Source organism: Pedobacter hartonius, from assembly GCF_900107535.1.
GTDB lineage: Bacteria > Bacteroidota > Bacteroidia > Sphingobacteriales > Sphingobacteriaceae > Pedobacter > Pedobacter hartonius.
The window spans coordinates 1-230,686 of record NZ_FNRA01000007.1; the positions used below are offsets into that span (position 1 = coordinate 1).

The 230,686-nt window shown below is 42.3% G+C and carries 198 protein-coding genes and 2 tRNA genes (1 of these 200 cut by a window edge); 108 read left to right on the top strand and 92 right to left on the bottom strand.

Translation table 11 applies throughout. The features are described from left to right. Positions 1-323 precede the first annotated feature (323 nt). Positions 324-860 (bottom strand): helix-turn-helix domain-containing protein, encoded by a 537-nt coding sequence (locus BLW16_RS13115; protein ID WP_175470574.1) that lies wholly within the window; start codon positions 858-860, stop codon positions 324-326. A gap of 333 nt (positions 861-1,193) precedes the next feature. Here BLW16_RS13115 and BLW16_RS13120 point away from each other — a divergent pair, with 333 nt between their 5' ends. The 5 genes from BLW16_RS13120 to BLW16_RS13140 all read left to right on the top strand — a co-directional run bounded on the left by BLW16_RS13120 (position 1,194) and on the right by BLW16_RS13140 (position 5,390). Continuing rightward, complete coding sequence (locus BLW16_RS13120) at positions 1,194-2,114, top strand: HEPN domain-containing protein (RefSeq protein ID WP_090557310.1); 921 nt, start codon at positions 1,194-1,196, stop codon at positions 2,112-2,114. Next, positions 2,101-2,850 (top strand): hypothetical protein, encoded by a 750-nt coding sequence (locus tag BLW16_RS13125; RefSeq protein WP_090557312.1) that lies wholly within the window; start codon positions 2,101-2,103, stop codon positions 2,848-2,850. Before BLW16_RS13120 ends, BLW16_RS13125 begins: the two co-directional genes overlap by 14 nt. Before the next feature lie 10 nt (positions 2,851-2,860). After that, positions 2,861-3,238 carry a hypothetical protein gene (locus BLW16_RS13130; protein WP_090557314.1) on the top strand — a complete coding sequence of 126 codons (378 nt, stop codon included), beginning with the start codon at positions 2,861-2,863 and terminating at the stop codon, positions 3,236-3,238. 368 nt (positions 3,239-3,606) lie between these two features. Further along, complete coding sequence (locus BLW16_RS13135) at positions 3,607-3,789, top strand: hypothetical protein (RefSeq protein ID WP_090557316.1); 183 nt, start codon at positions 3,607-3,609, stop codon at positions 3,787-3,789. Then, complete coding sequence (locus BLW16_RS13140) at positions 3,786-5,390, top strand: recombinase family protein (protein WP_090557318.1); 1,605 nt, start codon at positions 3,786-3,788, stop codon at positions 5,388-5,390. The genes BLW16_RS13135 and BLW16_RS13140 overlap by 4 nt, the downstream gene beginning before the upstream one ends. A 160-nt stretch (positions 5,391-5,550) precedes the next feature. Here BLW16_RS13140 and BLW16_RS13145 read toward each other — a convergent pair whose 3' ends face one another. Next, positions 5,551-6,702 carry a site-specific integrase gene (locus tag BLW16_RS13145; RefSeq protein WP_090557320.1) on the bottom strand — a complete coding sequence of 384 codons (1,152 nt, stop codon included), beginning with the start codon at positions 6,700-6,702 and terminating at the stop codon, positions 5,551-5,553. 109 nt (positions 6,703-6,811) lie between these two features. Between BLW16_RS13145 and BLW16_RS13150 the strand changes: the two genes are divergently transcribed. Continuing rightward, complete coding sequence (locus BLW16_RS13150; protein ID WP_090557322.1) at positions 6,812-7,864, top strand: type IIL restriction-modification enzyme MmeI; 1,053 nt, start codon at positions 6,812-6,814, stop codon at positions 7,862-7,864. Here BLW16_RS13150 and BLW16_RS13155 read toward each other — a convergent pair. The 4 genes from BLW16_RS13155 to BLW16_RS13170 all read right to left on the bottom strand — a co-directional run bounded on the left by BLW16_RS13155 (position 7,861) and on the right by BLW16_RS13170 (position 22,952). Further along, positions 7,861-11,676 carry an Eco57I restriction-modification methylase domain-containing protein gene (locus tag BLW16_RS13155; protein WP_217631569.1) on the bottom strand — a complete coding sequence of 1,272 codons (3,816 nt, stop codon included), beginning with the start codon at positions 11,674-11,676 and terminating at the stop codon, positions 7,861-7,863. The genes BLW16_RS13150 and BLW16_RS13155 overlap by 4 nt on opposite strands. Before the next feature lie 4 nt (positions 11,677-11,680). After that, entirely contained in the window at positions 11,681-14,503 is a 2,823-nt protein-coding gene (locus tag BLW16_RS13160; protein WP_090557324.1) for a helicase-related protein, read from the bottom strand. Position 14,504: 1 nt separating this feature from the next. Then, positions 14,505-19,679, bottom strand: a complete 5,175-nt coding sequence (locus tag BLW16_RS13165; RefSeq protein ID WP_090557326.1) for a DEAD/DEAH box helicase — start codon at positions 19,677-19,679, stop codon at positions 14,505-14,507. Positions 19,680-19,901: 222 nt separating this feature from the next. Further along, complete coding sequence (locus BLW16_RS13170) at positions 19,902-22,952, bottom strand: DEAD/DEAH box helicase (RefSeq protein WP_090557328.1); 3,051 nt, start codon at positions 22,950-22,952, stop codon at positions 19,902-19,904. 145 nt (positions 22,953-23,097) lie between these two features. Between BLW16_RS13170 and BLW16_RS13175 the strand changes: the two genes are divergently transcribed. The 7 genes from BLW16_RS13175 to BLW16_RS13205 all read left to right on the top strand — a co-directional run bounded on the left by BLW16_RS13175 (position 23,098) and on the right by BLW16_RS13205 (position 30,828). After that, positions 23,098-24,720: a recombinase family protein gene (locus BLW16_RS13175; RefSeq protein ID WP_090557330.1), complete on the top strand. Its 1,623-nt coding sequence runs from the start codon at positions 23,098-23,100 to the stop codon at positions 24,718-24,720. 514 nt (positions 24,721-25,234) lie between these two features. Continuing rightward, on the top strand, positions 25,235-26,497 hold the full coding sequence (locus BLW16_RS13180; protein WP_090557332.1) for a site-specific integrase: 1,263 nt from the start codon (positions 25,235-25,237) through the stop codon (positions 26,495-26,497). A gap of 236 nt (positions 26,498-26,733) precedes the next feature. Continuing rightward, positions 26,734-27,051: a helix-turn-helix transcriptional regulator gene (locus tag BLW16_RS13185; RefSeq protein ID WP_090557334.1), complete on the top strand. Its 318-nt coding sequence runs from the start codon at positions 26,734-26,736 to the stop codon at positions 27,049-27,051. After that, positions 27,048-27,977, top strand: a complete 930-nt coding sequence (locus BLW16_RS13190; protein ID WP_090557336.1) for a hypothetical protein — start codon at positions 27,048-27,050, stop codon at positions 27,975-27,977. Before BLW16_RS13185 ends, BLW16_RS13190 begins: the two co-directional genes overlap by 4 nt. A 37-nt stretch (positions 27,978-28,014) precedes the next feature. Next, the gene (locus tag BLW16_RS13195; protein ID WP_090557338.1) at positions 28,015-28,335 is read left to right on the top strand and encodes a hypothetical protein; all 321 of its coding nucleotides are present in this window, start codon (positions 28,015-28,017) and stop codon (positions 28,333-28,335) included. A gap of 259 nt (positions 28,336-28,594) precedes the next feature. Beyond that, the gene (locus BLW16_RS13200) at positions 28,595-29,605 is read left to right on the top strand and encodes a nucleoid-associated protein (RefSeq protein ID WP_090557340.1); all 1,011 of its coding nucleotides are present in this window, start codon (positions 28,595-28,597) and stop codon (positions 29,603-29,605) included. Beyond that, a complete protein-coding gene (locus BLW16_RS13205) occupies positions 29,605-30,828 on the top strand; it encodes a hypothetical protein (RefSeq protein ID WP_090557342.1) in 1,224 nt (407 codons plus the stop codon). Before BLW16_RS13200 ends, BLW16_RS13205 begins: the two co-directional genes overlap by 1 nt. Here the strand turns inward: BLW16_RS13205 and BLW16_RS13210 are convergent. Further along, positions 30,823-31,047 carry a helix-turn-helix domain-containing protein gene (locus BLW16_RS13210; RefSeq protein WP_217631570.1) on the bottom strand — a complete coding sequence of 75 codons (225 nt, stop codon included), beginning with the start codon at positions 31,045-31,047 and terminating at the stop codon, positions 30,823-30,825. The two genes, BLW16_RS13205 and BLW16_RS13210, sit on opposite strands and share 6 nt — an antisense overlap. A 78-nt stretch (positions 31,048-31,125) precedes the next feature. Here BLW16_RS13210 and BLW16_RS13215 point away from each other — a divergent pair, with 78 nt between their 5' ends. Both BLW16_RS13215 and BLW16_RS13220 read left to right on the top strand, forming a co-directional pair. Further along, complete coding sequence (locus BLW16_RS13215; RefSeq protein ID WP_090557344.1) at positions 31,126-31,821, top strand: SH3 domain-containing protein; 696 nt, start codon at positions 31,126-31,128, stop codon at positions 31,819-31,821. Between the two features lie 77 nt (positions 31,822-31,898). Continuing rightward, the gene (locus tag BLW16_RS13220; RefSeq protein WP_090557346.1) at positions 31,899-32,891 is read left to right on the top strand and encodes an agmatine deiminase family protein; all 993 of its coding nucleotides are present in this window, start codon (positions 31,899-31,901) and stop codon (positions 32,889-32,891) included. A 162-nt stretch (positions 32,892-33,053) separates the two neighbouring features. Here the strand turns inward: BLW16_RS13220 and BLW16_RS13225 are convergent. Together BLW16_RS13225 and metG are read right to left on the bottom strand one after the other, a co-directional pair. Then, positions 33,054-33,125 (bottom strand) — tRNA-Arg (locus BLW16_RS13225). A gap of 6 nt (positions 33,126-33,131) precedes the next feature. Further along, entirely contained in the window at positions 33,132-35,240 is a 2,109-nt protein-coding gene (gene metG, locus BLW16_RS13230) for a methionine--tRNA ligase (protein WP_090557348.1), read from the bottom strand. A 40-nt stretch (positions 35,241-35,280) separates the two neighbouring features. Here metG and BLW16_RS13235 point away from each other — a divergent pair, with 40 nt between their 5' ends. Continuing rightward, positions 35,281-36,183, top strand: coding sequence for a S66 peptidase family protein (locus BLW16_RS13235; protein WP_090557350.1), 903 nt, complete (start codon positions 35,281-35,283; stop codon positions 36,181-36,183). 73 nt (positions 36,184-36,256) lie between these two features. On the opposite strand, the gene BLW16_RS13240 is transcribed toward BLW16_RS13235, so the two are convergent. From BLW16_RS13240 to BLW16_RS13290, 10 genes are all read right to left on the bottom strand, one after another. Then, positions 36,257-37,891, bottom strand: a complete 1,635-nt coding sequence (locus tag BLW16_RS13240) for a RagB/SusD family nutrient uptake outer membrane protein (protein ID WP_217631571.1) — start codon at positions 37,889-37,891, stop codon at positions 36,257-36,259. Positions 37,892-37,902: 11 nt separating this feature from the next. Continuing rightward, positions 37,903-41,043 (bottom strand): SusC/RagA family TonB-linked outer membrane protein, encoded by a 3,141-nt coding sequence (locus BLW16_RS13245; protein WP_090557353.1) that lies wholly within the window; start codon positions 41,041-41,043, stop codon positions 37,903-37,905. Between the two features lie 219 nt (positions 41,044-41,262). Continuing rightward, positions 41,263-42,618, bottom strand: coding sequence for a SusD/RagB family nutrient-binding outer membrane lipoprotein (locus BLW16_RS13250; protein WP_090557355.1), 1,356 nt, complete (start codon positions 42,616-42,618; stop codon positions 41,263-41,265). A 17-nt stretch (positions 42,619-42,635) separates the two neighbouring features. Next, on the bottom strand, positions 42,636-45,836 hold the full coding sequence (locus BLW16_RS13255) for a SusC/RagA family TonB-linked outer membrane protein (protein ID WP_090557357.1): 3,201 nt from the start codon (positions 45,834-45,836) through the stop codon (positions 42,636-42,638). A gap of 255 nt (positions 45,837-46,091) precedes the next feature. Further along, positions 46,092-46,586, bottom strand: coding sequence for a lipid-binding protein (locus tag BLW16_RS13260; protein ID WP_175470575.1), 495 nt, complete (start codon positions 46,584-46,586; stop codon positions 46,092-46,094). Between the two features lie 24 nt (positions 46,587-46,610). Continuing rightward, entirely contained in the window at positions 46,611-48,107 is a 1,497-nt protein-coding gene (locus BLW16_RS13265; protein WP_090557361.1) for a SusD/RagB family nutrient-binding outer membrane lipoprotein, read from the bottom strand. A gap of 10 nt (positions 48,108-48,117) precedes the next feature. Next, positions 48,118-51,330, bottom strand: a complete 3,213-nt coding sequence (locus BLW16_RS13270) for a SusC/RagA family TonB-linked outer membrane protein (protein WP_090557364.1) — start codon at positions 51,328-51,330, stop codon at positions 48,118-48,120. Between the two features lie 728 nt (positions 51,331-52,058). Next, positions 52,059-53,483, bottom strand: coding sequence for a SusD/RagB family nutrient-binding outer membrane lipoprotein (locus BLW16_RS13280; RefSeq protein WP_090557707.1), 1,425 nt, complete (start codon positions 53,481-53,483; stop codon positions 52,059-52,061). A gap of 11 nt (positions 53,484-53,494) precedes the next feature. Continuing rightward, a complete protein-coding gene (locus tag BLW16_RS13285) occupies positions 53,495-56,797 on the bottom strand; it encodes a SusC/RagA family TonB-linked outer membrane protein (protein WP_090557368.1) in 3,303 nt (1,100 codons plus the stop codon). A 157-nt stretch (positions 56,798-56,954) separates the two neighbouring features. After that, entirely contained in the window at positions 56,955-59,429 is a 2,475-nt protein-coding gene (locus BLW16_RS13290) for a M14 metallopeptidase family protein (protein WP_090557370.1), read from the bottom strand. 132 nt (positions 59,430-59,561) lie between these two features. Here BLW16_RS13290 and BLW16_RS13295 point away from each other — a divergent pair, with 132 nt between their 5' ends. Next, entirely contained in the window at positions 59,562-60,863 is a 1,302-nt protein-coding gene (locus tag BLW16_RS13295; protein WP_090557372.1) for a UDP-N-acetylmuramoyl-tripeptide--D-alanyl-D-alanine ligase, read from the top strand. Positions 60,864-60,902: 39 nt separating this feature from the next. On the opposite strand, the gene BLW16_RS13300 is transcribed toward BLW16_RS13295, so the two are convergent. Genes BLW16_RS13300 through BLW16_RS13310 form a run of 3 tightly spaced genes read right to left on the bottom strand, consistent with a single transcriptional unit; the run spans position 60,903 to position 63,998 of the window. Beyond that, a complete protein-coding gene (locus BLW16_RS13300; protein ID WP_090557374.1) occupies positions 60,903-61,391 on the bottom strand; it encodes a gliding motility lipoprotein GldH in 489 nt (162 codons plus the stop codon). Further along, positions 61,378-62,847, bottom strand: a complete 1,470-nt coding sequence (ricT, locus tag BLW16_RS13305; protein ID WP_090557377.1) for a regulatory iron-sulfur-containing complex subunit RicT — start codon at positions 62,845-62,847, stop codon at positions 61,378-61,380. Before ricT ends, BLW16_RS13300 begins: the two co-directional genes overlap by 14 nt. A 2-nt stretch (positions 62,848-62,849) precedes the next feature. After that, a complete protein-coding gene (locus BLW16_RS13310) occupies positions 62,850-63,998 on the bottom strand; it encodes a DNA polymerase III subunit (RefSeq protein ID WP_090557380.1) in 1,149 nt (382 codons plus the stop codon). 39 nt (positions 63,999-64,037) lie between these two features. Between BLW16_RS13310 and ruvX the strand changes: the two genes are divergently transcribed. The 9 genes from ruvX to BLW16_RS13355 all read left to right on the top strand — a co-directional run bounded on the left by ruvX (position 64,038) and on the right by BLW16_RS13355 (position 71,992). Then, a complete protein-coding gene (gene ruvX / locus BLW16_RS13315) occupies positions 64,038-64,454 on the top strand; it encodes a Holliday junction resolvase RuvX (RefSeq protein ID WP_090557381.1) in 417 nt (138 codons plus the stop codon). 9 nt (positions 64,455-64,463) lie between these two features. After that, positions 64,464-65,099 carry an O-methyltransferase gene (locus tag BLW16_RS13320; RefSeq protein ID WP_090557383.1) on the top strand — a complete coding sequence of 212 codons (636 nt, stop codon included), beginning with the start codon at positions 64,464-64,466 and terminating at the stop codon, positions 65,097-65,099. Between the two features lie 3 nt (positions 65,100-65,102). Continuing rightward, on the top strand, positions 65,103-65,816 hold the full coding sequence (locus BLW16_RS13325; RefSeq protein ID WP_090557385.1) for a glucosaminidase domain-containing protein: 714 nt from the start codon (positions 65,103-65,105) through the stop codon (positions 65,814-65,816). Beyond that, positions 65,816-66,652, top strand: coding sequence for a glucosaminidase domain-containing protein (locus BLW16_RS13330; RefSeq protein ID WP_090557386.1), 837 nt, complete (start codon positions 65,816-65,818; stop codon positions 66,650-66,652). Before BLW16_RS13325 ends, BLW16_RS13330 begins: the two co-directional genes overlap by 1 nt. Positions 66,653-66,700: 48 nt before the next feature. Further along, positions 66,701-67,453, top strand: a complete 753-nt coding sequence (locus BLW16_RS13335; protein WP_090557388.1) for a hypothetical protein — start codon at positions 66,701-66,703, stop codon at positions 67,451-67,453. Further along, positions 67,450-67,773 carry a hypothetical protein gene (locus BLW16_RS13340; RefSeq protein WP_090557390.1) on the top strand — a complete coding sequence of 108 codons (324 nt, stop codon included), beginning with the start codon at positions 67,450-67,452 and terminating at the stop codon, positions 67,771-67,773. The genes BLW16_RS13335 and BLW16_RS13340 overlap by 4 nt, the downstream gene beginning before the upstream one ends. 91 nt (positions 67,774-67,864) lie before the next feature. After that, on the top strand, positions 67,865-68,887 hold the full coding sequence (locus tag BLW16_RS13345; RefSeq protein WP_090557392.1) for a DUF3078 domain-containing protein: 1,023 nt from the start codon (positions 67,865-67,867) through the stop codon (positions 68,885-68,887). 106 nt (positions 68,888-68,993) lie between these two features. Next, positions 68,994-70,334, top strand: coding sequence for a signal recognition particle protein (gene ffh / locus BLW16_RS13350; RefSeq protein WP_090557394.1), 1,341 nt, complete (start codon positions 68,994-68,996; stop codon positions 70,332-70,334). A 119-nt stretch (positions 70,335-70,453) separates the two neighbouring features. After that, positions 70,454-71,992 carry a YifB family Mg chelatase-like AAA ATPase gene (locus BLW16_RS13355; protein ID WP_090557396.1) on the top strand — a complete coding sequence of 513 codons (1,539 nt, stop codon included), beginning with the start codon at positions 70,454-70,456 and terminating at the stop codon, positions 71,990-71,992. A gap of 36 nt (positions 71,993-72,028) precedes the next feature. On the opposite strand, the gene BLW16_RS13360 is transcribed toward BLW16_RS13355, so the two are convergent. Then, positions 72,029-72,340, bottom strand: a complete 312-nt coding sequence (locus tag BLW16_RS13360; RefSeq protein ID WP_245735275.1) for a hypothetical protein — start codon at positions 72,338-72,340, stop codon at positions 72,029-72,031. 8 nt (positions 72,341-72,348) lie between these two features. Then, positions 72,349-72,936 carry a TlpA family protein disulfide reductase gene (locus tag BLW16_RS13365; RefSeq protein ID WP_090557398.1) on the bottom strand — a complete coding sequence of 196 codons (588 nt, stop codon included), beginning with the start codon at positions 72,934-72,936 and terminating at the stop codon, positions 72,349-72,351. Between the two features lie 131 nt (positions 72,937-73,067). Here BLW16_RS13365 and BLW16_RS13370 point away from each other — a divergent pair, with 131 nt between their 5' ends. Next, complete coding sequence (locus BLW16_RS13370) at positions 73,068-75,215, top strand: S9 family peptidase (RefSeq protein ID WP_090557400.1); 2,148 nt, start codon at positions 73,068-73,070, stop codon at positions 75,213-75,215. A 76-nt stretch (positions 75,216-75,291) separates the two neighbouring features. On the opposite strand, the gene htpG is transcribed toward BLW16_RS13370, so the two are convergent. Further along, positions 75,292-77,181: a molecular chaperone HtpG gene (gene htpG, locus BLW16_RS13375; protein WP_217631572.1), complete on the bottom strand. Its 1,890-nt coding sequence runs from the start codon at positions 77,179-77,181 to the stop codon at positions 75,292-75,294. A 153-nt stretch (positions 77,182-77,334) separates the two neighbouring features. Between htpG and BLW16_RS13380 the strand changes: the two genes are divergently transcribed. Together BLW16_RS13380 and def are read left to right on the top strand one after the other, a co-directional pair. After that, a complete protein-coding gene (locus BLW16_RS13380; protein WP_090557402.1) occupies positions 77,335-78,564 on the top strand; it encodes a M16 family metallopeptidase in 1,230 nt (409 codons plus the stop codon). A gap of 97 nt (positions 78,565-78,661) precedes the next feature. After that, positions 78,662-79,222 carry a peptide deformylase gene (gene def / locus BLW16_RS13385; RefSeq protein WP_090557404.1) on the top strand — a complete coding sequence of 187 codons (561 nt, stop codon included), beginning with the start codon at positions 78,662-78,664 and terminating at the stop codon, positions 79,220-79,222. Here the strand turns inward: def and BLW16_RS13390 are convergent. From BLW16_RS13390 to BLW16_RS13400, 3 genes are read right to left on the bottom strand one after another with little or no spacing between them, the layout of a single operon-like run. Beyond that, positions 79,219-79,860: a hypothetical protein gene (locus BLW16_RS13390; protein WP_090557406.1), complete on the bottom strand. Its 642-nt coding sequence runs from the start codon at positions 79,858-79,860 to the stop codon at positions 79,219-79,221. The two genes, def and BLW16_RS13390, sit on opposite strands and share 4 nt — an antisense overlap. 55 nt (positions 79,861-79,915) lie before the next feature. Continuing rightward, a complete protein-coding gene (locus BLW16_RS13395; RefSeq protein ID WP_090557408.1) occupies positions 79,916-80,161 on the bottom strand; it encodes a NifU family protein in 246 nt (81 codons plus the stop codon). 32 nt (positions 80,162-80,193) lie between these two features. Further along, on the bottom strand, positions 80,194-81,270 hold the full coding sequence (locus tag BLW16_RS13400; protein ID WP_090557410.1) for an Mrp/NBP35 family ATP-binding protein: 1,077 nt from the start codon (positions 81,268-81,270) through the stop codon (positions 80,194-80,196). Positions 81,271-81,520: 250 nt separating this feature from the next. On the opposite strand from BLW16_RS13400, the gene BLW16_RS13405 reads away from it, so the two are divergent. From BLW16_RS13405 to BLW16_RS13415, 3 genes are read left to right on the top strand one after another with little or no spacing between them, the layout of a single operon-like run. Beyond that, the gene (locus BLW16_RS13405; RefSeq protein ID WP_245735277.1) at positions 81,521-83,557 is read left to right on the top strand and encodes a transglycosylase domain-containing protein; all 2,037 of its coding nucleotides are present in this window, start codon (positions 81,521-81,523) and stop codon (positions 83,555-83,557) included. 12 nt (positions 83,558-83,569) lie between these two features. Then, positions 83,570-84,130, top strand: coding sequence for a hypoxanthine phosphoribosyltransferase (gene hpt / locus BLW16_RS13410; protein ID WP_090557414.1), 561 nt, complete (start codon positions 83,570-83,572; stop codon positions 84,128-84,130). A gap of 47 nt (positions 84,131-84,177) precedes the next feature. Further along, positions 84,178-84,837, top strand: coding sequence for a phosphatidylserine decarboxylase family protein (locus tag BLW16_RS13415; RefSeq protein WP_090557416.1), 660 nt, complete (start codon positions 84,178-84,180; stop codon positions 84,835-84,837). A 568-nt stretch (positions 84,838-85,405) separates the two neighbouring features. On the opposite strand, the gene rplS is transcribed toward BLW16_RS13415, so the two are convergent. The 5 genes from rplS to BLW16_RS13445 all read right to left on the bottom strand — a co-directional run bounded on the left by rplS (position 85,406) and on the right by BLW16_RS13445 (position 88,243). Then, entirely contained in the window at positions 85,406-85,753 is a 348-nt protein-coding gene (gene rplS / locus BLW16_RS13425) for a 50S ribosomal protein L19 (protein WP_008241658.1), read from the bottom strand. A 164-nt stretch (positions 85,754-85,917) separates the two neighbouring features. Then, the gene (locus tag BLW16_RS13430; RefSeq protein ID WP_245735278.1) at positions 85,918-86,190 is read right to left on the bottom strand and encodes a hypothetical protein; all 273 of its coding nucleotides are present in this window, start codon (positions 86,188-86,190) and stop codon (positions 85,918-85,920) included. A 191-nt stretch (positions 86,191-86,381) separates the two neighbouring features. Continuing rightward, positions 86,382-87,059, bottom strand: coding sequence for a tRNA (guanosine(37)-N1)-methyltransferase TrmD (gene trmD, locus BLW16_RS13435; protein ID WP_090557420.1), 678 nt, complete (start codon positions 87,057-87,059; stop codon positions 86,382-86,384). A gap of 10 nt (positions 87,060-87,069) precedes the next feature. Next, a complete protein-coding gene (gene rimM, locus BLW16_RS13440) occupies positions 87,070-87,597 on the bottom strand; it encodes a ribosome maturation factor RimM (RefSeq protein ID WP_090557422.1) in 528 nt (175 codons plus the stop codon). Between the two features lie 88 nt (positions 87,598-87,685). Continuing rightward, positions 87,686-88,243 (bottom strand): 30S ribosomal protein S16, encoded by a 558-nt coding sequence (locus BLW16_RS13445; RefSeq protein WP_090557424.1) that lies wholly within the window; start codon positions 88,241-88,243, stop codon positions 87,686-87,688. 170 nt (positions 88,244-88,413) lie between these two features. Between BLW16_RS13445 and BLW16_RS13450 the strand changes: the two genes are divergently transcribed. Beyond that, complete coding sequence (locus BLW16_RS13450) at positions 88,414-88,932, top strand: 5' nucleotidase, NT5C type (protein ID WP_245735281.1); 519 nt, start codon at positions 88,414-88,416, stop codon at positions 88,930-88,932. Between the two features lie 101 nt (positions 88,933-89,033). Here BLW16_RS13450 and pfkA read toward each other — a convergent pair whose 3' ends face one another. The 4 genes from pfkA to BLW16_RS13470 all read right to left on the bottom strand — a co-directional run bounded on the left by pfkA (position 89,034) and on the right by BLW16_RS13470 (position 93,209). Further along, the gene (pfkA, locus tag BLW16_RS13455; protein WP_090557426.1) at positions 89,034-90,017 is read right to left on the bottom strand and encodes a 6-phosphofructokinase; all 984 of its coding nucleotides are present in this window, start codon (positions 90,015-90,017) and stop codon (positions 89,034-89,036) included. Positions 90,018-90,023: 6 nt separating this feature from the next. Then, positions 90,024-91,727, bottom strand: coding sequence for a cytochrome c biogenesis protein CcdA (locus tag BLW16_RS13460; RefSeq protein WP_090557428.1), 1,704 nt, complete (start codon positions 91,725-91,727; stop codon positions 90,024-90,026). Between the two features lie 216 nt (positions 91,728-91,943). Then, entirely contained in the window at positions 91,944-92,393 is a 450-nt protein-coding gene (locus BLW16_RS13465) for a protein-disulfide reductase DsbD domain-containing protein (protein WP_090557431.1), read from the bottom strand. 48 nt (positions 92,394-92,441) lie between these two features. After that, entirely contained in the window at positions 92,442-93,209 is a 768-nt protein-coding gene (locus tag BLW16_RS13470; protein WP_090557433.1) for a biotin--[acetyl-CoA-carboxylase] ligase, read from the bottom strand. 44 nt (positions 93,210-93,253) lie between these two features. Between BLW16_RS13470 and rsfS the strand changes: the two genes are divergently transcribed. From rsfS to BLW16_RS13495, 5 genes are all read left to right on the top strand, one after another. Then, a complete protein-coding gene (rsfS, locus tag BLW16_RS13475) occupies positions 93,254-93,628 on the top strand; it encodes a ribosome silencing factor (protein ID WP_090557434.1) in 375 nt (124 codons plus the stop codon). A 34-nt stretch (positions 93,629-93,662) separates the two neighbouring features. Beyond that, positions 93,663-95,753, top strand: a complete 2,091-nt coding sequence (gene ftsH / locus BLW16_RS13480; RefSeq protein ID WP_090557435.1) for an ATP-dependent zinc metalloprotease FtsH — start codon at positions 93,663-93,665, stop codon at positions 95,751-95,753. Positions 95,754-95,808: 55 nt separating this feature from the next. Next, a complete protein-coding gene (locus BLW16_RS13485; protein ID WP_090557437.1) occupies positions 95,809-96,453 on the top strand; it encodes a LutC/YkgG family protein in 645 nt (214 codons plus the stop codon). 68 nt (positions 96,454-96,521) lie between these two features. Next, the gene (locus tag BLW16_RS13490) at positions 96,522-97,601 is read left to right on the top strand and encodes a 3-oxoacyl-ACP synthase III family protein (protein ID WP_090557441.1); all 1,080 of its coding nucleotides are present in this window, start codon (positions 96,522-96,524) and stop codon (positions 97,599-97,601) included. 118 nt (positions 97,602-97,719) lie between these two features. Further along, complete coding sequence (locus tag BLW16_RS13495; RefSeq protein WP_090557443.1) at positions 97,720-98,481, top strand: hypothetical protein; 762 nt, start codon at positions 97,720-97,722, stop codon at positions 98,479-98,481. Here the strand turns inward: BLW16_RS13495 and BLW16_RS13500 are convergent, their stop codons facing one another. The 5 genes from BLW16_RS13500 to BLW16_RS13520 all read right to left on the bottom strand — a co-directional run bounded on the left by BLW16_RS13500 (position 98,482) and on the right by BLW16_RS13520 (position 102,701). Next, positions 98,482-99,987 carry a tetratricopeptide repeat protein gene (locus BLW16_RS13500; RefSeq protein WP_090557444.1) on the bottom strand — a complete coding sequence of 502 codons (1,506 nt, stop codon included), beginning with the start codon at positions 99,985-99,987 and terminating at the stop codon, positions 98,482-98,484. Positions 99,988-100,126: 139 nt separating this feature from the next. Further along, positions 100,127-100,870 carry a zinc ribbon domain-containing protein gene (locus tag BLW16_RS13505; protein WP_090557446.1) on the bottom strand — a complete coding sequence of 248 codons (744 nt, stop codon included), beginning with the start codon at positions 100,868-100,870 and terminating at the stop codon, positions 100,127-100,129. Next, the gene (locus BLW16_RS13510) at positions 100,870-101,967 is read right to left on the bottom strand and encodes a Nif3-like dinuclear metal center hexameric protein (protein WP_090557448.1); all 1,098 of its coding nucleotides are present in this window, start codon (positions 101,965-101,967) and stop codon (positions 100,870-100,872) included. Before BLW16_RS13510 ends, BLW16_RS13505 begins: the two co-directional genes overlap by 1 nt. 27 nt (positions 101,968-101,994) lie before the next feature. Then, positions 101,995-102,396, bottom strand: a complete 402-nt coding sequence (locus tag BLW16_RS13515) for a TM2 domain-containing protein (protein WP_245735283.1) — start codon at positions 102,394-102,396, stop codon at positions 101,995-101,997. Further along, complete coding sequence (locus BLW16_RS13520) at positions 102,375-102,701, bottom strand: DUF2752 domain-containing protein (protein ID WP_090557450.1); 327 nt, start codon at positions 102,699-102,701, stop codon at positions 102,375-102,377. Before BLW16_RS13520 ends, BLW16_RS13515 begins: the two co-directional genes overlap by 22 nt. Before the next feature lie 51 nt (positions 102,702-102,752). Here BLW16_RS13520 and mfd point away from each other — a divergent pair, with 51 nt between their 5' ends. Together mfd and BLW16_RS13530 are read left to right on the top strand one after the other, a co-directional pair. Further along, positions 102,753-106,094: a transcription-repair coupling factor gene (mfd, locus tag BLW16_RS13525; protein ID WP_090557452.1), complete on the top strand. Its 3,342-nt coding sequence runs from the start codon at positions 102,753-102,755 to the stop codon at positions 106,092-106,094. A gap of 7 nt (positions 106,095-106,101) precedes the next feature. Next, positions 106,102-106,317, top strand: a complete 216-nt coding sequence (locus tag BLW16_RS13530) for a DUF3820 family protein (protein WP_090557454.1) — start codon at positions 106,102-106,104, stop codon at positions 106,315-106,317. Here BLW16_RS13530 and BLW16_RS13535 read toward each other — a convergent pair. Genes BLW16_RS13535 through BLW16_RS13545 form a run of 3 tightly spaced genes read right to left on the bottom strand, consistent with a single transcriptional unit; the run spans position 106,314 to position 108,242 of the window. Continuing rightward, positions 106,314-107,123 carry a phosphatidate cytidylyltransferase gene (locus BLW16_RS13535; protein WP_090557455.1) on the bottom strand — a complete coding sequence of 270 codons (810 nt, stop codon included), beginning with the start codon at positions 107,121-107,123 and terminating at the stop codon, positions 106,314-106,316. The two genes, BLW16_RS13530 and BLW16_RS13535, sit on opposite strands and share 4 nt — an antisense overlap. Beyond that, positions 107,120-107,329 (bottom strand): putative signal transducing protein, encoded by a 210-nt coding sequence (locus tag BLW16_RS13540; protein ID WP_090557457.1) that lies wholly within the window; start codon positions 107,327-107,329, stop codon positions 107,120-107,122. Before BLW16_RS13540 ends, BLW16_RS13535 begins: the two co-directional genes overlap by 4 nt. Next, positions 107,310-108,242 (bottom strand): CPBP family intramembrane glutamic endopeptidase, encoded by a 933-nt coding sequence (locus tag BLW16_RS13545; protein WP_090557459.1) that lies wholly within the window; start codon positions 108,240-108,242, stop codon positions 107,310-107,312. The genes BLW16_RS13540 and BLW16_RS13545 overlap by 20 nt, the downstream gene beginning before the upstream one ends. Before the next feature lie 52 nt (positions 108,243-108,294). Between BLW16_RS13545 and dusB the strand changes: the two genes are divergently transcribed. Together dusB and apaG are read left to right on the top strand one after the other, a co-directional pair. Next, the gene (gene dusB, locus BLW16_RS13550; RefSeq protein WP_090557460.1) at positions 108,295-109,302 is read left to right on the top strand and encodes a tRNA dihydrouridine synthase DusB; all 1,008 of its coding nucleotides are present in this window, start codon (positions 108,295-108,297) and stop codon (positions 109,300-109,302) included. A gap of 31 nt (positions 109,303-109,333) precedes the next feature. Continuing rightward, positions 109,334-109,720 (top strand): Co2+/Mg2+ efflux protein ApaG, encoded by a 387-nt coding sequence (apaG, locus tag BLW16_RS13555; RefSeq protein ID WP_090557462.1) that lies wholly within the window; start codon positions 109,334-109,336, stop codon positions 109,718-109,720. On the opposite strand, the gene BLW16_RS13560 is transcribed toward apaG, so the two are convergent. Next, positions 109,717-110,412 (bottom strand): zinc metallopeptidase, encoded by a 696-nt coding sequence (locus tag BLW16_RS13560; RefSeq protein ID WP_090557464.1) that lies wholly within the window; start codon positions 110,410-110,412, stop codon positions 109,717-109,719. The genes apaG and BLW16_RS13560 overlap by 4 nt on opposite strands. A gap of 248 nt (positions 110,413-110,660) precedes the next feature. On the opposite strand from BLW16_RS13560, the gene rmuC reads away from it, so the two are divergent. Next, a complete protein-coding gene (gene rmuC, locus BLW16_RS13565; protein WP_090557466.1) occupies positions 110,661-111,983 on the top strand; it encodes a DNA recombination protein RmuC in 1,323 nt (440 codons plus the stop codon). Here the strand turns inward: rmuC and thiL are convergent. Next, a complete protein-coding gene (thiL, locus tag BLW16_RS13570) occupies positions 111,978-113,018 on the bottom strand; it encodes a thiamine-phosphate kinase (RefSeq protein ID WP_090557468.1) in 1,041 nt (346 codons plus the stop codon). The genes rmuC and thiL overlap by 6 nt on opposite strands. Before the next feature lie 40 nt (positions 113,019-113,058). Next, positions 113,059-114,051: a quinolinate synthase NadA gene (nadA, locus tag BLW16_RS13575; RefSeq protein WP_090557470.1), complete on the bottom strand. Its 993-nt coding sequence runs from the start codon at positions 114,049-114,051 to the stop codon at positions 113,059-113,061. 398 nt (positions 114,052-114,449) lie between these two features. Between nadA and nadB the strand changes: the two genes are divergently transcribed. Both nadB and BLW16_RS13585 read left to right on the top strand, forming a co-directional pair. Then, positions 114,450-116,036: an L-aspartate oxidase gene (gene nadB / locus BLW16_RS13580; protein WP_090557472.1), complete on the top strand. Its 1,587-nt coding sequence runs from the start codon at positions 114,450-114,452 to the stop codon at positions 116,034-116,036. 10 nt (positions 116,037-116,046) lie between these two features. Then, complete coding sequence (locus BLW16_RS13585; RefSeq protein ID WP_090557474.1) at positions 116,047-116,556, top strand: gamma carbonic anhydrase family protein; 510 nt, start codon at positions 116,047-116,049, stop codon at positions 116,554-116,556. Here the strand turns inward: BLW16_RS13585 and BLW16_RS13590 are convergent, their stop codons facing one another. The 8 genes from BLW16_RS13590 to BLW16_RS13625 all read right to left on the bottom strand — a co-directional run bounded on the left by BLW16_RS13590 (position 116,557) and on the right by BLW16_RS13625 (position 130,468). Further along, the gene (locus tag BLW16_RS13590; protein WP_090557478.1) at positions 116,557-118,191 is read right to left on the bottom strand and encodes an Ig-like domain-containing protein; all 1,635 of its coding nucleotides are present in this window, start codon (positions 118,189-118,191) and stop codon (positions 116,557-116,559) included. Between the two features lie 143 nt (positions 118,192-118,334). Continuing rightward, a complete protein-coding gene (gene mnmG, locus BLW16_RS13595) occupies positions 118,335-120,197 on the bottom strand; it encodes a tRNA uridine-5-carboxymethylaminomethyl(34) synthesis enzyme MnmG (protein WP_090557480.1) in 1,863 nt (620 codons plus the stop codon). 139 nt (positions 120,198-120,336) lie between these two features. Then, positions 120,337-122,205 (bottom strand): ABC-F family ATP-binding cassette domain-containing protein, encoded by a 1,869-nt coding sequence (locus tag BLW16_RS13600; protein ID WP_090557482.1) that lies wholly within the window; start codon positions 122,203-122,205, stop codon positions 120,337-120,339. Between the two features lie 218 nt (positions 122,206-122,423). Further along, positions 122,424-122,867 (bottom strand): rRNA maturation RNase YbeY, encoded by a 444-nt coding sequence (ybeY, locus tag BLW16_RS13605; protein WP_090557484.1) that lies wholly within the window; start codon positions 122,865-122,867, stop codon positions 122,424-122,426. Positions 122,868-122,877: 10 nt separating this feature from the next. Then, positions 122,878-126,192 carry a DUF4175 family protein gene (locus BLW16_RS13610; RefSeq protein ID WP_090557486.1) on the bottom strand — a complete coding sequence of 1,105 codons (3,315 nt, stop codon included), beginning with the start codon at positions 126,190-126,192 and terminating at the stop codon, positions 122,878-122,880. A gap of 147 nt (positions 126,193-126,339) precedes the next feature. Then, positions 126,340-126,531, bottom strand: a complete 192-nt coding sequence (locus BLW16_RS13615; protein ID WP_037441187.1) for a cold-shock protein — start codon at positions 126,529-126,531, stop codon at positions 126,340-126,342. Positions 126,532-126,626: 95 nt separating this feature from the next. Further along, complete coding sequence (locus BLW16_RS13620; RefSeq protein WP_090557488.1) at positions 126,627-127,568, bottom strand: hypothetical protein; 942 nt, start codon at positions 127,566-127,568, stop codon at positions 126,627-126,629. A 389-nt stretch (positions 127,569-127,957) separates the two neighbouring features. Next, the gene (locus BLW16_RS13625; protein WP_090557491.1) at positions 127,958-130,468 is read right to left on the bottom strand and encodes a zinc-dependent metalloprotease; all 2,511 of its coding nucleotides are present in this window, start codon (positions 130,466-130,468) and stop codon (positions 127,958-127,960) included. 179 nt (positions 130,469-130,647) lie between these two features. Here BLW16_RS13625 and BLW16_RS13630 point away from each other — a divergent pair, with 179 nt between their 5' ends. Together BLW16_RS13630 and BLW16_RS13635 are read left to right on the top strand one after the other, a co-directional pair. After that, a complete protein-coding gene (locus BLW16_RS13630; RefSeq protein WP_090557492.1) occupies positions 130,648-131,982 on the top strand; it encodes a D-alanyl-D-alanine carboxypeptidase/D-alanyl-D-alanine-endopeptidase in 1,335 nt (444 codons plus the stop codon). Between the two features lie 58 nt (positions 131,983-132,040). Next, complete coding sequence (locus tag BLW16_RS13635; RefSeq protein WP_090557494.1) at positions 132,041-133,216, top strand: MFS transporter; 1,176 nt, start codon at positions 132,041-132,043, stop codon at positions 133,214-133,216. On the opposite strand, the gene BLW16_RS13640 is transcribed toward BLW16_RS13635, so the two are convergent. Genes BLW16_RS13640 through porX form a run of 3 tightly spaced genes read right to left on the bottom strand, consistent with a single transcriptional unit; the run spans position 133,217 to position 136,484 of the window. Further along, positions 133,217-134,443 carry an alanine dehydrogenase gene (locus BLW16_RS13640; protein ID WP_090557496.1) on the bottom strand — a complete coding sequence of 409 codons (1,227 nt, stop codon included), beginning with the start codon at positions 134,441-134,443 and terminating at the stop codon, positions 133,217-133,219. It lies immediately after the preceding gene. 53 nt (positions 134,444-134,496) lie between these two features. Continuing rightward, positions 134,497-134,919, bottom strand: a complete 423-nt coding sequence (gene tsaE, locus BLW16_RS13645; RefSeq protein WP_090557498.1) for a tRNA (adenosine(37)-N6)-threonylcarbamoyltransferase complex ATPase subunit type 1 TsaE — start codon at positions 134,917-134,919, stop codon at positions 134,497-134,499. A gap of 11 nt (positions 134,920-134,930) precedes the next feature. After that, positions 134,931-136,484: a T9SS response regulator signal transducer PorX gene (porX, locus tag BLW16_RS13650; protein WP_090557501.1), complete on the bottom strand. Its 1,554-nt coding sequence runs from the start codon at positions 136,482-136,484 to the stop codon at positions 134,931-134,933. A 104-nt stretch (positions 136,485-136,588) separates the two neighbouring features. Between porX and BLW16_RS13655 the strand changes: the two genes are divergently transcribed. From BLW16_RS13655 to BLW16_RS13685, 7 genes are all read left to right on the top strand, one after another. Further along, positions 136,589-137,818, top strand: coding sequence for an HD domain-containing protein (locus BLW16_RS13655; RefSeq protein ID WP_090557503.1), 1,230 nt, complete (start codon positions 136,589-136,591; stop codon positions 137,816-137,818). Positions 137,819-137,937: 119 nt separating this feature from the next. Beyond that, on the top strand, positions 137,938-139,020 hold the full coding sequence (gene lpxD, locus BLW16_RS13660) for a UDP-3-O-(3-hydroxymyristoyl)glucosamine N-acyltransferase (RefSeq protein WP_090557506.1): 1,083 nt from the start codon (positions 137,938-137,940) through the stop codon (positions 139,018-139,020). Next, positions 139,010-140,422 (top strand): bifunctional UDP-3-O-[3-hydroxymyristoyl] N-acetylglucosamine deacetylase/3-hydroxyacyl-ACP dehydratase, encoded by a 1,413-nt coding sequence (locus BLW16_RS13665; RefSeq protein WP_090557508.1) that lies wholly within the window; start codon positions 139,010-139,012, stop codon positions 140,420-140,422. Before lpxD ends, BLW16_RS13665 begins: the two co-directional genes overlap by 11 nt. Next, positions 140,419-141,204 carry an acyl-ACP--UDP-N-acetylglucosamine O-acyltransferase gene (gene lpxA / locus BLW16_RS13670; RefSeq protein ID WP_090557510.1) on the top strand — a complete coding sequence of 262 codons (786 nt, stop codon included), beginning with the start codon at positions 140,419-140,421 and terminating at the stop codon, positions 141,202-141,204. The genes BLW16_RS13665 and lpxA overlap by 4 nt, the downstream gene beginning before the upstream one ends. Positions 141,205-141,216: 12 nt before the next feature. Beyond that, complete coding sequence (locus BLW16_RS13675) at positions 141,217-141,834, top strand: ABC transporter ATP-binding protein (RefSeq protein ID WP_090557512.1); 618 nt, start codon at positions 141,217-141,219, stop codon at positions 141,832-141,834. 150 nt (positions 141,835-141,984) lie between these two features. After that, positions 141,985-142,545, top strand: a complete 561-nt coding sequence (gene efp, locus BLW16_RS13680; protein WP_090557514.1) for an elongation factor P — start codon at positions 141,985-141,987, stop codon at positions 142,543-142,545. A gap of 136 nt (positions 142,546-142,681) precedes the next feature. Next, entirely contained in the window at positions 142,682-143,248 is a 567-nt protein-coding gene (locus tag BLW16_RS13685) for a 5-formyltetrahydrofolate cyclo-ligase (RefSeq protein WP_090557516.1), read from the top strand. On the opposite strand, the gene BLW16_RS13690 is transcribed toward BLW16_RS13685, so the two are convergent. Both BLW16_RS13690 and BLW16_RS13695 read right to left on the bottom strand, forming a co-directional pair. Further along, positions 143,245-144,015 carry an exodeoxyribonuclease III gene (locus BLW16_RS13690; RefSeq protein ID WP_090557518.1) on the bottom strand — a complete coding sequence of 257 codons (771 nt, stop codon included), beginning with the start codon at positions 144,013-144,015 and terminating at the stop codon, positions 143,245-143,247. The two genes, BLW16_RS13685 and BLW16_RS13690, sit on opposite strands and share 4 nt — an antisense overlap. A gap of 54 nt (positions 144,016-144,069) precedes the next feature. After that, positions 144,070-144,780, bottom strand: a complete 711-nt coding sequence (locus tag BLW16_RS13695; protein ID WP_090557520.1) for a peptidylprolyl isomerase — start codon at positions 144,778-144,780, stop codon at positions 144,070-144,072. Between the two features lie 116 nt (positions 144,781-144,896). Between BLW16_RS13695 and BLW16_RS13700 the strand changes: the two genes are divergently transcribed. The 5 genes from BLW16_RS13700 to BLW16_RS13720 all read left to right on the top strand — a co-directional run bounded on the left by BLW16_RS13700 (position 144,897) and on the right by BLW16_RS13720 (position 148,191). Further along, the gene (locus BLW16_RS13700; protein ID WP_139298319.1) at positions 144,897-145,295 is read left to right on the top strand and encodes an HYC_CC_PP family protein; all 399 of its coding nucleotides are present in this window, start codon (positions 144,897-144,899) and stop codon (positions 145,293-145,295) included. 76 nt (positions 145,296-145,371) lie between these two features. Beyond that, positions 145,372-145,908 carry a heavy-metal-associated domain-containing protein gene (locus BLW16_RS13705; RefSeq protein ID WP_175470576.1) on the top strand — a complete coding sequence of 179 codons (537 nt, stop codon included), beginning with the start codon at positions 145,372-145,374 and terminating at the stop codon, positions 145,906-145,908. A gap of 6 nt (positions 145,909-145,914) precedes the next feature. After that, positions 145,915-146,727, top strand: a complete 813-nt coding sequence (locus BLW16_RS13710; protein ID WP_090557526.1) for a hypothetical protein — start codon at positions 145,915-145,917, stop codon at positions 146,725-146,727. 187 nt (positions 146,728-146,914) lie between these two features. Further along, the gene (locus BLW16_RS13715) at positions 146,915-147,460 is read left to right on the top strand and encodes a peroxiredoxin (protein WP_090557719.1); all 546 of its coding nucleotides are present in this window, start codon (positions 146,915-146,917) and stop codon (positions 147,458-147,460) included. Positions 147,461-147,606: 146 nt separating this feature from the next. Next, positions 147,607-148,191: a carboxymuconolactone decarboxylase family protein gene (locus tag BLW16_RS13720; protein WP_090557528.1), complete on the top strand. Its 585-nt coding sequence runs from the start codon at positions 147,607-147,609 to the stop codon at positions 148,189-148,191. Between the two features lie 69 nt (positions 148,192-148,260). On the opposite strand, the gene BLW16_RS13725 is transcribed toward BLW16_RS13720, so the two are convergent. From BLW16_RS13725 to BLW16_RS13745, 5 genes are all read right to left on the bottom strand, one after another. Then, the gene (locus BLW16_RS13725) at positions 148,261-150,846 is read right to left on the bottom strand and encodes a phosphoenolpyruvate carboxylase (RefSeq protein WP_175470577.1); all 2,586 of its coding nucleotides are present in this window, start codon (positions 150,844-150,846) and stop codon (positions 148,261-148,263) included. Between the two features lie 253 nt (positions 150,847-151,099). Beyond that, a complete protein-coding gene (locus tag BLW16_RS13730; protein ID WP_090557532.1) occupies positions 151,100-152,647 on the bottom strand; it encodes a DHA2 family efflux MFS transporter permease subunit in 1,548 nt (515 codons plus the stop codon). Between the two features lie 5 nt (positions 152,648-152,652). Continuing rightward, positions 152,653-153,717, bottom strand: coding sequence for an HlyD family secretion protein (locus BLW16_RS13735; RefSeq protein ID WP_090557534.1), 1,065 nt, complete (start codon positions 153,715-153,717; stop codon positions 152,653-152,655). 19 nt (positions 153,718-153,736) lie between these two features. Further along, positions 153,737-155,053, bottom strand: a complete 1,317-nt coding sequence (locus BLW16_RS13740; RefSeq protein ID WP_090557536.1) for a TolC family protein — start codon at positions 155,051-155,053, stop codon at positions 153,737-153,739. Then, complete coding sequence (locus BLW16_RS13745; RefSeq protein ID WP_090557538.1) at positions 155,050-155,670, bottom strand: TetR/AcrR family transcriptional regulator; 621 nt, start codon at positions 155,668-155,670, stop codon at positions 155,050-155,052. The genes BLW16_RS13740 and BLW16_RS13745 overlap by 4 nt, the downstream gene beginning before the upstream one ends. A 176-nt stretch (positions 155,671-155,846) precedes the next feature. Between BLW16_RS13745 and BLW16_RS13750 the strand changes: the two genes are divergently transcribed. Then, positions 155,847-156,029 (top strand): hypothetical protein, encoded by a 183-nt coding sequence (locus BLW16_RS13750; protein ID WP_090557541.1) that lies wholly within the window; start codon positions 155,847-155,849, stop codon positions 156,027-156,029. Positions 156,030-156,460: 431 nt separating this feature from the next. On the opposite strand, the gene BLW16_RS13755 is transcribed toward BLW16_RS13750, so the two are convergent. Together BLW16_RS13755 and BLW16_RS13760 are read right to left on the bottom strand one after the other, a co-directional pair. Further along, positions 156,461-156,646 carry an RNA polymerase sigma factor gene (locus BLW16_RS13755; RefSeq protein WP_245735286.1) on the bottom strand — a complete coding sequence of 62 codons (186 nt, stop codon included), beginning with the start codon at positions 156,644-156,646 and terminating at the stop codon, positions 156,461-156,463. Positions 156,647-156,697: 51 nt separating this feature from the next. Then, positions 156,698-157,024: a DMT family transporter gene (locus BLW16_RS13760; protein WP_090557721.1), complete on the bottom strand. Its 327-nt coding sequence runs from the start codon at positions 157,022-157,024 to the stop codon at positions 156,698-156,700. Positions 157,025-157,373: 349 nt separating this feature from the next. On the opposite strand from BLW16_RS13760, the gene BLW16_RS23870 reads away from it, so the two are divergent. Continuing rightward, the gene (locus BLW16_RS23870; RefSeq protein WP_262497159.1) at positions 157,374-157,508 is read left to right on the top strand and encodes a hypothetical protein; all 135 of its coding nucleotides are present in this window, start codon (positions 157,374-157,376) and stop codon (positions 157,506-157,508) included. Positions 157,509-157,514: 6 nt separating this feature from the next. Here BLW16_RS23870 and BLW16_RS13770 read toward each other — a convergent pair whose 3' ends face one another. Together BLW16_RS13770 and BLW16_RS13775 are read right to left on the bottom strand one after the other, a co-directional pair. Further along, positions 157,515-158,006 (bottom strand): DinB family protein, encoded by a 492-nt coding sequence (locus BLW16_RS13770; protein WP_090557543.1) that lies wholly within the window; start codon positions 158,004-158,006, stop codon positions 157,515-157,517. Then, positions 157,987-159,201 (bottom strand): sensor histidine kinase, encoded by a 1,215-nt coding sequence (locus tag BLW16_RS13775; RefSeq protein WP_090557546.1) that lies wholly within the window; start codon positions 159,199-159,201, stop codon positions 157,987-157,989. Before BLW16_RS13775 ends, BLW16_RS13770 begins: the two co-directional genes overlap by 20 nt. Before the next feature lie 89 nt (positions 159,202-159,290). On the opposite strand from BLW16_RS13775, the gene gltX reads away from it, so the two are divergent. The 8 genes from gltX (at position 159,291) to BLW16_RS13815 (ending at position 168,733) form a co-directional block, all read left to right on the top strand. Continuing rightward, a complete protein-coding gene (gltX, locus tag BLW16_RS13780) occupies positions 159,291-160,799 on the top strand; it encodes a glutamate--tRNA ligase (RefSeq protein WP_090557723.1) in 1,509 nt (502 codons plus the stop codon). Positions 160,800-160,870: 71 nt separating this feature from the next. Beyond that, positions 160,871-161,707: a KPN_02809 family neutral zinc metallopeptidase gene (gene ypfJ / locus BLW16_RS13785; RefSeq protein WP_090557548.1), complete on the top strand. Its 837-nt coding sequence runs from the start codon at positions 160,871-160,873 to the stop codon at positions 161,705-161,707. Between the two features lie 140 nt (positions 161,708-161,847). Then, on the top strand, positions 161,848-162,972 hold the full coding sequence (locus tag BLW16_RS13790; protein WP_090557550.1) for a hybrid sensor histidine kinase/response regulator: 1,125 nt from the start codon (positions 161,848-161,850) through the stop codon (positions 162,970-162,972). A 14-nt stretch (positions 162,973-162,986) separates the two neighbouring features. Then, on the top strand, positions 162,987-166,568 hold the full coding sequence (locus BLW16_RS13795) for a response regulator (protein WP_090557551.1): 3,582 nt from the start codon (positions 162,987-162,989) through the stop codon (positions 166,566-166,568). Between the two features lie 21 nt (positions 166,569-166,589). Further along, the gene (locus BLW16_RS13800) at positions 166,590-166,961 is read left to right on the top strand and encodes a response regulator (RefSeq protein WP_090557553.1); all 372 of its coding nucleotides are present in this window, start codon (positions 166,590-166,592) and stop codon (positions 166,959-166,961) included. Next, positions 166,962-167,789, top strand: coding sequence for a CheR family methyltransferase (locus tag BLW16_RS13805; protein WP_090557555.1), 828 nt, complete (start codon positions 166,962-166,964; stop codon positions 167,787-167,789). It begins immediately after the preceding gene. Beyond that, positions 167,789-168,355: a chemotaxis protein CheB gene (locus tag BLW16_RS13810; protein ID WP_217631573.1), complete on the top strand. Its 567-nt coding sequence runs from the start codon at positions 167,789-167,791 to the stop codon at positions 168,353-168,355. The genes BLW16_RS13805 and BLW16_RS13810 overlap by 1 nt, the downstream gene beginning before the upstream one ends. 12 nt (positions 168,356-168,367) lie before the next feature. Continuing rightward, the gene (locus tag BLW16_RS13815; RefSeq protein WP_090557557.1) at positions 168,368-168,733 is read left to right on the top strand and encodes a response regulator; all 366 of its coding nucleotides are present in this window, start codon (positions 168,368-168,370) and stop codon (positions 168,731-168,733) included. Positions 168,734-168,813: 80 nt separating this feature from the next. Here the strand turns inward: BLW16_RS13815 and BLW16_RS13820 are convergent, their stop codons facing one another. Beyond that, positions 168,814-170,499, bottom strand: a complete 1,686-nt coding sequence (locus BLW16_RS13820) for a dipeptidyl-peptidase 3 family protein (protein WP_090557559.1) — start codon at positions 170,497-170,499, stop codon at positions 168,814-168,816. A 115-nt stretch (positions 170,500-170,614) separates the two neighbouring features. On the opposite strand from BLW16_RS13820, the gene BLW16_RS13825 reads away from it, so the two are divergent. Further along, positions 170,615-171,448 carry an N-acetylmuramoyl-L-alanine amidase gene (locus BLW16_RS13825; RefSeq protein WP_090557561.1) on the top strand — a complete coding sequence of 278 codons (834 nt, stop codon included), beginning with the start codon at positions 170,615-170,617 and terminating at the stop codon, positions 171,446-171,448. 169 nt (positions 171,449-171,617) lie between these two features. On the opposite strand, the gene BLW16_RS13830 is transcribed toward BLW16_RS13825, so the two are convergent. Continuing rightward, a complete protein-coding gene (locus BLW16_RS13830; RefSeq protein WP_090557563.1) occupies positions 171,618-173,279 on the bottom strand; it encodes a glutamine--tRNA ligase/YqeY domain fusion protein in 1,662 nt (553 codons plus the stop codon). Positions 173,280-173,358: 79 nt separating this feature from the next. Between BLW16_RS13830 and BLW16_RS13835 the strand changes: the two genes are divergently transcribed. From BLW16_RS13835 to BLW16_RS13865, 7 genes are all read left to right on the top strand, one after another. Then, complete coding sequence (locus BLW16_RS13835; protein WP_090557564.1) at positions 173,359-173,778, top strand: cobalamin B12-binding domain-containing protein; 420 nt, start codon at positions 173,359-173,361, stop codon at positions 173,776-173,778. A gap of 3 nt (positions 173,779-173,781) precedes the next feature. Continuing rightward, positions 173,782-174,564 (top strand): enoyl-CoA hydratase/isomerase family protein, encoded by a 783-nt coding sequence (locus tag BLW16_RS13840; RefSeq protein WP_090557566.1) that lies wholly within the window; start codon positions 173,782-173,784, stop codon positions 174,562-174,564. 167 nt (positions 174,565-174,731) lie between these two features. Then, entirely contained in the window at positions 174,732-176,135 is a 1,404-nt protein-coding gene (locus BLW16_RS13845; RefSeq protein WP_090557568.1) for a sigma-54-dependent transcriptional regulator, read from the top strand. 12 nt (positions 176,136-176,147) lie between these two features. Next, entirely contained in the window at positions 176,148-177,200 is a 1,053-nt protein-coding gene (locus BLW16_RS13850) for an AI-2E family transporter (protein WP_090557570.1), read from the top strand. An 85-nt stretch (positions 177,201-177,285) separates the two neighbouring features. Further along, on the top strand, positions 177,286-177,552 hold the full coding sequence (locus BLW16_RS13855) for a YtxH domain-containing protein (protein ID WP_090557572.1): 267 nt from the start codon (positions 177,286-177,288) through the stop codon (positions 177,550-177,552). Between the two features lie 56 nt (positions 177,553-177,608). Further along, positions 177,609-177,989: a phage holin family protein gene (locus tag BLW16_RS13860; protein WP_090557575.1), complete on the top strand. Its 381-nt coding sequence runs from the start codon at positions 177,609-177,611 to the stop codon at positions 177,987-177,989. Further along, positions 177,973-178,410, top strand: a complete 438-nt coding sequence (locus BLW16_RS13865) for a hypothetical protein (RefSeq protein WP_090557577.1) — start codon at positions 177,973-177,975, stop codon at positions 178,408-178,410. Before BLW16_RS13860 ends, BLW16_RS13865 begins: the two co-directional genes overlap by 17 nt. A 36-nt stretch (positions 178,411-178,446) precedes the next feature. Here BLW16_RS13865 and aspS read toward each other — a convergent pair whose 3' ends face one another. Further along, a complete protein-coding gene (gene aspS, locus BLW16_RS13870) occupies positions 178,447-180,192 on the bottom strand; it encodes an aspartate--tRNA ligase (RefSeq protein WP_090557579.1) in 1,746 nt (581 codons plus the stop codon). 147 nt (positions 180,193-180,339) lie between these two features. Between aspS and BLW16_RS13875 the strand changes: the two genes are divergently transcribed. From BLW16_RS13875 to BLW16_RS13895, 5 genes are all read left to right on the top strand, one after another. After that, positions 180,340-180,903: an RNA polymerase sigma factor gene (locus BLW16_RS13875; protein ID WP_090557581.1), complete on the top strand. Its 564-nt coding sequence runs from the start codon at positions 180,340-180,342 to the stop codon at positions 180,901-180,903. After that, positions 180,887-181,414 carry a hypothetical protein gene (locus BLW16_RS13880; protein WP_090557582.1) on the top strand — a complete coding sequence of 176 codons (528 nt, stop codon included), beginning with the start codon at positions 180,887-180,889 and terminating at the stop codon, positions 181,412-181,414. The genes BLW16_RS13875 and BLW16_RS13880 overlap by 17 nt, the downstream gene beginning before the upstream one ends. Then, positions 181,411-182,691, top strand: a complete 1,281-nt coding sequence (locus BLW16_RS13885; RefSeq protein WP_090557584.1) for a hypothetical protein — start codon at positions 181,411-181,413, stop codon at positions 182,689-182,691. The genes BLW16_RS13880 and BLW16_RS13885 overlap by 4 nt, the downstream gene beginning before the upstream one ends. 82 nt (positions 182,692-182,773) lie before the next feature. After that, positions 182,774-183,559 carry a TerC family protein gene (locus BLW16_RS13890; RefSeq protein WP_090557586.1) on the top strand — a complete coding sequence of 262 codons (786 nt, stop codon included), beginning with the start codon at positions 182,774-182,776 and terminating at the stop codon, positions 183,557-183,559. Between the two features lie 86 nt (positions 183,560-183,645). After that, positions 183,646-184,701: a nucleoid-associated protein gene (locus BLW16_RS13895; RefSeq protein ID WP_090557587.1), complete on the top strand. Its 1,056-nt coding sequence runs from the start codon at positions 183,646-183,648 to the stop codon at positions 184,699-184,701. A 3-nt stretch (positions 184,702-184,704) separates the two neighbouring features. Here the strand turns inward: BLW16_RS13895 and BLW16_RS13900 are convergent, their stop codons facing one another. Both BLW16_RS13900 and BLW16_RS13905 read right to left on the bottom strand, forming a co-directional pair. Beyond that, positions 184,705-185,616 (bottom strand): bestrophin family protein, encoded by a 912-nt coding sequence (locus BLW16_RS13900; RefSeq protein WP_090557589.1) that lies wholly within the window; start codon positions 185,614-185,616, stop codon positions 184,705-184,707. A gap of 93 nt (positions 185,617-185,709) precedes the next feature. After that, the gene (locus BLW16_RS13905) at positions 185,710-186,897 is read right to left on the bottom strand and encodes a class I SAM-dependent rRNA methyltransferase (protein ID WP_090557591.1); all 1,188 of its coding nucleotides are present in this window, start codon (positions 186,895-186,897) and stop codon (positions 185,710-185,712) included. 96 nt (positions 186,898-186,993) lie between these two features. On the opposite strand from BLW16_RS13905, the gene BLW16_RS13910 reads away from it, so the two are divergent. The 3 genes from BLW16_RS13910 to BLW16_RS13920 all read left to right on the top strand — a co-directional run bounded on the left by BLW16_RS13910 (position 186,994) and on the right by BLW16_RS13920 (position 188,497). Then, complete coding sequence (locus BLW16_RS13910; protein WP_090557593.1) at positions 186,994-187,329, top strand: tRNA-binding protein; 336 nt, start codon at positions 186,994-186,996, stop codon at positions 187,327-187,329. Continuing rightward, positions 187,330-187,803 (top strand): nucleoside deaminase, encoded by a 474-nt coding sequence (locus BLW16_RS13915; protein WP_090557594.1) that lies wholly within the window; start codon positions 187,330-187,332, stop codon positions 187,801-187,803. Between the two features lie 82 nt (positions 187,804-187,885). After that, positions 187,886-188,497: a superoxide dismutase gene (locus tag BLW16_RS13920; RefSeq protein WP_090557596.1), complete on the top strand. Its 612-nt coding sequence runs from the start codon at positions 187,886-187,888 to the stop codon at positions 188,495-188,497. A 160-nt stretch (positions 188,498-188,657) separates the two neighbouring features. On the opposite strand, the gene BLW16_RS13925 is transcribed toward BLW16_RS13920, so the two are convergent. Both BLW16_RS13925 and fcl read right to left on the bottom strand, forming a co-directional pair. Further along, positions 188,658-189,590 (bottom strand): hydrogen peroxide-inducible genes activator, encoded by a 933-nt coding sequence (locus BLW16_RS13925; RefSeq protein WP_090557598.1) that lies wholly within the window; start codon positions 189,588-189,590, stop codon positions 188,658-188,660. A 60-nt stretch (positions 189,591-189,650) separates the two neighbouring features. Continuing rightward, the gene (gene fcl / locus BLW16_RS13930) at positions 189,651-190,580 is read right to left on the bottom strand and encodes a GDP-L-fucose synthase (RefSeq protein ID WP_090557600.1); all 930 of its coding nucleotides are present in this window, start codon (positions 190,578-190,580) and stop codon (positions 189,651-189,653) included. Between the two features lie 146 nt (positions 190,581-190,726). Here fcl and trmB point away from each other — a divergent pair, with 146 nt between their 5' ends. The 6 genes from trmB to polA all read left to right on the top strand — a co-directional run bounded on the left by trmB (position 190,727) and on the right by polA (position 196,215). Continuing rightward, positions 190,727-191,377 carry a tRNA (guanosine(46)-N7)-methyltransferase TrmB gene (trmB, locus tag BLW16_RS13935; RefSeq protein ID WP_090557602.1) on the top strand — a complete coding sequence of 217 codons (651 nt, stop codon included), beginning with the start codon at positions 190,727-190,729 and terminating at the stop codon, positions 191,375-191,377. After that, positions 191,377-191,703: an MGMT family protein gene (locus tag BLW16_RS13940; RefSeq protein WP_090557604.1), complete on the top strand. Its 327-nt coding sequence runs from the start codon at positions 191,377-191,379 to the stop codon at positions 191,701-191,703. The genes trmB and BLW16_RS13940 overlap by 1 nt, the downstream gene beginning before the upstream one ends. A gap of 21 nt (positions 191,704-191,724) precedes the next feature. Beyond that, complete coding sequence (locus BLW16_RS13945; RefSeq protein ID WP_090557606.1) at positions 191,725-192,066, top strand: carboxymuconolactone decarboxylase family protein; 342 nt, start codon at positions 191,725-191,727, stop codon at positions 192,064-192,066. A 5-nt stretch (positions 192,067-192,071) separates the two neighbouring features. After that, positions 192,072-192,638: a DNA-3-methyladenine glycosylase I gene (locus BLW16_RS13950; protein ID WP_090557729.1), complete on the top strand. Its 567-nt coding sequence runs from the start codon at positions 192,072-192,074 to the stop codon at positions 192,636-192,638. A 17-nt stretch (positions 192,639-192,655) separates the two neighbouring features. Next, positions 192,656-193,333 carry a CPBP family glutamic-type intramembrane protease gene (locus BLW16_RS13955; protein WP_175470578.1) on the top strand — a complete coding sequence of 226 codons (678 nt, stop codon included), beginning with the start codon at positions 192,656-192,658 and terminating at the stop codon, positions 193,331-193,333. A 68-nt stretch (positions 193,334-193,401) separates the two neighbouring features. Beyond that, positions 193,402-196,215, top strand: coding sequence for a DNA polymerase I (gene polA / locus BLW16_RS13960; protein WP_090557610.1), 2,814 nt, complete (start codon positions 193,402-193,404; stop codon positions 196,213-196,215). Between the two features lie 116 nt (positions 196,216-196,331). Here polA and BLW16_RS13965 read toward each other — a convergent pair whose 3' ends face one another. The 3 genes from BLW16_RS13965 to namA are packed head-to-tail and all read right to left on the bottom strand — an operon-like array spanning position 196,332 to position 198,457. Next, a complete protein-coding gene (locus tag BLW16_RS13965) occupies positions 196,332-197,009 on the bottom strand; it encodes a metal-dependent hydrolase (RefSeq protein WP_090557612.1) in 678 nt (225 codons plus the stop codon). 13 nt (positions 197,010-197,022) lie between these two features. Beyond that, on the bottom strand, positions 197,023-197,328 hold the full coding sequence (locus BLW16_RS13970) for a YbaB/EbfC family nucleoid-associated protein (RefSeq protein ID WP_090557614.1): 306 nt from the start codon (positions 197,326-197,328) through the stop codon (positions 197,023-197,025). 52 nt (positions 197,329-197,380) lie between these two features. Next, complete coding sequence (gene namA / locus BLW16_RS13975; protein ID WP_090557616.1) at positions 197,381-198,457, bottom strand: NADPH dehydrogenase NamA; 1,077 nt, start codon at positions 198,455-198,457, stop codon at positions 197,381-197,383. A gap of 539 nt (positions 198,458-198,996) precedes the next feature. On the opposite strand from namA, the gene BLW16_RS13980 reads away from it, so the two are divergent. The 11 genes from BLW16_RS13980 (at position 198,997) to BLW16_RS14030 (ending at position 210,496) form a co-directional block, all read left to right on the top strand. Next, positions 198,997-199,701 carry an N-acetyltransferase gene (locus tag BLW16_RS13980; RefSeq protein WP_090557618.1) on the top strand — a complete coding sequence of 235 codons (705 nt, stop codon included), beginning with the start codon at positions 198,997-198,999 and terminating at the stop codon, positions 199,699-199,701. Positions 199,702-199,753: 52 nt separating this feature from the next. Next, the gene (locus tag BLW16_RS13985; protein ID WP_090557620.1) at positions 199,754-200,947 is read left to right on the top strand and encodes an argininosuccinate synthase; all 1,194 of its coding nucleotides are present in this window, start codon (positions 199,754-199,756) and stop codon (positions 200,945-200,947) included. Beyond that, on the top strand, positions 200,937-201,908 hold the full coding sequence (gene argC / locus BLW16_RS13990; RefSeq protein ID WP_090557624.1) for an N-acetyl-gamma-glutamyl-phosphate reductase: 972 nt from the start codon (positions 200,937-200,939) through the stop codon (positions 201,906-201,908). The genes BLW16_RS13985 and argC overlap by 11 nt, the downstream gene beginning before the upstream one ends. A 76-nt stretch (positions 201,909-201,984) precedes the next feature. Continuing rightward, positions 201,985-203,118 carry an aspartate aminotransferase family protein gene (locus BLW16_RS13995; protein ID WP_090557626.1) on the top strand — a complete coding sequence of 378 codons (1,134 nt, stop codon included), beginning with the start codon at positions 201,985-201,987 and terminating at the stop codon, positions 203,116-203,118. Beyond that, a complete protein-coding gene (locus BLW16_RS14000; protein ID WP_090557628.1) occupies positions 203,115-204,080 on the top strand; it encodes a Rossmann-fold NAD(P)-binding domain-containing protein in 966 nt (321 codons plus the stop codon). The genes BLW16_RS13995 and BLW16_RS14000 overlap by 4 nt, the downstream gene beginning before the upstream one ends. A 45-nt stretch (positions 204,081-204,125) precedes the next feature. Next, positions 204,126-205,085, top strand: coding sequence for an alpha/beta fold hydrolase (locus tag BLW16_RS14005; RefSeq protein ID WP_090557630.1), 960 nt, complete (start codon positions 204,126-204,128; stop codon positions 205,083-205,085). 3 nt (positions 205,086-205,088) lie between these two features. After that, positions 205,089-205,877 carry an acetylglutamate kinase gene (gene argB, locus BLW16_RS14010; protein ID WP_394332022.1) on the top strand — a complete coding sequence of 263 codons (789 nt, stop codon included), beginning with the start codon at positions 205,089-205,091 and terminating at the stop codon, positions 205,875-205,877. Between the two features lie 3 nt (positions 205,878-205,880). Further along, entirely contained in the window at positions 205,881-206,699 is an 819-nt protein-coding gene (gene proC, locus BLW16_RS14015) for a pyrroline-5-carboxylate reductase (RefSeq protein ID WP_090557634.1), read from the top strand. 4 nt (positions 206,700-206,703) lie between these two features. Next, complete coding sequence (locus BLW16_RS14020; protein ID WP_090557637.1) at positions 206,704-207,771, top strand: M20 family metallo-hydrolase; 1,068 nt, start codon at positions 206,704-206,706, stop codon at positions 207,769-207,771. 115 nt (positions 207,772-207,886) lie between these two features. Then, positions 207,887-209,218, top strand: a complete 1,332-nt coding sequence (gene argH, locus BLW16_RS14025) for an argininosuccinate lyase (RefSeq protein WP_090557640.1) — start codon at positions 207,887-207,889, stop codon at positions 209,216-209,218. A gap of 24 nt (positions 209,219-209,242) precedes the next feature. Further along, positions 209,243-210,496, top strand: coding sequence for a pyridoxal phosphate-dependent aminotransferase (locus BLW16_RS14030; RefSeq protein ID WP_090557643.1), 1,254 nt, complete (start codon positions 209,243-209,245; stop codon positions 210,494-210,496). 169 nt (positions 210,497-210,665) lie between these two features. On the opposite strand, the gene BLW16_RS14035 is transcribed toward BLW16_RS14030, so the two are convergent. Further along, a complete protein-coding gene (locus tag BLW16_RS14035; RefSeq protein ID WP_090557645.1) occupies positions 210,666-212,246 on the bottom strand; it encodes a peptide chain release factor 3 in 1,581 nt (526 codons plus the stop codon). Positions 212,247-212,336: 90 nt separating this feature from the next. Further along, a complete protein-coding gene (locus tag BLW16_RS14040) occupies positions 212,337-213,803 on the bottom strand; it encodes a DUF6600 domain-containing protein (protein ID WP_090557647.1) in 1,467 nt (488 codons plus the stop codon). 504 nt (positions 213,804-214,307) lie between these two features. Between BLW16_RS14040 and BLW16_RS14045 the strand changes: the two genes are divergently transcribed. After that, entirely contained in the window at positions 214,308-215,015 is a 708-nt protein-coding gene (locus tag BLW16_RS14045) for an SAM-dependent methyltransferase (protein ID WP_090557649.1), read from the top strand. 2 nt (positions 215,016-215,017) lie between these two features. Here the strand turns inward: BLW16_RS14045 and nadD are convergent, their stop codons facing one another. From nadD to BLW16_RS14060, 3 genes are read right to left on the bottom strand one after another with little or no spacing between them, the layout of a single operon-like run. Continuing rightward, a complete protein-coding gene (nadD, locus tag BLW16_RS14050; protein ID WP_090557651.1) occupies positions 215,018-215,593 on the bottom strand; it encodes a nicotinate (nicotinamide) nucleotide adenylyltransferase in 576 nt (191 codons plus the stop codon). 16 nt (positions 215,594-215,609) lie between these two features. Next, positions 215,610-216,179, bottom strand: coding sequence for a guanylate kinase (gmk, locus tag BLW16_RS14055; RefSeq protein WP_090557653.1), 570 nt, complete (start codon positions 216,177-216,179; stop codon positions 215,610-215,612). Positions 216,180-216,192: 13 nt separating this feature from the next. Further along, entirely contained in the window at positions 216,193-217,056 is an 864-nt protein-coding gene (locus tag BLW16_RS14060; protein ID WP_090557655.1) for a YicC/YloC family endoribonuclease, read from the bottom strand. Positions 217,057-217,213: 157 nt separating this feature from the next. Here BLW16_RS14060 and BLW16_RS14065 point away from each other — a divergent pair, with 157 nt between their 5' ends. Continuing rightward, a complete protein-coding gene (locus BLW16_RS14065) occupies positions 217,214-217,927 on the top strand; it encodes a hypothetical protein (protein ID WP_090557657.1) in 714 nt (237 codons plus the stop codon). Between the two features lie 14 nt (positions 217,928-217,941). Here the strand turns inward: BLW16_RS14065 and rnc are convergent, their stop codons facing one another. Genes rnc through BLW16_RS14080 form a run of 3 tightly spaced genes read right to left on the bottom strand, consistent with a single transcriptional unit; the run spans position 217,942 to position 220,218 of the window. Further along, complete coding sequence (rnc, locus tag BLW16_RS14070) at positions 217,942-218,670, bottom strand: ribonuclease III (protein WP_175470579.1); 729 nt, start codon at positions 218,668-218,670, stop codon at positions 217,942-217,944. A gap of 28 nt (positions 218,671-218,698) precedes the next feature. Next, the gene (fabF, locus tag BLW16_RS14075) at positions 218,699-219,952 is read right to left on the bottom strand and encodes a beta-ketoacyl-ACP synthase II (RefSeq protein WP_090557659.1); all 1,254 of its coding nucleotides are present in this window, start codon (positions 219,950-219,952) and stop codon (positions 218,699-218,701) included. A gap of 29 nt (positions 219,953-219,981) precedes the next feature. Further along, complete coding sequence (locus BLW16_RS14080) at positions 219,982-220,218, bottom strand: acyl carrier protein (protein ID WP_008508386.1); 237 nt, start codon at positions 220,216-220,218, stop codon at positions 219,982-219,984. Between the two features lie 161 nt (positions 220,219-220,379). Here BLW16_RS14080 and BLW16_RS14085 point away from each other — a divergent pair, with 161 nt between their 5' ends. The 4 genes from BLW16_RS14085 to BLW16_RS14100 all read left to right on the top strand — a co-directional run bounded on the left by BLW16_RS14085 (position 220,380) and on the right by BLW16_RS14100 (position 225,350). Beyond that, positions 220,380-220,799, top strand: a complete 420-nt coding sequence (locus BLW16_RS14085) for an IPExxxVDY family protein (protein ID WP_090557661.1) — start codon at positions 220,380-220,382, stop codon at positions 220,797-220,799. A gap of 140 nt (positions 220,800-220,939) precedes the next feature. Continuing rightward, positions 220,940-222,370, top strand: a complete 1,431-nt coding sequence (gene pyk, locus BLW16_RS14090; RefSeq protein ID WP_090557663.1) for a pyruvate kinase — start codon at positions 220,940-220,942, stop codon at positions 222,368-222,370. 45 nt (positions 222,371-222,415) lie between these two features. After that, a tRNA-Ser gene (locus tag BLW16_RS14095) sits at positions 222,416-222,503 on the top strand. 627 nt (positions 222,504-223,130) lie between these two features. Further along, complete coding sequence (locus BLW16_RS14100) at positions 223,131-225,350, top strand: glycoside hydrolase family 31 protein (protein WP_175470580.1); 2,220 nt, start codon at positions 223,131-223,133, stop codon at positions 225,348-225,350. Between the two features lie 139 nt (positions 225,351-225,489). On the opposite strand, the gene eutC is transcribed toward BLW16_RS14100, so the two are convergent. The 4 genes from eutC to BLW16_RS14120 form a co-directional block, all read right to left on the bottom strand. Next, positions 225,490-226,245, bottom strand: a complete 756-nt coding sequence (gene eutC, locus BLW16_RS14105; RefSeq protein ID WP_090557667.1) for an ethanolamine ammonia-lyase subunit EutC — start codon at positions 226,243-226,245, stop codon at positions 225,490-225,492. Positions 226,246-226,261: 16 nt separating this feature from the next. Beyond that, positions 226,262-227,638 carry an ethanolamine ammonia-lyase subunit EutB gene (locus tag BLW16_RS14110; protein ID WP_090557669.1) on the bottom strand — a complete coding sequence of 459 codons (1,377 nt, stop codon included), beginning with the start codon at positions 227,636-227,638 and terminating at the stop codon, positions 226,262-226,264. 2 nt (positions 227,639-227,640) lie between these two features. After that, complete coding sequence (gene eat, locus BLW16_RS14115; protein WP_090557671.1) at positions 227,641-228,993, bottom strand: ethanolamine permease; 1,353 nt, start codon at positions 228,991-228,993, stop codon at positions 227,641-227,643. Positions 228,994-229,153: 160 nt separating this feature from the next. Then, a protein-coding gene (locus BLW16_RS14120) for a SusD/RagB family nutrient-binding outer membrane lipoprotein (RefSeq protein ID WP_090557673.1) crosses the window boundary here: on the bottom strand, positions 229,154-230,686 show its 3' portion. It continues 96 nt past the right edge of the window; the window shows 1,533 of its 1,629 coding nt (coding positions 97-1,629); its start codon lies beyond the right edge, outside the window; its stop codon occupies positions 229,154-229,156.

A 230,686-nucleotide genomic window follows, 5' to 3' on the forward strand; every position in this document is an offset into this window, starting at 1 on the left:
TCCGTAATGGCGGCCAATCTTTTGGCCCAACGATTTCCGTTTTGACTGGCCCAGTATCACCGTTATGCTTGGCCCAATGACTACCGTATTAGACAACAAGAACGCATTTATAAATATAGCACCACTTGGCACTAAACCGATGGCATTAGGAGCTTGCATGTTTGCATTACACAATCCTGAGGTTCGAATAATTTATCCTTTGCCTGATTCATATGAAAGTAAGTATACAGATATGTCATGGAACACATGGCAATATGATTTACCCCTGAATTAAGTAAATTCTCTACCATAAATTTTTCTGACGTTTCTAGATTATTCGTTTATTATTGTGACTCCGTTGGAATAATTTTTCCGGTCTTTGAATAAATGTTGGTATTCCTCTTTAATTCGTGTCTAGTAACAATTATTTTGTCTTGTTCTCTCTTCAATGCATTCGATATGGATGTGCCTAAATACTTCCAACCGTATTGTGCAAAAAACGATTTGATTTCATTTACCTCTTTTGGCGTATCTAAAAAATCGCTTTTAAGCAGCTTATATTTAATGGCATAAGTAATATTAGGCTGCTTATTCAGTAAAATTAATAAGGGTTCGTTGTTCTTGTGATAAGAAAGTAAATTCTCTCTAAAATTAAGAGTCAAGTTGATTTCCTTTTTCAAGATGTCAGCAATTTTCACATTAAAAAAAGTCGAAATCCTGTCCAATAGGTCTAAATTATTCCCTCCATTCCCTGCCTCGATATTAGCGATGCTTCTTCTTGAGATTTCCACCAGATGAGAAAAATCCTGCTGGGATAGTCCAGATGCCTCTCTTAACGCCTTAATGTTTTCACCAATTATCTTCCTATCAAATTGTGCCATAACAACAAATTGACAGATGTAAATCATTTACTTTTGTGCAATTGTTTGCTTTTATTAAATTGATTTTATAGCTTTGAATTAACGATAATTAATTAAATATAAGAGTCTTGTAGTTGCATTCTGACGCCGCTAACGCAAGACAGCAGATATTTCCCATGTCTATTTAAAGATGCACTATATTTGTGCATTAGAATAGATGTGGGGGCTGCTGTAATTCCATGTTAGTGTAAGGCGTCAGAAACTTTAAGCAACCATGGTTTGCAGTCCCCACATCTATTATCTACCGCACTCCACAGACTCATAAAGGTGTAACGAACTAAATGAGATCAACATATGGAAATGCAAATCATACCGCCTGCGAATCACCAGGCAAAACACTTCAAAAAGTTCCTCCAATCCCTAATTCAGAAATTCCAACCACAGCAGCTATTCTGCTTCAGTGAAAACATCAACACAGTAGAAAACAAAGGATGCTTCAAAACCGCTGAAACAAGCCAAAACTGCGATTACTGCCTGCTAATGGTAACAGAAACCGTTACCCGCATTGATCATGACGTACAGGATTTTGCAAACAATCATTACAAGATGGGCAAGATCACAATCTTATGCCACGGTCAACAAACAATTCTGGAGGCAATCAGGAAGAACAGTCGTTTCTTCATCACGATTTATAAGTCAGCAAAACTGCTATACAGTCACGATGGTCTACTACCTTATAACTCAAACATCCGTTTCATTCCTACACAAGCAGTAGCAAAAGCGACAAAACATTTCACCCATCGTATTGACTTAGCAAACGGTTTTCTTCAGGGAGCCGGAGAATGCTTAAATAAGCAACAGTATACAGTCTCCACATTTATGCTGCATCAGGTCGCAGAACAATGCTGCATCGTCCTGATCAGAGTGCATATCGCTTACCGTTCCGAGATTCATAACTTATCCCGGATGCTGGGGCTATGCAAAAGTTTCTCAGAAGAACCTTCTAAACTCTTCCTATCAGGAAACCCTGAAGATCAGAGACTGTTCGACCTTCTTGTAAAAAGCTATTGCGGTGCCCGCTATACCAGCAGCTTTTCTGTAGATCAAGATGAAGCCACTAAGCTCTACCATCGGGTTTCGTCATTTCTGGAACTAACAATATCGTTATGTACCGCTCACCTTGTAAAACTCAACGATGAGGCACTAGCCTATAAAGAACTGCAAGATGCTTTAACCTTGGATTTACCTAAAGACCTGTACTATGAAACGAATTAACCACAACGTACTTACAATTCCAATGGAATTTAAAGTAGCATGTACGATATACAAGGTCAGTGAACAAGAAGTCCTCCAAATCTTTATCGATCATTCCAGCCTATTTGATTCCCTGTGTGAAGAATATAGCGAAGGATTTTCAGAAGCCACCAGAACCATTGCTCAATATGTCCAGTCAAGACCCGGCGGACTGAAAAGATCTAAATCATTGTTGAAATGCAAAGACACTGCAATCACTTCTATTGCCGGAATTTTCAGACTGGCGAAAAAGAAAAGAAGCAAACTCACAGTCAGAAGAAGACAAAGCCAGCCCTTGATGAATGCCATATTTGAAACGATGCAAAGGCTTCACACCCCTACAGATTTCCTTTATTTAGATGAGAATACGCAAGTAAACCTGAATAAAGACATCTGTGTCTTATGCGAACTGCATAGCTGTTATCCTAAAGAATACCTCGAATATTTCATGAGCAGGATATCTGTAGCTGAAGCCCACGCGCGCAGCGCCATGAAGAAACCAAATAAGAATTTTACTTTTGATTTATTCATGCTCATAGTCAATGGGCTGAGAAGAGATTCAAGTCAGCTATTACACCTTGACGAGCATGAAGTTGATTTCTATGAGAGAATGGCAGAGCTGCGTCTTGAACTATATAATATCCGTGACCTCGAAGAAAGAACAGCAATCCTGAGAGAGTTCTATCTCTCACATCACCAAAGTATGAACCTAAACTAAATCACCGATTATGGAAGCTAATACAAAAATCCATTTACCAGAGGATTTTAACATCCTTTGCAGCATTTATCAGATTAAACCGGAAAACATCATCCAGTCTTTTGTTAATGAAATTTCCTTCCCCTCTTTCTACAGCAGGCCAAATGATACCGACCGCTGGGCAACCTATTTCTTCCTCCATTTTTTAGATGTAGAAGAATCTAAATATGAAGTGAATGAGGACATGGAAGACCACTACCTGAAAAGATTTACTGATGTATTAAAAAACAACTTCGAAAATCACCGCGATGATGTACTAAAAGCGGAAAACGACGGCAGAGAAATAATGAGGCAGTGGCACAAGGCTGCACTGGCAGAGAGGGCAAGATATCTAACTGATAATTTATAGGATCACTCCGTATATAATCGAGGCTGCGAGCCTCGATTATATACGGAGTACCAAAGGTTTACGAATTATATGTCTCCTCGATGCTGACAAAAATTGTAGGGAACCCTCTATAGGGCTCCTTTTTCTGGCCTGAAGCAACTCAAAAAGTACCCAAAGGCTCCCGGAGAGCCTTTAAAGCCTGCAAAGCGATAGCTTAAAGGCAGAAAAGTGAGGCTTTGCCCAACTTCGGCTAGCTCCTTTTTTTGGAAGGAAAAAAGGACAGCTAACAACAACCTAAAATACTACAAAAACATCTTTCAGCAGTACCGGACTTTATTGAATACGCTGAAATTTAGTTCCCGATCATTGATGTTCAATCAGGAGCAGAAATGAAAACAGACATTCAATACATCAGACCGGAGACAAGAAGAGTGACATCGCAGCAGGCAGTTAAACTGCTGCAAGAGCATGGCACAAAAGTAACTATTGAAGAAGCAAAACTGATCTTAGACTTCCTTTATGATTTCGGAGCCTTAGCGATAGATCAGTACATAAAAACCCAATCCACATGAAAAAAGCGATTTTATATGTACGTGTAAGTACAGACGAACAAGCCGACAAAGGCTATTCTCAAAGAGATCAGGACGAACGTTTAAGAAGATACTGTGAGATCAATAATATCGAGATCATCAGGACTGTCTTCGAAGATCATTCAGCAAAGACCTTCAACCGCCCGGAATGGAAGAAATTACTGACCGACCTGAAAAGGCACAGAGGGAAAAACACCGATGTAATTCTATTTACCAAATGGGATAGGTTCAGCAGAAATGCCGGGGACGCATATCAAATGATTGCTATCCTGAAGAACTTAGATATAGAAGCGCAGGCAATGGAACAGCCTCTGGATTTAGAAATACCAGAGAACAAAATCATGCTGGCCTTTTACCTGGCTGCGCCCGAAGTAGAGAACGACAGACGGGCGCTGAATGTAAAAAGCGGAATGCGCAGGGCGAAGAAAGAAGGCCGCTGCATGGGTACGGCTCCATTCGGGTACGACAACAAAACCCGCGAAGACGGCAGCAAATACATCGCGATCAACCCAACTGAAGGGCCAACGATGCAATATATTTTCAAATCAATCCACGAAGGAATATTCGCCCCCGACCAGATCAGGAAGAAGCTAAACGATGAAGGAATCAAGATCAGTAGGGCGAACTTCTACCGCCAAGTGAGGAACCCGCTATACTGTGGCAAGATCAAAATCAAAGCGTATAAGGGAGAAGATGAATATTTAGTTGACGGGCAGCATGAGCCACTGATCTCTGAAGAGATGTTTTACAAAGTGCAAGATATATTAACCGGACGGGAAAGACCTATTCAAGTGGCGGTAAAAGGTAACAAGGCACTGCCTCTGCAAGGTTTCCTGCAATGCAGAATGTGCAACCGCGGTCTTACCGGTAGCTCCTCAAAAAGCTGCACAGGCAACTATTACTATTATTATCACGCGCAGACACAGTTTGGCTGTGGTTGCAGGTACAGGGCAGATATGGTTCATGACGGTATTGAGAAACTCCTTAAAAAGTTTGTGCCCCTGCCGGGAATGGAAGAGTTATACAAACAGGTAATCGCAGATATCTATAAAATGCAAAGAGGTAACAGCTCTGATGAAAGACAAGGAATCAGCGCACAGATTGTAAAAGTACAGCAGAAGCTTACAAACGCAAGAAATTTGCTGGTTGAAGACCAGATTGAAGCAGCAGATTTTAAGATAATCAAGCGAGAATGTGAAGATCAATTGAAACGTTTCGAACTAGCTTTAACGAACCTGACGATTCCAAAATCCAACTCAATGAGTATTGACAGAATGCTATTAACGGCCATTAAAGCACTGTCAAGGCTGAAAAGAATGTACCTAGATGGAGATGTACAGACTAAACGCGCATTATTAGGTTGTATCTTCCGGGAAAAACTCCTTTTTGACGGAAAAAAGTATCGAACTACCCGGCTCAACGAAGCAGCAGCCCTTATCTTCCACATTACCAAGAATTTGCGTGAAAATGAAAACGGGAAAGACGCGCCTCCTGCGCAGCTTTCCCGTGAAGTGGTCTATCCCGATCAAATGTCGAACTCTTTTATTGAAGATTTGAAGAAACTAGCCAGCTTATTTAAATGATTAACAGTTAATTACACAAATAAAAACCCTTTCATAATTTAGTTCCAACAAATAAATTATTTAAAAATGTTTAGACTCCTATCAATATATAAACCAACGGCTCATATATTAAATAACCAGTTAAATTTCCTACCTATTGTTCATGGAAGACAACCACTGGTTATAATGTATCCCACTTCGCCATCTCCCGCTCCTTTACACTATCTACAATTTTAGCATAAACCTGAGTGGTTTTCAGATTCGTGTGCCCCAATAATTTGCTGACCACTTCAATGGGGATTCCCAGTGTTATGGATACAGTAGCAAAAGTATGCCTTGCTACGTGACAAGTCAACTTTTTAGGAATATTGTATCGCCGTCCAAGTTCTTTTAAAATGCGATTGGTGACTTTATTACAATATACACGGAATACTGTTTGAGACTGAGATTGCTCAGGAAGTAGCTGCAGGGCTTTATTTGTTAATGGGATACCTACCATATACCCAGTTTTATGCATTTTTATCTGTAAACTGTTTCCTTCAATTGACGATGTTTTAAGTACCTTCAGATCTGAATACCGCAACCCTGTATAACAGGAAAACAGAAAATATTGCAATATCTCTTTTTCTTTGACGTCTACAATTTCACCTGTAAAGTAGGCTTGCGACAGCTTATTCAATTCTTCAGCGGTAAGAAAGTCTCTTTTTCCATCTACTTTCTTGATCGTGATGTATTTAAAAGGATTGCTTTTAATATACCCATACCGCATGGAGATATTAACGAAGGTTCGAAGGGATCGAAGACTTTTACTTACTGTGTTTTCATTATTACGCAACACATGGAGCATATAGTGCTGGTAGTCATTAATAAATTTCTCGTTGATGTCTGCAAAAGCAACTTCCTTTTTGAACTTCAACATTTTTGTTATCTGCGATTTATAACTCCACCAGGATTCTAGCTTTAGTCGGGCTTTGTTTTCATTCAGGTAATGAAGAATGTAATTGGTAAAGCTTTCTTCCGATTGCCCTGCAGAGTGCATGTAATCTTTAAATTGGCCTAAAGTCAAAGCGGTATCTTCATGGACAAAATTATTTAGGATAACTTTCAGCGCTTTTTTCTCAAAAGCTTCCAAAATGGCATTATATTTTTCATGGGCAAGATTCCTCCTCTTTACCCGCTGTTTCTTTTCAGACCAGTCTTCTTTTGATAATGCTACAGAGGTAGCTATTTCTATTTTTTTTCCGTGTTGGAATGCTCTTATGTATATAGGATTAAGACCTCTTTTATTTGCCTCAGGTTTGAGTACAAAGCTGTAAGTTATGCGTGTTGCCATATTTTCCTTATGAAGTATTTCTGAAGTCTAAATAACCAATATAATTTCAATGAGGAGACATTTTCACAGGTTTTGTAAGCTTTTAGCAGACTTTGAATAGTTTTCCCTGGTGATAGGAAATCCATTTCCTCTGAAGCAGAATGTAAAGAAAAGTTTTATTGGAAGTTATGTATTAGGAATGGGCTTTGTACTCACCATTGGGGAAGCACAAGCACTAATAGCAAAAGACCCTAGGAATAAAGATGTCTTGTTCCCATATCTGAATGGCGAAGATTTAAATGGTGATCCAGAACAGAGGCCTTCCCGCTGGGTGATTAACTTTTTTGACTGGAGTGAGGAAAAGGCACGGGCTTACCCTGATTGTTTTGAGATTGTAGAGCGACTGGTGAAGCCGGAAAGAATGACAAAAAATGATCAAAGGGGGCGTGAGAAATGGTGGCAATTCTTGCGTACACGAGGTGAGCTGTACGAGACCATATCTCAGTTAGACCAGGTCATGGTTTTACCGAGAGTATCAAAATATTTTATGGTTTCTATTGTCCCCAAAAATATTGTTTACTCTGAAGCAACAGTAGTTCTTGCGTTGAAATCTTTTTTTGACTATGCCGTTTTGTCATCTTCAATTCACGAGATATGGGCGTGGAAAAATAGCTCAACCATGAAAGGAGACGCATTGAGATATTCAGCAAGTCGAGCATTTGAAACCTTTCCCTTTCCAATGACAGATTCAAATAGTTTTGAAGAAATGGGATTCCTCTTATGTGAATTTCGTAAGACCATAATAGCTAAGGCCAATATAGGACTAACGGAAACTTACAACTTATTTCATAATTCTAAGCTGGAAGCGTCTCATGAATTGTACACGGATATTCTAAAACTGCGTAAGCTTCATTCTGATATAGACAAGATTATTCTAGCAGCATATGGGTGGAATGATATCCAATTAATGCACAATTTCTATGAAATAGAACATTTACCTGAAAATGATCGTATTCGTTTTTCGATAGATACTAACGCCCGGCGAGAAATACTTAAACGGCTTTTTGTATTAAATAATGAAAGGCATAGTATTGAAGTTTCTGCAGAAATAACAACGGCGGGTAAAACGATATACAAATTGTCGGAATCAATTAATTTATTTTCGGACCCACTCGACAGCTAAAAGAGGGTAAAAGGACTATTACCCTCCTGCAAATCTGTTTTAGCAAGGATTGGTTTTGATGATTCTATTGTTAATGCATGCAATTGATGATTTAATGCGAGTAAACGTTTTAATATTTCTTTACGAGTCAGCGGATGTATGGTATAACGAACTTTGTCACCCTCTGGTAGGTAATCCAATTCGTAAAAATCATGTTTCAACTCAATATCATCCCAACCATAAGCACTTAAGACTACAGCATCCATTCTAATGTGTAATGACCGTAATAACTTTATTTGCTCAATTGTTTCATTATAGGTAATGCCTTCAATAAGGTGCAAGTGTCTTTTAAGTGATATAGCTTCTTTGCCAAATTCTTTTAAGAAAGCGTTATCCGTTAAGCTATTTTTTTCTTCGTCTGTTTTTTTAATTTTTTCTCCATGAAACAAGTTGTAAACCTTGGTAAGTCCAATTTGGGATTCTTTCATTAATACTTGTCTGGTTTCGTAATATTTATTTCCTATAAGTATCATTTGTTCTATCTGCTCATCAGAGACATTTAGAGGAAATGGAAATGTTTCGAAACAAACCGACGGCGTATACCTTAGGTCGCTCTTCATAGATGAACCATATAGCCAAGCCCATATATTGTGAATTGTAGATTGTAAAATACAGAAGGCTGCGAAATCATTATAAGCGAAAAGGCCTAAAGAATGAGAAAAGACTTGATTAGATGGTAATAAGGTAATTGCAACGGTTTTACTCGTTAGTGCTACCGCCATGACCTGGTCTAACTGAGATATGGTCTCGTATAAATCAACTCCTCTTCTGTAGAATTGCCACCATTTTTCTCTACCCATTTTGTTATTGGGTCTTTGTCTCTCAGGTTTCACCAAACGTTCAATTATTTCGAAGCACGCAGGATAGCTTTGCGCCTTTCCCTCACTCCAGTCAAAAAAGTTGATCACCCAGCGACTGGCGTTCTGATCTGGACTGTTATTCAAATCATCACCATTTAGGTAGGGGAACAGAACTTCTTTATTTCGCGGGTCCTTCTTAATAAGTGTTTCAGCCTCTTCGGGTGTGATTACAAAGCCTTTGCCCAGTACAACACTGCCCATAAAACTTTTCTTTACATTCTGCTTCAGAGGAAATGGATTTCCTATCACCAGGGAATCGTCTAAATAAGGGGTAATTGTTTGTACTGCTTTATTATCCAAAAAGTACTTTTTGTCCCAGCGGCGTTTGGTGATGGTTACTAAAGAGACTTCTACTGCGGCCACACCCGGCCAGCGCATACTTCGTATGGCATGGTTGATGGTTCCTCCATTGTTTACAATAAAGTCCAACCCACCTTCTCTGGCTTTGCCTTGCGCAATGGTATTGGTAGAGATCAGCGATTGAAAGCCCTCTTTTTTTATAATGGAAAAGATTCTTCTGAAGAAATAAGTAACCAGATCTACTGCGCCTATTGGCGTGAACTGGTGTTTAATAAATTCCAAAAAAGGATCTCCAAAATTTCCACTTAATTTCTGCCCGCCTAAAAATGGAGGATTGCCCAATATGCAATCGAATCCGCCTTCATTGAACACTTCAGGAAATTCAATAAACCAATGAAAGAAACGTTCTTCATGTGCCACAGCTGCCGCTTTTGCCGTTGCAGGGATCTGCCAGCCTTTATACCCGCTTAATATCAAACGGTAATCGGCATCGGTTATCAATACTCGCTTGTTACTTTCGGTTTTAGGAATAAAAAACTGGGCCACCTGGAGATCTGCCATGGTTTTCAAAAAGGTAAAGCCCTTACTGTCCACAAACTTTTTATAGGCCTTAGCTTTTCTGTCAATTTCTTCCGGTGTGGTTTCAGGCAGGTGGCTAAATGTTTTATACGCAGCCATTGTTTCCTGCAAAGTCGTATCCACCTGTACATCGGTAGTTAATTGCTGTGCAGCATGAGCCGATTCCATGCGCTTACGCTCTTGTTTGTTCCTTTTAAGCAAGCCGGCGGCAATATCTTTATCATCGGCTGATAATGTCTTAAAAGCCTCGTTAGCAATCCCGTTTTCCAGCTCTTCTCTAAGGCCCAGTCCAACTATGGCATCGCCGCATTTAATATGGTGATCCAGGAAATTAAGTGGTTGACCCGGTTCGTGTGCTTCCAGCCACATGGCCACCTTACAGAGTTCAACGGCTAATGGGTTTTTATCCACTCCATAGATACAATGTCGTATGGCATCACCGATAGCATGGCGCTGTACTGTTGGCGACGGTTGGTCTTCTCCACTGCGTAAACGGGCCAGTTCAAAGCCTATTCTCCGGGCGGCAGACAACAGGATGTGCCCACTGCCACAAGCCACATCGCATACTTTTAAAGATAGCAGAGCGGCTTCAGGATTGGGCATTTTCAGCTTATCCTGTATCTGGTGTTCCAGCGAATGTTGTATCAATGGCTTAACCAGCTCTTCGGGCGTATAATGGCTTCCGCTTTTGCTGCGGTCAGTGCCTTGTTTGAAGATAAACATCCCGCCACTGAATTCGGGTTCATATTCCAACAAGCCTTCATACACGGAACCAAATTCCTCTACGTCCAGATCGGCGTAGTTTACACGAACCAGTTGGCCCGATTCATTTACGAAGTTGGTAAGGTGCCGGAGTACGCTCAATAAATGTTGATTACTTAACATTTGGCCCGTTAGAATACCTAGTGCATCGGGCGCAAAAAGACCGGAGCCTAGGGGAGCTATACCCAATGCCCTGCCATACCTATCCTGCTCATACAGGGAGAAACAAGTCTGAAGAGAAAGCCAGAGATCACATTTTTCGGGCTCTACAAATACTCTTTTACCGGCCAGGCTACAGATGCGCCGGACGCTGTAATGGTCATAGTAGATTTTACGTTTGGCTTCCAGTTGCGTATTTCTTGTTTCGGGATAGACGAGCTTTCGTTCTTCGATCACCATCAGGAAAAGGAGTCGATAAATCACCCTGAGATTATAAATGTAATAATCCTTTGCATTTATCGTATTGGTAGCAACTGCTTCCTGCAGATTTTCGTTTGCTTTGTGTTGTAAAAAACTGTTTGCTATTTCTTTAATAGATGTTTCTACGGCAAGACTGAGCTTTTCGCGTATTCGGCCACCATGTGCTAGGGCTTCCAGGTGATAATATTCCAGGTAACTATCTGGTCCGGCATCCATCTGCTGAGGCATGCGGCTGGCGTGCAACAAGCGGAACAGCAACGCAAACTCTGTATAAAGCTGCTCTTCCATGATTTGCTCCAGGTTGAATTCCAGGTAGCTGAGCCGGCTTAAACGGGTGGCATCACGCAACAGGCGTAAAAACTTGCCATTACTCACCAGGGCATATAAATGTTCCTGGTTGTTCAGGTACTCTTGCGCCAAGGCATGTGGCGACAATCTTGGTCCGCCTGTATCGGCCCGTTTGTCGAGCGATTGCTGAACGCCAATGATGTGCACGGGGAAATTATCAAGATTGGTTGCTCTATGACTGATGGCATAGCTTTTCCCATTGATCAGTTCGGCTGTTGCGCTACCCAATTCATAACCCAGCAGGCTCATCAATGGTAGCATCCAGTATTTACGTGTTTCTGATGTGCCGCTATCGGTCTCCACCAATTGCTCCCTTTTCTTCTTAAACACTTCCCAATGCGATGTTGCTAAAGACCAGGCAATGCTGATCTCATCTCTTACCGTGGTATTGGGCGCAAGGCGGAAATCTTTGGGTGTTTGGAAACGGATATCCTCTGTACGGATTTTGTCCAGCACTTCAGTACTTATTATATTGCCTTGTATCAGGATGGAAGTAAATGTCATAATCTTACAGGTCTTTAGGCTTAGGCATTAACAGGTAAATCCCCATTATGTCTGGGGGTAGCACAGGTGTAGCTTTCTCATAGCGTCGGCCGCCTACCAGTTCTTTAAACCGGGCATGGGCAGCTACTAGCTGGTCTGCCCGCAGGTTAGCTAAGTCCATAAAATGTGGTTTCATAGCAGCAAAGCGTTGCAGCTCTTCGGCTATGTTGTTTTGTTGGCGATCTATGGATAGGTTGCTTAAGCTTTTTGATTGGGTTAAAAGATTCTTTGCCGTAGCAAAATCCAGGACTTCTATATTGCCGGCAACGCTTCGGTAGCCCCACAGGTACATTTCTTCGGCTATGCTTTCCCGCGAAGCGTTCACTTCTTTAATTACATTTCTTACGCGGAACATTACCAGTACCGTTTTGGTGACCACGCTATCCGTCTGTATTTCACATACCCGGGCTATTTTACCATAATTAGGTTTGGGTTCAAAAGAGAGGGCAATGAGAAACTGGCATAGCATTTCGGTAAACTTATGGTTTCGCCCGATGTAGGTATATCCTTTAGGGGTTGGTGATGCAAAACTTATTTTTACCGGGCCTTGCTGCTTAAAACATGCCCTGATGTGGGCTGGCAGATTATCTGGTTGCAGCGTATAGCCACTTTGTCCGTCCGGCTGGCAAACACCACCTAATTGTTGTACGGTACTGCTTACAAAATGGGCCAGGCTTTGCAAATCCCCGATGGCTTCGTCTACCTGTTCCAAGTCTGCTTTGATCGTATTGGGATCAACGGTTTCGTGTGCAAAAATACTGCGTATGTTTTCACCACGTTTACGAGCGAGTTCCAGCTCATTGGTGATCACCTCTTCGGTATCTTGAAATAGCTGCTGCTGCTTTCCTCCTTGTTTCCGGTCGCTACGTAAAAGGCGTTGTGCGGCCTCGCTCATAATAGACTTGCTGTTTTCGCCGATAATGATGGACACTCCGGTAGATCGCTGAATGTCGCGTACTTTCCGGATCAATACTTCCAGTATGAACAGGTCCATTTCATTGTTTTCGCCATATAAGACATAGGTTTTTACGGTAGGGGCAGCTTGTCCGAAACGATCCACCCTGCCTTCCCGCTGTTCAATCCGGTTGGGATTCCAGGGTAGGTCGTAGTGCAATACCGCGGTAAAATGCTCCTGGAGGTTAATACCCTCACTTAGGCAATCTGTTGCCACAAGTACCCGCCGGGCAGCATTGCCCATGATGTCGATCCGATCGCGCCGTTGCTCATCGGCCAACTCGGAAGTGATGGCCTCAACGTGTACATTCTTGGGGAGGGCTGCTTTCAGTTGCTCGGCTACATAGTTGGCCGTAGGTATATAGTGGCAAAATACGATTGGGTCGTATCCCTCTTTTATCCATTGCTTTATTAGTTTGATGGTTACTTCTATCTTTTGATCGGAGTGATTGCGGTATAAGACATCAGCCTGCTGATACAATGCTTCCAACGCTGTCTTTTCGCTTTGGGAAAAAGCGATCGCTTCTACAATATCCTGTCTGGGCATATCTTCTATCTGTTCGAGATTTTCAAACAGGCTGAGTTCGATTGGTTCTTCACCGGTCAATTCAGCCATACCCTCGTCCAGTTTTTCCCTGCGGCGTTGCAACATCTCCCGGGCCATAGCAGGACTACTCATGGCCCCCTTTATCAACGATATGGCAGCCCACGAACGCAATAGCTTGGTTTGCTCATTGGTGGCCCCATCTGCCGAAATGCCCCTTGCAAATTGCAACAGGCTGTTGTAGAAAAGCTGATAATCTTCATTTAAGGAGAAGCCTATTTCTTTGGAATCTCTTTCGGGAAAATCGGTTTTTTCGTTTAGCCAGCGCCGGATGTTTTCCCTCTTTCGCTGTACAAAATGACGGGCTATTTTTTCGCGTTCTTTTCGCTCCAGGTTATCAAAGTGAAGCTTGCCAAATTCCGGTTTTAACAGTCCCAGCAAAGCAGCAAATTCGCTGTCTTTACCACTATGGGGTGTGGCGGTCAATAGTATAATCTGCCTTTTTTGATCGGCAGCTAAATCATATAATAAAGCATAACGCTGCTGCTGCGATTTACTTTTGGCGCCCGATGGCAGGGTGCAGGTATGGGCTTCATCCACAATAATAAATTCCGGGCAATCATTCAGGAAAATGCCACGCCGTTTATCAGCCTTAATATAATCTATGGATACGACCTGATAGGGCATATGGTGAAATACACTCCGATCGTCGGGCAATTGCCGATCGAGTTTGGCTGCTGTGCTGGATCGGATGATCTCGGCATCGATATCCAGTTTGTCTTTTAGTTCCTGCTGCCATTGCTCGCAGAGGTGTGGTGGGCAGATAACCGCAAATCGTTTTACTTCGCCCCGTTCCATCAATTCTTTGAGAATAATCAGGGCTTCGATCGTTTTGCCAATACCCACATCATCGGCAATCAATAATCTTGGTATATCGAGCTTCAAAGCCATTACCAATGGGATCAGCTGGTAAGCCCTGGGACGGAAAGATAACTTACCCATGCACCGGAAAGGCCCGGAGGCATTGCGAAACGATAGCCTGAATGCATCGTATAAAAGCCGTGCAGTATCAAAAGAGCCAATTTCTGTGGCCTGGGGTGTCGGAAATTCTGCGGTTGCTATCTTTTCGGCCGAAAGCTGAAGAGGTAAATATACCGCTGTGGTTTCTTCTTCTGAGCCGCCAAGGGGGCGGATGCAGAGTAGATCAGCATTATCGGAAGGTAATACCATCCAGTCTCGCTGGCGATAATGTACCAGGGTGCCGGGTTTATGTTCAGTTATTGTGGGCATATTATCCTTGTTTTCTGAAAATGTCTTTTCGGGTATTAATAAATTCCTCTATCGGAGTGAGGTAATGCCATACCAATACATCGTAACCGGCATCTTTCAGCAGCTTACGCTTATGTTCATCCTGCGCCTGTACAATCGATTCGTCGTGCACACTGCCGTCACAAAAGATCAATACAGGACCGTTGGTGGTATTGTATAGAAAATCAACGTTGATATAATAATCGTCCATATTTACCTGAGCTTTATTTGGCAAAGCCAGTTTGTTTTGGTAAAGGTGTTTCAGCAAAGGCAATTCTGAATGGCTGTTCTTATCATAAGCCTGCAACAATGCCTGGTATTGTTGCTCATAATCGTTGCCCTCATTTAGTGGCGATATGTCACAATCCATCAGGTGTTGCAGCGGTTCCTTTATACAATGTCGGTCAAGAATGTCGTGATGGCGTTGGTTATAATAACTTAACAGATCTTCGTAGGAGGCACGTGGTAGTGTTTGGCCATAGGATGTTTCTGTACGTGATTCAGGGTCAAAGTGCATCGCCTGGTAGGCCGTTGCAAATAGATCTTTCAATTGTGTCGGGTCCGCTACCAGCTGGGAAAGGATACCCAAGCTGCCTTGTGCGGCTTCATAGATCAGCAGGTTGGGCGCATCGGAATTACCCATAATGCTGATGCCGATCTCGCTGCTTTCTACCTGGTATTTGATCTCTATCGCTCTTTTGAGCGCATAGCTCAGGCTGATGGTCTGCGCCGGGCTCAATTGAAGGTTGGCCAGCGGTTGCAGGTATAAGGTATCGGCCGTTTCTTTTACAAAAAGCAGCACGTCTCTTTTTGCAGCAAGCGTATCCGGGTTTTCGAGTTCTTTCTGGGTAAGCCACTTGCCGTTTCTGGTATCCAGGGCAAACCCTTCGCTGGTAGCCCGCCTTGCTTGCCGGTTGAGTGAAATAAGATCAGTGGATTGTCCATAAATCAGTTTCAATAATTCGGCTCCCGATTTTTTGATTACCGACTGTTTGCAATTCTCTATACCGGAAGTGTAGTGAAAATACTCTTCAATTTTATAGCCCTTGGAAGAGCGCTCTTCTTCAATACAGGAGATCCGTTCTCTAGGCCTGGCTTCCGATTCACTTAGCTCGATCAGATTTCTTTTGTATTCCATGTTTCCCCCCTTTAATTCGATATGTGTAATGGGGTCATTATTGGCCCATTCTGCCTCATCATCAAGAAAGGCGTAGCCTGTACTATGGGAGATTTTTATTTTACGTTGCAGCTCTTCGGGATTGAGCAGGTTCATCCGGTTTACTTCGTATTTGCTGCCATTGTGGTAGAGGATATTCTGCGGGGCAAATTCTCGTAAAGCCACCCCTTTGGCACGGGAAATATACTCGCCCTGGCTGGCATGTTTATAGCCCACAAAGGTTCGCACCGGCAGGCGGGTAAAGTTATAGCCAGGCAGAAAACCCTCAGCAGCCAGGTAACGGAACACATAAAATTCAGACTCGCTCCCCGATTCTCTATTACTGTCGTTCAGCAATAATTCAACTTGTTTTAACCCAGCATTATGCCTTCGCTTGGCATCTTTATTCAAATCACTGTCTTGCTTTATCGTCACATCATCAAGGATGGCCCGGGCTTCGTTGATCATTTTTCGGGCGGCCTTATATAAATGTATCCACCTGTCAAAGGCTTTGATAAAAGCCGTTTTAAAAGTTCCCGTTTTATGCTCAAGCCAATTATCCGTGTACCAGGAGGTTTTGTCCAAATCCGGCGCAATCGTCTGCATGATTTTTTTGAATTCGGTTATCCAGCGCCCTTTTTGTGTTTGTACCCCATGGTCTATGCTAGCTAAAATGGCTGCTTTTATGGTAATGACCTGATCGTTGTTAATGTCCAGCAACGCCGATACGGAAACTTTTACTTCTTTTAGAGCCAGCTCCATCAATATAAAAGCATTGAAGTGGCTGCTCAACAGTTCTTCGTTGGCGAGATCGATGCGGGGAGGCACCACAGCACCTGCCACCATTTTGCCGGCTTCTTTAAAATAATGCCGATCGTGGGGCGACCAGGCAGAACAATAAGTGATGACTACGGCTGTTTGCCCACTACGGCCCGCACGGCCACTACGTTGTGCATAGTTGGCCGGATTGGGTGGCACATTACGCATATGCACAATGTTGAGGTTGGCAATATCAATACCCAATTCCATGGTAGGGGAACAGTACAGACTGGCCAGCTTGCCGGACCTGAATTGCTCTTCTCGCTGAATACGGGTTTCTGCATTGAGCTGACCTGTATGTTCCCGCCCCATTAATTCCCTGCCAAATTGCTGGAAATTAGTTTGATACAATTCCTTGAAAAAAGGATTTGGTGATAGCTTTAGAGGGCGATAGGTATTCATACGGGTATCATCAGTGGATACTGTATTACCATCTCCTGCTTGCCAACGCAAACAGTCAGACCGCAAAAGATAGCCATTGATCACGCCTCGTTCGCCTCGCAGGTTTTCTTGTTTGATCAGGAAAGTAGTGCTTACCAATAGGTCACAAAGCTGTTCAATATATTCCCTGAAGTCATCCTGATTGAGCCAGGTAAGGCCGGCTTCCCTGAACTCGCGTTTGAAAAATTTGCCTATGCCCGATCTTGAACCCATAGAAGCAAAGTACACACCTCTTTGTGTGCTGCGACCTGGTATTGCAGAAACAAGATAAGTAGGCCGGTCTATCTTTTCATTATGATCCAGGCCCCAAAGTTTATTTTCATCTAGGCGGTTGCGCAGCAGGTTTTCCACTTCTGTTATTTCTTCCGACAAGTAGCGGTGATAGATGGAAAAATTGGTCCGGAAATAATTAAGCAGTTGGATCAATATATGCCTCCTTTTTTCAGGGGCAGCCTGATCGAGCAATTGCAGGCCGCGGAATTTTTCGTCCAGGCTAATCAATTTGTCCAGGCGATTATAATCTACTTGCAATAACGCTGTTTGTTCGAGGTTAGGCAAGGTATAGCGCCAGCCCTTTTTCAGATCCTGAAAAATGCGGATAAGGATATAAGTGCGTATGGCCTTTTCATTTTCCAGCTCCGGAAAATCAGGATCTTTGCTCAAAAAATTAGGATGTGCATAGTCGGTTTCTTTTAATTTCAGCTCTTCCAGTACTTTTTCGGCAATATTGTTAATGTCTAGGCCATCAGATATTTTTTGTGCCGCCTGATACAAGCCGGCACGAAGGCGTACAGTGGCAATGAAATCGTTGAAATGGCCCGCCTGCAAAGCTGCATCCTGTCGATTGTCGGTAAAACTGAGCAGCTTTTGATCGGCTGTTTCTGTCTGTTGTTGGAGCAGTGATTTTACAATGCTGTAAGACATGATGGTGGTGGCCGTGCTCCGACCCTCATGCCCCAAGCTCATTAGTTTGGTGTTTTCGTTGGTTTTTGAATCTTCGTAAAAAATACCAGCCGTAGGATCAACCCTTAACTTTACAGGTAGGAAATAGCCTTTAAGCGGGTAAATAGGCTGACTGGAGTATTGACCTGTATTATTAAAATAGATCTGACGGGGCATATGCCATTCGTAGTAAGGTCGAAAGGCATTGTTGGCATTATTCAACCAGGCTTCGGGCGCTAGGTCCAGTAGGTCATCTTTCCAGAATTCTTCTCCTTCATCCAGTATCAGATAGCCGAAACGAAGATTGTATTCATTCAATTGATTTCCGGTTAATTCTTTTTGTGTAAGAACCGTTACCGCTGCTTCAGGATTGCGAGGAAGTAATGTCTGGTTTTTAGTATCTTTTTCTACGCAGATAAAATCAATACCAGAATAACGACTGAAAAGGAGCGGATACAATAGTTTTTCACCCTCTTCATCTTTCACATAACGGCCAGATTGAATGGTAATTGTTCGTTGTGCACGGGATTCGAGCGTAACGGCCACGGTACTTGTTTGCGCAATAAACTGGTGAAACCTAAAGGGAAGATAGGATTTGCGCTGGTGGCGGTTTCTTTCGTTGAGTTTTTCTGCCCATTGCAATAAATCTGTAATGGTAATCTTTGCTTTGGAAATATCAATTTCAGCAGCTTTTTTTAATGCTTCGGCTATTTCCGGAACAGATTTGGGCTTTCCGCGTTCGAGCTTACCATGGTTGTCGCTCAGAGCTATTTCTAGCTCCAGCCAATTGCTGAGCGGATGCTGTATAAACGCTGCTTCGTCTGCGTCTTTATCGATACTATCCATTACTGCATTATGCAGTGTTACAGCATCGGGCAGATTTCCTTCAGTACAGGTTCTTAGTTTTTCATCGATAATCTGATCCTGGGTATAAGTGGCGCCAAAAATCTTAGTGGCTACTTTAGCTACAGTCTGCCTTTTCTCTTCAGGGGTACCTTGCGAGGCCATGGTAGCGGAAGTGCCAATACAAATAAGGATCTGGTCGCAATGATTATGTATTCTTCTAATGAGCATACTCACATCTGCACCCTGTCGTCCTTTGTAAGTATGCAATTCATCAAATACTAGATACTTCAAACTTTTCTTCAATGAGGTGCGCAGCCATGATTCTGATGCCCGGGTCATGATCAATTCGAGCATCATGTAGTTGGTCAGGATAATATCTGGTTCTTCCTGTTCTACTTTTTGCCGCTCTTCTGCTTTTTCCTGTCCGGTGTATTTTGCAAATGAGATAGGAAATTCAACTCCGTATGCTTTCTTATAATTTTCTGAATACTTCTTGATCTCTTCTTCCTGTGAGTTGATCAATGCATTCATCGGATAAACCAGTATGGCTTTTACACCTTTTGTTTTACCGGATCCGGCATTAAAAATATCATTGAATATGGTGGATAGATAAGTGAGCGATTTACCGGACCCCGTGCCGGAAGTAACCACAAATCCTTTGCCTTCTAACCCCATCCGTAATGCCTCTATCTGATGGTGAAATAACCGGTAATCTCCTAAAGCCCAAGGCAATTGATTATTAATCTTGTTATCGCTTTCAGTTGCCAGATCAGAAAGTGATTTGCCTTCCACATAAGCAGGGTTGAACTGCACCAACGGTTCTGGAATGAACCCTGCACCTTCAAATGATTGGCTTACCTCTTCCTGGATCCTAGTATCGGCAATGGATAAAAAAGATTTCAGGTAGTTGCGGTAATCAGATATAATGCTATTGTGCGTTAAGAAAGCATCCATATGGTTAGTTTATATTAAAGTTCTTAATTGTAACATCAAATGCATCGGCTTAAAGCATTTTCACCTTAGCAGCAAAAGCATAACCCACTGGTATAGTTCTCCCTACAAATAAAGGTGCTTGCAATTATGATATAAATTTTTAAAACATGCAATTTAGCATTTTAATTAAGTAATACTGCTTTTGTAATTCACGAAACCAAAGCATCTCTTATGTATTAGTTCCTAAGCGTTATATAATTCTTTTGCTAACTCGCTAAAATAATTACACCCTTTCCATAAGCTTACATTTCCAATGACATAAAACCGTCTTTTTGCTCTTGTCAACGCCACGTTAAGCATGTTCGGTTTTTTTGATGCCCAAGCTCTGGCACCAGGTTTTGTCGGATCACTTCCCAAAACAAGAAATACGATATCGGCCTCCTTGCCTTGAAAGGTATGGATGGTACCACAGCGTACCAGTCTGTTGCCTCTGAAGATCTCAGCGCATTTGTCTGCTACCGATTTAAACGGAGAAATGACAAATATTTCTGATCCTGTATTTTTCAACAGTGTAATCTTTTCCGACAACAGTTTCATTTCTTCACTAATTACGTGTTTGTTCTCTACCGTTGTTCCTTTAACATCAAACCATGTAGAAGCACCCAATTTACAATCAAAAGGAACATCAGGCATAACTTTTACCATTTGCCCGTTGTAGGCAATCTTATTCGCTATATCGAACATAGGGTTGTTACACCTTCGGTGGGCACGCAATGGAAAGCCTGTCCAGGCAGCTCCCTCGTCTTGCTCACCAAGCCAGGCTCCAAGAGGAGACACTCGATCGGCCAAGGTCTGAACAGAATTCTGGAGGGGCGACCATAAGAGATCAGTATGGTAAATGTCGCTCAGCATCTTTACCAGTTTAGAATTGACACTTACTACGGGTTCTATCTGCAAGGGGTCGCCAATGATAATATTCTTTTGACAACGGTTAATGATTCCCGCTGCCGACTGCGGGGTAGCCTGTCCAGCCTCATCTATCAATAGCCAACCAATACTCTCTTTTCCCATCGATTGAAATAGCCTGGATACGGATGCCAGTGTGGTAGAAACTACAGGGACACAAAAAAAGAAGGTTTTCCATAGGTTTTCCGCTACATCAGCACTTACAATAACCTTTCCGTCGAGGTATTCCATGAACAAATTCAGGTTATTCCAAAACGGTTTGGCATGACTCAGTATAGCATATTCATGCAGTTTAAGACTAAGAAGAAATATATTGGAGCGTAGTGTATTAATTTTTACACTGGACCAGGGGCTGGCTTTATGGAGGGCATCTTTATCATCGAAATAGTTTTGTACCTGATTTTCATCAGGAATATTCTCCAACGGGATCTCATACCGTTCATGCAACTCTTTCTTCAGATTTTGGTACTTGACTAGCCGGTTTTTGATCGTTTCTACAAGCCTTGTTTTTTCGCCAATCTGAACAACTGTCGATTTTATGTTTTGCACAAGACTATCCAGTTCCTGTTGTATACCGATTAGTTTTTGGGTATTTTCGGCAAGGCTCGATAAATACATTGTTTCTGTTTCTTTCCATCGTTTGTAAGCCAGTGTCTTAAGTATCTTTTGAATAAAAAACCAGCTGGGTTTAGCCTTTTGATGCAGCGCAAGGCTTTGCTGTAGCGACAAAATGCGAGCGCTTATTGCCTGAAGATCATTGTTTAGGATTTGTTCGGTTTCCTCCAGCTTTGTCTTGTTCTTTGTAAGGTTCTTAAGTGCCTTCTGTTCGGTAGGGTGCGATTCAAGATCGTCAAGGTACTGGCCTAACAAGACATGAAAGGTCGTCGCCTCCTTTCTGAATTTTTCAAATTGACCCAGCAGTTCTGTTAGTTCGTTTGCTGTCTTATCAAAGAGATCACTGTTTTCAACAGTTTTATCATTTTCCTTGTTATATTGAAAAGACAGAAACTTCATGAATCCCATCCTTTCTTCACTTGGATACCAAAAGTTTTTCTTAAAGGTCTGTTTGTTCTCTGCATTGCCAAGAGCCGCAGCGAGTAGGCCCCAACTGTCGCCTTCGATGAGATCTTTTGACTGATTTACAAAATAATTGGCCTGCGGAAAATGATGCCTGTCAATTTTACTTGCTGAAGGCAGTTCCTTTGATATATTCTCTACAGCAGCATTGTTATTGCTCGCAACCACAATCCCTGCATCTGAAAAGATATCTGCATTAGGCTCGTAATGGTGGAACGTAAAATCGGGTCTTTCTATTTTCTGCCAGGTTCCGAAAAGTTTCTTATTGCCTTTTTTAAGCAGTTTTTGCGCTCGCATTACAATTACTTCCGCAACAATATCCGACAGTAGCGTTGTTTTTCCCGTGCCTGGAGGTCCATTAACGCCTAACATGCCGTCGGTATTTCTTAGCGTCGACAGGCAAGTGGCTACCGCTCCAAACTGTGCACTATACAGGCCATGGTTAGGATCGGATGGCCATCGCCCTGCTGGCATATCTTTAGGATCTAGTTTGCTCCAAAACGCATTTACATCTGTCAACAAATCGGTCCTTTTAAGATCGGATATTTCTTTAGTCAACATTTGCTGCAATCCTTTTCCATGTTTTTTTTGACTAGCGATAAGTTCATTAAGATCCTTAAGGTAGAAGCTGTTTAAGAAGGCGGTATCCGGTTTGGCATGCCTAGACAATCTAAATGATTTGATAAATACGAATTGCTCCCAATCCAGGTCTTTAATTTCCGCCCCTTCTAACACCTTGAGTTCTCTGTCCAAATGCCCCCAATTAATTGTAGTGGTGCACAGGTCTTCAAGGCGTTCGGCTGCCGGATTGATACCAAACCTGTCTCGAAAAGCATGCTGTACTTTTTCGAGTTCAGCATCGATCAGGGATAGTGGTTTGTTGTTCTGAAGACATAACAGACCATGAATATAAGATGCCTGGATATAGCCGTTATCTGAACTGCAGCGCCCCTCTTCATCAACTATCAAGGCTGCCAGACATGTATCCCCGCTTATCCTTTCTTCCCATTTCTCTTCTTCTGAAGGAATATAGGAGATCGCCTTTTCAATTTTAGTGGTGATATCCTGCTTGGGGATCTTGCCTAAAAAGATTATATGATGCCATTTGAGGTCTTTTTCATTTTCACGCGGGAGCTCCCAAGGCAACTGTGCCCCGGATTGGAAAGGTTTCGCTTCTGTAGGCAGATCCGGAAGGTTGAATACTTCGATAGCTCTCCAGAAACTTAATATCGCTTTTTGGTCTGCTGACATAAAATATGGCTTTGCTTTCGTAAGTATAAAGTATTATTTTTAAATGGCATTACGGACCAAACGGAATTTGCTAAATAGATAGTTCAGAACTGATTAAGATTATGGAAAATCACCTCTAAAAGCATCTTTCCTTAAACACTTAGCCATGCAAACGGCATGTCTTTATATCAGGGTCAGTACAGACGAACAGGCTCAAAAAGGCTTCTCCCAGCGAAGTCAGGAAGAACGTTTGCTCAAATATTGTTTGTTATGCGATATTCAAGTCGTTGAGACTATTTTCGAAGACTTTTCCGCTAAAACCTTTAATAGGCCACAATGGACAAAGTTGATAGCAAAATGGCGCAGCAACAGATTAAGTTTACCATCTATGGTGCTATTTACCAAATGGGACAGGTTCAGCAGAAACATTGCTGATGCTTACTTCATGATTGGAAAGCTACAGAAATTATCTGTTCAGCCACAGGCCATAGAACAGATGCTGGATTTCACTATCCCGGAACATAAGATTATGCTTGCAGTATATCTTGCAGCAGCAGAGGTAGAGAATGATCGCCTAGCACTAAACGTAAGCCAGGGGATGCATAAAGCAAAAGCAGAAGGACGTTGGCCCGGCAGAGCTCCGATTGGCTATTCAAACAGGATAACAGCTATGGGGGAAAAATATATCACTCCTCATGAACCGGAATCAACAATGATCAGGAAGGCTTTCGAAGCCATAGCTGCGAATACATTTAGCACACATTATATCTACCAGCAAGCCGTCCTTCATGGATTGAAATGCAGCAGAAGCCATTTCTGGGAGTTGATTAGGAATCCAGTCTATTGTGGCAGAGTATTGGTCCCACAATTCGGCAAAGAAAAACAACATATAGTCAAAGGACTGCATGAAAAACTCATTTCGGTTGTATTGTTTGAGCAGGTCCAGGATATCCTTAATGCGAAAGGCAGGACTAAAAGACCACGAACTGAAGTTCCAGATCAAATGCCTTTACGCGGATTTCTTTTATGCCCTGTATGCAATAAAACACTTACAGGCAGTGCTTCAAAAGGGCATACCAAACGATATTTTTATTATCACTGTTCCGGTAAATGCGGTTTTCGAGCAAGGGCAGATTTCGTGAACGAAAAATTCCAATCGTTATTGGGACAACTTAGAGCGAAAGATCTGTACGTGGACTTATACCGAAAAATAGTGGAAGATATCCATCATGAAATAACCTTAAAGCATTCCGTCGAACAAACCAGAATTTCCAAAAGTATAGAGAATGCAATTGAGCGAACCATTAAGGCAAAGGACCTGTTATATCGTGGAGACATAGACTTTGATGACTTCACACTCATTAAAGAAAGCTGTAGTAAAAGGATAAACGAGGGTTGTAAAGAATTACAAAAGTGCGCTACTCTATCTGCAGAAACTAATAAAAATATTAACGAGCATGTCAATCTGCTTTCCAGAATAAACAAAATATATGAGTCCGCTGATGTGTTGGGCAAGCGGCATCTGTTATTACTATTCATTCCAGAAAAAATCATTCTGGACAAAGAACATTTTGAACTGGTTTCTACAGAGCCGGTACATACAATCTATAATCTCAAAAAACCTCACTATAGCATTTTATGTGACACAATAGATGTGGATGTTCCTATAGAAAATATCAATCAGTATTTGAAAATTCTTCAATCTCAAAAGAGTTCGATAAATTCCGAAAAAGCATTGGATATAATTGCTTTTATGAGGAAACTCGCGTTATTTACAATAATGCATTAGAAAGAACTAATGCATGTTTTATAAAACATTGTTTTTCAGCAAGTTAAAAAAGTTCGATTCTCGTAAGCCCATCTACCCTGAAAAGTCGAACTCTTTACGCCTAATAACGCCACAAATAGACGCAACTATCAATATATCAATCATATATGATTAAAAATAGTTTTTAGTTCGGTTAAAGAACTCATTAGGTAACATTCCGCTTTTAAATCCTACATTTTTATACAATAAATTGATTATCAGGACATTATTAATAAAAAACAGGCAAAACGTCAATTGACATTTTGCCTGTTAATAGTGGTCCCGACGAATATCTCTTAAAATATATAGTCATGCCAAACATAACAAAGGCTAACAAAGCTCCTTATGTGGCTCAAATTCCCACTCAACTTTTTAGCTAAATATGGCATGTTATAGCAATAATAAGCAAATATTTTATTGTATGGAAAATTGTATGTAGATTTGATAACTAATTGATTATTAATATATTATAATAAATAAATTAAATAAATATTATATGGCAATAAATGCAGTTCCTAAACTGGAAAAACGAAGGGACAAAAATACAGGTATGGTCATTTCTAAAAATGTCCCTATTCTAATAGACGTTACATTTGATAGTAAACGGCTGTGGCTCCAAACTGGTGAACGGATTGATGAAAATAAGTGGGATGTAAAGAACAATAGAGTAAAGCCATCCGTTACTGGAAGTGTTGAAATAAACAACCTTATTAAAACGAAATGTGAAGAAATACTAAAGATATATAGGGAAGCAAAATTAATGGGGAAAGAAGTTACTGTTGCCTATATAAGAAATGGAACAAAGGTTAGTATTCCCACAACAAACAAAAACATATGGCAACTTTATGATGAATTTATAGAGGGTTATAAAATAAAACATTCACCAAACACGGTTAAAGTATTAAACACCAACAAAAAGCATTTTTTAAACTTCTCAAAAAAAATAAAGTTAAACTTCGATTTTAATATAATTGATAATTCATTGCTGAACAAATATGTCGAGTATTTGCAAAAAGATTTAAATCACACAAACAACACTATTGCCAAAGTTATAAAAGTCTTGAAACGCTTTTTAAATTGGGCTACCCAATCAGGATATAATAAAAATTTGGCTTACAACCTTTATAAGACCCAGTCATTCCTTCCAGAAATAATCATTTTAAATGGTGAAGAACTATCTGATTTATACAATTTCGAGTTTAATAATACTACATATAATCAGGTAAGGGATGTTTTTGTTTTTTGTTCAATGACATGTATGAGATATTCTGATGTGAAAGCATTAAAAAAAACAGACATTAATGACGGCTACATAAAAATTACATCCATTAAAACGAAAACTTCTACTGAAATACCATTAATAGATGATGCAAAAGTTATATTAAATCGGAATATAAACCCCTATAGTACATATGCTTTACCTGTAATTTCAAATCAGAAAATGAATGATTACTTAAAGGTCGTATGCAAAATCGCTGGACTTAATAGGATGGTTACAAAGGTTACTTATAGAGGCTATGAGAAAATAGAGACAACTCAACCCCTTCATGAAGTTGTTACCACTCACTTTGGAAGAAAAACGTGTATTTCATTTTTATTTTATATGGGCTTAGATAGTGAATTGATACGAGCAATTAGTAATCATAAGAGTATCTCATCCTTTGCCCGCTATAACAAAATAGCAATAGAACATAAATCAAGAGAGATGAAAAAAGCCTTTGAGGATTTTGGTAAAATCAAATTCGAAAAACTAGCTTGACACATACACAAAAAAACCTTACCTTTACAAAATATAAATAATTGATAATTAAATAGCTATATAGTTATAATTATAATATTGCTGAAATAATAAATAATTGGTGCCTCTGGCCGCTATAATACCTTCTATAATTTAGACTAATCCTTAGTCAACGTAATAATTTTAATATAATAATTGATGGCCACAATTCATGAACTCTAGGCCTAGGTTCAATTTTTTGATTTAAAATTAATCCAATGATTACAAACCCTATTGCGCTTGATAATGTGCAAATTTTAATACCTGCAAAAGATTTTGCCGATGTAATAAAAAATATTTTTGAAGAAGTTCTTAAATCCCAAAATTTCTGTCCTGTAGAACAAATGCCAACAATAGAAAAGCAAAATGATGAGTTGCTTACCCGCAAGCAGGTTGCAAGCATGTTAAACATATCTCTTCCAACACTTGATTTGAGGATTAAAGATGGAACGATTCCATCGTATAGGATAGGAAAGAAATTAATGTTTGACAAGAGGGCAACATTAGAAGCATGTAAAGGGATTAAAACCAAATGATTGACTACGCTTCTTTTAAGATAAGTAATTTCTCTAACTCAGAGTTTGAGAAATTGACAGAATTAATAAATGTTGAGTGTCCATTGAGCAGTAATAAGGTCAATTTTGATTTTGAAAATCTAAGAATTTTCTATTATCCTGATACGAGAGTCTTATTTATTAAAAACTCACTTCATAAGTTCTATAATAAATCAATTGGCCGGCTGCAATTGGCGGAAAATTATAATGATTTCCATTTAACGGATATGCTAGCGGTTGCAGATATTTTTTCAGAGCTATACTTTAATAGGCCAATTGAAGATTTCGAGCTATCTACGAACTTGGAAGTTGGGGTCAATATAGAGATTGCTAGATACAAACCTTTTGATATAATGGACAGGTATTTATCTTATCAGGTTGGCAATAACTCAAGCAGCTTTATTACTTGTGAGCCTAGAGGCGATAAGGGTAAACCCATCATGCGTAAATGCTATTTAAGCGACTACAATTTAAAGTTTTATGATAAATCAAAGCAGGCCAAAATCAACTTTTCCAATATATTAAGATACGAGGTTATTTTTTGCCAATTGAGGAAAATTAGAGCGGTCTTGGGCGAAGATCATTTGACCATGCAGACCTTATGTGAGTTTGAAACATGGAAGAAATTTGGTGATTATATTTTAAGGGTATATAATGGCATCAGAAAACTACCAATAGTTGAAAAGCATATTCCTCAAAGGGAAATTTATCAGATACATGGTCATTGTAGTAAGCACCTGAAAGAAGATTTACAAAGGGAATTGACCAAATCAGAATACAACAATATAAGAATAGCGAATGCTGAGACTTATGATTACTGGAATACTAACGCCAATAATGTACATGTACAAATCGAAAATCAACTAAAAAATAAAATTAATCACTTAGTTACAGGATCGGTTTCATAGCTCGTAAGGAACTATGAAACGAAACAAATAAGATAGTATGGAAATGAAAATTAAAGTTACACAAAAAGAGGAGAGTAAATTAGAGGTATATGATGATTCCTTATTTTTTATAGCACATGAATTAATGTTATGTTATGAGAGAATAATGATACCATCTTATCAATTAGCTACAGGGAAGTACTGTAATTATCAATGGGAGGATGGTGGGGAAAGGTTTTATAACAAGATTGTTCCTGCAGTAGATAAAGCTTTAGCCAATTCAAATGATGAGCATTTAATAAAATTAAAAACTTTGTTAAAATTAATGGATGATCTACCTACTACATATTTTGGTTTTGATAAGAATATTGGTAATTAAATTATAAAATAAAAATGTATTAAAAGAAAATGTATCGAATGGCCGCTTATCAGGCTATAGCGGCCGTTCATTTAGTCATATGCTTTAATAGACTGCATATACGGCAAGATCTTTAATTTTTCGATAAAGATACCGCCGGCGATTATATTAGCCGTATAAGGGCCATATTACTAGAATAACAGTATTATATATGATCAAAATCTTTATTGTATATTACGCTGATTTTAAAGAAGTAACCTAACCAAAATGACCGCTCTCAATGAATGTTAACAGGATAATTATACATGAATTAATTAAAGAAGCTCAATCTACTGAGATTGAATATAAATCATCTTCAGATTTAATAACAGTAAACGAAGGAATCAATAAATTAATAGAACATGTTCATGAATCTTTTGATCAAACAATAACAAAATATTCAAAGTTTGATTTGAACAATAGCACAAACGCAGTTTATTCTAATATTAGTAAATATTTAAAAGAAGAGAATAGCACAGAACAATTTATCAAATTCAGTAAAGCTAGCTTAGGGGATTTGGCAATTCTTATCAGAAGAGAACCATTTGCAACAGGGGGCTTCTATCTTTTTGTAGATTATGTCGAGAATGGCTATAATTTCATTTCCATAATAATTGTTCGAAATAAAGATGCATTCAATATCAATTGGAATGGGGATAATTTTGATGTAGGTCCTACGGAAAATCTAAATATTGATAAACTAGCAATGGGCTTCAGGATCAATTGTGATTTGTATTTGGATAAAGAGGATACCAGGAATTATATTGCACTAATAAGTAACCAAGGCGATGCTCTATCTAAATATTTTACAACATGGGTAAATGCTGGGTTTGTTATAGATAGCAAAATAAATACACAGCATTTAATAAATGTAATCAAAGACATTGGTGTACCAGAGGGATTCCCAGAGGATGAAGATTTCGATAAAATAGTACATGACTGGATTGAATCGTATAGGAAGCAAAACAAAAATAAAATAAATGTCGACATACTAAGTGAATCTCTCTACAAAGATAAATTGGCTATTAGAAATCATGCTCAGGAGAAGTTTAAAATTGAAATTGATCCAATTTTTTCTGTCAATGGAACTGAATTGAACAGACTGGTAAGATATAAAGCCACTACTAAAGGTATTGCTGTAAGCCTTGATTCTGACACATTTAAGAATGGAGAAGTGGCGCTGGAGAACGGTATGCTTATAATTCGCAATGAGAAGATTTTCAATCAGCTAAGTGAATTAAGAAAAAAATAATGGAAGAATTGCCATTAGATAAGATTATTAAGATATGGCATAGCAGGCCTAGTGATCTTGTTATTAAGACTGGTTTTGATGAAATTGAGTTTGTGTTTGAAAATGAATCTTCAAAGTCCTCCTATGAAGAATTGTTAGTACAAGGAGGTTTCATAATCAAAAATAATGGAACAAAGTTTCTTACAATAAATGATATTCATGAAAGCATGTCCCTATATGTTTCCCTTGAATCATTATTGGACGACTTAAACCAAGACATCAACAAGATGGATCGGTACAATTTATTTGTTTTTAATGTCGACGATCATTATTTGTATTATGATTTTCACAAAAAAGAAGTAATAACTGACTCTCAAAATATAACTGTCAAGAATACTATAAAGCACTTCGAACAATATAATAAGTTGCTCAAACTATTTTTAACAGAGTCAAACAACATTTTTGAAATTAATAGGCCGACCAAAACAGGTAATGAGTTAGTTATTGTTTCCAAAGGTCAAGAGAAAATGATAGCCTCATTTAGTTATAAATTTATTGATGTTTCAATTTTCAATTATGAGTTCAGCCCTATTTCATTTAACGAGTTAAATTTAAAATTAGGTATTGAAGAATGGTTGGCCGTTCTCAAAAATAATCTTTGCCAATATTTAGAACTTCAAAGCGACAATAAAAAAACATTTTCATCAATATATAATAACTTAAACTATATATTTAATCAAACACAGAAAGATTATCAGTTATATATATCCAGATTTTCATTTGATAGAATCAGAAAGCAATTTAAAACGGAGAAAAACAACTATTTCGAGAGTTTAAGTGCTGCTCAGGACAAGATATCTGGACAGATTATTTCTGTTCCTATTTCTCTAGGCGCCTCTATCTATTCATTTTATCAATTCAAGTCAAGTTTACTAATTATAGGAATAATATATGTTGCCATTTGCATCTATTCATTATTCATAGGATTTGTAGTCGTTATGAATTTATATGATATAAAAAAAGTAGCAGATGATGTGAATGAGGAGATGGGTAAAATGAAATTACATTTTGAAGATTTATATAATGAGCTGAAAAAAGACTTTGATTATATGAGATACAAACGCATAAGGATCAGAGTTCTAGCCTGGTCAATAATAGCTGCACTTATCATTACTCTATTTTCGATAACCATGTTTTTATTCAACTATCAAGACCCTATAAATAATATCTTTAAATTTTTATAAATACAATATACTGCTCATAGGCGTCTGCAGTGCTGTGGCGATCGCATAAATAGTGCTTAAAGTAGGATTAATTTCAGCTCTTTCGATCCTTCCGATTTGCGAAAGTGGCACATCAGCCAAGTTGGCAAGTTCTTCCTGAGATAAATTTTGAGAAGTTCTTAAATCTCTAACCTTCTGGCCGAAGGCCTTTATAACTTCGTAATTTTTAATTTTTATCACGTATCCAAATTGAGGGATACATTTATTCTTTATTGACGCATATATGCGCTATTTTTAACTTTTAAACCTCCTAATATTATGGTCAAAAACTTACTATTTTTAATACTCCTTTTCGCCAATTTACAAGTTGGTAATGCTCAGGATCTGTATCACGTTACAACAACAAAATTAAATGTTAGAATAAATGAAGATCCAAAAAGCCACATCCTTGGTTATATACCAAAAGGACAAAATATTGCTGTATTAGATTCTTCAAATTCACAATTTTTCAGGGTTAGGGTAACCAATGGAATTGGATATGTCAATAGAGCTTATATAGAAAAAAATACAGTAGTGAGCCCACAGCCTGCACGTAACAATAAGGCTTACAATGAAAAAATATTAGGGTTTACCGCTTTAAGTATGATCTTAATCATTGGTATTTATTATTTATTTAACAGGGATACCAGAAAATATGCTCTAACCTCGCTATTGACTCTTTTAATTGGGTTTGTTGGATATTATTTCTACACAAGATTTATAGTGACAACGGAGGTCAAAGGGATTTATGTAAACACTAGGGGTGGTATATATCATTCGTTTGATTTCAAAGGAGAGAATACAGTTATGGTAACAGATGGGCTTGTTGGATTACAATTTGCCTCAGGCTATATTCTTGACGGCAAAATTATAAGGATAACTTCCAATCAGGGAGATATATTGTTGAATATTCAAAATGAGAAAACATTAACAGGTGAAGGATTCTCAGCAGGTGAATACAAAAGAAAAGATTGAAGAATAAAAGAAAAGAAAAATTTCGTGTTTGAAAATCCTTTTTTACGTTTGCAGGTTATTAAGAATTGTAAACAAATATGAATTGTGATTATCAAAAGGTTAGCACCATAATTCTTGCATATCCTTCAAATTTCAAAAATGAGTTCAGCAAATGTACTTCTATTGTTGACGATCTTATAAATCAGCTCCCTCATGATATTAACATTCAGATTGTAACCACAAATGAGGATTCCATAAATCAAATTAATCAGTTACATCCAGACAGAATTTTTGAGACGATAAAATTAGAAAAATGGGATGATATATGGATGCGTGATTGTTTAGGCTTTATAAACGGTAATCAGTTTGTAAAGCCTATCTACTTTCCAAAATATTGTGATTATAAAAACAGATGGGATTATTTTAAACGCATAAACAAAGCGTCGAGAAAGATAATCAACCACTTTTTAAGTAAACCAATAGTGGACCTTCCTTTAATTTGGGATGGAGGCAATCTTGTGAACAACAAGCAATTTGGTTTTATCACTACCAAAATTATTGAAGATAATCCTTCTTTCAATCAGCTATATATAGAAAGAATGATTGAAGAAAGGCTTGAGATAAAGCCTATAATTATTCCCAGACAAAAGGGTGATGTGATAGGTCATGTTGACGGATATATGTCTTTTATAGACCATAAGAAAATTGCTCTTAGCTCATATCCTGATATGGCATTTTTAAAAAAGGATAATGAATATTTAGAACAGCTTAGATCAATAGTTTTGTCGTATGGGTTGGATCTTACCAGGACAAAAGATAGGCCAATAGATGAAGCTATAGCCTGCAATTGCAACAAATTTAGAAGGAAAGGATGCTTTTATACGGCAAAAGGTAATTATGTTAATAATCTAAGAATAAACAATACTGTAATTATGCCAGAATATACACTCAGCACAAAAAGGGAAACTAACTACTATAATCAGTCCAATAAAGATATATACCAAAGTATGGGCTTTAATGTGAGGACAGTTAATTGTGATGCACTGGCTCAGTTTGGAGGTTCATTACACTGTTTAAGTTTTACTTATTAATTTCCGCTAGAAAGGGATTCCAAAAATTCTTGAAAATCTTATTATTGAACGTTATCAAATCACCTACAACCGAAAAAGAATTAAATTGTATGGAATCTTGTATGGGACAAAAAAGAAATCCGCAAGATTATTGAAAATTTTGCGGATTTCGATGAAAAATTGTGGTCCCGACGAGAATCGAACTCATATCTAAAGTTTAGGAAACTTCTATTCTATCCGTTGAACTACGGGACCAATAACCTACCTGATTACGCTTCCATTGACATGGTTTTGTAAAGGTGCCACAAAAGTAAGTTTTCCATCTGAATTTTCAGACATTAAAATCATTCCTTGAGATAAAATTCCTTTTATTTCTCTCGGAGCCAGATTTACTACCAGGCTTACCTGTTGTCCAATTACTTCATCTGGTGTAAAATACTCCGCAATTCCAGATACTACAGTGCGTTGATCAAGACCTGTATCCAGCGTAAGTTTTAATAATTTCTTTGTCTTTTCCACCTTTTCAGCAGCGATGATCGTCGCTACACGGATATCCAAAGCACTAAACTGATCAAAATCTATATTTTCTTTAACAGGTGCAACTACTGCATTTGCTAATGTATTGTCTACTTTACTCTGGTTCAGTTTATCAATTTGTGCCTGTACCTCTGCATCCTCAATCTTATCGAACAACAATACTGGCCGATCAATCAGGTGATCAACAGGTAATAGGTCCATCTTACCGGCATCTTCCCATAAGTGACCGCCAAAATTCAGCATGTCCTTTAGCTTATCGGCAGTAAAAGGCAGAAACGGCTCAATCAGAACTTCCAGACTGGCAACAATCTGCAGGCTGATATTTAAGATCGTACGTACACGGTCTTCATCAGTTTTGATCACTTTCCATGGTTCAGTCTCTGCGAGATATTTATTTCCAAGACGCGCAACATTCATCACTTCAGTAAGCGCCTCCCTAAACCTGTAGGTTTCAATAGAAGTACTGATCTTTGCAGGATATAATGCCAGTTCATCAATCACTTCCTGATCCAGGGCAGTAATTTCCGATAAGGCGGGCACTTTACCATCAAAATATTTATGCGTCAGCACAACAACCCTATTGATGAAATTACCGAGAACGGCAACCAGCTCATTATTGTTCCTGGCCTGGAAATCTTTCCAGGTGAAATCATTGTCTTTTGTTTCAGGCGCCGTAGCCGTCAGCACATACCGCAGCACATCCTGTTTATCTTTGAACTCAACAAGATACTCATTCAGCCATACTGCCCAGTTTTTAGAAGTAGAGATCTTCTGTCCTTCTAAATTCAGGAATTCATTTGCAGGAACATTATCTGCCAGAATATAATCACCATGGGCCATCAACATTGCAGGAAAGATAATGCAGTGGAATACGATATTATCTTTACCGATGAAATGAACCAGTTTAGTGCTATCGTCTTTCCAGTAATCTTCCCAGTTGCCTTCTGCCACACCATTCTGACTGATGTAATACTCTTCCGCTTTGGGGTTCCATACATCCAGTCCGGAATAGGCAAACAGTTCTTTGGTGGCAGAAATATAACCGATAGGTGCATCAAACCATACATATAACACTTTGCCTTCGGCATCCTTTACCGGAACTTTTACTCCCCAGTCCAGGTCGCGCGTCATTGCTCTTGGCTGCAAACCGGCGTTCAACCAGCTTTGACACTGACCATAAACATTCGGTTTCCATTCCTGATGACCTTCAATATATGTTCTTAACTGGTCCTCATATTTCTCCAATGGCAGAAACCAGTTCTTTGTTTCTTTTCTTACCGGAGGCTCGCCGGACAAGGTAGACTTAGGATTGATCAGGTCTGTGGCATTTAATGTACTGCCGCAATTTTCACACTGATCGCCATAAGCATGTTCAAAACCACATCTGGGACAGGTACCAGTGATGTATCTGTCCGCAAGAAATGACTGCGCTTTCTCATCGTAATACTGTTCGGTAACCTCCTCTGTAAAAACACCTTTGTTATAAAGCGTTTCAAAGAAATCAGACGCCGTTTGGTGGTGGGTTGCAGAAGAAGTACGGTGATAAATATCAAAAGACACCCCGAATTCTTTAAACGAATCTCCAATGATCTTATGGTACTTATCTACGATCGCCTGTGGCGTAACACCTTCCTTCTTAGCTTTAAGCGTAATAGGAACTCCGTTCTCATCAGAGCCGCAAATGAACTTAACATCTCTTTGATTTGAGCGCAGGTAACGCACGTAGGTATCTGCAGGTAAATAAACCCCAGCTAAATGTCCGATATGGACAGGTCCGTTTGTATAAGGCAAAGCCGCCGTAACGGTATATCTTTTTATTTTACTGTTATCCAAAACTATTTTTATTAATTTGTCAAAGATAAGTGTTTTACCAATGATTAAACAGCCGCCCTACCTAAAAAAGGGAGACAAAGTAGCTATTGTCTCTCCAGCAAAAAAATTAAAGCAATCTATAGACTATGCAATAGCGTTGCTTGAGGGCTGGGGGCTGCAGGTAGTACTTGGTAAAAGCGTATACGCAGCACATCATCAGTTTGCCGGGAACGATGCCCTGAGAACCGAAGATCTGCAGTCGTTCATCGATGATACAGACATAAAAGCCATTGTTGCTGCCAGAGGGGGATACGGGACGATCAGGATTATTGATGCCCTCGACTTTACTGTTTTCAGTGAAAATCCGAAATGGATCATTGGATTCAGCGATATTACCGTACTGCTTTCGCACATAACCGGTGCCCTGCAAACCCAAAGCATTCACGGACAAATGCCCGGAACATTTGAAGATGCCAGTCCGGAATCAATCGAATCCCTCAGAAAAGCACTGTTTGGCGAAGACCTTACCTACACTTACGATAGCCAATATCCTAACCGCAGCGGTAAGGCGGAAGGGATACTCATTGGCGGAAACCTCAGTTTACTGATTGCCCTTGAAGGCTCTGTTTCGGCGATGGACTTTAATGACAAAATCCTCTTTCTTGAAGATGTTGGGGAATATGAATATTCAATAGACAGAATGCTCAGAATGCTGAAGCGCAGCGGCAAACTAACGAATTTAAAAGGTCTTATTGTCGGGGCGTTCAATCATATTGAACCAGAAGACATCCCGTTTGGACAGTGTGCAGAAGAGGTAATATCCGAAATTGTTAAGGATTTTGACTATCCGGTATGCTACGACTTCCCGGTTGGCCACATTGACGATAACAGAGCCATGGTACTTGGAAAAAAGGCATACCTGAACATTGCCGGCAGCCAGGTAACCTTTGAACAGAAGCACTAAAGACAGCTTTTCAATTTACAAAAATCATGAAATAAAGGGATGCGTCTGATGGCGCATCCCTTTATTTCATGGTTTAATATCCCGGATTCTGGGCAATGTTTGGATTTGCATTCAGCTCATCCAATGGTATTGGCCATATATAATGGATATCAGTATAAGCAATAGCCGCCTTTCCGTTTGTGGTTACAGGACGGGTAATGATATTATACCCGGAGCCGTCACCAGCAATGTTAGCCTTCAAAACCTTGGCTGGAATACCTCCGCCGGTAACAGCGAAACTTGCATTCTGGGATAGCCTGGTAATGTCAGGCCACCTTCGTCCCTCCCCCGCGAATTCTACTCTGCGTTCATTGAGAATAGCCTGCGTCAGCGCAGTCTGACTTGGAAAATTCGCAATCGTAAATCTGTTGGCAACAGGCACAGCCCTGTTTCTTACCGCATTTAACAAGTTTAGTGCGCGTGTATCCAATGCTGTAGTTCTTGAATATGCTTCTGCAACATTTAACAGCACTTCTGCATACCTGATGATCGGCGCATAGTCAGTACTGTTCAGCGGGTCGCGGTATTTGTAATTGAAGAAATAGAGGGCATTGGCGGTGGTCTGCTGAATCTGCAGTAATGATCTTCTGCTGTCGCCCGTTACCCAGAATGAAGCGACGTAAAGGTTCGGACTAGTAGCAACAAGGTTTCTGCCTACCAGAGTTGTCAGCGCGTTGGCAGCCGGGCCAAACATGTTTGGCAAAGCTCCATTTACACCACCGTTAGACGCCGAACCATTTTCGATAGAAAACATAGATTCAGTATTGTCTTTGAAATTTGAAAAAGGCCCATCGACTGAAGCAGTAAGTGAATAGGAACCAATAGCACTGGTATAAGGCCCTGCTGCGGCAGAAGTTCCCAGTTTCGCACCTTCAGCAATCACACCAGGCCAATCTTCCATATGCAGTTTAACACGTGTTTTTAATGCAATAGCCGCACCTTGTGTAGCACGGGTAATTTTTAATGCTGTACGGGCAGCTGGCAACTTTGATTCTGCAAAGTCAAGATCCGCAAGGATGTTTACATAATCTTGTGCCACCGTACCTCTTGCTACACTGGCCCCCTGCTGCGCTTTATCAATACTGGTGATCGCTACCGTGCGGTAAGGAACTCCAGGGTTACTGCCATTTCCATCAACATAAGGGCGGCAAAAATCTATTACCAGCTCATGATGGGCAAGTGCCCTCAGGAACCTCGCCTCTCCGGCATACTGGTCGGCCACAGCCGTAGTGATCGTACCTTTCGCTGCTGCGGCCGTAACACCTTCGATCAGCACGTTACACTGGTTGATCAGGGCATACAGATTGCTCCACATGTTGATGTTATTAGCGGTATTTGAGGTGATGGTAGACTCGTAAGTGATCTGATAGAATGCCTCCAGGTTTACCATATCTTCCCCCCGCATTTCTGCCTGTATAATTGAAGCTCCGCCAAAGGGATATCCCCGCCCGGTGGTACCGTTGTAGGTACCTACAGTAGCCGTGTTGTAAACACCGGCCATCACCAGCTCTATACTTGCCGGTGTAGAAAATGCAGTAGCTTCAGAGAATGAATTGATTGGGTTCAGCTCTGTATATTTTTTACACGAAGTTGCGGAGAACACTGTAAGCACTGCCATCAGCATCAGGCCCTTCGTTAAGACTCTATTTCTTATCTGTATGTTTTTCATCTTCTTTACTATTAAAATCCAACGTTTATACCAAGCACAAATGTCCTCGGCAGGGGATTGGTGTTAAAATCAACACCTGATTGCGTGTTACTTTGCATGTTCGACTGGGTGGTCGGTGCAAAGGCCTGGCTCAGCTCAGGATCAAGGCCAGAGTATTTAGTGATCAGAAATGCATTTTGTACCTCCGCATAAATCCTCACTTTACTCAGGTTAGCCTTGCTTAATGCTGCCTTTGGAAGCGAATAGCCCAGCACAATATTCTGCCCGCGAATGAATTTGCCATCTTCTACATAGCGGGATACTGCGCTTGAGGTCTGCATCGTAAATGCGTCGCGGCCATACCATAATTTTGGGATATCGGTAACCTGGCCGGCAGTTGTCCATCTGTTTAGGATTTCTGTTCCGTTGTTGAGGAATTTTTGATTGAGCAATCCTTCTTGTTTTGTCACGTTCATGATCTTATTCCCACCAGAGAATACCAGGTATATATTAAAATCGAGGCCTTTGTACGTGACAGTGTTGTTAAACCCACCGAAATAAGTAGGACTCGTATTACCGAGGATCTTGCGGTCAGAAGCAGCGAGCGTATTGGACGTAGTTAAGGCAGTGGGATTTGCTGCATCATAGTTAAAGTATGTCTGTGTTGCAATATTACCCTGGATCACCTGTCCGTTAACTTTTACATACAGCGGATTTCCATTTGCCGGGTTAACTCCGGCTGCCTGGTAACCGTACAGCGAACCAACTGATTCTCCTACGCGGACGATATTATAAGAATAGGTAACGTCTGTATTGTTATTGGCCAGCTGAGTAACTTTATTCTTCACCAGGGTAAGGTTGATATCTGTAGACCAGCTGAAATTATCCTTCTGAATATTCAGTGTATTTACCGAAAACTCGAACCCTTTGTTGGTCATTCTGCCCACATTCGTATATATTCCATTTCCGGGAGCACCTAATGACGGAGCAACCGGAGCGAATAAGATCAGGTTATCCACATCATTCTTGAAATAATCAGCCGTTAGGTTGATACGGCTTTTTAAGAATGAGAAGTCTGCTCCCAGGTTGATCTTCTTGCTCGTCTCAAATGAAAGGTTTGGATTTCCTACCTGGTTATATTTCACACCACTTTGCGAACCATAGATGGAGGCGGCGAAAACTCCTGCATATGGATAACTGCCAATATCGGTATTTCCTACCTTAGCGTAACCTCCACGGATTTTTAGATCATTGATAAAACGCAATGCCGGCGATCCGGCGAAAAAATCTTCTTTACTTAAGCGCCATCCGATTGAAGCTCCGGGAAGTTTTGCCATCTGGTTGCCAAAAGGCAGCGAGGAGATCTTATCCGAACGGTAAGTTGCACTCAGCAGATATTTCTCCATGAAGGAATAATTGCCCCTGATAAAATAAGATTGGTAAGCCTGCTCTGTAACACCTCCGCCAATCAGGTAGGTAGACTGGGTTAAAGAGTTGCTGATGATATTCTGCCCGCCAAAAAACGCGTTGGATAAACCAGAGCCCTGGGCAAAGAATGATCTGAACCTTGACTTCTGATATTCCTGACCAACCACAGCACTGATAGAATGGTCGCCAAATACCTTCGTATAATTTAGTGTGTTCGTCCATACATACCTGAAGCTTGGAATATATTGCTGGAACTCAAGCCCTGCAGCACTTTTACCATCCCCATGTACCGGGTTCAGATACTGATAATCTTCGCCAAACAGTGCATTGGTAGAAAGCTGGGTTTTCACATCCAGGCCGGGGAGGATATTTACATTCGCATATGCGTTCCCCTGCAGGGTCACATTCTGATTTCTGTAAATATTATTTGCCAGAATATAAGCGATATTGGTGTAGTTGTCGTCAATATCCCTTCCGTTTGTCTGCCCGCCCAGCTTACTTCCGTCAGAACTGAAGTTCGGAGTACCATCGGCATTGTAAGGCGTAACATTCGGAAGTGCCCTGATGGCATTAGACACATTTCCGGATAGTGCATTTGTGCTTACGTTTAAACCAAAATTACGGATATAAGATACATTACTGCTTACACCTATCGTCAGCCTGTTATTGAATGCTTTTTGCTCAAACTTGCCCATCACCTGGTATTTAGTTTGGCGGTTGGTTTTGATGATCCCGTTTAAATTTGAATACCCCAATGAAACATAATAATTGGATTGAGGAGTAGCTCCGCTTAGGGATAACGCCTGGCTCTGCTGAAAAGCATTTTTATTGAAAACGACATCCTGCCAGTCGGTATTAACACCTGTGCCGGCGGCCCTTCCTGCTGTCAGTAATGCAGAAGCATTGGTCAGTTTTTCGTTGGCTATAGTCACAAAATCTGCCGCCTTCAGCAGGTCGAACCTTCTTGCCGGAGAGGCCGAGCCAAACCAGGCATTATAGCTGATTTTCGGTGTACCGATTACACCCTTCTTGGTGGTAACGATTATCACTCCGCCTGAAGCTCTTGAACCATAGATGGCGGTTGCAGCTCCGTCCTTCAGCACATCTACACTTTGAATGTCGTTGGGATTAATATCTCCCAAAGGATTGTTTCCGGTGGTAAAACCACTCTGGTTGCCCGTGATAATCGGAACACCGTCGATTACATACAGCGGGTCAGAACCATTGGAAATACTGTTGGTACCGCGAATACGGATTTTAGGTGCAGACCCCAGTACACCACTTGAAGTGGTGACCTGCACACCGGTAATACGGCCGGCAAGTGCCTGATCAAAACTGGCCACGGGGCGCTCAGCCAGTAAAGCACCGCTTACGCTACCTACAGAACCCGTGACTTCCTTACGTTTTACCGTTCCATACCCAATGACTACAACGTCACTCAGTGCTTTGGAATCACTCACCAGAGCTACATTGACGATGTTTGAGCTGCTGATTGTCCTGGTTTGTCCGACGTATCCCAGAGAAGAGAATTCAAGAACACTAATGTTGGAAGGCACTTTAATGGAAAATTTTCCATTGCTACCTGTTTGGGTGCCGCCAGGAGCACCTTGTAATCGAATGGTTACACCGGGTATCGGACCATTGTCTTCCCTTGATGTAACAGTACCTGTAATTGTCCTTTCCTGAGCTGTTGCAGCTGTTGCAAAAAGTATCAGAATGAACAAACATTGTAAAAGTCTTTTCATAAAAATAGATTAGGTTAATAAAAGTCAACACACCGAATATAATAGGTTTGATACACCAGGAAAGGAACAACACACATATATGTAATTTATTATGACTATTCAGTGACTAAAAAGTCAAGATAAACGTTTTAGTAATTGAAAATTTTTAACCGAAATTTTATAAAAGACAAAAAAAAGGCGGCCAATAGAATTTGGCCGCCAGTTCATAACTGATTATTTTTACTGAACATCCCACCAGACGCGCCTTGACAGGCTGGTATTTTTTGGAGTATTTGGGTTATATCTTTGTTCACCGATAGGATAAAGTAAACTACGCGGCAAGGTTCCGTTTAATGCGCTTCCCGGAGTTGCCGTCAATGCAGGCAACCCTGTTCTTCTATAGTCGGTCCAAACCTCAGCATTCAGGAAAAGGGCAAAGTATTTCTGCGTCATGATATCATTCAGCGTAATATCTGCAGCAGTTTTTGAAACAGCACCGGCATAAGATGCATCCTTTACTGTTCTTGTTAAGTTTTCTGCTACTGCAATGTTATATGCTGCCGCTGCCGCCGTTTTATCGGCCATTCCCTGGAACTGGGCTTCGGCTTCAATAAATTTTAGCTCGTCATAACTCATCAGGTAAACGGATGAATTCGGGCTCCCGTAGAGAGGGCCCAGAGAGGCATCTCCGCCATTTACCGTTTGATATACCGCCAACCTTGGGTCGTTGGCATTCTTCAGGAGATTGTATAATGTACCTGTAAATCCAATGTCAGGACGCTGATCATTAAATTGAAACCATGGGTTCTGCGTAGGAACACTTGTACCGGAAAATTTCACCGCCGCGCTTTCACCTGCTTTAAATCCTAAAGGAACTTCAGTAAGCGCTTTGGTATAATTGGAAATGTCTCTTTTTGCCAGATGGAGATAGAATTTTGCTTTAAGTGAATGCGCAAATCTGGTCCACAATCCCAGGTCTCCACCGAATAACAGATCGTCCGCAGCCGGTTGGAAAGGGCTTCCGTCTGAAGTGACCAGGCTGGTTGCTGCCTCGGTCAATAGCTGGTCTATAGCGGCATAGATACTTTGTTGCGTATCATATTTAGGCTGAAGGTTTGCCTTTCCCAAAAAGGCCTCTGAATATGGTACATCTCCCCACATGTCAGTAGTCACTCCAAGGTTATAGGCAAGCATTATTTTCCCTACTGCACCATAATGACCCTGGTCTTTAACTTTCGCCAGGTTAATCATCGCATTGGTATTGCCCATTATACTGTAGAACCCTGCAGTCCACATATCATCTACGTCATCCGCAGAGACCTCGTATCTGTTGACCAGTACGGACTGATTTGCTACTCCGGTTACCTGCTGCATAAAATTAGCAGGGTATCTGGACGCATCACCTCCCATTATATATCCTGTGCTCTGAATGATTCCCGGTAATAACCCAGACGGAAGGGGGTTCTGCAATTGTGAAGAATCGTTGTTCAGGTCATCGTTCAAAAACCCTTTTTTACAGGAAGAAAATGTCACTGCCACCATCAGAAGTACCAGCAGCTGACTTTTTTTGATTTTATTTATGGTTATAAATTTCATGTGTTCTTTAAAATAGGTTAAAACTTAAACTTCAGGTTCAAGCCATAACTTGACGTACCCGGATTATTAAAATAATCTATGCCCTGGGCGTTAGAGGCACCTGTTAAACTGGTTTCCGGATCAATACCATGGTATGGCGTCCAGATGATAATATTACGGGCATACACCCCTGCAGTCATGCTTTTGATAAAAGGATTATTCATCCTTGCAAAGAGCTTTTTAAAGTCGTATGACAGGGAAACCTCCCTCAGTTTAATGTAAGAGCCATCCTCAATAAAAGCTTCATTTAAGTTACCAAAGCCACCACCATTTCCCTGGTACCAAGCCTGGTCCAAAGGAACACTTGCCGTATTTGCAGATCCTGCACCCTGAACTTCCGCACCTGCAGCGCTGTAATGAACCAGATCTCCGCTTGCATTCAGGTGTCCTGAAACGCCGGAAAATACGGTATTGGTATTCCTGTTATTTGTCAGATCCGAAGTTCCGATCGCAGCAAGTGACCCCCTGGTACCGTTCCAGATATCCCCTTTAAATTTCCAGTCCAGCAATGTATAAAGCGATAATCCTTTATAGGTAAGCGTATTACCTAATCCCATTAAAAATTTAGGGTTTGGATTTCCTATTTGCTTCTGCTCATTGGTATTCACTAATGGATAACCACCTCCGTTAGCAACCGGCCGGTCGTCAATGACGATGTTACCGCTTCCATCCCTGGTATAGCCGTATCCATAAATAGCACCGGCCTGTTTGCCGGGCAGCTGGGCAATCACAGTTCCTGTAAATCCGTTTAAGGTAATTTGCTGTACACCATCAGCCAGGGATAACACCTTGCTTCTGGTCATACTGTAGTTCAGGAAGGCAGTCCATTCAAAATCATTGGTTTTAATGGGCGTACCTGTAATCTGCACTTCCAGCCCTTTATTCCTGATTGAACCGGAATTCAGGGTAATGTACTGGTAACCGGAAGATCCAGCGACCGGAGCCTGCACGATCAGGTCCTTTCCTTTACTGTAATAGCCTGTGATGTCAAACCCCAAGCGGTTTTTAAAGAATTGAAGTTGCGTTCCCAGTTCATATGCCGTGGTTTTCTCAGGCTTCAGATCCGGATTGCCCAGTCTTTCGTTCTGCGAATAACCAGGGATTCCATTACTTGGGAATGATATGCCCGTGGTATTACCATCATTAAAAGTAGTTGGTACATAAAATGAGCTGGTTAAGAATGATGAGGGATCTTTCCCCACCTGCGCTATTGAAGCGCGGATCTTACCAAAGCTTAATACGCTGCTTCCTTTCAATCCTTCAAGCTCAGAAAACACAAAACTCACATTTGCCGAAGGATAAAAGAACGAGTTATTTCCTTTTGGTAATGTTGAAGTCCAGTCATTCCTGCCTGTGGTTTCCAGGTATAACATAGAAGCATAAGAAAGATTGAGATCATAATACAGGCCTTCTTTTCTGTAAGGTGTGATCAGGTTTGCAGATTTGATAGTAATAGCATTATAAATATTATGATAATCGGGAGATGTAAGTCCGTCGCCCTGAACATACAGCCTGTCTATCTTTCTGCTGTACAGGTTACCCCCCACTTTTCCGTCAAACCTCAGTTTACCGGTAAGCTGTTTGGCATAACTTAAAATCAGGTCATTGTTTATGCTTCTGTAGGTATAACGGTCATCATAGATCTTACCCGCCGGTGCATATCCGGATTGAATTTCATAATACTGATGGTGGTTATCCTGATAGGTATCAAGCCCTGCCCTGTACATTGCGCTGAACCCCTTACCTAAATCATAATCTACCTGTGCGTTGGCCAGCAGGCGGCTTAAATAGGTGGAATAAGGATTTTTGTTGATTGTCCAGTAAGGATTATCATAAACGCCGTTCCTATAGGAACGAACCAGTCCGTTTGATAATAGAATTGCCGATGGGTCATCTGCTGATTTCCCGCCGTTGGAGTTGTCAAATGATATCGGTGTGCGGGTTAAGCCAAGCATAATACCCGATGTATTACTACCCTGCTGCGGCATATTGCCGTCACTTGTAATGTAATTTACATTACTTGACATTTTCAGCCTGTCAGATATCTTCAGATCACCGGCAAAAGAAACAGACGTACGCTGGAAGTGCTGCAGCGGCACGATTGAATTGGAATAGTTGTTACTGATGGATGTCCTGTATGTTGCCTGTTCATTACCACCGCTTAAAGCAACCGAATTGGTAAGGGTTGATCCTGTTCTGAAAAAATTATTCAAATTATCGTATGGCACGAAAGGAATCTTCGCTGCGGGGTCAGAGTTCAAAACCAGATCGCCATGGGAATCAAATTCATTAGGAACACCCGTCCAGGATAAATCTTTGGCATTAGGGCCCCATGAATATCTGTTGGTAGATGAAAATGGAGCAAGGACGCCATTTTCACCCTTAACCCACTGGTTCTGCAGCTTAGGCAAACGATTAACCACATCAAAAGATACCCCTGTGTTAAAGTCCACCTGAGCTCTTCCTGCCTTCCCTCTTTTCGTGGTAATGACGATCGCACCGTTTGCCGCCTCTATACCATAAATTGCAGCAGCAGCAGGTCCTTTTAAAACTGTAATGCTTTCAATATCATTCGGATCTACGTCAGACCCTCTGTTTGAGTTGGTAGCACCTTCCAGTACATTACCTGACCCTGCAGCGGGGTCTCCAGAGGAATTCTGCGAGTTATTGATTGGATTACCGTCAATCACAAACAAAGGCTGATTATTCCCCGTAAGGGAATTAGCCCCGCGTAGCTGGATATAAGTTGCAGCGCCAGGTGTTCCCGAAGATGATGTTACCTGCACACCGGCGATCCTGCCGGAGAGCGACTTTAATACGTCCCCCTGATCTGCCTTTGTTAAATCACCACCCTGTACACTCTGGGCAGCATAACCAAGTGCTTTGGTTTCACGTTTGATACCCAGTGCCGTCACAACAACTTCACCAAGCTGTTTTGAATCATCTTCCAGGGTGATATTAACAACGCTCAATCCTGCAATGGAGATCGTTTGTGTAGTATATCCCAGCGAACTAAATACTAAAGTCTTAGCCTCAGCGTTCAGTACGATAGAGTAAGCGCCATCGCTGTTTGTAGCTACTCCTCCAGAGCCTCCTGCGACCTTGACTGAAACTCCCGGAACAGGCTGACCGTCAGCCCTGGATTTTACTACACCAGAAATTGTTCTGGCCTGAGCCATTGCGCCTATCGAAGTACAGACCCAAAATAAAATTAATAGTAGATTTTTTTTTCATTAAAATTCAATTATGTTGACAAACGGCAAACATATTGAAATTTATTTTCCTCAAAAACCCCCTTAAGTGGGGATAAAATTAAAAAAAAAGGCCGGTCTCCTATTGGAAACCGACCTGTTAATGAATGAATTACAACGTTTCTGCAAGGGATTATTTAAAACCCGCGGCAAAAATACGGCTGTATTCTTATTATTAATTCTTTAAGGCTGCTCATCAAGCATAAAACCTGTCCTGTGATAACCTTCTACTTTATAAGTTACCCCGTTTATGGTCAGGTCAAAAGATATTGAATCTGTTGGCGTTTTAGAAACAGGTCCTGTAGTGCCATTTGTAACAACTTTACCATTAGCTACGCTAAACGTTGGAATGGTAGTTTTGGTGGCTGCTATATTCGCCGTATTTGTTGCTGTGAATGCTTGATTTCCCACATCAACAGCTACCTTACCCTGTATTCCAATCACGGTAGTTCCCGCCTTAAGGGCAGTAGACCGAACCCACATTTCCGTGGCAACATTTGCCGACGTATTGTAGGTAGATAATATCACATATGCGCCTGTATTGTTTACTCTTACATACCAGTCACCCGACAGATTTTGAACAGCTGTACCACCAATCTCCTGGTCCTTTTTGCATGATGAGGATAATACTATCAGTAACAGCATCATGACAGCATTGATTATAATATTTTTTTTCATTTTCATCTTATATTAAAGTTTATACTATTTACCCCACCACACCTTAGTGTAAACCGGAACTTCAGCAGGAGTATTAGTATTTCTGCTTCTTTCATCATTAGGGAAGACGTAACGTCTAGGAAAGTTACCAACACCCGTGACTGCATTAGGAGTAAATACAATTTGTCCTGGAATGTAAGTAGGGTCTGTAGAAAATACCGGACTAGTTTTCGGATACCCCGTGCGGTTTTGCTCAAAGAAAGCCTCCAGGCCATGAGAACCAACAAGCGAAGCCCATTTCTGAGTGATAATAGCCTCTAACTTCGTCTCAAATGATCCGGTTGGATAAGCATAAGTAGCTAAGATCGTAGCAGAAGGAGTAATTCCAACCTGAGCAAATGCTGCAGCTACTCCATCATTATACATTGCTTCCGCACCAGCGCCACCAAAATAGCGTTCTAACACCTCCGCCTGCATAAAATATGATTCTGCAACACTGATAAAGTTTACAGGATCAGTAGCATTCACTATAATGTTTACCGCTTTGTTGTATTCCGGATGTGCAGAACCTCCCAGGTAATCTCCTTGATTAATCGAAGGTACGGGATTTGCTACGCCAAAATATGCAACTGATCTTGGGTCATTATTTTTGTTCAGCCAGCTTGTAAATGTAACGCTGGCCTTGAGGTTATCAGGAGTATTAAGTCTTCTGAAGTTGTACTCATAGAATGGGTTACTTCTGTTTGGTACATCAGTGAAATTGCTTACCGCAGCACTTAAGTCCAGAAATTCAGCATTTGAGGCATATAAAGCTCTGATGCCTGCCTCTGCTTCTGCAGGTTTAGCGTTAACCATGCGCAGATACATTTTCAATTTTAAAGTATTTGCAAACTTATGCCAGTTTTCCATTTCATCGGCAAATGTACTTGAACTACCGAAGATAAAGTCAGTTCTCATTTGATCTGAACTGAATTCTACACTGGTATAATCCTTGGCAAGCGCCGCATCTATTTCCTTAATCAAGGATGTGTAAATTGTATACCCATCATCAAATTTTGGTTGCAGGATCGCTGGGGATTGGAATGCCTCTGTGTATGGAACTTTGTCATATAAATCAACCAAAATTTCAAAAGTATAAGCCTTCATTACGGTATTCATCAGGTTATAGCTCCAATTCTGCTTTTCAATAGATTTAGTTATACCTAATTGATAATCAAACAACGCCCCTGAGAATAACTCAGTATAAGGACCATTAACAAATGTAGAAGTTGATGCCAGGTTATATATATCCACATTGCGGAATTGGCTGGAATTATTATTTTGTGTATAGAACTGAGCCCAAAGGCCTCCTACTATTGATAAATCTCCACCTACTCGGCCAGCAGTTGACATTACCGCAGATGGAAACAGAACTTCAGCGGTAGCAGATTCTAATCCCGGGTTATTGGGACTTTCGTTTATATCTAATGTTTTTTTACAGCCTGTAGATAGGAGCAGTAAAGAACATATAATTAAGTTATTGATATTTAATATTTTTTTCATAATTGATCGCTTAAAAAGATACGTTTAATGAAAGACCGAAGCTTTTTGTAGATGGTCCAGACCTGAATTCCCCTATTTCACTTGAAAGATCATTTCCCAGGTTGGAAACTTCTGGATCGATTGTCCTGTTTTCTTTTGGTAACCATGTAAACAAGTTACGTCCAAAAGCCGTTAAGGTTGCACGGTCCGAACCAATTTTGCTGGCAATGCTTTTCGGCAATGCATAGGTCAATGTGATATCTCTCACTTTCAGGAAGGTCTTATCCAAAATTCTGTTTTTGTACGCCGTAGCTAATCCCTGAGACGTATAGTATAAGTTTGAGGTACTGGTCTCTGTTATTGGTACAGTATTTTCTACATATGTCACCGCGCCATTGGCGCCAGTTACAGCTACTACAGAATTAGGGATGATCAGGGTTCTTCTGTCATTATAGAGAGTTTTCTGATCGTTACCCACGAAATTCAGCAAGTCCGCAGTTCCAGAGTAAAATACTCCTCCTTTTCTGTAATCCAATGTGAATGTAAACGTGAATTCTTTATACCTGAAACTGTTAGTTAAGCCCATAATAAAATCTCTCTGACTGCTTCCATAATTACCATTTGTCGGAGAGACAACCGGGTAACCATTACTTGCAACAATTATTCTTCCTTGTGGGTCATAAGAAGGAACTGGAGCTTCAAAAACACCTAACGGCTGGCCAACTTTAGCTAAAAATTGAGCATCATAAGCTGTATTCAGTGTAACTTGCGATAATCCATCTGGAAGTTCTAACACAACGTTCCTGTTCCTGGTAAACGTATAGCCCAAATCCCAGCTGATATCTTTTGTTTTAACCGGTGTACCTGTTAAAGATACTTCAAGACCTCTGTTTCTAACTTTACCAAAGTTAACTACCCTAAAAGTATATCCTGTAGAAGGAGAAGATGCAATCGGAAGGATCTGATCATTAGTAATTTTGTTGTAATATGATACATCAAGTCCTATGCGGTTATTGAGAAACTTAATTTCACCACCAAATTCACTTTCAGTACTGATCTCAGGTTTTAAGTCCTGATTGTTCAACGTATTTGAGATAGTATATCCCGGTACACCACCTATCGGGAAGGTAATGTTACCGAATCCTAAAGCAACATTAGTTCTGCTTAATGTATTGTAAATTCTGTATGGGTCAGTGTCACTACCTGTTTGACCATAGGCCGCTCTCAATTTCAGGAAACTGATTGGAGTGCTCGATAAATCGAGTGCCTGTGATAAAATTACTGATAAGTTAGCTCCCGGATAGAAGAAACTCCTACCATTTACAGGAAGTGTTGAACTCCAGTCATTTCTAGCATTTAATGTAAGGTATGCGTATCCTTTATAGCCGATTGCTGCTGAAGCATATAAACCAAAGATTCTTCTTTGCGTTTCAGTTTCAGTTGTTGTCGGGTCATTAGCGGTATTGCTTAACTGATAGAAACCAGGGATAGCAAGGTTTTCTACACCAGTGTATAAAGCTCTCGATCCACGGTCATTGTAGTTCATACCCACAACACCATTGATATCCCAATCATCATTTAATTTTTTTGAGAAAAGTGCATTTAATTTCGAATCGAATTCGAAGTACCTTTCAGATCCCTCAATAACGTTACCAACGCTTGCTTGTCTGTTATAGCCTTCGTCGTTTCCGCCGCCAGCCCAGCTTCCGGCAATGGGAGCATTTTTGGCATTCCAAAGTTTATCACTAATATTATTTAAATCAGCACCTTGTTGAAATTGAAAAGTCAACCAGTCATTAGCTTTTACTTTCACATCAACGTTTCCATAAAAACGATCACTCTTAAACTTTGATCCGTTTTCGTTTATCGAATAATATGGGTTTTGTGAAAATGGAGAGAAATAGTCATTTACATTATTATATGGCGCATTATAATCCTTAAAACTCTGAACAGGATAATCTACTGGTATCTGCAGAATATCTTCATAAAAAGAAGATCCTATACCAGAAGTAGATTGTCCCGTTTGAACGAATCTTGTGTTTTTACCAATATAATTTGCTGATCCTGTTACGGTCAGGGCTTTATATGTAGTTGATCCACCCAAGGAAAATGTGTTTCTTTTGTATGTATCATTATCGCCCGGCAATATACCGTTGCTATATACATTGCCATAAGACAAATTAAAGGTGCTTTTATCATTACCTCCACTAAATGACAAAGTGTTGTTATATTCTGCACCAGTATCGAAAGCATCTCTGAAATTGTTTTTAACCGCAGTAAATGGCTTCTCTTGTTGAACTCCGTCAACGACCGATCCCCATGGCCTGATTTGACCATCAAGTCTTGGACCCCAGCTACCGTTTTCAGCAAGATAGTTCTGATAACCCCATCCCTGACCGAATTTCTCCTGGAGATCAGGAACGATTGATACTTGGGTGAAAGATGCCGCACTTGAGAAATTGATTTTTAATTTCCCTTCTTTACCTTTTTTGGTAGTAATCAGGATTACACCATTTGAAGCACGTGAACCGTATAGTGAACTTGCTGCTGCACCTTTAAGAATGCTGATGCTTTCAATATCGTTAGGATTGATATCATTAGCAGCATTACCAAAGTCATAATTCTCACTAAGGTCACCAATACTATTTGCAGGAGCTGTACCACCCGGACGGGAATTGTTCACAGGAACACCATCTACCACATATAATGGCTGGTTATTACCGGAAATGGATGTAAAACCACGCAAAATCACTTTGCTTGAACCACCCGGAGATCCTGAAGTATTCGAAATGTCAACACCCGCTACTTTACCCTGTAATCCTGAAACAAGATTCGTTGGAGCAGCACGGTTGATTTCTTCAGAACTTACCTGAGTTGATGAATATCCAAGTGTTTTACTTTGTCTGTTTAGACCAAGAGCCGTTACAACGACTTCATTCAATCCTTTACTATCACTGGCAAGGGCTACATTTAATCTTCCTGATACAGGGACATTCACTGTTTGAGATACATACCCTAAAAAGGATAGCTGAATGGTTTTAACGCTAGAAGGAACGCTGATAGAGAACGTTCCGTCACTTCCTGAAACTGTGCCACCCGGGGCTCCAATTAATTTAACACTAACACCTGGAATAGGAAGTTTGTCTTCTTGTGATGTTATTGTACCAGTTACTGTTCGGTTTTGTGCAATAGCGTTTCCTGCCAGAAACAAAAACACGAACATACTTAGTATAAGTTTGTTCATAAATGATAATTTAAGTAGTTAATAAAAGTTATAATGATTACGTTAATGGAAAAAGGCGTAAGAAGTTCATATCGATAACTGGCGAATTTGTTGCAACAAATGCCTGTCCGTATGGAACACCGTGGGATAATTTTGCGCATATCCGTCTTTATTAAACGCAAAATTGTAGAAGATTACTCTAGTAAAGTTCTCTCAGTAAATATTTTTTAGGTCAACAATCAGTTAATAATAATCTAATATAGAACAAAAAAATATTTGTCAAGCTTTTTATAATGAAAAAATTACAAAACATTAATATATCGATACCATTGATTAAAAACCCCCAATCTTCCTTAGTATTAATCAGTTCAAATCCTGTTCAGAACAAAAATCATATTTACAAATGGCTGTTTACCCCTTTCCCAAAAAGATTGGAAGATAACATCTGCAGAAAAATATTCAATATTACTTTTTTATATCGATTGGAGGTCAAAAACCGAAAAGATGTACGGTCGTCTCTGAATATTTCGCCCAACGATATTTTTCATTAACTCATTTAACTCTAACCATTAACACCCTAGCTATTACTTAGCAGCCTACAGATCTTACCATTCATCTTTAAAGTATAATAAAACAATCCGAATCCATTGTTAAAAGCATGCATATTTCAACATTCTCTTTGGAATGGCACTGGTAGTCAAAAAACAAAAAAGGCCGTCCATAGACAGCCTTTTTTTGTTTTTTTCTAATTAAAATTTATCAAAGAATAGTTTAGTTTCAACAACATCTCCGCCTATGGCAGCCGCAGCAGCAGACCTGTTAGTATTGTTTACATTCTGTTCTTTCACAGGATAAGTAAGACGAACAGGGAAACCAGAAAGCGCATCTTCTGCAGGTTTAAGAACCGGGAAATCAAGACGTCTCTGATCTACCCAGGCATCAATTCCCCTGTTATAAAATGCAATCCACTTCTGGATACCGATCTTCTCTCTGTAGCTACTCCCACCAGTCGCATATGCAACATTTGGCTGCAGCAGGTACGCCGCCGCTGAAGCAGCAGTTCCACCCCAGTCCAGTATTGATGCTGTGATAGCATTTGCATAATAAATATCAGCAGAAGACCCAACATTGTAGCCTCTTGCAGCAGCTTCGGCCAACAGAAACTGAACTTCAGAATAGTCGAGGATATTTCCAGGAAAAGCAGGAGCAGTAGTACTAACTGCTGTGTGTGAGAAATTAGGGTATGCACTGCTTACACCCGGCGTTCCGCCAGAATATCCACCGGTAGGATCTTTAGTAAAGTATAATGGCAATCTCGGGTCAGTCAGTGCATTCATTTTATCAATGATAGTGCTTGCTGCTACAAAGTCTAACCTTCCGCTTTGGATCAGATCAACCCATACCGGATTCGTATTAGGTGTGGCCGATACATAGGGAAATTTAGCACTGTCTTCATTTGCAGTAAAGACGCCACTTGCAAAGGCTGACTCCGCAGCAGTTTTTGCAAGTGCACCGTTTGCATCAGCGACGGTAATTGCCAGTTTAAGTTTCAGGGAATTTGCAAATTTTTTCCACTGAGCAACATCACCTGAATAGATCGCATCAGCATTACCTAAACTTTCCTTACCAAGGGTCAGCGCATTGATATCAGCGTCCAGCCTCGTCAATAGATCGGTATAAATAGTCAACGCGTCATCATACTTAGGAAAAGAATTGTCTATGTTGAGCGCCTCTTTGTAAGGCACATTACCAAAGGTGGTTACAATATAATGCCAGGTATACACTTCCATAATATCTAAAATTGCAATATCATTTTTGCGCTGTACAGGGTCTGTTACATCGACAGCCATTGTAGCTCTTGACGATTCGAAATTATTAAGCACATCACGGTAAAATATATTCCAGAGATTATCAGGAATAGGCCTCGTAGTAATGTTATACTGACTTTCATCAATATAAGTAGTTTCCTGCCAATGCTGCTCAATCAGCCTGAAAATGTTCCTGTTTACATTTGCAGAGGTAAGTATATCCACAAGGTTGTGCTGAGCCTTTGTAAACAAAGATGCAGATGTCACACTCAATGGTTTTTTGGGATCGTTATTTAAAGTCGTCAGGTCCTTGGTACAACCCATCGCAAGGAGTACAGGGGCCAGTAATAATATTATCTTTTTCATAATCATGAATGTTAAAATCTAACTTTTAAGTTAAATGCAAAGGTTCTTACGCTCGGGTATGACCCTACCTGATAACCCTGAACGTTACCGAAGCTTAATCCATCTTCAGGATCAGCATTTGGAAGGTTTTTATGTATGATCCATAAATTTCTTCCTATCAAAGAAAGGTCTACGCCTTTAAGAGGGCCCAGCTTGCTTACAAACGCTTGAGGTAAAGAATAGCCAAGAATGACCTCTCTTAATTTGATATAACCTGCATCATAAACAAATGCCGCCGCCGGAAGACGTCTGTAACCATAACTTCCGTACTCGGAATTCGTTACCCTTATGGTATTAGGCGTACCGTCTGCCAATACTCCAGGGTTAATGATCCCACCACCTTCACTGATAGGAAGGCGCGACTCGTTACCCAGATCGTTTAGACCAGCGGTTTCTTCATACCCACCTGTAGCAAGTCCGTAATACTGATCCAGCGAAAACACACTGCCTCCCTTACGAATATCAATCAGGAAGCTCAAATTAACATTCTTGTACCTGAAACTATTATTGATACCGCCTGTCCATTTTGGGTTCATATTTCCAATGGTTTCATTTGCAGTTGCTGATTGCAGGTACCTTCCATTAGCGCCGATAACTTTTTCTCCCTTATCATTATACACAAAATTACTTCCTCTGATGGTTCCAAATGGCTGATCAATTGATGCGTTCACTGAGACCCCACCCTGGAAACTTGCAATAGAAAGATTTGTTGCCTCGTTTCCTGAATCATCTTTAAACAGCTCAGTTACCTTATTCCGGTTCCTTGTCCAGTTTACATTCACCTTCCATTCAAAATCTCTCGATTTAAGCGGTGATCCGTTTAGTGAAAGCTCTATACCTTTATTTACAACGGTTCCTGAGTTCAGGTATTTTGAATCATATCCGGTTGCAGTAGAAACCCTTACAGGTAAAATCTGGTCAATCGTTTTAGTGTTATAATATGTCGCATCCAAACCTAAACGGCTTCCAAAGAATGACGCCTCAACACCAATCTCTTTACTTCTTGATTGTTCAGGTTTCAGATTTGGATTGTTCTTTACTGCCTCAATCAAGCCTCTTGTGGTTGAAACCGACGCTTGTGCCCTGCCATCAAATGGCGTAGCTATATTAAAGGTATTTGCAATAGTATAAATTGGAGCATCAGACCCTACTTGCGCGTAGTTGGCCCTCAGTTTACCATAAGACAACCAGTCCTTTTCCTCTTTCAATAATTCAGAGAAGACAAAACCTGCAGAAACAGATGGATAATAATAAGAGTTGTTATTTTTAGGCAACGTTGAAGAAGCATCTCTTCTGATCGTTCCATCCAATGTATACGTGTTTTTATAGGCTATTGTAGCTCCGGCAAAAACACCTTGCACCTCTCTTTTAGCATCTATCTCTATCGGCGCTTCAATTGGATTTACTGAATTACTTAATGAATAGATTCCGCTTAATCCTAAACCGCCGTTCGTGATCGCATAATTAGACTGTGTGCGCTGTCTCCTTACGTTTACCCCTAATAAGCCTGACAGATTGAAATCTTCACTCAGCTTTTTATTAAAGGTGGCAAGGAAGTCGACATTAGACTCTGTATAATCCTGGGTGTACTTCGAATAGAGAGGAACATCAAGACTTCCAATCGCCTGCCTTTCTTCCTGAAGCTGGTGATAGGTATCCAGTGAATATCTGCCCATCAGGTTCAGCCAGTCGGTAACCTTATAATTAAGATTTACGTTACCAATTACACGGTCCCTGTTGTCAGTCTCATAATTCTCATACCTGGAAAAATATGGGTTATCCCAGAAAATTGGCCTTCCGCTTGTATAATCTGCCGGGTTCCAGGTAATATTCTCCTGCCCCACAAATGCAGGATTTGCTGCAGAACGGTCTTTAGCCCTGAAATACGCTGCTTTCAGCTCTTTTACATCTACATTGGTTTGCCACCATTGCCTGAAGTTTGTTGCAGGATTGTAAACACCAGCACCGTTATAACCGGTACCGTATCTTCCTCTTCCATCAACTTTAGAATAATTCACATCCGCCCCTGCTGTCAGCTTGCTGCTGATATTATAGGTTGAACCGAAGTTCACCGTATTTTTCTGGATGTTAGAATTCGGTAAAATACCATTCTGATTATCTCTTGTATAGCCTAATTTGAAAGACCCCTTATCATAGCTATTGCTGATCATGATACTTTGGTTATTGGATAACGGCTTTTCAAAGAAAGTTGTAGGGTCATTCTTTGCTGCCACCCACGGGGTTGCTTTGCCAAAGTTTGGAGAGGTCGGATCAAAGGCATCCCATTGATATACCATTAAATTCGGATCGAATTTCTGTCCGTAGGAAGCATCTTCTGTTAAAGGTGCAACCAGGTCATTAATACCATCACCATTAATATCAACATTGTTTACCAGATAATTGGATTCATCAGTTCCATAATACGGGCCATAACCGCCACCATACTTCGTCTGATATTTTGGAAAGGTACTTTTGTCTATAATACCTAAACTGATACCGGTATTTAAAGTAATGTTTAATCCGGATTTTCCTTTTTTAGTAGTAATCAGGATTACACCGTTGCTACCGCGTGAACCGTATAAAGCAGAAGCTGCAGCCCCTTTCAATACGGTAATGTTCTCTACGTCATCAGGATTAATATCCGATGCAGGATTTCCATAGTCATACCCTCCAATACCACTCTGCTGATCGGAAGTATTCATGTTGTTGTTGGCAACGGGAACTCCGTCAATAACAAAAAGGGCCTGGTTGTTCTGTGTCATAGATTTAACCCCCCGGATCACAACGTTCGTTGAACCTCCCAGGGTGTTATTCTGGCGTATCTCCAAACCTGAAACCTTACCAGATAAACTGCTACCCAAATTCGGAGAACGGTTTTCGCTTACTGCCGACCCGTCAAGCGTTTGAGCTGCATAAGCAACCTGGTTACGGTTTCTCTGAATACCTAACGCCGTTACGACAACCTCGGATAGCGCTTTCGCATCATTCGATAAAGCCACATTAATGGTGTTTGAAGAAGTAACTCTGATGGTTTGTGAAACGAACCCTATAAAAGAGAACGTCAATGCCGTACCCCCAGGAGGAATACTGACAGAATATTGTCCAGCGGAATTCGTTACAGAGCCTCCAGCGGCTCCAACGACTTTGACACTTACGCCGGGAAGAGGGATTCCATCCTCAGACCCGGTTACATTACCAGTTATCGTCCGGTTTTGTGAGAAAGCTGCACCAGCGATGCACAAAACCATTACCAAACTTAGTAAAAGTCTTTTCATAAAATAGTAATAGGTGAATAATTGGTTAATAAACTTAAATATACACCAAATCGTTCTTAAAAACCAACACCATTTTAATAAAAAAAAACATTTTATATGGAATACCCATAAAAAGGGATAATTAAGCACCGGAAATCACCTAAATGTATAGACAAGTTTATTTCACAAGAAAAATTGCATTTACAAACAACTGCTTCCCGCTTTCCCAAAAGGAACGAAAGAGCACGTCTGTAGAGAAATACACAATATTACCTTTCCCAACAGGCTGAACGCCAAAAACAAGGCCACGACTCAGTTTTCGCTGAATATTTCGTCCAACGACACCAGCCATCAACGCATTAGGTTTTAAAACACCAACATTCCTTCCTTTGGTTAGCAGTTCATAGTTCTTATCATCCGTCTTTAACGTATAAAAAGCGCCAAGTCCAAGGGTTAGCGGATGACTTTTATCCAAGTCAACTTTATAAATGGCCCCTGGAATCGCATCATCAGTATTATCCTCATCTTTTTCTACATGAGCCTTTGATAAAACATCTTTTTCATCCGCTTCGGGGAATTCCTTCTTTTTAATATCAAATGGTTGTATCCCATCTACACTCGAGATCGCACCTTCCAATAAAATAATCTTCCCCCCTCTGCTGATCCAGCTTTCCAGCTTTTCAATATTCTTTCGCAAATACTGCCCGTCAGGCAAAATGAGCACGTTGGTAGCTGCCAGATCCAGATCACCCAGGCTTTTTTCGCTGATAATATTTAATGGGTACTTTAATTCCTCTTCAAAGAGATGCCATATCTCCCCGGCACTTTGCGCAGAAACCTCAGTATCGGCAACCATCGCCACTTTTGACATGCTGAGCAGGGGATATGCTGATGACCCAAAATCTTTTCCTTTTTGATCACTGGAAATACTGGCAAAGGTCTTATTGAATTCTTTCGAGACGGCAGAGACCCGGTCAGATATATCCATGTTTATTCTTTCGTTCTCCATCCTGTAGACGAGAAGAGAGCCTTCAGGATAGGTCTTTGTGCCGATGGTAAAAGCCTGTTCGGCTATCCGCACTTTGATGTTCAGCCGCTGCAGGGCAATCAGGATTTTCGCATCCTCTAATGCATTCCAGGGCAAAATCCAGACATAGGGCTTTTCATCAACGTAAAGATCCTCCACTACATCATCCATCGTAGCAAAAGCGCCATTCAGGTTTTCTTTACTGGCGAAAGCACTTAACCCATAGGCGTACGGCAACGCCCAGGCCGTAATGTCATAGGTATTAGAATCAGTCACTTTTGTTTCCGGTTCGAAAAGTACATTAGCCAGTACCGCGGCCGGCTGCCTAAGATTAACAACCAGATCATTCCTCTGAATGGTAAAGCTTGTCGTTTTTTTGGTTTCAAAGCTGTAGCCTTCCGCCGTCCTGTCCCCTCCGAACGTATATTCGATACAGTTCTTTGAAAGCAGGGCTGCCAGTTTACGTAAGCGGCTTAAATTATCAGCCTTTACAATATAGGATTTATAATTGCCCGGCGGGCTCTCCATGGACTGATCAAAGTATTTCCTGAATTCAGAGACCAGCAGCCGGGCATGGTCCGATACAGTTTCCACAGTAGCCATCCCGGCAGCAAAATGATGGTTGATCCTGTCTTTTAACGTCAGCGTATCTCCGCTTGCAAGCTGCACCGTCAGCCCCGAATTTATACCCCCTTGTTCATAGGTCATTCCTATTGCTCCATTATATAAAGGATAGGTATCACCATAAGAAGGGTATAAGAGATCAAACCGTTCCTTCGTAAAATACTTCCACCCGCTCTCATCGAAATACTTTGCGTTGTTCTTGCCCGCTACGATCTGAAACTCGCGCTGAAAAGGAGTAATGTCCTGATGTACGGGCTCCGCTGCGGGAGCAAAATAATAAGGATCATCATAACTCTGCTCATGGAAATCTACATGTACCTCCGGCATCCACTGATGGTAAAGGGCAAGACGCTGCTGGGTTTCAACCTGGGTCTGCCACGCCCAATCACGGTTCAGATCAAAATAATAATGGTTAACCCGTCCCCGCGGCCAGGGTTCATTGTGTTCCCTGGCAGAAGGATTAGCGTCGGCTTTCGCCCCGACAACCGAATTGTAGAAATTCACATACCTCTCGCGTCCGTCGGGGTTCAAACAGGGATCCAATAGGACAACCGTATTTTTCAGCCATTCTTTAGTATGCCCAAAATTGCCTTCCGAAAGGGCATACAAGGTTTTCATAGAAGTTTCTGATGAACTGGCTTCATTGCCATGAACATTATAACTCATCCATAATATCGCGGGTTGTTTATTCAGGTCTGACTGGGCTTCGGCCCTGCTTAAACCAATGTTGGTCTTTCTGATCTGTTCAAGCCTGCCCATATTTTCCCCGGAAGAGATGACCGCCACCATGAGCTCCCTGTTTTCATAGGTCTTACCATAGCTGATCAGCTGGATGTTTTTATTTATGCCCGCCAGATATTTAAAATAGGCGATCACCTGGTGATGTGGTGTAAACTTACTTCCCAATGGGTAACCCAGGAAATCATCAGGCGACTTTACCTGTGCATTTAGCCCAAGGAATCCGGCAAACAATAAAAATAGAGAGATAATAGTAATTTTCATTGGCAATATTACGATGCGTCTGATGCCTCTATCCAGTGCGGATGTACAAACTTCTATTGCAAAATACTAAAGAATATTTTTAGTTTGTGCTGCATAGTGTAATTTTACCTTCTACATTTGAACAAAACAGCTATGTCCCAAATCGATCTGATCTATCACCATTATTTATCCTACCCTACCGTATCTACAGATACCAGGAATATTATACCTGGCTGCATATTTTTTGCACTAAAAGGGGAGAATTTTGATGCCAACGTTTTTGCGCGTAATGCATTGAATCTGGGTGCTGCTTTTGTAATTATTGACAATCCTGAATACCAATATGATGACCGTTGCATTTTAGTAGACGATGTACTGACAACATTGCAGGAGCTTGCGAAATATCACCGTAGCCAGCTGCGCATACCCGTTATCGGACTAACGGGGAGCAATGGGAAAACCACTACTAAGGAACTTATTAATGCGGTACTTTCTGAGAAATACCGCTCTTTTGCAACCAAAGGCAATTTAAATAACCATATTGGTGTTCCGCTCTCCATCTTGTCTATCAACCCGGATACTGAAATTGCCGTGATAGAAATGGGTGCCAACCACCAGAAAGAAATTGATTTTTTGTGCAGCATAGCCCAGCCAACGCATGGCCTGATCACTAATATCGGCAGGGCACATCTGGATGGATTTGGTGGATTTGAAGGCGTCAAAAAGGGAAAAGGGGAACTTTTCCTCTATCTGAAAAAAGAAAATGGCACAGCCTTCATCAACCGGGATAATGCCCTGATCACAGAAATGAGCGTTACGGCCAAACTGGATCATCTTATATATTACGGAACAGAGGGATCAAATTTTATTACAGGAAAGTTGGTAAAGTCTGATCCGCTGATTGTCCTGGACTGGAAAGGCAAAGATGATTATTTTTCTGTACAGACCAACCTTACCGGGTCCTACAACTTCGAAAATATCCTTGCATCTATTTGTATCGGTGCATTTTTTAACCTCAGGGCAGAACAGATCAATAAAGGACTGGCGGGCTATTCCCCAAAAAATAATAGGTCACAGCTAACGAAAACTGAAACAAATACGGTGATCTGTGATTTTTATAACGCCAATCCGAGCAGCATGACCGCAGCCCTTAATAATATATCCTCACTGGCAGCCGCGAATAAAGTGGCCATTATAGGCGATATGTTTGAACTGGGAGCTGAAGCTCCTGAACAACATGAGGAGATTGCCAGCCTGGCTGAGCAGTCAGGAGTAAACACTTTAATCTTTATTGGAAAGTACTTTTCTGCTTTAAAGAACCAGCACAGGGGTGAGTTTTTTAACAGTCCTGCAGAAGCTCTGGAATGGATAAAGGTCAATCCGGTAAAAGACAGCCTTGTGCTGCTTAAAGGCTCAAGAGGAATGGCACTTGAACAGTTGTTACCGGTTTTGTAAAATTTGCACAAACCGACAAACTCAGCGTGTGAATACTTTTCACCTCGGAATTGTACTGCTTCCGGCTACGATAATTCCGGCATCACTGATTTCCCTGAGGGGGTTATCACGCATGTTCTGTTCAATCTCTATGGTATAATTTCCGGATTGCGGGAAATGGAATTCAGAAAGCAGGGGGAGAACATAGGTATACAGGTTACCCGAACCCTTACCCAGCCACTGTCCGTCAGACTCTGCCAGTTTATACTGGTACCTGCGGGTTACCTTCGGTAGTCCCGGACCACTCATGCTGAGTAGTATATAGAGATTGGAATACCTGTAATCAGCGGTATGTCTCAGCTTAAACTTTAAGGTAAAAGCCTTTGTGTTGTCTTTAATACCAACAACGGCCTTTACCTTATCTGTGTAGCTCCAGTTCCGCTGAGGCATTTCAACATTCGTATCAATCAGATTATTGGTATTGCATCCGGCAATTCCTACAATAAGGAAGCTCAATACCAACCATACAAACAGATTAGTTCTCTTCATTTTTTGGTTTATCCGAGGGTTTATTACGTCTGCGGTTATTCCTGCTCCTGTTATTTCTGCTTGCTGCTGGTGTCTTCGATTCTGCGCCTTCTTCTGTATTTATTCCATCGGGGACCTTCTTCACTTCCTGCCTTCTGTTATCCGGTTTTTGATTCTGCTGCGCTTGTTTCGGTCCTTGCTGCGGAGGCCTCTGCCCAGGCTGTGCCTGCTTAGGTCCCTGCTGAACGGGCTTCGTTCCGGACTGAGCCGGTCTTTGTCCTGCCTGGGCAGGTTTCTGTGAGCGGTCACGTTCAGGTCTGTTCAGGCTGGCGGGTTTGTTCCTGTTATTATTGTTGCGGTTATTTTTATTCCTTGATTTATCGTCCAGGCGTGTCAGGCTATCCTGTCCAACAACATTTTCATAATCATGAACTTTTTCAACAATCACAGTTGTGGCCAGTTCTACAGCTTCATCCTTTAAATTACTCGGTTTCTGCCCTTTCTTATTCATGGCCATGATCTCTTTCACACGGTCCACTTTCAAAGGGATCCAGTCTTCCTGGTTAGGATAACTGAACCACATGAGTTTTTTGAAAATATCAGTTTTCTGATGACGTGCGGTTCCGATTTCTGTCTGTAGATTCTCTACCCGGTCCGGGATGTCTTTCAGCGCATCCAGATAAGTATCAAGCTCGTAATTCAGACAGCATTTAAGCTTTCCGCATTGACCTGCAAGTTTCAGCGTATTTAAAGAAAGATTCTGGTATCTCGCCGCAGCTGTAGACACGGTTTTGAAATTTGTTAACCACGTAGAGCAGCACAGTTCACGTCCGCATGAGCCTATTCCTCCCAGTCTTCCCGCTTCCTGTCTCATCCCGATCTGGCGCATCTCAATCCTGATGCGGAACGTTTCAGCCATTTTTTTGATCAGTTCCCTGAAATCTACCCTGCCTTCGGCAGTGTAAAAGAAGGTAGCTTTGGTCTTATCCCCCTGGTAATCCACATCACTGATCTTCATCGAAAGACGGAGGTCAAGGGCAAGCGTACGGGCCTTATGCATCGTTTCCCACTCCAGGTCTTTCGCCAGTTTCCATTTATCTACATCGGCTTCTGTAGCCTTGCGGTAAACCTTACGGGTAACCTGATCAATCGGAGTTTTCCGGCGTTTCATTTGCATACGCACCAGTTCCCCTGTTAAAGAGACATGGCCTATATCGTACCCGCCTGTACTGCCTTCCACCGCTATCAATTCCCCTATCTCCAGGTAAATATTGTCTGTATTCAGATAAAATTCCTTCCTGGCACCTTTGAATTTAACTTCTATAACCTGAAAAGGTTTATAATTTGAGGGCATGTCCAAATTAGACAGCCAATCGTAAACTTCCATTTTCTGGCAGCCTCCTGTAAGGCATGAGCCATTACTTTTGCAGCCTGAAGGGGCACAACCGCCTCCGGTAGAACAACTTCCACATCCCATAACTAATTGTATATATATTGAGTCCCTTTCGGGAGCGTTTTAAACTTAATAATTTTTACCAATTGTAAAGATACATCTAAAAATAGTATTTTAGGGTTTGCATTCCGCTCTATATGGTAATGTGCTTGTTCCAACTCCGAAATAATTGCCGCGGCCATATTCAGGTCAAGCACATGTTTACTGAGCTTCCTTGCGGTATCAAGCGTCCTTAAAGGCAGTTTTACCAGGCTATTTGTTCCGCTAAGGATCAGACTGCACTCCCTCAAAAAACTAATTCCATACTTTAAAAAATTCTTTTGATTTTCCCTTCCCCAGCTCGCTGCCTGATCTACAAATGTCACCAGGTCCAGCCCCCTGTTGCCGTATCCCATCCTTAACCATTCGGCAAAGATCTCAGCATTGTCATTGTGTGCCTGGGCAGCCAGTGATTTTGCCTCGATCAGATTTCCGTCGGCAAGAAAGCTATAGGTCGCCGCCTGCTCCTCCGCAAGATTATGCTTCGACATCAGGTAGTCTTCTATTGTTTCGCCCGGAAGTTTCGGGATCTTCACGATCTGCGTTCTGGACAACAGCGTAGACAGGATATGCTCCTGGTTATTGGCCACCAGCAGGAACAGTGTATTTGCGGGCGGTTCCTCAATAATCTTAAGTAAGGAGTTCCCCTCCTTTTCCAGGTATTCAGGCAGCCACATGATCAGCACCTTTGTTTCGGCCTCGAAGGCTTTATAACTCAGCTTCTTAATAATATCATGGCACTCCGCGATGTTGATGTTTGCCTGTTTATTATCTGCACTCAGCCGCGACCTCCAGATATCCAGGTCCACATACGGATCAGCCAGCAGCATCGATCTCCATTCTTCCAAAACATCTACAGCAATTTTAACATCTTTCGAAGCAAAGAAAGGATAAGAAAAATGCAGGTCGGGATGGATATATCTTTCGTACTTGCGACAGGAAGAACATACCCCACAACTGTCTGTAGCGGTTTTATCTAAACAGTTGATATATTGTGCATAAGCGATAGCAAGAGGCAAAGATCCGGTGCCTTCCGCAGAGAGAAATAACTGGGCATGACTGACCCTGTTTTCAGCAACTGTCTGTACCAGCTGCCGCTTGATTTCTTCCTGTCCGATGATCTCTTTAAACTGCATTTGGTGCAAAATAGTAAATTTATAACAATCTTTGCAGCTATGGCCCGTATTATCGCATTTGATTATGGTACCAAACGTATCGGCATTGCCGTTACCGATCCCCTGCAGATTATTGCTACAGGGCTGGATACCGTACACCCAAAAGATATTATCGATTATTTAAAAAAATACCTGCTTACGGAGCCGGTAGAGGCTTTTGTAATTGGAAATCCAAAACAGATGGACGGTTCGCCCTCAGAATCTGCACAACATGTAAAAGGCTTTTCCACGCTGCTCAAAAAGAGCTTTCCGCAGGTTCCCCAGTATTGGATAGATGAACGGTTTACCTCTAAACTGGCGCATGAAGCCATCCTTCAAAGCGGACTTAAAAAGCAGGACAGAAGAAATAAAGAAAGGGTAGATACCATCGCCGCCACGATCATTTTACAATATTTCATGGAAGAACACCGTTTATAATAAAATTAGATGAGCCTGATCAAAGACGACTTACAAGATTTACTGTTAAAATTCTGCGAACCCGAAGATGGGTTGCTGCAGCGGATAGACAGGGAAACACACCTCAAAGTTCTGATGCCCAGAATGCTGTCGGGCCATTACCAGGGCCGCGTACTTAGTATGCTCAGCAAGCTTATCAAACCAAGGCGAATTCTTGAAATTGGTACATTTACCGGATATGCCACGTTATGCCTCGCGGAAGGCCTGGCCGACGACGGTATGCTTTACACTTTAGATATTAATGAAGAGCTGGAAGACAGGGTCCGCGGTTATTTTGCCGAATCGCCCTATGGCTCAAAAATAAAATATATCCTGGGTGATGCTACCCGGACAGTAAATGATTTAAACGAAGTTTTTGACGTCGTTTTTATTGATGCTGATAAAAAAAATAACGGGACCTACTACGACCTTATCTTTGACAGGGTAAGACCGGGAGGACTCATTATTGTAGACAACGTCTTGTGGAGCGGGAAGATACTCACGAACCAGCAAGACAAAGACACCAGAAATATTAGTACATTTAATGATAAGGTTGCAGCAGATGACAGGACAGAGAAACTAATCCTGCCCGTTCGGGATGGCTTGTTTATCATCAGAAAAAAGTAGAACATGAATTTAAAAACCCTATTGCTCACCTGGTTGGGCATTATTTTACTGGGCCAGACCGCCCAAAGCCAGACCGTTCAGGATTATGTTGAAGAACACACAGATCATGCCCGGGAACTAATGAAAGAATATGATGTACCAGCAAGCGTAATATTAGCCGTCGCCATTCATGAATCAGCCGCTGGCAAAAGTAAAGTAGCCCGCCACCTGAATAACCATTTTGGCATCAAAGGTTCTAACAGCAATACTGACATCAGCTCATCTTACCGCGATTACGAAAATGCGGATGAATCCTATGATAATTTTGTTGAGGTATTACAGAACACCTCTTCCTTCAATAAGCTGTTCGATAAGTATGACCAGTACGACTATGCCGGCTGGGCCAGGGGAATTCAGCGCGGGGGATATGCCGCCAGCAGGACCTGGGCGAAGCAGGTGATCGCAATTATTGATAAATATGAACTGTACCAGTATGATGACAGGCCTGCTGATTATGTAGAGCCGGTAAAGGTTGTTCCTGATGCCCTCAAAAAAACTTATAGCCGCTCCCGCAGCCATCAGCGCCATCACCGTACTGCCGCAAGAACCTATACTGTTAGAAAAGGCGATAACCTGAACAGGCTGGCCGAATCACATGGTACATCCGCCACGGCATTGATGCGTAAAAACGGATTGAAAAGATCAGCCCTGCAACCAGGCCAGAAAATAAGATTTTAATGAAGAAATTACTTATACCAATAGCCATTGCCATTGTTTTTCTCGCCTCATGTAAGTCGAGAAAATACCATAGGAACAATAAGCAGATTGAAAGTGCTGCAAATAAGGCGAATCCTAATTTCACAGACTTTACTACACTCAGCTATATTGAGGCCTTTAAAGGTGTGGCTATTGAAGAAATGAATACCTATGGAATTCCTGCAAGCATCACCCTTGCCCAGGGAATTATAGAATCCGGAAGCGGAAACAGCAGCCTTGCGAAATATGCAAACAACCATTTCGGGATAAAATGTACCTCAGAATGGAAAGGTAAAGCCTATTATAAGGATGATGATAAAAGTAATGATTGCTTCAGGGTGTACAAAGACGCCAGGGAGTCTTATAAAGACCACTCCGAGTTTTTAAAGAGAAAACGCTACGGCGCCCTGTTTGAACTGGACAAGAATGACTATGTGAACTGGGCAAAAGGATTGAGACAGGCAGGGTATGCTACCAATCCTAAATATCCGGATATGCTCATCAATACCATTGAGAAGTACCAGCTGCACCAGTATGATCAGCCGGAATCGGAACCCGATAAGATCAAACGCGAGGACAGGGTGTTTACACAGATCAATGCTAATATTCCAAAAGAAACCAAGAAATTTGAACCAGTGGAAACCCCGCCTTCAAAACAGGTGATCAATACTACAGATCCGAACTATATTGTTCAGAAGGGCGATACACTGTATAATATTGCCAAAAGATTTAACATGACCGTCGATGATCTGAAATCGCTCAATAACCTTACAGACGAGGGAATAAAGATTGGGCAGAAGCTTGTAGTAGTTAAATAATGTTAATATCGCCGTTTTAGCTGCGCCTATTTGTAATTTTGCTGGTCAATGAAACTGTTTATCCTGCTATTTTTTATTTCCGTATGTGCCGGATCCGCTGTAGCTCAGAACAGACCTGTAAAAGGATTTGTTATAGACAGAGAATCCAAGCAGCGCCTGGCTAAAGTATATATTTACAATTCTCATAATGATGAAGGACTATACAATAACAATAAAGGCGAATTTTCAACCCAGGCATCCGTTGGGGATACGCTTTTTGCAGCCCTCCAGGGATATGGCGTAGATACATTGGTCTACAAAGGAAATAATGCGATCTTCTTTCAGCTAAGACCTTTGGCTATACAGCTCAGAGAGGTATCTATTCTGGGCAGTTCTGTAACACCCAGGGAACGTTATGACCAAACACTGAGGGACTATAAATATGCAACTGACAGGGGCAGCTCCAAAGATCTTCTTAATCTGAATTCCAGGGGTGCAGGCCTTGGAATCGATGCGATCTATAATCTGCTGAGCAGAAAAGGACGTAATGCCAGGCACCTGCAGGAAATACTGGAAAGAGATTATAAGGAGCAGGTGATCGATTACAGGTATAATGCTGCCTTTGTAGGCAGGGCTTTGAGGATCAAAGGCTTTGAACTGGAGGATTATATGCAGCAATACCGCCCAAGCTACGATTTTGTGCTGATGGCTTCGGACTATGCATTTATCGTCTACCTCAGAAACAATTATGCTTCCTATAAGCGGAACCCGCGTGCCCTGCGACTGAAACCCCTGCCGCAAATAAAAATCGATAATTTATGAGATACTGGCCGCTAATCTGGAAGAGACTCCCTGCAGCCGCCATGGCACTCTTTCCTTTCATGATCTTTAAAGACCCGCAGCAAAAAAACAATCCTCTGCTGATCAACCATGAAAAGATACATTTCCAGCAGCAGCTGGAATTACTGATCATTCCGTTTTATGTCTTATACCTGCTCAATTACCTGATTAACCTCATCAGGTTTAAAAACCGTTCAAAAGCCTATTTTAATATCTGTTTTGAAAAAGAGGCTTACGCAAATGACAGAAATATAAATTATCTGCAGAACAGGGGACTATATTCCTGGATAAAGTTCTTATAAAACAGCTTTTTTCAATTTATAATCCTTTTAGTACGAATATTTTTATACCATTTTAGAGTCTGGTAAGAACATTTTTCTTTTCTTTGTAACAATGAGAGGTTTATACGCAAGTTTATTATTATTATTTGCCGTTTCAACACAGGCTGTTGCGCAGGAAGTAGATTCAATTCCCGTTAATATCCGGGATATGGATCTTAAACTAAAAAAAAGCCCGCTTCCTACTTTAAGAGGGAATATCATCTTCAAGCCTGTGGAAATAAATCCGGTGGTGATCAGTTCTAAAGTGAATTACTGGAGAACATCAACTTCGATAGGTATCAACTTCAACCAGGCATCATTCAGTAACAACTGGACAGGCGGTGGGGTAAACTCACTTGCCGTTGGGGGTTTGGTAAACTATAAGGCAGACTATGTAAAGGATAATTATAGTTACTCCAGTGAGCTGAACCTTCAGTATGGAAAAATAAAGAATAAGGACCAGTTACAAAAGAAAACTACTGACCGTATCTTCTGGGATAATAAGGTAGCCTTCCAATTGTCCAGAACCTGGTATTTCTACGGTGCCTTAACCTTTGAATCTCAGTTCGACAATGGATTTTCGTACGATACCGATCCATTTGGGAACGAAAGAGCAACGATCATTTCTAAATTCATGTCTCCGGGTTACCTGACAGAATCTGTCGGTTTGGAGTATAAGCCGGTTAAATATTTCTCTACAAGGATTGGTCTGGGAACTGCAAAGCAGACTTTCGTGCTGGCAAATGATGAAATTACTGCCGCTGCCAGGGCCAGGGATTCCTCGGCCGTGATCACCGATAATTATGGTGTGCCGGTAGGTGACACCTTTAAAAATGAAGCGGCATTCCAGATCACTGCAAATTTAGATAAGGATATCATGCCTAATGTGAACCTGAAAGCAAGATATAATCTTTTTCTGCCATATAACCAGATCAACTATACTTCCCACCGTCTCGATGTAACACTTACTGCAAAGGTTAACCGCCTGATCAATGTCTCTATTACAGGCGTTGGGTTATATGACAGGAACATTACGGCAAAAATACAGGGAAGCCAGACCTTAGCCCTGGGATTCGGCTTTGTATTCCCGCGCTAAACAGCCAATACATCAGATTTTAATGTTTGATTGTTATTAAAAATGTTTGCAACTTTGTATACCACTACTATTACAGATTAAGTAATTGACTATCAATTAATAAAACATGTTTGAGAATTTACAGGATAAACTAGACCGTGCGTTTAAAGTTCTAAAAGGACAAGGAAGCATTTCAGAGATCAACGTGGCGGAGACCATGAAGGAAATTCGTAAAGCTTTACTGGATGCCGACGTAAATTATAAGACTGCCAAAACCTTTACGGATGAAGTGAAGGAAAAAGCACTTGGCCTTAACGTGCTTACGGCAGTGTCTCCGGGACAATTGCTGACGAAAGTAATGAATGATGAGCTGACCGCTTTAATGGGCGGCGAGGTCACCGAATTAGATCTTAAAACAAATCCCACAATCATACTAATCGCCGGCCTCAATGGTGCGGGTAAAACTACCTTTTCAGGAAAACTGGCAAACTATCTGAAAAGTAAAGGCAAGAAGCCTTTACTGGTTGCAGGCGACGTATATCGCCCTGCTGCGATAGATCAGCTGCAGATATTAGGTGAACAGATTGGCGTACCCGTGTTTGCAAACAAAGATTCTAAAGATCCGGTAGCAATCGCACTGGAAGGGATTGCGCAGGGTAAGAAAGACAATAACAATGTCATCATCATAGATACGGCCGGTCGATTAGCGATTGATGAGCAGATGATGAATGAGATTGCAGATGTTAAACTACATACTAAACCGCATGAAATCCTGTTCGTTGTTGATGCCATGACCGGACAGGATGCGGTTAATACGGCAAAAGCTTTTAACGACAGGCTTGATTTTACCGGTGTTGTGCTAACAAAATTAGACGGTGATACCCGTGGTGGTGCAGCCCTGTCCATCAAATCCGTGGTAAACAAACCAATTAAGTTTGTAGGTACCGGTGAGAAAATGGAGGCCCTGGATGTTTTCTACCCGGACAGGATGGCTTCGCGTATCCTTGGTATGGGTGACGTTGTTTCCCTGGTTGAACGTGCACAAGAGCAGTTTGACGAGAAGGAAGCGGCTGAACTGCAGAAAAAGATCCGTAAGAATAAGTTTGATTTTAACGACTTCTATAATCAGATCCAGCAGATCAAGAAAATGGGAAACATGAAAGACCTGATGGGCATGATTCCCGGCGTGAGCAAAATGATGAAAAATGTAGAGATTGAAGATGATGCTTTCAAAAATGTGGAGGCCATCATTCAATCGATGACAAAATATGAGCGCGAAAACCCCGATAGCATTCAGCAAAGCAGACGCCTGCGTATTGCCAAGGGATCAGGCAATAAGATCGAAGAGGTAACAAAGCTCATCAAACAGTTTGAAGATATGCGCAAGGTGATGAAACAATTCTCCAATCCAGCTGCCGCTGCGAAGATGATGCGTGGAATGCCTAAAATGCCACAGGGAAGGATGTAGTTCTTCCTCCTAAACAAAAAAGATCCCGGCCTTTAAAGGCCGGGATCTTTTTTGTTTATTATTTAAATTAACAAATAAATTAATATTGAGTTAAATTAGCGGTCAGTTTATAAACTAATATGCTAATCAAAACTTACGGAAGCGCCCTTTTTGGCGTAGATGCCCTTACAATAACCATTGAAGTGAGCATTGGAAGCGGCAACAAATACCATATCGTCGGACTACCGGATAACGCGGTGAAAGAAAGCCTGAGAAGAATCGAAAGTGCTATTCAGGCCTCCGGACTGAGAATGCCCAGGCAGAAGATTGTAGTGAACCTTTCCCCTGCGGCAATAAAAAAGGAAGGGGCTGCATATGACCTGCCAATCGCTATAGGCATATTAGCCGCTTCAGGACAAATTCTTTCGCGGCTGACAGATCAATTTATGATTGCGGGAGAACTCTCTCTGGACGGAGGAATACAGCCCGTAAAGGGTGCCCTCCCCATTGCCATACAAGCAAGGCTGATGGGCCTTAAAGGTTTTATCCTGCCGGCCGATAATTCAAGAGAAGCTGCAGTAGTGGAGAATTTGCTCGTCTATGGCATGCGCAGTTTGACAGAGGTGATCGCATTCTTCAATGAAAAAGAATCTTTTGAACCCATAGTGGTGAGCACTAAAAATGGGTTCTTAAAAAATCTGAACCGCTATGACAACGATTTCTCTGATGTCAGAGGGCAGGAAAACATCAAACGTGCACTGGAAATAGCGGCGGCCGGCGGCCATAACGTGATCCTTATTGGCCCTCCTGGCGCAGGAAAGACTATGCTCGCGAAACGGCTGCCTACAATTCTGCCCCCACTAAATCTGCAGGAAGCCCTGGAGACTACCAAGATCCATTCCGTAGCCGGTAGATTAAGTATATCAGATGCCCTGATGACGGAACGGCCATACCGCAGCCCGCATCACAGTATTTCCGATATTGCATTGGTTGGTGGAGGAACGAACCCGCAGCCAGGCGAGATTTCACTTGCACATAATGGTGTACTCTTCCTGGATGAACTGCCTGAGTTTAAAAGGAGCGTCCTTGAGGTAATGCGACAGCCCCTGGAAGACCGCAAGGTAACGATATCAAGAGCACGCTCCAGTGTAGAGTATCCGGCAAGCTTTATGCTGATCGCCTCAATGAACCCCTGCCCCTGTGGCTTTTATAACCATCCGGAAAAAGAATGCTGCTGCCCGCCCGGGGCTGTACAAAAGTACCTCAGTAAGATCTCCGGGCCACTGATCGACAGGATAGACCTCCATGTAGAAGTTACACCTGTAGATTTCAATCAGCTGTCTTCCCTGGGGCCTGCAGAAAAAAGTGCCGTTATCAGGGAAAGAGTGATCTTAGCGAGGGATATACAGGATACCCGTTTCCGGGATCATCCCCACTTACATTATAATGCGCAAATGAACTCGAATATGGTCAGGGAAATTTGCCGGATCAATGATGACGGGCGTACGCTGATCAAAAAAGCGATGGAGAGGCTGAGTTTATCCGCACGTGCGTATGACAGGATCTTAAAGGTTTCCCGTACAATCGCCGATCTTGAAGGAAGCAGCGGTATTGAACTAGAACATTTTGCTGAAGCGATACATTACCGGAGCCTTGACAGGGATAACTGGGCTGGTTAACAAACAGTGCTTCGCATTACCGACTTTCCCGCAATGTTATTCCTCTTCTTCTGCTTCCTCGTCGTCCTCTTCAACCTCCGGAACGTAGGCCATGATCTCTTTACCTATGGCATTGATCTCTTCATTTTCTTCAAAAAGCGGTAAAGCGGTCTCAGGATCGAGCTTAAGCCAAGTCGATTCAGTATCTTTTTGAATCTGCGCATACTCCTTTCCATCCTTAAAAACTACATAGGTATCGTTTCCTTCAGGAAATATAGCGTAGTCAGTATCTCCAATCGTAATATCAAATGGTTCCTGCATAATATAGTTCTTATCAAACAAAACCCATCCTATTTGGGCTTTGGGCATCAAATATACTAATTCGTAGTTTTTAGCCTGTTAATAAATGCGATAAATTTCGGGCTGCCGTAATTTGCGGCGCCCGCTTCATGGTAGGCAATACGCCCCTGTTTGTCAAAAACTACTGTAGTCGGTAAAGAGCCCTGGAATAAAATCTCAGGCATTTCACTGGCAATAGCATATACGGGCAAGCCGAATTTCTTCCGGTTCATAAATTTCTGCGATTTAACCAGATTCCCGTCTGCATCTGCAAGGATAAACACCACGTCATTATCGTTCCCGAATTTTTCATACAGCTTGTTTACAGCTGGCATTTCTGCCAGGCAGGGCGGGCACCATGTTGCCCAGAAATTTAAAAAAATGATTTTACCTTTTAAATCACCAAGGTCAACGATCTTCCCATTGATATCTTTAAACTGTATGCCTGAAAGATCACTTACAGGTAGCCTGCCGGCTGAGGCTTCTGATGTATCTGGCGAAAAGAAACCTGCTTTGATTAACCCTTTCAGTAACATCGCCTTTGCTGAAGGCACAAATAGCAGCACGAGGAAAAGTATAATTAAGGCAGTATTAAATATATTTTTTATATTAAGTATTCTCTTCATATCCCAACATCATTTCCTAAAATAAATCCTATTTTGCAATATTCAGTAAACAGCCGGATTGAACATAAGTACCCGGAACAGGCTCAAATGAGACCGTTTTATCAGAAAATTGACATCATAATTAATCTGTAATGAAGCGAATTATTCCGGTTGTACTTTTGCTAAGCTTAACTGTAGCCTGTAAAAACAAAGATACGCAAATGAAAAAATATAAATGGCCGGATGTTAAAGCTCCGGTAGCAGATGTTATCCCCAAACAAAGGATCATACACGGAGATACCGTAACGGATAACTATTACTGGATGATCGATTATTTCAGCAAGGGGCCGGAAAGCACCAGGACTATAGGTTATCTGAAAGCAGAGAACACCTACCTCGACCAAATGATGAGTGGCACGAACACCTTGCAAAGCGCTCTTTTCAAGGAAATGAAAAGCCGGGTCAAAGAAAAGGATGAATCTGTTCCGGTATTCAAAAATGGATATTTCTATTATTCCAGAACAGAAGAAGGTAAGGAGTATTCAAAATACTGCCGTAAAAAAGGCAGCCTCGAAGCAAAGGAAGAGGTTTTACTGGATATTGATGAACTGGCAAAAGGACAGGCCTATTACTCGGCCAGGGGCTATAGCATCAGTCCTGATAACAAACTACTGGCTTACGGGGTAGATAATGTATCCAGGAGACAGTATACGATATTTGTTAAAAACCTTGAAACGGGAGAATTAACAGCGGATGCCATTCCCAATACTGAAGGAGACCCGGTATGGGCAGCTGACAACAGGACATTATTCTATACTGCAAAAAACCCCGTTACGCTTTTAAGCGAAAAGATCCGGAAACACCGCCTTGGGAACGATGCTTCAGAAGATCCGGTAGTGTACGAAGAGAAAGACAAATCGAATTATATCGGAGTAGAAAGATCCAAATCAGGCAAGTACATATTTATCTATTCTTCAGCCACACTGTCCTCTGAAGCAAGAATGATCCATGCAGATCAGCCGGATGCTGAATTCAAAATCTTCCAGCCAAGAACGAAAGAGGTTCTGTATACAATTGTTCCCCTGGCTGACAAATTTCTTATTGTAACCAACTGGAAGGCAAAGAACTTCCGTTTAATGGAGTGTCCGCCCGATCAGACCGAAAAAGAGCACTGGAAAGAAGTGATCGCCCACCGCAAAGATGTGCTGCTGGAAGAAGTAGAAGAATTTAAAGATTTCCTGGTGATATCGGAGCGGAAAAACGGCCTTGCCCAACTGCGTATACATAACCTCAGCGGAACAGAACATTATATAGATTTCGGCGAGCCTGCATATACCGCAGCAGCAGGCTCAAATCCCGAATATAACAGCAAAACATTCCGTTATATTTATACGTCAATGACCACCCCTGTATCCGTTTATGATTACGATATGGAAAGCGGGTCTAAAACCTTAATGAAACAGCAGGATGTAGTAGGCGGATATAACAGAGAGGAATATACAACCGAACGCCTGTATGCCACAGCTAAGGACGGTACCCGCATTCCTATATCGCTGGTGTATAAAAACGAGCTTAAAAAAGACGGTAGTGCCCCTTTACTGCTGTATGCCTACGGCTCGTATGGGCATAGTATGGATGCCTCTTTTTCCGGTAATAACCTGAGCCTGCTGAACAGGGGCTTCGTATTCGCCATTGCGCATATCCGTGGTGGACAGGAAATGGGCAGGCAGTGGTATGAAGACGGAAAGCTGATGAAGAAAATGAATACTTTTACCGATTTTATTGATTGCGGTAAATTCCTCATCAGCGAAAAATATACCAGTGCTGAACATTTATATGCGCAGGGTGGCAGTGCCGGAGGCATGTTGATGGGCGCTATAATTAACCTTCAGCCTGATCTCTGGCATGGGGTAATTGCCCAGGTACCATTTGTAGATGTGGTAAATACCATGCTTGACGAGAGCATCCCACTGACTACAAATGAGTTTGATGAATGGGGAAATCCAAAAAATGCCGATGCTTATCATTACATGAAAAGTTATTCGCCTTATGAAAATATAGAAAAGAAAGCTTACCCAAATCTTCTGGTTACAACAGGCTTGCATGACAGCCAGGTTCAATATTTTGAACCAGCAAAATGGGTAGCCAAACTTCGCGCCAGCAAAACAGATCAAAACCTATTACTGCTTAAAACAGACATGGACTTTGGCCATGGCGGGGCATCCGGAAGATTTGATTACCTGAAAGATATAGCCCTGAACTACGCTTTCCTGCTAAGCCTGGAAGGGATTAGTAAGTAAAATCATTAAATATAAAGCCTGCAGGGAGCTCCTGCAGGCTTTATCAATATAGGGCTGTTGTTGCTCTCTGATATATTTAGATCAGCTCTACACTTCGGTTAACAAAAGCGGTTAACTCTGCACCGGTAAGCATTCCCTGAGAAAGCAGGGCCAGGTCTACGGCTTGTTTGGCCAGCGCACCCTGCTCAGCAGCATCTTCTGTTTGCAAAATGCGGTTAACCAGTTTATGGTTTCCATTGATAGCCACTTTGTAGCTGTCAGGAAGATTACCATAAAAGCTCATTCCACCACCCATTTGTGCCATATCTTTCATCCGGCGCATAAATTCGTCCATGGTTACTGTAACAGGAAATTCTTCAGGATGAAGACCTACAATTTCAACCTGGAAGCCAGGTTTAACAATAGCTTTTTCAAAAACTTCTTTCACTTTTGCGGACTGCTCTTCTGTAAGCACAGATTCTACAGAATCATCTTTCTCAATAAGTTTGCTTGCCACACTGGAATCAACACGCTTTAATAAGGTTTTGTCAAGCTTCTGCTCTAATGAACTTACAAAGTGATTGTCTATTGCAGAATTCATCAGCAATACATCGTAATCTTTTTTGCCGGTCGACTGGATAAAACTATCCTGTTTGGCGGGGTCATTCGTATAGATATAAACCACCTGGCCATTTTTGTCGGTTTGAACAGGCGCCACCTTTTCACGGTATTCTTCCAGCGTATAATGTTCGTTCTTCGTATTGGTCAATAAAGCGAAATCTTTTGCTTTATCATAGAACTTCTCTTCACTTACCATTCCGTATTTCACGAAAAGACCGATATCGCCCCATTTCTCTTCATATGATTTGCGGTCTTTATTGAAAAGTTCGTGCAGTTTATCCGCTACTTTTTTTGTGATATAACTGTTGATCTTTTTAACATTGCTGTCCGCCTGTAAAAAGCTTCTTGAAACATTCAGCGGAATATCCGGTGAATCGATCACCCCGTGTAACAGCATCAGGAATTCAGGGACAATATCTTTTACCTCGTCAGTAATAAACACCTGGCGGCTGAACAACTTGATTTTGTTGCGCTGCATATCGAAATCATTCTTCACTTTCGGGAAGTACAATACTCCTGTTAAGTTGAACGGATAATCTACGTTCAGGTGGATCCAGAAAAGAGGATCTTCAGAAAAAGGGTATAATTGTTTGTAGAAGTCCAGGTAATCCTGGTCTGACAAATCTGCAGGTGCCTTTGTCCAGATCGGCGCTGTTGTATTGATGATATTATCTACCTCTACAGCAACAGTTTTTGGTTTCCCTTCTTCATCTTCTCCGTCGGGCTCTTGTGTAGTCTTCGTACCAAACTTGATAGGAACAGGCAGGAATTTACCATATTTATCAAGGATCTCTTCTATTTTATGTTTGCTCAGGAACTCTTCAGACTCCGCATTGATATGAAGAATGATATCGGTACCACGCGTAGTACGTGATCCTTCTGAGATTTCGTATGAGGTACTTCCATCACACACCCAACGTGCCGGTTCTGCACCATCCTGGTAAGATAAGGTTTGTATTTCAACCAGATCAGCTACCATGAAAGCAGAATAGAAGCCTAACCCAAATTTACCAATGATCTCATTGGCATCTTTAGCATCCTTAAACTTCTCAACAAATTCACTTGCACCTGAAAAGGCCACCTGATTGATATATTTTTTGATCTCCTCAGCTGTCATTCCCAGTCCGCTGTCACTGATCGTGATGGTCTTCTTTTCTTCATCAAGCGCTACTTCAACAAAAGTATCCCCAAGTTCACCGTTAAACTGTCCTAAGGCAGCTAAACGTTTGATTTTTTGTACCGCATCAACCGCATTTGAAACCAGTTCACGCAGAAATATCTCATTGTCTGAGTAAAGGAATTTCTTAATAATAGGAAAAATGTTTTCGGTATGTATGGAAATACTCCCTTTTTCTTCTATGCTCATATGTTAACTCATTTTTAAGTACATCACACACCTATCAAGGGATGTTCCAAATTGATTTTAGTTGTCAAATTGACAGTAAATTAGATTAACCAAATCAGAATCGAAAGAATATTACAATAGGGTAGCAAAGTTCTTCTGTATCTTTGTTACCCAATGGAATACAATGTACATACTTTGCCTAATGGCATCCGCTTACTTCATGTGCCTTCTGCATCAGCGATATCTCATGCCTGTATCATTATCAATAGTGGTTCCAGGGATGAAAATGAATCACAGTCGGGACTTGCACATTTTATTGAGCATTTGATATTTAAGCGTACAGAAAAGAGAAATACAAACCAGATCCTGAACAGGCTGGAAAGCGTTGGCGCCGATCTGAACGCTTATACGACTAAAGAATATACCTGCATTCATGCATCTTTCCTGCATCCCTACCTGGACCGTACACTGGAACTATTTAACGATATCGTGTTTCATTCCACCTTCCCGGAAGATGAAATGGAAAAGGAAAAAGGCGTAATCCTGGACGAGATTGCCTCTTATCTGGATCAGCCGGAAGAAGCAATCTATGATGATTTTGAGGATCTTGTGTTTGCCAGCCATCCCCTGGGAAGGAATATTCTGGGCACTACAGATAGCGTAAATGGCCTTAGTCAGCAGGATATCAAAGATTTCATCTCTGCCAATTACCAGACCGATAAAATCGTAATTGCTGTTCTGGGTAACTATACCCTGTCCAAAGCCGTTAATATATTTACGAAATACTACGCTGAGATTCCTGAGAACCATCAGCAAGCCAACAGGACTGCACCGGAAAAAGCCCAGTTGGTCATCCGCACGGACGAAAAACCAATCATGCAGGCGCATACAATGATCGGCTCACAGGCATATTCCCTGCACCACCCCTTCAAAACCGGACTGCTGCTGCTGAACAACCTTTTGTGTGGCACCGGGATGAGCTCTATCCTTAACCTTCAGATCAGGGAAAGGCACGGTATCGCCTATAGTATTGAATCCGGATACAGCCCCTTAAGTGATACGGGCATCTTCACCGTTTATTTTGGTACCGACAAAGAGAAAGTAGACAGGGCATTGTCCCTGATCTATAAAGAATTTAAAAAGGTCAGGGAAAACCCACTGACTGAAGTCCAGCTTCAGAAGGCAAAAAATAAATTTATCGGACAAATCGCGCTGGGAGAGGAAAACAGGATCGGACTGATCATCTCTATGGCCAAAAGCCTGATTGACTACAATAAGATTGATGACCTCGAGACTGTTTTCAGAAAAATAGAAGCCGTAAGCACAGATGATATGGCCCAAATTTCCACTGAAATACTGGATGAGAAAAATTTGAGCATCTTAACCTTTTACCCTTTAGGCTAATATTCGTACTTTTGTTTCTTTAGCTACCCTGGTGGGAAAGCTGAAGAGGATATAATGAATGTTTAGGCCTATAAATGGCCGTTAAAATTATTAACAGATGAAACTACCAATTGTAGCTTACGGTGATCCGGTTTTAAGGAAGTTATGTGTAAACATTGACGAGAATTACCCGGACTTACAAAAACTGATCAGCGACATGTTTGATACGATGTACGCGGCAAGCGGCGTTGGGCTGGCAGCTCCCCAGGTTGGATTACCAATAAGATTATTCATAGCGGATACTGGCGAGGATGAAGAGGGCAACCAGGGTTTTAAAAGAGTGTTTATCAACGCAACTATTCTTGAAGAGACCGGAGAGCCTTGGGGCTTCGTAGAGGGCTGCCTGAGTATTCCGGAAATCAGGGAAGAGGTCATGCGCAAACCCAATGTTCGTGTCCAATATTATGACGAAAACTGGGAGTTGCATGAAGAAGAACTTACTGGAATGCCGGCAAGAGTAGTACAACATGAATATGACCATATCCAGGGCAAGTTATTCACCGATACCCTAAGCCTGTTGCGTAAGAGAATGCTGAAATCAAAGCTTGATTCGATCTCTAAGGGAGATATCCGTGCTGAGTATAAAATGAAATTCCCGCAGCAGCGCAAAAAGCGCTAGTTGCTGTTCTGCCTACTTTTATCGCCGTTAAAAATTTGCTGCATCAATTTACCCCAGGCAAAAGGGTTGAGTAAAGGATTACCCTGCACCAGATTCCGGTTCAGCTCTCTCTCCTGGTCTATCCGGAAATTGCTGCCGGAAATCTCACCGGCATCACGGGGAAGATCACGGATCATCCCATGAATTGACCGCCCGGAAAGGTTCTTCCTGGCAATCTCCATATCGTCATCGGCAATCTTTAAAGCAAGAAAGTCTTTCGTGAACTCTTCAACAGTTGCCCATGGATAGATCCGTACGGCAGGAAGATAAACGATCTCAGATTTCATCTTTACCATCTCCGTGTATTTAGCATCCTTAACAGCTAAAGGAATGACGATGGTCTTATCAGTATAACCGATAGCATTATAAACCAGCGTATCGCCCGGATGGGCTACAAATGAGAAAAACCCTTTGTAGTTTGCTCCGTAACGCTGTTCTTTATTGGATTTATTGGTTATCGTTACATATGGAACGACAAAATTACTGTCCACGTCCGTGATGATACCTGAAAATTGAATCAATTTTTTCCCGGCAGGAGCCCGCTGTGCAAACAGCCCTGCTGTAAAAAAAAAGAAGATCAGTGTGAAAGTGTATTTCATCGGACAAAAATAGCTGTAATTGATACAGTGGCTAGTTAAATATTGTTAAAAGGGTCTAAACCGGCTCCGACAAATTAATAGCCTCAACAGCGGTTATTTCCGGTACAGCTTTCATAATAGCCTGTTCAATTCCAGCCTTCATTGTCATAAAGCTCATCTTGCAGGTTCCGCAGTTCCCCAATAATTTTAGTTTAACTACATGATCTGATGTAATCTCTTCTATAGCGACATCTCCCCCGTCTGCAATCAGATAAGGGCGGATGGTTTCTAATGCCTTTTCAACTTGTTGTATAATATCCATGATATATTTTAAAATATAAATTTAGTAATTTTTTAGCAATTTGCAGGTTGTGCATTATTAATTGACACTTGCTGCGCAATCTTACCTGCAATTTCAGCAAAGGCTGCAGCCATTTTACTCTCTTTATCCAGTGCAATTGGCGTACCATTATCTCCACCTTCGGTAATTCCCTGAACGATAGGGATTTCGCCCAAAAAAGGCACCCCAAATGCGGTTGCAAGAGCTTTACCGCCGTCCCTGCCGAAAATATAGTACCTGTTATCAGGAAGTTCTTCGGGCGTAAAATAGGCCATATTCTCAATTACTCCCAATACAGGAATATTTATGCTCGGCATTTTGAACATTGCGAGCCCTTTTCTTGTATCCGCAAGTGCAACCTGTTGTGGTGTGGTAACGATTACCGCTCCCGCAATCGGGAAACTTTGCGTGATGGTAATATGGATATCGCCGGTTCCCGGCGGAAGGTCCACGATCAGGTAATCCAGCTCACCCCAGTCCGCGTCATTAAACAATTGTTTGATCGCATTTGAAGCCATCGGTCCGCGCCAGGGCACAGGCTGGTCAGGATCAGCAAAGAAACCGAGCGACAATAGCTTGATCCCGTATTTTTCTATAGGAAGAATCAATGTTTTGCCCTCTGATGTTTCCCTTGCGCTGGGTTTTGCCCCTACCAGGCCAAACATGGTGGGCACCGAAGGCCCATAAATATCGGCATCAATTAATCCTACCTTAGCCCCGTCTGCCGCTAATGTTACGGCAAGGTTGCTGGCCACCGTTGATTTTCCTACTCCTCCTTTACCAGAAGAAACCAGAATAATATTTTTTATAGCGGCCAATTGGGTAGTATCAGTTGGTTTGGTCACCCTTGAAGTAATGTTTATATGTATCTCTGCATCCTGGGCAACAAAATATTTGATCGCATTCAAACACGCATTTTTCAGCATGTCTTTCATCGGGCATGCAGGGGTGGTGAGTTCCAGGGTAAAACTTATTTTTTTATCTACAATCGTCAGCTCCTTAATCATATTCAATGTCACCAGATCCTTTTTAAAATCAGGGTCTTCGACATTTCTCAGAGCTGCCAAAACTTGTTCGCTGCTAATTTCCATTGCTCAAAATTAACAAAAGCAGCGTACAATTAATTGATTTTAGGCTTTTTAAGTGTAATTTTAACACGAAATAAACATTTGCATTTAACGTTAAGCAACTAAACATCTATTTTACAGCATGCATCTTCCAAAAATAAACATCCCTAAAAAATACATCAAAGCTGGTGCATGGGTTTCAGGGGTTCTGCTTCTCGCTTTCATCATATTAGGTTCCATTGCTTATAGCAAAAGGGAAGCACTACTTCAAAAAATGATGGCTAGAGCTATCAAAAAAGCTGATACAGACTATGGTCTGGATGTGAAAATCGGCCAAGCGGGATTTAGCGGGCTGAGTACTGTCTATATGAAAAACATCTCCGTTGTTCCTAAAGACCGTGATACTTTGACTACCATATCAGACATTACTATCGGGGTAAAACTCTTCCCTCTGCTCTTTGGTAACGTAAATATCGCAGAACTGAAACTCAATACAGGAAGATTAAATATAGTGCTGAAGGATAGTCTTACCAATCTGGATTTCATCCTAAAAAGGAAAAAGAAGGACAATCCTGAAAATAAGACCAAAACAGACCTGAGTGAACTTGCCCACGACCTGCTGAACCAGGTGCTTGACAAGATTCCGGAAGACATGGAGATGAAAAATCTGCTGTTCACTTTAAATGATAACGATACCGCTAAACTAAGCCTCCTCACCACCACGGCAACAATAGATGGCGGTGAACTGAAATCTACCATTCTTGTAAACTACAATGAATCTACCTGGCATGTTAATGGAAAGATAAAGCCCTCTAAACAGCAGATGGATGTGCTCTTCTTTGCAGACAATAAAAAGGTTGAGCTACCATACCTGGAAAGAAAAATCCATGCGAAACTGAGCTTCGACACCATCAGAACAGAGTTGAAAAACGCGGATTACAGCGGTGATAATTTTAAGATCACAGGCTCGTGGTCAATCAAAAATCTTTTGATCAACCATCCCAAGATTGCGGCAAATGACATTATTGTCAGGAATGCCAAAATTGATGCTGACCTGCTGATCGGGTCAAATTTTGTTGCCCTCGACAGTACCACTACTGTATTTCTGAAAGACGCAGCCATTCACCCGTATCTGAAATACACCTTGTCGCCGAATAAGATCTATGAAGTAAAACTCCATGCAGATGAGCAGGACGCGCAGGCAATGATCAATGCCTTCCCTGTCGGACTTTTTGAGTCGCTTGAAGGACTGCAGGTGAAAGGAAAAGTTAAGTACGACCTTAATTTTTATCTGGACAGCAGTACGCCAGACAGCCTGAAATTTAACTCTACACTTACACCGTACGACTTTAAAATTGTCAAACTCGGAAAAACAGACCTGCAGAAGATCAACAGCGTTTTTGTTTACACGCCTTACGAACGCGGAAAGCCGATGCGCGATATCACCATAGGGCCATCCAATCCGAATTATACGCCGCTCTCTGAGATTTCCAGTAATTTTAAAAACGCATTGCTGACTTCAGAGGATCCTTCCTTTTTCACACACCATGGATTCGTTGAAGAATCGATCCGCAAATCATTCGTCATCAATTTCAAGAAGAAAAAATTTGTGCGGGGCGGCAGTACCATCTCCATGCAGCTGGTTAAAAATGTGTTTTTAAGCAGGAATAAAACGCTGGCGCGCAAGGCAGAGGAAATTCTCATCGTCTGGCTGATTGAAAATAACAGCCTGATCAGCAAGCAGCGAATGCTGGAAGTATATTTCAACATCATCGAGATGGGAAGAAATATTTATGGTATTGGGGAAGCCTCCAGGCAGTATTTCGGAAAGAGCCCCTCAGAACTGAATATTGGAGAAGGAATATTTTTAGCCAATATCGTACCCAACCCTAAAATAGCCATGTTCAAATTCCAGGGTGATGGAAGCCTTAAAGATTACATGCTTCCTTATTTCAGGTACATGGGCAGAATTATGGCCAGACGCGGATTAACTCCTGCAGATACCAGCGGTTATGGCTTTTATGATGTAAGATTACGCGAGGGTTTACGCCAGTACCTGTTGCCGGATTCGGCTAAAGTTGATACCTCGGCCTTTGACTCTGATGCAGAGAGCACAGCACCACCTGTCAACATGCAGGATGAATCGAAGAATCTATTCGACAGGCTATTTGGCAGATCTAAAAAGGATAAAGACACTACAGCCAGGAATTTAGGACTGCAGGACTCCCTGAAGAAATCAAAAAAAGACTTGCGAAGGGAACGCCGTGAAAAGCGCCGGTTGGAAAAAGAGAAAGAAAAGCTTACAAATTAACTTCAAAAAGGGATGAAGAATACAATTGAAGTTGGGGATAAGCAATTCGGGTTGTTTATAGAGAACGATAGTATCGCAAAACGTACACGGCTGATCGGGCTGGAAATCAATGCTGATTACGAAGGCCGCTGCCCGGTATTTATTGGTGTACTAAACGGAAGCTTCCTTTTTATGGGAGACCTGCTAAAGGAAGTGGACCTCTCGTGTGAGGTTGGCTTTATCAGGGTGTCTTCCTATGAAGGAACGGAGAGCAGCGGAGCAATCAAAGAAGTCTTTGGGATCTCTAATAACCTGAAAGACCGGGATGTGATCCTCGTTGAAGATATTGTAGATACAGGTTTTACGTTAAAATTTATTTTAGAAAAGATGTACCAGCAGCAACCGGCTTCCGTCCGTATATGTACATTGTTATATAAACCTGCGTCTATTCAAACACCAATCGAAGAGCTTGAATATATCGGTTTTGAAATACCAAACGAATTTGTAGTAGGTTATGGATTAGATTACAATGGGTTAGGCAGGAATCTGAAAGATATCTACCGTGTCAGCCCTGATCACATTTCCTTACCCTGATTCCCGTAAATTTTTCACAAATTTGCAGAAACATATTTTATACCTAAATGACAATACATAAAGAAGGTTATACGACTATAGCAGTTTCATTGCTTTTCATTTTTATACTGAACGCTATAATTGATTATAGATTTGCGGACGTCGTATGGTTAAGATGGGCGGCTTACATTGCCTCATTTGCACTATTTATTATTGTTCTCCAATTTTTCAGAAACCCATCCAGGAATTTTATAAACGGGAATAACCTCGTGATCTGCCCTGCCGATGGTAAGGTCGTGGTGATCGAAGAAACACTGGAAGGTGAATATTTTAAGGATAAAAGATTACAGGTATCTATATTTATGTCACCTGTAAATGTGCATATCAATAGAAATCCCATTTCCGGAGTTGTCAAGTTTTTCAAATACCATCCCGGAAAATATCTTGCAGCATGGAATCCTAAATCATCTACCGAAAATGAGCGCACTACAGTAGTTGTAGAGCATGCAAACGGAACACCTGTACTGTTTAGGCAAATCGCCGGTGCGTTGGCGAGACGGATCGTATGGTACGTTAAAGAAGGCGATGTTGTAGAGCAGAGCAAAGAGTTCGGCTTTATTAAATTTGGCTCCAGGGTAGATATATTTTTACCTTTGGGTACCAAGATCAATCTGGAGCTGAATCAGGTAGTGAAGGGCGGGATTACGGTACTGGCTGAACTTGCATAAGATCTTCTCTTACACAAACGCATAATTGTATCTTATTCCTCATTCCCTGTTTGGAACTTAATCGCCTGGTTAGAGATCTTCTGGCTTCGCTGAAAAAAATGAGTTCTGGGTTTGATGCTGTCTACCGCTGAAGCGCGCTAGAAGGCATCAAACCCAGAACTCATTTTTTTTTGAGTTTATCCAATTGCAGGGTGCTTAAGCATAAGTGCAAGGCAGGGTGATCAGAAAACGAATAGGCGCTCATTAAGCATTAGAATCCTTAAAAGGATCCGCCCATTGAACATCCTATGCGCCAAATGATACCCTATAAGCACCATTACATGGTCAGCTTTACATAGTAACCATTGCATAGGCATCAAGCTTATGCACCCTGCCCTGGATGCCCCCCAGGAGAAACTGTTTTAAAAAAGGTAATAGTGTTTGGATGCCCAGCGTCGTTGAGCGCAGCGAGACTATGCAGCAACCAAACACTATTACCTTTTTTTTCAAACCCGATGATCCACCGAATTTTTCCAAACAAAAAAGCCTCCCCGATGATATCGGGAAGGCTTGTATATTTTTGAGGTAATTAAACTCTTTTAGATTTGATACGAGCTGCTTTACCAGTTAATTCACGAAGATAGAACAATTTAGCTCTACGCACTTTACCGTGACTGTTAACTTCAATTTTAGCAATGTTTGGGGAATTGATTGGGAAGATACGCTCTACACCAACACCGTTAGACATTTTACGAACTGTAAAAGTCTCATTAGCTCCTACGCTGTTACGTTGTAAGACCACGCCTTGGTAAATTTGAATACGTTCTTTATTACCTTCGCGAATTTTATAGTGAACACTCACTGTATCTCCTGATTTGAATGCAGGAAACTCGTTCTTTGCGATTACCTGCTCTTCAACAAATTTTACTAAATCCATGATTTTAAGCTATTAAGCCGACTTTTTGTTGTTTAAAATCGGACTGCAATATTAGGAATTTTATTTTATAAAAAAAAGGGAATTTTATTTTTTTCCACATTCTTTGAGAAATTAACATCCATAACCTTCAGGTAAGTTCTACCTGGCTATGCCCGTTTTACTCCTTATTCGCCCCTGAACAATTGAGCAAGGCTCTTTCCGCTGGTTTTTCCATTCTCCAGTGTCCCGCTTTCTATTCCAAATAATATTTCAAGCTGTTTAACTTTTTCATAAGGAATATCCTGAGGGTCTCCCAATTTTATCCTGCGATAATTATGGAATGTATTCATCGAAACATCCAATACTTTTGGTATAGTCTTCATCGCAAATTTATATTCCTTAATCGTAAGATTGTCTAAGAAAGCATTAATCTTATATTTTTCGATATTTTCGCTCATCACTATTGAAATTATTTTTAATGTATATAAGTGCCCTGAAACCATCCTCAGGAAACAATTTCGTAAATATATAAATAATTACATATAAAAATAAAATAAAGGAAAAGAAATTACTTCATACAGAAATAACCGGACCCGGCAGAACGCAGATCCGGCACAAAATATGGCTAAATGGAAAAAGAATTGCGCAATTAATCTTCCAGCAAATCCGGACGAAGACGCTGCGTACGTGCTAAAGCCATCTCGTGTCTCCAATTATTAATTTTGAACTCATGTCCGCTCAAAAGAATTTCAGGCACCTGATGCCCCCGCCAGTCAGCAGGACGCGTATATATCGGCGCGTCAAGCAAGCCGCCCTGAAAACTATCAGACAAAGCCGAGGTTTCATCATTCAGTACGCCCGGTATTAACCTCACTATGGCGTCCACAAGGACCGCAGCAGGCAGCTCCCCTCCGGACAGGACATAATCCCCTATCGATATCTCCCTGGTTACATAGATGTCCCTGATGCGCTGATCAATTCCCTTATAATGCCCGCACAGGACAATCACATTTTTTATTCCTGACAGCTCATTTGCCATCGACTGGTTGAGCGTCACACCATCAGGACTCATAAAGATGATCTCATCATAAGTTCTCTGCTCCTGCAGCGCTTCAATACACCTGGCGAAGGGTTCTATAGACATCACCATTCCGCTGCCTCCACCGTACGGGTAATCATCTATACTACGCTGTTTGTTCGTTGAGTAATCCCTGAGGCTGTGTACCACAATTTCAGCAATTCCTTTCGTCTGCGCCCTTTGCAGGATAGAATGGGCAAAAGGACTCTGAAGCAGATCTGGTAAAACGGTGATGATATCGAAACGCATAAGGTTAAAATTAATTAGACAGGTATATATCCAGCAATCCATCAGGAAGGTCAACCAGTAAGGTTCCTTCATCTTCATCGATCTCGATGATCATATCGTCATTTAAAGGGAACATGATCTCCTTGTTCTGATAGGAAACGGTGGCCACAAATTGTTGCGGATATTCGTTGACCTCAATGATCTCCCCAAGTTCACCTATGGTTTCGTCAGATACAATAAACCCCTTCAGGTCATTATAATGGAAATCATCGTCAGACCGGTCTGGCATTTTAGTGAGGGGCAGATAGATCTTTTTCCGCAATAAAGGCTGTGCTTTATCGATATGGTCAATGTCATCGAAATAAATATTGCAGGTGTTGTTCGGCTGCATCTTGCAGGCCGACACAAAAAAAGGCACCATTTTACCGTTGATGTCTGCAAATACAACGTCCAGATCCAGCAGATCCGGTTCATCGTATTCGAAATAAAGCTGTACTTCCCCCTTTAACCCCTTGGTTTTGGTGATATATCCTATATAAAACGCTTCTTCCTGTGTCATTGCTCTGATCGGTTTATTCTCTAAATAAAAATAGCGAAGAAAACCTTCTGATGAAGGCTTCTTCGCTATGATTAAGAATTACAAAATACTATGCTTGTTCTTCTGTGTTTTCTTCTGTTGCAGGAGCCTCAGTTTCAGTTTCCGCCTCAGCTGCAGGAGCTTCTTCTTCAACTACTTCTTCCTCTACAGGTGCATTTTTAATAGCAAGTGCAGCAGCACGGTCAGCATTTTTCTTTGCTTCAGCAGCAAGAGCAGCTTTTCTAACTTCATCTTTAGATTTAGTCAGACCGTCTTTTTTGCCTTCAATTTTACCGTCTTTTGCGCTTAACCATTCTTCAAATTTAGCATCAGCCTGTTCTGAAGTTAAAGCACCTTTTTTCACACCACCTTCTAAGTGTTTTTTGTAAAGAACACCTTTGTAAGAAAGAATTGCGCGACATGTGTCAGTAGGCTCAGCACCTTTGTTAACCCAGTCTAATGTTTTTTCGAAATTAATTTCGATAGTTGCAGGATTGGTGTTTGGATTGTATGAACCTAAACGCTCAATAAATTTACCATCTCTTGGTGAACGGGAATCCGCTACCACTACGTGGAAAAAAGGGTTCCCTTTTTTACCGAATCTTTGCAATCTGATTTTAGTTGCCATTTTTTTATACGTTTATGTATTCAACATAGTTCCCGGAGCTTCATGCTTGCGGGGATGCAAAAGTAAGTAAAATACTACTGATAAGCAAGATGCCACAATTTTTAATTCAATTATCATAAATTTAGCCTCCAATTCAGGATATTTGGCCTGAACGAAAGACAGAAACATATATGAGAATAGCAATAGACATGGACGAAGTGCTAGCCGATCCGATCAATAAATTCATCAAACTCTATAACCGGGACTTTGGTATTCCCCTGGATACCATCCTTGATCCCGGTAATGAAATCTATCATCATGTTCCTGAACATATCAATCATAAATGGTTTGATTATATCAATGAAAAAGGATTTTTCCGGGATCTTCCTGTCATTGAAGGTAGCGTTGAAGCACTAAAAAAATTGCAGGAAAATAACGAAGTGTATATCGTTTCTGCAGCAGTAGAATTCCGCAACTCCCTGGAAGATAAAATGGACTGGCTCGAAGAAAATTTTCCATTTATATCCTGGCAAAACATCGTTTTCTGCGGAAATAAGATCATCAAAGCCGATGTCCTGATAGACGACCGCATTAAAAACTTCGCCGACTTTGACGGCCGCAAGCTTTTATTCTCTTCCCCGCATAACATGCTGATCACAAATTACGAGCGTGTAGATAACTGGCAGCAGGCACTGGATAAACTGTTATAAAATGGTCAATCAATGCTTCATACCGCTAATTGCGTCAGGAAGCATTGATTGTACCATTTCTTTCAGCGAAGCCAGAAGATTTCCTCTAAACTCCCTGCAAATTACAGTGACAGTATCTCTACCAGCTTTAGCCAAACAGGGCTCACTTCTTCCGCGTCAATATGTTTAATCGCATGGTCAAACGGAGTAAAAACAATCTCCTTATTGATCTGCCCTACCATTTTGCCCGATTCTCCGTGTAAAAGCCCTTCAACGGCAGCAACACCAAAACGGCTCGCCAGTACCCTGTCCATACAACTCGGCTTACCACCACGCTGGATATGCCCCAAAACAGAAACCCTGATATCATAATTAGGGAAGTTCTCTTTCAACACTTCTCCTACATTAAACGCGCCGCCTGCATCATCACCCTCCGCAACGATAATGATCTTTGATGATTTGTCTTTGCGTCCGTATTCCAGCCTCTTGATCAATCCTTCAACCCCCATATTGGCTTCAGGAATCATGATTGCTTCGGCACCTACGCCTATTCCGCTTCTCAGCGCAATCAGACCTGAATCACGCCCCATTACCTCAACAATGAAAAGTCTGTCATGAGATTCTGCAGTATCCCTGATCTTATCAATAGCATTCACAACAGTATTGATCGCGGTGTCGTATCCGATGGTAAAATCGGTTCCTGCAAGGTCATTATCAATTGTTCCCGGTAATCCGATCACAGGGATATCAAACTCAGCGGTAAATAAATTTGCCCCAGTGAACGTTCCGTCTCCGCCAATCACTACCAATGCATCAATATGATGCACCTTTAGCTGATCATACGCCTTTTGTCTGCCTTCTTTTGTACGGAATTCATCACTTCGTGCCGTTTTAAGAATAGTCCCGCCACGCTGTATGATATTGGCTACCGACTTACGCTCCATCGGAAGAAAATCACCATTAATTAATCCCTCATATCCCCTATACACGCCAAAAACGCTCAAATCATAATATATTCCCGCTCTTACTACTGCCCTTATGGCAGCATTCATTCCCGGTGCGTCTCCTCCTGATGTTAATACAGCAATGTTTTTAATCTTGTTCATTCTTTGTTATTTCTTGGATGCTTTAAATTTATCGAGTCCGCTTTTTAAATAAGCAGCGTATAGTTTTGCGTCAAAGACCGCCCCCTGTGGTGCAACCAGCGGAACCAGGTCCTGTCCCGCCATCACATAAAACGGCTGAGAATTGGCATTGTATTTCGAGGCCTGGAAATCTCCGTTCCATCTCCCCAGGTCATCGGTCGTCGTGCGCAAAATTTTTGAATAATGCACTTTTTCAACAGGCATCTTTACAGAACGTTCATCCACATATAATTGGATCAAGACAAATTCATCTTTTATCAGGTGGCCCACTTCAGGATCTATCCATACCTTATCTTCCATTTTCCGGCAGTTCACACAGGCATGGCCGGTAAAATCTATCAGAACCGGTTTATTTACCTTTTTGGCATAAGCAAGGCCTTCGTCTAAATCAAAAAAGGCGTTAAATCCATGCGGGGGATGAAGCACATCGTTATATTTTACTGCAGCCGGAAAAGATGCTGATCCGGCAGGCTCAGTGCTGCCTGTACCCCCAAGTATAAAATCCTGGGTATTTAACGGCGGCGCGATCCCGCTTAAGATATTAACCGGCGCTCCCCACAGGCCGGGAACAAGGTATATCGCAAACGAAAAGGACAGAATAGCGAAGAACAACCTCGGTACGGTAACATACGGAACGTCACTGTCATGAGAGAATTTTAGTTTTCCAATGATGTACATACCCATCAAGGTGAAGATCACGATCCATAATACCAGGAAAATTTCCCTGTCAAACCATTCCCAATGCCATACCAGATCGGCCGCAGATAAAAACTTCAGCGCCAGGGCAAGCTCCAGAAAACCAAGACATACCTTCAGGCTGTTTAACCAACCTCCTGATTTAGGCATACTGTTTAAAAATCCCGGGAATACGGCTGATAGCGTAAAAGGCAATGCCAGTGCAAGTGCAAAACCAAACATACCAATGGCAGGTGCAAGGATCTCCCCTTTAGAACTTGCCTGTACAAGCAGAGTACCTATAATAGGTCCTGTACAGGAGAAAGAAACCAGCGCCAGTGAAGCCGCCATAAAAAATATCCCGCCCAACCCTTTACTGTTGTCCGCCTTCTGGTCTATCTTGTTTACCAATGAACTTGGCAGGTTGATTTCGAAGGCACCAAAGAAGGAAATTGCGAAGACAACCAGCAGGATAAAAAAGGTAAAGTTAAATATACCGCTGCTGCTCAGTTCATTGAGCTTGGCAGATCCAAAAACCACCGTAATAAACAGCCCGAATGCCACATAGATAATAATAATAGATATTCCATAGATCAGCGCCTGCCCGATTCCTTTGGCCTTACTTCCCGCCCTCTTGGTAAAATAGCTCACCGTGAGCGGTACCATTGGAAAAATACAGGGCATCAGAAAAGCAATGAAACCACCGATCAGACCCTGGATAAAGGTTTGCCATAATGTTTGCTCCTGGTCAGTTGATCCATTCGATTGCACGGACTTAGTTTCCGCAGCAGCAACCGTAGCTTTGCCGGTATCTTTTTTTAGCGTATCCTTTACTGCAGCATTTGCGGCACTGTCAGCCGGAGACCCGATTTCTGTAAATTGAATATCATCACTGACCGCAGTTGAGTCCTGCTGCTGTACAAAGGCAAAACTTTGTCCCTGCTGCATAAAAAATGCCCCCAGTACCAGAAAAAACACTAAAATTAACTTATTCATGTTGTTTTTATTTTATTTATTCATTATTGCTGTAACCGCTATACTGACGGCCTCTTGCTATGAGGCCGTGAAATTACTTATAATTTCTTGTTTAAAAAGTTTTGATCCCGGTCGTCCTTAATATTTTACTATTCATGGATATTCATCCGCCGGGACAAAACAAAGAGCCCCGGAAATTCCGGGGCTCTTTGTTTCGACGCCTGATTAAACATTTGTCTATTTCACCTGCACAGAGAACTTGATCTCGTCCGGCGGCAGGCATTTTGATTCGTCGCAAACCATAAATTCTACAGTTCCCGTTACGGTAGTAGCCGGTTTATTCAGCTTTATTTTTTGCTGAAATACAACTGATTTTTCAAAGTAGCCAACATTCATATCAAAAACCTTTTCAAATTTTGACAATGGTTTGGGCTCAGTAGTAACACCCACTTTAGTAAATTCCTTTGACGGATTAAATGTAATAGTTGTCTTTACAGGCCCGCCGGGTTTAACCGTTTGGGAATAGATATGCCATCCGTCCTGTATCGTTGCTTTAATATAAACTATCGCTTCAGTATTGCTGATTTTTTTTTGCGCATAAGACCAGGTTACCGGAGTTTCGATCTGGGCTGAGGCTGCCAGAACGGTAAACAATAACATTGCAAATACTAAGGTTACTTTTTTCATGGTTATAATTTAGTTGGTGTGTTCTTATTTATTTTTGGTTGGTTATGGTTAAATGAATTCGATCTCTTTAAAATTATACGACATTATCCCTGATCCGGTTTCCATACTTAAAAAACCTGTATCACTTACATCAACGATCTTTCCTTCTATAATCTGGCCATTTTGGCGGTAAGGAGCCTTTATATTGAACCGGTAAAGAAAATTCAAATATTCTTCCCGTAATATTTTATAGTTTCCCGCTCTTAATTTTAGATACCTCACTTCTATATGACTGCAAATTTGAGCCAAAAGCGATATTAAATTAACATGTTGGTGTAAAATTTGATAGACGGATCCTGCACGGTCTTCCAGGCCTGCTTCAAAAACTTCCTGGTTCACATTGATCCCTATTCCGATAATACTGGCTTTGATACGGTTCCCCGATAACACATTTTCTATCAGTATGCCGCCTATCTTTTTCGTACCGAAATAAATATCATTGGGCCATTTGATCGTTAAGCCCTCCCCTGTTAAAGTTTTCAAGGCATGCTGGATCGCTACACTTACAGCCATGTTAAGGGTAAATTGTGCGGCGGGCGCAAGAAATTCAGGGTAGAGCAGGATACTGAAGGTCAGGTTTTTTCCGGGTTCGACATGCCAGTTGCTCTCCACCTGCCCTCTTCCGGCATATTGATTCTCTGCCATAATAACAGTTCCTTCGGGTAATGGCTCGGAATTTGACACCATACTTTTCAAAAAGTTGTTGGTAGAATCAACCGCTGATAATTTGATAAGATTTTGACCAACAAATAATGTTGAAAAAGTGTTATTTTGCAATAGTTGATTTTATAGTTGTTATTTATCAAAAATAAAACATTTTAATGGTAAAAAAGAAATTAGTAAACCTTTCTACCTACCTTTCAGAAATAGCCGTTCATGGCATGCAGGAAAAAAAGGGACATGATATTGTCCGTCTGGACTTAAGAGATCTAAATAGTTCTGTATCAGATTATTTTATAGTTTGCAATGCAGACTCCTCAACACAGGTAAAAGCTATCGCCGATAGCGTTGAAGACGAAATTTATAAAAGCACACAATCCACGCCCTGGAGAAAAGAAGGGTTAGAAAACGCAGAGTGGATAATATTAGATTATTTTGACGTGGTTATTCATATCTTCAAAACCGAGAAAAGAGATTTCTACGGGATTGAAGATCTTTGGGGTGATGCCCAAACGACTACTTACCAAAGCGCATAACCAGTTACAACCTTATACATTTTTTTGAATCACGATGAAAGAGAAAGAAAATACAAAACCCAAATTAATTAAGCGAATACCAAATATTCCCAAAAAACCCCAAAAGGGTTCCAATTTTAATATATTCTGGGTTTATGCAGCTATTATATTAGGACTTGTCCTGGTTTCGGTCCTGTTTACCAACGAGACGAACAAAACCATTGATTACCGGGAATTTGAAACGAGCATGCTTATGCCGGGCGATGTTCAGAAAATTGTTGCCTACAAGTATGAGGATCTCGTTCGGGCCGACGTATTTATTAAACCTGACAGGTTAAGTCAGGAGAAATACAAAAAATACCAGACCAAAAATAATTTCGGCTCATCCGGAGGCCCTACGGTATCTTTTACCGCAGGATCGATGGATGCACTTGACAATCAGCTGAAAGAATCACAGAAAGCCATTCCTGCAGACAACCAGATCCTGGCAGAAAAGGAAACCAGGCAGAGTACATTTAATTCCTGGTTCTTCACTGTAATCATCCCTGTGTTACTGTTTATCGGATTCTGGATATTCATCATGCGCAAAATGGGAGGCGGAGCAGGCGGTGGTGGCGGACAGATCTTCAATATCGGAAAATCTAAAGCTACATTGTTCGACAAAGAAAGTCAGGTAAATGTGACCTTTAACGATGTTGCAGGCCTCGAAGAAGCAAAACAAGAGGTAATGGAGATCGTCGATTTCCTTAAAAACCCAAAAAAATACACAAACCTGGGAGGTAAGATCCCTAAAGGAGCCTTATTGGTAGGTTCTCCGGGTACCGGTAAAACATTACTTGCCAAAGCCGTAGCCGGTGAAGCGCAGGTTCCGTTCTTCTCGCTTTCGGGTTCAGACTTTGTGGAAATGTTTGTTGGTGTCGGTGCGTCCCGCGTGCGTGATCTCTTTAAACAGGCCAAAGACAAAGCCCCTTGTATCATCTTTATTGATGAGGTAGATGCGATAGGCCGTGCCCGTGGAAAGAACAGCATGATGGGCGGTAACGATGAACGCGAAAATACACTGAACCAGTTACTGGTTGAGATGGATGGTTTCGGAACTGACTCAGGAATTATTATACTGGCAGCTACGAACAGACCTGATGTATTGGACAGCGCTTTGCTTCGTCCGGGAAGGTTTGACAGACAGATCTCTATCGATAAGCCTGATTTAGTAGGCAGGGAGCAGATCTTCAAAGTGCATTTGAAACCGATCAAAACTGATGTTGTAGTAGATGCCAAGAAGCTTTCTGCACAAACTCCCGGATTTGCCGGTGCCGAGATCGCTAACGTATGTAACGAGGCGGCCCTGATAGCAGCAAGAAGAAACAAAGAATCTGTAGATATGCAGGATTTCCAGGACGCTATCGACCGCGTGATTGGTGGTTTGGAGAAGAAAAATAAAATCATTTCCCCTGAGGAAAAACGTATCGTTGCTTACCATGAAGCAGGGCACGCTATTGCCGGTTGGTTCCTGGAACATGCAGATCCGCTGGTAAAAGTATCTATTGTACCACGTGGGGTTGCGGCTTTGGGTTATGCACAATACCTGCCTAAAGAGCAGTTCCTGTATACTACAGAACAGCTTACAGATGGTATGTGTATGACAATGGGCGGCCGTGTTGCGGAAGACCTCGTTTTTGGCAAGATCTCAACAGGTGCACAGAATGACCTGGAAAGAATCACTAAATTATCCTATGCAATGGTGACCATCTATGGTATGAACGCCGCTGTTGGTAACGTGTCTTTCCATGATCCCCAAAATGAATACAATTTCAACAAACCATATTCTGAAAAAACCTCTGAATTAATTGACATTGAAGTCCGTAAACTGATTGGTGACGTTTATGAAAGAACAATGCAGTTACTGGTTGATAAAAGAGAAGGTTTGGAAAAATTAGCCGCCAAACTGTTGGAAAAAGAAATCCTGTTCCAGGCCGACCTTGAAGAGATCCTTGGTAAACGCCCGTTCGATAACCGTACCACGTACGACGAATTTGTGAACGGCACTGGAGACCAGAAACCAGCAGCTGAAGGACTGGTTCATGAAGGCGTTGGTGAAACAACAGATCCTTCCGCACCGATAAATCCTGCCCAGGCAGAATCTTAATAATTAATTTTATGGAGCTATCACCTTTAACAGGGTGGTAGCAAATCCATTTTTTATGCAAGAGAATATTTCCTCAAAGGAGTTAATGTTAAAGAAGATAAGGAAAGCTCTGCTGGAAAAAAGAGATAACCCTTATCCTAATTTAGAAGAAACCCTAATCTATAAAGCCACCACGGAGATCCCGGAAGTCCTGTTTGCCGAACAGCTAACTGCTGTATCCGGCAATTTTATTTATTGTGAAAACGGCGTGGATTTTATCGAAAACCTTCTTGAACTTGCAGATAGGTTCAAATGGAGAAAGATCTATTGCTGGGAACCGGAACTTCAGGCCCTGCTTACTGCCTATGAATTTCCTTTTTACAAGACCGATAAAGAATTTGAAATGGCCGAGGTAGGTATTACCATGTGCGAAGCCTTAATTGCCCGCAATGGCTCTGTAATGGTGTCCAATCAGAACGAGGCCGGAAGAAGGTTAAGTATATTCCCCCATCATCATATTGTAATTGCACGAACAGGCCAGTTAGTGATGGATCTGAAAGATGGCTTTAAGCTGATTAAAAATAAATACGGATCCCAAATTCCGTCTATGATCAGTACCATTACCGGCCCCAGCAGGACTGCAGACATCGAAAAGACCCTTGTCCTGGGTGCCCACGGGCCTAAAGAATTGTTTGTTTTTTTAATTGATGATTTCTCTTAAAATTTTTATTTTCAAGAAATTAATCATAGGTTTATACCAAATACTAAAACAGTATACGGTTCAATACAATGAGTAATAAGCAGCTTTTTTCAGTAATCGCAGGTACAGGATGTTTTATCCCGGAGAACATTATATCAGGCGAATCATTCTTAAGCTCTATCTTTTACGAGAATGGAGCAATCATTGAAAAGAACATCGCGGAAATTATCAGCAAGTTTTCAGAGATCACCGAGATCATGGAACGCCGTTATATTGACAGCGATATGCTGAACAGCAATATTGCGGCAATTGCAGCCCAACGGGCAATAGATGATGCCGGCATAGATAAAGAAACAATAGACCACATTATTTTCTGCCATAACTTTGGCGACATTGAGCAGGGAAGTAACCGTATGGATATGCTCCCCGCCCTTGCTGTTAAGGTAAAGCAGCAGTTGGAGATCAGTAATCCTGATTGTGTGGCATATGACCTCATCTTTGGCTGCCCTGGTTGGGTACAGGGCTCTATACAGGCCAATTACCTGATCCAAAGTGGAGACGCTAAACGCGTACTGGTCATCGGTGCAGAAACACTTTCCAGGATCGTCGATCCGCATGATCGCGACAGTATGATATTTTCTGATGGTGCCGGGGCTGTTGTCTTCGAGGCTGCGGCGTCTGAAACACCTACCGGTATCATTGCCCATAAAACCGGAACCTACGCAGGTAACTGGGCTTCTTTGCTGGTGATGGGGCCAAGTGGCAACCCAACCGTTACAGACGGTAATACTTACCTTAAAATGAATGGCCGTAAATTGTATGAGTTTGCGGTTCTCCATGTTCCCCAGGTTGTAAGGGCGGCTATCGATAAAGCAGGGATCAGCATCACCGACATCAAAACCGTATTTATCCACCAGGCCAATGGGAAAATGGACAATGCAATTATGAAAAGACTGTTCAAACTGTATGACATGGATACCGTTCCTGAAAATCTGGTGCCAATGACCATTTCATGGCTGGGAAATAGCTCTGTGGCAACTATCCCCACCTTACTTGACCTTGTGCTCAAAGGACAGGTAGAAGGCTACCAGGTTAAAAAGGGGGAATATGCCGTATTCACCTCTGTAGGTGCGGGAATGCATATTAACGCGTTCGTATATAAATTCTAATTAGTATATTTTTTTTGCCTTAAATTGTTTATTTTTGAATAAACCGTTTAAAATCATGAAAAAATTAACGTTTTTTTTCGCCATAATAGCATTATTATCGTCCTGTAAAGCTTATCAAATGAGTACAATTTCAAGTCTGGATGCCAAACTTGACTCAACAGGCGTCTTTAAAATAGAAAACGACTCCCTTTCCCTCAGCTACAACTTTACAGGAGAGAACGAGCCCCTGAATATCGAAGTTTTCAATAAGCTTAACGAACCGCTGTATGTAAACTGGGCCAAATCAGCAATGATATCTTCAGACAAGGCTTACAGTTATGCAAGTGACGAGATCAGGATCCAGGGTTCAACCTCATCCATTAGTACCCAGTATTCCAGAAGGGGAGATGTCTTTACCGACGGATCAATATCTGCCACAGCAAAACTCAGCCAGTACGAAACTTTTATTCCGCCACACTCCAAAATAAACAGGACGATTTATATCCTTAAGAATTTAGAGACGGATAAGCTGCTAAAGGCAGACTTTCAAAAAGTTTATCTTAATTACGATGACGGATCCGGCCTGGCGCCAGGTAAACGCGCAAGTTTTTCAGCAGACCATTCTCCTCTGAAATTCAAAAGCTACCTCACTATGTACACGATGAAAGACAACCAGCCAATGGTATTTTCCCGGCAGCAGGAATTCTTTATTTCCGGCATAGTGAAGACTGCAGTGAGTCCTTCTAGCTTGTACGAGTTCAAACACAACAGGGGAGACGTGATCGTCAACGCCAAAACAACGGGTTATGCAAAAACCATAGCCGTTATAGGGCTGGTAGGAGCAGTAGGGGCCCTTACTGCCGCTGAAACGACATTAAATGAAAAGAACCAGCCTAAATAGTTAGTCGCGTAAACTCTTCATTGCATCTTTAGCCTGGGCTTCAATACTATTCTCATATTCATGATTTTTCATATTAATTGCCTCGTTGAAAAAAGCCTTCGCTCTTGCATTGTTGTTTCTTTTCATACAGATCTTGCCCATATTTAAAGCTGCAGTTGCTGCATAATAGTATTTGAGGTCCTTTCCGTAACTGACAGCATTCTGATAGCTCAGCAAAGCGCTGTCGTCTTTCTCCAGGGCATCATAAATCCTTCCCGAACGGTAGTAAAACTCGGCCTTGTCTTTTGTTGTTCTGTAATCCGCGGCACTACGGCCAGATAAAACATCCAGTGCTTTTGTATAATACCCGCCATCAAACAGAAGTCTCGCTTTCAACAGTTCAGCATTTGGGGCGGGAGATGACGCTTCATTCATTGCCTGCTTGTCCCTTTCCCCAAAAGTATATCCCATGCTCTTTACTTTAGCCATATAAGCATTATAAGCGCCTGTGTCGCCATTTAACAATGCAACCCATGACAAGTGAAGGTTGGTGTCTTTAATGTAATTGACGCCCTTGTTTAAGGCCAGAAACTTCTTGAAGTTTACTGCAGCGGTATAATCCAGCCGGTTGAGTTTGGCTGTGCCCATCAGCAGCTCAAGGTAAGGAAACGCCTGGTAGCCATCTCCTGAAGGACGGTTGGTCAGTATGCTGATTGCTTCCTCGTTGTGCCCGTTTCTGGCGCAGACATAGGCCTGCAAATAAGCCTTCAGCAAACTGCTGTCAGCTATGCGGGCAGTATATTTCATGGTTTTGGCATACGCTTCAGGAGAATGTACTATATCCGAGAGCACAAATGCATAATAAAATACAACTTCTTCATAAAACGGCTCGTATGTGGACCGGGGCAGGTTTTGCGCAAGGTTATCCAGCATGGCAAGCCCGTTCTGAACATTTCCTTTTATCCCGAAAGTGGCCAGCGCGCTTTTTAAGATCCCATCAGGAAGATTTCCAAGAAAAACGTTAATCAGCCCGATTCCTTTTCCGTTCAAATGAAATCCGGGATATTTTTTACTGTTCTCCTGCAGCTGTGAGTTGGCCTTCCTGATCTCTCTGGCTGCAGCAAAATATTCGCCGTAACGGCTCCTCAGCAGCGCCCACTGCAGGTTAATCTCTGCCTGGGCATATAAATAATAGGGCGAATTGTTCTCCTCATCTTCGATTTGATTGAGCCTGCGTGACCGTTCGTCCTTTAAACGTTCAAAATCCTGTTTATTCTCTGAGGTGATCAGGTAAAAATAATCAGCATAATTTTCTAAAAGGGGAACAATTGCATTTTTTGGATGGGTCTTCTTTTCTGTGGCAATCATTTGCCGCGCCGCATTCAGCTTCAGTTCAAATATAAGCTGGTATGCTTTCAGGCAATTGGCATTAAAATCAAAATTGGCTTTAACTGTACAGGGAAGGATGATAAAAAGGCAGGAAATTGAATATTTTATCAGTAGAGTGAGACTACTTTTAGCAAACATAAATTAATAATTCTAGAACTTAACAATACCAATTAACGATTGGAACGGAGTATTGTTTTTTCATTAGCAGATAATTGACTTCTATGCATAAAAAAAGGCCAGGTTTACACCTGGCCGTCCGTTATATTTATGTTGCTGACTAAGCTGAAACTGATTCCAGTGTTAAGGCTTCATCAACTAAAATCCTTCCGCAGTGTTCACACACAATGATTTTTTTGCGCTGACGAATATCAAGCTGGCGCTGGGGAGGAATCTGGTTGAAACATCCTGAACAAGAGTCACGATCAATCGTAACAACTGCAAGGCCATTTACTGCATTACCTCTTAACCTTCTGTAGGCAACAAGTAACCGTTCTTCTATTCCGGCCTCTGCTTTTTCAGATTTCTTAGACAAAGCAAGTTCATCTTTCTCTGTTTCAGCAGTGATCGTTTGCAATTCCCCTTTTTTGATTTCCAAATCACCTTTTCTTGATTCCAGATCAGCTAATGCTTTTTCGTAGATCTCAGTTTTGGAAGCAATTTCAAATCCATGCTCTCTGATTTTCTTTTCACAAACCTGGATCTCAAGAGACTGGATTTCCACTTCTTTTGTTAAAGCATCGTATTCACGATTATTTTTTACCTCTTTTAATTGAGTATCATACTTTTTGATCAGGTTCTGAGATTCCTTGATCATGTTTTTACGTGTTACAATGGCATCATCAGTTTCGTCCAATTCAGCCTTGAATTTTTGTATACGCGTTTCCAATCCTGCAACCTCATCCTCTAAATCAGCCACTTCCATTGGCAATTCACCACGGATTTGACGTATTTTATCAATTTTTGTATGAAGGGTTTGTAATTCGTATAAAGCTTTTAGCTTTTGCTCTACAGTTTGTTCCATTAAATGAAATAATTTATGGGGTTTGTATTATGCTCCGTTAAACGGATCGCAAAGTTAGGAAATTTTTCCCGAATAATATCTATCAACAAATCAGATGTAAATTGTTCACTTTCAAAGTGTCCGATATCGGCAATCATCAATTTTCCATCTGCATCAAAAAACTCGTGGTACTTGAAATCAGCAGTGATAAAAGCGTCAGCACCTGCTGCCTGTGCATGGCCCAGCAGGAAACTGCCCGAACCACCGCAAACGGCAACTTTTTTTATTTTTTTACCCGTAGCCCGCGTATGCCTGATCACGGTTGCATTCATCCTTGTTTTAACAAAACTTAGGAATTCCGCGGCATCCATTTCTTTTTCCAGCCAGCCAATCATCCCGGCACCTACAGTATCTAACTTATTTTCAAGGTCATAAATATCGTAAGCAATTTCCTCATAGGGGTGGTTTTCCAGCAGCGCAAGCATAACCTTACGTTCATTCTGTACAAGAAATATGGTTTCTATCCTGGTTTCAGCTTCATGGTGCTGTACCCATTGCTCACCTACAAAGGGATGGGTACCGGACCCGGCTTTAAACGTTCCGGTGCCTGCTGCGTTAAAGCTGCAATCGCTGTAATTCCCTATATTTCCGGCGCCAGCAGCAAACAGCGCATCCCTAAGCGGAGGTGCCTGCAATGACGGACAAAAAGTGACAAGTTTTTTCAACAGACCTTCACGCGGATGAAGGATCTTAGCCTGCTGCAATCCCAAACGCTTACAGATCATACCGTTTACTCCGTTATGAACGCTGTCAAGATTTGTATGGATAGCATATATGGCAATATTATTTTTGATGGCTTTCAAAAGGACGCGCTCTACATAATTTTTCCCTGTCAGCTTTTTCAGCCCTTTGAATACGATCGGGTGATGGGTAATAATGAGGTTACATCCTTTGGCTATAGCTTCATCAACGATCTCCTCCACACAATCCAGGGCTACCAGTGCCACAGTGATTTCCTGGTCCGGATGGCCGGTGAGCAAACCCGAATTATCATAATCCTCCTGGTAGTTCAGTGGTGCATATTCTTCCAGATGTTTGATCAACACAGCTAATCTCATGTTGTAAATATACGATCTGCTCCGGTATTATTGGATTCTGTTTCCCATTTTTACCATCTGCAAACTTTCAAATACCATTTTCTGGTTATATTCAAAGGCAAGGTCCTTATAGTTAACCAGGTCAATGATCGTTCCTATCGCGCATAATCCGTAAGTAAGAAAATACAGAATCCCCATCCCGATCTGGTTCACCAGGAACCGCGCAAGTCCCGGTACAAAAAATCCCAGCACACAATAGAGGATCATATCGTCAGGGCTTCTTCTTTTACTGCTGTATATCATGAGAAACCCATTCAATTGCTGTTCATTAAAACCCGTAGTAGCCGTTTGTAAATAAGAAAACTCCTGGGGCGAGATGCCCGGAAGCATCATAAATGGTGAATTGTACATAATTATTTCTCCTCTTTTTAATTCTTTAATTTTTTCCATTCGTACCGGCCAAGTGTTACAATCCTGTAACTGATGATCAGTACTGCCGGAATCCCAAGCCAGTGATAATGAATGCTCTCCCGGATGTTGCCATGGAAAAAATGGGTAATCGCCCTTCCCAGCCCGCATCCAGGGCACCAACTCATCCCCAGGTTCGCCAGCGGACAAAATGTAAAATGCAGTTCTTCATGATGATCTGCCGGTTTTGCTATGGCCATAAACCAAAAGGCCGCAATCCAGAAAACCAGTTCCAAAGGAATACGCATAAAGCTCTTTACCTTGCCCGTTTTGAATTTTAGAGTCATTAATGGTTGCATTGTTACATATTAGCGATTCATAAATCTTACATTTGCAGAGTGAACATTCGCGACCTGATCAACAGATATAAAACTGATGAGCGCATCGAAGCGCTGGCAAAGACCCTCAACACGGGTAAAGGTACTAAACTTCAGTTAAAGGGCTTAGTAGGTTCTGCAGATGCTGTAATTGCAGTGGCAACCTACTTCCTTTTGCATAAGCCACAGTTATTTATCCTTCCTGACAGGGAAGAAGCGGCTTATTTTATGGCCGATCTGGAAAGTATCCTGGAAAAAGAGGTGCTGCTCTTTCCTTCTTCCTTCCGTAAGGCTTTTGATTTCACACAGGTAGATACAGCCAATGTGCTTGCCAGGGCGGAGGTGCTCAATGAGCTCAACCATCAGTCTTCCTTCGGGAAAATCGTGGTGACCTATCCGGAAGCCCTTGCTGAAAAAGTGATAGACCGTACCGTTCTCGAAAAAAACACCCTGGAGATCAGCCTTGGTATAAAACTGGGAATAGACTTTATCAATGAATTCCTGATAGACTATGATTTTGACCGTACCGACTTCGTGTATGAACCCGGACAGTTCTCCGTCAGGGGGGGAATCGTGGATATTTTCTCCTTCTCTCATGATCTTCCTTACCGCATCGAGTTTTTCGGAGATGAAGTGGAAAGCATCAGGACATTCGAAATTGAAAGCCAACTTTCTGTAGAGGATGTAAAAACGCTCACTATCATTCCAAATGTCCAGTCGAAATACCTTACGGAGAGCAATATCAACCTACTGGACTACATCGAAAAAGATACCCAGCTCTGGTTTAAAGACGTAGAATTTACACTGGATATCGTTAAAGATGGCTATAAAAAAGCAGTAGAGCTGTGGAAAGCACTGCCGACAAAAGAAAAACACGAAAACCCGGACTGGATAGACCCTAAGTTTGCCTTTTCAGATGAAAAAATGATCGGGGATATCGTCCATGATTTTTCACTAATAGAGTTTGGAAAACAATTTTTTTACAGGTCGGAAAACGTCATCCTTTTTAACACCAAACCACAGCCTTCTTTCAACAAAGACTTCCACCTGCTGATCAATAATATCAAGGAAAACGAGAAAAATAATATTTTCAATTTTATATCTAGTTCTTCACCAAAACAGACCGAACGCCTGTATGCGATATTGGATGATATCGATAAAACAGTAAAATTTGTTCCTGTCAATATACAGCTGCGGGAAGGTTTTATTGATCCGCAGCAGCAGATCGCCATGTATACTGACCATCAGATCTTCGACAGGTTCTACAAATACAAACTGAGAAGAGGGTACCAGCGCAGCCAGGCTATCACCATGAAAGACCTAAAAGACCTTAAGCCTGGTGATTTCGTTACCCATATTGACCACGGTATAGGCAAATATGCCGGTCTGGAAAAGGTAGAGGTAAACGGAAAGACACAGGAAATGATCCGGCTGATCTATGCTGATAATGACCTGCTTTACGTGAATATCAATTCCCTGAACCGTATTGCAAAATACAGCGGTAAAGATGGTACTGCCCCAAAAATGAATAAACTGGGCACAGAAGCCTGGGATAAACTCAAAAAGACCACAAAAAAAAAAGTTAAAGACATTGCCCGCGACCTGATCAAACTCTATGCACTGAGAAAATCACAGGTGGGTACTGCATTTGATCCCGACGGTTACCTGGAAACAGAACTGGAAGCCTCATTTATCTATGAGGACACTCCAGACCAGGTAAAGGCTACAAACGATGTGAAAAAGGATATGGAAGCGCCCCACCCGATGGACAGGCTGGTGTGTGGTGATGTAGGCTTCGGAAAAACCGAAATTGCTATCAGGGCCGCATTTAAAGCCGTGGCCAACGGAAAGCAGGCCGCAGTTCTGGTACCTACTACGATCCTTGCATTACAGCATTTCAAGACATTTTCAGGCCGCCTGAAGGACTTTCCATGCCGGGTAGACTATATCAACCGTTTCAAGACCAGCAAACAGATTAAAGAGACGCTTGCACAGGTAGAGGAAGGCAAGATAGATATCATTATCGGCACCCACCGCCTACTCAGTAAAGACGTAAAGTTTAAGTCGCTCGGTATTATGATCATCGACGAAGAACAGAAGTTTGGGGTTACAGCCAAAGAAAAGCTGCGTGCCCTGCGTGTCAATGTCGATACTCTTACGCTTACCGCAACACCAATCCCCAGAACGCTCCATTTTTCACTGATGGGCGCAAGGGACCTTTCCATCATGAGCACGCCGCCGCCAAACCGCCAGGCAGTGAATACAGAGCTCCATGTCTTTAATGATAAACTGATCCAGGAGGCCGTACAGTTTGAACTGGACAGGGGAGGACAGGTATTTTTTATCCATAACAGGGTAAATGACCTTCCGCAGCTGGGCGGACTGATACAAACACTGGTACCGAAAGCCCGGATCGGGATTGCCCACGGGCAGCTGGACGGCGACGCCCTGGAAGATGTGATGCTTGATTTCATCAACGGTGAAAAAGACGTTCTTGTTGCTACAACCATTATTGAAGCCGGACTGGACATTCCAAATGCCAATACGATCATCATCAACCACGCCCATATGTTTGGTTTAAGTGATCTTCACCAGATGCGCGGAAGGGTAGGCCGTTCCAATAAAAAAGCCTTCTGTTACCTGCTGAGCCCGCCTTTGTCTACCCTGACATCGGAAGCCCGGAAACGCCTGAGTGCAATCGAAGAGTTCTCAGACCTTGGCAGCGGTTTTAATATTGCCATGCGTGATCTTGATATCCGCGGCAGCGGAAACCTGCTCGGCGCCGAACAAAGCGGATTTATTGCCGAAATAGGATTCGAAATGTATCACAAGATACTTGATGAGGCCATCCAGGAACTGAAATCTGATGAGTTTAAAGATCTCTTTAAAGATGACAAGGAGCGCCCGTTTGTTACTTTTACGCAAATAGATACCGATCTTGAACTCTATATTCCGGATGATTATGTAACGAATATTACGGAGCGCTATAACCTCTATACCGAACTTTCCAGACTGGATACCGAGGCCCAGCTTGCAGCCTTTGAAACTTCGCTGAAAGATCGTTTTGGTACTGTTCCAAAGCCGGTAAAGACCATGCTCAGCGTACTCCGCCTGCAGTGGTCAGCAAAAAAATTAGGCTTTGAAAAACTGAGCTTTAAAAAAGGTGTTTTAAGGGGTTATTTTATTGCCAACAAACAATCTAATTTCTTTGATTCAGCCATGTTCCACAAGATCCTCACCTTTGCGCAGATGCATCCCAGGATGTGTAACCTGAAAGAAGTTAAGGATACGCTCAGGATTGCTTTTGAAGACCTGAAAACCGTAGAGGATGCCATAGAAATGCTGGAAATGGTTAGCCAATAAATATCCCATGAATCCAAACCTGTTAACCGACCTGGTCACCATGAAAATGCCTTTTGGCAAATACAAAGACAAATTGCTTTGTGACCTCCCCGAATCTTACCTGATCTGGTTCCAGAACCAGGGTTTCCCTCCGGGCAAACTTGGAGAATTACTGGGTACAATGTACGAGATCAGGTTAAACGGACTGGAATATCTGCTGAAACCGATCAGGAATTCCCACTAATTCAGTACCAGGTACAGATAGGCATACACGATCGGCGCTGCAATCAGCAGGCCGTCAAACCTGTCCAGCAAGCCACCATGCCCAGGCAGCAGGTTTCCCGAATCCTTCGCGTTCAGGCTTCTTTTAAGCATTGATTCTACCAGGTCTCCCAGCGTACCAAAGCTCACAATCAGAACGGCCATGCCTGCCCAAACCAGGAACCCGATTTCCTTAAAGAAGAACGAGATGATGAATGATACCAGGAAACTGGTGAACATTCCTCCGAAAAAACCTTCCCATGTTTTTTTTGGGGAATGGCGTTCAAAGAGTTTATGTGCCCCAAATTTCCTGCCGAACAGGTACGCACCGGTATCACTTGCCCAGAGCATTAGCAAAAAGGCTAGCGGCAGGTGAAAATTATACAGGTTCCAGTTGCTCAAAAAACCTAATGAATAGTAAAAACAGAATGGGAGGGTCACAAAAAACAGCCCTGTAAATGTATAGGCTATATTGGTAAAAGGAGACTTATCCTTTCTGTACAGTTCAAACAAAAACACGGAGAATACCAGCGGGATTAACAATAAAAGGGACTTCAGCTCTACTTCATAAAAGTGGAAAGCCGCAATGAACATAAAGATCAACAGGCTTACCGTTAAGCCAACCGCAGTATGGGGCCTTATATCAGCAGTTTTAATCAGCTTATAAAATTCTGCCAGCGCAAAAACACTCAGCAGTAAATAAAATCCGGTAAAGGTATAGGCACCAAGAAAAATAGAACCTAGCATCACAGTAGTGAAGAAAAACGCAGTTATTGCCCTTGTTTTCATTCGCTTTCTATGGATTTAATATAGGCGTCAGCCGCTTCCAGATCAGCCGCGCTGACCATGATATCTACCGTTCCGAAGGTCTGGTAGGACGAATCCTTTTTATTCATAACCACTGCAGCAATATCATTTTCCATCAATCCCTGTTTAATGATCTCTGCCGTAACAGCATCTTGTGTGGTATATACCCTAACCCAATTGTTTTCCATTGCTCTCAGTAGTTTTATCTTTTAGATATTTAAATAAAAATATGCTCAAAATTAAGCTAATAATAGATGCATACCATGGGAAATATGCAGAATTATCTGCCTGTTCCAGGGGAATATGATGAGCCTGTAAATACCAGGCCTGGCATACCGCATAAGCATTGTTCAGAAAATGTGCGAACATCGCATACCATAAACTGCCTGTCCACAGATAGATATAGCCAAATGCGGCCCCTAAAAACATCCTTGGGAAAAATCCGAAAAACTGCACATGAATAGCACTGAAAATAAAAGCAGCCAGCCATATTGCTACATGCGGGTTATTGAACATCCTGGTAAATCCCCGCTGTATACCACCCCTGAAAAGAAATTCTTCTGCAATCGCAGGCAGGAGCGCAATGATGAGAATATTGATGAGAAACTCTCCGAAACCCCGGATCCTCAGTAATAAAATCGTCATATTCATTGCCGCATCCTCCTTTGCCCTCATCCAGTCTTCTACTGATTTCAGAAATCCAGGCAAAACCATCTGCTGGTTGACCAGTGTCACCCATTCCATCACCGGCAATGAGCATATCATTAGTAAAAATACAGTTAGCAGGATTGACAGCCGTGGTTTTTTAAACCCGTAGAACTTAACAATCCTGGCCTTTTCGGTGATTGCAAGCAATATAGGGGGCATCAGGAACAGAAACACGGAGGTGAGCGCCTGGGAAATCCTAAGTCCCGTAAGATAAGCCGGATCACCGCTAAATAACAATGCATTGTTACTTAATATATCAGTTCCATAGAGCAGTACCAGTACTGCTACACTTAAAACAGATCCGGTTATAGTCCCTGCCAGTGCATAACACGCCAGTATAAGTAGCTGACTGTAAGCAGATTTTTCTTCTCGTACTCCTGGAGTGAAATTCATTATTGGGGATTTTTGTACCTTTGTGTCTTAATTTTGGATTGAAGATAGAAAAATGTCTGTAAAGATAGGAAATATTGACCTGGGAGAGTTCCCTTTATTGCTTGCTCCAATGGAAGATGTGAGCGACCCTCCATTTCGTTTTGTTTGTAAACAGAGCGGAGTGGATATGATGTATACAGAGTTTATTTCTTCAGAGGGATTGATCCGTGATGCAGCAAAAAGTCGCCAGAAGCTAGACATATTCGAATACGAACGGCCTATTGGTATCCAGATATTCGGCAGTGAGATTGCTACCATGCATGAAGCTACCGAAATTGCTACTCTGGCAAAACCTGACCTGATTGATATCAACTACGGCTGCCCCGTAAAACAGGTAGCCTGTAAAGGTGCCGGTTCTGCCTTATTGCAGGACATCGACAAAATGGTAAAAATGACCGATGCAGTGGTAAGGGCCACGCATTTGCCTGTAACCGTTAAAACCAGGCTGGGCTGGGATGACAACACCAAAAATGTAGATGAGGTGGCTGAAAGGCTGCAGGACATCGGCATACAGGCATTAACTATTCACGGCAGGACCAGGTCACAGATGTACAAGGGAGAGGCAGACTGGAGAATGATCCGCGATATCAAAAGAAACCCGAGGATCAAAATCCCCATTTTTGGCAATGGTGATATTGACAGTCCGGAAAAAGCATTTGAATGGCGGAGGGAATTTGAAGTCGATGGAATCATGATCGGCCGGGCAGCCATTGGCTACCCATGGATTTTCAGGGAGGTTGCACATTACTTTAAAACCGGTGAAAAATTAGCCGGCCCTACAGTAGAGGAGCGGGTAGCCATTTGCCGCACACACCTTGATAAATCAATTGCCTGGAAAGGTCCGAAAGTGGGTATATTTGAAATGAGACGCCATTATGCAAATTATTTCAAAGGTCTTCCCGATTTTAAGAACTACAGAATGTTATTGGTTAAAGAAGATAACATTGAGATTATACATGCTATATTAGACGAAGTGTCAGACAAATATCAGTACATTCTACCCGAGGGTGAAATGGCTTGATTTTTGAAAAACTGATCATAAATACTTTAAGATGGTTACAGCGATTACACAGGGCGTTAAAATTTCAGTAGATACTGTATATCAGGAAGAATACTCTAATCCTGAAAAAGAGCATTTTATGTTTGCTTATCAGATCACAGTAGAAAATCTGTCAGACTATTCCATACAGTTAATGCGTCGTCAATGGTTTATTTTTGATTCTAATGGCACCCAGAGAGAAGTTGAAGGAGAAGGAGTTATTGGTTTGCAGCCCGTTATAGAGCCAGGAGAGAGCTATTCCTATGTTTCAGGATGTAATTTAACGACTGATATCGGTGCAATGTCAGGCACTTACCTGATGCACCGTATAGCCGATGAAACTGATTTTAGTGTAGATATACCAGAATTCCAGCTGATCGTTCCGTACCGCCTGAATTAATTCCTGTTCCTGCCGAACAGCATGGATGCATAATACAATAAATTAGCCAGTGCTCCAAGGGCTGCTACTACATAAGTCATGGCTGCCCACCATAAAGCATCTTTGGCCTGCTCATTTTCTTCAGTGGTATACATCACTACACGGTTATTCTTTAACCAGATCAGTGCCCTTTTACTGGCATCAAATTCAACAGGAAGCGTAATAAAACTAAAAATCGTGATCAGTGCAAGACCGGCTACGCCAATGCCCAATACGATAGGGTTCCCGGTAAACCCGATCAATAAAACACCCAGAATCAGTACCCACTGTAAAAGATTGGAAGAAATGCTCACTACGGGCACCATATTGGATCTTAATTCCAGCCAGTGATAAGATTTGGCATGCTGAACAGCATGTCCGCATTCATGTGCCGCGACGGCTGCTGCAGCCACACTTCTGCCATAATATACATCTGTGCTCAGATTAACTGTCTTATCTGCAGGATTATAGTGATCCGTAAGCTGCCCGTCCGCATTCATTACCCTTACATCATATATGCCATTGTCATGCAGCATCTTTTCTGCAACTTCATAGCCTGAAAGGCCTGAATTTAATTGCATTTCAGCATACCTGGAAAATTTGCTCCTGAATTTCCATTGCACAAACATACTGGCAATCAGCATCGGAATTATAAAAAACAAATAGGTTCCCATCTTTTTAATTATTTTACTACTTATATATGTAAATCAAAAATTGTTCCCATAATACTTTAAATCACTAATAATTTAAAAATTAACTGATAGCATGTAATTAAGTGCCTTATGGGTAAAAATTGAAATGATTTGCCAATAATCCATGTCCATTAAAAACTGCATCAAACGGGCATGCGTATTTGCATATAAATACTAATATATTTGTTAAAATGATATATAATAATGATTTTTGATAAAAATATTAGTAAATGAATAGTATAATCATTGTGTTGCTGGTTATTGTAATGGCCGCTCTATTTTTCCTCCTTTTCAAAAAACCTGCAGCCGGTACAACTCAGCTGGAAATGCTCGGTTTAAAAGAAACAGAGCACCAGCGTACCCTTTCCTATTACAGGGAAGAAAAACAAAGGCTGGAAGATGAACTCGCCGATCTCCGTAAAGGTTTTATGGATGAAAGGAGCAGGGCAGTCAAAGCAGAAGAAATACTAAACGCACAACTGGCAAAACAGATCCAGCAGGAAAAATATATCGCGGAACTTCAGCAGCAGTTTAAATTACAGTTTGAACAGATTGCCAACCGGATACTTGAAGAAAAAACTTCAAAATTTACGCTGCAGAACAAAGCCAGCATGGAACTCATTTTAAGCCCGCTGAAGGAAAATATAAAGGCTTTTGAGGAAAAGGTCGACCGTGTGTACAAAGCTGAATCAGACGAGCGCAATATACTTAAGGGAGTGATCTCACAGCTGATGGATCAGAGCAGGCAGATCCAGGAAGATGCCAATAACCTGACCAAAGCGCTAAAGGGCGATAATAAGAAACAGGGCAACTGGGGGGAGATCATACTGGAAAGGGTACTGGAACGCTCCGGATTGGTTAAAGATCAGGAATACCGTATACAGTCCAGCTTTAGTACCGCTCATGGAAACAGGGTTCAGCCAGATGTGATCATAGACCTTCCTGAGGATAAACATATCGTGGTGGATTCAAAAGTTTCTCTTATCGCCTACGAAAAATATGTTTCAGCAGAGACAGATGAAGAGCGGGATACCTATGTCAAACAGCATCTTCTTTCAATAAAAAACCATATTCAGGACCTTTCAGGCAAAAATTACCATGCCCTCTACCAGATCAACTCTCCTGATTTTGTGTTACTTTTTGTCCCAATAGAATCATCATTCGGCATTGCAGTACAAAAGGATGCGGAGCTCTTCAATTATGCATGGGACAGGAAAGTGGTCATTGTAAGCCCTTCTACGCTACTTGCTACATTACGTACCATTTCAAGCATCTGGAAACAGGAAAGACAAAACCGCAACGTACTTGAAATAGCCCGTTTGAGCGGTACCATGTATGATAAATTTGTCGGTTTCCTGGCGGATATGGAGAGTATCGGAAGGAATATCAGGCAAAGCCAGGATGCCTATGAAAAGGCCTTTAATAAATTGTCTTCAGGTGCCGGAAACCTGGCAGGTACAGCTGATAAAATAAAAAAGCTGGGTGCAAAAACTACGAAACAACTTGATCATAAATTTCTGGACCCAGCATTAACTGAAGACGATAGCCTATAATTTAAATGCGTTCCAGCCCTGAGCTTTCAGTTCATGGACCACATTGGATTTCGAAATCATTTTACATCCAGAAGGTTTATCGGTAATATGGCCAATCACAGTGATATCCACATCATGTTTTAACTTAGCGTAATCATTCTGTTTGATGGTAAAAAGCAATTCATAATCCTCACCTCCGTTCAGCGCACAAACAGTAGGGTCTATTCCTAACTCCCTTGCGGTTTCATAAGTCATAGGATCTATAGGCAGCTTATCTTCATAAATGGTGCAGCCTTTGTCAGACTGTTTACAGATATGCATAATCTCAGAAGCCAGTCCATCAGAAACATCGATCATTGATGTAGGGAGAATCTTCATTTGTGCCAGCAGGTCCACAATATCCCTGCGGCCCTCCGGTTTTAACTGCCTTTCGATAATATAATCTTTTCCTTCCAGGTCTGGCTGAATATTTGGGTTTTCCAGGAAGATCTGCTTTTCGCGTTCCAGTATCTGCAGGCCCACATAAGCACCGCCCAGATCACCGGATACACACAGAAGATCACCTTCATTTGCACCGTTCCTGTACACAATATCTGCTTTATCCGCAAAACCTATACTGGTCACGCTGATCACAAGCCCCTGTTTACTGGATGACGTATCACCACCGATCAGGTCTATATTGAATTTGTTGCAGGCCAGCTCTATCCCCTTGTAGATTTCTTCAACGGCTTCAAGCGGAAATTTGCTTGACAGGCCCAGTGAAACCGTGATCTGTGTTGCTACCCCATTCATGGCGTAAATATCACTCAGATTAACCTGAACGGCCTTATAACCCAAATGCATCAGCGGTACATAAGCCAGGTCGAAATGAATTCCTTCAAGCAGCAGATCAGTAGAGATCAATATCTCCTTATCTCCAGCATGCAGTACAGCAGCATCATCTCCGATACCTTTGATACTGCTCTCGTGTTTAATTTTAAAATTATCAGTCAGGTGTTTAATCAGGCCAAATTCACCCAATTCTGAAAGATCTGTACGTTCTTTATTTTCAAACATAATTATTTTTTATCAGCTGTTCTGCTGTAATCAATTTCACTTATAAACCAAAACTTGCTGATATTTCCAGCATCCTTTCGATGGGTTTTCTTGCTGCGGCAATGATATCTGCAGGCACTGTTACCTCAGGCGTTCCGTTTTTTAAACATAAATATAGTTTTTCCAGTGTATTTCTTTTCATGTACGGACAATCATTACAGGCACAATTGTTATTTGGCGGCGCCGGAATAAATGTTTTACCGGGGTTTGCCTTTTCCATCTGGTGGATAATACCGCTTTCTGTAGCCACAATGAATTCCATTGCATCACTTTTTACAGAATAATTCAGCAGTCCCGTTGTAGAACCTATATAATCTGCCATTTGTAATACCGCTTCTTCACATTCAGGATGGGCAATAAATTTTGCATTGGGATGGCGCTCCTTCAGTTTTGTAATTTTTTCTCTCGAAAAGATCTCATGAACCATACAGGCTCCATTCCAGAGTACCAGGTCCCTGCCGGTTTTTTTGGCCACCCAGGCACCCAGGTTCTTATCAGGGCCGAAGATAATCTTCTGCTCTTTTGGCAGGCTTTCTACAATCTGAACCGCATTGGTAGAAGTACAAACGATGTCACTCATCGCTTTCAGTTCAGCTGTGCAGTTCACATAGGTAATCACCAGGTGATCCGGGTATTTTTCTTTAAATTTCTTAAACAAATGTGGCGGACAACTGTCTGCCAATGAGCAACCTGCCTTTACATCCGGCAGCAGTACCGTTTTTTCCGGAGAAAGTATTTTAGCGGTTTCAGCCATGAAATGCACTCCTGCAAACACAATCACGTCAGCTTCCGTTTTTGCAGCCTCCTGGGAAAGGCCTAAACTGTCCCCAATATAGTCCGCTATATCCTGAATATCAGGCTCTTGATAGTAGTGCGCCAGCACTATTGCATTTTTCTCCTTTTTTAGCTTTTCAATTTCATCAAAAAGATCAAGTGTTGGGTCGATACTTTCTTCTACAAATCCTCTTCTGTTTAGTTCTTCTAAGGTATCCATTTTCAACGTTTCAATAATTAATAATTATTTAATATAAATAGACTTCTATTGTTTATTAGTGTGTTAGTAATGTTTGTAACTCCGGGCTTTTTATTCGTTAATATGATTTGTTCTATAGTTACTAACAAATAAATGCGATTTTATTTATAACTATCTGCTGATTTACAATCAGATATTTTTAGGACGAAAAACTTATCAATAGAAATATGTTTATTGTTAGTACCGGGGTAAAAAGTTAATAACTCATGCAAAGTTGCTTAAAAATAACTTAAAATATTGTGTGTAATTCTCATTTTACCTTAGCTTTAAACATTCTTAAATAGTTACTCTATTTATTTAGACATGTAATTAACATTTTTCTAACGTTGTTAACAAGACGGCAGAATTACCAATAATCAATGAGAAAGGCAGATTTTTTAGTAATAGGGTCAGGTATTGCCGGTTTAAGCTTCGCTTTAAAGGCGGCCAGGCACGGAAAGGTAATTATCATTACCAAATCAAATGAAGACGAATCAAACACAAAATATGCCCAGGGTGGGGTAGCAGTAGTGGTAAATAAAGATGATTCTTTTGAGAAACATATTCATGATACTTTAATTGCGGGTGATGGTCTGTGCGACCCTGAAATCGTTGAAATTGTGGTCAAGGAGGGTCCTCAGCGCATACAGGAAATCATCGATTACGGAATTAATTTCGATAAGGACACCGCCGGCGTGTACGATCTGGCGAAAGAAGGAGGGCATTCAGACCACCGGATTTTACACTATAAGGACGTCACCGGATATGAAATTGAGAGCGTTCTGCTCAGGCAAATTCATGAAAATGACAATATAGAGATATTAACACATTACTTCTGCCTGGAGTTAATTACCCAGCATCACCTCGGTGAGTTTGTTGACAAGACATCAAAAGATATTAACTGTTTTGGCGTATATGCCTTTAACACAGAACTTAACGATGTTGAAAAGATCTTGGCAAAGGTGACTATCCTCGCTTCAGGCGGTGCAGGCCACGTCTATTCCAGCACCACAAATCCGGTCATTGCTACTGGTGATGGTATGGCAATGGTGTACCGTGCGAAAGGGAAATTACGCAATATGGAATTCATTCAGTTCCATCCTACTGCTTTATATAACCCCGGAGAGTATCCTTCCTTCCTGATCTCGGAAGCTGTAAGGGGCTTTGGAGGCGTATTGAGAAGGAAGAATGGGGACGAATTTATGTATGAATATGATGAACGCGGATCTCTTGCGCCACGTGATATTGTAGCCCGTGCGATAGATTCCGAAATGAAAAAATCAGGGGAGGATTTCGTTTATCTGGACATTCGTCACCAGAAAAAAGCTGACATATTGGCGCATTTTCCAAATATTTATGCGAAGTGTTTATCCATCGGGATAGACATGACCAACGACCTGATTCCCGTTACTCCTGCAGCGCATTATATGTGCGGCGGAATTTTAGTGGACGACTACGGCAGATCTACGATCAATCATTTATATGCCTGTGGTGAGTGCTCATCAACAGGTTTGCACGGTGCTAACCGTTTGGCATCGAATTCCCTGCTGGAAGCCCCTGTATTTGCGCACAGGATCTATCTGGATGCTGTGGAGCGGTTTAAAGAGAACGTCATACCGGAGAATATTCCGGACTGGAATGATCATGGCGTGGTACAGTCTGACGAAGATATTCTTGTTACCCATAACCTGCGGGAAACACAAAAACTAATGAGTGATTATGTAGGGATTGTACGGTCTGATTTCAGGCTGGACCGTGCCATGCGCCGGCTGTTCCTGTTACATGAAGAAACTGAAGCTTTTTATAAGGCTAACCAGGTTTCTGTTAAATTATGTGAACTGCGTAATGTCATACAGGTAGCTTTTGTGATCATTAAATCTGCAATGTCAAGGAAAGAAAGCCGTGGCCTGCATTATACTACTGATTATCCAGGTCATGCAAAAGAACTGACCGACACTATTTTTTAATTTACTGATTATGGCTGTTATCCTTCCTGTTTTAGATAAAAGCCCCGTATGGGGAGAAAATTGCTTTATTGCTCCAAATGCAACTATTGTGGGCGATGTAAGTATAGGTAACAACTGCTCTGTCTGGTTCAATGCCGTGATCAGGGGAGATGTGAATACGATAACCATTGGTAACGACTCCAATATTCAGGATGGTGCTGTGATCCATGCTACGTATCAGAAAGCAAAGACGTTTATTGGCAACAGGGTTTCTGTTGGCCACAATGCAATTGTGCATGGCTGCACCCTTAAAGATCATGTTCTGGTGGGTATGGGAGCCATTGTAATGGACGATGCGGTGGTAGAGGAGTACTGTATCATTGCTGCCGGATCAGTAATCCTGGAAAGGACAATCTGTGAAAGCGGTTACCTGTATGCAGGAATTCCCGCTAAAAAAATAAAGCCCGTTACTGAGGAGCAACGGGCTTTATTAAATAAATTACCGGATAATTATATCATGTACGCTGACTGGTTCAGGTAGTTATTGTTCCTTTGGAAGTGTGATTGTTTCATTTCTATCCCAGTTTGCACGGATGGAAAGCTCTTTGGTTTCATTCCAGATTTTTTCCGGCTGTATACCTGCTTTAACATCCCCGGTATCCCATTTTCCATTTTTGTTGGTATCGTAGATAATCCTGATGAAGTATTTGCCCGCTCTGTAGTTGGCAAACTTTACGGTGGTATCCCGGGCAACTACAAGCGTATTTACGATAGCTTTGGCCTCGTTCGTGATTTCCAGCAGGTATTGTTTGTTGGGCTCAGGGACCTCTATTTTAACGCCTAAAGTACCATAATCGTCTCTTTTTGCCAGCTGGAATTTTTTGATGAATTCTTTATTTTTTGCATCGAAAATAGCTGTAAAAGCACCTGGTGCAAATTTAATATCGTATTGGCTGTCTGCCCTCCAGGGATAGTTGAAGTTGTAGGAAAGTAGCTCCAGGCTATCCTTTGTTACCGTGAAATCTTTCATTACTACTGAATCTTCCATCAGTGTGATTTTAGATGGGTCAACGCCCGTTACCGGAATACCAAAGCTGAGCTGCAGGGGCTTATTCGGATTCAATAGATTTGCTTCTATGTTATCTGTAGGTAATACCGGCCTGTTATACGTATCTTTTTTTCCCCGGTTTAACTTCACAGTCTGGAGTAGTTTACCGTCTTCTGTAATACTTAATTTTGTTGAATCGAAGCTCATGTCGGTCAGCCATATCTTTACAGAATCCGTCGTTTTATTAAATTTCACGATTTTTCCGGCATCGATATTTTTTGGTTCCATGATCGTTATCCCGGGATTTTTAAGGTGCTGATTGAAACTCAGCATGATACTTCCATCAGCATTGATCCTCCTGTCATTGATCCGGAATACTTTGGCTTCCTCCTTAAAGAGGATCATATTTACATTTTGGGTATCCCTTTTCAGGGTTATCGGATCTTTAACAAAACCGACCTCGTCAGAACTTTGCTGATAGATTTTATCACTTCCCTGTTCTTTCAGTACATAAATTTTGTAGGTATCTGCCCTGAGGTTATTGATTTTGTAGTTTCCACTGCTGTCTGTAAGCGCATAAACAGAAGCTTTCTTTTTTCCAAAAAGGGTATCCCTGGCCAATGGAAAGACAAAAGCTACGGCTTCGAACACCGGCTTTCCGGTCTGGGCATCTTTGATGTTACCTGATATACTCAGCGAATCAAGTTCCGGTCCGGTGGCAAAAACATAGCTGAAATTTTTAAGGGCGTTAGCTTCATTTACATCTACAATTGCTTTTCCAAAATTTAGGGTATAGGTGGTATTTTTTTCAAGTGTGTCCGGCAGGGTGATCTCCAGTGATTTGTTCTTTACTTTTAAAACCGGTAATACATCTACGTCGGGGGAGATGGAAAATTGTTTTTGCTGATCTGCAAGTTTAAAATATTCGTCAAACTGGATGACGATTTTTTTTGCCGCAAAATTCCTGGTCAGGTTTTTTGGGTTCAGAGAAAGTATTTTTGGTGGAATGGTATCCTTTGGCCCGCCCTGCGGACCTGCGCCAATACTTGCACACCGCCCAAATAGCAATAAAGTAATAAATAGCAGCAACAATTTTCCTGTTATCCGTAGTATGTTGTTTTTGGTCATTTATATGCGATATAATAAACTTATCTATATTTCGAACTCATTATATTAAAATAATTTAAAAGTGGCTTATATCGATTAAAATAAAGTCAATTTTAAATGTATATTTTTATTGATTAAATTATTGATATTCAAGTAATTATAATTTATTTACTGATATGTACCATCAAAACCGAAATATCTGAGGGCGAAACCCCTGAAATTCTTGAAGCCTGACCTAAAGTTCTTGGTTTGATCTTCAATAATTTTTCCCGGGCCTCTTTTGACAGGGAACCCAGCTGCGAATAATCAAAATCAGGATTAATATCTTTGTCTTCCATCTTCTGCATTTTGTTCACAATGTCCTGTTCCTTCATAAAGTAACTTTCGTATTTTATTTTGATTTCCGCCTGTTCAATTGTTTCCTGGCTGAAAGCGCTGAGGTGTTCATCAAAGGTTTTACTTACTTTTCTGAGGTCATCTATACCTACCTGCGGCCTGCTGAGTACGCTGAATAATTTAACGTTTTGTGTAAGTACACTTGAGTTTAAACTTTCAAGCATATCATTTGCTTCGGTCATTTCAATTCCCTGCTTACGGGTAAAGGCAACGATCTCGTCAGAGTTGGCAATTTTTTTATTTACTTTTTCCAGGCGTTCATCACTGATCAAACCTAAGGCATGGCCAATAGGGGAGAGCCTGATGTCGGCATTGTCCTGACGCAGCAATAACCTGTGTTCTGCTCTTGAAGTAAACATCCTGTATGGCTCTTCCGTTCCTTTTGTGACAAGGTCATCTATTAGTACCCCTATATATGACTCAGAACGCTTCATGATCAGTTCATGCTGGTCTGTAACCTTTTGGTGGGCATTGATTCCTGCTATAAACCCCTGGCTGGCAGCTTCTTCATAGCCTGTAGTTCCATTAATCTGGCCTGCAAAAAACAGATTTTGTATCAGTTTGGTTTCTAAGGTCAGAGACAGCTGTGTAGGTGGAAAATAATCATATTCGATTGCATATCCCGGCCTGAACATCTTGGCATTTTCAAATCCTGGTATCTGGATCAGTGCCCTGTACTGAACATCTTCCGGCAGGGAGGTAGAAAATCCGTTTACATAGATCTCTACAGTATTCCATCCTTCAGGTTCAACGAAAATCTGATGTCTGTCCCTTTCAGCAAAGCGGTTTATTTTGTCTTCAATAGAAGGACAGTACCTTGGGCCGAGACCTTTAATTCTGCCCGTAAACATTGGAGATTTTTCGAATCCTTCTTTGAGTGTTTCGTGGACATTACTGTTGGTGTAGGTAATCCAGCAGCATCTTTTATCGGTTGGTCTTTCGACATCTGTATAGGAGAATCTTCCCGGATTTTCGTCTCCCCATTGTTCTTCCATCAGGGAATAATTCAGCGACCTTCCATCCACGCGTGGGGGAGTACCTGTTTTCATTCTTCCTGATTCGAAACCAATAGATGTCAGTTGTTCTGTAATTCCGGTGGCTGCTTTTTCCCCTGTGCGGCCTCCGCCAAATTTTTTCTCGCCGATATGGATGATGCCATTAAGGAAAGTTCCATTGGTAAGCACTACACTTTTTGCGCGGATCTCTGCACCAATAGAGGTTTTAACACCTATTACTTTATTGTCTTTTATGATCAGTCCGCTTACCATATCCTGCCAGAAATCTACGTTTGGGGTACGCTCTAAAGCAAGCCTCCATTCCTCGGCAAAACGTTTTCTGTCGATCTGTGCGCGTGGGCTCCACATCGCCGGACCTTTTGATAAATTCAGCATTCGGAATTGCAAAGTTGTCTTATCGCTAACGATTCCGGAGTATCCTCCCATAGCATCGATTTCCCTTACGATCTGTCCTTTTGCTACTCCGCCCATGGCCGGATTGCAACTCATTTGTGCTATAGTTTCCATATTCATGGTGACCAATAACACCGAAGATCCTAAGTTTGCTGCTGCTGCGGCTGCCTCGCATCCTGCGTGTCCGGCACCTACAACTATCACATCATATTCTTTAAACATCTTGTTTTTATGTTATGTTCCACGTGGAACAAGGCCTGTAATTCTTCGTTTGAAGCACCAGTGTTTCACGTGGAACGTTTATTTTTATTGTTGTTCAGCGGTCTTGTTCGAAGGCCAGACGCGCTTAAAAAGCCTTAAATTAGTTCGTTTGATTCTTCCTTTCTGAGAGATCCAACCAACGTTCCATTGTCTGATCCATAAGGGTATTCAAATTTTCAATGGACTTCGTCACAGTTTGGATCTCCTGATAATTGGCACTGTCTATAGACAGGAGGGAAGTGGTCATTTTTTCAATTTCTGCCTCTGTTTCTGCAATGGTGGCCTCAGCATCATCCAGTTCCTTTTGTTCTTTATAACTTAATTTATTTGTCGCCGGGGTCTTTTCCTGTGTTTTTGTAGCTACCGGCTGCACTTTCTCTTTCGGGGCATCCAGGCTCAATCTATATTCAGAGTAGTTTCCATTATAAATATTCACCACTCCATCACCTTCCATAATGAATAACTGCTCGCTCATTTTATCCAGCAGGTACCTGTCGTGGGATACCAGGATCAGTACTCCGGGGAAATTTTCAAGGAACTCTTCCAATACATTCAGCGTATCGATATCCAGATCATTGGTAGGTTCATCGAGAATAAGGAAGTTTGGATTTTGCATCAGGACTTTCATTAAGTGCAGGCGTTTTTTCTCGCCCCCGCTTAATTTCTCTACCATACCATGCTGTTTTTTTATTGGAAACAAGAACAAAGTCAGCAGTTGAGATGCAGAGATCGTCTGTCCGTCTGCCATTTTAATATATTCAGCATCTTCAGTAACGATATCAATTACGCGCTGTTTATCATTAAAGGCTAAACCACCTTGTTTATAGTAACCATAAACTGTCGTTTCACCAGTACTTACCACACCTTTTTCAGGTGTAAGAAATCCGGTAATAATATTGAGCAGGGTAGATTTTCCTGTACCATTTTTCCCTGCTAATCCAATACGGTCGGAGCGTTTAAATACATAAGTAAAATCATTGATGATTTTCTTTTCTTCAAATGACTGCCCGATGTGGTCCAGCTCAAGTATTTTGTTTCCCTGACGGGACATTTTTACATTCAGCGTCACGTTTTTATTATCGGTTCGCTGTTTAGTTTTACTGTCAAGATCGTAAAAGGCATCAATTCTGGCCTGGGATTTTGTTCCCCTTGCCTGCGGCATCCTTCGCATCCATTCCAGTTCCTTTTTCAGGAGGTTCTTATTTTTATGGAAAGTGCTTTCGTCAGAAGCTTCGCGTTCAGATTTTTTCTCCAGGAAATAGGCATAGTTCCCATTGTAGTTATAGATCTTACCCCTGTCCAGTTCCACAATGGTATTACATACATTATCCAGGAAGTACCTGTCATGTGTAACCAGCAAAATTGTTTTGTTGCCGGTGGTCAGTAATTTTTCCAGCCATTCAATAGTGTCAATATCCAGGTGGTTGGTAGGCTCATCCAGTACATAGATCTCAGGATCTTCAATCAGTAATTTTGCCAGTGCCAGACGTTTTTTCTGTCCGCCGGAAAGTGTGGCTATTTTTTGCTGCAAATGATTGATGCCCATCCGGCTCAGGATCGTTTTAATCTCGTGCTCGTATTCCCAGGCATTGTGCTCGCTTAACTCTTCGTATAAACGGTTGAGTGTATTCTCATCAGGGTTGGGGTCTTCAATCAGTTCTTCATATTCCTTGATCAGTTGCTGCTGTTTATTCTCCTGGGAAAAAATAAAATCACTGATTGAATATCCATCCGGGAAGGAAGGTTCCTGATCCAGGAATCCGATCTTAACGAATTTATTTTTTACAATTTTTCCTTCCAGGGGATTGAACCGCTCGGCCAATAATTTTAATAAAGTACTTTTACCGGCCCCATTGATCCCAACAAGTGCTACGCGCTGTCCGGTCTGGATGCCTAAAGTTAAATTCTTGAATAACCATTCATCATGGTAGGCATGGCCTAAGTTTTCTGCTGCAATTAATGTGCTCAAAGTATTTTTTTAACGAATTATAGGATAAGAAATTACCTGCAAAAGTAAACATAATTTGCGGGTAAAATATTCATCAGCCGGGGGAGGCAGAATATTATTGATAAATTACTTGTTACTGACCAGAAAGCGCCGGGAGATTAGTTAAAACCGCTGCATTTATTCACCCCTTATAAAATTAATTATTTGATATACAGGATGATAAGAATAATATATTTTTATTACACTGCTGGTTCAGTGTTTAACAGGGCCAGATATTGGTCTTCTTTTTGTGTCATTAAAGCTTTTGCTTCTTTTCCTTTGTCTTTATAGCCCAGCAGATGTAAAGTTCCGTGGATCATGACTCGGTTTAACTCCTGCTGCGTAGTGCTCTTAAACTGCCTTGCGTTTTCCTGTATACGTTCAATGCTGATAAATATATCTCCTACGATCGTTTTAAGCTCCTCTGAGTTGTCAAAAGTGATCACGTCGGTATACGTGTCATGTTTCAGGTATTGTTGGTTCATAGCGAGTAAATATTCGTCAGAGCAAAGAATGAAATTCAGCTCTTCAAGCTGGTATCCTTCGGCAATGATGGTGTCATGGATCCAGTTTCTTATCTGTGTCTTATTTTTGAGTGTATACTTTACCTCTTCAGAGAAAAAATAGATTGGGGCCTTACGCATAGCTATGGATTTAATGCGGCGAATTTAGTGATTTAAAATAGGTTGATATTTTATTTTTGTAATAGTAATTCAGCGTTGGTGGTAATTTCTGAAGGAATTCCTTTTCACCCAGGTTGTCCTTTTTAAACTGCTCCAGCATTTTAGGGTAGGAAGGAGGGAACTCCTTGCCGGCCCTGCTTTCTCTTTTACCCTCTTCATCCTGGTCACGGCTTGCCTTTTCTGCATCCAGCAATTTTGTCATCAGCCCCTGCTGGCGTTTGATCGTTTCTTCTTCCAGGCGTTTATTGATCAGGTCAGACTCCGTCAGTTTCATGTCTTTTACCATCTGGTTCAGGTTTCCTGAACCATTTTTTCCATCTTTATTTTCTTCGGCATTTAATTTCTGGAGGGCTTCCCTGATCATTTGCTGCTGCTGCGCCATTTTAGCGAAGCTTTCGCTCATTTTTCCTTTTGGGACGCTGCCCTTATTTCCGTCCTTTTCCAGCTGTTGTCTGGCCTGCTGCATATTTTTGTTCAGTTGCTGCTGCATCTGCTGTAGTTGCTGCATGGATTGTTTGCCCTTTCCTTTGCCGCCTGATTTTGAATTTTTTTTGTTTTTCTCCAGCTGATCCAGCGCTTCATTCAGCATCAAGGCGAGGTTGTTGACAGATGACATGGTGTACTGCTGATTTCTGCCGGCTTCGGCGGTTCTTCTTTCTCCCAGGCTTTCAAGGCTTTTGTCAATGTTGAAATTGATCTTCTGCATTTCTTCATTTACGGTGCTTTCTATTTGGGGTACCCGCCTGCTGAGGGAGGAAAGACTATCGGAAATCGTTTTCATGTTGTCTTTGATTTCGCGCTGCTGCTGTACATTTTTGAGGTATGATGGATCACCGGAAACCATTTTCTTCAGGTTGACCATCACTTTTTCCTGATCAAATGAAGTCTGCAGCAGGTTCTGCAGCAAACGGCGCAGTTCTTCCGTCTGCAGGTTGTTTTCCATTTCTGCGGACTGCTGGTTTGCTTCCTCTAATTGTTTGGCCATTTTTCGCATTTCCTCAGCGGCTTTCTGCTGGTTTGCTGCTGCCTGCTGAGACTGCTTTTTCTCCAGGTTCTCCATGCTTTTGTGCTGTTGTTCCTGTACTGACTTTGTTTCTTTCTCCATGGGCCGGAAGTCATTGGGATGTTCCAGCGTCTGGTTTTTCTGGTCGAGCTGCTGCATTTCTTTTTTCAGCTCATTAAACTCCTCCGTATTTTTCTGCTGCTGTTTTTTGAGGTCTTCAGTAGCGGCATTTTTTTCCTGCGTTTTTTTTGCGAGGCCCTTCTGGGCGTCAGACAGATTCTTCAGCCGGTCTATCTTTTCCTGTAAGCTCTGTTCAAATTCCAGCTGTTTATACAGTTCCAGAACCCTGTCGAGCTCCTTTTTAAGGGACTTATTGTCCATAGTCATTTTGGATAGCTCATTCTGCACCTGGTCCTTATTGTTCTGGTCCATCAGGCTCTGCAGTTTCTCCAGCAGGGCCTTTGTTTTTGGATCAAGGATGTGGTTAAAGAGGTCATCAATCTGTTTTTGTTTTTCGGCAAGCTCTGTTTTGACCGACTCATTTTCAGCCTGTTCACTGCTGTTTTTCTGTTTGGCCTGCTGTATATCTTTTACCGCCTCTTCCAGTTTTTTCTGTTTATCGAGCAGCTGGCCGATCTCTTTTTTATTTTCAAAGGACAATTCTTTTTTATCCAGCAGGTTTTCGCCCAGTTTTTTGCTGTACCTTTCTACTTCGGAAGCCATTTTAATGGCCGAGTTCATCTGCTGCTTCAGGGTGCTGCTTTCAGTATTCAGCTGTTTTGCCAGTGCCTGGCCTGAAGGGGGGCTGAAAGTTTTTATGGCGGACCGTGCTTTCTTTGGTCCGTTTACTGCGTCATTATCTGCTACTTCCAGGTAATATTCTACTATCTGGCCGGGTTTAAGGGCAAGGTCTTTAAGGTTCCGGTAATAGAGAAATGGGTTTTCCTGCTGAGCAGCAGCGATAGGGATAGCAGTGGACACCGTCTTTTTTCCTGTACCATTCTCCTTGACGGTATACACAAACTTTAGCGAGGTAAAGCCATGGTCATCAGAGATGTTTCCTTTAAAATAATGCACTTTGCCATTGATGGAGTCGGTAGTTTCAGTTACGCTGATCTGTGGTGCCAGATCGGGTATGACTTCAATCTTGTGATTGATAGAATCCGGGTGGACAGAAAAAGTATTCTTTGGTACGATCTGATAGCTCTGGCTTTTCCTTAGTAAGGCACTAAAGCTTGTTTCGTTACCATTCATGGCTAATTCTTTCACCATTTTATCCAGTGTAAACCGGAGTATTCCTGTATTTTCCGTATAGATGTTCCAAGTCACCCGTGTTCCTTCGGGCAGGAGCAGGTCTCCTGCATTTGAAATCAGCTCGTTCTTTTTTTTCAGGTAAAGGGGGTAGACCAGGCTTGCCCTGATATTCAGTACAGATGGGCGGGGTTTGACTGTCAGCAGGTAGGATTTTGAATCAAAACCTCCTGCACTGAAATGGAAGAGCTGTGTTTTTTGCAGGTTTTTTAAGGCGTAATAGAACCTGTTGTTTCCTTTTCTTTCCAGCTTAAAGGTATTGAGGCCTTCCATCAGGTATACTTCCTGTGGCAGCTGGTCGCCGTTGAGCTCCAGATCTATCATCAGGTCTTCGCCCTGCGTTACTGTCATTGCGCGGTTACGGAGCACAAAATTAAAGGGAGCGGCAGGTAAAATTTCTTTATTGTATTGGATGAAACTGCGTGTTCCTTCCCTGAATACTACAGGTGCAATGACCGCTACCAGGAGGATCAGTGCAAGCGGGATCAGAAAATATTTTATATATTTTTTATTCTCGTTCAGGCTGACGGCATTGCTGAAGGGAATGGGTTTCAATTCATTGATCTTCTGGTCTATTCCTGCCAGGATCAGTTGATTTTGCGAGGGAGAGAGGTCTGCCAGCGCCTTTAGCTGCAGGGTATTCAGTAATTTGTCGCGGATAGGCTCAAAATGGGCACCTATCAGTGCGGCAGCTTCTTCCAGGCTGAGTGTTTTACTGAGGCTCAGGTAGGACAGGAGAGGTTTAATAATGCCAATTACCGTGGAAAGGGACAGGAGCAGCAGATAGCTGAAGAAGAGAATGGTTTTGATTACAGGGATGGGGCGGATATAATAAACCAGTACAAACAGCAGGAGATACAGGCTCAGCAGTATAGCCAGTGTATAGATCATACCGCGCAGCAGCTTATTCAGATAAAACTTCTTTCTGAATTCGTTGATCCTGGAAATTAAGATTTCGTAATTGCCGTCCATTTAGCTGCGAATAAATCTAAAGATAAAGAACTGGGGCGACAGCGCGAATACAACGGTGTTTTTTTTACACGGGATCAAAAAAAAGCGCATAAAAAAAGCTTCCTGATATCTCATCAGGAAGCTTGTACGAATTATGGTTATAATAATCTAGATTACTTTAACATTGATCGCATTCAAACCTTTTTTACCGCTTTCAACATCGTATTCTACTTTGTCGTTTTCACGGATTTCATCGATAAGGCCTGTTGAATGTACAAAAATTTCGCTATCGCCATTAGCTGGTACGATAAATCCGAAACCTTTAGTTACATTAAAAAATTTTACTGTTCCTTCTTGCATTGTATTAAGTATTAATAATTAAGTCTGCAATGTAGTGATTATTTTTTTATAATCTGCAAATGCTTCATTTTTTGATAAATATAATTTTTGGAAAGCTATTTCGTTCCTTTTCTGCCTGTTACAGTTACGGTAACTTCACTCGTATGCGGCATTCCCAAAGTACTCCCGGGTTTAATTTTTAATAAATTTTCTAAATAAACGCTCGTGATTCCTGCTAAAACTTTTTTGCGGACTTCGCGGAATTCAGGCAGGTTCGTGAAGAAATTTCCAAGCCGGAGTTTGCCCTTTTCATCAATCAGGATATTGAATTCATAGGCGAAATCCTTATAGGCATCAGGAATCACCAGGCGGTACCTCGGATAGAGATAATCATAGGCCTCCGTTTTACCGTTAAGGCGGTCTACATTGCTCAGGCGCTCTACAGAGATCCTGTTGTCTCGCGCACTGAGGAGGGCCACCTGCCTGGCGGCAAAAACACTGTCGGTCTGATCCGGGTAGCGGTTTGCCCGTTCCACCAGTTTAGCGATAAAGATCGTATCTGCCCGGGTTGGGCGCTGTAATTTTTCTGCCGTGGTATGTAAAACGTTTTTGATGTAGTTATCGGAATAAAATGTCATGTTCACATCTGACCGGATATCGTCTGCAATTACTTTTCTGCTCACCTGCAGGCGCTGGAAAACCAGGCTGTCTTTGCTGATCAGCTTAAAGCGGAACCATTCCTTGGCGAAATTATATACATCTCCGTGGTCATACTGCAGGTAAAAACCCTGCATGATCTTCTTTCCGGGATCATATGCCGCCATGGTATCGGGCTTTTTCAGCTGGATGATCCAGCTGGGTTCCTGTTCAAAGCCCATGCTGTCAAAAGAAAGGCCATTGCTAAAGCGGCGTTTTACTTCAGTATACCTGATGCCTGTAATAGGGCTCAGGTCCAATCTCGTTTTTGGTTCCGGTTTTTTTTTACCGGGCTTTCCATTACAGGCGATCAGTAATAACCCGGAACTGACAATGATTAACAGGGGCTTGAGTACTTTCATATCAACATAACGCTTTTACCGGCAAATATATCAGCCTTTCTTTTCTTAACCTAAGAGATTTGAATTCTTTAGGACAGTATAGGACAAAGGTATATAAATTCATATTGAACAGCCATTGAAGCCGTACAGAACCCGTATTTTCTGTAGGGTTGGTCTGGGGTTGATCAGGGGTCGCGCTGGGTTATTTATGTTTAACCCAGCAGAACCCCAGCACAACCCCAGATCAACCCCAGCTCAGATGCGAGTTCTATACAGGTTTATTATGAATTTTAGCCAGGTTCAAAGACAGTTGTAAGACAACTGTCTTTGAACAAACAAAAAAGCCTCCTTCAGGGCAACGAGCAATAAACCCGTTGAGCTAAAGGAGGCTAGATTATGGTGTTCTTTAGCTATTTTTTGGGGTACAGGATGTCGTTGATCCTGACCGCCAGGTCGTCATAATGTGCCTTTGTCATCGTGTCACCTGCAACAGCCCGCGCTTTTGCGATCGTTAACAGTGATTTTAATTCTGCTCTGACCAGTGGCCTGATATCAGAAAGTGATACATTGACAGGCGTTAATCCGAAATTGGCGATGCGGTCCGGAGTTACACCCGGAGGCGCCTGCATTTCCTGGGTCATCAGCGAAGTTAAACGATCCACAAACGCACGCTGCAGGTTGCGTTTAAAAGCATCCGGGCGTGTAGCCGGGATAATACTCGTGTGAAGGTCTTTGAAGAGCTCAGGAAGCGTATATGCAACTTTAGCGCCGTTCTTGGTTTCATTGTCCAGCATCCTTGCAATGCGTGAAGGAGATAAGATAACTCCGAGCGTTCCAGTCTGTACGGCTTTGATATTATTCAGCAATACGCCGTTATCAAATTTGTTGAGTTCAGCGTTATTGATGAGCCATAACGGGGTATTGAACAACTGGGCATTCAGGAATGCAACGGCTTCTTTCTGTTTGGTCCTGGGCAGGTAGGTATAAACAGCACCTTTTTGGTCATAAGTTTTAAAGTTTTCGCTCATCCCGCCGATGTTGGTGGTCACATGACCCATATAACGGTTAAATTGTATGATCACCTCACCATAGATCTCTTTCAGATCGCTGTAATCTTTTCCTTTTTCGTAGGTCCATTTTTCAACGTTGGGCAGAATGCGTTTTAGGTTTGCTATACCATATCCGCCAGCTTTCATCGCATTGTCTCCCAGGTCTTCATTTTGCAGACGGGGATCCAGGGATGTGCCTTGCCTTCCGTAATAATACAATGGGTTGCCTGCTTTGGCGACGGTCCAGGCATCCAGTTTCTCGCGTTCCTGCTGTGCGGTTAAATTACCAGGGAACCAGGTATATCCCCATTTGATGGCCCATTTGTCATATTCACCAATGGTAGGGTGCAGTTGGGTTACCCCGTCACCCGGCTGTGCGATATAGTTGAAACGTGCATAGTCCATGATAGATGGTGCTGTTCCGTGCGTATTGGTGAAAGTCCTGGAGCGCAGAGAGTCAACCGGATACGCATAACTTGAGCCGAAGTTGTGTGGCAGCCCCAGTGTGTGGCCGATCTCATGTGAAGAAACAAAACGGATCAGGTTTCCCATTTGTGCATCACTGAACTTAGCTTTTCTTACTGCAGGGTCTACCGCGGCGGTTTGTACAAATACCCAGTTTCTGAGCAGGTTCATCACGTTATGGTACCAACCGATGTGGGTCTCCAGGATCTGTCCCGTACGCGGATCGGAGATATGGGGTCCATAAGGATTGGAGATGTTCGATGCAAAATAGCGGACTACAGAATAGCGGGAATCGTCAACACTGAATTCCGGATCTTCTTTTGCGGTTGGGGCTTCTTTACCGATGATGGCATTTTTGAAACCTGCTTCCTGGAAGGCAACTTGCCAGTCGTTGATTCCGGCAATCAGATAAGGCACCCATTTTTTTGGTGTTGCAGGGTCAATGTAAATGACAATGGGCTTTAGGGGCTCTACGAGTTCACCTCTTATATAGGCCGCTGTATCTTTCGGAACCAGGTTCCAGCGATGGATGTAGGCTGTTTTTTCCGCTTTTTGTGCGTCAGTACCATAATCGGTCTGCGTTTGTCCGAAATAACCGACCCTCACATCCGTTAGGCGTGCTTTAACGGGGCTCTTTGGTAAAAGTAACATGGACGTATTGAATTCATAAGTCACTGCTCCGATACTGTTATCGATAGGCGATTCCGCTGTCTTGTAGGTTTTACTTGTGACTACCTCTATGTTCAGGGGGAAGGTTTTTATGGTATCAATGTAAGAGCGGGGAGGGTCGAGCGCAGTAGTTTTATAGGCTTTTCTCAGCTCATCTGTGGCGCCGATAGCCATTACATCACCATTGTAAAAATCGGTGACATCAATGACCACACCACTGGTATCTTTGTTGTACGCTTTGATATCAAAACCGGCAATGATCGTGGAGAGGTTAGAGTTTTTTACCGACTGGTACATGTCTGATGTGCTGTCTGCCCGTACAGAATAGCTGGGCACGCGAACAAAAACCTGTTTGCCGCGGCGTTCCCACTGCCAAACCTGTTCATTCAATTCTTCACCGCCATATTGCTGGTTGCCCACAGATATACCGGAAGGCACTTTGTTTAAACGGGAAACGATCAGCATTTCACGGTTTAACAGGGTATCAGGAATTTCGAAGAACCACTTATCATCTACTTTGTAGGTTTTAAATAAACCATCCTTTTTTCTTGCTTTTGCCGTGATGATTTCGGCGAAGGGCTTAATGCCTTCTTTTTTCACTGCAGGAGGCGGCGTTGCAGTGGTTCCCGCCGGGGGGAGGTTTTTTTTAGATTTCTTTTGTGCATATAGCGCATCACTGTTGAATGCACATATAAAACACATACCGGCGATTGCCAGTAAGTTTGACCTTTTGTTCATTGGGTATAACAGTTTTTTAGGTTAGTATTTGAAGATCAAAGATATTCATTGAGTAAAGCATCAAATATGTGTAATTATAAAGTTACAAAACGCTAACTGGCAGGTGTTTTTTTAAAAATGGGGTGGCTTTAATTAAATAAATAATACTTTAGGGTGATTTCGATAACAGCAGGACTATAATGAAAATAATTAAATCCTATAAGCCCTATAGCATACACGTGTTCGCTTTACTTTTGGCGCTGTTCTGGGCGGGCTGTGCTGCTGACCGTAAAATAGAAAGAAAGGTGAGCCGGTTAATCAAAGGATCTTCAATACTGAATAACCATCCCGTAGGATTTGCTCTCTCGGATCTTGAAAATGGTAAGGTTATTTATGAAAAGGACGCCGATAAATACTTTATTCCGGCATCGAACACTAAATTGTTTACATTTTACGGCGGATTGAAGATGCTTCCTGATTCCATTCCTTCATTGAGGTATATCGAAAGGGGCGATTCGCTGATCTTTTGGGGAACCGGAGATCCGTCCTTTTTGCAGAGCAGGCTGAAGGGCGTGAATGCGCTGAACTTCCTGCGGACAAGCGGCAAACAATTGTTCTTCTCTGCCGGCAGGTATAGCGGGAATTTTTACGGAATGGGCTGGTCATGGGACGACTATAACGATTATTACCAGGCTGAGATAACCGAACTGCCACTGATGGATAACCTGATCGCCGTCACCAGCGAAAATGGCAGACTGCGTGTAAGCCCTGCGAAGTTTAAGCATTCCCTGATGAAAGATTCCCTGAATACTGCAAAGACCTTTTCTCTGACGAGGGACTTCACCGAAAATAGATTAAGACATCCTGATATAGGGACTATGCCTAAAGGGTATGAGCAGCAAATTCCCTATAAAACAAGCACACAGCTTACCTTAAGTCTGCTTACCGATACGCTGCACCGCCCGGTAGGGCTTGTGCTGATGGGAATGCCGTCGACCGCAAAAACGATATATAACGTGCCTTCGGAGCAGGTATTGAGAGAAATGATGCTGCCCAGTGATAACTTTATTGCAGAGCAGTTGCTGCTAGTGTACTCCAACCAGTTTCAGCCCCTGCTAAGCGGTAGTGACGCGATTCAGTATATCCGGGAGAAATACCTGGCCGGGCTGCCCGATAAGCCCCGTTGGGTGGATGGTTCAGGCCTTTCCAGGATGGATCTCTTTACCCCGAGGGACATCGTTGCCCTGCTGAAAATGATCGACCAGCAGGTCAATAACCGGGAGAAACTTTTCAGCATGCTCCCCGCCGGAGGAAAAACAGGCACCCTTAAAAATGCATATCCGAAAACAGACCAGCCCTTTGTTTATGGTAAAACCGGGTCCCTGTCCAATGTATATAACCAGAGTGGTTACCTGCTGACAAAAAAGGGGAGAACACTCAGCTTTTCTTTTATGAACAATAATTTTGTCAGCCCCGTGGCAGATCTGAAAAAGGAAATGGCCAGAGTGATCACCTATATCCACGAGAAATTCTAGATGTTTTTCTGCCTGGCATATAGAAAGGCAATGGTATTAATTCTATTTTTGTACAGATATGAAAGACGACGTTCAATCGATTTATACCTTACAGTTTGGCCTGGTTTGCTTAAGTTCATTTCTGTTCTCTTCCAGTTTCAATATGCTGATCCCCGAACTGCCTGCCTATCTTAGTGCAATGGGCGGTGCCTCCTATAAGGGGCTGATCATTGCTTTATTTACGCTTACTGCCGGGTTCTCCCGGCCTTTCAGCGGGAAGCTAACGGATACCATCGGGCGTGTGCCGGTAATGGCCGTAGGCTCTGTGGTGTGTTTCGTGTGCGGACTGCTGTATCCTGTGCTCACTACTGTTGCGGGCTTCCTGTTCCTGAGGCTGATCCACGGATTCTCCACAGGATTTAAGCCTACTGCTACCGCTGCATATGTGGCGGACCTTGTGCCGGAAAGCAGATGGGGCGAAGCAATGGGCGTACACGGTATTTGTTTCAGTACGGGCCTTGCCATAGGGCCTGCCATTGGAAGTACAATTACGGACCATTTTTCAATAGATGTACTTTTTTATTGCTCTTCGGTATTTGCCCTGATGTCTATCCTGATCCTGGCAAATATGAAAGAATCCCTGAAGGAAAAACAACGGTTCAGCTTTTCGCTGTTAAAGATCAAAAGAAAAGATATTGTGGAATGGAGAGTAATTCCTGCTGCGCTGATTACGCTGCTGAGTTATGTAAGTTACGGGGCCATCTTAACGGTAATAGCGGATTGGAGCAAATACCTGGGGACGACAAACAAAGGCCTCTTCTTTGTGGTATTCACGCTGACATCCCTGCTGATCAGGTTTGTAGCCGGTAAGGCGTCTGACCAGTACGGCAGGGTTTTGATCCTGAAGGTCTCTCTCGGCATGCTCGCAGTTTCGCTGGTATGGATCGGATTGTCCACCTCCTCATTTTCTCTGATGAGCGCCTCAGCGCTATATGGGGTAGCTACAGGCATGCTATCTCCTGCTGTCAGTGCCTGGACGATTGACCTGAGTGATCCTGCATACCGGGGAAAGGCTGTGGCAACGATGTACATAGCCCTTGAAGCCGGGATAGGAATGGGCGCATTATTGGCCGGCTGGCTGTTTGTTGATGATATTAAAGCCATACCAACCACCTTTTTCTTGTGTACCGGAATTACCTTAATTGCACTTGTTTACCTCCAGTTTGGATGGAAACCAAAGGAACAGATCGTATAATTACTGGTTGGCAACCACTAAGAGTTCAATGTCTTTAAAAGGAAGGTTAAACATATTGCCAAGGGTTTTACTGGTCAGATGCCCCTGGTAGATATATAATGCCTCCCTGATACCCGGCCTGTTCCATACCACATTCATCAGTCCGCCCATTTCACCTATATCCACCAGGATGGGGGTAAAGATATTGGTTAAGGCGTAAGAAGCGGTTCTGGGAACCCTTGAAGCGATATTCGGCACACAGTAATGGATCACATCGTGTTTCCTGAAAACCGGGTCTTTATGGTTAGTGACTTCAGAGGTTTCGAAACAGCCTCCCTGGTCTATACTCACATCAATTACTACGGAATCTGGTTTCATCCTGGCGACAGTTTCTTCCATGATGATACAGGGGCTGCGGCCGTGGGTGGCCCTGATCGCGCCAATGACTACATCACAGGTGGTTACAGCTTTTCCAAGCACTATAGGCTGCATGACGGAGGTAAAAACACGGCTGCCCAGGTTATTTTGCAGACGTCGCAGGCGATAGATGGAACTGTCGAATACTTTTACTTCTGCACCAAGGGAAAGTGCTGTTCTTGCTGCATATTCACCTACGGTTCCTGCACCCAGAATGACGATCTCAGTAGGTGGAACACCAGTAAAACCGCCCAGCATCAGGCCCTTTCCGCCGGTAACACTGCTTAAATATTCTGCGGCAATAAAGATGGAGGTTGCGCCAACGATCTCGCTCATGGCACGCACAACGCTTAGGATATTACCCTCATCTCGTAAATTCTCGAAACAAAGTGCATTGATCTTTTTATCCATCAGGGATTTCAGGTAACTTTCCTTGAGCGCTCCCATCTGGAGGGCAGAGATCAGGGTTTGCCCTTTGTGCATCATTTCTATCTCTTCACAGGTGGGGGGGGCAATCTTAACAATAATATCAGCATCAAAGACGTCCTTCTTGTTAAAGGTAATAATGGCACCCTGCTCACTGTAATCATTGTCGGAAAAGTTTGCGCCGGTTCCCGCTCCGCTTTCCAGTAACACTTTGTGCCCGTTATTTACAAGGAGCGCAACAGATAAAGGGGTAAGGGCGATCCTAGTCTCCTGGAAGGAGATCTCTTTGGGGATACCAATATAAAGACTGTTGCTTTTTTGTTTTAGTTCTGATAGTGTCTCTTTAGGCTGTTGCAAACCTTTCTGAGCAATTAAGGCCATTTCTTCCCGTAATCCTGTAGCCATTATCTAGCGTTTATTTGAATGAAATTAATAAAAATAAGATGAAAATCAAGCATCTAAAGGTAATTTTTACTAAAATTGAATGCTCTTTTTTCGGGAGACAGTACTTTGATTTCCACTTTAATATAACGCTCCGGCAAAATTTCTGCCACACGTTCGGGCCATTCTATCAGGCATATATTGCCCGAATAGAAGTATTCCTCGTAACCGATGTCGTATGCCTCCCGGATGTTTTTAATTCTGTAAAAATCGAAATGGTAGATGGTGGAGCCAGCGGCTGCATATTCGTTCACGATGGAGAACGTGGGGCTGTTCACCACATCTTCTACGCCCATTTCTTCGCATATGGCTTTAATAAAGGTTGTTTTTCCTGCCCCCATCTCCCCCTCGAAAATAAACACCTTTTCCTCTCCTGAAAAATTAAACAGTGCTTTGGCTGCACTGTTTAATTCTGTAAGACTGTTAACCTCAAGATTCATTTGCCTTTTAATTAACGTGAACTATAAGTGGCAATAGGAATGATCATCTCTTCAAGGGATATTCCCCCGTGCTGGAAGGTTTCGTTATAATAGTTTACAAACTGGTTATAGTTGTTCTGGTAAACAAAATAACGGTCTTCTTTGGCAAAGATATAATTGGAACTGATGTTGATCTTTGGCAGCTGTGCTTCGTGGGGGTTCTTAATCAGGAAAACCTCTTTGGCATTATAGTTCAGGTTCCTGCCTTGTTTGTAACGCAGGTTGGTGTTGGTATTCCTGTCGCCAATTACCTTGCTCGGGTGTTTTACCCGGATCGTTCCGTGATCTGTAGTGATCACGATCTTCACGTGTTTCTGGGAAAGTTTTTTCAGCAGTTCCAGTAATGGGGAATGCTCAAACCAGGATAACGTCAGCGAGCGGTAGGCGGCATCGTCATTTGCAAGTTCCCTGATCATGGCCATATCGGTACGCGCGTGTGACAACATGTCCACGAAATTGTATACAATGGCATTGAATTCGTTCTGCATCAGGTTATTCACCTGCTCAGTGAGCGCTTTTCCATCATCATAGGTAAGGATCTTATGGTAACTGAACTTGCAGTCCTTACGTACGCTGCGTTTGATCTGGTCGGCAAGGAAAGCCTCTTCATGCATGTTCTTTCCTCCTTCATCATCATCATTCTGCCAGAGTGAGGGAAAACGTTTTTCCATCTCCAGCGGCATTAAGCCGGAAAAGATGGAATTCCTTGCGTATTGTGTTGCGGTAGGCAGGATGCTTGAATAGATATCTTCATCATCCAGCCTGAAATGTTCGGTGATCAGCGGATTGATGATCTTCCACTGGTCATATCTTAAATTATCGATCAGGATAAAAAATACAGGGGTAGTGGAATTGATCAGTGGAAATGCTTTTTTCTTGAGCAGCTCATTGGATAGCAAAGGAGCTTTTTCTTTGCCGTTTACCCAACCCAAATAGTTGTCTTCAATAAATCTCGAAAACTGGGTATTGGCTTCAGATTTTTGCATGGTTAGGATCTCGTGCATCTGCGGGTCATCCAGTTTTTCCAGTTCCAGTTCCCAGAATACCAGTTTTTTATAGACGTCAACCCATTCCTCGTAGCTCAGTTTATCATTCAGGGTCATTCCCAGGCGCCTGAAATCCTGTTGATAGGCCATAGATGTTTTTGCACTGATCAGCCTTTTGTTGTCAATGATTTTCTTAATCGTGAGCAGTACCTGCTTTGGATTCACAGGCTTTATCAGATAATCGTCAATTTTTGAGCCGATCGCATCTTCCATCAGGTTTTCTTCTTCGCTTTTGGTGATCAGCACAACAGGGATGTCGCTTTTAATATTCTTAATGGCAGAGAGCGTCTCGAGCCCGCTCATGCCAGGCATGTTTTCGTCAAGAAAGACCAGGTCGAAATGCTCTTTTCCAAAAGCCTCCAGTGCATCATTCCCATTAGTAAATGTAGTTACGTGATAACCTTTTTCGTTCAACAGTAATATATGTGGTTTTAACAAGTTAATCTCATCATCGGCCCATAGAATCTTGGTTTCCTGCATTATTGTATGTATAAGGTGTAAAAAATTCTTGAAAAAGAGTGATCTCTTTCTTAAGTACGGATAAAAATAGCAATTTTTGTACCGTATAATTTATTTTATAAAGATTGAACAAAAAGAAAATAATAAATGACCCGGTATACGGATTCATCAATATACCCTCTGAGCTGATCTTTGACCTGATCTCACACCCCTTTTTTCAACGTTTACGTTATATCAAGCAGCTGGGGATGACCCACTTGGTTTATCCGGGGGCACTCCATACCCGTTTCCACCATGCGCTGGGTGCAATGCACCTGATGAGCCTGGCAATCGAGATTTTGCGCAGCAAAGGACATGACATTACAAAGACGGAAGAGGAAGCCGCAACAGTGGCAATACTGCTCCATGATATTGGCCACGGCCCCTTTTCCCATGCATTGGAACACTCCCTGGTAAAGGGCATCCACCATGAGGATATATCAATGCTGATGATGGAAAAATTAAACCAGGAGTTTAAAGGAAGGCTAAGCACAGCAATAGAAATATTTACCGGCAAGTACCCTAAGAAATTCCTCCAGCAGCTGATATCCAGCCAGCTGGACCTGGACAGGATGGACTACCTGAACCGGGACAGCTTTTTCACCGGTGTTAGCGAAGGGGTGATCAGCTTTGACAGGATCATCAAAATGTTTAATGTGGCAGATGATCACCTGGTAATTGAAGAAAAAGGAATTTATTCTATCGAGAAATTCCTGGTTGCCCGCCGGCTGATGTACTGGCAGGTTTACCTGCATAAAACCGTTATTGCGGGGGAGCAGCTGCTGGTAAAGATCCTGAAGCGGGCAAAAGAACTGGCGGAGCACGGAGAAGAGCTGTTTGCTACTCCTGCCCTGCAGCATTTTTTAAAGAATGATGTAAAGAAAAACGAGTTTCTAGATGCGGAGATACACCTTTCACAGTTTGCAAGACTGGATGACCAGGATATATTTGCTGCGCTGAAGGTATGGAGGGAACATCCCGACAGGATTCTTTCGCTGTTATGCAATATGCTGGTGGACCGGCATTTGCTGAAAACAGAGATCAGTAACGATCCGCCTGAGGAAAGCCGTGTACAGCGGATGAAAGAGAACACCGGAATTAGCCTTGAAATTAACCAAAACGAAGTTTGTTATTTCGTTTTTACGGATATGATCAGCAACAGAGCCTATAATACCGGCGAAGGAAACAGTACAATTAACATTTTAATGAAAAATAATGAGACAATAGATATTGCAAAAGCCTCCGATTTGTCAAATCTTGAATCGCTGGATAAGACGGTTACAAAGCACATACTCTGTTATCCACGGATAATTTAGCATTTTTTAACAAAATAATTCATTTATTATCCCGTTTTTAGTTTCCGATTACAAGCTGTCTGAAAAATTAGGGGGTTGGGAATATTTGTTCATATCAATTTAACATTTAACTTTGTAGAATGCAATTTACTGCCAAGCAGATAAGCGACTTTTTAAGTGGAGCGATTGAAGGTGATGAAAACGTAACGGTTTCTGAGCTTTCAAAAATAGAGGATGGTAAAAAAGGTGCCTTATGTTTTCTATCGAACCGTAAGTATGAACACTATATATATTCTACCAATGCCTCAGTAGTCATTGTTGGGCAGGATTTTTTTCCTGCACAGCCGGTCAGCTGTACATTGGTAAAAGTGAAAGATCCATATAGTGCCTTTTCCGTTTTACTCGAAAAGTACAACGAAGCGCTCAATGCGTCCCTCGATAAGTCGGGGATAGAACAGCCATGTTTTATCCATCCCTCAGCAAAGATCGGCAGGAATGTTTTCATCGGTGCCTTCTCTTATATTTCCGAGAATGCGGAGATCGGTGACGGTACAAAGATCTCACAGCAGGTTTTTATCGGCGCTGATTCGAAAATCGGCTCGGGAAATACTATCCATCCGGGAGTTAAAATTTATAACAGGTCTGTCATTGGTGACAGGGTGGTCATCCATTCCAATACCGTGATCGGAAGTGATGGCTTTGGCTTTGCTCCGCAGCCTGATGGAACATATTCTAAAATTGCCCAGATCGGAAACGTAGTGATCGAAGATGATGTGGAAATCGGGGCGAATACTGCTATTGACAGGGCTACGATGGGTTCTACCTTTATCAGAAAAGGAGTGAAATTAGACAACCTGATCCAGATTGCACATAATGCAGAGATCGGAGATAATACAGTCGTAGCTGCACAGGCAGGGATATCAGGCAGTAGTAAAGTGGGCAAAAACTCAGTTATCGGCGGGCAGGTTGGAATAGCCGGGCACTTGTCACTGGCAAATGGTACCCAGATCGGTGCTCAGGCCGGGATCAATTTCAGCATCGCTGAAGAAAACAAGCAATGGCATGGCTCTCCTGCTCAGCCACTCAGGGACTGGATGCGGGCCTCTGTGCTTTTTAAACATCTTCCCGGTATTGAAAAACGTATTACAAAGATAGAGGCAGAATTGAAAAGAGAAGCCGAACACAGCATAGTTAGTACCACACACAACAATAATGAACGTTAAACAAAAAACTATAAAAAGCGAAGTTTCCGTGCAGGGGGTAGGCCTGCATACAGGAGCAAATGTTACCTTAACTTTTTGTCCGGCGCCTGAAAATCACGGATTTAAATTCCAGCGTACAGATTTGCCGGGGCAGCCGATCGTAGATGCAGACTGTGATAATGTTACGGATACTGCCAGGGGAACCACGATCACACAGAACGGGGCCAGTATCAGCACCGTGGAGCATGTAATGGCTTCACTTGTTGGTATGGACCTTGATAATATTCTGATGAAGCTGGACGGGCCTGAAACCCCGATCATGGACGGAAGCGCTATTTTATTTGTTGAAGCGCTTGAAAGTGTGGGCTTTGTTCAGCAGGATATCGACCGCGAATATTTCCAGATCCCTCACAATATCATTTACACTGAAACAGACAGGAAGGTTGAAATCGTGGCTATGCCACTGGAAGATTACAGGTTTACCTGTATGATCGACTATAATTCTCCTGTACTGGGAAGCCAGCATGCTGTGATTTCCAGTATTGCGGAATTTAAAGATGAGATCGCTTCCTGCCGCACGTTTTGTTTCCTGCATGAGCTTGAATACCAGCTGCAGAACAACCTGATCAAAGGCGGGGACCTGAACAATGCGATTGTTATTGTAGATAAAGAAGTAAACAGGGAGGAACTTGATCACCTGGCCAAAATATTTAACAGGGAGAAAATTGAGGTAGCCCCTCAGGGAATCCTGAATAATATGGAATTACGCTACCAGAATGAGCCTGCCAGACATAAACTGCTGGATATGATCGGTGACCTGGCTTTGGTAGGAATGCATATTAAGGGACATATTATGGCTGCCCGGCCCGGTCATGCTGCAAATATTGCATTTGCTAAGAAAATTAAAGCCGCTATCAAAAAGGAGAAGAACAAGAAAGTACAGAAGGTATATGACCCCTCTGTAAAACCGCTTTATGATGTGGTACAGATTATGGACATTCTTCCGCACAGGCAGCCTTTTCTGTTTATTGATAAAATTCTGGAATTATCAAAAACACATGTCGTGGGCGTAAAAAATGTGACCATGAACGAAGAGTTCTTCAAGGGGCATTTCCCGGGTGCACCGGTTCTCCCAGGAGTGATCCAGATCGAGGCAATGGCACAGACGGGAGGGATCCTGGTGCTGAGTACCGTTCCTGATCCAAGAAATTACCTGACTTATTTCCTGAAGATCGATAAAGTGAGGTTCAGGGCACAGGTGTTACCGGGTGATACGATCGTTTTCAGATGCGATCTGATGGAGCCGATCCGCAGAGGCATCGCACAGATGAAAGGTGTGGGCATGGTAGGAGATAAAATTGTTGTCGAGGCAGAGATGATGGCACAAATTTCAAAAGTAAAAGAAAGCGAACGCGTATCATGATACAACCTTTAGCATATATACATCCAGAAGCAAAAATCGGTGATAATGTAACCATTGAGCCTTTTGCGGTCATTCATAAAGACGTTGTCATTGGTGATGGTACCTGGATCGCATCCAACGTTGTCATTATGGACGGTGCAAGAATCGGAAAGAACTGTAAGATCTTTCCCGGATCAGTAATTTCCGGGATCCCGCAGGACCTGAAATTCGCAGGAGAAGTTACAACCGCTGAAATTGGCGATAACACGACCATCAGGGAGTGCGTAACCATTAACAGGGGTACTAAAGATAAGTGGAAAACCGTGATCGGCAGCAACTGCCTTATCCAGGCATACTCACATATTGCGCATGACTGTGAAGTGGGAGACCACTGCATCTTTTCCAACAGCACCACGCTGGCTGGCCACATTACCATCGGTAATTACGTGGTACTGGCAGGCCTGGTAGCGATCCATCAATTTGTAAAAGTAGGCTCACATGCCTTTATTACCGGTGGTTCGCTCGTACGTAAAGACGTTCCCCCTTATGTTAAAGCGGCAAGAGAGCCCTTATCTTATGCCGGGATCAACTCCGTTGGCTTAAGAAGACGCGGTTTCTCTTCAGAAAAGATCAATGAGATCCAGGAGATATACAGGGTGCTCTTTGTGAAACATAATAACGTGACTAAAGCGCTTGATAAGATAGAGGCAGAATTTGCACCAACAGAAATCCGGGATGAAATTGTTGATTTTATCAGGAATTCGAACCGCGGCGTGATGAAAGGTTTTGGAACGGTAAGCTAATCTTTCTCATTCATGACGATCGATTTAAAGGATGCCGGCAGAAGGTTCAACCAGGAATGGATTTTCAGAAATTTCAGTTATCAGTTCAGCTCTGCCGGCAAATATGCCATCCTCGGACCAAACGGTTCGGGAAAATCGACCCTGTTAAGTGTGATTCTGGGCAGTTTGTCGCCTTCTGAAGGCTTAGTTACCTATACCCACCAGGAAACCATACCTGTAGAAAAAATTTATACACAGCTGAGCTTTGCAGCCCCTTACCTTGATCTTGTGGAGGAATTCACCCTGCAGGAAACCATCGCATTTCACTTTAAATTTAAACGGCTCTATCCCGGCTTATCAGCTGAGGCACTGCTCGATCTCCTGGGCCTGTCAAAGTCTCAGGATAAGGCACTGAAATACTTCTCTTCGGGTATGAAGCAGCGTACAAAACTTGCGCTTGCCTGCTGTACTGACGCTCCCCTGTTATTGCTGGATGAGCCCACTTCAAACCTGGATAAACAGGGAATTGAGTGGTATCATGGTCTGATCAAGGATTTTACGGAGGATAAACTGGTTTTGGTGGGGTCTAACCAGGAAAACGAGTACTCCTTTTGCGAAAATTTGATAAGTATAACGGATTATAAAGACTGATATTGTGCGCAATTGCAAGAGAAGTGTCATGAATTACACCCAAAATAGCGTAATAAATAAAATTTAAAATAATTGTTGCAGGATTCAAAAATAGTTTTTACCTTTGCGGCACGAAATGGCGCTGAGGTTTAAGCAATAATTTCAAATAAAATGGCAAAAGCATCAGAAGTAAAAAGCGGTAATATCCTTCGTTTCAACGGTGAGTTGACTCAGGTAGAAGAATTTCTTCACCGCACTCCTGGAAATTTAAGAGCTTTCTACCAGGCCAGAATGCGGAACATCAAAACCGGTAAATTGGTTGAGTACAGGTTCCGTACAGACGAAGAGGTAACGATTTGTCGTGTAGAAACAAGTGACTATCAATATCTGTACGAGGACGGAGACTTCCTTGTAGTAATGGATGTTACTTCTTTTGAGCAGTTTAACATTCCTAAAACATTATTTGGGGAATCTATTAAGTTCTTAAAAGAAGGAATGAATGTGATCATCTCATTCGAAAGCGAAGAGCCGATTATAGCACAGATGCCGCAAAACGTTGAGCTGGAGATCACTTACACTGAGCCCGCTGTTAAAGGGGATACTTCTACAAGTGCGCTGAAATATGCAACTGTAGAAACAGGAGTGGAGATCAAAGTGCCTATGTTCATCAACCAGGGCGATAAAGTAAAGGTTGATACACGCACAGGTGATTACGTAGAAAGAGTAAAATAAGAATTTTTCATAGTTTAGTTTTAGGTTTAGGTTGATTTTGGCTTCGGAGTGGTTCCCGAAGCCATATTTTTTACAGGCATTTTACCTTGTTAATTATCGTAAAGGATACCTACCTTGCCCTGAAACTCATCCAGATATGACTAAAGCGGAAATCAGAAAACAGGAAACGGCGCGCAGAAAGGCATTAAGCCTTCAGCAGGTAATCGCCCTCAGCGAAAAATTACTCCATCAATTTTCTACTTTAGATTTCGGGGGCATGCAGACGGTGCACTTCTTTCTTCCTATTGAAGAGAACAACGAGCCGGATACTTTTATGCTGATCAAATGGCTGAAAATGCACGAGCCGCAGATAAAGATCATTGTACCTAAAGCCGATTTTACGACTTCCCTGATGACGCATCACCCGTACAACGGAGAAGATGAATTGCAGAAAAGCCTGTTTAACATACTGGAGCCTGTACTGGATGAACAATATACCGGTAAGATTGATATGGTGATCGTCCCCTTGCTTGCCTTTGACAGCAGGGGCTACCGGGTAGGATACGGAAAGGGTTTTTATGACCGCTTCCTGGAAAACCAGGATGCACTTAAAGTGGGGCTCTCTTTGTTTGAAAGCGTGGATACCATTTCTGATACCCACGATAATGACGTTCCGCTGGATCTCTGCCTTACTCCCGAAAGGATCGTCCGGTTTAAGGATTAAGCGTCCAGTTCCAGCAGGACCGGGCAATGGTCGGAATGGATAGCATCGGGCAATATCTCTACGTTTTTGAGCCTTTCCAGCATGGGTACCGTAGCCAAATGATAATCAATACGCCATCCCAGATTCTTGGCCCGTGAATTTGCCCTGAAGCTCCACCAGGTGTAATGGTGGGGATCTTTATTGAAATGCCTGAAGGTATCAATAAAGCCGCTTTCCAGGAACAGGCCCATCCATTCTCTTTCCTGCGGTAAAAAACCCGAGGAATTTGCATTTGATTTGGGATTATGGATATCCATCGCGGTGTGGCAGATGTTATAATCTCCGGAGATGATCAGGTTGGGATAGCTCAGGCGCAGGTTGCTGATATAAGTTTCAAAAAACTGCATAAATTCATATTTTTTAGCCTGTCTGTCATCGCCGGACGATCCTGAGGGAAGATATACGCTCATCAGGGAGAAAGTGTCAAAATCAGCCCTTAAAATGCGCCCTTCTTTATCGATCCACTCCTCACCGCAACCATATTCAACATGGTTAGGTTTGATTTTGCTGAAGATCGCAACGCCGCTATAGCCCTTTTTTTCTGCGCTGAACCAGTAATGGTGGTAGCCCAGTTGTTCAATCAGGGCAATGATCTCTGGAATTTGTACAGGCTGCGCCTTCACTTCCTGAAGACAGATCATGTCTGCTTCGCTTGACTGCAGCCAGCCAAAGAAATCTTTTGTGGATGCGGAACGGATTCCGTTCACATTGTAAGAAATTATATTCATTGTAGTGTCTATTGTTTTTTATAGGTAATGAAGCTTGCTCCGCAGGTTTCATCGTTAATAGTTTGAAATTGGTATATGCTTTTCTCTGAATACCTTTTCTAATCTGCGTGCTTCTCTTCTTTTAAGAAGGCTGACCGTCATTTTCACATCTTTCAGGGGGCGGTTATTCCCGTCTGCCGGCATTACGGCTATCGTATCCACCAGTTCGAGGCCTTTTACAACCTCGCCATAAACAGTATATTTTCTATCCAGGTGCGGGCTTCCTCCAAGGGTTTTATAGACTTCGCGTTCCCATTGGGGGATCTTGAAATGAAGACGTTTGGTTTCAAGGCTGTCAAGCTGCGGGTCTGTAAATTTTTTCCCCTGAACGATATAGAACTGGCAGCCGCTGGATGCCTTTTCAGGATTATCGTCCCTGGCCGCAGCGAGTACTCCTTTTTTATGGAAAAGGCTGTCGCTGAACTCAGGAGGAATGGTATACCCTACATCTCCGTTGCCCAGCTCTTTACCGGCAGGGGCATTTTTAGAATCAGGATCCCCACCCTGGATCATAAAATTGCTGATGACCCTGTGAAATAGGGCGCCGTCATAAAAACCGTCTTTTACGAGTTTGATAAAATTGTCGCGGTGTTTGGGGGTATGGTTATAAAGCAGGATGATACATTCCCCCTGTTCGGTCTTTAATCTGACATACTGATGCTTTGGCCTGGCTGCAAATACGATATTGCAGCAGAGCAGCAGCAGAATGATAAACATTTTATTCATACATGCTATTTGTGGCTAAGTTAAGAATTGTAATTCTAATAAATTTATTGTTAATTTTGTCCTGGCTGCTGATCCATCGGACAGCAGGCCATACTTGTAAACCGCTGAATGTTCAGATGAAACTGATACAAAAAATAGCCCTTGGATTGTGCGCCTTTTACCTGATCAGTGTAATAGGCGTGGCGCTGAGCCTGCATTTTTGCGGAGATACATTGTCTTCTGTTCATTTTACCCAGACGGCTCAGTGCAAGGACTGCAAGTCTGAAAAGAAGACTGCGGAAACCAATCATTGCTGCAAGAATACTGCTGTTGAGGCGAAGATAAAGGACAGCCATCAGTCCGGATCAGGCATCAGTCTTCCAAAGAACTTCAGCATACAGTTGTTTTTGTTTCCGGTCCTTTCAACTGTGCTGGAAAGGATTCTGCCTCAATTGTTCAGCAGGGCAGAAAATAAGGCTCCTCCGTTTTCGGCCCGTTTTTCCCTCTACGCCTATCACTGCGTTTTCAGAAATTAGACCAGGAATAAATTGATCATTTCTGCAGGTCCTCTGCGGGAAAATGGGTTTATTTCAAATTTTTAGAAAACATAAAATGAAAACGATTAAATATTTCATTCTGTTCGCTGCATTATTTGCCGGCAGAAATACTTTTGCACAACAAATTTCAAAAGCAGAATTGCAGGTAAACGGCCTAACCTGTTCCATGTGTTCCAGGGCTACCGAAGCCTCTTTAAAAAGCCTTGGTTTTATTCAAACTATCACTCCGGACCTGAACAGGAATATCTTTGTCCTGACTTTCAAAAGCGGGCAACAGGTAGATATTGACCAGATCCGCGATAAGGTGGAGGATGCAGGCTTTTCCATAGGTGACCTTTCTGCAACAATCAATTTTAACCGCACTGTAATTGATGAGGCCGGAATAGCGCAGCTTGGGAATATGGCCTTCAAATTTACGAATGCCAGAAGCAGGGTACTTGACGGGCCGGTTACCGCACGTATACTGGATAAGAATTTTATCAGCCCTTCCACTTTTAAGAAAAATGCGGCACAGTTAAAATCAGATTCCTACCTGAGCGGAAAGGGAGTCATTAAGGGAAAGGAAACACGTATCGTTCACCTGAGCATATAACCGGGAATGAGGTATACATTTTTTGCCGTGGCAGTTTTGCTGCTCAGTGTAAGCCTGCGGGGTAAAGCGCAGGAATTATATGTGTTTACGGAGCCTGCAAGCAATATGCCTGCAAAGTCGCTGGGATTAAGGCTGACCAATGAAGGCATTTTCAGAGGGAACCGCATGAACCGTACGATCCCAGAGCTCATGCTTAGCTTTAACAAAGAACTAATGATCCATGTGCAGGGGTTTTTGTCTGCTATGGATAGGAACTACAGGCTGGAAGGAGGGAGTGTATATGCAAAATACCGCTTTCTTTCGATAGATGATGCACAGCGGCACCTGCGGATGTCTGCTTTTGGGAGGCTAAGTACAAGCAAGAGGCCTACTTATACACAAGACATCAACCTGGAAGGGGACAATAGCGGTGCGCAGGCGGGCTTAGTGGTTACGCAGTTGCTGCATAAACTGGCCCTGTCCGGCACGGTGGGTTACACCAGAGCCTTTGACCTGGAAAGCCGGAGGCTTGCGGGGTCGCCCCAGCCGGACGAAATGATCTCTTACAGCCTGTCTTCCGGCTATCTTGTGCTCCCTGTTCGCTACAAAAACTATAATCAGCCAAATTTTAACGTCTATTTCGAAATGCTTGGTAAAACCAATCCGGCAAACGGGAACTCCTACCTTGATTTTGCGCCTGCCCTTCAGGTGATACTGAACAGCAGGACCCGGATTGATCTTGGTTACCGGTTCCAGGTGAGCGGGGATATAGATGAAAGGTTCAATAAAAACATGTACCTGCTGCGGGCAGAGTTCAATTTTTTTAATGTTTTAAAATAATATTTGGGAAAATGATGTATGGTGGCCTTTTTTACCATACCGGTAAATAGATAATGATTAATAAAGTGAAAAACTCTATAGGTTTTGTCTATGGGTGCATCAATATTAAGTATCTGTTATATCTCTGGCAACTATTGTTAAAATATCTTTATTGATGTACTTTTGCGCAAATAAAAAAAACATATTTATGATTAATATAGGTGAACAATTCCCGTCGTATTCAAAACCAGCTGTAGTAAGTATAGAAAAAGGAAAAGAGTTTGAAACATTAACATCTGACTCTTTAGTAAATGAAAATAACCAATGGACCTGTATGTTCTGGTGGCCAAAAGATTTTACTTTTGTTTGCCCTACAGAGATCGCAGAATTCAATGCTAATTTTGGTGAATTCCGTGACCGTGATACTACGCTGATCGGTGCATCAACAGATTCTGAAAATGTGCATTTGGCATGGAGACATAATCATGATGACCTGCGTGGATTGAAATTCCCGATGCTTGCTGATACTTCTAAATCACTGGCAACAGCTTTGGATATTCTTGAGCCAACTGAAAAAATTGCTTACCGTGCTACTTTCATCATTGACCCACAAGGAATTATCCGTTGGGCAAGTGCAAATGACCTGAGTGTTGGACGTAACGTTAAAGAAGTTTTAAGAGTACTGGATGCTTTACAAACTGACGAACTTTGTCCTTGTAACTGGGAAAAAGGCGAAGCAACATTAACTGTTTAATCTAACTTTCCATAGAAAAGCCCCTGTAATGCATTTTGCAGGGGCTTTTTTTATGATTAAACCTGCGTAAAATTGTCCGTTATATGGACTTATTCAGGCTTCGTAACCATTGGAAGATATCTCTTTACCAACGAAAAAATATAAAAATGAGTGAAATTACCGAAACAATACAAGAGTTACTTACTGTAGTTGGTCTTGATGCCGATTACAGGAACGATAGCATTGGATTGCTTGAAAAAGGCAATTCAAGATATGTACGTGACCTGAAATTAAACTTCACCAGCACTTTAACGTCAGCACACTTATCTGAAAAAGAATGTGCGCTGGTAGCTTTAAGCATTGCAGTAAACAACAATAATAAAGTCCTTACAGAGTTTTTCGAGAAACAATCCCTGACAAAAGATGCTACAGCAGAAGAGATTGCTGAAGCTGCAGGCTGTGCTTCGTTACTGGCTTTGAACAATGTGTTTTACCGTTTCCGTCATTTTACAGGAAAAGAAAAATATACCCAGATCCCTGCCCGCGTAAGGATGCAGCTGATGAGCAGCCCGGTGACAGGCAAAGAGTTTTTTGAATTAATGAGTTTGGCTGTCTCTGCTGTAAACGGATGTGAGATGTGCGTAAATGCTCATGAAAAGTCTATTCTGGCTTTAGGGGCCACCGAAGAGCGTGTATTTGACGCTGTACGTATCGCTTCTATCGTAACTTCAGCCGGTAAAGTTATTTACTAATCATTTTGAGTTAAACAGCAAAGGCTGCCCTGAAGGCAGCCTTTGCTGTTTAACAGAGTTTGTTTTAAGTTATGCAGAGTTCCGTCCGGCGTTTACAATACCGTATACTGTCCTGATAGCCAGTTTCTCATAAGACTGAACTTCTTCCTCTGTCAGTTCTTCCTGAAGTTTTTCAAGGGCAAAATGCTGGATCAGTACCAGCGGCAGAACGATCTTTTCACGTACGGCTACAGACCTTTTTTCTACAGGGTAGTTTTCCATCAGCGCTTCATGGCCTGCCAGCTTTAGCAGCATTTCTTTGGAACGTTCATATTCACTGTTTAGCGTCTTCCAGAAATCGCCGTATTCGGGATCATTCGCAAAATGGGCAGTAATTGAAAAATCAGCCTTGCTCATGGACATCATACAATTGTCAATGATCGTTTTAAAGTATCCGGATTCCTGATAGGTTTTACGGATATTTTCCCAGTTGCCGGCTTCTTCCTGATTTTTTAATGCAGTACCGATGCCGTAAAATCCGGGAATATTCTGTTTGAGCTGGCCCCAGGATGTGACAAAACTGATTGCGCGCAGATCTTCGAGCCTTAATTTCTCTCCGGAACTTCTTTTCACCGGCCTGCTGCTGATCGTAATCTTTGATAACAGGCTTAAAGGGGAGAAGCGTTCCAGGTAACTTAAGAATAAAGGGTGCTCCCTGAGGGTAACAAATGAATCAAAACTGTCTTTAGCCATGACATCAAGGATATCCTTATGCAAAGGGTCAAGCAATACATTATGTTTTTCTTTCATTCCGGCCGAGATCCCCGCATTGATCAGCTGACTCATGTTGAAGCCTGCACTGTCAATAGATCCGTACTGAGAGCTGATCGTCTGCCCCTGTATCGTTAACTGGATGTTCTTGTTCGCAATCTCCTTACCCATGGAGGCATAGAACAAATGCGTTTTCCCTCCGCCTCTTGATGGTGGGCCTCCACGACCGTCGAAAAATGCAAGACGGATGTTGTTCGATTCTGAAATGGCGGTCAGGGCAACTTTGGCATTGAAAATAGACCAGTTTGCAGTCAGGTATCCGCCATCTTTGGTACTGTCTGAATAGCCAAGCATGATATCCTGCCTGTTGCCCCTGCTTTCCAGGTGTTTTTTATAAAATGGATGCGAGTAAAGTGTTTGCATGATCTCGGCTGCAACCTGAAGGTCTCCCACGGTTTCAAAAAGAGGGACAAAATCGATCGTCAGCTCATCTTCTTCCCATCCGTTCCACAAGAACAGCTCTATCAGCTGCAATATATCAGAAGCCTGCTGGCAGTTACTGATAATATAGCGGTGACAAGCCAGTTCTCCATTGCTTTGCTGGATCTGTTTAATCTCCGCGATGGTTTGCAGGGTATCCAGGATCAGCGGGCTTGCATCACCGGTATAATTTACTTTTGCGCTTTTGAAAGAAAGCTGCGCTATTTTTTCTTCTTCAGTAAGGTCATCGAAGTTTTCCGGGAAAAGAGAGATGATAGGCTTACTCTGACGGCAATAGGCATGCACGTCCCTAAGCACCCTGCTGTCCTGTCTGATGTCCAGCGAAGCGAAATGACTTCCGAAAAGCTCTACCTTACGCAAAAGGTCGTCCACAAGATCTGCAAACAAACCATCATGTGATTCAATCAGCGTTGATTTGATCTGGTTAAGGTTTTCGGTGAGGAAATCTGAAATATTCTCCGGAACAATGTTGACATCAAATGCATTCTGATATAATATATCCTGTACTTTGTAGATCACGTCTTCAACACCCCTGAAGGTAATTCTTCGTTTCAGCTTCCTGAAATCCCTGTAGTAACAGCGAAAGAGGATCTGGCGCAGCATTTTAGCTACCTGCATGGTATCTTCTGCATGCACGTTAGGGTTTCCGTCCCTGTCGCCCCCCGGCCAGAAGCCCAGTTCGATCACTTTTTTGGTAGGGATATTATATTCTTCCAGGCTGCTGTCTATTTCAGACTGGATATTGGCCGCCGCAAAGTAAAATACGTTCTCGAGATACCAGGAAAGGCTAAGAGCCTCATCTACGGGTGTCGGCGACTTTTTATTAAAAAACGGAGTTTTTCCAAGCTGTTGCAGTAACTGGTTAATGCTAACAATATCATTGATCTTTATAGCCGATGTAAGATCTGTAATGATAGAAAGTACGCTTCCCGGGTAAAATTGTGTAGGGTGTGCCGTAAGGACCAGACGAAGCGAAAGATCTTCTATCAGCTGAACAGTTTTGTCGTACACGTATTCACTGGATTCACTCTTTTTTAACATCGATCTCAGCGAACTCTGACCTTCTGCTGTATTTAATTTTGTGAAGGAGGCATCTTCTACGGCGTCAAATAATACTACCTGACGTTCAATATACTGAATAAACCTGAACAATAAGTCTATTACATCTTTGGCATTTGCTGCCTGTGTATATTTCTCAAAAAAGACATTAATGATCTCAGCAGGAGTCTTCTGATTCTTGACGCCTTCTTCACAATATTTTATAAAAAGAGGCAGGAGGGTACCTGTATCTTTGATTTTATAGAATGGGAGGGTTAGGAACAGGCTGTTGTACAATTCAAATCTGGAGACAACTTCATTGTTGAATATAGATTCTCTCTGTCCTGTAAATCTGGGTTTCTGCATGATTACTTAAGGGTAAAATTTTACGCGCTGAAGCTAAGAAAAATGACGGTAAGATCTATAGAATAATGTTAATAAATTTATTTTGGTTTGCTCACAAATAAACTATAAATTGCTTTCAGAAAGGTTTTTCAAACATTTAAAAGTATAATCTAGTTGTTGTGTAGCAACAATCGCATTAATTGTGATTTTTTTGGAAAAAAAAGGGCTGTCCGAAAAGGACAGCCTTTTTTATAAAAATATTTTTAGCAGGGTTCTAGTGAACATCGGCTGGTATTTCGACATTCCTTTTGAATTTTTGCAGATAAAGCAGCGGAATAGAGCAGAGCATGACCATTCCGGCAACCCAATACGCATCGCTATAGGTTAACAGCAGGCTCTGTTTGATTAAGGTCCCCTCCATTGCCTGATTGGCCATATGCCTTGCATCTGACATAGAGAATCCTTTGCTAATAAAATTATTGATGAATGCATTGAACCGCTCTATGAATATAGGGTTGGCCTCGTTAAGATTGGTCAGCAGGTTACTTCTGTGAAATCCCTGACGGGTATGGATCAGCGTAGTTAAGGCTGCAATTCCGAAGGATCCACCTAATTGTCTCATCATGTTATTTAAACCCGATCCCTGACCGATCTCTGCACCTTTCAGGTCCTGTATGGCCAGCGTAGTCAGCGGAACGAACAATAAAGCCATACCTATACCCCTGATCACCAGGGGAAGGAAGAAATCATTTGTACCCGAAGCCAGGGTTGACTTACTCAGCATATTACAGAAAACAAAGAACAGGAACATACCGATGGTTGCCATAAACTGGGCAGGAATTCCCTTTTTAAGGAAGATTCCGACAAAGGGCATCATCATGATCGTACAAAGGCCACCGGGAAATAGCAGCTCTCCTGTCTGTAATGCAGAGAAGCCAAGCAAATTCTGACAGAATACGGGGAATACGAATACGGACCCGTATAACCCGAAGCCGAGAATAAAAGAGGTGACCATCCCTACCGAAAAACTCCTGTGGCGCATGATCTTGAAGTTTACGATTGGGTGATCGGTACTCATTTCCCTCCAGATGAACAATAATAACCCGATGACAGAAGCGACGGCCAGCACCGTGATGTAAGGTGTGCTGAACCAGTCTTCTGTTTCACCTTTCTCCAATACCGTCTGCAGGCTTCCTACAGCTACGGCCAGCAGGCCGATACCCCACCAGTCAACCGGCTGTCCCTGTCCCGTTTTAGGCGTCGTTCGTATATAAGTATAGGTACAGTACGCGGCGAGAATCCCGACGGGAATATTCACGTAGAAGATCCACGGCCAGCTGCTGATATCAATGATATATCCACCGATAGTTGGGCCTACGGTAGGACCAACAACAGCCCCCAGGCCAAATAATGCCGTTGCGATACCCACATCCTCACGCGGCCAGGTCTCTAAAAGAATAGCCTGTGCGGTAGAGATCAAACCACCTCCAGCAATACCCTGCAAAATACGGAAGGCAATCAGTTCTTCCAGTGACGTAGCGTTACCACAGAGGAAAGAGGCTATGGTAAAGATGATGATTGATGTCAGGAAATAATTCTTTCGCCCGAAACGGCTTCCCAGCCAGCCCGACATAGGCAGGACGATTACGTTTGCAACCGCATATCCTGTAGAGATCCAGGCGATATCCTCCAAGGTTGCACCCAAGTTACCCTGAATCTGCGGTAATGCCACGTTTACGATAGTTGTATCAATCAGCTCCAGTAAAGAAGCTGTGATCACCGTAAACGTGATTATCCATTTTGTAAAACCCTGTTCGGCCATTTTATTTAATCTTTTGTTGAAACAGAAACGTTCACGCTCATGCCCGGACGTAATTTACTCAGTATTTCTTTTGTAGCTTTAATTCTGATTTTTACCGGAACACGCTGAACAACTTTCACAAAGTTACCTGTTGCATTATCCGGAGGCAGTAATGAACCTTTAGCACCAGTTACCGGTGAGAAGTTATACACTTCACCTGCGATGTGTTCATCGGGGTAGGCATCTACTATGATATCTACCTTAAGACCCGAATGAATTTCTTCCAGCTGTGTTTCTTTGAAGTTGGCAGTTACATACAGGCTGTTGTCATTCACGATGGAGAATAAAGACTGGCCGGCCTGGATCAGCTGCCCTTTCTGGATGCTTTTTTTACCCGCAATCCCGGTTGCCGGAGAGATGATGTTTGTATAAGAAAGCTGCAGGTTGGCGAAGTCTACTTCAGACTGGCGTTCAGAGACACTGTTGCTGCTTACTGCAAGCTGAGATTTAGTGGTACCAACCTGTTTGATTGCTGCGGTATACTGGTCTTTTGCTGCGTCATAAGTTGCCCGTGCAACATCCCTTGTTGCTTTAGCCTGGTCAAACTGCTGCTGCGTGATTGATCCGTCTTTAATCAGGTTTGCATAGCGCTCGAAATCTTTTTGTGCCTGCCATAATTTTACTTTGGCAGATTCAATATTTGATTTTGCTGTGCTTGTATTTGCTGAGATAGCGATAATCTGAGACTGTGAAACGCCAACACCTGCATTTGCACCTTTTTGGATAGCCGTTGCCTGTTCAAGTTTAACTTTATAATCGCGGTCATCAAGTGTTACCAGGGTATCACCTTCTTTTACTGGGGTGTTTTCTTCAAATTTGATCTCTTTTACATATCCTCCTACACGGGCAACTACTGTGCTGATATCGCCATCAATCTGCGCATCATCGGTATCAACGTGTTTACTGAAGTATAAATATTCTTTTATGCCAAATACGGCACCTATAATGATTAGTATAGCTAATATTATAGGGACAATTTTACTTTTCTTCTGAGGTTCAATTGTCGTTTCTGTTGTTGATTCTGTTGTCATTACTAGCGTGGATTTGATGTTATTGAGAAATTTTTCCTGTTGATTTTAATAAGGTATAGTAAGCTATACCGGCATCTGCCTTAGCAATTTCCAGATTGATTTTTGCCTGAAATAATAAGGTTTCAGCGTCAATTCTGTCAGTTACAGAAGCCACATTATTTTTGTATCTAGATGCATAGAGCCTGTCATTTTCAGTTGCCTGTGCAATAGAGGTTTCCAGTACCATGATCTTATTTTTGGCTACCTGATAATTCTGATAGTTCCTGTTGATCTCCGTTTTCACATTGTCAGACTGGATGGTCTTCTGAATACCAAATTCCTCCTGCTGAATTTTAGCCTTGCTTACTTTGTTCTTGTTTGTCCACAACGTTCCGATATTCCAGGAAAGGGTAGCGCCAAAGGTTACTGGGACTATATACTGATGATTTGAAGGAATAAAGTTGCCGGTTGGATTAATATAATACACATCGACCCCAAGGGAGAACGTAGGCAGTGTATTTGCTTTTACAGATTTAATATCGAAATCAGCAGCCCTGTTGCGGATATCGAGTTGTCTTAGTTCCTGGCGTGTGGTCAGTCCCTGATCCAGATAATTCGTCAATGGTGCAACAGCCGCTGCATCACCAGCGGGATCTGAAATCTCTATCTGTGTATCTTCAGGTAATCCGAGCAGCACATCAAGGTTATAGTTAACGATTCTCTGATTTCCTTCAATCTCCAATTTGGTGAGCGTGACATTGGACTGCTGCAACTGGAATCTTAAAACATCATTTTTCGTTACAATTCCCTGTTCGAAGAAACGTTCGGCCTGTTTCAACTGGCTCGCAATTGAGGCGAGGTTCTGGTCTACAACCATATGACTCTGCGACAATTTATACAGGGAATAATAGGTGTCAACCGCTGCAAAAGTCACCTCTTCTTTAACTTTATCTAAATCCAGGCGGGCAACATCAGCAAGAAGTTTTGTGCTTTCCCTTGCATATTTTAGTTTGCCACCCCCATACACCAATTGCTGTACCGACGCGATACCAATGTAGGCATCAGCCCTTTTTGGTAAATTAATAGGATCAAAACCGGGTATCGTCAACTTGTTTGTTGGAATTTCGGCATGAGTGTACATTGCACTAACACTTGCCGTTGGCAGGGCCTCATCTTTTACAATTTCCAATTGAGCCAGGTTCTGCTCAATCTTATTTTGAGATAGCTTTAAGTTCTTGCTATTTTCTACCCCAAGCTGAATTGCTTCCTGTATTGTCAATTTTTTAACATTTTGTGCATAGAGCATGCCAGGCAGCAGGAGAGCGAAGCAACTCAATTTAATTGTTTTGTGTATCATTTTTTGGGTGTTAAATACGTGTTAACCAAGTCTGTCAGGTGTATGATCAGCCTTTGCGTCAATATTTCCCGGTCTTTGGGAATGGTGATGTCTAATATTGAACCTTCAGTGATCTTGGAAGGCATTGTAGCTACGTTAGTGATGGTGCCCATAATAGAGGCGATCAGCATCCGTATATCTACAGGCCTGAAACTTCCTTCGGCAATTCCCTGATGGATGATCTTTTCGATCACATTCAGGTTACCGGACATGGCCTCTTTCAGTTTACAATACATTTCGGGGCGCTGCGCCAGGGAAAGTTCACGGTGCATCATTTTATGAAATGAGATATTAGATAAAATCTTTGTAGTGTATCCTTCAATGACTTTGAACAGCTTTTCCATCGGCGGTATCTGATACTCATCAATTATTGTGAGTTCCGCTTTGAAATTTTCCATCCGCCTGTTCATGATCTCCAGAAACACTCCTTCTTTTGACCCAAAGTAATAGCTGATCATAGACATATTTGCTCCGGCTTCTTTTGCAATCTGTCGGGTAGAGGTGCCTTCATATCCGAGATCAGAAAATAACTCTTCTGCTGCGGTTAGTATGCTGTTTCTTTTATCTGGCTTTTCCATTATTTAATTTAATGGCACAAAACTAATCAATCGATTGATTGATTTTTTATAACTATTTTCAGTTCTGCTTTAAATTACAAAGTGCTGACAATGATTATCCGCAATAAACGCCGATAGGAGCAGTAGTTATTTGTAATTTAAAATAATTCAATACCTTTGGGACAAAGTATTTTAAGATGACTAAAGGAGAAAATATTAAAAGTTTTGACTGGGTTTATTACGTTTTAGGCCTGTTTTTCGGAGGATTGACCGGTGCGGTAATTTCAGGAAGTTTTGGATGGACAATTTTAAGCGCCATCCTGGGGTTTATTTTTGGAGCAATTTTCCTTGGATCAATTGTAAAAGGGCGTAAATACTAAGCGCGTAAGAAAAAACTAAATTTGTTGGTTGAAATGGCATTATTGCCGTAACAATCTGATAAGAAGCTGACAGCTTCGCTGAAAAGCCCTGTATTTCAATGTTCCCGCCGCATTTGCGACGGTCAGCGTTGAGATACAAGGCTTTTCTATGTTTTGTTCCGAATGCTCAGATCTGTAATGATCTTCCATTATGGTCTGTCCCTGACACATAGAGGATTAAGACATCCATTTTCTTCGGAATAAGTTGTCGGCATACAGGAACCCGATAATGATATCGATAAATAAAAAGATTTTAATAAATGTAGGGGGTCAGGTGCTGGCTGAATGTGATGGATATATTGATTTTTGGTGCCGTAAAATGACTTTGTGATAACGCAAAGATAAAGATGGCAATGATGCCCAGTATAACTTGGATGTTTATCTGAATGTACCTAAAGCAGGTTAAGCTTTAACAAAGCAATCCTGGGCCACCTCTTCGGCATCTTCCCTGTTTTAGTGAAACGTAAGGCCAGGGTAAATACAAACCGCTGATGCCGCTTTACCAGTTCGGCATAAACCGCGGTATCGCCATTCAGTACTGCTGTGATCAAAGCCAAATCTGTTTCTTGCTGCTGCATCTGTAAATGAGACGTATGCAGCGCGGCACAGGTTACAGGATTTAAAAATAATTAATGACCGCTTCCGGCAAAGAATTTTAAGCCCAGAACGGATCCAATCAGCGTAGCAATAAAGAATAAACGCCAGAAGTTTGCCGGCTCTTCGAAATACAGGATGCCCACAATTACGGTACCTACGGCGCCAATTCCGGTCCATACAGCATAAGCGGTACCCATAGGTAGGGTTTGCGATGCCTTATTCAGGAAATAGAAGCTCAATACGATGCAGGCCAGAAATCCTGCAGTCCATTTCAGGTTAGAAAAGTTATCGGAAAATTTAAGACAGGTGGTAAAGCCAACCTCAAATAATCCTGCAATAATCAAAATGATCCAGTTCATAGTTTGTGTGTTTAAGTCTTCCCGGGGTTTCCGGAGGCTAGTCAAAAATTTATTTGCAGCACCATGTAACCTGATTAAAAATGATGTTGTCATAGTTACCGGAACTGCAGTTCAATAAACAGAATATTTAACAATAAATAACATAAGATGGAATATTTAGTCCCGATTACCCTTTTTACAACCGGATTTGCAATGATATTCGGCATAAGGTATTAATGAATAAGGAGAGAATGGCAATGATAGAACGGGCATAAATCCAAAAGACCGACAGTCAAGCCCCTAAGCCCTTCCTGAGTTTGAAGATAGGATTGTTGCTGGTAGGATTGGGCTTGTTAGTTGCCTGTTCACAGTGATCTCTGCAAAGATCAGCGATGACAAAGCGGCGGCCGTTTATTTTGGCTGTGTACTGATCTTTGGTGGTTTAGGACTGATCGTGTCTTACGTGATAGAGAAGAAATGGCTCGATCAGCAGCAGCTTAGCTGAAGCAGATCATAAATATCTTTCTCTGATGATTGCGATGTGATGAACCAAGTGGCCGGCGATGGTTAAAAGAAGCCGGCGAACGTTAATTTCCCTGCCGGAGGCCACTCCGGTCCTGTTGAGTTCAGCTTCGGTCAGAGAGCGGAAGAGGTAAAGGTTTGCCTTTCTCATGAAGCTGAACTCTTCAGCAAAGCTGGCAAGGCTGCGGTCAGGAAAATGTGCATTGAGCACATACTGATCTTCATCAAAACCCGGCAGCGGGTTTTGTTCCCCGCGTGCGAAGGCTGTTAAGCGGTAAACAAGGATTCTTTCGGTGTCGATGATATGTCCCGCCATTTCTTTAATTGTCCATTTTTCAGGTGCATAGGCATAATCTGCCTTATGGGCAATATTGTTCAGGAAACCGGGGAATTCGGTGGCCTGAAGTTCAAGCAATGCCAGCACATCCCCCTGAACGAGCGATGGATAGTCGGCATATTTTTTAGGTTGAAGTGGGTTCATAAGTAATACTGCTTTTTAGGATAATCCGGAAAGTTGTGCCCTTTCCAACTTCAGAGTCCTTTACGAAAATCTGTCCGCTATGGTAGTTTTCTACGATACGTTTCGTGAGGGAGAGCCCCAGTCCCCAGCCTCTTTTCCGGGTGGTATAACCGGGTTGGAAAACGGCGTCGAATTTGGATCTTGGAATTCCTTTTCCCGTATCAGAGATATCGATGAAGACTTCCTCCTTTGCGAGATGCTCTATGATATTAACGGTGATACTGCCTTCGTTCTCTATCGCGTTGGCCGCGTTCTTCAGCAGATTTTCCGTTACCCAATCGAACAGGGGTACATTTAACAATGCCCGTACCTGGTCATCCCCGGTAATTGTAAAGATAACTTTGTCTGAGGTCCGCAGCTGGAAATACTGGATAAAGTTACTGATCACTGTATAAACAACATGATCTTCCAGAACAGGCTTGGAGCCGATCTTGGAGAACCTGTCCGTAATCACTTCCAGTCGTTTGATATCATTTTCCATTTCCGCGATCAGCGGGTCATCCTCTGCGTCAAAGCGTGATTTCATCAGTTCTACCCAAGCCATCAGTGAAGAGATGGGCGTACCCAGCTGATGGGCGGTCTCTTTGGCCATTCCTACCCATACCTGGTCCTGTTCGGACCGTCTTGCAGAGCTGAACGCCACGTATGCGGTGAGTAAGAATAACGCGATCACGGCCAGCTGTATATAGGGAAAATACCGGAGCTGGGTGAGGATAAAAGAATCTTTGTGGTATATATGCCAGATCTTCCCGTCAAGGCCAATAATGGGGGTACCCGGATGCTGCTTTTTCATCTTTCGCAACTCCCTTTCAAAATACCCGGGATCATATGTTTTTTTATCCTGTTTTTCGACATCGTAGTTGGTCTTGGTTGAATCCAGGCCCTGGTAGGAGTTGATCAGCCCGTCCCCGTCGGTCATGATCACCGGTAGTTTGGTATTCTTGGTAATGGTTTCGATCAGATCGGTAAAGCGGTCATCATCATACATCACCAGCGATTGCTCCGTTACTTTTACATATAACTGGAACTGAACCTGTTCTTCACGCTGCATTTTTTTTACAAAAAAATCGGAGTAGAATACAGAAGCCGTACCGATCACAATTGCAAAAATTAACAGGAAGAATTTCCAGCGGCGTTTTTTTTCGTAGGGATTCATAGATTATGCCGGCAAATTACAAAATACCATTCAAAAAGACATCAATAGAACTGCATGCGCTTAAAAAATATATCTTTGTGATTCAGAATATGGAAAAGAAAGTTAGAGTAAGATTTGCCCCCAGCCCTACAGGAGGCCTTCATTTAGGCGGTGTGCGCACGGCTTTATTTAATTATTTGTTTGCGAAGAAACATAATGGCACGTTTATTTTACGTGTGGAAGATACAGATCAAACCCGTTTCGTTTCAGGTGCAGAGGAATACATTGTTTCCTGCCTGGCCTGGTGTGGAATTCATCCTGATGAGAGCCCGCAGCAGGGAGGTGCCTACGGCCCCTACCGGCAGAGCGAGCGTAAGCCTGCTTACAGACAGTATGCGGAACAGCTGGTTGCCAGCGGCAATGCGTACTATGCTTTTGATACCCCTGAAGAACTTGATGCCAAACGTAAGGAAATCCCTAATTTTCTTTACGGCGCATCTTCAAGGACGCAAATGAGAAATTCCCTTTCTCTTACCAGTGACGAAGTGGAAACGCTTTTAGCACAGGATATACCACATGTTGTGCGGATTAAGATGCCGGAAGACGAGCATGTGTCTTTTATAGATATGATCCGCGGGCATGTGAGCTTTGATACGAATTTAGTTGACGATAAAGTCCTTTTAAAGGCTGATGGAATGCCAACGTACCATCTTGCCGTAGTGGTGGATGACAGGGCAATGGAGATCAGTCATATCTTCAGGGGAGAAGAGTGGCTTCCATCGGCACCAATTCATATCCTGTTGTGGAGATACCTGGGATGGGAAGATGAAATGCCTCAGTGGGCACATTTGCCGCTGATACTAAAGCCGGACGGAAATGGTAAGCTGAGCAAGCGCGACGGCGACAGGCTTGGGTTTCCTGTATACGCACAAAACTGGACAGACCCGAAAAGCGGCTACCTGACAAAGGGATTCAAAGAGCTTGGGTTTGTGCCCGAAGCATTTGTGAACCTGCTGGCGATGCTGGGATGGAATGACGGTACCGACCAGGAGATCTTCAGCCTTCCGGAACTGATAGAGAAATTCTCTGTTGAAAGGATCAGCAAGGCAGGAGCGAAGTTCGATTTTGAGAAAGCCAAATGGTACAATCATGAGTGGATTAAAAATGCTGAGGCAGAGAACCTGCTGGCAACAGTAAAGCAGGAGCTCAATACAAAAGGGATAGTCCCGGCAGATGATAGTTATACCTTACAAGTGATTGACCTCATTAAAGACCGCTGTAATTTACTTACTGATTTTGTTGCCCAGGGCGAATACTTTTTTGCGGCTCCTGCAGCATACGACCTACCTTCGGTAAAAGGAAAATGGAATGCTGAAAAGGCGACATTCTTTACCGCTTTTGACGCAGAATTAACTGATGAGATGCCGGCAGCGGAGATGGAGGCAAAGTTCAAAGAGCTGGCTGCGGCACATTCCTTAAAACCAGGTGAACTGATGCTCCCATTCCGTATTATGCTGGTAGGGGGCAAATTTGGACCAGGTGTTTTTGAAATTGCTTTTACACTGGGAACACAGGAAACTAAAAACAGGATTTCATTAGCCCTGGCTGCTTTCGAATAAGTTTATGGGATTGATAGGATTTGGTATAACAATTGACGTAATGGATTGTTGTACCAAATCAAAGAGATTTTATGAAGTTTTTCGGTAAGAGTAGCGATAATATCGAAGATGCCAGAGGCAGCTCTGGTGGCGGTGGAAAAGTGATTGGGGGCGGAATTGGCGTTCTTATCGTTATTGTCGGGATGTTCTTTGGAAAGGACCTTACCGGATTGGTTTCTGAAATGCCTGTCGGCAATTCTGAACAGACGGCCGTACAGAGGGGAACACCACAGGATGCCGGCGGAAAGTTTGTGGCCGATGTGCTTGGCTCCACTGACCGTGTCTGGGAAGCACAGTTCGCAGAACTGGGCAAGCAATATGAAGAACCGGCACTCAGATTATTTACCGGAGGAGAGCAATCCGGCTGCGGATACGCAAATTCTGCTGTAGGGCCCTTCTATTGCCCTGCTGATCATAAAGTATATATTGATTTAGATTTTTATAAAGATCTCAAGGAGCGCTTCGGAGCAGAGGGTGACTTTGCGCAGGCTTATGTCATCGCACACGAGGTGGGCCATCATGTGCAAAACCTGCTGGGAACCTCAGAAAAAATGCAGCAGGCACGTGCTTCCCTGAGTGAAAAAGAATACAATAAATTATCAGTAAAGCTGGAGCTTCAGGCAGATTTTTATGCAGGGCTATGGGCACATCATGCGAAAGATATTACGCTGGATAAGGGCGACCTGGAAGAAGCTTTAAATGCTGCGAATGCCATCGGAGATGATAAATTACAAAAAGAGGCCCAGGGAGAGGTTGTTCCGGATGCTTTTACCCATGGGACCTCGGCCCAGCGGATATACTGGTTTAAAAAAGGTTTCGACACCGGCGATATCAGTCAGGGAGATACTTTTAAAATTTCGGAACTATAATTAAGATGTTTATAACCATTATGTTACGAGAGCGTGATTTGAAAATGATTTATTCTATAAAGTTGTATAACTTTGACGCAAACTATTACGTGAGATACGGCGTAGTAGATAATGATGAAGCACCTATTTTATTCTAAATAATGATCCTAATAGTTGACGATACACCGGAGAATCTGATTTCTCTTAAAAAAGTTCTTGAAAGACATAATTTTGAAGTCGATACTGCATCTTCCGGAGAAGAAGCCTTAAAAAAGGTTCTCAAGAATGCTTACGTGTTAATTATTCTGGACGTTCAGATGCCCGGCATGGATGGCTTTGAAGTTGCAGAAGCAATCTCCGGGTACAGCAAAGCCAAAGAAACCGCCATTATCTTTTTATCTGCAGCCAACACCGGTCTGAATTTTATTACCAAAGGTTATTCTTCAGGAGGACTGGACTATATTACCAAACCTGTTGACATGAATATCCTGTTGCTGAAGGTCAAAACATTTTACAGGATATACGAACAGAGCCGGAAGCTGATCGAGATCCAGGAAGCACTAATCGAAGAAATCGAATTCAGAAAAAGCGCTGAACGGAAAAAGGACGAGTTTATCAGCATTGCCAGCCATGAACTGAAAACGCCGCTGACAAGTGTTAAGGGGTATGTACAGTTGCTGGAAAGAAGTATAGATAAAGGGGATATCCCTACCGTTAAGCGTCACCTGGAAAAAGCGCAACTACAGCTTGACAAGCTCAACGACCTTATTGCAGATTTGCTGGATATCTCTAAAATTGAAAGCGGGAAACTCAAATTCAATAAAAAAAGTTTTGATCTTAATGTTCTGCTGGATAGTATCATTGAGATTATACATCAGTCTAATCCCGGGTTCAGCATTATTAAAACAGGCATTGTGCCGCAGTCTGTTTTTGCGGATGAAATGCGGATTGAACAGGTTATTGTTAATTTTTTAACCAACGCCATTAAATATGCACCGGGTACTGATGAGGTGCATATCCACCTGGATGCAGAGGGAGACCGTGTGACGGTTGCAGTAAAGGACTTTGGGATAGGCATACATCCGGATCAGCAAAAAAACGTGTTCGACAAGTTTTACAGGGTTGAAGAAACAGCCATACATTTTCAGGGACTGGGGATAGGTTTGTATATTTCAGCTGAAATCATAAGAAGGCACGGCGGCACAGTGGGTGTAAACAGCACTTTCGGTCAGGGATCGGAGTTTTATTTCATTATCCCCCTAATTTCAACTACTGAATCAGATTAATATATTTTTTAACTATGCAAAAAACTCTAAAAAATAACCTTCGTATCGGTCTTGGGCTATCTTTATTGTTGCTTTTTATTAGCTCTCTTGCCTCTTATATCAGCATCAGCAACCTGGTCAAAAGTTCTAAGATGGTTTCTCACAGTAACCAGGTAATCACCAGCCTGGAGGAAATCATTTCCACTCTGAAAGATGCCGAAACGGGGCAGCGCGGATATCTGTTAACCGGAGATAAGATTTTTCTTGAACCCTATATAGGGGCCGAATCAAGAGCGATTACTTTACTGGATGGGGTAGAAGCCCAAACCATCGACAATCCTGTTCAGCAGCAGCACATCAAAAAGCTCAGGATGATCGTGGAGAACAGGCTGGGCATCCTGGAAAAAACAGTAGTGTTAAAAGGTGCCGGAGGGAATGTCAGTGTAGGAGACCTCCTGACGGGAAAAGAATATATGGATGATGCCCGCAAGGTGATCACCGCGATGGAGACTGAGGAAAGGAACCTACTGTCCACACGTACGGCCGATCAGAATAAGCTTGCCGGGTATACACCAGCCCTCATTATCTTTGCGGCGCTGCTGGCCATCGTGATTACCATCTTCTTTTATAGAAGGGTATCGTCCGATTTTAGTACAAGGGTACAACTGCAGCAGGAACTGCAGGACAAGAATGACGAAATTGACCATCGGATAGAGGTGATTCAGGAGATTGCCGGGCAGATTTCCAGCGGTAATTACCAGGTGCGGCTGGATGAGGAGGCAAAGGATGGATTGGGAAGCCTGGCGGGTTCACTGAATGCCATGGCTGAATCGCTGCAGTATTCATTTTCTTTACTTGCAGACAAGGAATGGCTGCAAACGGGTATTGCCAGTCTGAATGATAAGATGGTGGGTGAAAAGAGCCTGAATACGCTGGCTAACGATATCCTGGAAAATATCATCCAGCATACCGAAGCGCAGGTTGCTGCATTTTACCTGCTTGAAGAAGACCGCCTGCTGCATCTGGCAGGAAGTTACGCCTTACTGGAAGATCAGAGAAAAGATATACTGAAACCCGGGGAGGGCATGGCGGGGCAGGCAGTGAAATCAGGAAAGCAGATCTTGCTCAATGATATCCCTAATGACGAGCTGACAATCAGTTATGCTGCAGGCAATACGAAACCAAGGAATATCGTTGCCGTACCGATCATCCGGGACCGGCTAGTGGTAGGCGTGATAGAAATAGGATCGCTGAACGTGTTCACACTTTTACAATTAGATTTCCTGAATAGTATCTCTACCAATATCGGTGTGGCTGTACATGTGACGCAGAACCGCAAGAAATTACAGGAATTCCTAGAAGAGACGCAGGCCCAGGCGGAAGAGCTTCAGGCACAGCACAGTGAACTGGAGGGACTGAATTCGGAACTGGAAGTACAAACACAGAAGATCCAGACTTCAGAAGAAGAGCTCAGGGTACAACAGGAGGAATTGCTTCAGAGTAACCAGGAACTGGAAGAAAGAACAACCCTGCTGGAAGAAAAGAACCAGCTGATCCAGGAACATAACCTCGAGATTCAGCGTAAATCAGAACAGCTGGAACAGAGCACAAAATATAAATCAGAATTCCTGGCAAATATGTCGCATGAGCTGCGGACGCCTTTGAACTCCATTTTACTGCTTTCTAAATTAATGTCTGACAATAAAGAGCTGGACACTGAATATATTGAATATGCAGAGGTGATCCAGAGCTCCGGACAGGGGCTGTTAGGCCTGATCGATGAGATCCTTGACCTTTCCAAGATTGAGGCGGGTAAAATGAAGCTTGAACTTGCAGATGTCCCCCTAAAGGAGGTCGCTACAGACATGAAGTCCCTCTTTAATCCTATTGCAAAAAACAAAAGCCTGGAACTACTGATTGAAGTGGAGGGGGGGATGCCGCTGATTCATACTGATAAGATGCGCCTGGAGCAGATTCTTAAGAACCTGCTTTCGAATGCCATTAAATTTACACCTAAGGGAAGTGTAACCCTGAATATCAAAAGCGATCCTGTGGCTGGAAATATAATTTTCAGGGTGACCGATACAGGAATCGGTATCCCGGCGGCGAAGCAGGGACTGGTATTTGAGGCTTTCCAGCAGGCTGACGGCTCCACCAGGCGGAGATTTGGAGGTACCGGCCTGGGATTATCTATCAGCAGGGAGCTGGCTAAATTGCTGGGTGGAGAAATTGACCTGCGGAGTGAAGAAAATGCAGGCAGCACGTTCACACTTACCCTGCCTGTGGATGGCGCAGAACCGGATACGGAAATCATGAATGCGGGCCAGGAATACACTACAGTCTATCCGGAAAAGCCAATAGTGCTGGCTGAGCGGTTTACGGTGGACCATATACCGCAGGAAATTGAGGATGACAGGGGCAATATCGTGCCTGGTGACAAGGTGATCCTGATCATTGAGGACGATACTCCTTTTGCGAAAACGCTGATGACCTTTACCCGCAAGAAGAACTACAAATGTGTAGTGGCCGTGAGAGGTGATATTGGAATTGAGCTTGCCAATTATTACAAGCCGCTGGCTATCCTGCTTGATATCCAGCTGCCGGTGAAAGACGGATGGCAGGTGATGGAAGAACTGAAGTCTAACCCGGCAACACGTCCGATCCCTGTACATATCATGTCCTCTCTTGAGGTAAAAAAAGAAAGTTTACTAAAAGGCGCTGTTGATTTTATCAATAAGCCTGTAGCACTGGAGCAGATGCAACAGATTTTTCAGAAACTTGAAACGGCATTGAGCCGCCATCCCAAGAAAGTACTGATTGTTGAGGAAAATCAGCAGCACGCAAAGGCGCTGAGTTATTTCCTGAGTAACTACAATATCCAGACCGAGGTCGTGAATAATGTTTCTGAGAGTGTTGATGCACTGCAAAAAAAGGAAGTGGATTGTGTGATCCTGGATATGGGTGTACCTGATAAAAATGCCTATTTAACGCTGGAAACGATCAAAAAAGGGGAGGGGCTGGAAAATCTGCCAATCATTATTTTCACCGGTAAGAACCTATCCAAAGGGGAAGAGCAGCGGATCAAACAGTATGCTGATTCCATCGTTGTAAAAACAGCACATTCCTATCAGCGTATCCTTGATGAGGCTGCACTTTTCCTTCATTTAGTGGAAGAAAAAACCGTAGAAAATAAAAATATCAAGGCAACAGAGGGATTAAGGGGATTGTATGAAGTACTGAGCAATAAAACCGTACTCATCGCCGATGATGATGTGAGGAATATCTTCTCGCTCACCAAGGCCCTCGAGCAGCATAAGATGAAGGTATTGGCGGCAACAGACGGTAAGGAGGCTTTACAAGTGCTCAAAGACAACCCGAATGTAGACATTGTGCTGATGGACATGATGATGCCGGAAATGGACGGATATGAAAGCACAAAAGAGATCAGAAAAATAAGTGCGTTCAAACATTTACCTGTATTGGCTGTTACAGCCAAGGCAATGATGGGTGATCGTGAAAAATGTATTGCGGCGGGGGCGTCGGACTATATCTCTAAACCTGTAGATGTAGATCAGCTTATTTCCCTGCTGCGTGTGTGGCTTTATGATAAAATTTAAAAATACCGTGTTTTAATAGATATGGAAGATCAAAAGAAAGTACTGATCATAGATGATGACAACAGGAACATCTTTGCTTTAACAGCTGTGTTAAAATCAAAAGGTTATCATTGTCTCTCGGCAATTGGCGGCGAAGAAGGCCTGCAATTGCTGGAAGAACAGAAGGATATTGCCGTAGTACTGATGGACATGATGATGCCCGGGATGGATGGGTATGAAGCGATGGCAAAAATGAATGAAGACCCGGAATTAAAGGGCATACCTGTAATTGCCGTTACGGCGCAGGCGATGCTGGGGGACAGGGAACGCTGTTTAAATGCGGGAGCTGTAGGTTATGTTTCTAAACCGATCAATGTAGATACCTTAACCGATCTGCTGGTAAAATATATTTAAATGAACCTTGAATTACCTACGATAAGTGATGGCCAGGTGGAGATCTTACTTTCAGATCTCCTGGAGCATTATGGCTATGATTTTACGGGATATTCAAAGGCCTCTATCAAGCGCAGGATACTCAGATTATATTCGCTGGATAAGGCGCTGAGTTTTGCGGAATTCAGGTACAGGATCAACAACGATACTTTTTATTTCAAGCGGTTTGTTGAGCAGATCACTGTAAATGTGACCGAGATGTTCAGGGATCCTGGGTTTTTCAAAACGCTCCGGGATGTGGTGCTGCCAAAACTGGGAACATATCCTTTTATCAGGATATGGCTTGCGGGCTGTTCTACCGGAGAAGAAGCCTACTCTATTTCTATTATACTGAAAGAGCTGAACCTGCTTCATAAATCATTGGTTTACGCTACAGATCTGAATCCCATCGTGCTTGAAAAAGCATCTCAGGGAATGTTTGCAATGAGCCAGATGAAGCAATATTCGGAGAATTATATTTTATCAGGAGGAACAAACGACTTTTCGAGCTATTATACCGCGAACTACTCGCTGGCAAAATTCAACGACGAACTGAAAAGTAAACTTATTTTTTCTACCCATAATCTTGTTTCTGATCATTCTTTTAACGAATTTCAACTGATCCTTTGCAGGAACGTATTGATTTATTTTGACCGGGATTTACAGCACAAGGTACTGACGCTTTTTGATGATAGCCTTGAAGGACTCGGCTATCTGGCTTTGGGTACTAAGGAAACGCTTGATTTTTCCCCTATCTCCCCGAACTATAAAAGGATCCCGGGTGAAAAAATATGGAGGAAAATAGGATAATGGGAACCAAATGTGATGCACTGATCATCGGCGGATCTGCCGGAAGCCTGGATGTACTGTTAAAAGTCCTTCCATCTTTAGACCCTGCTTTAAGTTTTCCTATTGTGATCGTGGTGCACAGAAAGCATGGTACTGATTCCCTGTTGCCCGAATTGCTGTCCGGCCGGACGAAACTGTTGGTGAAGGAAATCGACGAGAAGGAGCCGCTCTCCGCGGGTAATATCTATATTGCACCTTCGGATTACCACACATTGATTGAGCAGGACCATACGTTCTCGCTGGATTATTCCGAGAAGATCAATTACTCACGCCCGGCAATTGACGCGACCTTCCAGACTGCTGCTGAGGTTTATAAGGAAAAATTAGTATGTTTATTGCTGTCGGGATCAAATGCTGACGGGGTAAACGGATTGAAAAGTGTAAAGGTATGGGGCGGGACGACGGTAATTCAGGATCCGGCCACGGCGCAGGTATCCTATATGCCGGAACAGGCTTCACTGCACGCCAAAATAGATCATACTTTACGCATTGAACATATGGCAGAATTTATAAATTTGTTATCTTAATCTTTATAATAAATGGCTGAGCAAAAAAAAGTCTTCATTTTTGATGACAATACCGATATTCTTGAACTTTGTACATTTATTCTGGAAGATGCTGGTTATGAAATCAAGACCTCGTCTACTTCAAATAATATTATTGACCAGGTTTCGGCCTATACACCGGACATTATCTTTATGGATAACTGGTTGCCTGACGTGGGCGGTATTGAGGCTACCAGGGAGCTGAAAGGGCATGAAACGCTTAAAAATATACCTGTCATCTATTTTTCTGCAAATAACGATGTGATGCTGCTCGCCGATCAGGCTGGTGCGGATGGTTATTTGTCAAAACCGTTTGATATCCAGGAGCTGGAAAACATTATTCTGAAACACCTCGCTTAGTAGCATGCAAATCTCCTGAAAGAGAAAGCCCTGATAAATTATAACTTATCAGGGCTTTCTCTTTCAGGAGGTTTGAGGGCTTATTTTACACCTAAAACATCTGCTCCCTGCTCAAAAACAATATCCACGGGAATTCTTTTTTTACTCAGACGGTCTAAATCTGCCTGCAATTCAGGGCTAATTACTGCATTATCTTTTTTCGCCTTCTCTACGGCCGCCTTATCTCCGTTTCCCTGCAGCGTCAGTATCAAATTGCTGAGACCGTTCATGGCAGCCCCGAATTTAACAAAGTCTACTTTGTAAGTTCCGTTTTCTGTCCTGATAAAAGCGCCTTTCTGCTTAAAGTAGTTAAAGCATTGCATATTTGCCTGTCCGTGTGCTTCTGAGGCACCGAATCTCACTGAACGGAGCAGTCCGGCCATAAATGTGGTATAGTACGTTTTAATATTGCCGGTGAGTTCTTTTTTCTTTAATAAGCCTGTTACCATGTAGAGGCCAAGGACGTCTGCTTTACCTTCTTCCAGCCAGCTGTACTGTTCTTTCAGTGCTGCTTTGACAAAACCTTTACCGGTAACAGTTTTTTTAATACCCAGGCCATGGGCTACCTCATGAAACATTACGTTTGCAAAAAAGGCATCGAAACTGACATATTGTTGCTGGTCCTTATCGATCAGTTCATTGGCTATAGGAAGCAGGATTTTATCAAATTTTGCTTTCATCGTATTCTTTAACTGCGACCTGCGGGTTCCCTTTTTTTGCTGTATCAGTTCATCATTGGGAAGATTTACGGCAATGGTTTTTGATCCGGCATTACAGTCGCCTGCGTAATACACCACATCATAGGCGTTCAATTCCGAATCAGTACCCGGCTTCTCCTGTTTATATTTTTGTGGCACCGGCAGTCCCTTCTGCAACTCGGGGAGCAGCCGTACATATTTTTGCAGCCTTTTACTCCATTCCCGGTCTTTTACCAGAACGTAGGCTTCAAAAGCGGTCCTGGCATTAAAAAGCTTATCTTCATAATTTTCAATTGGCCCGATAATAATATCAAGCGTATTTGTTTTCATATCCAGCCAGACATAGTCGCTCGGCACGTAGTTATCGGTTACGAGCGCATCCGCCCTCAGGTTAAGGTATTTCTTTAAACCGGCATCATCTGCCAGCAACGCAGCCTGCTTCAGCAATGAAGATGCTTTTTGCAGATCTGAGGCAAATACAACATGATAAGGGACCACGGACAGCTTACCTGCGGAATCGCTTTCAATGATGGAATACGGATTGAATTTATCTTTAAGATCAGCTTTTTCGAGGTCAGCTTTGAGCATGCCGGCCGGGTAGAACGTAGCTCCGTCAGGCCTCGGGCCAATACCTGAAATGAATGGTTTATCGTTATTCAGCCTGTCCCAGGGACCGTAGTTGATCCTGATGAAATTCCTGGTCTCTTCATCTTTTATCACAGCAAGCAGGCTGTCCCGCTGCGGATAGGCCTGCCTCCAGAACAGCTCATCCATAATTTGTGCGGCCTGTATCAGTAAGGGAAGTAATTTCCTCTCATTAACAGTGAGTACGTTTAGATTTGTGGTGAGTTTAACAGGCTCGTACATATTCAGCCTGCTGTGAACGTAGCCCTGCAGACTATCTTTGACTACTACGGTAGTTTTTCCTGTCTTTATGTTCTTCGTTTCCGGATTGCTGGTGCAGGATACTATACCAGCGATAATGGAGCACCCCGTAAAAAATAAGGCTGCTTTGGTAGATTTGTTCATGCTAATTTTTTATAACGCAACTAAATTAGGAAAAATTATAAGGCATGCATAAAGTTTGGCCATTTGAAGTGCATTTATGTAAATATTAGTAATTTCACCACCACAATTACCTGATATGAAAGAAATCCTAAACGGAAAAAACAAACTGATACTGAGTATCCCGCTGTTTTTTCTTGCCGCCTGCTCTACCAACAAATATGCAGCGACCAATAAAGTCTATAAAGAACAGGCCAAAGTATTTGGCAATACGCTAAAGGAGATGCCGCCACTGAGCCAGAACGTCGAAATGATCGCTCCGGATCAGCAGTTTTTTATCGGGTCTGTGAACTTCGGTATCCGCAAGCCGAATTTTGTGATCATACACCATACGGCACAAACTTCTACCGATCAGACAATCAAAACATTTACACTAAAATCTACCCAGACCAGCGCGCATTACGTGGTTGGAAGGGATGGAAAAGTAGTCCATATGGTGAACGACTACCTCCGGGCAAATCATGCCGGTGTGGCCAAATGGGGAAATGAAACAGATCTGAATTCCTGTTCTCTTGGAATTGAACTTGACAACAATGGTGACGAGCCCTACAGCGACGCGCAGATCAATAGCCTGATCTCTCTGTTAACCACACTGAAAAAGAAATACAACATTCCGGTGCAGGGCTTTATCGGGCATTCAGATATCGCTCCGAAGAGAAAGATAGATCCTAACAAATTTCCATGGAAAAAACTCGCTGAACAGGGGTTTGGCTTATGGTACGATGATATCCTGCAGATTCCGCCTCCCGAGTTTGATGCGACAGTGGCGCTGAGGATCATTGGTTATGATATCAGTAATATGCCCGCAGCAATCATTGCCTTTAAGCGGCATTTTGTGCAAACGGATATTAGCCCGGTATTGACGCTGTCGGATAATATGATCCTGTTTAATCTGTACAGGAAGTACATGTAGTGAATGTGGGGGGGGAATCTATTCTGAAAAAACGTATATACTGTATGACGGCTGCATAGTCTCGCTGCGCTCAACGACGCGAGGCCGTCATATCGTATATACGTTTTTTTAAAAGATTTCCTGAGGGGGTGTCCGGGCAGGGTGCCTAACCCGGTTTCATAAAGATCTTTTACTTCTTCGCCTTTGCCCAGGCGTCTTTCAGCCCGACGGTCTGATTAAATACCAGGTGATCAGCAGTAGAATCCCTGTCCAGGCAGTAATAGCCCTTACGGATAAACTGGTAACGGGAATCCAGGTCTGCATCGGCAAGATAAGGTTCGATATAAGCATTTTTGATCACCTTCATGCTTTCCGGATTAAGATAATCCTTGAAGTCACCTTCTTCGCTATCGGGCGACTCAACAGAGAACAAACGGTCATAAACCCTGATCTCAGCAGTTTTCGCATGTGCGGTGCTCACCCAGTGGATTGTTCCTTTTACATGGATCTCACTGGTATCTTCACCACTTTTAGATTCAGGGATGTAAGTACAGTGGATCTCTGTAACGTTGCCTTCTGCATCTTTTTTGAAATCCTCACATTTAACAATATAAGCATTCTTCAGGCGTACCATGGTTCCGGGAGCAAGCCTGAACCATTTTTTCGCAGGTTCTTCCATGAAGTCTTCACGTTCTATCCAAAGTTCATTGCTGAACGGGATTTCTCTTGTTCCGCCTTTATCTTCTGCCTCAGGGTTGTTCTCTCCGATCAGTGTTTCTGTTTTTCCCTCCGGGTAATTCGTAATGATCAGTTTGATCGGATCAAGTACGGCCATTACCCTGTTTGCAGTTTTATTTAGATGCTCACGTATACAGAACTCCAGTAAACTGAGTTCAATCAGGTTTTCTCTTTTTGCCACCCCGATCCTTTCACAGAACTCGCGGATACTTTCCGGAGTATATCCCCTTCTTCTCAGTCCGCTGATCGTAGGCATGCGCGGATCATTCCATCCGTCTACCATTCCTTCATTTACCAGTTGCAGCAGCTTGCGCTTGCTCATTACGGTATATGTAAGGTTTAAGCGGGCAAATTCGTATTGACGGGAAGGGAAAATGTCAAGTTCTGCGATAAACCAGTCGTACAGTTCACGGTGAGAAACATACTCCAGTGTACAGATAGAATGGGTGATTTCCTCAATACTGTCGCTTTGTCCGTGTGCAAAGTCGTACATCGGATAAATGCACCATTTGTTACCTGTGCGGTGATGTTCTGCATGTTTTATTCTGTAGATAATGGGATCGCGCATCAGCATATTAGGACTGGCCATATCAATCTTTGCACGCAGGGTAAAGGCACCGTCTCCGAATTCACCGGCTTTCATGCGGCCGAACAGGTCCAGATTTTCTTCTTTGCTTCTGCTGCGGTAAGGGCTGTCGGTACCTGGTTCTGTAGGCGTGCCTTTCTGGGCGGCAATTTCATCAGCAGTGCTGTTATCTACATAAGCAAGTCCCTTTTCAATCAGCTTAACAGCGAAATCATACAATGTATCAAAATAATCCGAAGTATATAATTCATGTTTCCACTCAAAACCAAGCCATTTGATATCTTCCTGCTGACTATCTACATATTCAGTTTTTTCGGTTACAGGATTTGTATCATCAAATCTCAGATTGGTATACCCGCCATACTTTTGGGTCAGCCCAAAGTTTAAGCAAATCGCTTTAGCATGGCCAATGTGCAAATATCCATTTGGCTCGGGGGGGAAACGGGTTACCAATGTTTTGTATTTTCCACTATTTAAATCGTTTTCAATGATCTCTTCAATAAAGTTCAATGATCTTTCCTCACTCATAAAAACTGTAATTTTGTGTTCAAAGTTAATATAAAAGAGCTAATTTACTTACATTTACGAATGACTATCGGTATAATTTATGAGCGGTACATTAAATAGGCCTATACGTGTTTTAGTGGCCAAAGTTGGCCTTGATGGACATGACAGAGGCGCAAAAGTGATTGCCACCTCACTGCGCGATGCCGGTATGGAGGTGATTTATACCGGATTACGGCAGACACCGGAAATGGTTGTAAATACGGCATTACAGGAAGATGTGGACGCTATAGGCATCTCTATATTATCAGGCGCACACATGACAGTTTTTCCGAAGATCATAGCGCTCATGAAACAGAAACAGCTGACGGATGTTTTATTAACCGGTGGCGGGATTATTCCCCCGGGAGATATACAGAAACTCAGGGAAATTGGTGTGGGAGAATTATTTGCTCCCGGCACTACCATGCTGACCATCATAAACTATATCCGTGACTGGACCATTGAAAACCGAAATTTTTAGAAGATGACTTATCAGAATATATTATCAGAAATTAAAAATGGAACCCTCTATATTACCATAAACCGTGAGAAAAAACTCAATGCACTGAATAAGGATACGCTTGCTGAACTTGCGGATGCTGTGGCTTTCGCCCAGGAAAATCCTGAAGTAAAATGTGTATTGCTCACCGGCGCGGGGGAGAAGGCCTTTGTTGCAGGGGCGGATATCTCGGAATTTTCTTCCTATACGCCGGAACAGGGAGAGGCCCTGGCGCGTAACGGGCAGGCAACGGTATTTGATGCCATTGAAAACTCCCGCAAGCCCTTTCTTGCAGCTATTAACGGGTTTGCGCTTGGTGGCGGGCTGGAACTTGCAATGGCCTGCCATATCCGGGTTGCTGCCGATACAGCTAAAATGGGCCTGCCTGAGGTTACTCTGGGGCTGATTCCAGGTTATGGCGGGACACAAAGGTTAACACAGCTGGTTGGCAAGGGAAGGGCAACAGAGATGATCATTACGGCGGAAATGATTACCGCAGAAAAAGCGGAGCGGATCGGACTGGTAAATTATAGTGTGCCTGCACAGGAATTAATTGTTAAATCTGAAGAAATTTTAAATAAAATTAAACAAAGGGCCCCTTTAGCCGTTGCTGCAGCTATAAGTGCAGTAAATGCAGTTTATCGTGACGGCGTGAATGGATTTGAGGTCGAAATCAAAGAATTTGGTAAATGTTTTGGTAATGAGGATTTTAAAGAAGGTGTGACTGCTTTTCTGACCAAACGCGCCCCTGAGTTTAAGGCTCTGTAACCCGCTTGTTATTAATGGATTAAAATTTGAGGTGCGGCGAGGGGCTATTGTTAACAAATTATTTACATATAAAAGGGGGAATAGACAGATAAAACTGTAGAAAATATTTCCCATAAAAAATAATTCTTTATATTTATCATCGAATTAGTTTAGAATTGGTGCTATATATGAAAAGAATACTAATAATAGATGATGAGGTTAACATAGGATTGCTACTGTCAAAATTTCTGACCAGGAATGGGTTTAATGTAGATACTGCAACCAGTGGTGTTTCAGCCCATGATTATCTGAGCAAGGAGCACTACGATCTTGTATTGTGTGATTACAGGCTGGAGGATACAGACGGGAAAGAAATGCTGATTAAGATAAAGGAAAGCTATCCTCAGACTGGTGTAATTATTATTACAGGTTATTCTGACATCAAACTCGCCGTTGAACTGATCAAATTAGGGGCATATGACTACATCACCAAGCCCCTGTACCCTGATGAGATTTTAAATACTATAAATAAGGCTATTGATACCCAGATCGCATTAAATGATTCTATCGTTGAAAATGCAAGGGAAGTACAAAAGACCAGGGTACCCAAACCTGTTTACAACCAGGTTGAAAACTTTGTTGCAGGACAGAGCATTGCTTCTAAAGAATTATTAAAACAGATCCAGCTGGTGGCACCCACCTCTTACAGTGTGATCCTTACGGGGGAGAGCGGTACAGGGAAGGAATCTGTTGCTAAGGCAATTCACCTGAACAGCCCGAGGAGGGACAATCCTTTTGTTGCAATGGACTGCGGATCTCTGACAAAAGAACTGGCAGGAAGTGAATTCTTCGGACATGAGAAGGGTTCTTTTACGGGCGCACTGAATACTAAAATCGGCCATTTTGAAATGGCTAATGGTGGAACGCTCTTTCTGGATGAAGTAGGAAACCTATCCTATGAGATTCAGGCTGCCTTATTAAGAACTGTTCAGGAAAGAAAGATCAAGCGTATCGGAAGCACAAAAGAAATTGATCTGGACGTGAGAATTATTGTGGCCACGAATGAGAATCTTTCCAATGCGATACAAAAGGGAAGGTTCAGGGAAGATCTTTATCACCGTTTCAATGAGTTTTCAATTAACCTTCCGCCGCTGAGCCAGAGGGGAAAAGATATTATGGTCTTTGCAAAGACTTTCCTTGATTTTGCCAACGAAGAGCTTGGCAGAAATGTGCTGGGCTTTTCCAAGGATGTAGAGGAGTGTTTCCTTACCTATAACTGGCCGGGGAATGTCAGGGAACTGAAGAATGTGGTGAGAAGAGCAACATTGCTTACCGAAACAGACGAAATTCAACTGAAGGCATTGCCACTGGAAATTTCTACAGATGCCAAGGTAACGGCGATCGAAAATACGATCCATAAAAATCACGAAAAATCACGGGATTTAAAAAATGCAGCATCGGAAGCAGAATATGAGGCTATACTGAAAGTTTTGAGGGAAGTGAATTTCAATAAAACAAAGGCGGCTAAAATTCTGAATATTGACAGGAAAACACTTTACAATAAAATGAAGGCGATTAACCTGGATACCTAAGTAGCTAAGCGCATGTCCATTTTTACCTATAAGCAACGCAACACGATCAACCTGGTAATTATTATTGCGCTCGGTTGTCTGATTGCGTATTCGCTGCAGGGGATCTTTGGTTCGATTTTAAGTACGCTGGTCCTGTATACGATCATGAGGCCCGGATTTATTTATCTGGTTGAGCGTAAAAAGTTAAACAGGAGTTTTGCGGCAATTTTGCTGATATTGATTTCTGTTGTGCTGATCATTTTGCCGTTTTATGCGCTGAGCAGTATGGTCATCCAAAAGGTCAACGAGCTGCAGAATGATCACCAGTATTTTCAGCACATCCTGGTCAAATTAAAAAAGCTGATCCCTTTAGGAACGGATGCTCAAAACCTGCTGCAGGAAGCGCTCAAAAAAACAGGCAATCTGGCTACAGAGCTTTTCCCTTCACTGATATCCGGGGCATTTAATATCATTCTGGGTTTATTGCTGATGTACTTCCTGCTCTATTTTGCGCTTGTTCAGCACGAGTACTTTGAGGCTGCATTAGTTAAATATGCACCTTTCAGGGAACAAAATGCACAACGTTTTGCATTGGAAATGCGAAACACTACTTATGCCAATGTTCTGGGGCAGGGATTTATTGCCGTTGTGCAGGGCTCCCTTGTATGCCTCTCTTTTTTTGTTCTTGGGTATTCCGATCCCGTATTCTGGGGCGTGATCACTACTTTTATTTCTTTTATCCCTATTCTTGGTCCGCCGGTGATATTCGTGCCTGCCGCACTGATGCAGATTGCTGACGGAAATAATACCGCGGGCTGGATTATGCTTATATTTGGGTTTGTTGTAATCATTAATATCGACAATGTCATCAGGTTCATGATCGCAAAAAGGGTAGGAAATATACATCCTATCATTACCGTAATTGGCGTGGTTATTGGTATTCCCCTGTTTGGGATACTGGGGCTCGTATTTGGCCCCCTGCTGTTGTCTTATTTCATTCTGCTGATCAGAATATATGAGACGAGCGCTATGGCTTCTGAAAGATTGGAAAGAATCAAAACAATTTCTGAGGCTGAGGAGTTATAACAAACATCAGCGAAAAATATAGGCCGGAATAGTTTCAACATCTTTATAGCTATAAAATCAATTATTAAACATAAAAATTAAAGTCATGAACGATAACTCAAAAGTATTAATTGGACTCTTAACTGGTTTAGCTGCAGGTGCGGCATTAGGATTGTTGTTTGCCCCTGAAAAAGGAAGTGAAACACGTGACAGGTTAAGCCAGTCGCTTAAAGATCTTGGCGATTCTATAAAAGACAGGGCTGCCGATGAGATCAATCACCTGGCTAGCCTGAAAGATAAAGTGGTAAGTTCTGTGAAAAATAAATTGCAGGATGCCGAAGAGGAATTTGTTGACGACGTTGAGCATGCCTAAGTCCATCCGCAGGAATAGTTAACTACAGAATACCAACAAGCTATAGATAAAGACCAATGGAAGAAAAAAAAGAAAAGGATTTCCAGGATATACTCTCGGAAGCAAAGGCATACCTGGATACCCGCGTGGAATATACGCGGTTGTTCCTTGTGAAAAGGGCATCGAAGCTCTTTGCTGACCTGATTACAACTGCAATTGTAGCTGTTTGCTTTACACTGGCCTTTATTTTGGGTAGTATTACACTTGCATTATTTTTATCTACTGTTTTTGGCAGTTATACTGCAGGATTTGGCAGTGTGGCGCTGATCTATCTGATAGTTGCCATTATTGTTTATTTTACCAAAGATAACTTTATAGAAAAGGCAATAGTCAATTTTACGATCAGGAAGTATTTTAAAAAACTAGAGGAGGACGAAGACGATGAGCAAAAAGTATAATATCAACGACCTGCATGATCTCAACGTCAGGCTAACCAGTCTCAGGGTTGATTATAAAATTCAGGAGACAATGCTAAAGGACGATGTTAAGGTGTACGTGAAACAGTTTACGCCCGGTAATCTTATCAAAAGATATGCAACGCCCTCAGCTTTTTTAAAAGTAGATGATAAATTAAACATCAGCAGCAAACTGATGTCACTGGTATTGCCTGTGCTCATGAACAGCACTTTATTCCGGGGGTCCGGATTTATTACCAAGACCCTGGTGGGATTGGCTACCAGTAAAATGGGAAAAACACTTGATGCAGAACATCTGTCTGCGATATTTAATTCAGTAACGGGCCTGTTCAAAAAGAAAAAGAAGGAAAAATCTCCTGCGTTTGCAGATTACGGGATTCCTCCTGACAGCGAAACTTATTAATAAAAAAAGGAAGCCATGGCTTCCTTTTTTTATGTCTTACAATGTGCTTTTTATCTTCAGCTCTTTCAGCTGCTTTTCGTCTATCGTGGAAGGGCTGTCAATCATGACGTCTCTTCCGGAATTATTTTTAGGAAAGGCAATTACATCGCGAATGCTGTCCAGGCCGGCAAAAATTGAACAAAGCCTGTCAAATCCGAATGCAATACCACCATGTGGAGGGGCGCCAAACTCGAATGCGTCCATCAGGAAGCCGAATTGTTTTTGCGCCTCTTCAGCAGAGAAGCCCAGGTGTTTGAACATGAGCGCCTGTAAGGCCCTGTCGTGGATACGGATAGATCCGCCGCCAATTTCAGTTCCATTTACCACCATATCATATGCGTTTGCTCTCACTTCTCCCGGATTGGTGTCCAGCAGGGCAATGTCTTCCGGTTTCGGCGAAGTAAAAGGATGGTGCATTGCATGGTAACGTTCTGATTCTTCATCCCACTCCAGTAGCGGGAAATCAAGCACCCACAGTGCACTGAAAACATTCTTATCACGAAGGCCAAGTCTGCTGCCCATTTCTAAACGAAGTTCGCCCAATTGCTTGCGCACTTTATCTTTTACACCTGCCATGATCAGGATCAGGTCTCCGGGTTCAGTCTGTAAAGCTGCAGACCACTGTTTTAAGTCTTCTTCAGTATAGAATTTATCTACCGAGGACTTGATAGACCCGTCTTCATTATGCCTTGCGTATATCAGCCCCGTAGCGCCGATCTGAGGGCGTTTAATAAAATCGGTAAGCTCATCAAGCTGCTTGCGTGTATAATGCGCACAGCCCTTTGCATTGATGCCTATAACTAATTCTGCATTGTCAAATACAGGGAAGTTTTTTCCTTTGGTCAGTTCGGTAAGTTCAACGAACCGCATTTCGAAGCGTGTATCCGGTTTATCAGATCCATACCAGCGCATTGCATCGGCATATTGCATCCTTGGAACTTCAGGCAGATCGAAATTTTTAACTTCTTTAAATAACGTTCTGATCAAACCTTCAAAAGTATTGAGGATATCTTCCTGTTCTATAAAAGACATCTCACAATCGATCTGTGTAAATTCCGGCTGTCTGTCTGCACGCAGGTCTTCATCCCTGAAGCATTTAACGATCTGAAAGTACCTGTCAAAGCCAGATACCATTAACAGCTGTTTAAATGTTTGCGGAGATTGTGGCAGTGCGTAAAATTCACCGCCGTTCATACGGCTTGGTACTACAAAATCCCGGGCACCTTCAGGTGTGGATTTGATCAACACAGGTGTTTCAACCTCGATAAAATCCAGGGCATCCAGGTATCTCCTTACGGACTGGGCCATCCTGTGGCGCAAAACCATATTATTCCGTACCGGATTTCTTCTGAGGTCCAGGTAACGGTATTTCATGCGCAGGTCATCCCCTCCGTCCGTTTCATCCTCGATGAGGAAAGGGGGAATCTTGGAAGCATTTAATATTTCAAGAGCAGTGATTTTAATTTCTACTTCTCCAGTTGGTATTTTCAGGTTTTTATTGGACCGTTCAACAACAAGTCCACCGGCTTTAATTACAAACTCGCGGCCCAGGCTGCGGGCTGCTTCACACAGCTGAGGGTTATCATCCATATTAAATACCAATTGGGTGATGCCATAGCGGTCACGGATGTCAATAAAAGTCATTCCTCCCAAGTCTCTGGATTTCTGTACCCAACCGCACAGAATTACGTTTTCGCCTAAATTATCTAAAGTCAGCGCTCCGCAAGTTGTTGTTCTTAACATTATTCAATCGGATTAGGCCGCAAAAATATTCATTTTGAGCCATATATTGCAACAGGTTATTGATTTAGCATAGTATATTCAAAAGTTTTTTACCCCAAGTGCAACGTTTGCAAAAAGCTTGCGTCATTTATAGCGAATACGAAAACATTGGAAGCAGTATATATCGATAAAAATATTGATCTGGTTAATGGTTGCAGGTGCGGCGACCGTAAAGCGCAATTTGAAATATACAAGTTGTACGAAAAAGCTATGTACAGTGCAGCCCTCAGAATAGTAAACCATGAGGCCGAAGCAGAAGATGTTTTACAGGAAGCCTTTCTTGATGCTTTTACCCGTATAGGAGATTTCAGGGGCGATACTACTTTTGGGTTGTGGTTAAAACAGATCATTATTCATAAGTCGATCAATTACCTTAGAAAAAGAAGGGCTGAATTTGTGAGTATAGACGGGATGGAAATAGCGGAGCAGAAGGGGGAGGGCCATGAAGAGCTGCAGTGGAAGGTAGAAGAAGTGAAGGCGGCCGTCAGGCGTTTACCTGATGGGTACAGGGTGGTATTAACCCTTTATTTGTTTGAAGGGTATGACCATGAAGAGATTTCCCATATCCTCAAAATATCTGAAAACACCTCGAGATCACAGTTGATGCGTGCGAAAATGAAGTTAAAAACTATGTTAGAAAAGACAGGAGCAAGAGATGAACACAAAAATTGAAGATTTTATCAAGGAAAATAAAAAGGAATTTGATACAGATCGTCCTTCAGCAAACCTATGGGATAAAATTGAGCAGGAGCTGGTTAAGAAAAATAAAAAAAAGAAATTTGATATCCGGCTGTGGATGAGCATTGCTGCTTCGGTGATTGTGCTGCTGGGCCTGATATTTATATCTGAGTTTCCAATAAAAAAGAATAAGCTGAGTATAGCCGACGTTAATCCCGCTTATGCGACCAGACAGGTTAAATTTGTGAGCCTGATTGAAGAAAAAAGAGATAGTTTGCAAATTTTTGCAGAGGCAAGCCCTGAGCTGTACAAAAAATTCAGTGCTGATCTGCAGACACTGAACGTTGCCTATGACGGTCTTAGAAAGCAATTGCCGTCGAGCCCTAACCAGCAGCTGATCGTAAAGGCCATGGTAAAAAATTTGGAAATGCAACTGCAGCTGGTTAGTCAGCAATTATCAATTATCAGCGAAGTGAGCCAGTTTAAAAAGGAAAACAGAATATGAAAAAGTTAGTGACATGGGGTGTATTGATACTTGCAGGTTCAAACGGGGCATTTGCCCAGGGGCCATCAGAACCTGAAACAACAGCTCATGCGGCTTATGCTGTAAATACGTCGGTCAGCAGTAGTATAACGGCCGGTCAGAATCTAAATGACCAGATCAAGGTTCAGGATGATGATGCTGTACGTGTTAAAAATATCAGTAAAAGTTTTCCTGCCGGCAAAACGGATAAAGTGGTGCTCAGTAACCAATTCGGATCAATGCTGATCAAGGTATGGGACAGGAGGGAAGTGAAGATTGACATTTCTATAAGATCGTATAGTAATAATGACAGGGAGGCGCAGGAACTTATTGACCAGGTAAATATCAATGCAGACAAAAATGGGGACGTGATCTCCTGTAAAACTACAATAGGGAACGGAAACAGGTGGTCTGGAAGGAACAAAAGAAGAGAAGTAAAGGTCAATTATGTGGTCTATCTTCCTGCATCGAATGCGCTGGATCTGTCGCAGCAATTTGGCAACGTGAACATGGGAGATTTTTCGGGCCCGCTGACTGCAAAGGTGCAGTACGGAGACTTCAACGCGGGAAATTTGTCTGATGCCAGTAATTATATTTCAGTTCAGTACGGTAAAACAAATATACAGGAGCTAAATAAAGCCACTATTAAACAACAGTATGGGTCTGGATTAACTATTGGCACTGCCGGAACGCTGGACCTAAATGCGCAATACGCAAATGTAAGCATTACGGCGATCAGGGGAGATGCCCTGATTAAGCAGCAGTATGGATCAGGATTAAAGATCGGCTCTGTAAACAACCTGGATCTCGATGTGCAGTATGCGAGTGTGAATGTGACTGCAATCAAAGGAAATGCAACAATTAAACAGCAATACAATTCATTAACGATAGGTAACGTAGGCAGGCTTAGTCTCAGGTCAGAGTATACGGGGGTAAATGTGGGAACCCTCAGAGGCGATGGCGATTTTAAAATGAGCTACAATAACTTTAACATCGGTGAAGTCAGTCCCGGCTGCAGGAGCCTGATCATTGACGTCGATTACGTAGATGTAAACCTGGGCTTTTCGGACTCATTTAACGGGGATTTCAGCGTACAGAAAACTTATGGGGCTTTCAGGTACGGGAGCAGCGTCAGGGTAAATGCCCTTGGAGAGAATGACAAGCACTCTTCTACGAAAAATTATTCAGGGAAAATAGGCAATGGCGGCAGCGCAAGGGTGCAGATCAAATCGGATTATGGTGCGGTTGTCTTCAAATAAAGAATATTAAAACTAATATATTGTAAAGCTTGTTGACTATTCAGCAGGCTTTTTTTATGTTAGGTCTGCAAACAAATAAATTATGGAATTCTTTACTACGCCGGAAGCCTGGATATCCTTATTAACACTCACGCTTTTAGAGATTGTGCTGGGTATTGACAACATCGTTTTTATTTCTATTCTGTCGGGAAAGCTACCTGCAGATCAGCAGAAAAAAGCAAGGCAGCTCGGACTGGGGCTGGCAATGATCACCAGGGTTTTGCTGCTGCTGTCACTTAGCTGGGTAATGAGCCTTACTTCTCCATTGTTCAATATTGGCGAATGGGTAAGCCTTGATAATAAAGAGTGGCTGGAAAAACTGGCAATTTCCGGGCGTGATCTGATCCTGCTCTCAGGAGGGCTATTCCTGATTTATAAGAGCACACATGAAATCCACCTGAAACTTGAAGGCGAAGAGGATGAAGAAGGAAAAACCAAAGTGCACTCTTTTGCGGGCGTGATCGTGCAGATCCTTGTTCTGGATATCGTCTTCTCTCTGGACTCTGTGATTACCGCTATAGGTATGGCAGAACACGTTGAAGTCATGATTGCTGCGGTGATCATCGCTGTCATCATCATGATGGTTTCGGCTGATGCGATCAGTGCGTTTGTAAATAACCACCCTACTGTTAAAATGCTGGCCTTGTCGTTCCTCCTGCTGATCGGTGTGTCGCTCTTTGCAGAGGGGCTTGACCAGCATATTCCGAAAGGATACATCTATTTCGCAATGGCTTTCTCCATCCTGGTAGAGTTGCTGAACCTGAAAATGAAAAAGAAAGCGGGAACTCCCCTGCAGCTGAGGAATAATATGGGCGAGAAAAAAGTATAGCTGTTTAAATTCGCGATTTGTTTGAGGGAATCAATTACTAAAAGTATTTTTGAGGCTCTTTACATTTTTAAAAAATCAGAGCGAATATGATTACTTTTTTTGAAGCCTCTCTGGCAGAGCTTTCTATCCATAGAATAGGAAATAAAGCACAGGATGAATTCTATGTTTTATCAGAGGAATCTATGCATATTCAGGATGAACTGCTGAAGAACCTGCTTATTCAATACTTCTTAAGCCCTTATGAAAAGATAAATGAGATCTTCAGGTTCAGCCATCCCAATGATGACCTGAATTTAAATGAAGTGTATCATTTCATCGCCCAGATTTTTGAGGATGGAGGGAAATTCCATGAGAATAGTATCCAGCTGGCCAAATATCTCTATGAAATATCCAGTCATCCAAAAATAAAGGCTGGTGAGCTATATGTGGCCTATTTTGAGAATGTACAGATCGAAGGAGAGCTGCATGACGCCATCGGCATATTCAAATCTGAAACCAAGGAAACCTATTTAAAGGTTTATCCGGAGCAGGCGGGCTTCGCATTGAGTTATGAAGAAGAAGCGATCAATATCAACAAACTGGACAAGGGCTGTCTTATCTTTAATACTGAAAAAGAAGAAGGCTATAAAGTTGCAGTGATCGACCAGACTAACCGTAGTGCCGAGGCTGTATACTGGAAAGATGAATTTCTGAAACTCAGGGTGAGGAATGATAATTACAATCAGACCAATAATGTACTGGGGGTATACAAAAGTTTTGTGACCGACAAGCTTGATCAGGAATATGATATCAGTAAAGCCGATAAAATAGACCTGCTGAACAAGTCGATGAAATATTTTAAGGAGAAGGAGAGCTTTGATCTTGATGAATTCTCCAATGAGGTGATCGGTAACAAAGACGGCATCGAATCTTTTAAGAGCTATAAAAAAAGCTATGAAGAAGAGTTTGACACGCCGATTGCCGATACCTTTGATATCTCAGGTGCTGCGGTAAAAAAGCAGGCAAAGGTCTTTAAAAGCGTACTGAAGCTCGATAAAAACTTTCACATCTATATTCATGGAAATAAAGAGCTGATTGAAAAAGGCTTTGACGATGATAAATCGATGAACTATTACAAGGTATATTTCAAAGAAGAAGAATAACGGTTATAGTATATATTCCCTGTTTATTGGTTTAACAGGTTTGGGAATATCCTGTGCGCCTATCATTTCAAGTAAATTGATCTCGATGGTCCGGGTGATCTGGTTAAGGGGAATTGCTGAGGAGTTGTTCTCGAAAGGATCTACCAGGCTCATTCCGTTGATCTGGGTAGATACATATACAAACCCTACCAGCCAGCCCAGGAAGATGGACCACAGGCCCGCATACTGGCTGATCACTAAAGTTAATGATACTACAAATAACCAGATGAATACCTTGGTGAAGTAATTATAGGTTGTAGGGAAGATGGTGTTTTTTATGCGCTCAGACATCCCCATTTCATCGGAAAATTTTACAAGCAACTGGTTCATTTCCATAAAGCGGAAGCCATCTATCCTGCCATCTGTGCTCAGCTGCTGCAGGTCTCTTGACTGCAGTGTCAGAATGGCATTTGGAACATTGGTGTGCGAACTGATCTCCAGGAGATCTTCTTCGCTCAGATATTTGTGATAGTTTTCGTCTACAGCACTTCTGAGGTTGGCTTTCAGCGCATATAAAAAGGCGATATGCCTGCGGACCAGGTTGCTTTTTAATGCATTAAACTCCTGCTCACTCATTTCATTTGCTGAGATGTAGGTAACCATACACCTGGCCCATGAGCGGGAGTCGTTTACCAGTGCACCCCATATCTTTCTTGCCTCCCACCAGCGGTCATACGACTGGTTATTGTTAAACCCTATGAAAAAGGCAATGGCGGTACCGAGCACAGTTGGAATAATGGAAGGAAGTTCAAAATGATGCTTGATTAAAAATTCCCTGGCCAGGTATGCCCCGGTGCAGGAAATGATCATAATGATATCTATTTGCCATGTGTTTCTGAGGATTCGGCTTAACCTGATGTTTTGTACTATGAGCATTTATTCGGATTTCGTTGATGTAATTTACCATATATCTTACAAATAAATAAGATAAATTGTTTGTTTTTGCTCATTCCCGCACGTTTTAGCGTACTACAGTACCCTGATCAGCAGTCCCTTTAAGTACTCGCCTTCCGGAAAGGAGATCCGTACCGGATGATCTTCCGGCTGATGGAATTGCCTGATGATCTGTACTTCTTTCTCCGCATCAAGTGCTGCCCAGGCAATGATCTGTTTAAACGTTTCCAGATCTACTGCGCCGGAGCAGGAATAAGTGGCCATCATCCCGCCGGGCTTAAGTAATAACATTCCCAAACGGTTCAGGTCTTTGTAGGCACGTGCAGCCCTGTCCAAAGCAGATCTTGAGGGGGCATACTTTGGCGGGTCCAGGATGATGACGTCGAATTTCTTTCCTTCTTCCTTAAAAACGCGAAGCTGCTTGTTTACATCAGATTGTATGCTCGTTTGCTGGTCTTCTGTAAATCCATTTAAACCAAGATTGTGTTTAAGGGTTTCGATGGCCAGCGCTGAGCTGTCTACACTGGTGACGTGTTTTGCGCCGTTTTTTAAGCTGTTCAGCGTAAAACCACCGCTATAGCAGAAGCAGTCCAGCACCTCTTTTTCCTGTGTGTAAGCTGCCAGGATCTCCCTGTTGTCGCGCTGGTCACAGTAAAAACCGGATTTCTGTCCATCGGCAATATTGATATGGTAACGAACACCATTTTCCTTTACCTCTATAAATTCAGGTGGCACTTCTCCCCAAAGCAGCCCTTGTGAAAGCTCCAGGTTCTCATGGGTACGTGCCGTAGCATCACTTTTGTCAAATATTCCTGCCGGATTGAGTTCGGCTCTCAGGATATTGATGATATCTTCTTTAACCGTCTCTATACCTGCGCTGAGGATCTGCAGCGAAAGAAAACCGGCATATTTATCAACGATAAGTCCGGGAAGATAATCAGCTTCGCTGAATACAAGCCTGCAGGTATTGGTGTCATCATTTTTCAGCACATGTGCACGTGCAGCGATGGATTGTTTTAACTTATGTCTGTACCAGTCTGTATCAATTGTATTGTTTTCTTCCCATTCCAGCAGACGTACGGCAACGCGGGACTGACTGTTATAATAACCATAGGCCAGGAAAGATTTGTCCGCTGCAAGAACTTTTACTACCTCACCATTGAGGGGGGCACCCTGTACTTTGTTTATTGCTCCTGAAAATATCCAGGGGTGTCTTTGTAAGGCAGCTTTTTCTTTGCCCTTATTCAGTATAACATCAATCATGCTGCAAAGGTAGTAAAAAGCAATAGGCTGGAAAGCTGAATTTATGTGCAGGAAGATTCGTAATTTAGGGCGTTGCCAATTGGTAACGCGAGTAATATGGAAACAATCAGCTGGAGCGATTTCGAAAAGGTCGAATTAAGGGCAGGAACGATCCTGGAAGTGCTGGATTTTCCGGAAGCAAGAAAGCCGGCCTATAAAGTTAAGGTGGACTTTGGTGAATTTGGAATAAAAATGAGCAGTGCGCAGATTACGGCGCATTATACCAAAGAGGAACTGCTGGGGCAGCAGATTGTGGGGATTATCAATTTTCCAAAAAAGCAGATCGGCAAATTTATGTCTGAATTTCTGGTGACCGGATTTGCAGATGAAAACGGGGATATTGTATTGACAACGCTAAATGGCAAGGTGCCAAACGGTAATAAAATGTGTTAAATGAGCTATTATAATTTTTCGGAAGAAAAAGACCAGGTTAAAGAAGATGAGCATTATATGCTTTTGGCATTGCAGGAAGCACAGAAGGCCTTTGAAAGCGATGAAATTCCTATCGGTGCAATTGTAGTTTGTAAAAACAGGATTGTGGGGCGCGGGCATAACCTGACGGAGCAGCTGAATGATGTTACTGCCCATGCAGAAATGCAGGCATTTACAGCGGCCAGCCAGACGCTTGGAGGCAAGTATCTGAAGGATTGTACCCTATACGTTACTGTCGAGCCCTGTGTGATGTGTGCCGGGGCTGCCTACTGGACCCAGATCAGCAGGCTTGTATTTGGAGCTTCAGAGGAAAAAAGAGGTTTCACCACGAAGGGCAATAATTTACTGCATCCCAAAACGTTATTGGAGAGAGGTGTTCTTGCCCCGGAGTGTGCACAGCTGATGAAGCGTTTTTTCGAGAATAAGAGGGGTTAATTTGACAAACCATTGAACAAAACTACACCTCGAATGTTATCTTTGTTGAAGAATAAAATTTTAAACTTAAAAATAGAATAGTATGGCTTTTGAATTACCTGCGTTACCTTACGCAACAGATGCACTAGAACCGCATATCGATAAAACAACCATGGAAATTCACCATGACAAACATCACCAGGCTTATGTTACCAACCTGAATAAAGCTCTGGAAGGTAAACCTGAAGCGACTCATAGCATTGATGATATCGTTAAAAACATTTCTAAATTCCCTGCTGCAGTAAGAAATAATGGTGGCGGTCACTATAATCACTCTTTATTCTGGGAAGTTTTAGGCCACAATAAAGGTGGAGAACCTACAGGAGAATTAGCTGAGGCAATCAAGTCTGCTTTTGGTTCTTTTGCTGATTTCAAGACTAAATTTGCTGAAGCTGGTACAACCCGTTTCGGTTCAGGATGGGCATGGTTAAGTGTTGGTGCAGATCATAAGCTGGTAGTTTCTTCTACACCTAACCAGGACAATCCATTGATGGATATTGCTGAGGTTAAGGGTACACCTATCTTAGGAATGGATGTTTGGGAACATGCTTATTACCTGAAATACCAAAATAAACGTCCTGATTACATCGCCGCATTCTGGAATGTTGTAAACTGGGATGCAGTTGCTGAGCGCTTCAAGAAAGCACAGGGATAGTATTTATCCCTGACAGGATCTTTTCCGGGCATTAGTGCAGGCTGATTGGAATTTTCCTGGCTTCGCTGAAAAAGGGTTACGTGTATCGATGCCTTGTGACGCGCTTCAGCGGCAGGCAGCAGCGATACACGTAACCCTTTTTTATGTGATCATCCTGAGCTTAAATTCCTACAACGTCTTTCTTTTTTTTCTGTTTCATCGCCTTTGGTATCACTGCAAGGATCTCTTCTCTAAAGGCGTTTAACATCCTTTTTTTGATATAGTTTTTGTGTGTTGCCAGGCTGATCTCCCGAACGGGTTCAGGTGACTTGAAAGAACGTACTTTGCTGAGTTGTTTTGGACTAAGGTCTACCAGTGCTAACTCTGGCAGCAATGTAGCGCCGTTATTCATATCTACCATCCGTATGAGGGTTTCTACACTTCCTGTATTATAGGTAAGTCCCTGAAGGCGGTTGTCTTTGGTAGACCTGCAGATATTGAGGACCTGGGAACGCATACAATGCCCTTCATTCAGCAGCCAGATATTTTCGTCTTCCAGATCGTTGGCGTCAATATTCTTTTTCTTGAAGAGCTTACTGTTTTTGCTGATATAGGTAACGAAGGTTTCGTAATACAGCGGAATTTCGGTTATTGCATTGTCGGCCAGCGGGGTGGCAAGAATACCGCAGTCTAAAACGCCGGTTTTCAGGTGATGTATAATATCTTCTGTAGTATATTCCCAGATCAGTAGTTTAAGGTCAGGATATTTTTCCATCATTGCGGCGATCACCTGCGGCAGCAGATATGGTGCAACGGTAGGGATGATCCCTACCTTGAGCTCTCCGACGATTTCCTGTTGCTGACTGCTGATGATCTCTTTGATCTTCAGGCTTTCCTGAAGTACCAGGCGGGCCTGTTCTATGATTTGGGAACCTATTTCGGTAGGAATTACCGGTTGTTTGCTTCTGTCAAATATTTTGACATTTAACATCTCTTCAAGTTTTTGGACCTGCATACTTAGGGTAGGCTGAGTCACAAAACATTTGTTGGCGGCACCGACAAAACTTCTGTAGGTATCTACAGCTACAATATATTCCAGTTGAACTAAAGTCATATAACTAAAATTTATGTCTTTTTACAAAGATATAAATTTTAGTTATTATGTTTTCAATATTTATACGTATTTGGCAAGGAAATCATGGTAAGCCAGTTGGATACCTTCCTCGAGTTCTATTTTATGTTTCCAGCCCAGCTGGTGCAGTTTGGAAACGTCCATCAGTTTTCGGGGAGTTCCATCAGGTTTAGTACTGTCAAATTTGAGATCACCTTCATAGCCAATTACTTTTTTGATGAGAAGGGCAAGGTCTTTTATGGTTAGATCTACGCCAGTACCAATATTGATCAGGTGGCGTTCATCATAGTTTTCCATCAGAAAATAACATGCATCGGCAAGGTCATCTGCAAATAAAAACTCGCGCATTGGTGATCCTGAGCCCCACACAACCACTTCAGTTGAGGAGTTTGTTTTTGCTTCGTGGAATTTACGGATCAATGCGGGTAAAACATGTGAATTCTGAGGATGATAGTTGTCATTGTAGCCATATAAATTGGTTGGCATTACAGAGATAAAATTAGAGGCATACTGGTCACGGTAAGCATCACACATTTTAATTCCGGCAATTTTAGCTATTGCATACGGTTCATTGGTCTCTTCGAGCAGCCCGGTTAGCAGGTAATCCTCTTTTAAAGGTTGCGGGGCAAGTTTTGGATAGATACAGCTTGAACCCAGAAACATCAGTTTTTTTACTCCAGTTTTATAGGACTGGTGGATCACGTTATTTTGAATGGCCAGGTTCTCATACAGGAAATCGGCCCGGTAGGTATTGTTAGCAATAATGCCTCCTACTTTCGCTGCAGCCAGAAACACGTACTCAGGTTTTTCGAGCTCAAAAAAGCTTGTTACCGCTTGCTGGTTCCGTAAATCAAGCTCGCTTGAAGTTTTTGTAATGATGTTTGAATAACCTTCTTTAACTAATTTGCGGTGAATGGCTGATCCGACCATTCCGCGGTGCCCTGCCAGATAAATTTTTGCGTTCTTTTCCAAGGTTTATTATAAATTTAAAGTGTCTACAGATTATTTCGTAAATATAATTATTTTTATCTGTTACATACAGTTCATCAACGTTTTTGAGTCTGTAATCTGTATAACTAAAAGAAGATTAAATCGTATTTTTGCATAAAAAAATAACAGTGGGTAAAGATAAGTTAAGGAAATTTGCTGAGATAGACACCTTCCATAATGTGTATCAGATGGAAGAAGGAAAAGATATGCAGGGCAGGTGGGCATCAAAGCATTTTAAAAATGGCAATCCGGTAGTTCTCGAACTGGCTTGTGGTAAGGGAGAGTATGCGGTTAATATGGCGAAGGCCTTTCCTGAAAAGAATTTCATAGGAATTGATTTAAAGGGCAACCGTTTATGGAGAGGTGCCAGGACCGGTGTGGATGAAAATATCGGTAACCTTGCTTTTTTAAGGATTCAGATAGAGGATATCGTTGAATATTTCGGAAAGGATGAAGTAGAGGAAATATGGATTACCTTTCCTGACCCTCAGCCTCAGGATAGCAGGGAAAAGAAAAGGCTTACTTTTCCCGGATTTTTAAACAAGTATAAAGAGTTTTTAAAACCCGGAGGTAAAATTAACCTGAAAACAGATAATGACGGGTTGTATGCCTATACTGTTGAGGTTGTGGAACAACAAGGCCTCATCTGTCATAAAAAAACGGCAGAATTATACCATTCCGAATTTTATGATGATGTACTTCAGATTAAAACACATTACGAAAGAATCTATTTAAAACAGGATAAGAACATCAATTATATACAATTCTCACTAGCATAATGGAACAATCATTTTATGAGCAGGTTCATGAAATCGTAAGGCTGATCCCTAAAGGAAGGGTAACTTCCTACGTGGCCATAGCGAGGAGCCTTGGCGCCGCAAAATCATCCCGTATGGTAGGATACGCAATGAATAATGCGCATGGCGTGCATCCTCCGGTGCCGGCTCACCGTGTGGTAAATGCCAAGGGACTGCTTACGGGCCGGTTTCATTTTACTCCGCCCGAACTGATGCAACTGTTGCTGGAAAATGAAGGACTGACCATAGAAAACGACCAGGTAAAAAACTTTAAAATATATTTCTGGGACCCTGCAGTTGAATTATAATCAGGTTTAAAATAAAAACACATGGGAAAATTAGTGGAAGAATTTAATGACTATCGGACTAAAATGAACGATAGGATAATGGAAACAGCCAACACAAATATTAAAAGGTTCTTTGCCCTTGATACGACAACATATGCAGAGGGCGCTCTGGATGTAAAAAGCAAGGAAATGATGGGCCTGGTAGCTTCTATGGTATTGCGTTGTGATGATTGTATCAAATATCATCTTGAAAAGTGCTTTGACGCAGGAGTGAACAACGCAGAGATCAATGAGGTCTTCATGATCGCTAACCTGGTAGGAGGCTCAATTGTGATACCTCATTACCGCAGGGCCGTTGAATATTGGGATGAATTAAGTATGTAATGACGATGGAGAAAGCACTAATTAGATGCAGTTGGTGCGGAAACGACCCACTATACATAAAATATCATGATGAGGAATGGGGCAGGCCTGTCCGGGACGACCGTGTGCTGTTTGAATTCCTGATCCTTGAGGGTGCCCAGGCAGGATTGAGCTGGATTACCATCCTCCGCAGACGTGAGGGATACCGTAAGGCCTTCGCCGGTTTTGATGTACACAAGGTCGCTGTATTTACCGCGGATGATGTTGACCGTTTAATGAATGATCCTGGGATCATCAGAAATAAGCTAAAGGTTAATGCTGCGATCGGTAATGCAAAGCTTTTCATCACCATACAAAAAGAGTTCGGCTCGTTTGCAGATTATATTTGGGGATTCATGCCCGGAAATGAGCCGCTTATACATAACATCAGGGATCTGGGAGGCCTTCCTGTAAGAACCGAAATATCTGATGACATCAGTAGGGACATGAAAAAAAGAGGGTTTAAGTTCTTTGGAACCACGATTTGTTATGCGTTTATGCAGGCTACGGGAATGGTAAACGACCATATTGAAGGCTGCATAGCGAGGTATTGATGCGCAATATGCTCAGTATGTTATTGTTTTACCTCAGGCGGCCCCGGCTGGTGTCTGCACCCAGTAGCGTATGGAATCCTGTGTTTATTTTGTTGAGACTGAGTTTCATCTGCGTGCTTGTGGGCGGCATGGCGGGTTATATATCCGAAACGCTGGTTTTTAATCATCTGATACCTGATCCCGGGCCATCTATCCTGGATCATAGGGATGTATCACAATTTCAGTTTTTTATGGGGGCCGTATTCGTTGCCCCCGTAATAGAAGAGTGGATCTTCAGGGCACAATTAAAACGGTTTTCTGCGACGATCCTGTTTATGACTTTTATACTGGGGCTCATCTGCAGTGCTGTTGCCAAAACATACTGGGCATTTTTAGTTAGCCCGGTCATCTTTGGTATCGTATTCATCCTCTACCGGTTTACCATTGCCGGTAGTGTTACACAAAAGTTTATTTTCTGGAACCGTATCTTTCCCTGGCACTTTCATCTTACAGCCATCTGTTTTGCACTGGTACATCTGGCTAACTTTGAAAAGGGGATTGCATTGTTGCCCCTGGGTATTTTATATACCCTGCCTCAGCTGGCAATCGGACTTGTGCTCGGTTTCACCAGGATGTGCTATGGATTGAAATACTCCATTGCCCTGCATTCCCTCTACAATTTATTCTTCACCATCCTACTTTTTATAAAACAGTAAAGCTCCTTAGTCATTAGGTTTCGTAAATTGCAGATGTTAACTTTGAACACGAAAATAACAATTATATAATGAAAAAACTCTTCCTGCTTGACGGTATGGCGCTGATTTACAGGGCGCATTTTGCACTCAGTAAAACGCCGAGATTTACGTCTACCGGTATCAATACTTCCGCAGTAATGGGCTTTGCCAATACGTTAATGGAGGTCCTCAGAAAAGAGAAACCCAGTCACATTGCTGTTGTTTTTGATACGGATGTACCTACTGAAAGACACACTGATTTTGTTGCATATAAAGCTCACCGGCAAGCAATGCCTGAAGATCTGGCAGCAGCATTGCCTTATATTTTTAAGCTGATTGAGGGGTTCAATATTCCCGTGATCACTAAGGATGGCTTCGAGGCAGATGATATTATCGGCACACTGGCTAAGGAAGCGGAGAAAGAAGGGTTTACTGTTTTCTGTATGACACCTGATAAGGATTTTGCGCAGTTGGTATCCGACAATATCTTTATCTATAAGCCCGCCCGTATGGGCAACGAGATGGAGATCCTTGGTGTTAAGGAAGTCCTGGCTAAATGGGAAATCGAGAATGTAGAGCAGGTGATTGATATCCTGGGTCTCTGGGGAGATGCTGTAGATAATATCCCCGGAATTCCCGGCATAGGAGAAAAAACAGCGAAATCGCTGATTAAACAATATGGTTCCATGGAGAACATTATTGCCAATTCTCATGAACTTAAAGGCAAACAGCGGGAAAACGTGGAAACATTTGCCGAACAGGGGCTGATCTCAAAAAAACTGGCTACCATTATTTTAAATGTTCCGGTCGATTTTGACGAGCCTTCCCTGGTTCTTGAAGAGCCAAGCAGAGAGTTGCTGGAACCGCTTTTTGCTGAACTGGAATTCAGGACCTTAGGCCGCAGGGTGTTCGGGGATGGATTTAGTATTGGAGATGCCAAAGCAGCGGGATCGCAGCAAACAGACCTGTTTGGCAATCATGTTGATCAGCCACAGGCGAAGCCTAAAACATTTGACCAGCTCCCTAACTTATTTGAACAACCCCCGGCGGGCCGCACTATTCAGGACACCAAACCAGATTATCAGCTGGTAAATACACCCGAAAAACGTAAAGAGTTAATTGACTTATTGCTGCAGCAGGAAAGTATTTCATTTGATACGGAAACTACCGGAACGGATGCAAATATCGCAGAACTGGTAGGCCTGTCTTTCTGTGTCGAACCTGGAAAAGCCTGGTATATTCCTGTTTCAGCTGATCAGGACGAGACCCAGGCGGTTGTTGATGAGTTCAGACCAGTTTTAGAAAATGAAAACATTGCAAAAACCGGGCAAAATATAAAATATGATATTTTAGTGCTTAAGTGGTATGGCGTTGACATCAGGGGTAAACTGTTTGACACCATGCTGGCCCATTACCTGATCGATCCGGATACACGCCATAACATGGATGTGCTTTCAGAAAATTATCTGGGGTATACACCGATCTCTATCACCTCTCTGATCGGTCCGAAAGGTAAAAATCAGGGGACCATGCGGGATGTCCCGGTTGAAACCGTGGTAGACTATGCGGCTGAAGATGCAGATGTAACCTTACAGCTTGCGAATGTATTCAAACCTATTCTTAAGGAACTTAATGCCGAAGAGCTGCTTACCAATATTGAAAATCCGCTGGTATATGTACTGGCAGATATGGAAAAGGAAGGTGTTAAGATTGATATGGCAACCCTGATCAGTTATTCTGCTGAACTAGAGATTGACATCAGGAAATTTGAGCAGAGCGTGTATGATAAAGCTGGTGTAGTATTCAATCTGGCTTCACCCAAACAGCTTGGGGAAGTTCTTTTTGACAAACTGCAGCTTGATCCAAAAGCGAAGAAGACAAAAACAGGGCAGTACCAAACCGGAGAAGACGTATTGTCTGCCCTTGCGCATAAGAGTGATATCGTAAAGGATATTCTGGACTTCCGCCAGCTGCAGAAATTGAAATCTACCTATGTTGATGCGCTTCCTCAGCTGGTAAACCCTAAGACGGGACGTGTGCATACAAGTTATAACCAGGCGGTAGCGGCGACCGGCAGATTGAGTTCCAACAATCCTAACCTGCAGAATATTCCTATCCGTACGGAGCGCGGGAGGGAAGTCCGCAAGGCCTTTATTCCTAGGGATGAAAACCACGTGTTGCTATCGGCAGATTATTCACAGATAGAACTCAGGATCATCGCCGATATCAGTAAGGAGGAAAATATGCTGTTTGCCTTTAATAACGGCATTGACATCCATACGGCTACAGCAGCAAAGGTATATGGTATTACGATCGAAGAGGTAAATTCTACCCAGCGAAGAAATGCAAAAGCGGTAAACTTCGGGATTATTTACGGGCAGTCGGCCTTTGGCTTGTCCCAGAACTTAGGTATACCGAGAAAGGAAGCGGCAGAAATGATAGAGCAGTATTTTGCACAATACCCAGGTATTAAAAGATACATGACCGATACAATGAACTTTGCACGTGAGAACGGTTTCGTGGAAACGATGATGGGAAGAAGACGGTATTTGAGGGATATCAATTCAGCTAACCAGACCGTGCGCGGTTTTGCAGAGCGAAACGCGATAAATGCACCGATTCAGGGTTCTGCTGCAGATATGATCAAGATTGCAATGATCAACATTCATAACGACATTAAAGAGCAGAAATTGCAGTCTAAGATGACCATGCAGGTACATGATGAGCTTGTATTTGATGTACTGAAAACTGAGGTGGAGGCTATGAAGAAAATTATCAGCCACCGGATGAAAACAGCGATTGAGACAACCGTTCCGATTGAAATAGAGATCGGGGAGGGTAACACCTGGCTGGCAGCCCATTAGGATGCCATGACCGCAGGGCAGTACGCTGCTTACAGCGAACCCCAAAACAAAAGGCTATTTCAATGCTTCCAGTGCTTTTAACCGTTAGAAGGCATTGAAATAACCTTTTAACTTTCTTACAATTCTATGCTTTCACCGATTGCCGGTAACAGCAATTGTTTGTTTTCCCTTGCAAATTTCGCTATGGCTACTTCCGTATCAATCGTGATCTCAGGCATGGTGTTGTAATGAACACCTATTACGCGGTCAGAATTTACGAATTTGGCAGCAATCAAAGCATCGTCCGGATCCATAGTATAATTTCCTCCAACGGGCATAATGGCATAATCTATTTTGTACAGGTCAGCCAGAAGCTTCATATCCATGTTCAGAGAGGTATCCCCGGCATAGTAAATCGTTTTCCCTTCCAGTTCCAATACGTAGCCAGCGGGATTTCCGCCGTAACTTCCATCCGGCATTGAGCTGGAATGTGTAGCCCAAACCATGCGGACCCTTCCAAAATCAAATGTGTAAGGGCCATAATTCATGGCATGGATATTTGTTAATCCCTGTTTTCCGGCCCATTGTGCTACTTCTGCCATTGCAATGATCTTTGCACCGGTTTGTTTTCCCAGAAGTACCAGGTCCCCGGTATGGTCACCATGACCATGGCTCACAAAAATATAATCTGCTTCAATTGCTTTGACATCAATCGCTGAAGCCAAAGGATTTTGAGTAATAAAGGGGTCAAAAAGAAATTTTTTTCTATCAGTTTCCAGAAGGAAAGAAGAGTGCCCGTAATAAGTATATTTCATCTTTAATATTTAATTAATTGCCAAACATACCGCCTAAACCACCAAGCATATCTTTGGTAGCCGATTGCATTTCATTTGCGCTAACGTCCTCTGCTTGTTGCAATACTTTATTTACCGCTGTAAGCAGCAGTTCTTCAAGTTCTTCTTTGTCCGCTCCTTTAAAGAAATCCTCGTTGATCTCTATCGCAGTTATAGTCTTGTTAGCAGTGGAGGTAACTTTAATTGCGCCACCTTCAACTTCTGCAAAAACAGAAACTGTATCCAGACGTTTTTTTATTTCCTCAGCTTTTTGCTGAGCGGCCATCAGTTTATCGAACATAATATCTTTGTTTTTAAATTAAAACGAAATTAAGACAATTTGGTTTAAAGAGTTAGCCTTTTTTTCTCGGTTTGGCCCGTTCATATTGTTCAGGCCATTGAATTTTGTCATTCAGTTCATCAGCTGCATGGATAGGGAAATAGGGGTCTCTCAGCAGTTCCCTTGCCATTACGATCAGGTCTGCCTTGCCTTCCTGTAGAATTTCTTCTGCCTGGGCGGCATCATTGATCAGGCCTACTGCGCCCGTTAAAATTCCGGTTTCTTTTTTTATGGATTCAGCAAAAGGCACCTGGTAACCCGGGCTAAGCGGGATTTCCTGGTAAAAGACATTTCCGCCGGAAGAACAGTCAATTAAGTCAACTCCTTTTTCTTTCAATATAGCTGAAAGTTTTACAGATTCCTCCGGTGACCATCCGCTTTCCGCCCAGTCTGTAGCAGATATGCGTACGAATAAGGGGTTTTCAGCAGGCCATACATCCTTGGTAGCAGCGACCACTTCCAGTACAAAACGGATCCTGTTTTCGAAACTTCCACCATATTCATCGGTACGATGGTTGCTCAATGGAGAGAGGAACTGGTGTAACAGATATCCATGGGCGGCATGTATTTCTATTACTTTATAGCCGGCTTCAATGCATCTTTTTGTGGCTTCCCTGAAATCTGACTTTACTTTTTCTATACCTTCAATGTTCAGTGCTTCAGGAAGTTCATCCCCCTCTTTGTGAGAAATAGCACTTGGAGCAAATGTTTTCCATCCGCCGTCTTTTTCCATAACCTGTTTACGGCCTCTCCAGGGTGTATCAAAGCTGGCCTTTCTTCCTGCATGTGCAAGCTGTATACCTGCCACTGAACCATGTTCATGAATAAACGTTGTGATGCGTTTCAGAAATGAAATATGTTCGTCACACCATATCCCTAAATCATAAGGGGAAATTCTCCCCTCAGCAGAAACGGAGGTAGCCTCCTGCATAATTAATGCGGCACCACCGACAGCGCGGCTGCCCAGATGGACCAGATGCCAGTCGTTGGCAAATCCTTCCTTCGCAGAATATTGACACATTGGCGAAACTACGATCCTGTTTTTTAAGTTGACGTTTTTGATAGCTAAGGGTGATAACAATTTAGACATAATAGTTTTTTATACCGATTAGTAATAGTAACACCATCGGCATCATATATGTGTCTAAACGATTAATATATGACAGAAAACAGATATAGTTAACAGTACCACTATATTTCAGATTGGAACGATCATGGCTTAACCGGAAAAAGTAACATAGATTTAATATTTATTTTGCTGCGTTTTTTTCAATAACACTTATTTTTGAGGCATCATTATTGTTGTAGAGGGGTTGATTAAATGTAAAAAAATGAAAAACGTATTGCACAACTCAATATTTATTTAAACCTTTACACCTTCAGTAATTTAAAGCGGGATTTATACAGAAAATGATAAAGCAAACCACACATAAACTTTCCATTTTAACAGCAAAAAATATTGCTGCGAGAAGTTTATATATTGAGCGTTTGCAGCCTGTCATTTATGTAACAACCAGCCGGCAAAATTATACACCCCGTATTTGAGTTATATCTAGCTCGATCATAGAGGTAGTGTCCTCTCTCCAAAACCAATTAATCAGAATATTTATTTTTTTTCGTTAACTATTAATGAATATAAACGATTTTATAGTGCAGGTTGCACTTCCTGAACATCGTGTTTTTGCAGAAGAAATCTGTGTTGAAATGGCAGAGTCTGCCAAAGCAAGAGGGACAGGTATTGCTAAACGCTCTCCGGACTATGTTGCAGGAAAAATGTCTGAAGGGAAATCTGTTATTGCCTTCCATAAAGATGGCTCCTGGGCAGGGTTCTGTTATATAGAAACCTGGAGTCACGGGCAGTTTGTAGCCAATTCCGGTCTTGTGGTTAGTCCTAAATTTAGAAAAGTAGGCTTGGCACATACCATTAAGCAAAAAATATTTGAGCTATCGAGACAAAAATACCCTAAAGCAAAGATATTTGGTTTAACAACAGGCCTTGCAGTGATGAAAATTAACTCTGACCTGGGATACGAGCCGGTTACCTATTCAGAATTAACCCAAGATGAAGAATTTTGGAAAGGCTGCCAGAGCTGCGTGAATTTTGAGATCCTGAAAAGCAAAGACCGCAAAAACTGCATGTGTACAGCAATGCTGTATGACCCGGCTACGCAGAAACATGATGTTGCAAAGAAATTTGCTGAAGAACTGCAGAAAAAGCCGAAGTTATATGAACGCTTTATGCGCATCAAACAAAGACTCATACTCAAACCGAAATCAGATGAAAAAGGAGGATTAAAATCAATTCTTCAGCTGTCATCCTTGTTTTTTAAATAACATTACCAGTGATGATGGTTCATCACGTTACCATAAATTCAATATACAAACAATGAAAAAGAAAGTAGTTTTAGCTTTTAGCGGAGGTTTAGATACTTCATTTTGCTGTATTCATCTTGCACAGGACCGTGGTCTAGAAGTCCATTCCGTGATTGTGAATACAGGTGGTTTTTCTGAAGAGGAATTACAGGAAATAGAAAAAAGAGCATATGCTTTAGGTGTAGCCTCTCATGCTGTAGTAGATGAAACTGCTAATTATTATGCAGGATGTATTAAATACCTTGTATTTGGTAACGTATTAAAAAATGCAACATACCCGCTTTCTGTAAGTGCCGAGCGCGTAAGCCAGGCCACTGCAATTGCTAATTATGTAAAAAAGATTGGTGCTGATTATGTAGCTCACGGAAGTACCGGCGCTGGTAATGACCAGGTTAGGTTTGATATGATCTTTAATATCATCATTCCGGGTGTTGAGATCATTACCCCAATCAGAGATCTGAAATTATCCCGCGAAGCGGAAATAGAATATTTAAATAATCATGGCGTAGAATACAGTGCTGCTAAAGCAAGATATTCTATCAACAAAGGCTTATGGGGGACATCTGTAGGTGGTAAGGAAACACTTACTTCCAATGAAACTTTGCCTGAAGAAGCATGGCCTACACAGGTTTCAGAAACCGAAAGCCGCAAAATTGAGCTTACTTTCGAAAAAGGTGAACTTAAAGGGATTGATGGTGAAACCCTTGATCCTGTAAAAGCGATACAGAAACTTCAGGCCATTGCACAGCCGTATGGCATCGGACGCGATATCCATGTAGGTGATACGATCATCGGTATCAAAGGACGTGTAGGTTTCGAGGCTGCAGCACCAATGGTGATCATCAAAGCACATCACACACTGGAAAAACACACACTTACGAAATGGCAGTTGTCATGGAAAGAGCAACTGGCATCTTTCTACGGAAACTGGTTGCATGAAGGTCAGTTCCACGATCCGGTCATGCGCAACATCGAGGCCTTCCTTGAAGATACACAGAAAACTGTAAGCGGAAAAGTATTTGTAGAACTGCTTCCGTACAGGTTCCAGGTCATTGGAATTGAATCTGGCCATGACCTGATGAGCAATAAGTTCGGCAGCTATGGCGAGATGAACAATGCATGGAGCGGCGAAGACGTAAAAGGGTTCTCAAAAATATTTGGTAACCAAGTGATGATCTGGCATAAAGTAAACAGCAATGAAGATTAGAGCAGGTATAGTTGGCAGTGCCGGGTACACAGGCGGCGAAATGTTACGTCTGCTGATCAATCATCCTGATGTAGAAATTGTATTTGTACATAGCAATAGTAATGGGGGCAACCTCATCTCAGATGTACATACAGATCTGCTCGGAGATACAGAACTGCGTTTTACTGAAGAGCTTTTACAGGATATTGATGTGTTGTTCCTGTGCGTAGGCCACGGTACGGCGAAAAAATTCCTTGAAGAAAACCCTGTAGCGGCAGGTATAAAGATCATTGATCTGAGCCAGGATTTCAGGCTGGCGGAAGCTGCCGGAAATGACTGGGTTTATGGCTTGCCGGAATTAAACAGGGAGCGTATCAAAACGGCTGGCTTTATAGCTAACCCTGGTTGTTTTGCCACTTGTATCCAGTTAGGCCTGTTGCCGCTCGCAGCAAAAGGACTGATCATGAACGAAGTGCACATCAGCGGTACTACCGGTTCAACAGGTGCAGGACAGGGGCTTAGCCCAACATCTCATTTCAGCTGGCGTAACAATAACTTATCGGTATATAAGGCTTTTGATCACCAGCATCTGAATGAGATCGGACAGAGCATGGTACAGCTTGACCCAGCATTTGATGTTCCGCTTACCTTTATCCCGCAGCGCGGAGATTTTGCCAGGGGAATTCTAACTGCCATTTATCTGGACAGTGATTTAACAGAAGAAGAAGCCCTTGCAATATATGAGGAGTATTATGCAACTCATCCTTTTACGCATGTAAGTAGAAAAAATATAGATCTGAAACAAGTGGTGAATACCAGTAAGGGTTTTGTGCATGTTCAGAAACATGGAGGTAAACTTTTAATTACCAGTATAATTGATAATCTGTTAAAAGGAGCAAGCGGACAGGCTGTACAAAACATGAATTTAATGTTTGGATTAGACGAACGGCGGGGCTTGCGACTAAAGGCAAGTGCTTTTTAAGCGTTGCCGTACTACCAGCAATTGATCTTGTTTTATTCATTTCCCGGAATCAACTGCCGGGTAAAAGCTTTTAAAAATGAACTTATTCGATGTATACCCACTAAATGATATAGAAATTGTTAAAGCCTCAGGCAGTACAGTCTGGGATGCAAATGGTCAGGAATACCTTGATCTCTATGGTGGACATGCGGTAATCTCTATTGGTCATACGCATCCTCATTATGTAAAACGTTTAACCGACCAGCTGAATAAAGTTGGTTTCTATTCAAACTCGGTAAAAATTCCTTTGCAGGTGGAGCTTGCAGAGATACTTGGAAAAGTTTCCGGTAAAACCGATTATCAGCTGTTCCTTTGCAATTCGGGAGCTGAAGCAAATGAAAATGCACTTAAACTTGCCTCGTTTTACAATGGCAGAAAAAAAATTATCGCCTTTAAAGGCGCCTTCCATGGCAGGACATCTTTAGCCGTTGCTGCTACAGATAATCCCAAAATCGTTGCCCCGGTAAATGAAACAGACAACGTGGTGTTCCTGCCCTTCAATGATGAGCAGGCACTGAAAGATGCTTTTGCTGATTTTGGTAACTACATCAGTGCTGTAATTATTGAAGGTATTCAGGGTGTTGGCGGGATCAGGGAAGCATCAGTAGGCTTTCTTCAGCTAATCCGCGCACTTTGTAATCAATATAATGCTGTTTATATTGCCGACAGTGTACAATGCGGTTATGGCAGGACCGGAACGTTCTATTCTCATGATTACGCAGGTGTATGTGCCGATGTATATACGATGGCCAAAGGGATGGGAAATGGCTTTCCTGTTGCGGGAATCTCCATTGCTCATAAATTTAAGCCATGGCATTACATGCTGGGTACTACTTTTGGAGGTAACCATCTGGCTTGTGCTGCCGCACTGGCAGTGCTCGAAATCATGGAGCAGGATAACCTGATGAAAAATGCGGAGGAAATTGGCAGCTATCTGATCACGGAATTAAAGAAAATAGAGGAGATAAAAGAGGTGAGGGGACGTGGTCTGATGATAGGGATTGATCTTCCTGAAGAATTATCACAAGTTAAAAAGAACTTGTTATTTAAACAACATATCTTTACAGGAGAGGCTAAGCCTAATGTGATCAGGTTATTGCCTGCACTCAACCTGAAGAAAGAACAAGCCGATCATTTTTTAGAAAACTTTAAAATTGCTTTAAAAGGATGAACCAATTCACCTCTGTAAAAGATGTTGAAGACATTGACCAACTGGTAAAAGATGCCCTCGCATTAAAAGAAAACCCTTATGCACATCAGCATCTGGGGAAAAACAAAACTCTTGGACTGGTTTTCCTGAACCCAAGCCTGCGTACCCGTCTGAGCACTCAGAAAGCTGCAATTAACCTGGGCATGAGTGTGATGGTGATGAATATGGACAAAGAAGGATGGGCATTGGAAACGGAAGATGGGATAGTGATGAACGGAACTACCGTTGAGCATATCCGCGAAGCTGCGGCTGTAATGGGACAGTATTGTGATATCCTGGGCTTGCGCTCCTTTCCAAAGTTAACCAACAGGGACGAAGATTACAACGAGGACTTTTTTAATAAATTCATCAAATATTGTGGCGTACCGGTAGTGAGTTTGGAAAGTGCCACCCGTCACCCCCTGCAAAGTCTTGCGGATCTGGTGACGATCAGGGAAACCTGGAAAGCTGAATCCAAACCGAAAGTAGTTCTGGCCTGGGCACCGCATGTAAAGGCATTGCCTCAGGCTGTTCCAAATTCATTTTCTGAGTGGATGTGTAAGGCACAGGAACTGGACATGCTGGATTTTACAATCGTTCAGCCGGAAGGATACGAGCTGTCGGAAGATTTCACTCCGGGAGCAGAGATCATGTACAATCTGGAAGAAGCCCTTAAAGGAGCTGACTACATCTATGTGAAAAACTGGTCCAGCTTCAAGGAATATGGTAAGGTACTTACCTATCCTGATGGCTGGATGATGAACAATGAGAAACTGAAGTACACAAATGATGCAAAAGTGATGCATTGTTTGCCTGTGCGCAGGGATCTTGAACTATCATCTGAGATTCTGGACGGTCCCAACTCGCTGGTCATTCATGAAGCAGGTAACCGTTTATGGGCAGCGCAGGCTGTTTTGAAAGATTTGCTGCAAGGTTTATCTTAAACGTATGCTTACCTTTAATAATTTTATAAAAACCAATAACCACTGATGAAGAAAACCGCCCTTCTATTTTGTATGTTCTTTTTAACTGCGTTGTCTTTTGCGCAGCAGAAGACAGTTGACAGCTGGACAGACGGTAAATATGTGACCGTGAACGGTGCTAAGTTATACGTAGTAACAGTTGGCGAGGGCGATCCTCTGATCTTCATCGCAGGTGGCCCCGGCGGGGCACACCCCGGATTACGCAGCTTTGATCCTCTTGCCACATCAAATCATCAGCTGATATATTTCGATGCTTTTGGCAGGGGGAAGTCTGATACCGCAAAAGTAGTGTCGCAATATAGCCTGCAACGCGATATTGAAGATATCGAAGGATTAAGGAAGGCGTTAAAACTTGATAAAATATCTCTTTTGGGACATTCTTATGGCGGCCTTGTTGCGCAGGGATACGCTATAAAATACCCCTCTAATGTAAGCCACCTGATCCTGGCGAATACTTTTCACAGTTACGCCATGTGGCAGGAGAATGACGACAACTCAAACCACGAGATCAAAACAAATTACCCGGAGGTTTGGGCAGAACTGATGAAGATCCGTGAGCAGGGCGCTGTTTCCAGTGATTTGCTGCACCAGGATATTTATGGAAGAGTACCATACGGGTTTCTATATGCTTATAATCCTGGTAAATTTACAGGTGGAAACAAAAAACCCTATCCAAATAGCATGAACACTAAACTGTACTACCAGATGGTGGGAAGGGACGGCGATTTTTATGTTGGTAATGATATCGGGACTTTCGATTTCCGCAAGCAGCTGAAAGATTTAAAAATGCCTGTTCTGATTATCGGAGGCCGTTTTGACAGAGTGGCAACACCCTGGATGATGGTGAAATATAAGGAGTACTGCCCGCAGGCAGAATTTGTGATGTTCGAGAAATCGGGACACAATCCACAGGTTGAAGAGCCGGAGCTGGAATTTGCCACCATCAACGCTTTTTTAAAGAAATAAATGATGAAGCAGTTAACAATTATAAAAATTGGCGGAAATGTAATTGACAATTCCGAGAAGCTGCACCAGTTTCTGCTCGATTTTACTGCTTTGCCCGGCGATAAGATACTGGTTCATGGCGGCGGAAAGATCGCTACTGAACTGGGAAGTTCTTTGGGCATTGAACCCAAAATGGTAGATGGACGACGGATCACTGATATTGAGACCCTCCGGATCGTGACCATGGTTTACGGCGGACTGATCAATAAGAATATGGTGGCCCAGTTACAGGCAAAAGGGTGTAATGCAATTGGCCTGAGCGGAGCCGATGGCAATGTGATTCAGGCGGTAAAACGCCCGGTTGGTAAAATTGACTACGGTTTTGTAGGTGATCTGAATGAGTCTTCTGTTTCTGTAAAAACTTTGGACGTCCTGCTGAAAAACGACCTCATTCCGGTACTCTGCGCAATTACCCATGATGGAGATACCCAGCTTTTGAATACGAATGCTGATACAATTGCCTCTGCAGTTGCTGTGGCCATGTCCCGGGAATATGAAACCCGGCTAGTGTACTGCTTCGAGAAAAAAGGAGTGCTGCGTGATGTGGATGATGACCTTTCGCTGGTGGCAGAGATCAGACGAAATGATTTTGAAACACTGCAGGCAGAAGGTGTGGTTTCCGGAGGAATGATCCCCAAGTTATACAATGCATTTGAAGCCATCCGGCAGGGTGTTAAAGCAGTTTATATCGGCAAGGCTGATGAATTACCGCAAATTGATATCAATGGTTTTGGAACCAGATTAATAGACTAGATTATGGGAAAATTTACAGGAAATATAGCGATACTGGGAAGTGGAAACATTGGGCTTTCACTGGCCAAGGGATTAGTTAAAGCAGATTATGTGAAGGCTAACCAAATCAGCCTGACCAGGAGAAATATAAATAAGCTGAATGATTTTGCCAGCCATGGTTATTTCATCAGTAAAGATAACGCAGCTGTTGTGGCATCGGCTGATATTATCGTGCTGGCAGTTTTACCTCAGCAACTGAACCAGCTGATGGAAGAAATTGCCCCGGTAATAGATATTAGCAAACATGTGGTGATCTCGGTGGCTTCCGGCGTAAGCTGTGGGGATATCAGAAATAAGCTGAAAGAGGGGTTGGAAGTGATTCGGGCCATGCCTAACACAGCAATTGCCATAGGTCAGTCTATGACCTGCGTAGCATCAGATAATGCTTCTGCGGAACATATAGCTGAAGTGACCAGAATGTTTGAAACGGTAGGTGCTGTAGTGAAGATCAATGAAGATCTGATGACTGCGGCAACAGCATTGTGCGCCTGCGGTATTGCTTTCTTTTTACGGGCCATCCGTGCGGCTTCACAAGGTGGGGTAGAAATAGGATTTCATGCCGATGAAGCGCTAAAGATGGCCGTTCAGACAGCGAAAGGAGCTGCAGATCTGTTATTGCAGATGCAGTCACATCCTGAGCAGGAAATAGATAAAGTAACTTCGCCAAAGGGATGTACCATTGCCGGGCTGAATGAAATGGAACACAACGGGTTTAGTTCATCCCTGATTAAAGGCATCAAGCTTTCAGCTATAAAAGCAGGAGAATTATATACAAAGGGATAAATTTATGATAGAAAAACTGCAAAAGGATAGTTTAGAGTTGTTAAAGAATCTAATCAGTATTCAATCTTTCAGTAAAGAAGAAGAGAAAACCGCTGATCTGATCGGGCAATTTTTGCAGGAACGACAAATTAAGATCAATCGTAAACTGAATAATATCTGGGCTTACAACAAACATTTTGATGCGGCTAAGCCTACAGTGCTATTAAATTCACATCATGATACGGTAAAGCCAAATTCAGGTTATATTAGGAATCCTTATGAACCGGCAGTTGAAGAGGGCAGGCTGTATGGCTTGGGAAGTAATGATGCAGGCGGATGTCTGGTGTCACTGATTGCTACCTTCCTTTATTTTTATGATCAGGAAGGGCTCTCGTATAACATTTGCCTGGCAGCGACTGCTGAAGAGGAGATCTCAGGTAATAACGGGCTTGAATGTGTGCTTCCCGATCTTGGAGAACTTGAGTTCGCAATCGTTGGGGAACCCACTGAAATGAACCTTGCCATTGCAGAACGGGGATTGCTGGTGCTGGACTGTACTGTTACAGGAAAAGCCGGCCATGCTGCCCGGGAGGAGGGAGACAATGCCATATATAAAGCTTTAAAGGATATCGACTGGTTTAGGAATTACAGATTTTCAAAGGTATCTGAAGTGTTTGGCCCCTTAAAAATGTCGGTAACCATTATCAATGCAGGATCTCAGCATAATGTGGTGCCCGCAACCTGTACTTTTACGGTAGATGTACGCGTTACTGATGCATACACTAATGAGGAAGTATTGAAAATTATACGGACAAATGTGGACTGCGAGGTGAAACCCAGATCAATACGGCTAAAACCTTCGTCAATTGATAAGGACCATCCCCTGGTTCAATCCGGAGTAGCAATGGGAAGAACAACCTATGGTTCTCCTACTACCTCAGATCAGGCTTTGTTAAGTATTCCTTCTGTTAAAGTTGGCCCGGGTGATTCTGCAAGATCACATATGGCAGATGAATATGTGTTTGTAGAAGAGATTGCTGAAGGCATAACACTTTATATCAACATGCTTAAACCGGTTATTAACGGAAAGTAGGTTCCTGATTGGTAATTATTGTAATTTTGCTTAAATTAATACCTGCTCCCGTTTGGAGCTTTCATCACAGGATAACCATTATGGATAGTTATCACTGGTAAAGAATTATATATCAATGAAGATCTGGCAGAAAAATATAGAAGTAAATAAAGATATTGAAAGTTTCACGGTAGGCAATGACAGGGAACTGGATCTGCAGATGGCTGCTTTTGATGTCCTGGGATCGCTGGCACATGTGGAGATGCTGGAAAGCATTGGCTTGCTTACTGCGGTTGAACTCGCAGAAATACAGGTGGCACTTAAAAAGATCTATGCTGAGATCGAAGCCGGGGAATTTAAGATCGAAGATACTGTTGAAGATGTGCACTCCCAGGTTGAATGGCTGCTCACCCAGCGTATTGGAGAAGCAGGCAAAAAGATCCATAGCGGTCGTTCACGTAACGATCAGGTGCTGGTAGACCTGAAATTATTTTTCAGGGGCAAGATCGAAGATACGGTTGGCAATATGGTTACGCTGTTTCAGCAGCTGATCCTGCTGAGCAATACACATAGGGATAAATTAATGCCGGGTTATACGCATTTACAAATTGCTATGCCTTCATCTTTCGGGCTTTGGTTTGGTGCATATGCGGAAAGTCTTGTAGACGATATGGAAGTCATGCTGGCAGCATGGAAGATCTGCAATAAAAATCCTTTAGGTTCTGCTGCAGGATATGGTTCCTCATTTCCTCTGAACCGCACAATGACAACTGAACTTCTCGGGTTTGATAACCTCAATTATAATGTGGTTTATGCACAAATGGGCAGGGGGAAAACAGAAAGAATATTGTCTCAGGCAATGTCTTCTGTGGCTGCTACCCTGGCAAAGATGGCCATGGACGTTTGTTTGTTTATTAACCAGAACTTCGGATTTATCAAATTTCCGGATGAGCTGACAACAGGGTCGAGCATTATGCCGCATAAAAAGAATCCCGATGTTTTTGAACTGATCCGTTCCAGATGCAATAAAATTCAGGCATTGCCAAATGAGATTGCAATGATGACGACTAACCTGCCCTCGGGATATCACCGCGATCTGCAATTACTAAAGGAAAATCTCTTTCCCTCAATGGTCTCCCTGAATGAATGTTTGGAGATGACAAGCTATATGCTGCAGTATATTGATATTAAGGGTGATATTTTAAAGGATAAAAAATATGATTACCTGTTTAGCGTAGAGGTAGTGAATGACCTCGCTTTAAAGGGGATTCCTTTCAGAGAGGCATACAAGATAGTCGGAGAGACTATTGAAAATGGTACATTTGTACCTGGGGTTGAAGTCCACCATACACATGAAGGAAGTATAGGTAACTTGTGTAACCCCGAAATTGAGTCAATGATGGAAACCATTCTTGACCAGTTTAATTTTGAAAAAACAAAATCAGCGATACAACAATTGCTGGCTTAATTTAACCATTAATATAAAAATAAAATGAGCGTATCAGTATTAGCAAAGTCACTTATTGGCTCTGAGATCATTAAAATTAGTCATGAGGTTAATGAATTGAAAAGCAAAGGTGCTAAAATTGCCAATCTTACCATTGGAGATTTTGACCCGTCAATTTTTCCTATACCATCAGAGCTAAAAGAAGAAATTGTAAATGCTTACAATCAACACCAAACCAATTATCCTCCTGCTGATGGAGTTCTGGCTTTAAGGCAAACCGTTGTTGGGATAGTAAAGGATCGCTATGAGCTTGATTATAGTACTGATGAGATTCTTGTTTCGGGTGGTTCACGCCCGCTGATCTATGCCACTTATCTTGCTTTGGTAGACCCTGGGGACAAAGTTATTTATCCGGTACCATCATGGAATAATAATCACTACTGCCATCTTTCTTCTGCTGAAGGCATTGCCGTGGAGACTACTGCAGAAAGTAACTTTATGCCGACAGCCGAGTTGCTGAAGCCACATATTAAGGGTGCCACGCTACTCGCACTATGTTCTCCGCTGAACCCTACAGGCACAATGTTTACCAAAGAACAGCTGGAAGATATTTGTGATCTGGTGATCGAAGAGAATAATTCAAGAGCAGAAGGAGAGAAACCCTTATACATCATGTATGATCAGATCTATTCACTGCTGACTTTTGGCAAAGAACATATCAATCCGGTTAGCTTACGCCCGCAACTAAAGGATTATGTGATATATATCGACGGGATCTCAAAATGTCTTGCTGCGACAGGTGTTCGTGTAGGATGGGGATTTGGACCTGCTCAGGTAGTGGCCAAAATGAAAGCACTGCTTACACATGTTGGTGCCTGGGCCCCGAAAGCTGAGCAGGTAGCTGTAGCGAAATATTTTTCTGATAAAACCCTGGTAGACCAGTTCCTGGGTAAATTTAAAGAGCAGATCCAGGAAAGCCTGAATGCCCTTTATGTTGGATTCCAGCAGTTAAAAGCCGATGGATTCGCTGTAGATGCGATCGTTCCTATGGGAGCAATCTATCTGACGCTTAAAATCGATTATATTGGCAAAACCACTGAATCCGGTGATTCGCTGAAGAATAGTACAGATGTTAATTCTTATCTGATCAATGAAGCATCGGCTGCATTTGTGCCATTTTCATATTTTGGTACTGACGATACCAAAAGGTGGTACCGTGCATCTGTGGGAGGGTGCTCCCTTGAAGATATCAATGCAATGATCCCAAGGATTAAAACAGCACTGAGTAAATTACGATAGTTAAGAAAAGAAGTATATGAGTCCATACTGACACCTTGCTGAAAACATACTCGTACCATTAGTTTTTCTATTTGGAAACTGATGATATGGACATGTTTCGGCAAGGTGTTTTTATGTTGAATATTAAAACCGTCTTGCATAAAAGACGGTTCATTTTCAAATTTGAACGCTATTTGAATTCTGAAGTCTTGTGGAATTCGATATCGGGATAATCCCGCTTGGTCATGTTGATCATAAAGTCATTATCAGCCAGAAACACCGAATTACCGTCTTTATCCTGTCCGATATGCATTTGTTTACGTTTTACGAACTCTTCCAGTTTTTTCTTGTCTGTTGAAGAAACCCAGTTGGACCTAGTATAACTTAACATACGGAAATGTGCCTTTGCTCCATATTCATGCTCCAGTCTGAATGCAATTACTTCGAACTGTAGTTCGCCTACAGCACCAATAATTTTCCTATTACCGGGCTGTTGTGTAAACAACTGTGCAACTCCTTCCTCAGTAAGTTGTTGTATGCCTTTTTCCAACTGTTTGGTTCGTAGAGGATCTCTATTCTCTACTTCCTTAAATATCTCGGGAGAGAAGCTCGGAATGCCCTTAAATTGAAGTTTCTCTCCTTCAGTCAATGTGTCTCCGATTTTGAAGTTGCCGCTATCATAAAGTCCGACCACATCGCCTGGCCATGCTTCTTCAACAATGCTTTTTTCGTTGGCCATAAAATCCATTGGATTCGAGAATTTCAGTTTCTTATCCTGACGCGTATGGTAATAGAATTTATTCCTTTCAAATTTACCTGAACATATTCTTAGAAAGGCAATGCGGTCGCGGTGTTTAGGATCAAGGTTGGCATGGATTTTAAAAACAAATCCTGAGAAATTTTTCTCCTCTACCAATACTTCACGTTCTTCGGCTTCCCTGCTTCTCGGGCTTGGTGCAATATTGATAAATGTATCCAGGAGTTCCTTAATACCGAAATTATTAATGGCGCTTCCAAAAAATACGGGGGCAAGTAATCCCTCTGTGTACATACTTTGATCGAGTGAGCCATACACACCTTCTACAAGTTCCAGGTCACTTTTCAGTCCCGCCAGTTCGGCTGGTTTGAGGAATTTATTCAGGTTTTCGTCATTCAGGTCGTTCACTTCAATCACCGGATCCGCGATCTTCGTTTTGTCCGGTTCAAAAAGATTGAGGTGTTTATTGTAAATGCTATAGACACCTTTGAAGGTATGTCCTTGTCCGATTGGCCAGGAAAGGGGGCAAAGGCTGATACTGAGTTTGTTTTCAATCTCATCCAGCAGATCAAATGCGTCTTTACCCTCACGGTCCATCTTGTTGACAAAGATGATCACCGGTGTATTCCGCATACGGCAAACTGCCATTAGTTTTTCGGTTTGTTCCTCAACACCCTTTACACAGTCTACCACCAGAATTACACTGTCTACGGCAGACAGCGTCCGGTAGGTATCTTCTGCGAAATCCTTGTGGCCCGGAGTATCCAGAATATTGATTCGTTTATCTTTGTATTCAAAGCCCATCACAGAAGTGGCAACGGAAATTCCGCGCTGCTTCTCAATCTCCATAAAATCTGAAGTACTGCTTTGATTGGCTTTATTTCGCTTTACTGCGCCTGCTGTATTTATCGCTCCGCCAAAAAGCAGAAATTTTTCAGTTAGCGTTGTTTTACCGGCATCCGGGTGACTGATAATGGCGAATGTTTTTCGTTTTTCTATTTCGGGGTGGATCATAAAGAGTTAAGCATATTGCTTGATGAAGGCTGCAAAGATAAATATAATATATAAAATAAAAACCGGCCATTACGACCGGTTTTTTATAGCTTAATTACCTCTGCCCCCGCGGCCGCCTCTCCCTGGATCAGCTGTTGCAGGCCTTGCCTGTTGTTGTTGCTGGCGTTGTTGTTCTTGCTGCGCACGCTGTTGCTGCTGTTGTTGTTGTTGCTGGTCTTGCTGTGCACGCTGCTGTTGCATTTGCTGCTGACGCTGTTGATCCTGCTGTGCGCGTTGCTGCTGCATCTGTTGCTGACGCTGCTGATCTTGTTGTCCGCGTTGCTGACCGTCCCTTAGCTGGCGTTGTTGTTCCTGTTGCGCACGCTGCTGCTGCATTTGCTGTTGGCGCTGCAACATTTGTTGCTGATCCTGTTGCGTACGTTGCTGGCCGTCCCGTTGCTGACGCTGCATTTCCTGCTGGCGCTGCTGAACATCGCGCTGTTGTTGCTGCTGCATTTGCTGAGTCCGGTCGAAACCTTCTCTTCTGGCAGGGCGCTGTCCTTGGTCATTTCCCCTCGTTGGCGTATATCCCTCAGGACGTCCACTTGCTGGATTTGGCGTTCCTGGTTGAGCCGGAGTAGAACTGTTTCCTCTTCCGTTGTTGTTTCCGGAAGGCTGTCCTCCCTGACCGTCTGCATTGTTATTTCTTCCCGGCCGGCCGTTGTTCGGGTTATTTCCCCTTCCGGGATTAAATCCTCCTGGTTGTCCCGGACGCATACTTCCGGTATTGTTATTTCTGCCCGGCTGGTTGTTGGGTGTATTATTGTTACCGCCTCTGCCACCAGAACCAACTCTTGGGCGATAAATGCTGACATTATTATTGGAAAAACTATATCTTCCAGGCCTGTTCGCAGGAGAAACACGATATACAGTTACATCTCTGCGGGTCACCCTCCTGATATCATCTGCCCTTGGGCCTGTATAAAAGGGACGTCTAATATTTCCTCCTCTGTAAGTATAATTGATAAAGGCCGTGCGGTTATAAAAACCCTGGTTTCTGACATAATAGCGGGGATAGCTTGTACTATAAATACTGATCTGGGGAATGAACGCCCACCAGTTTAAGGGTGCATCATAACCACCGCCTTCACCGATATTCTGATAATCGGGACTCAGAGGTGCCCAGCCATAATAGTCATCACCACTCCTCCAGCTTACCCATGCCGGTCCCCATTCTGTATCAGGGATCCAGATCCATTGATTATAGCGGTCAGTTGCCCACCTGCCATAGTGAAAAGGAGCCCAGCCCCATTCATAGTCAGACACCCAGGTATTACCGTATTCAGTCATTGTCCAGTGACCATCGGTGTAATATGGCCTGAAATTCTGGTCTACATTCGGATGCCATACATAACCATACTCGGGATCCTGTGTCCATTTGCCATATGGCGCCAGTTCCTCATAAAAGGTCTCAAGTGTGATCTCATCATCTTCCTGAGCTATTGCGTTTTGTGTAAGACCGGTGACCAGGAGCAATAGCCCCAGGATTACAGCCGGCAATTTGATCATGCGTTTCATTTGTGTGTGTATTAAATACCTAACCTAACCTATATTACTATGAGTGCAAACTTCAATAATAGTTTAATCAATAGGACAATATATGCTATGCCATTCTGTTGATTTCCTAATTATGTTATTCGTTTGGCGCTGAATACAGGGTTTATATTTGTTTAAAGCAATTTTTAATGTTTGAAAGATTATAATTGTATGACAAGCTGCACAAGTTATATTCTGATTATTCTTGATATTTGATCCTTATTTTCTCTTTCCAACTAATAATTCTTTTCTTTTGCAGGAATGGACTTGTCGCTATCCAGTATCACATAAACAATACCAAAAAAAAAAGACGAATAAACTATCCCGGGCTTTGACCTTAAAATGGAAATGATTACTCTAAGGACAGATTCGTAATAGTAAATATCCAATTATAATTAAATGATAACATCATGATGTTATCTATATCAAATAGTAATGGAAAGATTGTAATATTTTCATAACCACTTAAAAAACAAATATATAATAATGAAAAAAGGCATATTATACCTAATTCCTGTCCCTCTGGCAGAGAATGCCTCTGCAAAATCTTTCACTCCCTACCTGATCGATACTATCAATGCCCTCGATACCTATATTGTTGAGAATGAAAAAACTGCCCGTAAATTTTTAAAAGAAGCAGGACTGAAAATTCCACAAAGTGACCTAACTATCCACGATTATGGTAAACATAAGCGGAATGACTCTATGGTTCCATATTTTAAAGAACTGATGACGGGAAAGGATGTGGGGTTGATGAGTGAAGCAGGATGTCCGGGAGTAGCTGATCCAGGTGCAGATGTGGTATCAGAAGCGCACAAACGAGGGATTAAAGTGGTTCCTTTAGTAGGGCCCAATTCATTGCTGCTTGCATTAATGGCTTCGGGTTTTAATGGACAGAGTTTTACTTTTCATGGTTACCTGCCTATAGATAAGGTAGAAAGGGTTAAAAGCATCAAGGAACTGGAAAAAATAGCTGAAAAAAATAAACAGACACAGATGTTTATTGAAACGCCTTTCCGTAACAATCATTTATTTGAGGATATCGTTAAAAATACGGCAGCACAAACATTGCTTTGCGTGGCATGTAACATTACCGGAGAGGACGAATACATCAGGACACAATCCATAGGACAGTGGCGTCAGGAGAAAATTGATCTCCATAAAAAACCCACTATATTTTTAATCTACAGATAAGCCTATCGGTACATATTTTTGGAGTCCATAAACGCGATCACATTTTCGGAGACTAAAAACTGGATGTTTTTATTTTCTTTGAATGCCTTTCTGATAAAGGTTGAAGATATTTCCATCTGAGGAGTTTCTGTAAATGTGATCGAAGGATGCCCTTCCCATCCAGCTATGTCACATTCAGGCCTGGGATATACATAAATACTGTAGTCCTTTAGCAGAACCTCATAGTTTTTCCATTTTTTTAAGGAAACCAGGTTGTCTGCCCCCATGATCAGTACAAACTTTTTCGCAGGATACTTCTCATGGAGGTAGGTCAGTGTATCTATCGTGTAAGAGGGCTGTGGAAGCGTAAACTCAATATCACTGACTTTTATATTTTCCGCCGGCTCAGTAGCTAAACGGGCCATTTCGAGCCTGTCATACATATTTCCGAGGCCCTTTTTATTTTTTAACGGATTTTGTGGAGAAACCACCAGCCAGACCTCATCAAGATCAGTGTAATTAGCCATATAACTGGCTATGATCATATGCCCCACATGGATCGGGTTGAAGGAACCAAAAAATAAACCTGTTTTTGCCATCCTTAAAAAGGGTATTTTATTTATTGATAAAATCAGACACTAATTTCTCTGCCTCCATACACGCTGTGTGCAGATCAAAATTTTTAAGCACCACATCAAATTTATCTGCATACTTCAGCTCTTTTTCAGCTTTGATAAACCTTTCCTGAAGTTTTTCAGGGCTGTCTGTCCCACGTCCGCTCAAACGCTCTTTTAGTACTTCCAATGAAGGTGGCTGTACAAAGATAGCCAATGCATCTTCTTCATATTTACGTTTCAGACGCAGTCCGCCCTCTACATCGATATCAAATATCACGTGTTTCCCTTCATTCCAGATCCTTTCAATTTCCGAACGTAATGTACCATAAAAAGTGCCGTTATAAACTTCTTCGAACTCTACAAACTCCTGGTGGGCAACTTTGTGAAGAAATGCTTCTTTAGAAATAAAGTAATAATCCTTTTCATGCTGTTCGTCTCCCCGGGACTCCCTGGTTGTCGCTGATATCGAAAAGTTTAATGACGGAAATTTTTCCAGCAGATGTTTAACGATGGTAGTTTTTCCTGCTCCCGAAGGAGCGGAAAATATGATGAGCTTGCCTTGTATCATTTATTGATGCTGTCTAGATAACATTTAACAACTGTTCTTTAATCTTTTCTAATTCCTCTTTCATCCCCACAACCAGTTGCTGAATTTGTGCATCATTGGCTTTCGCGCCCATAGTATTGATTTCTCTGCCAATTTCCTGCGAAATAAAGCCGAGTTTTTTGCCATTGGCATCTTTACTTTTTAAGGTTTCAGTGAAATAATCACAATGGCTTTTCAACCTGATCTTCTCTTCGGTGATATCCAGCTTATCTATATAATAGATCAACTCCTGTTCAAGACGGTTCTGATCAACGTTCACCTTTCCGGCAATTTCCTCCAAAAACTGATTTAACCTTGTCCTGATCTGAGGAATCCTCAATGGGGCTAAAATCTCTATCTGTGCAAAAAAGCCGAGTATATTTTTAATTCTCAATTCCAGGTCCTGTTTCAGAACTGCGCCTTCTGTTTCCCTGAACTGGTTGAAATTCTCTAAAGCAGCATTAAACGTGCTTTGCAAAATGTCCCATTCTCCTTCATTCACCACCTCTTCTGTATAACTGATGACGTCAGGAAAGCTTAAAACAGCCTGCAGTAAGTTATTGGAGTTGGCTCCTAAATCTATGTTTATGGCTTCTAATTGTTTGTAGTACTTGCTGAGTAATGCTGCATTGATCGTAGCGCCTTTTAGGTTTTCTTCGCTGCGTTCGATGTTAATGGAAACATTTACTTTTCCCCGTTCAATCTCCTTGCTGCAGATATTCCTTAGCAAGAGTTCTTTGTCAGCATATGCTCTGGGTAATTTTAAATTGAGCTCCAAAAACTTGCTGTTTAAGGATTTAATCTCTACGGCAAACTTTGTATTTTCCTGATCTGTAGAGGCCAGGCCATAGCCCGTCATTGATTTTATCATGTGCAAAGATATAATTTATTGTTAAATTGGTTAGGGTGTAAAATTTTTAATGTGTCCAATTACCCTTAAATGGTCATTTGATCGTTTTCAATACACCGGATTGATAAACAATAGTTAAATTTACATCAAATAGATTACAGATAAAATGATTCGTATTACCCTAAATAGTTTGTTCATTTCTGCACTTTTGCTTGCTTCAACAGGTGTTGCTTCCGCGCAGGAGGATTTTCAGCTCAATGGAGTAATTATGGTAAAAGGCTCAACAACCCGTGTTGCATTGGCAGAGATTACCAATAAACGGACGAAATACACTGTTGGCAGTAATGATTTAGGGATCTTTCAGGTTAAATCCCTGGTGGGGGATACGCTGGTTGTGGTCAAGCGCGGTTATTCGGATGTGGAACAAATAGTGTTGTCTAACAGGGATATGATTATTTATCTTGATATGGGTAACACTTTAAGTGAGGTCAATATCAGGGGGCAGTCTAAAAAGCAAGAATTGGATCAGCTAAAGCAGGATTATAGAGATAAGGGGTCATTTTACCAGGGGAAGCCACCATTACTTTCTTATTTGTTTGCACCTCTTACGGCATTGTATGAGCTGTTTGGCAGTACGCCAAAAAAGGCGAGAAGGTTCGGCAAATACTATAACACCGAACTGCAGCAGACTGCCATTGACGGCTTTTTCAACGAAGATCTGATTCAGAAAAATACAGAGTTACAGGGTAAAGATCTGGAAAATTTCATGTTAAACTATCGCCCTGATTATAGCAAGTCCAGGAACTGGACAGAATATGATGCCGTTAAATATATCAGGGATTCGTATAAACAATACACTGATACCCTGAAGAAGAAATAATATTTGAATCTGTACTAGATGGATAATGCTTCACAGGCCTTTTCTGCCGCCTGCTTTTCTGCATTTTTCTTGTTATAATCTCTTCCGATACCATAACTTTCGCCTTCAATAACTGCCTGTATCGTGAATAGCTTTGCACTTTCACCCTCACCATTCTGGATCATATCAAATGTAATATCCTTCGCATGGCGCTGACACCATTCTATCAGTTTACTTTTGAAATTCGTTTCTGTGAGTTCAAGGGTATGAATGTCGATATAAGGCTTAACAATACGTTTTAGCAACAACTCTTTAGTGAAGTTATATCCTTTATCCAGATATACTGCGCCGATAAGTGCTTCGAAGGCATCTCCTAACATCGAATGATGTTTGGTTTGTGCATTTACCATTTTCTGATCGAAAATGATGAGCTGGTCAAATCCCATCTTGCGTGCAAGCTGGTTTAAATTAGCCCTGTTCACAATTTTGGAACGCATCTCTGTAAGAAAACCTTCTTCTTTGTAGGGATAATGTTTAAAGAGTAATTCAGCAATAACCGAACCCAGAATGGCATCGCCCAAAAATTCAAGTCTTTCGTTGCTGCTACGGCTTCCATTTTTCAAAACTTTAGCCACAGACCGGTGCCTGAACGCCATTTTATACAGAATGGTATTTCCAGGCACAAAGCCTAACATATTTCGCAGCTTTTTTATAAACTCTTTATCCGGAGATAAATGAAGTTTATATAGGTCAAATAAGGGCATTAAATTTTATAAAATCGATTTGTAACGTTTACTCTTCGTACTTTTTGAAAATGACTGATGCATTGTGCCCACCAAAACCAAAAGTATTACTTAATGCCGCACGTACTAAACGTTTTTGCGAAGTATTGAATGTGAAATTCAACTTTGGATCGAAGTCAGGATCATCTGTGAAATGGTTAATTGTAGGGGGAACGATGTCGTTCTGTACAGATAAAATAGAAGCGATGGCCTCAACTGCACCGGCAGCACCCAAAAGGTGACCAGTCATTGATTTCGTCGAGCTGATATTTAATTTGTAAGCATCTTCACCAAATAAATCTACAATCGCCTTTGTTTCACTGATATCTCCAAGAGGGGTAGACGTACCATGGACGTTGATATAATCAATGTCAGCAGTACTCATTCCTGCATCTTTTAGTGCATTGGTCATCACCATCCTGGCACCTAATCCCTGAGGATGCGGAGCTGTGATATGATTTGCATCTGCACTCATTCCACCACCAACTAATTCAGCATAAATTTTAGCACCGCGTGCTTTTGCATGTTCTAATTCTTCCAGAATAATCGTTCCTGCACCCTCACCTGCAACAAATCCATCTCTGTCTTTATCAAAGGGCCTGGAAGCAGTTGAAGGATCGTCATTGCGTGTAGAAAGTGCATGCATTGCATTAAATCCTCCAATACCAGCCTCATTAATAATAGCTTCTGATCCTCCGGTAATGATTACATCTGCCATATCAAGGCGGATGTAATTGTAAGCATCAATCATCGCATTAGTAGATGAAGCACAGGCTGATACCGTAGCAAAATTAGGACCTCGCAGGCCATATTTGATGGAAATATGACCGGTAACAATATCAATAATCATTTTAGGAATAAAGAACGGATTAATGCGGGGAGTTCCATCGCCTGCAAAAAAGTTCCTCATTTCCTCTAAAAACGTTTTTATACCACCAATACCGGAACCCCAGATTACACCGATGCGATTTGTGTCCAATTGAGTGAAATCAAATCCTGCATCTTTAACGGCCTCATCTGTTGACACCATAGCATACTGAACAAATGGATCTAATTTGCGTGCTTCTTTTTTCTCCAGAAAGTCTTCGACATTGAAGTTTTTAAGCTCACATGCAAATTTTGTCTTGAACTTTTCTGTGTCAAAACCTGTAATAGGCGCAGCGCCGCTCACTCCATTTAACAAATTATCCCAGAATTCTGGGATAGTATTGCCAATTGGAGTGAGCGCACCTAAACCTGTAACTACTACTCTTTTTAATTCCATTTATACGGATTATACGGAGACCGTATGTTTTACTTTACGTTTTTCTCTAGATAAGCAATTGCTTGACCAACTGTGCCGATAGTCTCAGCTTGGTCATCAGGAATCGCTACATTGAATTCTTTTTCGAATTCCATGATAAGTTCTACAGTATCCAAAGAATCCGCACCTAGGTCATTAGTGAAAGAAGCTTCTGGGGTAACCTCGCTCTCATCCACACCTAATTTTTCAACGATAATAGCCTTAACTCTTGAAGCAATATCAGACATAATGTTATAATTTAATGGGTTAAATAATTCAGTGCAAAGAAAAATAAATTCTGACACATTTCAAATGTTTTTATTTCTCTGTCAATTTTAATGTTTTTATTCCAAACTGAAAAACAAAATTAGTTTTATAATTTCGTATCCTAAAATCTTATTCGTCTACTTTGAACAAAACCTATTTAAAACTTTCCTTAGATCTTGATTTTGTCCTGATAGCAATCACTGCATCTCTGAAGGATTACGTGTTCTGCCACCAGATCAATACAAGGCTTAATTTAAACTTTGAAAAAGTTGATGACCACGAGGTATACTTCAATGTCGACGAGCCCCCGCTCGCTTTTTCCAAATATTATTTTTATTTGGAACAGGGTGATAACGAATATTTCATTCTTAACAACCGAAACAGCGAAGGGTTTTTGATTCCGGAAATGAGTAAAGTGGATTATTTTATGATCATTCATGCTTACATTGATAAAGAAGATTTGAATTATATTTTAATAGGACTTAACAAACTGCCTGATATTCAGGTTGCTGCGCAGATTGACCCCCTGAAACTCAAATCAAAAGAGAATTTGATAATGTAAATTTTATATACAAGGTGTATTAAATACACTATATTTGAAGCTTATATTATTAGTTAAATAACATAAATAACCGGACTAACATTGGTTTTTTCATATAAAACCCCCATTTTGTTGGTCAGTAACAAATAAAAGTAATTCAGATGAAACCCTTTCATTCCAGAACAAAAATTGTAGCCACGCTAGGTCCAGCCTCGGCAAAACCAGATGTTTTATACAGCATGTTTAATGCCGGATTAGACGTCTGCCGACTTAACTTCTCACACGGTTCACAGGCAGACCATCAGGAAGTCCTGGACACCATTCGTTCAATCAACAAAAAATACAACTACAACGTCGGGATTTTGGCCGACCTTCAGGGTCCTAAAATCAGGATCGGAATGGTTAAAGACGGTGGAATACAATTGGTTAATGGTGCCCGTACCATTATTACCACTAAAGAATGTATTGGTAATGAAGAGCGTATTTATATCACTTATACTACCTTTCCAAAGGACGTAAAACCAGGAGAAATTATCCTTTTGGATGATGGAAAACTGCAAATGAGGGTGATTGAAACCAACCTTGAGGATGAAGTAGTTTGCGAAGTTGTTCACGGTGGTATCCTTACCTCAAGAAAAGGTGTGAACTTACCAAATACTAAGGTTTCTATTCCTTCTTTAACAGTAGAAGACCGCAAAAACCTTGAGTTTGTTCTGGAAAATGACGTGGACTGGATCGGTCTTTCATTCGTTCGTAACGCAGCGGATATTGTTGAACTGAAAGATATTATCAAGGCAAGAGGTAAACACGCAAGGGTTATTGCTAAAATTGAAAAACCTGAAGCTATCGCTAATATAGATGAAATCATTGCTGTTTCTGACGGTATTATGGTTGCCCGCGGAGATCTTGGTGTTGAAATGCCAATGGAAGAAGTTCCGTTGCTTCAGAAAATGATCGTTCAGAAATGTATTGCAGCTTCTAAGCCTGTAATTATCGCTACACAAATGCTGGAAAGTATGATCACTACACCAAGGCCAACACGCGCTGAGGTAAATGATGTTGCTAATTCAGTATTGGATGGTGCAGATGCAGTGATGCTAAGCGGTGAAACATCTGTTGGAGAGTTTCCTCTGATCGTTATTGAAACCATGCAAAAAATCATTCAGAACATTGAAACGAACAATTATCCGTTCAATGTAGATAAATTCCTTAAACCTAAATCTGAGACTTTCTTAAGTGATGCTGTTTGTGATTCAGCTTGCTTTTTAGCAAAGCAAACGAATGCAGTAGGTATTGTTTCGATGACCGTGAGTGGTTATACTGCTTTTGAAATCTCAAGCCACAGGCCAAAAGCACTTACTTATATCTTTACAAATAACCAGCAACTCATTAATACTTTGGCGCTGGTATGGGGTGTTCAGGCATTCTATTATGATAAGTTTGAAAGTACTGACGAAACCATTTTAGATGTAAATGACCAGTTAGTAAAAATGAAACTGATCAAGAAGGGGGACATTTTAATCAATACTGCAGCAATTCCTATGGAAAGCAAAGGCAGGACAAACATGGTAAAAGTTACTGTTATTGATTAATATACTTTAAAAATCAAAAAAAATACTACTTTTGCAACCCTGATTGGAGAGGTGTCCGAGTGGTTGAAGGAGCACGCCTGGAAAGTGTGTATACCTCAAAAGGGTATCGAGGGTTCGAATCCCTCTCTCTCCGCGGTTAACAAAGTATATCTTACAAAAACGCTTTAAACGTATGTTTAAAGCGTTTTTTTTGTTTATATACCTCCCGCTCATTACCTAAAATCCAAATATCCCACTGCGGATAAAATCACAAATATCCACAATTACGCATTTGCTTACAAATTGTCTTAAGCAAAAGAAAAGTACGAATTCGAGACATTCCCATTCGCTGGAATCAAATAATCTTCAAACAAATTTAAATCATGTGCGCGCACACAATTTAAATTATTATATTCGTGTGCGGACACAGTGTATTGTTAGGATCATCTAATCCAGACATCCGAATCAGATCATAAACCATGTAGAAACCACAGAATAAAAAACATTTCAACTAAATAAAACACGTATGGAAAAACAGGACAAATACTTTATCGTATCAGGAAAGGCATATTCAGTTCGGCCGTTCAACAACCCAGCAAATTAATTCCTACATAAACACAGTAAAAACATTATGAAAGGAAAAATGAGAAGGTTTAAAACGAAAAAATACTATTGTTTAATGCTGTTACTGTTTGGGTTTTTGACGCAAGCGCAAGCTCAGGATAACGGTAGAAATATAACAGAACATAGCTACAACAAAACCTCGCGCATACGTATTCAGATGATATCCAGTAATATCCTGAGAATTTCTATTGTTCCTGAAAGGGGCGAGTTTCAAAATTCAGGGCTTAACCGCTACGGATTTATTACCAGGCCCGACTCAGAGGGTTTCAAACCGCAGATTTCCGCTGCCGCCCAGGGATATTCTGCAAAAACAGCCGATATGCAGGTGAAGGTTAACTATGTAACAGGGAATATTCACGTTACAAACACTGATGGTACTAAAGTACTGTTGGATCAGTCGGGTGCTTCCTTTGAAAAAGGGATTACGGAGGCTGTTTTTAAGGCAGATAAAGAGGAAGACTGGATTGGATTCGGAGATCAGTCCAGAACGCATCTCTATCATAGAGGATACATGGCCGATTGCGATGTCCGTTACAAGACGTCAACCTATATTCCTGTTCCCTATTTTATGTCAACGAAGGGCGTGGGGATATTAGTAAATACTACGTATCGGACTATTTTCGATATGTGTAAAACAAAACCTAATTCCTACAACTGGAAGAATCAGAGTGGTACTGTTGATTATTACGTTATCGTAGGAAAAGACTTTAAACAACTCATCAATTCATATACATCCTTAACTGGCAGACCCAAACTTCCGCCGCAGTGGGCGTTTGGCTTATGGTTTATCTGTCGTGACCAGGCAGATGATATGGAGGCTGTTAATGCCGCCTATAGTTTCAGACAGGAAAAAATTCCTTGTGACGTCATCGGGCTGGAGCCAGGATGGATGGAACGCAGATATGATTATTCCACGAAGAAAAAATGGAGCTCCAAGCGTTTTCCTCATCCTTTCTGGTTTAACGATGCCAGACCCCCTTCCTTTGTGCCCGCATTGAAAAAAATGGGCTTTAAACTTGAATTATGGCTTTGCAGCAATTATGATCTGAGTTATGAGGCGGAAAGGCAAGCCGGAAGAAGGGCCGGAATAAAAGTTAATTCTGACTCCCTGAAAGATGCTGCTAAGGCAAATGCAACTCCTCCCATATTTCAGGATGACCATTTAAGTGGCATTGTGTATGCTGATACAGTAACCCTGATCGATACGCCCTGGTTTCACCATCTGGAAAAATTTGTAGATCAGGGAGTCGATTTCTTTAAGCAGGATGCAGCTGTACAAATGGAATTTCATCCGGATCGCTTATGGGGCAATGGAATGAAAGATAAGGAGATGCATAATCTCTATCCGATTCTTTATTCCCAGCAGATGTATGACGGCTTCAAGGCAAAAACAAACCGTCGTCCGGCAGCACTCACACCCGCAGGCTGGACTGGCTTTCAGGCTTTTTCGGCCACCTGGACCGGGGATACCGGAGGAGAGCTGGCTACGCTGGGGGGTATTTTAAATACTTCGATAGTGGGAGGAAGCTGGTCTACTGTAGACATGGAAGTGAGTACTAAGGAAGGCATCCATTATGGCTATTTATTGCCTTTTAGCGAAATCTGCAGTTGGGCCTATTTCAAAATGCCCTGGGTGCAGGGCAGTGAACTGACATCCATACACAGGGATTATGCTGAGCTGCGGTCCAGATTATTCCCCTATTTGTATTCATCCGCGAGGATGTCAACTAAAACAGGGCTGCCGCTATTGGAGCCTCTTACAATTGCCTACCCGGAGGATAAAAACTGCCGTGAGAACCTTCATCAGTATCTGCTGGGGCCTGGTCTTATGGTGGGTATCTATAAAAAGGATATGTATTTCCCCGCGGGAAGATGGAAAGATTACTGGACCGGCCAGATCATTGAAGGATCTCAGCAGAAAGATATTTCCTGGCCTGAGGATAAGGGAGGCGCTCTCTATGTCAATTCAGGGTCTATCATACCGATGGGACAGATGATGCAGTATAGAGGAGAAAAGCCGTTGGATGAAATCACTTTGTATGTATTTCCGGATCAGAAAGAAACATCTTTTGATTTATACGAAGATGACGGTATCACTTTCGACTATGAGAAAGGCAACTATTCCACAACCCATATTACCACAAAAAAGGCAGAAATTGCCAGTATAATTGAAATCGGGAAGACCATTGGGACCTTTGAAAATATGGTAAAACAAAGAACATGGAATATTATTGTCAATTTGGAGGCCAGGCCTCTTGCTGTATCAATGGATGGCGCCATCATAAAAGAAGACCAGTACACGTATGATGATACCAGAAAGGAATTGACTATCCGTAAGCTAACAAAACCCGGAATGATCAGTGTCCGGGAGAAATAACGGTGAGAAAATCCGAACCGGAATGATCAGCCGTATTCAAAGGCGGTTTTTTGGCCGCCTTTGATTAAGTTAATTCTATAAAGAACAGATGCTGAAGAATAATCTTATGATTTCGCCAGCGTTTAAGGGTTCTACTGTATTAACCGCCTAAAAATCCGGCATTGTCTTTCAATCCCGTTCCGGAAAGTTTTCTTTTGAAAGCTTCCTGAACCAGGTAGAAGACCTTTTTAGCGGCAGCTTCAAATGGCAGGCCCCGCGGCCTGATATTGGAAACGCAGTTTCGTGATTCATCGGTAAGGCCCGGTCGTGGCTGATAGGTTAAATACGCACCAATGCTGTCCGCAGCAGTCAGGCCGGGGCGTTCCCCGATCAGGATAAGGGCCAGTGTTGCTCCCAGTCCGTTTGCAATATGGTCAGATAAAGCTACACGTGCCTGTTGTGTCAGGCATAAGGGCGCCAGTTTATAGCCAGCCTCCCTTAGCAATGGAAGCAATACTTTCAGCAATGGGATAACATTTGAATTGATGGCATGGGCCGACAGGCCATCGGCCAGGATGATAGATATATCAAAGGCAGAGGCATGGTCCTTTAAAGTTTTAAGGGAGCTTTCATCGGGTGTTCTTCCTAAGTCGGGCCGCTGAAGGTACTGGTTGCGGTTTTCCGCCTTGCTGCGGATCTCTATCAGTGGAAGATGGAAATCTGCGAGTCCGGTTAGCAGGGCCTCGCGGTTCAATTCGGAATATACAGCGTCCCGGGCATGCGCGTGTGCAAGTTTGAACGCCAGGGATTCACTTAAAGGAATACTGTCGCCAACCCGCCCTAATGCTATACGGGCAGCTGTGAATTCTTTTAATGATTCCCATGAATCGGAGATCTTTACCGGCGTATTTTTCATAATAGCAGGGTTTAGGTTAGAACAGGTGAGCGATGAGTTTACCCGTCAGCTGATTATGCGTGATCTTTCCCTTCTCATCTGTTATTCCCTGCCTGATCAGCCAGTCTTCAAATTCAGGAGCTGGTCTTAACCCAAGGACTTTCCTGATATAGAGGGCATCATGGAAGGAGGTGGACTGATAATTGAGCATAATATCGTCTGAACCGGGAATGCCCATTATAAAATTACATCCGGCTACACCCAATAATGTCAGCAGGTTATCCATATCATCCTGGTCGGCCTCAGCGTGGTTTGTATAACATACATCAACACCCATGGGCAAACCCATCAGTTTACCGCAGAAATGATCTTCCAATGCCGCCCGGATGATCTGTTTTCCGTCATACAGATATTCAGGGCCGATAAAGCCAACCACTGTATTTACCAGCAGGGGCTGATATCTTCTTGCTACGGCATAGGCCCTGGCCTCACAGGTCTGCTGGTCTACACCCTGGTGTGCATTGGCCGATAAAGCACTGCCCTGACCTGTTTCAAAATACATTACATTCTGGCCGATCGTTCCACGGTTTAAGGACAGCGTAGCATCATAAGCTTCGTCAAGCAGCGACAGGTTAACACCAAAACTGGTATTGGCCTGCTGCGTGCCGGCAATGGACTGAAAGCAGAGGTCAACAGCGGCACCGGCGTTAATCAGTTCTATTGTTGTGGTAATATGACTCAATACGCATGATTGTGCGGGAATATCAAACTGCTGGCGTATCGTGTCTATCAGGTTGAGCAGGTTCGCCACTACGGCGGGACTGTCTGTTGCGGGGTTAATCCCAATTACGGCATCACCGCTGCCGTACAATAACCCGTCGATAATGCTCGCAGCGATCCCTTTCGGATCGTCAGTCGGATGGTTAGGCTGCAAGCGGGTCGAGAATCGGCCTTTTAAACCAATCGTATTACGAAAGCGGGTAATTACCTCACATTTCTTTGCAACGGTGATGAGGTCCTGGTTTCTCATCAGCTTAGATACTGCCGCAGCCATTTCAGGCGTGAGTGCCATTTTAAGTCCCTGTAACACCTCGGTGCCCGCCTGTTCAGTTAACAGCCAGTCCCGGAGTTCGCCTACGGTAAAACGCCCGATCAGGCTGAATGCTTCCCTGTCATGGCTGTCCAGTATCAGTCGTGTAATTTCATCGTCTTCATAAGGAACTACAGTTTCGCTGAGGAAGTTCTTTAAGGGAACATCTGCCAATGTGATCTGTGCGGCAACACGTTCTTCATAACCCGCGGCACTGATTCCGGCCAGTACGTCCCCGCTTCGTAATAGAGATGCTTTGGCCAAGAGATCTTTCAGATCCCTGAACCGGTATACGTGCTGGTGTATAGTGTGCTGATAAGCCATAATTATTGTCCTGATACCGGTATCACGGCCTTTTCAAGCATGATATCGTCATTAATTTTTTGTTTATGTTTTCCGCTAAGCATAAACACTGTCAATGCAATGGCCAGTCCTGCGAAAAAAACACAGGTGAGCATAATGTTATAGTAAATAATCGCAAAGAGGCAGACCGTGCATAACAACAAGGCGATGGCCGGAAATCCCGGATAAAAGGGAGATCTAAACGGGCGCCTGAGTTCAGGCTCTTTACTCCTGAGGATGAACAGGCTGACCATGCTCATCATATACATCACTATCGCTCCTAAAACGGACAATATGATCACCTGGCTTGTAGTGCCCGTGAATAGTGCGGCAAAACTCACAAATCCGCCGGCTATAACAGACCAGTGTGGTGTTTTAAACCTGTGGTTGATCTTTGCCAGTCCCTGTGGCAGGTAACCGCTCCTTGCCATAGCAAAGATCTGTCTTGATGAAGCCAGGATGGTTCCGTTGAAGGAGGCGATCAGGCCAAACAGCCCGATGCTTGCAAAGATCTTTGTTAAACTGTTGTTTTTCCCCAGCACTATAGAGATGGCTTCCGGAAGAGGGTAGTCAATTGCGCTGAGCGTCCGCCAGTCGGTAATCCCTCCCGTAAGGACCATTACGCCCAGGGCCAGGAACATCAGTGTGGCCAAACCTGAGATATATCCTTTCGGAATATTTTTCTCCGGGTCTTTCACTTCTTCTGCCACCATGGCCACACCTTCTATGGCCAGGTAGAACCACACCGCATAAGGTAAAGCGGCAAATATCCCTTTCCAGCCAAAAGGCATAGGGTTGCTGAGGTAGTTTGCTGTTTTAAAATGAGGGGCGATGATGCCCATGAATAAGAGAAGTTCGCCTACGGCAAGGATAGTAATGAAAATAGAAAATGCTGCGGATTCCTTTATGCCTGAGATATTGATGATGATGAATACCACATTGAAAAACAAGGCCGATTGTAATGCCGGGACTGAGGGATAAAGAAAATGGAGGTAGCTGCCCAGTGCAAATGCAATGGCCGGCGTGGCAAGCAGAAAGTCAATCAGTGTGGCGTAACCAGCAATCAGTCCGCCGAAGGGCCCCATGGCACGGTAGCTGTAGGCAAATGCACCACCTGCATGGGGGATAGCGGTAGTAAGTTCGGTATAACTGAAGATAAAAGTAACATACATTACTGTTACGATCAGTGTTGCAATCAGAAAACCGATGGTTCCTGACACTCCCCAACCGTAATTCCAGCCGAAATATTCTCCTGATATCACCAGGCCAACCGCAATTGCCCATAAATGAATGGGTTTTAATGTTCTTTTTAATGTTTCTGCTGTTGGTATGGTCATTAAATCCGGGTTTTAAGGTAAATCAAAAAAGAAACACTGGAATATAATGAAATTATTTACATGTTTTGCTGACTGTAGCGAATAAAACCGCTTGTTTATAACAAAAGAGGATGTTTTAAAAACATCCTCTTTTTGTATCATACAATAAATTGAATTTATTTTAGAAATTGCCTTTATTTACATCCCACCATAACCGCGTACCACCGTTGTCGGAGCCACCCAGAAGTGATACTCCGCTTTTCACGCCTTCTGCGTTTACGGAATATTCATTAATTGGGTAAGGTAAGCGGCGCACCTGAATCTGTGTATCAATAGTTCCGTTACTGTTGTTATTTACAACAGGGAATAATTTCGGATATCCAGTTCTGCGGAATTCGGTCCATGCTTCCTGTCCTTCAGGAAACATTGCCAGCCATTTTTGGGTAATGATGCGTTCTAATTTAACTTCGTTAGTCGCACCAGCATCCCATTTTATAGTAACATTTGATAATGCGGGTGAGTTATTCACTGCTGCCTGAGGATCTACATAAGCTGTCGGTTTACTTGTTGCATCAGCGATATATGTTGCTGCAGATGAGCTTACACCATATTGCGACATGGATCTTGCAATCCCGGTCTCGTAATTTGTCTGTGCATCGCCTGCGCCGGTCCACCCCCTGAGAGCTGCCTCAGCTTTTAAAAACCATGCTTCTGCTGCGGTCATAATTACCTGAGGTGCTGTAGCAGTAAAAGTGCTTTCATAATTATACACTGAATAACCAGAATAAGCAGGTTTAGCTTTAACGTCTGATCCAATACGGATACCGATATACTGCCCTGCATACTGTGCGGCAAGAGGGCCGGGTTTAGTTGCATCTGTATTTACAGGGAGGAAGTATTTAGAAATCCTGGGATCTTTGTAGCCTACCATATATGACTGTATGGATGCGCTCATTGAATTGTCGGTATAGCTTGCCGTAATTACGTAGTAATCGTTTTGTCCGCTTCCCGCAATAGCAGCAACATCACCTTCTGCCGAAAGTAACCCGCCAGTGGCGCTCATTGCTTTCTCAGCCTGTGCTTTTGCTGTTGTAGGATCAACTTTTACAATATGCATGGCAAGGCGCAGCCTCAGTGAATTAGCCAGTTTTAGCCATTGGCCATAATCACCTCCAAACACTACATCTGAATTTACAAAAGGTTTTTTGCCCGGATTAGCAGCGATATAAGTTGCTAAACTTGAAGTGGCAGTATCCAATTGTAAAAACATTTGCTCATAAATGCTCTGCTGACTGTCATAAGGGATCGTTGTTAGGGATGAACCGACCTTACTGTAAGGTGCAGGTCCAAATTTATCCGTCACTCTGTCTATCGCTTCAACTTCTATGATCAAAGCAATGGCCCAAAAATCAGGCAGCGAGGCCTTAACTCCAATAGCACCCAGTTTATTTTTGATGGGGCCAATAATTTTTGTGTAAATGTCGTTAAATGCTGACTGGTTCCAGCCGTCCACAAATACGTAATTCATATTGTACAATGATCTTCCAAAAGTTTGAGGAGGCGTTGAATAACCTGCATAGGCATCAGCGTTCAGGTTCTGCGCAATCTGGTAACTGGTGAATATTTGCTGTTCAATAGGAATAAACACCGTTGGGACTTTTACGTCCTGATCCCGGATCTTGGTTTGATCCACATTATATTCTTCGAAATCTTT

Coding starts and splice junctions, on each gene's coding strand:
- BLW16_RS13115 (WP_175470574.1), bottom strand. CDS start 860: ATGGCACAATTTGATAGGAAGATAATTGGTGAAAACATTAAGGCGTTA.
- BLW16_RS13120 (WP_090557310.1), top strand. CDS start 1,194: ATGGAAATGCAAATCATACCGCCTGCGAATCACCAGGCAAAACACTTC.
- BLW16_RS13125 (WP_090557312.1), top strand. CDS start 2,101: ATGAAACGAATTAACCACAACGTACTTACAATTCCAATGGAATTTAAA.
- BLW16_RS13130 (WP_090557314.1), top strand. CDS start 2,861: ATGGAAGCTAATACAAAAATCCATTTACCAGAGGATTTTAACATCCTT.
- BLW16_RS13135 (WP_090557316.1), top strand. CDS start 3,607: ATGAAAACAGACATTCAATACATCAGACCGGAGACAAGAAGAGTGACA.
- BLW16_RS13140 (WP_090557318.1), top strand. CDS start 3,786: ATGAAAAAAGCGATTTTATATGTACGTGTAAGTACAGACGAACAAGCC.
- BLW16_RS13145 (WP_090557320.1), bottom strand. CDS start 6,702: ATGGCAACACGCATAACTTACAGCTTTGTACTCAAACCTGAGGCAAAT.
- BLW16_RS13155 (WP_217631569.1), bottom strand. CDS start 11,676: ATGACATTTACTTCCATCCTGATACAAGGCAATATAATAAGTACTGAA.
- BLW16_RS13160 (WP_090557324.1), bottom strand. CDS start 14,503: ATGCCCACAATAACTGAACATAAACCCGGCACCCTGGTACATTATCGC.
- BLW16_RS13165 (WP_090557326.1), bottom strand. CDS start 19,679: ATGGATGCTTTCTTAACGCACAATAGCATTATATCTGATTACCGCAAC.
- BLW16_RS13170 (WP_090557328.1), bottom strand. CDS start 22,952: ATGTCAGCAGACCAAAAAGCGATATTAAGTTTCTGGAGAGCTATCGAA.
- BLW16_RS13175 (WP_090557330.1), top strand. CDS start 23,098: ATGCAAACGGCATGTCTTTATATCAGGGTCAGTACAGACGAACAGGCT.
- BLW16_RS13180 (WP_090557332.1), top strand. CDS start 25,235: ATGGCAATAAATGCAGTTCCTAAACTGGAAAAACGAAGGGACAAAAAT.
- BLW16_RS13185 (WP_090557334.1), top strand. CDS start 26,734: ATGATTACAAACCCTATTGCGCTTGATAATGTGCAAATTTTAATACCT.
- BLW16_RS13190 (WP_090557336.1), top strand. CDS start 27,048: ATGATTGACTACGCTTCTTTTAAGATAAGTAATTTCTCTAACTCAGAG.
- BLW16_RS13195 (WP_090557338.1), top strand. CDS start 28,015: ATGGAAATGAAAATTAAAGTTACACAAAAAGAGGAGAGTAAATTAGAG.
- BLW16_RS13200 (WP_090557340.1), top strand. CDS start 28,595: ATGAATGTTAACAGGATAATTATACATGAATTAATTAAAGAAGCTCAA.
- BLW16_RS13205 (WP_090557342.1), top strand. CDS start 29,605: ATGGAAGAATTGCCATTAGATAAGATTATTAAGATATGGCATAGCAGG.
- BLW16_RS13215 (WP_090557344.1), top strand. CDS start 31,126: ATGGTCAAAAACTTACTATTTTTAATACTCCTTTTCGCCAATTTACAA.
- BLW16_RS13220 (WP_090557346.1), top strand. CDS start 31,899: ATGAATTGTGATTATCAAAAGGTTAGCACCATAATTCTTGCATATCCT.
- BLW16_RS13235 (WP_090557350.1), top strand. CDS start 35,281: ATGATTAAACAGCCGCCCTACCTAAAAAAGGGAGACAAAGTAGCTATT.
- BLW16_RS13240 (WP_217631571.1), bottom strand. CDS start 37,891: ATGAAAAACATACAGATAAGAAATAGAGTCTTAACGAAGGGCCTGATG.
- BLW16_RS13245 (WP_090557353.1), bottom strand. CDS start 41,043: ATGAAAAGACTTTTACAATGTTTGTTCATTCTGATACTTTTTGCAACA.
- BLW16_RS13250 (WP_090557355.1), bottom strand. CDS start 42,618: ATGAAATTTATAACCATAAATAAAATCAAAAAAAGTCAGCTGCTGGTA.
- BLW16_RS13255 (WP_090557357.1), bottom strand. CDS start 45,836: ATGGCTCAGGCCAGAACAATTTCTGGTGTAGTAAAATCCAGGGCTGAC.
- BLW16_RS13260 (WP_175470575.1), bottom strand. CDS start 46,586: ATGAAAAAAAATATTATAATCAATGCTGTCATGATGCTGTTACTGATA.
- BLW16_RS13265 (WP_090557361.1), bottom strand. CDS start 48,107: ATGAAAAAAATATTAAATATCAATAACTTAATTATATGTTCTTTACTG.
- BLW16_RS13270 (WP_090557364.1), bottom strand. CDS start 51,330: ATGAACAAACTTATACTAAGTATGTTCGTGTTTTTGTTTCTGGCAGGA.
- BLW16_RS13280 (WP_090557707.1), bottom strand. CDS start 53,483: ATGAAAAAGATAATATTATTACTGGCCCCTGTACTCCTTGCGATGGGT.
- BLW16_RS13285 (WP_090557368.1), bottom strand. CDS start 56,797: ATGAAAAGACTTTTACTAAGTTTGGTAATGGTTTTGTGCATCGCTGGT.
- BLW16_RS13290 (WP_090557370.1), bottom strand. CDS start 59,429: ATGAAAATTACTATTATCTCTCTATTTTTATTGTTTGCCGGATTCCTT.
- BLW16_RS13295 (WP_090557372.1), top strand. CDS start 59,562: ATGTCCCAAATCGATCTGATCTATCACCATTATTTATCCTACCCTACC.
- BLW16_RS13300 (WP_090557374.1), bottom strand. CDS start 61,391: ATGAAGAGAACTAATCTGTTTGTATGGTTGGTATTGAGCTTCCTTATT.
- ricT (WP_090557377.1), bottom strand. CDS start 62,847: ATGGGATGTGGAAGTTGTTCTACCGGAGGCGGTTGTGCCCCTTCAGGC.
- BLW16_RS13310 (WP_090557380.1), bottom strand. CDS start 63,998: ATGCAGTTTAAAGAGATCATCGGACAGGAAGAAATCAAGCGGCAGCTG.
- ruvX (WP_090557381.1), top strand. CDS start 64,038: ATGGCCCGTATTATCGCATTTGATTATGGTACCAAACGTATCGGCATT.
- BLW16_RS13320 (WP_090557383.1), top strand. CDS start 64,464: ATGAGCCTGATCAAAGACGACTTACAAGATTTACTGTTAAAATTCTGC.
- BLW16_RS13325 (WP_090557385.1), top strand. CDS start 65,103: ATGAATTTAAAAACCCTATTGCTCACCTGGTTGGGCATTATTTTACTG.
- BLW16_RS13330 (WP_090557386.1), top strand. CDS start 65,816: ATGAAGAAATTACTTATACCAATAGCCATTGCCATTGTTTTTCTCGCC.
- BLW16_RS13335 (WP_090557388.1), top strand. CDS start 66,701: ATGAAACTGTTTATCCTGCTATTTTTTATTTCCGTATGTGCCGGATCC.
- BLW16_RS13340 (WP_090557390.1), top strand. CDS start 67,450: ATGAGATACTGGCCGCTAATCTGGAAGAGACTCCCTGCAGCCGCCATG.
- BLW16_RS13345 (WP_090557392.1), top strand. CDS start 67,865: ATGAGAGGTTTATACGCAAGTTTATTATTATTATTTGCCGTTTCAACA.
- ffh (WP_090557394.1), top strand. CDS start 68,994: ATGTTTGAGAATTTACAGGATAAACTAGACCGTGCGTTTAAAGTTCTA.
- BLW16_RS13355 (WP_090557396.1), top strand. CDS start 70,454: ATGCTAATCAAAACTTACGGAAGCGCCCTTTTTGGCGTAGATGCCCTT.
- BLW16_RS13360 (WP_245735275.1), bottom strand. CDS start 72,340: ATGCCCAAAGCCCAAATAGGATGGGTTTTGTTTGATAAGAACTATATT.
- BLW16_RS13365 (WP_090557398.1), bottom strand. CDS start 72,936: ATGAAGAGAATACTTAATATAAAAAATATATTTAATACTGCCTTAATT.
- BLW16_RS13370 (WP_090557400.1), top strand. CDS start 73,068: ATGAAGCGAATTATTCCGGTTGTACTTTTGCTAAGCTTAACTGTAGCC.
- htpG (WP_217631572.1), bottom strand. CDS start 77,181: ATGAGCATAGAAGAAAAAGGGAGTATTTCCATACATACCGAAAACATT.
- BLW16_RS13380 (WP_090557402.1), top strand. CDS start 77,335: ATGGAATACAATGTACATACTTTGCCTAATGGCATCCGCTTACTTCAT.
- def (WP_090557404.1), top strand. CDS start 78,662: ATGAAACTACCAATTGTAGCTTACGGTGATCCGGTTTTAAGGAAGTTA.
- BLW16_RS13390 (WP_090557406.1), bottom strand. CDS start 79,860: ATGAAATACACTTTCACACTGATCTTCTTTTTTTTTACAGCAGGGCTG.
- BLW16_RS13395 (WP_090557408.1), bottom strand. CDS start 80,161: ATGGATATTATACAACAAGTTGAAAAGGCATTAGAAACCATCCGCCCT.
- BLW16_RS13400 (WP_090557410.1), bottom strand. CDS start 81,270: ATGGAAATTAGCAGCGAACAAGTTTTGGCAGCTCTGAGAAATGTCGAA.
- BLW16_RS13405 (WP_245735277.1), top strand. CDS start 81,521: ATGATGGCTAGAGCTATCAAAAAAGCTGATACAGACTATGGTCTGGAT.
- hpt (WP_090557414.1), top strand. CDS start 83,570: ATGAAGAATACAATTGAAGTTGGGGATAAGCAATTCGGGTTGTTTATA.
- BLW16_RS13415 (WP_090557416.1), top strand. CDS start 84,178: ATGACAATACATAAAGAAGGTTATACGACTATAGCAGTTTCATTGCTT.
- rplS (WP_008241658.1), bottom strand. CDS start 85,753: ATGGATTTAGTAAAATTTGTTGAAGAGCAGGTAATCGCAAAGAACGAG.
- BLW16_RS13430 (WP_245735278.1), bottom strand. CDS start 86,190: ATGAGCGAAAATATCGAAAAATATAAGATTAATGCTTTCTTAGACAAT.
- trmD (WP_090557420.1), bottom strand. CDS start 87,059: ATGCGTTTCGATATCATCACCGTTTTACCAGATCTGCTTCAGAGTCCT.
- rimM (WP_090557422.1), bottom strand. CDS start 87,597: ATGACACAGGAAGAAGCGTTTTATATAGGATATATCACCAAAACCAAG.
- BLW16_RS13445 (WP_090557424.1), bottom strand. CDS start 88,243: ATGGCAACTAAAATCAGATTGCAAAGATTCGGTAAAAAAGGGAACCCT.
- BLW16_RS13450 (WP_245735281.1), top strand. CDS start 88,414: ATGAGAATAGCAATAGACATGGACGAAGTGCTAGCCGATCCGATCAAT.
- pfkA (WP_090557426.1), bottom strand. CDS start 90,017: ATGAACAAGATTAAAAACATTGCTGTATTAACATCAGGAGGAGACGCA.
- BLW16_RS13460 (WP_090557428.1), bottom strand. CDS start 91,727: ATGAATAAGTTAATTTTAGTGTTTTTTCTGGTACTGGGGGCATTTTTT.
- BLW16_RS13465 (WP_090557431.1), bottom strand. CDS start 92,393: ATGAAAAAAGTAACCTTAGTATTTGCAATGTTATTGTTTACCGTTCTG.
- rsfS (WP_090557434.1), top strand. CDS start 93,254: ATGGTAAAAAAGAAATTAGTAAACCTTTCTACCTACCTTTCAGAAATA.
- ftsH (WP_090557435.1), top strand. CDS start 93,663: ATGAAAGAGAAAGAAAATACAAAACCCAAATTAATTAAGCGAATACCA.
- BLW16_RS13485 (WP_090557437.1), top strand. CDS start 95,809: ATGCAAGAGAATATTTCCTCAAAGGAGTTAATGTTAAAGAAGATAAGG.
- BLW16_RS13490 (WP_090557441.1), top strand. CDS start 96,522: ATGAGTAATAAGCAGCTTTTTTCAGTAATCGCAGGTACAGGATGTTTT.
- BLW16_RS13495 (WP_090557443.1), top strand. CDS start 97,720: ATGAGTACAATTTCAAGTCTGGATGCCAAACTTGACTCAACAGGCGTC.
- BLW16_RS13500 (WP_090557444.1), bottom strand. CDS start 99,987: ATGTTTGCTAAAAGTAGTCTCACTCTACTGATAAAATATTCAATTTCC.
- BLW16_RS13505 (WP_090557446.1), bottom strand. CDS start 100,870: ATGGAACAAACTGTAGAGCAAAAGCTAAAAGCTTTATACGAATTACAA.
- BLW16_RS13510 (WP_090557448.1), bottom strand. CDS start 101,967: ATGAGATTAGCTGTGTTGATCAAACATCTGGAAGAATATGCACCACTG.
- BLW16_RS13515 (WP_245735283.1), bottom strand. CDS start 102,396: ATGGAAAAAATTAAAGAATTAAAAAGAGGAGAAATAATTATGTACAAT.
- BLW16_RS13520 (WP_090557450.1), bottom strand. CDS start 102,701: ATGACTCTAAAATTCAAAACGGGCAAGGTAAAGAGCTTTATGCGTATT.
- BLW16_RS13530 (WP_090557454.1), top strand. CDS start 106,102: ATGAATCCAAACCTGTTAACCGACCTGGTCACCATGAAAATGCCTTTT.
- BLW16_RS13535 (WP_090557455.1), bottom strand. CDS start 107,123: ATGAAAACAAGGGCAATAACTGCGTTTTTCTTCACTACTGTGATGCTA.
- BLW16_RS13540 (WP_090557457.1), bottom strand. CDS start 107,329: ATGGAAAACAATTGGGTTAGGGTATATACCACACAAGATGCTGTTACG.
- BLW16_RS13545 (WP_090557459.1), bottom strand. CDS start 108,242: ATGAATTTCACTCCAGGAGTACGAGAAGAAAAATCTGCTTACAGTCAG.
- dusB (WP_090557460.1), top strand. CDS start 108,295: ATGTCTGTAAAGATAGGAAATATTGACCTGGGAGAGTTCCCTTTATTG.
- apaG (WP_090557462.1), top strand. CDS start 109,334: ATGGTTACAGCGATTACACAGGGCGTTAAAATTTCAGTAGATACTGTA.
- BLW16_RS13560 (WP_090557464.1), bottom strand. CDS start 110,412: ATGGGAACCTATTTGTTTTTTATAATTCCGATGCTGATTGCCAGTATG.
- rmuC (WP_090557466.1), top strand. CDS start 110,661: ATGAATAGTATAATCATTGTGTTGCTGGTTATTGTAATGGCCGCTCTA.
- thiL (WP_090557468.1), bottom strand. CDS start 113,018: ATGTTTGAAAATAAAGAACGTACAGATCTTTCAGAATTGGGTGAATTT.
- nadA (WP_090557470.1), bottom strand. CDS start 114,051: ATGGATACCTTAGAAGAACTAAACAGAAGAGGATTTGTAGAAGAAAGT.
- nadB (WP_090557472.1), top strand. CDS start 114,450: ATGAGAAAGGCAGATTTTTTAGTAATAGGGTCAGGTATTGCCGGTTTA.
- BLW16_RS13585 (WP_090557474.1), top strand. CDS start 116,047: ATGGCTGTTATCCTTCCTGTTTTAGATAAAAGCCCCGTATGGGGAGAA.
- BLW16_RS13590 (WP_090557478.1), bottom strand. CDS start 118,191: ATGACCAAAAACAACATACTACGGATAACAGGAAAATTGTTGCTGCTA.
- mnmG (WP_090557480.1), bottom strand. CDS start 120,197: ATGTTTAAAGAATATGATGTGATAGTTGTAGGTGCCGGACACGCAGGA.
- ybeY (WP_090557484.1), bottom strand. CDS start 122,867: ATGCGTAAGGCCCCAATCTATTTTTTCTCTGAAGAGGTAAAGTATACA.
- BLW16_RS13610 (WP_090557486.1), bottom strand. CDS start 126,192: ATGGACGGCAATTACGAAATCTTAATTTCCAGGATCAACGAATTCAGA.
- BLW16_RS13615 (WP_037441187.1), bottom strand. CDS start 126,531: ATGCAAGAAGGAACAGTAAAATTTTTTAATGTAACTAAAGGTTTCGGA.
- BLW16_RS13620 (WP_090557488.1), bottom strand. CDS start 127,568: ATGAAAGTACTCAAGCCCCTGTTAATCATTGTCAGTTCCGGGTTATTA.
- BLW16_RS13625 (WP_090557491.1), bottom strand. CDS start 130,468: ATGAACAAAAGGTCAAACTTACTGGCAATCGCCGGTATGTGTTTTATA.
- BLW16_RS13630 (WP_090557492.1), top strand. CDS start 130,648: ATGAAAATAATTAAATCCTATAAGCCCTATAGCATACACGTGTTCGCT.
- BLW16_RS13635 (WP_090557494.1), top strand. CDS start 132,041: ATGAAAGACGACGTTCAATCGATTTATACCTTACAGTTTGGCCTGGTT.
- BLW16_RS13640 (WP_090557496.1), bottom strand. CDS start 134,443: ATGGCTACAGGATTACGGGAAGAAATGGCCTTAATTGCTCAGAAAGGT.
- tsaE (WP_090557498.1), bottom strand. CDS start 134,919: ATGAATCTTGAGGTTAACAGTCTTACAGAATTAAACAGTGCAGCCAAA.
- porX (WP_090557501.1), bottom strand. CDS start 136,484: ATGCAGGAAACCAAGATTCTATGGGCCGATGATGAGATTAACTTGTTA.
- lpxD (WP_090557506.1), top strand. CDS start 137,938: ATGCAATTTACTGCCAAGCAGATAAGCGACTTTTTAAGTGGAGCGATT.
- BLW16_RS13665 (WP_090557508.1), top strand. CDS start 139,010: ATGAACGTTAAACAAAAAACTATAAAAAGCGAAGTTTCCGTGCAGGGG.
- lpxA (WP_090557510.1), top strand. CDS start 140,419: ATGATACAACCTTTAGCATATATACATCCAGAAGCAAAAATCGGTGAT.
- BLW16_RS13675 (WP_090557512.1), top strand. CDS start 141,217: ATGACGATCGATTTAAAGGATGCCGGCAGAAGGTTCAACCAGGAATGG.
- efp (WP_090557514.1), top strand. CDS start 141,985: ATGGCAAAAGCATCAGAAGTAAAAAGCGGTAATATCCTTCGTTTCAAC.
- BLW16_RS13685 (WP_090557516.1), top strand. CDS start 142,682: ATGACTAAAGCGGAAATCAGAAAACAGGAAACGGCGCGCAGAAAGGCA.
- BLW16_RS13690 (WP_090557518.1), bottom strand. CDS start 144,015: ATGAATATAATTTCTTACAATGTGAACGGAATCCGTTCCGCATCCACA.
- BLW16_RS13695 (WP_090557520.1), bottom strand. CDS start 144,780: ATGAATAAAATGTTTATCATTCTGCTGCTGCTCTGCTGCAATATCGTA.
- BLW16_RS13700 (WP_139298319.1), top strand. CDS start 144,897: ATGAAACTGATACAAAAAATAGCCCTTGGATTGTGCGCCTTTTACCTG.
- BLW16_RS13705 (WP_175470576.1), top strand. CDS start 145,372: ATGAAAACGATTAAATATTTCATTCTGTTCGCTGCATTATTTGCCGGC.
- BLW16_RS13710 (WP_090557526.1), top strand. CDS start 145,915: ATGAGGTATACATTTTTTGCCGTGGCAGTTTTGCTGCTCAGTGTAAGC.
- BLW16_RS13715 (WP_090557719.1), top strand. CDS start 146,915: ATGATTAATATAGGTGAACAATTCCCGTCGTATTCAAAACCAGCTGTA.
- BLW16_RS13720 (WP_090557528.1), top strand. CDS start 147,607: ATGAGTGAAATTACCGAAACAATACAAGAGTTACTTACTGTAGTTGGT.
- BLW16_RS13725 (WP_175470577.1), bottom strand. CDS start 150,846: ATGCAGAAACCCAGATTTACAGGACAGAGAGAATCTATATTCAACAAT.
- BLW16_RS13730 (WP_090557532.1), bottom strand. CDS start 152,647: ATGGCCGAACAGGGTTTTACAAAATGGATAATCACGTTTACGGTGATC.
- BLW16_RS13735 (WP_090557534.1), bottom strand. CDS start 153,717: ATGACAACAGAATCAACAACAGAAACGACAATTGAACCTCAGAAGAAA.
- BLW16_RS13740 (WP_090557536.1), bottom strand. CDS start 155,053: ATGATACACAAAACAATTAAATTGAGTTGCTTCGCTCTCCTGCTGCCT.
- BLW16_RS13745 (WP_090557538.1), bottom strand. CDS start 155,670: ATGGAAAAGCCAGATAAAAGAAACAGCATACTAACCGCAGCAGAAGAG.
- BLW16_RS13750 (WP_090557541.1), top strand. CDS start 155,847: ATGACTAAAGGAGAAAATATTAAAAGTTTTGACTGGGTTTATTACGTT.
- BLW16_RS13755 (WP_245735286.1), bottom strand. CDS start 156,646: ATGCAGCAGCAAGAAACAGATTTGGCTTTGATCACAGCAGTACTGAAT.
- BLW16_RS13760 (WP_090557721.1), bottom strand. CDS start 157,024: ATGAACTGGATCATTTTGATTATTGCAGGATTATTTGAGGTTGGCTTT.
- BLW16_RS13770 (WP_090557543.1), bottom strand. CDS start 158,006: ATGAACCCACTTCAACCTAAAAAATATGCCGACTATCCATCGCTCGTT.
- BLW16_RS13775 (WP_090557546.1), bottom strand. CDS start 159,201: ATGAATCCCTACGAAAAAAAACGCCGCTGGAAATTCTTCCTGTTAATT.
- gltX (WP_090557723.1), top strand. CDS start 159,291: ATGGAAAAGAAAGTTAGAGTAAGATTTGCCCCCAGCCCTACAGGAGGC.
- ypfJ (WP_090557548.1), top strand. CDS start 160,871: ATGAAGTTTTTCGGTAAGAGTAGCGATAATATCGAAGATGCCAGAGGC.
- BLW16_RS13790 (WP_090557550.1), top strand. CDS start 161,848: ATGATCCTAATAGTTGACGATACACCGGAGAATCTGATTTCTCTTAAA.
- BLW16_RS13795 (WP_090557551.1), top strand. CDS start 162,987: ATGCAAAAAACTCTAAAAAATAACCTTCGTATCGGTCTTGGGCTATCT.
- BLW16_RS13800 (WP_090557553.1), top strand. CDS start 166,590: ATGGAAGATCAAAAGAAAGTACTGATCATAGATGATGACAACAGGAAC.
- BLW16_RS13805 (WP_090557555.1), top strand. CDS start 166,962: ATGAACCTTGAATTACCTACGATAAGTGATGGCCAGGTGGAGATCTTA.
- BLW16_RS13810 (WP_217631573.1), top strand. CDS start 167,789: ATGGGAACCAAATGTGATGCACTGATCATCGGCGGATCTGCCGGAAGC.
- BLW16_RS13815 (WP_090557557.1), top strand. CDS start 168,368: ATGGCTGAGCAAAAAAAAGTCTTCATTTTTGATGACAATACCGATATT.
- BLW16_RS13820 (WP_090557559.1), bottom strand. CDS start 170,499: ATGAACAAATCTACCAAAGCAGCCTTATTTTTTACGGGGTGCTCCATT.
- BLW16_RS13825 (WP_090557561.1), top strand. CDS start 170,615: ATGAAAGAAATCCTAAACGGAAAAAACAAACTGATACTGAGTATCCCG.
- BLW16_RS13830 (WP_090557563.1), bottom strand. CDS start 173,279: ATGAGTGAGGAAAGATCATTGAACTTTATTGAAGAGATCATTGAAAAC.
- BLW16_RS13835 (WP_090557564.1), top strand. CDS start 173,359: ATGAGCGGTACATTAAATAGGCCTATACGTGTTTTAGTGGCCAAAGTT.
- BLW16_RS13840 (WP_090557566.1), top strand. CDS start 173,782: ATGACTTATCAGAATATATTATCAGAAATTAAAAATGGAACCCTCTAT.
- BLW16_RS13845 (WP_090557568.1), top strand. CDS start 174,732: ATGAAAAGAATACTAATAATAGATGATGAGGTTAACATAGGATTGCTA.
- BLW16_RS13850 (WP_090557570.1), top strand. CDS start 176,148: ATGTCCATTTTTACCTATAAGCAACGCAACACGATCAACCTGGTAATT.
- BLW16_RS13855 (WP_090557572.1), top strand. CDS start 177,286: ATGAACGATAACTCAAAAGTATTAATTGGACTCTTAACTGGTTTAGCT.
- BLW16_RS13860 (WP_090557575.1), top strand. CDS start 177,609: ATGGAAGAAAAAAAAGAAAAGGATTTCCAGGATATACTCTCGGAAGCA.
- BLW16_RS13865 (WP_090557577.1), top strand. CDS start 177,973: ATGAGCAAAAAGTATAATATCAACGACCTGCATGATCTCAACGTCAGG.
- aspS (WP_090557579.1), bottom strand. CDS start 180,192: ATGTTAAGAACAACAACTTGCGGAGCGCTGACTTTAGATAATTTAGGC.
- BLW16_RS13880 (WP_090557582.1), top strand. CDS start 180,887: ATGAACACAAAAATTGAAGATTTTATCAAGGAAAATAAAAAGGAATTT.
- BLW16_RS13885 (WP_090557584.1), top strand. CDS start 181,411: ATGAAAAAGTTAGTGACATGGGGTGTATTGATACTTGCAGGTTCAAAC.
- BLW16_RS13890 (WP_090557586.1), top strand. CDS start 182,774: ATGGAATTCTTTACTACGCCGGAAGCCTGGATATCCTTATTAACACTC.
- BLW16_RS13895 (WP_090557587.1), top strand. CDS start 183,646: ATGATTACTTTTTTTGAAGCCTCTCTGGCAGAGCTTTCTATCCATAGA.
- BLW16_RS13900 (WP_090557589.1), bottom strand. CDS start 185,616: ATGCTCATAGTACAAAACATCAGGTTAAGCCGAATCCTCAGAAACACA.
- BLW16_RS13905 (WP_090557591.1), bottom strand. CDS start 186,897: ATGATTGATGTTATACTGAATAAGGGCAAAGAAAAAGCTGCCTTACAA.
- BLW16_RS13910 (WP_090557593.1), top strand. CDS start 186,994: ATGGAAACAATCAGCTGGAGCGATTTCGAAAAGGTCGAATTAAGGGCA.
- BLW16_RS13915 (WP_090557594.1), top strand. CDS start 187,330: ATGAGCTATTATAATTTTTCGGAAGAAAAAGACCAGGTTAAAGAAGAT.
- BLW16_RS13920 (WP_090557596.1), top strand. CDS start 187,886: ATGGCTTTTGAATTACCTGCGTTACCTTACGCAACAGATGCACTAGAA.
- BLW16_RS13925 (WP_090557598.1), bottom strand. CDS start 189,590: ATGACTTTAGTTCAACTGGAATATATTGTAGCTGTAGATACCTACAGA.
- BLW16_RS13940 (WP_090557604.1), top strand. CDS start 191,377: ATGGAACAATCATTTTATGAGCAGGTTCATGAAATCGTAAGGCTGATC.
- BLW16_RS13945 (WP_090557606.1), top strand. CDS start 191,725: ATGGGAAAATTAGTGGAAGAATTTAATGACTATCGGACTAAAATGAAC.
- BLW16_RS13950 (WP_090557729.1), top strand. CDS start 192,072: ATGGAGAAAGCACTAATTAGATGCAGTTGGTGCGGAAACGACCCACTA.
- BLW16_RS13955 (WP_175470578.1), top strand. CDS start 192,656: ATGTTATTGTTTTACCTCAGGCGGCCCCGGCTGGTGTCTGCACCCAGT.
- polA (WP_090557610.1), top strand. CDS start 193,402: ATGAAAAAACTCTTCCTGCTTGACGGTATGGCGCTGATTTACAGGGCG.
- BLW16_RS13965 (WP_090557612.1), bottom strand. CDS start 197,009: ATGAAATATACTTATTACGGGCACTCTTCTTTCCTTCTGGAAACTGAT.
- BLW16_RS13970 (WP_090557614.1), bottom strand. CDS start 197,328: ATGTTCGATAAACTGATGGCCGCTCAGCAAAAAGCTGAGGAAATAAAA.
- namA (WP_090557616.1), bottom strand. CDS start 198,457: ATGTCTAAATTGTTATCACCCTTAGCTATCAAAAACGTCAACTTAAAA.
- BLW16_RS13980 (WP_090557618.1), top strand. CDS start 198,997: ATGAATATAAACGATTTTATAGTGCAGGTTGCACTTCCTGAACATCGT.
- BLW16_RS13985 (WP_090557620.1), top strand. CDS start 199,754: ATGAAAAAGAAAGTAGTTTTAGCTTTTAGCGGAGGTTTAGATACTTCA.
- argC (WP_090557624.1), top strand. CDS start 200,937: ATGAAGATTAGAGCAGGTATAGTTGGCAGTGCCGGGTACACAGGCGGC.
- BLW16_RS13995 (WP_090557626.1), top strand. CDS start 201,985: ATGAACTTATTCGATGTATACCCACTAAATGATATAGAAATTGTTAAA.
- BLW16_RS14000 (WP_090557628.1), top strand. CDS start 203,115: ATGAACCAATTCACCTCTGTAAAAGATGTTGAAGACATTGACCAACTG.
- BLW16_RS14005 (WP_090557630.1), top strand. CDS start 204,126: ATGAAGAAAACCGCCCTTCTATTTTGTATGTTCTTTTTAACTGCGTTG.
- argB (WP_394332022.1), top strand. CDS start 205,089: ATGAAGCAGTTAACAATTATAAAAATTGGCGGAAATGTAATTGACAAT.
- proC (WP_090557634.1), top strand. CDS start 205,881: ATGGGAAAATTTACAGGAAATATAGCGATACTGGGAAGTGGAAACATT.
- BLW16_RS14020 (WP_090557637.1), top strand. CDS start 206,704: ATGATAGAAAAACTGCAAAAGGATAGTTTAGAGTTGTTAAAGAATCTA.
- argH (WP_090557640.1), top strand. CDS start 207,887: ATGAAGATCTGGCAGAAAAATATAGAAGTAAATAAAGATATTGAAAGT.
- BLW16_RS14030 (WP_090557643.1), top strand. CDS start 209,243: ATGAGCGTATCAGTATTAGCAAAGTCACTTATTGGCTCTGAGATCATT.
- BLW16_RS14035 (WP_090557645.1), bottom strand. CDS start 212,246: ATGATCCACCCCGAAATAGAAAAACGAAAAACATTCGCCATTATCAGT.
- BLW16_RS14040 (WP_090557647.1), bottom strand. CDS start 213,803: ATGAAACGCATGATCAAATTGCCGGCTGTAATCCTGGGGCTATTGCTC.
- BLW16_RS14045 (WP_090557649.1), top strand. CDS start 214,308: ATGAAAAAAGGCATATTATACCTAATTCCTGTCCCTCTGGCAGAGAAT.
- nadD (WP_090557651.1), bottom strand. CDS start 215,593: ATGGCAAAAACAGGTTTATTTTTTGGTTCCTTCAACCCGATCCATGTG.
- gmk (WP_090557653.1), bottom strand. CDS start 216,179: ATGATACAAGGCAAGCTCATCATATTTTCCGCTCCTTCGGGAGCAGGA.
- BLW16_RS14060 (WP_090557655.1), bottom strand. CDS start 217,056: ATGACGGGCTATGGCCTGGCCTCTACAGATCAGGAAAATACAAAGTTT.
- BLW16_RS14065 (WP_090557657.1), top strand. CDS start 217,214: ATGATTCGTATTACCCTAAATAGTTTGTTCATTTCTGCACTTTTGCTT.
- rnc (WP_175470579.1), bottom strand. CDS start 218,670: ATGCCCTTATTTGACCTATATAAACTTCATTTATCTCCGGATAAAGAG.
- fabF (WP_090557659.1), bottom strand. CDS start 219,952: ATGGAATTAAAAAGAGTAGTAGTTACAGGTTTAGGTGCGCTCACTCCA.
- BLW16_RS14080 (WP_008508386.1), bottom strand. CDS start 220,218: ATGTCTGATATTGCTTCAAGAGTTAAGGCTATTATCGTTGAAAAATTA.
- pyk (WP_090557663.1), top strand. CDS start 220,940: ATGAAACCCTTTCATTCCAGAACAAAAATTGTAGCCACGCTAGGTCCA.
- BLW16_RS14100 (WP_175470580.1), top strand. CDS start 223,131: ATGATATCCAGTAATATCCTGAGAATTTCTATTGTTCCTGAAAGGGGC.
- eutC (WP_090557667.1), bottom strand. CDS start 226,245: ATGAAAAATACGCCGGTAAAGATCTCCGATTCATGGGAATCATTAAAA.
- BLW16_RS14110 (WP_090557669.1), bottom strand. CDS start 227,638: ATGGCTTATCAGCACACTATACACCAGCACGTATACCGGTTCAGGGAT.
- eat (WP_090557671.1), bottom strand. CDS start 228,993: ATGACCATACCAACAGCAGAAACATTAAAAAGAACATTAAAACCCATT.